Source organism: Rhodococcus sp. IEGM 1306 (genome assembly GCF_036541985.1).
GTDB classification, from domain to species: Bacteria; Actinomycetota; Actinomycetes; order Mycobacteriales; family Mycobacteriaceae; genus Rhodococcus_F; species Rhodococcus_F qingshengii.
Genome location: NZ_JAZHFF010000007.1, coordinates 55,730 through 286,415, shown reverse-complemented (window position 1 = coordinate 286,415; position 230,686 = coordinate 55,730). Strand labels below are relative to the sequence as shown.

General features: G+C 62.0%; 204 protein-coding genes and 4 pseudogenes (2 of these 208 cut by a window edge). 107 read left to right on the top strand and 101 right to left on the bottom strand.

Annotated features, from left to right (window positions below; genetic code table 11):
- From V3587_RS21425 to V3587_RS21395, 7 genes are all read right to left on the bottom strand, one after another.
- A protein-coding gene (locus tag V3587_RS21425) for a putative bifunctional diguanylate cyclase/phosphodiesterase (RefSeq protein ID WP_007730571.1) crosses the window boundary here: on the bottom strand, window positions 1-2,119 show its 5' portion. The gene continues 209 nt to the left of window position 1, outside the view; only the first 2,119 of its 2,328 coding nucleotides appear in the window; the start codon lies at window positions 2,117-2,119; the stop codon falls past the left edge of the window.
- A 237-nt stretch (window positions 2,120-2,356) separates the two neighbouring features.
- Window positions 2,357-3,979 carry an MFS transporter gene (locus tag V3587_RS21420; protein WP_007730570.1) on the bottom strand — a complete coding sequence of 541 codons (1,623 nt, stop codon included), beginning with the start codon at window positions 3,977-3,979 and terminating at the stop codon, window positions 2,357-2,359.
- 42 nt (window positions 3,980-4,021) lie between these two features.
- The gene (locus V3587_RS21415; protein ID WP_047269390.1) at window positions 4,022-5,185 is read right to left on the bottom strand and encodes a VWA domain-containing protein; all 1,164 of its coding nucleotides are present in this window, start codon (window positions 5,183-5,185) and stop codon (window positions 4,022-4,024) included.
- Window positions 5,182-7,368, bottom strand: a complete 2,187-nt coding sequence (locus V3587_RS21410) for a DUF5682 family protein (protein ID WP_283377150.1) — start codon at window positions 7,366-7,368, stop codon at window positions 5,182-5,184. The genes V3587_RS21415 and V3587_RS21410 overlap by 4 nt, the downstream gene beginning before the upstream one ends.
- On the bottom strand, window positions 7,365-8,435 hold the full coding sequence (locus V3587_RS21405) for an ATP-binding protein (protein ID WP_031330719.1): 1,071 nt from the start codon (window positions 8,433-8,435) through the stop codon (window positions 7,365-7,367). Before V3587_RS21405 ends, V3587_RS21410 begins: the two co-directional genes overlap by 4 nt.
- Window positions 8,436-8,494: 59 nt before the next feature.
- Window positions 8,495-9,979: a DUF5691 domain-containing protein gene (locus tag V3587_RS21400; protein WP_283377149.1), complete on the bottom strand. Its 1,485-nt coding sequence runs from the start codon at window positions 9,977-9,979 to the stop codon at window positions 8,495-8,497.
- On the bottom strand, window positions 9,976-11,283 hold the full coding sequence (locus tag V3587_RS21395; protein WP_283377148.1) for an SWIM zinc finger family protein: 1,308 nt from the start codon (window positions 11,281-11,283) through the stop codon (window positions 9,976-9,978). The genes V3587_RS21400 and V3587_RS21395 overlap by 4 nt, the downstream gene beginning before the upstream one ends.
- A gap of 116 nt (window positions 11,284-11,399) precedes the next feature.
- Between V3587_RS21395 and V3587_RS21390 the strand changes: the two genes are divergently transcribed.
- The gene (locus tag V3587_RS21390) at window positions 11,400-12,704 is read left to right on the top strand and encodes an HNH endonuclease signature motif containing protein (protein ID WP_283377147.1); all 1,305 of its coding nucleotides are present in this window, start codon (window positions 11,400-11,402) and stop codon (window positions 12,702-12,704) included.
- Window positions 12,705-12,801: 97 nt separating this feature from the next.
- Here the strand turns inward: V3587_RS21390 and V3587_RS21385 are convergent, their stop codons facing one another.
- Both V3587_RS21385 and V3587_RS21380 read right to left on the bottom strand, forming a co-directional pair.
- The gene (locus V3587_RS21385; RefSeq protein ID WP_411742240.1) at window positions 12,802-14,130 is read right to left on the bottom strand and encodes a PucR family transcriptional regulator; all 1,329 of its coding nucleotides are present in this window, start codon (window positions 14,128-14,130) and stop codon (window positions 12,802-12,804) included.
- Window positions 14,127-15,278: pseudogene (locus V3587_RS21380) on the bottom strand (phytoene desaturase family protein); the annotation flags it as partial. The pseudogene V3587_RS21380 and the gene V3587_RS21385, both read right to left, overlap by 4 nt.
- Here V3587_RS21380 and V3587_RS21375 point away from each other — a divergent pair.
- From V3587_RS21375 to V3587_RS21350, 6 genes and pseudogenes are all read left to right on the top strand, one after another.
- Entirely contained in the window at window positions 15,202-16,104 is a 903-nt protein-coding gene (locus tag V3587_RS21375; RefSeq protein ID WP_317829758.1) for a LysR family transcriptional regulator ArgP, read from the top strand. The pseudogene V3587_RS21380 and the gene V3587_RS21375 sit on opposite strands and share 77 nt — an antisense overlap.
- 148 nt (window positions 16,105-16,252) lie before the next feature.
- Complete coding sequence (locus tag V3587_RS21370; RefSeq protein WP_054826947.1) at window positions 16,253-17,725, top strand: class I adenylate-forming enzyme family protein; 1,473 nt, start codon at window positions 16,253-16,255, stop codon at window positions 17,723-17,725.
- Between the two features lie 85 nt (window positions 17,726-17,810).
- The gene (locus tag V3587_RS21365) at window positions 17,811-19,658 is read left to right on the top strand and encodes a DUF3556 domain-containing protein (protein ID WP_042451545.1); all 1,848 of its coding nucleotides are present in this window, start codon (window positions 17,811-17,813) and stop codon (window positions 19,656-19,658) included.
- Window positions 19,655-19,942, top strand: a pseudogene (locus V3587_RS21360) (phytoene desaturase family protein); the annotation flags it as partial. The gene V3587_RS21365 and the pseudogene V3587_RS21360, both read left to right, overlap by 4 nt.
- A 137-nt stretch (window positions 19,943-20,079) precedes the next feature.
- Window positions 20,080-20,700 (top strand): LysE/ArgO family amino acid transporter, encoded by a 621-nt coding sequence (locus tag V3587_RS21355; RefSeq protein WP_283377146.1) that lies wholly within the window; start codon window positions 20,080-20,082, stop codon window positions 20,698-20,700.
- 114 nt (window positions 20,701-20,814) lie between these two features.
- Window positions 20,815-22,137 (top strand): ClC family H(+)/Cl(-) exchange transporter, encoded by a 1,323-nt coding sequence (locus V3587_RS21350; RefSeq protein WP_283377145.1) that lies wholly within the window; start codon window positions 20,815-20,817, stop codon window positions 22,135-22,137.
- 43 nt (window positions 22,138-22,180) lie between these two features.
- Here V3587_RS21350 and V3587_RS21345 read toward each other — a convergent pair whose 3' ends face one another.
- From V3587_RS21345 to V3587_RS21330, 4 genes are all read right to left on the bottom strand, one after another.
- Complete coding sequence (locus V3587_RS21345; protein ID WP_007730547.1) at window positions 22,181-23,050, bottom strand: TIGR03619 family F420-dependent LLM class oxidoreductase; 870 nt, start codon at window positions 23,048-23,050, stop codon at window positions 22,181-22,183.
- 322 nt (window positions 23,051-23,372) lie between these two features.
- Window positions 23,373-24,563, bottom strand: coding sequence for a 4-hydroxybenzoate 3-monooxygenase (locus tag V3587_RS21340; protein ID WP_007730544.1), 1,191 nt, complete (start codon window positions 24,561-24,563; stop codon window positions 23,373-23,375).
- 98 nt (window positions 24,564-24,661) lie between these two features.
- Window positions 24,662-25,414, bottom strand: a complete 753-nt coding sequence (locus tag V3587_RS21335; protein ID WP_003943227.1) for an IclR family transcriptional regulator — start codon at window positions 25,412-25,414, stop codon at window positions 24,662-24,664.
- A gap of 49 nt (window positions 25,415-25,463) precedes the next feature.
- Window positions 25,464-26,831 carry an NAD(P)/FAD-dependent oxidoreductase gene (locus V3587_RS21330; protein ID WP_003942969.1) on the bottom strand — a complete coding sequence of 456 codons (1,368 nt, stop codon included), beginning with the start codon at window positions 26,829-26,831 and terminating at the stop codon, window positions 25,464-25,466.
- A gap of 124 nt (window positions 26,832-26,955) precedes the next feature.
- Here V3587_RS21330 and V3587_RS21325 point away from each other — a divergent pair, with 124 nt between their 5' ends.
- The 3 genes from V3587_RS21325 to V3587_RS21315 all read left to right on the top strand — a co-directional run bounded on the left by V3587_RS21325 (window position 26,956) and on the right by V3587_RS21315 (window position 31,054).
- Window positions 26,956-27,846, top strand: a complete 891-nt coding sequence (locus V3587_RS21325; RefSeq protein ID WP_003943104.1) for a LysR family transcriptional regulator — start codon at window positions 26,956-26,958, stop codon at window positions 27,844-27,846.
- A 93-nt stretch (window positions 27,847-27,939) separates the two neighbouring features.
- On the top strand, window positions 27,940-29,403 hold the full coding sequence (locus V3587_RS21320; protein ID WP_007730539.1) for a benzaldehyde dehydrogenase: 1,464 nt from the start codon (window positions 27,940-27,942) through the stop codon (window positions 29,401-29,403).
- Between the two features lie 154 nt (window positions 29,404-29,557).
- Entirely contained in the window at window positions 29,558-31,054 is a 1,497-nt protein-coding gene (locus tag V3587_RS21315; protein ID WP_202426560.1) for an MFS transporter, read from the top strand.
- 27 nt (window positions 31,055-31,081) lie between these two features.
- Here the strand turns inward: V3587_RS21315 and V3587_RS21310 are convergent, their stop codons facing one another.
- Together V3587_RS21310 and V3587_RS21305 are read right to left on the bottom strand one after the other, a co-directional pair.
- Window positions 31,082-31,945 carry an SDR family NAD(P)-dependent oxidoreductase gene (locus tag V3587_RS21310; RefSeq protein WP_007730535.1) on the bottom strand — a complete coding sequence of 288 codons (864 nt, stop codon included), beginning with the start codon at window positions 31,943-31,945 and terminating at the stop codon, window positions 31,082-31,084.
- A gap of 47 nt (window positions 31,946-31,992) precedes the next feature.
- A complete protein-coding gene (locus V3587_RS21305; RefSeq protein WP_283377165.1) occupies window positions 31,993-32,880 on the bottom strand; it encodes an SDR family NAD(P)-dependent oxidoreductase in 888 nt (295 codons plus the stop codon).
- Between the two features lie 241 nt (window positions 32,881-33,121).
- Between V3587_RS21305 and V3587_RS21300 the strand changes: the two genes are divergently transcribed.
- Both V3587_RS21300 and V3587_RS21295 read left to right on the top strand, forming a co-directional pair.
- Window positions 33,122-33,469: a hypothetical protein gene (locus tag V3587_RS21300; protein ID WP_007730530.1), complete on the top strand. Its 348-nt coding sequence runs from the start codon at window positions 33,122-33,124 to the stop codon at window positions 33,467-33,469.
- The gene (locus V3587_RS21295) at window positions 33,462-34,112 is read left to right on the top strand and encodes a Dabb family protein (protein WP_030536113.1); all 651 of its coding nucleotides are present in this window, start codon (window positions 33,462-33,464) and stop codon (window positions 34,110-34,112) included. The genes V3587_RS21300 and V3587_RS21295 overlap by 8 nt, the downstream gene beginning before the upstream one ends.
- A 5-nt stretch (window positions 34,113-34,117) precedes the next feature.
- Here the strand turns inward: V3587_RS21295 and V3587_RS21290 are convergent, their stop codons facing one another.
- Window positions 34,118-35,044 carry an alpha/beta hydrolase gene (locus V3587_RS21290; protein WP_007730522.1) on the bottom strand — a complete coding sequence of 309 codons (927 nt, stop codon included), beginning with the start codon at window positions 35,042-35,044 and terminating at the stop codon, window positions 34,118-34,120.
- A gap of 280 nt (window positions 35,045-35,324) precedes the next feature.
- Here V3587_RS21290 and V3587_RS21285 point away from each other — a divergent pair, with 280 nt between their 5' ends.
- Window positions 35,325-36,047 carry an IclR family transcriptional regulator gene (locus tag V3587_RS21285; RefSeq protein WP_007730520.1) on the top strand — a complete coding sequence of 241 codons (723 nt, stop codon included), beginning with the start codon at window positions 35,325-35,327 and terminating at the stop codon, window positions 36,045-36,047.
- 108 nt (window positions 36,048-36,155) lie between these two features.
- Here V3587_RS21285 and V3587_RS21280 read toward each other — a convergent pair whose 3' ends face one another.
- The gene (locus V3587_RS21280; protein WP_065352790.1) at window positions 36,156-36,737 is read right to left on the bottom strand and encodes a PadR family transcriptional regulator; all 582 of its coding nucleotides are present in this window, start codon (window positions 36,735-36,737) and stop codon (window positions 36,156-36,158) included.
- Window positions 36,738-36,875: 138 nt separating this feature from the next.
- Window positions 36,876-38,141 carry a cytochrome P450 gene (locus V3587_RS21275; RefSeq protein ID WP_007730518.1) on the bottom strand — a complete coding sequence of 422 codons (1,266 nt, stop codon included), beginning with the start codon at window positions 38,139-38,141 and terminating at the stop codon, window positions 36,876-36,878.
- Window positions 38,142-38,514: 373 nt separating this feature from the next.
- Between V3587_RS21275 and V3587_RS21270 the strand changes: the two genes are divergently transcribed.
- Window positions 38,515-39,561: an NADP-dependent oxidoreductase gene (locus V3587_RS21270; protein WP_042451682.1), complete on the top strand. Its 1,047-nt coding sequence runs from the start codon at window positions 38,515-38,517 to the stop codon at window positions 39,559-39,561.
- A gap of 61 nt (window positions 39,562-39,622) precedes the next feature.
- On the opposite strand, the gene V3587_RS21265 is transcribed toward V3587_RS21270, so the two are convergent.
- Window positions 39,623-40,708 carry a TerC family protein gene (locus V3587_RS21265; protein WP_003942925.1) on the bottom strand — a complete coding sequence of 362 codons (1,086 nt, stop codon included), beginning with the start codon at window positions 40,706-40,708 and terminating at the stop codon, window positions 39,623-39,625.
- Between the two features lie 225 nt (window positions 40,709-40,933).
- Here V3587_RS21265 and V3587_RS21260 point away from each other — a divergent pair, with 225 nt between their 5' ends.
- Window positions 40,934-41,281 (top strand): hypothetical protein, encoded by a 348-nt coding sequence (locus V3587_RS21260; RefSeq protein WP_030536118.1) that lies wholly within the window; start codon window positions 40,934-40,936, stop codon window positions 41,279-41,281.
- Window positions 41,282-41,285: 4 nt separating this feature from the next.
- On the opposite strand, the gene V3587_RS21255 is transcribed toward V3587_RS21260, so the two are convergent.
- Window positions 41,286-42,518, bottom strand: coding sequence for a PucR family transcriptional regulator (locus V3587_RS21255; RefSeq protein WP_042451555.1), 1,233 nt, complete (start codon window positions 42,516-42,518; stop codon window positions 41,286-41,288).
- A 162-nt stretch (window positions 42,519-42,680) separates the two neighbouring features.
- Here V3587_RS21255 and V3587_RS21250 point away from each other — a divergent pair, with 162 nt between their 5' ends.
- Window positions 42,681-43,508: an SDR family oxidoreductase gene (locus tag V3587_RS21250; protein ID WP_228401443.1), complete on the top strand. Its 828-nt coding sequence runs from the start codon at window positions 42,681-42,683 to the stop codon at window positions 43,506-43,508.
- On the opposite strand, the gene V3587_RS21245 is transcribed toward V3587_RS21250, so the two are convergent.
- From V3587_RS21245 to V3587_RS21225, 5 genes are all read right to left on the bottom strand, one after another.
- Window positions 43,509-44,720: a PucR family transcriptional regulator gene (locus V3587_RS21245; RefSeq protein ID WP_007730515.1), complete on the bottom strand. Its 1,212-nt coding sequence runs from the start codon at window positions 44,718-44,720 to the stop codon at window positions 43,509-43,511.
- A 37-nt stretch (window positions 44,721-44,757) separates the two neighbouring features.
- Window positions 44,758-46,311 carry an acetyl-CoA hydrolase/transferase family protein gene (locus V3587_RS21240; protein ID WP_283377144.1) on the bottom strand — a complete coding sequence of 518 codons (1,554 nt, stop codon included), beginning with the start codon at window positions 46,309-46,311 and terminating at the stop codon, window positions 44,758-44,760.
- 82 nt (window positions 46,312-46,393) lie between these two features.
- Complete coding sequence (locus V3587_RS21235) at window positions 46,394-48,037, bottom strand: AMP-binding protein (RefSeq protein ID WP_099697172.1); 1,644 nt, start codon at window positions 48,035-48,037, stop codon at window positions 46,394-46,396.
- A gap of 14 nt (window positions 48,038-48,051) precedes the next feature.
- A complete protein-coding gene (locus V3587_RS21230; protein WP_283377143.1) occupies window positions 48,052-48,930 on the bottom strand; it encodes a crotonase/enoyl-CoA hydratase family protein in 879 nt (292 codons plus the stop codon).
- Window positions 48,931-48,975: 45 nt separating this feature from the next.
- Window positions 48,976-49,569, bottom strand: a complete 594-nt coding sequence (locus V3587_RS21225; RefSeq protein ID WP_007730510.1) for a TetR/AcrR family transcriptional regulator — start codon at window positions 49,567-49,569, stop codon at window positions 48,976-48,978.
- A 124-nt stretch (window positions 49,570-49,693) separates the two neighbouring features.
- On the opposite strand from V3587_RS21225, the gene V3587_RS21220 reads away from it, so the two are divergent.
- A complete protein-coding gene (locus V3587_RS21220; RefSeq protein WP_136471991.1) occupies window positions 49,694-50,347 on the top strand; it encodes a nucleoside/nucleotide kinase family protein in 654 nt (217 codons plus the stop codon).
- A gap of 14 nt (window positions 50,348-50,361) precedes the next feature.
- Here the strand turns inward: V3587_RS21220 and V3587_RS21215 are convergent, their stop codons facing one another.
- From V3587_RS21215 to V3587_RS21195, 5 genes are all read right to left on the bottom strand, one after another.
- Complete coding sequence (locus V3587_RS21215; RefSeq protein WP_003942853.1) at window positions 50,362-50,496, bottom strand: hypothetical protein; 135 nt, start codon at window positions 50,494-50,496, stop codon at window positions 50,362-50,364.
- Window positions 50,497-50,723: 227 nt separating this feature from the next.
- Window positions 50,724-52,151, bottom strand: coding sequence for an aminobutyraldehyde dehydrogenase (locus V3587_RS21210; RefSeq protein WP_411742241.1), 1,428 nt, complete (start codon window positions 52,149-52,151; stop codon window positions 50,724-50,726).
- Between the two features lie 14 nt (window positions 52,152-52,165).
- Window positions 52,166-52,528, bottom strand: a complete 363-nt coding sequence (locus V3587_RS21205; RefSeq protein ID WP_042921486.1) for a cupin domain-containing protein — start codon at window positions 52,526-52,528, stop codon at window positions 52,166-52,168.
- Between the two features lies 1 nt (window position 52,529).
- Complete coding sequence (locus V3587_RS21200; protein WP_042921484.1) at window positions 52,530-54,134, bottom strand: N,N-dimethylformamidase beta subunit family domain-containing protein; 1,605 nt, start codon at window positions 54,132-54,134, stop codon at window positions 52,530-52,532.
- Window positions 54,131-55,585 carry an APC family permease gene (locus tag V3587_RS21195; protein WP_283377142.1) on the bottom strand — a complete coding sequence of 485 codons (1,455 nt, stop codon included), beginning with the start codon at window positions 55,583-55,585 and terminating at the stop codon, window positions 54,131-54,133. The genes V3587_RS21200 and V3587_RS21195 overlap by 4 nt, the downstream gene beginning before the upstream one ends.
- Before the next feature lie 248 nt (window positions 55,586-55,833).
- On the opposite strand from V3587_RS21195, the gene V3587_RS21190 reads away from it, so the two are divergent.
- The 3 genes from V3587_RS21190 (at window position 55,834) to V3587_RS21180 (ending at window position 58,539) form a co-directional block, all read left to right on the top strand.
- The gene (locus V3587_RS21190) at window positions 55,834-56,880 is read left to right on the top strand and encodes a LacI family DNA-binding transcriptional regulator (protein WP_058038366.1); all 1,047 of its coding nucleotides are present in this window, start codon (window positions 55,834-55,836) and stop codon (window positions 56,878-56,880) included.
- Window positions 56,881-56,970: 90 nt separating this feature from the next.
- On the top strand, window positions 56,971-57,837 hold the full coding sequence (locus V3587_RS21185; protein WP_225320177.1) for an alpha/beta hydrolase family protein: 867 nt from the start codon (window positions 56,971-56,973) through the stop codon (window positions 57,835-57,837).
- 72 nt (window positions 57,838-57,909) lie between these two features.
- Window positions 57,910-58,539, top strand: a complete 630-nt coding sequence (locus tag V3587_RS21180) for a hypothetical protein (protein WP_283377141.1) — start codon at window positions 57,910-57,912, stop codon at window positions 58,537-58,539.
- Window positions 58,540-58,676: 137 nt separating this feature from the next.
- Here V3587_RS21180 and V3587_RS21175 read toward each other — a convergent pair whose 3' ends face one another.
- On the bottom strand, window positions 58,677-60,011 hold the full coding sequence (locus V3587_RS21175) for an MFS transporter (RefSeq protein ID WP_003942898.1): 1,335 nt from the start codon (window positions 60,009-60,011) through the stop codon (window positions 58,677-58,679).
- Window positions 60,011-61,726, bottom strand: a complete 1,716-nt coding sequence (locus tag V3587_RS21170; protein WP_083056319.1) for an amidohydrolase — start codon at window positions 61,724-61,726, stop codon at window positions 60,011-60,013. Before V3587_RS21170 ends, V3587_RS21175 begins: the two co-directional genes overlap by 1 nt.
- 224 nt (window positions 61,727-61,950) lie before the next feature.
- Here V3587_RS21170 and V3587_RS21165 point away from each other — a divergent pair, with 224 nt between their 5' ends.
- From V3587_RS21165 to V3587_RS21135, 7 genes are all read left to right on the top strand, one after another.
- Complete coding sequence (locus V3587_RS21165) at window positions 61,951-62,853, top strand: Lrp/AsnC family transcriptional regulator (protein ID WP_042921480.1); 903 nt, start codon at window positions 61,951-61,953, stop codon at window positions 62,851-62,853.
- A 79-nt stretch (window positions 62,854-62,932) separates the two neighbouring features.
- Complete coding sequence (locus tag V3587_RS21160; RefSeq protein WP_283377140.1) at window positions 62,933-63,589, top strand: FadR/GntR family transcriptional regulator; 657 nt, start codon at window positions 62,933-62,935, stop codon at window positions 63,587-63,589.
- Window positions 63,586-64,389, top strand: coding sequence for a class I SAM-dependent methyltransferase (locus tag V3587_RS21155; RefSeq protein WP_047269371.1), 804 nt, complete (start codon window positions 63,586-63,588; stop codon window positions 64,387-64,389). The genes V3587_RS21160 and V3587_RS21155 overlap by 4 nt, the downstream gene beginning before the upstream one ends.
- Window positions 64,390-64,445: 56 nt before the next feature.
- Window positions 64,446-64,997: an acyl-CoA thioesterase gene (locus tag V3587_RS21150; protein WP_042451572.1), complete on the top strand. Its 552-nt coding sequence runs from the start codon at window positions 64,446-64,448 to the stop codon at window positions 64,995-64,997.
- 45 nt (window positions 64,998-65,042) lie between these two features.
- Window positions 65,043-66,323 (top strand): NAD(P)/FAD-dependent oxidoreductase, encoded by a 1,281-nt coding sequence (locus V3587_RS21145; RefSeq protein ID WP_231782649.1) that lies wholly within the window; start codon window positions 65,043-65,045, stop codon window positions 66,321-66,323.
- A 69-nt stretch (window positions 66,324-66,392) separates the two neighbouring features.
- Window positions 66,393-66,716, top strand: coding sequence for a DUF6292 family protein (locus V3587_RS21140; protein ID WP_019745820.1), 324 nt, complete (start codon window positions 66,393-66,395; stop codon window positions 66,714-66,716).
- An 80-nt stretch (window positions 66,717-66,796) separates the two neighbouring features.
- Entirely contained in the window at window positions 66,797-68,218 is a 1,422-nt protein-coding gene (locus tag V3587_RS21135) for a DUF2252 domain-containing protein (protein ID WP_047269369.1), read from the top strand.
- A gap of 4 nt (window positions 68,219-68,222) precedes the next feature.
- On the opposite strand, the gene V3587_RS21130 is transcribed toward V3587_RS21135, so the two are convergent.
- Both V3587_RS21130 and V3587_RS21125 read right to left on the bottom strand, forming a co-directional pair.
- A complete protein-coding gene (locus tag V3587_RS21130; RefSeq protein ID WP_003943196.1) occupies window positions 68,223-68,480 on the bottom strand; it encodes a WhiB family transcriptional regulator in 258 nt (85 codons plus the stop codon).
- A 19-nt stretch (window positions 68,481-68,499) separates the two neighbouring features.
- A complete protein-coding gene (locus tag V3587_RS21125; RefSeq protein ID WP_099697175.1) occupies window positions 68,500-69,030 on the bottom strand; it encodes an HNH endonuclease in 531 nt (176 codons plus the stop codon).
- 335 nt (window positions 69,031-69,365) lie between these two features.
- Between V3587_RS21125 and V3587_RS21120 the strand changes: the two genes are divergently transcribed.
- Window positions 69,366-70,376, top strand: a complete 1,011-nt coding sequence (locus tag V3587_RS21120) for a threonine aldolase family protein (RefSeq protein ID WP_064113627.1) — start codon at window positions 69,366-69,368, stop codon at window positions 70,374-70,376.
- A 1-nt stretch (window position 70,377) separates the two neighbouring features.
- Here V3587_RS21120 and V3587_RS21115 read toward each other — a convergent pair whose 3' ends face one another.
- Together V3587_RS21115 and V3587_RS21110 are read right to left on the bottom strand one after the other, a co-directional pair.
- A complete protein-coding gene (locus V3587_RS21115; protein ID WP_030536134.1) occupies window positions 70,378-71,232 on the bottom strand; it encodes an LLM class flavin-dependent oxidoreductase in 855 nt (284 codons plus the stop codon).
- Window positions 71,229-72,092 carry a patatin-like phospholipase family protein gene (locus tag V3587_RS21110; protein ID WP_058038372.1) on the bottom strand — a complete coding sequence of 288 codons (864 nt, stop codon included), beginning with the start codon at window positions 72,090-72,092 and terminating at the stop codon, window positions 71,229-71,231. Before V3587_RS21110 ends, V3587_RS21115 begins: the two co-directional genes overlap by 4 nt.
- A 54-nt stretch (window positions 72,093-72,146) precedes the next feature.
- Here V3587_RS21110 and V3587_RS21105 point away from each other — a divergent pair, with 54 nt between their 5' ends.
- Both V3587_RS21105 and V3587_RS21100 read left to right on the top strand, forming a co-directional pair.
- Window positions 72,147-73,832 carry a dihydroxyacetone kinase family protein gene (locus V3587_RS21105; RefSeq protein ID WP_064113626.1) on the top strand — a complete coding sequence of 562 codons (1,686 nt, stop codon included), beginning with the start codon at window positions 72,147-72,149 and terminating at the stop codon, window positions 73,830-73,832.
- A 101-nt stretch (window positions 73,833-73,933) separates the two neighbouring features.
- Window positions 73,934-75,556, top strand: coding sequence for a long-chain fatty acid--CoA ligase (locus V3587_RS21100; RefSeq protein ID WP_283377139.1), 1,623 nt, complete (start codon window positions 73,934-73,936; stop codon window positions 75,554-75,556).
- An 86-nt stretch (window positions 75,557-75,642) separates the two neighbouring features.
- Here V3587_RS21100 and V3587_RS21095 read toward each other — a convergent pair whose 3' ends face one another.
- From V3587_RS21095 to V3587_RS21085, 3 genes are read right to left on the bottom strand one after another with little or no spacing between them, the layout of a single operon-like run.
- A complete protein-coding gene (locus tag V3587_RS21095) occupies window positions 75,643-76,269 on the bottom strand; it encodes a TetR/AcrR family transcriptional regulator (RefSeq protein WP_051649542.1) in 627 nt (208 codons plus the stop codon).
- Between the two features lie 13 nt (window positions 76,270-76,282).
- A complete protein-coding gene (locus V3587_RS21090; RefSeq protein WP_003942978.1) occupies window positions 76,283-77,044 on the bottom strand; it encodes a 3-hydroxyacyl-CoA dehydrogenase in 762 nt (253 codons plus the stop codon).
- 28 nt (window positions 77,045-77,072) lie between these two features.
- On the bottom strand, window positions 77,073-78,266 hold the full coding sequence (locus tag V3587_RS21085) for a thiolase family protein (protein WP_283377138.1): 1,194 nt from the start codon (window positions 78,264-78,266) through the stop codon (window positions 77,073-77,075).
- Window positions 78,267-78,634: 368 nt separating this feature from the next.
- Between V3587_RS21085 and lanKC the strand changes: the two genes are divergently transcribed.
- Window positions 78,635-81,217 carry a class III lanthionine synthetase LanKC gene (gene lanKC, locus V3587_RS21080; protein ID WP_283377137.1) on the top strand — a complete coding sequence of 861 codons (2,583 nt, stop codon included), beginning with the start codon at window positions 78,635-78,637 and terminating at the stop codon, window positions 81,215-81,217.
- Between the two features lie 669 nt (window positions 81,218-81,886).
- Here lanKC and V3587_RS21075 read toward each other — a convergent pair.
- The gene (locus V3587_RS21075; protein ID WP_058226849.1) at window positions 81,887-82,510 is read right to left on the bottom strand and encodes a hypothetical protein; all 624 of its coding nucleotides are present in this window, start codon (window positions 82,508-82,510) and stop codon (window positions 81,887-81,889) included.
- Window positions 82,511-83,036: 526 nt separating this feature from the next.
- Here V3587_RS21075 and V3587_RS21070 point away from each other — a divergent pair.
- Entirely contained in the window at window positions 83,037-83,156 is a 120-nt protein-coding gene (locus V3587_RS21070; protein ID WP_117435002.1) for an LPXTG cell wall anchor domain-containing protein, read from the top strand.
- A 457-nt stretch (window positions 83,157-83,613) separates the two neighbouring features.
- Entirely contained in the window at window positions 83,614-84,852 is a 1,239-nt protein-coding gene (locus V3587_RS21065) for an HNH endonuclease signature motif containing protein (RefSeq protein WP_283377136.1), read from the top strand.
- Window positions 84,853-84,948: 96 nt separating this feature from the next.
- On the opposite strand, the gene V3587_RS21060 is transcribed toward V3587_RS21065, so the two are convergent.
- Entirely contained in the window at window positions 84,949-85,791 is an 843-nt protein-coding gene (locus V3587_RS21060) for an SDR family oxidoreductase (RefSeq protein WP_073512519.1), read from the bottom strand.
- A gap of 277 nt (window positions 85,792-86,068) precedes the next feature.
- On the opposite strand from V3587_RS21060, the gene V3587_RS21055 reads away from it, so the two are divergent.
- The 4 genes from V3587_RS21055 to V3587_RS21040 all read left to right on the top strand — a co-directional run bounded on the left by V3587_RS21055 (window position 86,069) and on the right by V3587_RS21040 (window position 90,711).
- Window positions 86,069-87,076: an AurF N-oxygenase family protein gene (locus tag V3587_RS21055; protein ID WP_003943163.1), complete on the top strand. Its 1,008-nt coding sequence runs from the start codon at window positions 86,069-86,071 to the stop codon at window positions 87,074-87,076.
- Between the two features lie 33 nt (window positions 87,077-87,109).
- Window positions 87,110-88,837, top strand: coding sequence for an FAD-dependent oxidoreductase (locus V3587_RS21050; protein ID WP_116057719.1), 1,728 nt, complete (start codon window positions 87,110-87,112; stop codon window positions 88,835-88,837).
- 210 nt (window positions 88,838-89,047) lie between these two features.
- Window positions 89,048-89,524, top strand: a complete 477-nt coding sequence (locus V3587_RS21045) for a Zn-ribbon domain-containing OB-fold protein (protein ID WP_037126255.1) — start codon at window positions 89,048-89,050, stop codon at window positions 89,522-89,524.
- Window positions 89,521-90,711, top strand: a complete 1,191-nt coding sequence (locus V3587_RS21040) for a lipid-transfer protein (protein ID WP_283377135.1) — start codon at window positions 89,521-89,523, stop codon at window positions 90,709-90,711. The genes V3587_RS21045 and V3587_RS21040 overlap by 4 nt, the downstream gene beginning before the upstream one ends.
- A gap of 30 nt (window positions 90,712-90,741) precedes the next feature.
- Here the strand turns inward: V3587_RS21040 and V3587_RS21035 are convergent, their stop codons facing one another.
- The gene (locus V3587_RS21035) at window positions 90,742-91,548 is read right to left on the bottom strand and encodes an alpha/beta fold hydrolase (protein WP_007730412.1); all 807 of its coding nucleotides are present in this window, start codon (window positions 91,546-91,548) and stop codon (window positions 90,742-90,744) included.
- 99 nt (window positions 91,549-91,647) lie between these two features.
- On the opposite strand from V3587_RS21035, the gene V3587_RS21030 reads away from it, so the two are divergent.
- Window positions 91,648-92,664 (top strand): helix-turn-helix domain-containing protein, encoded by a 1,017-nt coding sequence (locus tag V3587_RS21030; protein ID WP_230691778.1) that lies wholly within the window; start codon window positions 91,648-91,650, stop codon window positions 92,662-92,664.
- On the opposite strand, the gene V3587_RS21025 is transcribed toward V3587_RS21030, so the two are convergent.
- Entirely contained in the window at window positions 92,649-93,356 is a 708-nt protein-coding gene (locus V3587_RS21025; protein ID WP_283377134.1) for an ankyrin repeat domain-containing protein, read from the bottom strand. The genes V3587_RS21030 and V3587_RS21025 overlap by 16 nt on opposite strands.
- Before the next feature lie 50 nt (window positions 93,357-93,406).
- On the bottom strand, window positions 93,407-94,117 hold the full coding sequence (locus tag V3587_RS21020) for a FadR/GntR family transcriptional regulator (protein WP_050655023.1): 711 nt from the start codon (window positions 94,115-94,117) through the stop codon (window positions 93,407-93,409).
- A gap of 216 nt (window positions 94,118-94,333) precedes the next feature.
- Here V3587_RS21020 and V3587_RS21015 point away from each other — a divergent pair, with 216 nt between their 5' ends.
- The 5 genes from V3587_RS21015 (at window position 94,334) to V3587_RS20995 (ending at window position 101,907) form a co-directional block, all read left to right on the top strand.
- On the top strand, window positions 94,334-95,773 hold the full coding sequence (locus V3587_RS21015; RefSeq protein WP_283377133.1) for an aspartate ammonia-lyase: 1,440 nt from the start codon (window positions 94,334-94,336) through the stop codon (window positions 95,771-95,773).
- Window positions 95,773-97,218 carry an amino acid permease gene (locus V3587_RS21010; protein WP_283377132.1) on the top strand — a complete coding sequence of 482 codons (1,446 nt, stop codon included), beginning with the start codon at window positions 95,773-95,775 and terminating at the stop codon, window positions 97,216-97,218. Before V3587_RS21015 ends, V3587_RS21010 begins: the two co-directional genes overlap by 1 nt.
- A 15-nt stretch (window positions 97,219-97,233) precedes the next feature.
- Window positions 97,234-98,196: an asparaginase gene (locus V3587_RS21005; protein WP_058226847.1), complete on the top strand. Its 963-nt coding sequence runs from the start codon at window positions 97,234-97,236 to the stop codon at window positions 98,194-98,196.
- Window positions 98,197-98,371: 175 nt separating this feature from the next.
- Window positions 98,372-101,071 (top strand): helix-turn-helix transcriptional regulator, encoded by a 2,700-nt coding sequence (locus tag V3587_RS21000; protein ID WP_054188265.1) that lies wholly within the window; start codon window positions 98,372-98,374, stop codon window positions 101,069-101,071.
- A gap of 14 nt (window positions 101,072-101,085) precedes the next feature.
- Window positions 101,086-101,907 (top strand): hypothetical protein, encoded by an 822-nt coding sequence (locus tag V3587_RS20995; protein WP_003942972.1) that lies wholly within the window; start codon window positions 101,086-101,088, stop codon window positions 101,905-101,907.
- Here V3587_RS20995 and V3587_RS20990 read toward each other — a convergent pair.
- The 3 genes from V3587_RS20990 to V3587_RS20980 are packed head-to-tail and all read right to left on the bottom strand — an operon-like array spanning window position 101,899 to window position 104,984.
- Window positions 101,899-103,599 (bottom strand): SulP family inorganic anion transporter, encoded by a 1,701-nt coding sequence (locus tag V3587_RS20990; RefSeq protein WP_269610518.1) that lies wholly within the window; start codon window positions 103,597-103,599, stop codon window positions 101,899-101,901. The genes V3587_RS20995 and V3587_RS20990 overlap by 9 nt on opposite strands.
- Window positions 103,596-104,309 (bottom strand): GAP family protein, encoded by a 714-nt coding sequence (locus V3587_RS20985; RefSeq protein ID WP_030536156.1) that lies wholly within the window; start codon window positions 104,307-104,309, stop codon window positions 103,596-103,598. Before V3587_RS20985 ends, V3587_RS20990 begins: the two co-directional genes overlap by 4 nt.
- 15 nt (window positions 104,310-104,324) lie before the next feature.
- The gene (locus V3587_RS20980) at window positions 104,325-104,984 is read right to left on the bottom strand and encodes a GAP family protein (protein WP_283377131.1); all 660 of its coding nucleotides are present in this window, start codon (window positions 104,982-104,984) and stop codon (window positions 104,325-104,327) included.
- 258 nt (window positions 104,985-105,242) lie between these two features.
- On the opposite strand from V3587_RS20980, the gene V3587_RS20975 reads away from it, so the two are divergent.
- Entirely contained in the window at window positions 105,243-105,455 is a 213-nt protein-coding gene (locus tag V3587_RS20975; protein WP_003943015.1) for a hypothetical protein, read from the top strand.
- Window positions 105,456-105,550: 95 nt separating this feature from the next.
- Here V3587_RS20975 and V3587_RS20970 read toward each other — a convergent pair whose 3' ends face one another.
- Complete coding sequence (locus V3587_RS20970; protein WP_003943077.1) at window positions 105,551-105,967, bottom strand: DUF7144 family membrane protein; 417 nt, start codon at window positions 105,965-105,967, stop codon at window positions 105,551-105,553.
- A 145-nt stretch (window positions 105,968-106,112) separates the two neighbouring features.
- On the opposite strand from V3587_RS20970, the gene V3587_RS20965 reads away from it, so the two are divergent.
- Window positions 106,113-106,586, top strand: a complete 474-nt coding sequence (locus V3587_RS20965; RefSeq protein WP_051720836.1) for an SRPBCC family protein — start codon at window positions 106,113-106,115, stop codon at window positions 106,584-106,586.
- Between the two features lie 54 nt (window positions 106,587-106,640).
- Here the strand turns inward: V3587_RS20965 and V3587_RS20960 are convergent, their stop codons facing one another.
- Window positions 106,641-107,312 carry a cation transporter gene (locus V3587_RS20960; RefSeq protein ID WP_283377130.1) on the bottom strand — a complete coding sequence of 224 codons (672 nt, stop codon included), beginning with the start codon at window positions 107,310-107,312 and terminating at the stop codon, window positions 106,641-106,643.
- Window positions 107,312-107,656: an ArsR/SmtB family transcription factor gene (locus V3587_RS20955; RefSeq protein WP_063315505.1), complete on the bottom strand. Its 345-nt coding sequence runs from the start codon at window positions 107,654-107,656 to the stop codon at window positions 107,312-107,314. Before V3587_RS20955 ends, V3587_RS20960 begins: the two co-directional genes overlap by 1 nt.
- A 124-nt stretch (window positions 107,657-107,780) precedes the next feature.
- Here V3587_RS20955 and V3587_RS20950 point away from each other — a divergent pair, with 124 nt between their 5' ends.
- Entirely contained in the window at window positions 107,781-108,551 is a 771-nt protein-coding gene (locus V3587_RS20950; RefSeq protein ID WP_003943026.1) for an acyl-[acyl-carrier-protein] thioesterase, read from the top strand.
- On the opposite strand, the gene V3587_RS20945 is transcribed toward V3587_RS20950, so the two are convergent.
- Complete coding sequence (locus V3587_RS20945) at window positions 108,542-109,138, bottom strand: CHAP domain-containing protein (protein WP_030536161.1); 597 nt, start codon at window positions 109,136-109,138, stop codon at window positions 108,542-108,544. The two genes, V3587_RS20950 and V3587_RS20945, sit on opposite strands and share 10 nt — an antisense overlap.
- Window positions 109,139-109,269: 131 nt before the next feature.
- Between V3587_RS20945 and V3587_RS20940 the strand changes: the two genes are divergently transcribed.
- The 4 genes from V3587_RS20940 to V3587_RS20925 all read left to right on the top strand — a co-directional run bounded on the left by V3587_RS20940 (window position 109,270) and on the right by V3587_RS20925 (window position 112,470).
- Complete coding sequence (locus V3587_RS20940) at window positions 109,270-109,785, top strand: toxin-antitoxin system HicB family antitoxin (protein ID WP_007730367.1); 516 nt, start codon at window positions 109,270-109,272, stop codon at window positions 109,783-109,785.
- A 65-nt stretch (window positions 109,786-109,850) separates the two neighbouring features.
- The gene (locus V3587_RS20935) at window positions 109,851-110,726 is read left to right on the top strand and encodes a DUF4097 family beta strand repeat-containing protein (protein WP_283377129.1); all 876 of its coding nucleotides are present in this window, start codon (window positions 109,851-109,853) and stop codon (window positions 110,724-110,726) included.
- Window positions 110,727-110,740: 14 nt separating this feature from the next.
- Window positions 110,741-111,682 carry an ATP-binding cassette domain-containing protein gene (locus tag V3587_RS20930; RefSeq protein ID WP_283377128.1) on the top strand — a complete coding sequence of 314 codons (942 nt, stop codon included), beginning with the start codon at window positions 110,741-110,743 and terminating at the stop codon, window positions 111,680-111,682.
- Window positions 111,679-112,470: an ABC transporter permease gene (locus V3587_RS20925; protein ID WP_054780764.1), complete on the top strand. Its 792-nt coding sequence runs from the start codon at window positions 111,679-111,681 to the stop codon at window positions 112,468-112,470. The genes V3587_RS20930 and V3587_RS20925 overlap by 4 nt, the downstream gene beginning before the upstream one ends.
- Here V3587_RS20925 and V3587_RS20920 read toward each other — a convergent pair.
- The gene (locus tag V3587_RS20920; RefSeq protein ID WP_054780763.1) at window positions 112,425-113,219 is read right to left on the bottom strand and encodes a 2-phosphosulfolactate phosphatase; all 795 of its coding nucleotides are present in this window, start codon (window positions 113,217-113,219) and stop codon (window positions 112,425-112,427) included. The two genes, V3587_RS20925 and V3587_RS20920, sit on opposite strands and share 46 nt — an antisense overlap.
- A 12-nt stretch (window positions 113,220-113,231) precedes the next feature.
- On the bottom strand, window positions 113,232-114,059 hold the full coding sequence (locus V3587_RS20915) for a transglutaminase domain-containing protein (RefSeq protein ID WP_030536164.1): 828 nt from the start codon (window positions 114,057-114,059) through the stop codon (window positions 113,232-113,234).
- Between the two features lie 88 nt (window positions 114,060-114,147).
- Here V3587_RS20915 and V3587_RS20910 point away from each other — a divergent pair, with 88 nt between their 5' ends.
- Window positions 114,148-115,161, top strand: coding sequence for an ABC transporter substrate-binding protein (locus V3587_RS20910; RefSeq protein ID WP_230587531.1), 1,014 nt, complete (start codon window positions 114,148-114,150; stop codon window positions 115,159-115,161).
- Here V3587_RS20910 and V3587_RS20905 read toward each other — a convergent pair.
- The gene (locus V3587_RS20905; protein ID WP_007730351.1) at window positions 115,136-116,428 is read right to left on the bottom strand and encodes an MFS transporter; all 1,293 of its coding nucleotides are present in this window, start codon (window positions 116,426-116,428) and stop codon (window positions 115,136-115,138) included. The two genes, V3587_RS20910 and V3587_RS20905, sit on opposite strands and share 26 nt — an antisense overlap.
- A gap of 132 nt (window positions 116,429-116,560) precedes the next feature.
- On the opposite strand from V3587_RS20905, the gene V3587_RS20900 reads away from it, so the two are divergent.
- A complete protein-coding gene (locus V3587_RS20900) occupies window positions 116,561-117,682 on the top strand; it encodes an endonuclease/exonuclease/phosphatase family protein (RefSeq protein WP_064075055.1) in 1,122 nt (373 codons plus the stop codon).
- On the opposite strand, the gene V3587_RS20895 is transcribed toward V3587_RS20900, so the two are convergent.
- Window positions 117,653-118,732, bottom strand: a complete 1,080-nt coding sequence (locus V3587_RS20895; protein WP_283377127.1) for an alpha/beta fold hydrolase — start codon at window positions 118,730-118,732, stop codon at window positions 117,653-117,655. The genes V3587_RS20900 and V3587_RS20895 overlap by 30 nt on opposite strands.
- Window positions 118,733-118,838: 106 nt before the next feature.
- Here V3587_RS20895 and V3587_RS20890 point away from each other — a divergent pair, with 106 nt between their 5' ends.
- Window positions 118,839-119,441, top strand: coding sequence for a TetR/AcrR family transcriptional regulator (locus V3587_RS20890; protein ID WP_003942861.1), 603 nt, complete (start codon window positions 118,839-118,841; stop codon window positions 119,439-119,441).
- On the opposite strand, the gene pip is transcribed toward V3587_RS20890, so the two are convergent.
- Complete coding sequence (gene pip / locus V3587_RS20885) at window positions 119,429-120,388, bottom strand: prolyl aminopeptidase (RefSeq protein WP_214926876.1); 960 nt, start codon at window positions 120,386-120,388, stop codon at window positions 119,429-119,431. The two genes, V3587_RS20890 and pip, sit on opposite strands and share 13 nt — an antisense overlap.
- 101 nt (window positions 120,389-120,489) lie before the next feature.
- On the opposite strand from pip, the gene V3587_RS20880 reads away from it, so the two are divergent.
- The 10 genes and pseudogenes from V3587_RS20880 (at window position 120,490) to V3587_RS20835 (ending at window position 136,022) form a co-directional block, all read left to right on the top strand.
- Window positions 120,490-120,948 (top strand): hypothetical protein, encoded by a 459-nt coding sequence (locus V3587_RS20880; protein WP_003942982.1) that lies wholly within the window; start codon window positions 120,490-120,492, stop codon window positions 120,946-120,948.
- A 4-nt stretch (window positions 120,949-120,952) separates the two neighbouring features.
- Window positions 120,953-121,549: a hypothetical protein gene (locus V3587_RS20875; protein ID WP_116057707.1), complete on the top strand. Its 597-nt coding sequence runs from the start codon at window positions 120,953-120,955 to the stop codon at window positions 121,547-121,549.
- An 84-nt stretch (window positions 121,550-121,633) separates the two neighbouring features.
- Window positions 121,634-122,248 (top strand): TetR/AcrR family transcriptional regulator, encoded by a 615-nt coding sequence (locus V3587_RS20870; RefSeq protein ID WP_283377126.1) that lies wholly within the window; start codon window positions 121,634-121,636, stop codon window positions 122,246-122,248.
- A gap of 15 nt (window positions 122,249-122,263) precedes the next feature.
- Window positions 122,264-123,124 carry a 3-hydroxyacyl-CoA dehydrogenase gene (locus V3587_RS20865; protein WP_030536170.1) on the top strand — a complete coding sequence of 287 codons (861 nt, stop codon included), beginning with the start codon at window positions 122,264-122,266 and terminating at the stop codon, window positions 123,122-123,124.
- Window positions 123,125-123,276: 152 nt separating this feature from the next.
- The gene (locus V3587_RS20860) at window positions 123,277-124,320 is read left to right on the top strand and encodes a ParB/Srx family N-terminal domain-containing protein (protein ID WP_275231887.1); all 1,044 of its coding nucleotides are present in this window, start codon (window positions 123,277-123,279) and stop codon (window positions 124,318-124,320) included.
- Between the two features lie 182 nt (window positions 124,321-124,502).
- A pseudogene (locus tag V3587_RS20855) lies at window positions 124,503-129,970 on the top strand (glutamate synthase-related protein).
- 31 nt (window positions 129,971-130,001) lie between these two features.
- The gene (locus V3587_RS20850) at window positions 130,002-131,774 is read left to right on the top strand and encodes a sulfite reductase subunit alpha (protein ID WP_075834761.1); all 1,773 of its coding nucleotides are present in this window, start codon (window positions 130,002-130,004) and stop codon (window positions 131,772-131,774) included.
- Between the two features lie 46 nt (window positions 131,775-131,820).
- A complete protein-coding gene (locus V3587_RS20845; RefSeq protein WP_065352795.1) occupies window positions 131,821-132,714 on the top strand; it encodes a hypothetical protein in 894 nt (297 codons plus the stop codon).
- A gap of 129 nt (window positions 132,715-132,843) precedes the next feature.
- On the top strand, window positions 132,844-134,475 hold the full coding sequence (locus V3587_RS20840) for an ATP-binding cassette domain-containing protein (protein WP_075834763.1): 1,632 nt from the start codon (window positions 132,844-132,846) through the stop codon (window positions 134,473-134,475).
- The gene (locus V3587_RS20835; RefSeq protein WP_283377125.1) at window positions 134,475-136,022 is read left to right on the top strand and encodes an ATP-binding cassette domain-containing protein; all 1,548 of its coding nucleotides are present in this window, start codon (window positions 134,475-134,477) and stop codon (window positions 136,020-136,022) included. Before V3587_RS20840 ends, V3587_RS20835 begins: the two co-directional genes overlap by 1 nt.
- Before the next feature lie 11 nt (window positions 136,023-136,033).
- Here V3587_RS20835 and V3587_RS20830 read toward each other — a convergent pair whose 3' ends face one another.
- Both V3587_RS20830 and V3587_RS20825 read right to left on the bottom strand, forming a co-directional pair.
- Entirely contained in the window at window positions 136,034-136,621 is a 588-nt protein-coding gene (locus V3587_RS20830) for a sugar O-acetyltransferase (protein ID WP_063316004.1), read from the bottom strand.
- 102 nt (window positions 136,622-136,723) lie between these two features.
- Complete coding sequence (locus tag V3587_RS20825; RefSeq protein ID WP_118606066.1) at window positions 136,724-137,881, bottom strand: acetyl-CoA C-acetyltransferase; 1,158 nt, start codon at window positions 137,879-137,881, stop codon at window positions 136,724-136,726.
- Window positions 137,882-138,535: 654 nt separating this feature from the next.
- On the opposite strand from V3587_RS20825, the gene V3587_RS20820 reads away from it, so the two are divergent.
- A complete protein-coding gene (locus tag V3587_RS20820; protein WP_050655001.1) occupies window positions 138,536-138,916 on the top strand; it encodes a hypothetical protein in 381 nt (126 codons plus the stop codon).
- A gap of 96 nt (window positions 138,917-139,012) precedes the next feature.
- Here the strand turns inward: V3587_RS20820 and V3587_RS20815 are convergent, their stop codons facing one another.
- Together V3587_RS20815 and V3587_RS20810 are read right to left on the bottom strand one after the other, a co-directional pair.
- Complete coding sequence (locus V3587_RS20815) at window positions 139,013-140,098, bottom strand: ABC transporter substrate-binding protein (RefSeq protein ID WP_007730299.1); 1,086 nt, start codon at window positions 140,096-140,098, stop codon at window positions 139,013-139,015.
- Window positions 140,099-140,152: 54 nt separating this feature from the next.
- Window positions 140,153-140,983, bottom strand: coding sequence for a siderophore-interacting protein (locus V3587_RS20810; protein WP_283377124.1), 831 nt, complete (start codon window positions 140,981-140,983; stop codon window positions 140,153-140,155).
- Between the two features lie 171 nt (window positions 140,984-141,154).
- On the opposite strand from V3587_RS20810, the gene V3587_RS20805 reads away from it, so the two are divergent.
- The 3 genes from V3587_RS20805 to V3587_RS20795 all read left to right on the top strand — a co-directional run bounded on the left by V3587_RS20805 (window position 141,155) and on the right by V3587_RS20795 (window position 144,620).
- Window positions 141,155-142,738 carry a helix-turn-helix transcriptional regulator gene (locus V3587_RS20805; RefSeq protein WP_007730296.1) on the top strand — a complete coding sequence of 528 codons (1,584 nt, stop codon included), beginning with the start codon at window positions 141,155-141,157 and terminating at the stop codon, window positions 142,736-142,738.
- Window positions 142,739-142,895: 157 nt separating this feature from the next.
- Window positions 142,896-144,011: an agmatine deiminase family protein gene (locus V3587_RS20800; protein WP_007730295.1), complete on the top strand. Its 1,116-nt coding sequence runs from the start codon at window positions 142,896-142,898 to the stop codon at window positions 144,009-144,011.
- A 36-nt stretch (window positions 144,012-144,047) separates the two neighbouring features.
- The gene (locus V3587_RS20795; RefSeq protein WP_007730294.1) at window positions 144,048-144,620 is read left to right on the top strand and encodes a TetR/AcrR family transcriptional regulator; all 573 of its coding nucleotides are present in this window, start codon (window positions 144,048-144,050) and stop codon (window positions 144,618-144,620) included.
- A gap of 3 nt (window positions 144,621-144,623) precedes the next feature.
- On the opposite strand, the gene V3587_RS20790 is transcribed toward V3587_RS20795, so the two are convergent.
- The gene (locus tag V3587_RS20790; protein WP_030536183.1) at window positions 144,624-145,280 is read right to left on the bottom strand and encodes a TetR/AcrR family transcriptional regulator; all 657 of its coding nucleotides are present in this window, start codon (window positions 145,278-145,280) and stop codon (window positions 144,624-144,626) included.
- 167 nt (window positions 145,281-145,447) lie between these two features.
- On the opposite strand from V3587_RS20790, the gene V3587_RS20785 reads away from it, so the two are divergent.
- From V3587_RS20785 to V3587_RS20760, 6 genes are read left to right on the top strand one after another with little or no spacing between them, the layout of a single operon-like run.
- A complete protein-coding gene (locus V3587_RS20785; RefSeq protein WP_175280130.1) occupies window positions 145,448-146,836 on the top strand; it encodes a flavin-containing monooxygenase in 1,389 nt (462 codons plus the stop codon).
- The gene (locus V3587_RS20780) at window positions 146,833-147,987 is read left to right on the top strand and encodes a serine hydrolase domain-containing protein (RefSeq protein WP_283377123.1); all 1,155 of its coding nucleotides are present in this window, start codon (window positions 146,833-146,835) and stop codon (window positions 147,985-147,987) included. Before V3587_RS20785 ends, V3587_RS20780 begins: the two co-directional genes overlap by 4 nt.
- A complete protein-coding gene (locus V3587_RS20775) occupies window positions 147,984-149,024 on the top strand; it encodes an NAD(P)-dependent alcohol dehydrogenase (protein ID WP_081558604.1) in 1,041 nt (346 codons plus the stop codon). Before V3587_RS20780 ends, V3587_RS20775 begins: the two co-directional genes overlap by 4 nt.
- Before the next feature lie 19 nt (window positions 149,025-149,043).
- Window positions 149,044-150,705: a class I adenylate-forming enzyme family protein gene (locus V3587_RS20770; protein ID WP_007730286.1), complete on the top strand. Its 1,662-nt coding sequence runs from the start codon at window positions 149,044-149,046 to the stop codon at window positions 150,703-150,705.
- The gene (locus V3587_RS20765; protein WP_054826743.1) at window positions 150,702-152,447 is read left to right on the top strand and encodes an N-acyl-D-amino-acid deacylase family protein; all 1,746 of its coding nucleotides are present in this window, start codon (window positions 150,702-150,704) and stop codon (window positions 152,445-152,447) included. Before V3587_RS20770 ends, V3587_RS20765 begins: the two co-directional genes overlap by 4 nt.
- The gene (locus tag V3587_RS20760) at window positions 152,437-153,225 is read left to right on the top strand and encodes an SDR family NAD(P)-dependent oxidoreductase (protein ID WP_228401461.1); all 789 of its coding nucleotides are present in this window, start codon (window positions 152,437-152,439) and stop codon (window positions 153,223-153,225) included. Before V3587_RS20765 ends, V3587_RS20760 begins: the two co-directional genes overlap by 11 nt.
- Window position 153,226: 1 nt before the next feature.
- Here the strand turns inward: V3587_RS20760 and V3587_RS20755 are convergent, their stop codons facing one another.
- The 3 genes from V3587_RS20755 to V3587_RS20745 all read right to left on the bottom strand — a co-directional run bounded on the left by V3587_RS20755 (window position 153,227) and on the right by V3587_RS20745 (window position 155,569).
- Window positions 153,227-153,706, bottom strand: coding sequence for a carboxymuconolactone decarboxylase family protein (locus V3587_RS20755; protein WP_003943220.1), 480 nt, complete (start codon window positions 153,704-153,706; stop codon window positions 153,227-153,229).
- The gene (locus V3587_RS20750) at window positions 153,703-154,827 is read right to left on the bottom strand and encodes an NAD(P)H-dependent amine dehydrogenase family protein (RefSeq protein ID WP_283377122.1); all 1,125 of its coding nucleotides are present in this window, start codon (window positions 154,825-154,827) and stop codon (window positions 153,703-153,705) included. The genes V3587_RS20755 and V3587_RS20750 overlap by 4 nt, the downstream gene beginning before the upstream one ends.
- A gap of 61 nt (window positions 154,828-154,888) precedes the next feature.
- Window positions 154,889-155,569 carry an NUDIX hydrolase gene (locus tag V3587_RS20745; protein WP_003943269.1) on the bottom strand — a complete coding sequence of 227 codons (681 nt, stop codon included), beginning with the start codon at window positions 155,567-155,569 and terminating at the stop codon, window positions 154,889-154,891.
- Between the two features lie 78 nt (window positions 155,570-155,647).
- On the opposite strand from V3587_RS20745, the gene V3587_RS20740 reads away from it, so the two are divergent.
- From V3587_RS20740 to V3587_RS20715, 6 genes are all read left to right on the top strand, one after another.
- Window positions 155,648-157,585 (top strand): O-acetyl-ADP-ribose deacetylase, encoded by a 1,938-nt coding sequence (locus tag V3587_RS20740; RefSeq protein WP_283377121.1) that lies wholly within the window; start codon window positions 155,648-155,650, stop codon window positions 157,583-157,585.
- Window positions 157,586-157,854: 269 nt separating this feature from the next.
- Window positions 157,855-158,997 (top strand): Ig-like domain-containing protein, encoded by a 1,143-nt coding sequence (locus tag V3587_RS20735; protein WP_030536192.1) that lies wholly within the window; start codon window positions 157,855-157,857, stop codon window positions 158,995-158,997.
- A 29-nt stretch (window positions 158,998-159,026) separates the two neighbouring features.
- Window positions 159,027-160,772 carry an Ig-like domain-containing protein gene (locus tag V3587_RS20730; RefSeq protein WP_230587533.1) on the top strand — a complete coding sequence of 582 codons (1,746 nt, stop codon included), beginning with the start codon at window positions 159,027-159,029 and terminating at the stop codon, window positions 160,770-160,772.
- 104 nt (window positions 160,773-160,876) lie between these two features.
- Window positions 160,877-163,000 carry a phosphocholine-specific phospholipase C gene (locus V3587_RS20725; protein ID WP_269610445.1) on the top strand — a complete coding sequence of 708 codons (2,124 nt, stop codon included), beginning with the start codon at window positions 160,877-160,879 and terminating at the stop codon, window positions 162,998-163,000.
- An 80-nt stretch (window positions 163,001-163,080) separates the two neighbouring features.
- On the top strand, window positions 163,081-164,550 hold the full coding sequence (locus tag V3587_RS20720; protein WP_007730277.1) for a cellulase family glycosylhydrolase: 1,470 nt from the start codon (window positions 163,081-163,083) through the stop codon (window positions 164,548-164,550).
- 83 nt (window positions 164,551-164,633) lie between these two features.
- Complete coding sequence (locus tag V3587_RS20715) at window positions 164,634-165,695, top strand: alpha/beta hydrolase (protein WP_007730276.1); 1,062 nt, start codon at window positions 164,634-164,636, stop codon at window positions 165,693-165,695.
- A gap of 8 nt (window positions 165,696-165,703) precedes the next feature.
- Here the strand turns inward: V3587_RS20715 and V3587_RS20710 are convergent, their stop codons facing one another.
- Complete coding sequence (locus tag V3587_RS20710) at window positions 165,704-166,030, bottom strand: winged helix-turn-helix transcriptional regulator (protein ID WP_019745900.1); 327 nt, start codon at window positions 166,028-166,030, stop codon at window positions 165,704-165,706.
- Window positions 166,031-166,086: 56 nt separating this feature from the next.
- Between V3587_RS20710 and V3587_RS20705 the strand changes: the two genes are divergently transcribed.
- Window positions 166,087-166,971 (top strand): SDR family oxidoreductase, encoded by an 885-nt coding sequence (locus V3587_RS20705; RefSeq protein WP_030536195.1) that lies wholly within the window; start codon window positions 166,087-166,089, stop codon window positions 166,969-166,971.
- Between the two features lie 61 nt (window positions 166,972-167,032).
- Here the strand turns inward: V3587_RS20705 and V3587_RS20700 are convergent, their stop codons facing one another.
- Together V3587_RS20700 and V3587_RS20695 are read right to left on the bottom strand one after the other, a co-directional pair.
- Window positions 167,033-167,161, bottom strand: coding sequence for a hypothetical protein (locus V3587_RS20700; protein ID WP_003943237.1), 129 nt, complete (start codon window positions 167,159-167,161; stop codon window positions 167,033-167,035).
- Window positions 167,162-167,340: 179 nt separating this feature from the next.
- A complete protein-coding gene (locus tag V3587_RS20695) occupies window positions 167,341-167,913 on the bottom strand; it encodes a TetR/AcrR family transcriptional regulator (protein WP_039973149.1) in 573 nt (190 codons plus the stop codon).
- 53 nt (window positions 167,914-167,966) lie between these two features.
- Here V3587_RS20695 and V3587_RS20690 point away from each other — a divergent pair, with 53 nt between their 5' ends.
- Entirely contained in the window at window positions 167,967-168,404 is a 438-nt protein-coding gene (locus V3587_RS20690; RefSeq protein WP_283377120.1) for a DUF2867 domain-containing protein, read from the top strand.
- Here the strand turns inward: V3587_RS20690 and V3587_RS20685 are convergent, their stop codons facing one another.
- The 3 genes from V3587_RS20685 to V3587_RS20675 are packed head-to-tail and all read right to left on the bottom strand — an operon-like array spanning window position 168,405 to window position 172,303.
- A complete protein-coding gene (locus V3587_RS20685; RefSeq protein WP_003943093.1) occupies window positions 168,405-170,030 on the bottom strand; it encodes a cation:proton antiporter in 1,626 nt (541 codons plus the stop codon).
- Between the two features lie 39 nt (window positions 170,031-170,069).
- On the bottom strand, window positions 170,070-170,735 hold the full coding sequence (locus tag V3587_RS20680; RefSeq protein ID WP_003943143.1) for a YoaK family protein: 666 nt from the start codon (window positions 170,733-170,735) through the stop codon (window positions 170,070-170,072).
- Between the two features lie 14 nt (window positions 170,736-170,749).
- Window positions 170,750-172,303: an MBL fold metallo-hydrolase gene (locus V3587_RS20675; RefSeq protein WP_283377119.1), complete on the bottom strand. Its 1,554-nt coding sequence runs from the start codon at window positions 172,301-172,303 to the stop codon at window positions 170,750-170,752.
- 244 nt (window positions 172,304-172,547) lie between these two features.
- Between V3587_RS20675 and V3587_RS20670 the strand changes: the two genes are divergently transcribed.
- Window positions 172,548-173,525 (top strand): ABC transporter substrate-binding protein, encoded by a 978-nt coding sequence (locus V3587_RS20670; protein WP_003942949.1) that lies wholly within the window; start codon window positions 172,548-172,550, stop codon window positions 173,523-173,525.
- A 33-nt stretch (window positions 173,526-173,558) separates the two neighbouring features.
- Here V3587_RS20670 and V3587_RS20665 read toward each other — a convergent pair whose 3' ends face one another.
- A complete protein-coding gene (locus tag V3587_RS20665) occupies window positions 173,559-174,044 on the bottom strand; it encodes a hypothetical protein (RefSeq protein WP_042922885.1) in 486 nt (161 codons plus the stop codon).
- 71 nt (window positions 174,045-174,115) lie between these two features.
- On the bottom strand, window positions 174,116-174,994 hold the full coding sequence (locus V3587_RS20660; RefSeq protein ID WP_003942926.1) for an alpha/beta fold hydrolase: 879 nt from the start codon (window positions 174,992-174,994) through the stop codon (window positions 174,116-174,118).
- A 98-nt stretch (window positions 174,995-175,092) separates the two neighbouring features.
- Between V3587_RS20660 and V3587_RS20655 the strand changes: the two genes are divergently transcribed.
- A complete protein-coding gene (locus V3587_RS20655; protein ID WP_269610434.1) occupies window positions 175,093-177,051 on the top strand; it encodes an AfsR/SARP family transcriptional regulator in 1,959 nt (652 codons plus the stop codon).
- Between the two features lie 4 nt (window positions 177,052-177,055).
- Here the strand turns inward: V3587_RS20655 and V3587_RS20650 are convergent, their stop codons facing one another.
- From V3587_RS20650 to V3587_RS20635, 4 genes are all read right to left on the bottom strand, one after another.
- A complete protein-coding gene (locus tag V3587_RS20650) occupies window positions 177,056-178,630 on the bottom strand; it encodes a carboxylesterase/lipase family protein (RefSeq protein ID WP_269610432.1) in 1,575 nt (524 codons plus the stop codon).
- 25 nt (window positions 178,631-178,655) lie between these two features.
- Entirely contained in the window at window positions 178,656-179,333 is a 678-nt protein-coding gene (locus V3587_RS20645; protein ID WP_168798812.1) for a GAP family protein, read from the bottom strand.
- 74 nt (window positions 179,334-179,407) lie between these two features.
- Window positions 179,408-181,102 carry a two-component system sensor protein gene (locus V3587_RS20640; protein WP_030536202.1) on the bottom strand — a complete coding sequence of 565 codons (1,695 nt, stop codon included), beginning with the start codon at window positions 181,100-181,102 and terminating at the stop codon, window positions 179,408-179,410.
- The gene (locus V3587_RS20635; protein WP_050654977.1) at window positions 181,099-181,758 is read right to left on the bottom strand and encodes a response regulator; all 660 of its coding nucleotides are present in this window, start codon (window positions 181,756-181,758) and stop codon (window positions 181,099-181,101) included. Before V3587_RS20635 ends, V3587_RS20640 begins: the two co-directional genes overlap by 4 nt.
- A gap of 173 nt (window positions 181,759-181,931) precedes the next feature.
- On the opposite strand from V3587_RS20635, the gene V3587_RS20630 reads away from it, so the two are divergent.
- The 3 genes from V3587_RS20630 (at window position 181,932) to V3587_RS20620 (ending at window position 188,353) form a co-directional block, all read left to right on the top strand.
- Window positions 181,932-183,377, top strand: a complete 1,446-nt coding sequence (locus tag V3587_RS20630; RefSeq protein ID WP_118605927.1) for an MFS transporter — start codon at window positions 181,932-181,934, stop codon at window positions 183,375-183,377.
- Window positions 183,378-183,453: 76 nt separating this feature from the next.
- The gene (locus V3587_RS20625) at window positions 183,454-186,849 is read left to right on the top strand and encodes a BTAD domain-containing putative transcriptional regulator (RefSeq protein WP_283377118.1); all 3,396 of its coding nucleotides are present in this window, start codon (window positions 183,454-183,456) and stop codon (window positions 186,847-186,849) included.
- Window positions 186,850-186,967: 118 nt separating this feature from the next.
- Window positions 186,968-188,353 (top strand): FAD-binding oxidoreductase, encoded by a 1,386-nt coding sequence (locus tag V3587_RS20620; RefSeq protein ID WP_283377117.1) that lies wholly within the window; start codon window positions 186,968-186,970, stop codon window positions 188,351-188,353.
- Here V3587_RS20620 and V3587_RS20615 read toward each other — a convergent pair.
- Window positions 188,334-189,662, bottom strand: a complete 1,329-nt coding sequence (locus V3587_RS20615) for a diacylglycerol/lipid kinase family protein (RefSeq protein WP_064113570.1) — start codon at window positions 189,660-189,662, stop codon at window positions 188,334-188,336. The two genes, V3587_RS20620 and V3587_RS20615, sit on opposite strands and share 20 nt — an antisense overlap.
- 140 nt (window positions 189,663-189,802) lie before the next feature.
- Between V3587_RS20615 and V3587_RS20610 the strand changes: the two genes are divergently transcribed.
- The 4 genes from V3587_RS20610 to V3587_RS20595 are packed head-to-tail and all read left to right on the top strand — an operon-like array spanning window position 189,803 to window position 191,775.
- Window positions 189,803-190,237 carry a hypothetical protein gene (locus tag V3587_RS20610; protein ID WP_054188289.1) on the top strand — a complete coding sequence of 145 codons (435 nt, stop codon included), beginning with the start codon at window positions 189,803-189,805 and terminating at the stop codon, window positions 190,235-190,237.
- Window positions 190,234-190,497 carry a hypothetical protein gene (locus tag V3587_RS20605; RefSeq protein WP_007730221.1) on the top strand — a complete coding sequence of 88 codons (264 nt, stop codon included), beginning with the start codon at window positions 190,234-190,236 and terminating at the stop codon, window positions 190,495-190,497. Before V3587_RS20610 ends, V3587_RS20605 begins: the two co-directional genes overlap by 4 nt.
- Window positions 190,485-191,129, top strand: coding sequence for a TetR/AcrR family transcriptional regulator (locus V3587_RS20600; RefSeq protein WP_065456501.1), 645 nt, complete (start codon window positions 190,485-190,487; stop codon window positions 191,127-191,129). The genes V3587_RS20605 and V3587_RS20600 overlap by 13 nt, the downstream gene beginning before the upstream one ends.
- 10 nt (window positions 191,130-191,139) lie before the next feature.
- Window positions 191,140-191,775 carry a DUF5701 family protein gene (locus V3587_RS20595; RefSeq protein WP_065456500.1) on the top strand — a complete coding sequence of 212 codons (636 nt, stop codon included), beginning with the start codon at window positions 191,140-191,142 and terminating at the stop codon, window positions 191,773-191,775.
- On the opposite strand, the gene V3587_RS20590 is transcribed toward V3587_RS20595, so the two are convergent.
- Window positions 191,772-193,205, bottom strand: coding sequence for an amidase (locus V3587_RS20590; protein WP_007730212.1), 1,434 nt, complete (start codon window positions 193,203-193,205; stop codon window positions 191,772-191,774). The two genes, V3587_RS20595 and V3587_RS20590, sit on opposite strands and share 4 nt — an antisense overlap.
- A 68-nt stretch (window positions 193,206-193,273) precedes the next feature.
- On the opposite strand from V3587_RS20590, the gene V3587_RS20585 reads away from it, so the two are divergent.
- The 3 genes from V3587_RS20585 to V3587_RS20575 are packed head-to-tail and all read left to right on the top strand — an operon-like array spanning window position 193,274 to window position 196,121.
- Window positions 193,274-193,906, top strand: coding sequence for a TetR/AcrR family transcriptional regulator (locus V3587_RS20585; RefSeq protein WP_234552371.1), 633 nt, complete (start codon window positions 193,274-193,276; stop codon window positions 193,904-193,906).
- Window positions 193,903-194,757: an alpha/beta fold hydrolase gene (locus V3587_RS20580; protein ID WP_192712716.1), complete on the top strand. Its 855-nt coding sequence runs from the start codon at window positions 193,903-193,905 to the stop codon at window positions 194,755-194,757. The genes V3587_RS20585 and V3587_RS20580 overlap by 4 nt, the downstream gene beginning before the upstream one ends.
- Window positions 194,758-194,816: 59 nt before the next feature.
- On the top strand, window positions 194,817-196,121 hold the full coding sequence (locus V3587_RS20575) for an HNH endonuclease signature motif containing protein (RefSeq protein ID WP_283377116.1): 1,305 nt from the start codon (window positions 194,817-194,819) through the stop codon (window positions 196,119-196,121).
- Window positions 196,122-196,202: 81 nt separating this feature from the next.
- Here the strand turns inward: V3587_RS20575 and V3587_RS20570 are convergent, their stop codons facing one another.
- The 4 genes from V3587_RS20570 to V3587_RS20555 all read right to left on the bottom strand — a co-directional run bounded on the left by V3587_RS20570 (window position 196,203) and on the right by V3587_RS20555 (window position 199,541).
- Window positions 196,203-196,901, bottom strand: coding sequence for a type 1 glutamine amidotransferase domain-containing protein (locus tag V3587_RS20570; protein ID WP_030537402.1), 699 nt, complete (start codon window positions 196,899-196,901; stop codon window positions 196,203-196,205).
- 139 nt (window positions 196,902-197,040) lie between these two features.
- Window positions 197,041-198,474 (bottom strand): lipase family protein, encoded by a 1,434-nt coding sequence (locus tag V3587_RS20565; RefSeq protein ID WP_283377115.1) that lies wholly within the window; start codon window positions 198,472-198,474, stop codon window positions 197,041-197,043.
- A gap of 145 nt (window positions 198,475-198,619) precedes the next feature.
- Entirely contained in the window at window positions 198,620-199,312 is a 693-nt protein-coding gene (locus V3587_RS20560) for a TetR/AcrR family transcriptional regulator (protein ID WP_283377114.1), read from the bottom strand.
- 58 nt (window positions 199,313-199,370) lie between these two features.
- On the bottom strand, window positions 199,371-199,541 hold the full coding sequence (locus V3587_RS20555) for a hypothetical protein (RefSeq protein ID WP_007735738.1): 171 nt from the start codon (window positions 199,539-199,541) through the stop codon (window positions 199,371-199,373).
- Window positions 199,542-199,695: 154 nt separating this feature from the next.
- Between V3587_RS20555 and V3587_RS20550 the strand changes: the two genes are divergently transcribed.
- Window positions 199,696-200,109 (top strand): hypothetical protein, encoded by a 414-nt coding sequence (locus V3587_RS20550; protein WP_283377113.1) that lies wholly within the window; start codon window positions 199,696-199,698, stop codon window positions 200,107-200,109.
- A 30-nt stretch (window positions 200,110-200,139) separates the two neighbouring features.
- On the opposite strand, the gene V3587_RS20545 is transcribed toward V3587_RS20550, so the two are convergent.
- The 3 genes from V3587_RS20545 to V3587_RS20535 all read right to left on the bottom strand — a co-directional run bounded on the left by V3587_RS20545 (window position 200,140) and on the right by V3587_RS20535 (window position 202,601).
- Window positions 200,140-201,414: an RNA polymerase sigma factor gene (locus V3587_RS20545; protein WP_283377112.1), complete on the bottom strand. Its 1,275-nt coding sequence runs from the start codon at window positions 201,412-201,414 to the stop codon at window positions 200,140-200,142.
- A gap of 3 nt (window positions 201,415-201,417) precedes the next feature.
- Window positions 201,418-201,846, bottom strand: coding sequence for a YciI family protein (locus V3587_RS20540; RefSeq protein ID WP_007735729.1), 429 nt, complete (start codon window positions 201,844-201,846; stop codon window positions 201,418-201,420).
- Window positions 201,847-202,007: 161 nt separating this feature from the next.
- Entirely contained in the window at window positions 202,008-202,601 is a 594-nt protein-coding gene (locus V3587_RS20535; protein WP_161120498.1) for a hypothetical protein, read from the bottom strand.
- A 93-nt stretch (window positions 202,602-202,694) separates the two neighbouring features.
- Between V3587_RS20535 and V3587_RS20530 the strand changes: the two genes are divergently transcribed.
- Complete coding sequence (locus V3587_RS20530; RefSeq protein ID WP_030537407.1) at window positions 202,695-203,666, top strand: alpha/beta hydrolase; 972 nt, start codon at window positions 202,695-202,697, stop codon at window positions 203,664-203,666.
- Window positions 203,667-203,675: 9 nt separating this feature from the next.
- Window positions 203,676-204,755, top strand: coding sequence for a helix-turn-helix domain-containing protein (locus V3587_RS20525; RefSeq protein ID WP_242692433.1), 1,080 nt, complete (start codon window positions 203,676-203,678; stop codon window positions 204,753-204,755).
- Window positions 204,756-204,777: 22 nt separating this feature from the next.
- On the opposite strand, the gene V3587_RS20520 is transcribed toward V3587_RS20525, so the two are convergent.
- Complete coding sequence (locus V3587_RS20520) at window positions 204,778-205,677, bottom strand: LysR family transcriptional regulator (RefSeq protein WP_003943243.1); 900 nt, start codon at window positions 205,675-205,677, stop codon at window positions 204,778-204,780.
- 140 nt (window positions 205,678-205,817) lie between these two features.
- Here V3587_RS20520 and V3587_RS20515 point away from each other — a divergent pair, with 140 nt between their 5' ends.
- Genes V3587_RS20515 through V3587_RS20505 form a run of 3 tightly spaced genes read left to right on the top strand, consistent with a single transcriptional unit; the run spans window position 205,818 to window position 209,073 of the window.
- Window positions 205,818-207,224: an FAD-binding oxidoreductase gene (locus V3587_RS20515; RefSeq protein ID WP_064689096.1), complete on the top strand. Its 1,407-nt coding sequence runs from the start codon at window positions 205,818-205,820 to the stop codon at window positions 207,222-207,224.
- Between the two features lie 14 nt (window positions 207,225-207,238).
- Window positions 207,239-207,880 (top strand): histidine phosphatase family protein, encoded by a 642-nt coding sequence (locus tag V3587_RS20510; RefSeq protein ID WP_007735718.1) that lies wholly within the window; start codon window positions 207,239-207,241, stop codon window positions 207,878-207,880.
- Window positions 207,880-209,073, top strand: a complete 1,194-nt coding sequence (locus V3587_RS20505) for a winged helix DNA-binding domain-containing protein (protein ID WP_039973500.1) — start codon at window positions 207,880-207,882, stop codon at window positions 209,071-209,073. Before V3587_RS20510 ends, V3587_RS20505 begins: the two co-directional genes overlap by 1 nt.
- Before the next feature lie 5 nt (window positions 209,074-209,078).
- Here V3587_RS20505 and V3587_RS20500 read toward each other — a convergent pair whose 3' ends face one another.
- The 5 genes and pseudogenes from V3587_RS20500 to fepB all read right to left on the bottom strand — a co-directional run bounded on the left by V3587_RS20500 (window position 209,079) and on the right by fepB (window position 213,895).
- Window positions 209,079-209,921 carry a siderophore-interacting protein gene (locus V3587_RS20500; protein WP_007735714.1) on the bottom strand — a complete coding sequence of 281 codons (843 nt, stop codon included), beginning with the start codon at window positions 209,919-209,921 and terminating at the stop codon, window positions 209,079-209,081.
- Between the two features lie 21 nt (window positions 209,922-209,942).
- Complete coding sequence (locus tag V3587_RS20495; RefSeq protein WP_003943123.1) at window positions 209,943-210,767, bottom strand: ABC transporter ATP-binding protein; 825 nt, start codon at window positions 210,765-210,767, stop codon at window positions 209,943-209,945.
- 25 nt (window positions 210,768-210,792) lie between these two features.
- Window positions 210,793-211,684 (bottom strand): annotated as a pseudogene (locus V3587_RS20490) (FecCD family ABC transporter permease).
- Window positions 211,685-211,830: 146 nt separating this feature from the next.
- On the bottom strand, window positions 211,831-212,877 hold the full coding sequence (locus tag V3587_RS20485) for a FecCD family ABC transporter permease (RefSeq protein ID WP_283377111.1): 1,047 nt from the start codon (window positions 212,875-212,877) through the stop codon (window positions 211,831-211,833).
- A 4-nt stretch (window positions 212,878-212,881) separates the two neighbouring features.
- The gene (gene fepB / locus V3587_RS20480) at window positions 212,882-213,895 is read right to left on the bottom strand and encodes a Fe2+-enterobactin ABC transporter substrate-binding protein (RefSeq protein ID WP_007735706.1); all 1,014 of its coding nucleotides are present in this window, start codon (window positions 213,893-213,895) and stop codon (window positions 212,882-212,884) included.
- Window positions 213,896-214,000: 105 nt separating this feature from the next.
- Here fepB and V3587_RS20475 point away from each other — a divergent pair, with 105 nt between their 5' ends.
- Complete coding sequence (locus V3587_RS20475; RefSeq protein ID WP_283377110.1) at window positions 214,001-215,617, top strand: AraC family transcriptional regulator; 1,617 nt, start codon at window positions 214,001-214,003, stop codon at window positions 215,615-215,617.
- Here V3587_RS20475 and V3587_RS20470 read toward each other — a convergent pair.
- Window positions 215,605-215,982, bottom strand: a complete 378-nt coding sequence (locus V3587_RS20470; protein WP_030537422.1) for a VOC family protein — start codon at window positions 215,980-215,982, stop codon at window positions 215,605-215,607. The two genes, V3587_RS20475 and V3587_RS20470, sit on opposite strands and share 13 nt — an antisense overlap.
- Before the next feature lie 100 nt (window positions 215,983-216,082).
- On the opposite strand from V3587_RS20470, the gene V3587_RS20465 reads away from it, so the two are divergent.
- The 3 genes from V3587_RS20465 to V3587_RS20455 all read left to right on the top strand — a co-directional run bounded on the left by V3587_RS20465 (window position 216,083) and on the right by V3587_RS20455 (window position 217,693).
- Complete coding sequence (locus V3587_RS20465; RefSeq protein WP_007735703.1) at window positions 216,083-216,808, top strand: TetR/AcrR family transcriptional regulator; 726 nt, start codon at window positions 216,083-216,085, stop codon at window positions 216,806-216,808.
- Window positions 216,805-217,242, top strand: a complete 438-nt coding sequence (locus V3587_RS20460; protein ID WP_283377109.1) for a hypothetical protein — start codon at window positions 216,805-216,807, stop codon at window positions 217,240-217,242. The genes V3587_RS20465 and V3587_RS20460 overlap by 4 nt, the downstream gene beginning before the upstream one ends.
- Window positions 217,243-217,330: 88 nt before the next feature.
- Complete coding sequence (locus V3587_RS20455) at window positions 217,331-217,693, top strand: hypothetical protein (RefSeq protein WP_225320185.1); 363 nt, start codon at window positions 217,331-217,333, stop codon at window positions 217,691-217,693.
- Window positions 217,694-217,700: 7 nt separating this feature from the next.
- Here the strand turns inward: V3587_RS20455 and V3587_RS20450 are convergent, their stop codons facing one another.
- Genes V3587_RS20450 through V3587_RS20440 form a run of 3 tightly spaced genes read right to left on the bottom strand, consistent with a single transcriptional unit; the run spans window position 217,701 to window position 221,202 of the window.
- The gene (locus tag V3587_RS20450) at window positions 217,701-219,338 is read right to left on the bottom strand and encodes an AMP-binding protein (RefSeq protein WP_064113550.1); all 1,638 of its coding nucleotides are present in this window, start codon (window positions 219,336-219,338) and stop codon (window positions 217,701-217,703) included.
- A 14-nt stretch (window positions 219,339-219,352) separates the two neighbouring features.
- Complete coding sequence (locus V3587_RS20445; protein ID WP_003943225.1) at window positions 219,353-219,817, bottom strand: MaoC family dehydratase; 465 nt, start codon at window positions 219,815-219,817, stop codon at window positions 219,353-219,355.
- 14 nt (window positions 219,818-219,831) lie between these two features.
- Window positions 219,832-221,202 carry an MFS transporter gene (locus tag V3587_RS20440; protein ID WP_209448088.1) on the bottom strand — a complete coding sequence of 457 codons (1,371 nt, stop codon included), beginning with the start codon at window positions 221,200-221,202 and terminating at the stop codon, window positions 219,832-219,834.
- Between the two features lie 219 nt (window positions 221,203-221,421).
- On the opposite strand from V3587_RS20440, the gene V3587_RS20435 reads away from it, so the two are divergent.
- Window positions 221,422-222,120 (top strand): TetR/AcrR family transcriptional regulator, encoded by a 699-nt coding sequence (locus V3587_RS20435; RefSeq protein ID WP_225320187.1) that lies wholly within the window; start codon window positions 221,422-221,424, stop codon window positions 222,118-222,120.
- Window positions 222,121-222,158: 38 nt separating this feature from the next.
- Window positions 222,159-223,010, top strand: a complete 852-nt coding sequence (locus V3587_RS20430) for a PHP domain-containing protein (RefSeq protein ID WP_073512494.1) — start codon at window positions 222,159-222,161, stop codon at window positions 223,008-223,010.
- Between the two features lie 298 nt (window positions 223,011-223,308).
- On the opposite strand, the gene V3587_RS20425 is transcribed toward V3587_RS20430, so the two are convergent.
- Together V3587_RS20425 and V3587_RS20420 are read right to left on the bottom strand one after the other, a co-directional pair.
- Entirely contained in the window at window positions 223,309-223,836 is a 528-nt protein-coding gene (locus V3587_RS20425; protein ID WP_007735692.1) for a CinA family protein, read from the bottom strand.
- A gap of 77 nt (window positions 223,837-223,913) precedes the next feature.
- Window positions 223,914-225,062 carry a glutamate--cysteine ligase 2 gene (locus V3587_RS20420; RefSeq protein WP_217018059.1) on the bottom strand — a complete coding sequence of 383 codons (1,149 nt, stop codon included), beginning with the start codon at window positions 225,060-225,062 and terminating at the stop codon, window positions 223,914-223,916.
- A gap of 160 nt (window positions 225,063-225,222) precedes the next feature.
- Between V3587_RS20420 and V3587_RS20415 the strand changes: the two genes are divergently transcribed.
- The gene (locus tag V3587_RS20415; protein WP_007735689.1) at window positions 225,223-225,528 is read left to right on the top strand and encodes a hypothetical protein; all 306 of its coding nucleotides are present in this window, start codon (window positions 225,223-225,225) and stop codon (window positions 225,526-225,528) included.
- 57 nt (window positions 225,529-225,585) lie between these two features.
- On the opposite strand, the gene V3587_RS20410 is transcribed toward V3587_RS20415, so the two are convergent.
- The 4 genes from V3587_RS20410 to V3587_RS20395 all read right to left on the bottom strand — a co-directional run bounded on the left by V3587_RS20410 (window position 225,586) and on the right by V3587_RS20395 (window position 229,257).
- The gene (locus V3587_RS20410; protein WP_003943161.1) at window positions 225,586-225,855 is read right to left on the bottom strand and encodes a DUF7218 family protein; all 270 of its coding nucleotides are present in this window, start codon (window positions 225,853-225,855) and stop codon (window positions 225,586-225,588) included.
- Window positions 225,856-225,942: 87 nt separating this feature from the next.
- Window positions 225,943-228,111 (bottom strand): catalase, encoded by a 2,169-nt coding sequence (locus V3587_RS20405; RefSeq protein ID WP_003943216.1) that lies wholly within the window; start codon window positions 228,109-228,111, stop codon window positions 225,943-225,945.
- A 142-nt stretch (window positions 228,112-228,253) separates the two neighbouring features.
- A complete protein-coding gene (gene mbp1 / locus V3587_RS20400) occupies window positions 228,254-228,490 on the bottom strand; it encodes a microaggregate-binding protein 1 (protein WP_003943084.1) in 237 nt (78 codons plus the stop codon).
- 302 nt (window positions 228,491-228,792) lie between these two features.
- Window positions 228,793-229,257: a hypothetical protein gene (locus V3587_RS20395; protein ID WP_223304477.1), complete on the bottom strand. Its 465-nt coding sequence runs from the start codon at window positions 229,255-229,257 to the stop codon at window positions 228,793-228,795.
- Window positions 229,258-229,537: 280 nt separating this feature from the next.
- Between V3587_RS20395 and helR the strand changes: the two genes are divergently transcribed.
- Window positions 229,538-230,686: the 5' portion of an RNA polymerase recycling motor ATPase HelR gene (gene helR, locus V3587_RS20390; protein WP_283377108.1), read on the top strand. The gene runs 1,074 nt beyond the window's last position; only the first 1,149 of its 2,223 coding nucleotides appear in the window; it begins with the start codon at window positions 229,538-229,540; its stop codon lies beyond the right edge, outside the window.

The window sequence follows — 230,686 nt, the reverse complement described above, 5'->3', positions numbered from 1 at the left end:
TGGACTTCACCACGGACATCTTCGGATCGTCCGAGTCGGTGACCAGCATGCGATCGATCTTGAGAACGTCGATTGGAAGTCTCTGGAGCGTGGCAAAGGACGAATAGCCGGTGCCGAAATCGTCGAGTGCGACGGTGACCCCGAGCTCACGCAGCTTGTAGAGATCCCGGATCGCGCGATCGTCCACAACACCTGTCTCGGTGATTTCGAGCTGCAGCAGTTGCGGAGGCAAGCCCGAATCCGTCAGCGCTTTCTTCACCATCGCACCGAACTCTCGCGACACCAACTGCACTGGTGAAACGTTGACCGAGACGCCAATTCCGGTCGGCCACCCCGCAGCAGCGGCGGTCGCCATCGCCATTGCCTGCGCGCCGAGGGGAATGATCATTCCGGTTTCCTCCGCCACCGAGATGAACTGGCTGGGCCCGATGAGGCCGCGGCTGGGATGGTTCCACCGAAGAAGAGCCTCGAAGGCCACCACTTCACCGGTCTGAGTGTCGACCTGAGGCTGGTAATGGAGATCGAACTGCCCTTCCTCGATCCCTCTGTCCAGCTCGTGCAACGCCGTCGCCCGCGCCGATGCCCTCGCCCGCAGCAGCGGTGAGAACTTACCCACTCGATTGCGTCCCGTCGACTTCGCCTCGTACAGAGCCAGATCCGCCAGCATCACCAATCCGTCGGCGTCCGTCGAATCCTCGGGCGCGCTCGAGTAACCGATCGTGGCCCGCACTTCGATCCGATTGCCTTCGACGAAGAATGGTTCGTGCAGCACTTCCAGGTACCGATCGAAGATCACACCGGGATCGTCGCGCGAAGAGGTGCAGACGATCAGCCCGAATTCGTCACCGCCCATCCGCGAGCACATGTCCGAACCGATCACGTCGCGAAGGCGTTTCGTGACTTCGAGAAGTAATTGGTCCCCGATCGGATGGCCAAGGGTGTCGTTCACCGATTTGAAGTTGTCGAGGTCGAGAATCCCGACGAGAACCTGCTTCTCCGGCACGCGGGAATCGATCGCTTCCTCGAGCGCCACTCCGAACGCACGACGGTTCGGTAACCCGGTCAACGAGTCGGTGGCCGCAAGGCGAAGGATCTCCTGCTCGTGGACATACCTCTCCGTGATGTCGGAACCGACACCGCGCCAACCCAGAATCACGCCGGATTCGAGGACCCGTGGATTGCCGGAAAGAGACCACCAGCGTCGCCTACCGTCGACATGCACCGGCACGACAGTGTCCCGGAAGGGAGCACTCGATTCGAGTTTGTCGATCATCTGGGCCGCGGCCGCACGCCCCTCCGGACTCGATGCGATCTGGAGTCTGGTGAGGAGTTGTCCGAAGGTGAGTTGCTGCAACTCGTCCACCGTCATACCTGCGACCTCGGCGAGACGTGCCGAGGTGTGGGAGAACCGGCCGTTGGTGTCGCACTCCCACAGCCAGTCGCGGGAACCGCCCTCGAAACCGTCGAGCAACAACGCCACAGTCTGACGCTCGGATTCCGCCTGAAACTCTGCGAGACAACGTCTCTGGAAAGAGGCCGACAGATAGACCGCCCCTACGGTGAGCGCAAACATGTAGATGCACAACTGAATCGCAAGTATGCGAAAGTGGGGTTCGGCGTGGACGACGAGAACAGTGAAGACGCCGAGGCCGTGAATGTAGATCCAGGTCAGGCTCACCGATCTCAGACTCGAGAACGTCACGGTCCCGGCGCCCATGATCCCGGCCATCGTCGCGATCAGAACCAAGTCGCGGAAGACGTCCATGTCGTGAAAGAGCAGAGCGAAAAGTGTGACGTCGAGGGTCGCGACCACGATCACTTCGACGAGCAGACCCACGTAGTCGTAGCGCGGGGTGTGCTTCGACGGCCGCCAGCGAAGGGGAATCCATACTCGGATCGAATTCGCGAGGACGAGAAAGATGAGGGCGCCACCCAACCACCTGAGCGTCTGACGTCCGGGCGGGACGGTGTAGGTCAGAATCACGACCAAACTCGCCATGTACGCAAGATTGGCGAACGGCGCGACGGCTGCAGCTTCGTCTATCTGACGGCGAAACAGGCTGTTGCAGTCGGCCTCCGAAGCAGGATCTTGCCTGCCCAATCGACTCGGACGGCTCATCAGCGAGGCATCCCGACATCTGCGCAGGCGCCATCAGCGGGCGTCGAATCCGCTCGCCTGGCCATCCGAACCTCCCCTGGCTCCCCACCGAACCCTTATCCGGTGAAACGTCAGTGTTTCAGACTCGCTGCTTGTTTCCTTCACAACGGTAGCCATCTGACGAATCGATTGTGCGCAGATCACTATATCCAGAGGTCGTTCCGTCGATCGTCCAGGTCGATCCGCGATTGCTGATTCTTAGCTCGAACCACGTTTGTCGCCGACCGCGACGCGGGGGATTCGAGCGGTCGGGAACAACGCGGCGATTGCGAGCAGCGCTGCCACGGCAAAAGCGACACGCAACGCGTCCAGCCTGGCTTCTTCGTTCACGTCCACGATCGCATCCGCCGTGGACTCGGCGACGCCGGCGTCATCGAGAGCGGATCGGAGTTGCGTCGTCGACAGGAACGGCACGCCCGAGGCCATGTCGGTGCTCGCTTGCTGCTGCACCGATGTCGGAACCGCCGGATTGTCTTCGATTCCGGCGATCGCCGACGTCGTGAGAGTGGCAATGAGAACCGATCCGATCAGGGCAGTTCCCAAGGAAGCGCCGAGGTTGGTGGCGGTGTTCTGCAACCCGCCGACCTCGGTGCTGCGCTCGTCCGGGACCGAGGACACCGTGACGGCTCCGAGCTGCGAAGACAGGCACCCCAAGCCGAAACCCATGAACAGCATGGGAATCATCACGATCGCCGCATTGGCGCCGGGGTCCATGCCTGCAACGAGCATCAGAATGCCGACGACCATGACCAACAATCCGACTCGGACCACGCGTCGCGGGTTCGCGGTAGGCCGCAGCTTCGGAATACCGATGGCAGCCAACACGAGCGCCGCCGACAACGGCAGGATGCGAACTCCCGTCTCCAGGGCACTGAGCTCCAGAACTACGGACAAGAACAACGGGACCGCGAAGAACACGCCCGCCTGGACCAGAAACTGCGCGAAGAACATCGACAGCCCGCCACTGAGCTCGCGGTTTCGCAGCATCGCCGGATCAAGCAACGGCTCCTTCCCCGCAGCGGCCAGGCGTCCCTCCCAGCGCAGGAATCCGTACACGACCAGGAGCCCGGCGATCAGCAGCCACACCACCGGGGAAAGCCCGACCAACTGCGGTCCGTCGGGTTTGGCCTGCACCCAACCCCACTCGCTCGAGCGCAGTACGCCGAAGACGATCATGCCCAGCCCGACCACGGACAAGATCGATCCGACGTAGTCGAGGCGCGACTTCGACGGTGGGACGTCGACCACCTTGCTCAGCACCAGCAAGATCAGGACAACGATCACGACTTCGCCGACGAACACGTAACGCCATGACGCAAATGTCGTCGCGGCGCCGCCGATCAGCGGCCCGACCGCCACGGCCATCGCGCCGGCGGCAGCGACCAGACCGTAGGCAGCCGGGCGCTTCTGCGCCGGAAAGTTGGTGGCGACGAGCGCGACGATCGCGGGCATGATGAGTGCCGCACCGACGCCTTCGAGGAACGACCATCCGATCAGCAGGACCGCAAGATTGGGAGCGAGCGCCGTTGTCAGAGAACCTGCGCCGTAGATGATCAAGCCGAGCGCGAAGGCCCGGCGACGACCCATCATCGACCCCAGCTTGCTGCCCGTGATCATCAGCGTCGCCATGACCAGGGTGTACAGCGTGATCGCGGTTTGAATACCGGTGATGCTCGTGCCGACGTCCTCGGCGACGGTTGCCATCGAAACGTTCATGACCGAACTGTCCAAGGTCATCAGGAATTGGCTGGATGCCAACACCGTGAGAACCAGTCCTGAACCCGCTTGCGTCGTCGAACCAGCAACCTGTCCGTCACCCATCGTGCGGGTGTACCCGGTGTTCAGGTTCTCGAAGCAGACCGGTCAGTGCTGTTCGAGGCTGAGCTGATCCGCCCAAGCCGACACGTCCCCGCGTTCCAGAGCCACCGCCAGCAGTTCCGGAAACTTGTCCGGCGTGCACGCAAACGCGGGAATCCCGAGGGCACTCAGCGACGCTGCATTGTCGTGATCGAACGACGGTGCCCCGTCGTCCGAGAGTGCCAGTAGAACCACGACTTGAACGCCGGAGTTCTTCATGGCGGCCATCCGGCGCAACATCTCGTTGCGAATACCGCCCTCGTAGAGGTCCGAGATCAGAACGAACATCGACTCGGCAGGACGCGAGATCAGTGACTGGCTGTACGCGATAGCGCGGTTGATGTCCGTGCCCCCACCAAGTTGGGTCCCGAAAAGGACGTCGACTGGATCGGACAGTTTGTCCGTCAAGTCGACGACGGCAGTGTCGAAAACCACGAGCGAAGTCTTCAGCGCCTGCATCGACGCCAACACCGCGCCGAACACGGATGCGTAGACGACGCTGGACGCCATCGAACCCGATTGGTCGATCGCCAGGACTACGTCGCGCTGCACGGATTTCGACTTGCGGCCGTATCCGACGAGCCGCTCGGGGACGACGGTTCGATACTCCGGAAGGTAGTGCGACAGATTTGCTCGGATGGTTCGGTCCCAGTCGATGTCACGCAACTTCGGATTCGACGTTCTGGCCGAACGATTGAGTGCCCCGGTCACCGCGGCCTTCGTTTTCTGCGCGATTCGCTCTTCGACTTCCCGAACCACCTTGCCGACGACCATTCGAGCAGTGGCCTTGCTGGCCTCCGGCATGACCTGGTTGAGGCTCAGCAGCGTCCCGACCAGATGCACATCGGGCTCGACGGCATCGAGCAGTTCCGGTTCGAGCAGCAACTGCGCCAAACCCAGTCGGTCGATCGCGTCCTTCTGCATCACCTGCACCACCGTGCTGGGAAAGTACGTCCGGATATCGCCGAGCCATCTGGCGACGGACGGAGCCGACGCCCCCAATCCTGCTGAGCGGCGTCGCCCCTTGGTCGGGCCGGACGAATCGTAGAGTGCGGCAAGAGCTGCATCCATTCGACGCTCGCCCGGTTGGCCCAGCCCACCCGTCGATTCTTCGGCGGATTCCCCGAGCATCAGTCTCCAGCGTCGAAGGCGCTGATCGTCGTCGCTCATGCGCCCACCCCCAAGATGTCCGCAACGACCGCCATTGCCGCTCTGCCGCGTCGAGCATCGGTCTCCACTGTCGTTTCGACGCGTCGTCCACCTCTGACCGCCTGACCGATCGCTCGACGCTCCCCCGCCTCGAACGCTCCGAACGTACGTCGAAGCAGTGGAAGCGTGTCGATGAAGTCCTGCTCACGAAGTTGGCGAACCCACGTGTCGATCAGCGTGAGCAACGCTCGATCGTGAACGAGCACAAGCCCTCCTCCACCGAGAAACCCGTCGACCCACCCGGCTTTGGCGGTCGGCGTGCTTCCCACGGACAGGGCCCGAGACAAGCGCTGGGCTGCAGCGGTTTCCGTGATCGAACCGCTGTCGCGCAGTAGCCGCACCAACCGTCCGACGAGTAATCCGTTGACGTCGTCACGGTCGATCACGCCGGCCATGGCCTGCAGCCACCGTGCGCTCGCATCGCGATCGTCACGAACCATGACTGCCGAGTGAACCTTGTCGAGGTGTTCGCGAAACTCCTCGGCACTGGGATCGTCCAGGCCCGTGACGGCGACTGCGAGGCCGGTGCAAATGCGGATCAACAGGCTGTCGGCGACGTCGACCAATGCCGACACGTCGGTTCCGCGCACATCGCCGTACCGCAGCGTTCGCGTCAGCGTGGGCAGCGCCGCCATCAGGTGCGACACGTCATGATCTAGTGCCGCAACCGTTTTCACACTTTCCAGCACAGCGGACAACGCTGCCGGCAGGTTTGCCAGGAGCGAGTTCTCCAGTAGTCCGATCAGTGACGCGAGAGAGATGTCCGGCTCGTTGATCTTCGAGACGACACGTGATGTTGCCGCTGCAGCCACCGTCGTGCCCCACAGCGACGCCTCGATCACCGAGACCGAGAATTCGGGCTTCCATTGCAGCGCCCAAGTCTCCCGGAACGTTCCGGTGGAACGGACCTCACTGTCGGCCGGGGTCCCCCAATCGATCTCGAGGATCCCCAGTCGGTGCAGGAACTGGGAACGCTCGACGTCGATATCGCGTCGCAGGTCCAGATCGAGATTCTTGGCTCCCGCTTGTTGTTTGAGCCGCAAAGTCTTCGAGCGTGCGCGCAGGTCTGCTTCGAGCGGAACCGTCGGAGTTTCTTCGGGCACCGCGCCCAGCGCTTCGCCCACAACCAATCTTCGCGTGATCAGATCCAGAAGAACGTCGTTCCCGTCGCACATCACCGACCTCGTTGCCTCGGTGACCTCCGACAATCCCGCCAAGGGTCGAGAACGCATTGCCGCCAACGTATCTGCCAACCGGACAGCTTCGATGACGTGAGCACTCGAGATCGGAAGGTCCTCGTCCCTGAGCACCCGCGCAACTTTGGTGAGCCACCGCGTGATCGTCTTGTCGTTCGCGGTGAACAGGTGGTGATACCAGCCCGGCGAGGTAATTCCGGCGCCGTAACCCGATGCCGATGCCAGACGTGAGTGAGTCCAGGGAACCCACGTCAGCGAGGTCTTGACCTTGGACATTCCTTTGAGGATGCGAGCATCGGGCGCCGCCGGCCCCAAGGCTCCGACCAACGCCGGCGCGTGCCAGGCTCCGCAGACGACCGCTACCCGCTCAGCGCCATCTTTCAACGTCTTTCGCAGCACCTGACGCATATACGCTTCGCGATGCGCCGTCTCCTCGTCGATCGGCACTGTCTCACGCAGCGCCTCCATCGCCTCGGTGATCGCATCGAAAGAATCTGCGCCCGAGCTCGATTCGATCACCGAATCCCACCAGCGCTCGGTGTCGTCGAAACCCGCGGCCGCGGCCAGTTCCGACAGAGGATCGCCCTCGCGGACAGTACGAATCCCCTGATCCGCCAACACGTTGAAGGCGGGCAGATCGCAGAACCGTGCCTGCACACCGTTCTTCGCAGCCCACTGCAGCGCTTGCCATTCGGGTGAGAACACCGCAAACGGCCAGAATGCCGCGTTCGACGGTTCGCCAGTGGCGTACGCGAGCAACGCAATCGGTGGTTCCATCGATTCCGACGCCGCCAGCATCACCAACGGGTCTGCGTCCGAAGGCCCTTCGATCAGGACGACGTCAGGCGAGAACTCTTCCAGGCCCTGCCGAACCGAACGAGCAGATCCCGGGCCGTGGTGACGGATACCGAAGACCCGGACACGCAGGTCCGGAATCACGATGGTCACCCGGTGACCTCGCGGCACGCCCGGTAGAAGTCGGACCACTCGCCGCGTTCACGCACTACTGCCTCGAGGTACTCGTTCCACACCACCTTGTCTGCGACCGGGTCCTTGATCACCGAGCCCAGGATTCCGGCAGCGACGTCGGATGCCCGCAGTACGCCGTCCCCGAAATGCGCAGACAACGCCAAACCGTTGGTGACCACCGAGATCGCCTCCGCCGTCGACAGAGTTCCGGACGGGGACTTCAACTTGGTGCGGCCGTCGGTGGTCGTGCCTGATCGCAGTTCCCGGAACACGGTGACGACCCGGCGAATTTCCTCAGCGGCTGCGGGGGTTGTCGGCAATTCCAGTGCTGCGCCCAGCTGTTCGACTCGGCGTGCCACGATGGCCACCTCGTCTTCCTCGCTGGCCGGCAAAGGGAGGACTACGGTATTGAACCGTCGACGCAGTGCGGACGACAGATCGTTGACACCGCGATCGCGATCGTTGGCGGTAGCGATCAGGTTGAAGCCCTTGGCTGCCTGCACCTCGATGCCCAGCTCCGGCACCGGCAACGTCTTCTCGGAGAGAATGGTGATGAGGGCGTCCTGCACGTCGGCCGGAATACGCGTCAACTCTTCGACGCGGGCGATCTTCCCGGTTTCCATCGCCGTCATCACGGGAGAAGGCACCAGCGCACCGGCGGTCGGCCCCTCGGAGAGAAGACGTGCGTAGTTCCAGCCGTAGCGGATAGCTTCCTCGGGCGTACCCGACGTGCCCTGGACCAGGAGCGTCGACGCACCCGAGATCGCGGCCGAAAGATGTTCGGAGACCCAGGTCTTGGCCGTACCGGGAACCCCCAACAGCAGTAGCGCCCGGTCGGTGGCAAGAGTTGCGACGGCCACTTCCATCAACCTCCGTGGACCGACGTACTTCGGCGAAATGACGGTTCCGTCGTCGAGAGTGCCACCCAACAGATACGTCACGACGGCCCAGGGCGACAAGTTCCACGACGGTGGACGCGGACGGGTGTCCTGCGCGGCCAGTGCTTCGAGTTCGAGCGCGTACTCCTGCTCTGCGTGGGGCCGCATCAGCTTTGCCGGTTGCGCGAGCTTTTCCGGTTCCGTGGCGGGCACGGTTACGCTGTCAGTCACTTGAGCTCCTCGAGCAGAGTCTTGCGGTGGGTGATGGCACTGGCAGTTCTGGCGAAGGTTTGCCGCCAGTCGGGGTCACGAGCACGCTCCGCCGCACGCTCCAGCAAAGTTACTGCGCTGTAAGGAAATCGAGTCTCGGCCAGGCGCAGCGATGCGACGTACTTGTAGCGTGAGAATTCGCCGGCCTTGGCGCCTCCGTCGGCACGTCTGGCCGCAACTCGTTCCCACTGGGCTACCACTGCCCGGGTGACGTCCTCGGGCCATGGACCTCGCAGAGCGTCGTAGATCGCTGCCCGGCCCGGGTGCAGAACGTTGGCGTCGCCGTTTCCGGACCTCAACAGATCAGCCAGCGCCTTGGCCGGCACCAACGGGAGCACGCGTCGATCGGTGGCGGTGCCGCGCATACGAAAGAGTTCCAGCGCCCATTCCGTATTGTTCTGCGCGACTGCGGCGGTGGACCACGCGTCGTGAAGGATCGGCTCCCAGCTTTCGTCAACGCTCATCCCCAAGACCTTGCCTGGTCCACCGATCATGTTGTTCCACAGAGACAACGGCGCAGAACCGATCGCCTGACGCACATACTCGGCACGATAGTCGGTGTGTGGATTCGGCCGGTCTTCGATGCCGTCTCGCCTCGCCGCTGAATCGACTTCCTCAGGCGGGACGATGACGAGCGTGGACCGAACGAGTTTCCTTTCCACCCGCACCCATTTCCGAACCCGAGCAGCCATTCTCTCCCCGAACTCCGATTCGGGGAGTTGTCCGAGTACTTCCACTGCCGCACGTCGCACGTCCTTGCGACGGTCGTCGAGGGCTTCCTCCAACAATGGTTGATCATCCGTGCTCAGCCCGTTTGCCAGCGCCGCGACGAAGGCAGCCTTCTGTTCGCCCCGCTCGGTGCCCCAGGACTTTCGGAGTTCGGCCAGCGCCAGCGCGGGATCTGTTCGACGAGTGTCTATCAGCCACTGTGTGCGCTGCGACGAACTTCCGTGACGCCACACGTCCGGGTTGGCATCCCTGGATCGGACGAGCTTGCCCCACTCGGGGTTTTGCGCGGCAAGCCATCGACCACGCTCGCCGACAATCTGCAGGATGCTCTCCCGGTGAGCTTCACTTGCACGTGCAAAGGAAAGCAACTCGGCGACCAGATGATCAGGCGCACGGTAATTGTGCTCCAACGCGACTGCGAACCATTCGTCGAGCAAGGTCGCCTTGGCCGCGAGCATCGACAGCAGATGCGCCGATGAGGATTCCGGCAGCGTGAATCGAACATCGTCTGGCGCAGGTGTCGGCACCGCCGCCGTGGTGGAGCCCGCACCGCCACGGCGGTACGCCCTCTCCAACGCTGCTCCTGCGAGAAGCATCTCGGCAGGATCGCCGTCGAGTTCGCGAGCGTAGCCACGCACTTCAGCCGGCAGCTCCTCGAATGTTGTTGCTGTTCTGGCTGTCCCAAGGAGCGCCGCTGAGATCAATGTACTCACAGCACGATCACCTGCCCTCCCGAGAAAACCGAGATCGGAGTAAGAGCCAGCGCGTTCCACGTTCCGCAGACTGTGACCGGGTAACCGCCGGAAATGCCGAGCAACTTCCACAGAAGATCCGAATCACCCTCTGCCCGAAGCGCTGTGCCCGATTCGTCGACGACAAACCATGATCCGTCGACGAACGACGGGACCACCGAACTGATCACTGCCGGCCACGAGCGCAACCATGGATCCGCGGCGAGGGCATCGGTAAACTGCTGCAACGCAGTGTCGATGCTTCCGAACGGCATGGTTGTGAAGGGCTCCGGTTCTCCGTGCGTGACCCCTATCCGCGCCCGCAATGCCGCGGCACCAGGATAGAAATGAACATCGGCGTTGAGCAAAAACCCGACTGGCGGCGTTTCGGTGGCAAAATTGGCCGACCCGTGGGAGAAGTCGAGCAGCATGGCCCACCGCTTCGAATTCCTGCCGAGCATCCACACCGTTCGGGTGAACAGTCGCTTCTCCTCGGTGATCCCGGAACCGAGAATCATCCAGTTCTCTTTCACCGGAATCGATTCCATCACACTCTCGGTTGAGACCGGATAGCCGACGTGTGCTTTCACCGAATAGGCAAGATCTTCCGGCAACTCGGACAGCTTCTGATGCGCAGCAACCAGCAGGTGCAACCGAGCCAACTCGTCGAGGACTTTCTCGGGCCAGTTCTCGGTAGACGCAACGGTGCCCGCCAAGGCTCGAAGTGTGCCTGCGACACCAGGCGCCTGAGCATCCACCATTCGAGCAGCTACTGCGTCGAAGCCCGCCCAGGATGTGTCCATCGCTGCCAGACCACTGCGAATCTGATCGGTGATCCACAGGTCCAATTCGACGAGACCGCTCGCAACGCGGTCGGCGCGCTTCTGCGCTGTCGCCGGGTCGGGAGCCCTCTTGGGAGCCTCGTCGCCGGTCTCAGCCCTTTCGCCGCGGGTCTCGGCCTTCTCCTCGCGGCGCAACAACCACTCTGCCGCGAAGTCGGCGGGCTCGTCCGCCGACGGCACACGCCCTTCCGACCATTCCACCAACAGCCCCAGAGCATGTTTGCACGGAAACTTTCGACTGGGGCACGAGCACTTGTATGCAGGGCCCCGCAGGTCGACCACTGCTTGATACGGCTTCGAGCCGCTGCCCTGACACAGCCCCCAGAGCGCGAGACCCCTGTTGCCGGCATGGCTCCACGTACCAGCCAACTTGCGCGCAGCGGCCAGCGATGCGGCGTCCGGAGCTACCGACGCCACCTGCCCAGCTGTCCACGGCGAAGTCACTCGACCACAGTATGACAACCCGCTGACATCACAGAGCCAGGCCGATTCGTTGGTGAATTACCCCTTGACTCGAACACATATTCGAATATGATTTGGGGAGGGGATCGGGGGATTCAATGAGCGTCTTGTTGTCGGACGTGGTGTCTGGTTCTGCGGTGGGGTTACGCGGACGCCTGTGGCAGTTACCTGCTTCTGAGTTACGTGCGGCTGCGGTGTCGGCGAGCGCGGAGATTCTGCGCCTGGAAGCTGTGCGTGTAGCGGTGGTGGACGAGTTGTCGTTGCGCCCGGATGATCAGGTGATTGCCAGCCGCGGAGTGGGTGCGTGGTTGGCGGCGAACACGATGCTGCAGGTTCGGGACGGGAAGAAGATCGCCGCGTTGGGTGCAGCTTTGCGGCCGTTTCCGGCGGTGGCGGCTCGGTTCGATGGCGGGGATTGCTCGTTCGAGCACGCCGTGTTGATCGTGGCGTTCTGCGAGTCACCGCCGAAGGGCATGCCGGAGGAGGCATTGCCGAAGTGCATCGATTTGTTGTTGGCGGCTGCGTCGGGGGTGGAGGCGACGACAACGAAGGTGCGGAACGTGATCGCGACCTTGGAGAGGTTGTTCGAATCGGATGAGATTCCGCCCGCCGAGGATGTCGATCTCAATGAGTTGCGGATCGCGTCGACATTGAACGGTCGGGTGGTGGTGCGCGGCGATTTCGACGCCCTGACCGGGGAAATGCTGCTGTCGGCGTTGTCGAATCTGACGATGCCCACCCCGGCACCCGATGGAACCCCGGATGCTCGGTCGACGGCGAAGCGCACGGCGGACGGGTTCACCGAACTGATCCGCCGTTACCTGGACTGCGCGAAAACCGGTACCGATGGTGGCCAACGCCCGCACGTGAACGTGCACATCAACGCGCGTGATCTCGCTGAGCACCGTGACTGCGCCGCAACACCCTCCACTGCTGATGGTGAAGAGTCTCAGTCGGATCTCGATGTCGGGCACATGCCCTGGCTCGGACCACTGTCCGTGTCACAGACCAGACTCCTCGGCTGCGACTGCTTCCTCTCCACCGTCCTGCTCGACGATCACGGCGCACCGCTCGATGCGAAACCCGGAAAACGATTGGTCACCCCCGAACAGCGAGTGGCGTTGATCGCCCGAGACAGGGGCTGCGCGTTCCCGGGCTGCACATGTGTACCGGCCTGGACGGATGCGCACCATATCCGGCACTGGGCGAACGGCGGCCCGACGGTGATGAACAACCTGGTCCTGCTGTGCCGTTCACATCACCGACTGATGCACCGGAAATCCGGGTTCGTCGGCAAATGGGAAATCCGAATCGGCGCCGACAACAAACCCTGGTTCGTCCCGCCGCCCTCGATCGACCCCGGACAGCAACCCAGGCCGGCGAACACCACCTTCAAAACCTGAGGGGTCAAACCTCTTTGGCGACAACAGAACACGGCCAGGCTCCGCATCGGACATCAAAACCCGATACGGAGCCCACAGGCCGTGGCGCGTCCACAACTCACGACGATTTGGCCGGGCGCAAGACCGATCTACCCAACAACTCACAAACCTGCAGGGCCAGAGCAAGATCCAACTTGTCTCGGCCGGCAGCAACTGGATCGCCGAGCGCCTTGTTGATGCGATACTTCACCGTATTCCGGTGCAGATTCATGTGATTGGCAGTGTGCAGATGACTTTCACCATGTGCAAAGTACACACTCAACGTCGTCCGCAAGGATGCAGCAGAGGGCGTATCTTCCGCCAACGGGCCAAGCACCTCCCAGACCCATGACTTCGTCGAATCGATGTTCTCGGACAGAAGTGAAACCACAGCGACGCCGCGGTCTCCGAAGCTCACCACAGGTCGCTGCGGTGTATCCGGGACGGCAGCAACCGAATAGGCGGCGGTTGCCTGTTCGTGGGACCGTTTGAAACCGTCGACCCCTGACCCCGGCAGTCCGATTGCCACCCGCGCCCCGCCGTCCAACGGCACTACCGCCGCGAGAACCTCCGGATCCGGCGCAGGCACCCGGCGACCGAACGGCAGCCACGCCCACACCGTGCGCCGATCGATGGCGGTGATGATCGGCGGCTTGTCCGCTCCCGCCGCTGCGCCGAGATCACGTACGAGTCGGTCCAGCGTATTGATGCCCATGACGTCGGCATCCCACGTCGACCAGACCACCAGGGCGACGTGGTTCTGACCGAGGCGGTACCCGGTCTCCGCTTCGAAAGCAGCGGTATCTGCGTTGGCGCCGGACAGGAGGGCGTGGATTGCGGCCGAATGGAGGTTTCCCTGCGCTGCCATCCATCGACTGCGTTCCCGCTCGTACGCGTCGAAGACGTAGAGCGTGATCCAGTCGATGTAGCTGTAGACCACGTCCGAAGTGTGTTTCAGGACAGCCAAAGTGAGTCGCGCCGGAATATCCAGTGTGCTGATCTCGTCGTGACAGATCCGCATCAGATCGCCTTGGCCCATGTGATAGGCCCGGACAAGGGAGTTGGACGGGACATCCCGCTGCGCCAGACGCAGAGCGTATTCCACTGCAGCAGTGGTGGGTTGGAGATGATCGATCGGAATGTCGTTGGCCAATACGTGGATGATCGTCGTGATGTTTCCCTGCACGCTGGCCTCGAGCATTTCGAGCAATTTGGCGTCTGCATCCAATTGGTCGATTTCGTGAGCCATCATGAAGGCCATCTCGCGCGCGATGTCGGCGCTGCGCTCGTCGAGTCGTCGTGCCAACTCGGCAACCACCGCAAGCACTTCCGGCTCCGCGGCTGCAGGCACTCGGGCGAGGCGCCGTATCGCACCGGCGCCTCGCTCCTTGTGCGATGGACTACTCACAGAACTTCCGCACCCTTTCGTCGCAGGTACTTCAGAGCCGATTCGGCTGCGTTGTACCCGCACATTCCATGTGCTCCGGCACCCGGCGGGGTCGAGGCCGAGCACAGGTAAGTGCCCGCGATCCCCGTGCTGTACGGATCGACTGCGACGCGCGGACGCAAGACAACCTGCAGTTCGGTGTTGGCACCTCCGATGATGTCGCCGCCTACCTGATTCGGATTGTCCTCTGCCAGGTCAGCTGTACCACTGCTCGACGTCGCGACAATCTGCTCCCGGAATCCTGGCGCAAACCTCTCGATCTGACGGATGATCGCCTCCGTAGCGTCGCCGGCGTAACCGTGAGGCACGTGCGCATAGGCATACAGCGGATGAACGTTCCCGGCAGATCGGGTGGGATCAGCCAGGTATTGCTGACCTAGGAGCACGAACGGCCGGTCCGGCATACGGCCTGAATTCGTCTCACGCTCAGCGGCCACGATTTCGTCGAAACCACCTGCCAGATGGACAGTTCCGGCCCGAGCACAGTCCGGATTGGTCCACGGCACATGACCTTCGATCGCAAAATCGACCTTGAATGCTCCGGGAGCCTGCTTGAACTTTCGATAGGCCCTCGCCACTCGGCCAGGGAGTCGATCGCCCAGAATTTCGAGCGCACCCCCCGGATTGACATCCAGCAGAACAACATCGGCGTCCGGAATCTCGGAGGCCGTACGAACCCGAACGCCGGTGTCGATCTTGCCGCCGTGATCGAGGAGCATCGCAGCCATCGCGTCGGTGATCGACCGCGAACCTCCCTCTGCAACCGGCCAACCGTAGCGGTGACCAGCAGCAGTGATCATCAATCCCACCGCCGAGGTGGCCGGACGGTTGAGTGGATAGAAGGCGTGTGCGGCAACCCCGCCGAACAGCGCCTTCCCCTTGTCCGTCTTCCACAGTTTGGCGGTCACCGTTGCCGGAAGCAGCGCTCGCGGACCGAAAGCTGCGAGCCGCAGCGGATGGTGCGGAACATTGACGATCGGGCGCATCAGATCGGACGCCAGCGCATCGAACCCAGTCGACAAGTCACCGAACATGCGTTGCCATCGAGGCCCGTCAGCGCCGAGTCCCGCAGCCGTCTGCTCCAGCGAGCGGTACAGAACCCCGGCGTCGCGGAAACTACACATCACGCCTTCGGCGGTCAGCCAACGAATCAAAGGTCTCGAGACCTCGGTTGGCCGGATCCTGGTGCAGCGCACCAAACCCGTCCAGGTCACCGATTCCGGGAGAGAAGTCCTGCGTCTTGCACGTCAGATAGACGCTTTGTCGCGTGACACCGTGCGAGAGCTCGGCCTTGAAAATGGTTCAGGGATGTTTGCGCGTGTCTCGATCGCGGTCAATGCCGATTCGCTGTCCACCTGGGTTCTCGGGGCCCTCGCGGAGTTCACGCAAGAAGTCAGTTTCGATTTTCATCTCGACGATCAAGACCACACCACCGAACTGCTGCGCGACGGTTCGGTCATGGCTGCCGTCACGTCTGTTGCGTCACCGATTCAAGGGTGTACCTCCAGTCGGTTGGGCATCATGCGGTATCGGCCGATGGCGAGTGCAGAGTTCTGCCGTCGTTGGTTCGCAGACGGTGTCACGGCCGAATCCCTTTCGGAGGCGCCGCTGGTGGTGTTCAATCGCAAGGATCTGCTGCAGGATCGGTACCTCGATCAAAAGGTCGGCCACCCCGCCGATCCGCCCCGTCATCTTGTTCCTTCATCGGCAGACTTCGCGGACGCCGTCAGGCGGGGATACGGCTGGGGATTGATACCGGACCTGCAGCGCGGCGACGACGATCGTTCCGGCGTGCTGATCGGATTCGATCCGGACTTCGTGGACGACGTTCCGCTGTACTGGCAGCAGTGGAAACTGTCGTCACCTGTCTTGCGCCGGATCTCCGAGGTGGTGACCAGACGCGCCCACGAGGTGTTGCATCAGCCGTCTAGCTGATGTGCACCGCACGTGCGGTGTTGTGCTCGGGCGGTGTTGTGCTCAGGGAACAAAGAACCTGGACAAGTTGATCCCCTGGGACCGTTTCTTCGGCCGCAGGACGCCGATAGTGTTTTGAGTCACACACGAATGAAAGGTGCTGACTCTCGTGGCGAACATCGGATATCTGGCTTGGGATCTTGCAGAGAAGTACGGGCAGAAGCCGTGCTTGCGGGACGACCACGTCGAACTCACGTATGAAGAGTTCGCAGATCGCACGGAAGCTGTTGCCGCGCAATTGGCTGGACTCGGAATCGGCCTCGGTGACGTGGTGGCGATCATGCTGCCCAATCGCGTCGAGTTGCTGATCGCGATCATGGCTGCCTGGCGCATCGGTGCTGCCGCTACACCCATCAATCCGATGTTCACCGCGAACGAAGCGGACTACCAGATCGCGGACTCCGGGGCCGAGTTGGTCATCACCGCCACTGCCGACGCACCCTCGGGCGGCCGCGCAGTGTTGGCCGTCGAGGATCTGGCGACAGTGCCGCCGACCGATCCCCGACCCGGAATCGATGTTGCAGCAGACGATCTGGCGTTGCTCATCTACACCAGCGGCTCCACCGGACGGCCCAAGGGAGTGATGCTGACTCATGCCAACCTGCAGTTCATGGCTTCGTCGATGGGCAAGAACATCGGTGTTACCGGCGCGGATCACTGCCTGCTGATTCTGCCGCTGTTCCATGTCAACGCGATCTGCGTCAGCGTCTTGACGCCCTTACTTGTCGGCGGACAGGTGAGTGTCACCGGGAAGTTCTCGGTTTCGAGATTCTTCGACGACGTCGCGCGGCTTCGCCCCACGTATTTCTCGGCGGTGCCGGCAATCTACGCGATGCTGACCTCACAGCCGGAAGACCCTTCGATCGACACGTCGTCCTTGAGGTTTGCCGTGTGCGGTGCGGCGCCGATCAGCAAGGAACTCCTCGAACGCGCTGAGCAGCGTTTCGGTTTCGTGATCGTGGAAGGTTACGGACTCACCGAGGGGACCTGTGCGTCGGCCTGCAATCCTGTGGACGGCGTGCGCAAACTCGGTACGGTCGGCCCGGCGTTGCCCGGCCAGCAGATTTCCATTCTTGCCGAGGACGGAACCTTTGCGCCCGCCGGGACTGCCGGAGAGGTGGTCATCAAGGGTGGCAACGTGATGCGTGGCTATCTGGGTAAGCCGGAGGAGACTGCGAAGACCGTCAAGGATGGTTGGTTGCATACCGGTGACGTCGGAGTCCTCGACGAGGACGGCTACCTGACCCTGGTCGATCGCATCAAGGACATGATCATCCGTGGGGGAGAGAACATCTACCCCAAGGAGATCGAAAACTCGCTCGCTACACATCCTTCCGTGCTCGAGGCAGCCGTCATCGGCGCTCCGCACCAGGTCTACGGAGAGGTGCCAGTTGCCTATGTTGTCGCCTACCCCGATGCACCCGTCACCGAAGACGAACTGCTCGAACATGTCACGGCCTTGCTCACCCGAGTAAAGGTGCCAGTGGCGATCTACGTCGTCGATGCGCTTCCCCGAAACCCGGTGGGCAAGATCGACAAACCTGGAATGAGACGAGCTTTGAGCGCAACTCCCGCTCACTAGTCACTTCCCCGTAATACCAGCACAGCTCGACGACGTCCGTCGAGTCGATCCGTCATGCCCACATTCCGTATTTCAGGAGCACATCATGGGATTCAAAGAAGGAAACTTCCCTCCCGTCGATCCGGCAACGTTCATGGACAAGCCGTTTCTCGAGCGTCTGCGTGACATGTCCACGCACTGGGTGGATTACGGCTTCGGTACGCCGAAGATGGTCCACACCGTCTACATCATGAAACTGTTGTTCCTCTACCTGGCAGCTGGAACAGCCGTTGCCACTTTGACTTCCGGCCTCTCGTGGTTCGACATCGGATCGTGGTGGAACCAGCCGATCGTCTACCAGAAACTCATCATCTGGACGATGATGCTCGAGATGCTGGGCTTGGCAGGATCCTGGGGGCCGCTCGCCGGCCACTTCAAGCCGATGACCGGTGGAGTTCTCTACTGGCTCCGCCCCGGCACCATTCGTCTGCCACCGTGGCCGGGCAAAGTGCCGCTCACCTCGGGTGACACCCGCACGGTGTTCGACGTCTTCATCTATGTCGCCGCAGTCGCCAATCTCCTTGTTGCCGCTGTTCTCCCCGGTGTTCACACCACAGGAATCGACTCGGCAATCGCTGACAATGCCGGACTGGTGCGCCCGACGGTCTTGTACTCCTTCCTGGTACTCATGGTGATTCTCGGGTTGCGGGACAAGGTGCCCTTCATCGCTGCCCGTAGTGAGCAGTACCTGCCGGCGATCTTCTTCTTCACATTCCTGCCGTTCGTCGACATGATCCTGGCGCTCAAACTGCTGATCGTCATGGTGTGGATCGGTGCCGGTGTCTCGAAGTTCGGTCGCCATTTCTCGCTGGTGGTTCCTCCGATGCTCAGCAATACCCCGTGGATCCCGTCGAAGAAGATCAAGCGCGCCCACTACCGGAATTTCCCGGAGGATCTGCGGCCTTCACACCTGGGCGGCGGCGTCGCACACGTGGCCGGAACGATGGTCGAAATCGTCACCCCGTTGATACTGCTGTTCTCGACGAACAAAACCCTCACGATCCTCGCCGTGATCCTCATGGTCGGATTCCATCTGTTCATCGCGTCGACCTTCCCGCTTGCCGTCCCACTCGAATGGAATCTTCTGTTCGCCTACGCCTCGGTCTTTCTGTTCCTGGGATTCCCGGCATGGGACGGCTACGGACTCGGCGCCATGTCCTCACCGTGGATTACCGCGGGAATTGTTGCAGCCCTTGCCTTCTTCCCCATTCTCGGAAACCTTCGACCCGATCTGGTGTCCTTCCTGCCGTCGATGCGCCAGTACGCCGGCAACTGGGCATCCGCGACGTGGGCATTCGCGCCGGGCGCTGAAGCCAAGATCGACCAGTTCATCAAGCGTCCGTCGCCGGATACGCGCAATCAGTTGATGACGATGTACCCCGAAGATGTGTCCGATGTCGTTCTGCATCAGCTGTTGGGCTGGCGTTCCATGCACAGCCAGGGGCGTGCGCTGTTCTCTCTGATGATCAGGCACCTCGGCGACGACATCAACACGTACTCACTGCGGGAAGCAGAGTTCATGTGCAACTCCATCGTCGCCTTCAACTTCGGTGACGGGCACCTGCACGACGCGAAGTTGATCGCAGCCATTCAGCGTCGCTGCAATTTCGCACCCGGTGAGTTCCTGGTGACCTGGATCGAATCGCAGCCCATCCACAAGGGAACGCAGGAGTACCAGGTGATCGATGCCGCTCTCGGTGTCATCGAACGAGGTACTTTCAAGGTCGCCGACGCAGTCGCCGAACAGCCGTGGTTGCCGAACGGGCCCATTCCGTTCGACGTTCAGTGGACACTGGACGTACGGGCCGACCGCGCGGCAACGGATCCGCAGGTTGTCTCCGAACCGAAGATGCGTACGAGGGTCAGCGGTAGCGAGCAAGAGGTGAGTAAGTGACAAAGGCCGTAGTCGTCGGCAGCGGGCCCAATGGGCTCGCTGCCGCGGTACACCTCGCACGTAGCGGTGTGGACGTGCAGGTGCTCGAGGCTGCCGACCAGATCGGCGGAGGCACCCGCTCCGGTCCGATCGACGTGCCGGGGTTGATCCATGATCACTGCTCGGCGTTTCACCCGATGGGTATCGGCTCGCCGTACCTGTCCAAGCTGGACCTCGAGCGATACGGGCTGATCTGGAGATGGGCAGAGGTGGACTGCGCGCATCCGCTCGACAACGGGGACGCCGCCTCGAAGGTTCCCTCGTCGACCGCGGCGTGCAATGCCCTCAGTTGCTCGAAATCCAACATAATCTGAAGCTACTCTGATGTGTCCTTAGAATCATTAGCTGGACTGAATGATATCTGCGCGGCAGGCTCGACAACATGCTCAGCACCAACGACCCTGCGTCGGCCCTCGTCGGTTTCGGGGTCGGACTGTCTTTGATCGTCGCAATCGGCGCCCAGAATGCGTTTGTTCTTCGTCAAGGCCTGACGCGATCGCACGTACTCCCGATCGTCGCAGTGTGCGCGTTGTCAGACGCAATTCTGATCCTCGCGGGCGTCAGCGGAATCGGGACCCTCCTCGAACACGCACCGTCGATGATCACGTTCGTTCGTATCGCCGGCGCCGTTTTCCTCCTCAGCTATTCGCTCTTCGCCGCCAAGCGGGCACTTCACCCCCAGACGTTGGCACCGGATCGACATGGCAACGGGTCGAGGCTTGCCGCCGTCACGATGGCATTGGCTCTCACCTGGCTCAATCCACACGTGTACCTCGACACCGTCGTGCTCATGGGTTCCATCGCCAACGGTCGCGGCGAGATCGGACGTTGGTGGTTTGCCGCCGGTGCCATCACGGCAAGTGTGGTCTGGTTCGGCGCCCTCGGTTACGGCGCACGTCTGCTGACGACGCTTTTTGCGAAACCCAACGCCTGGCGGGTTCTCGATGCTCTGATCGCCGTGATGATGGCGGTTCTCGGAATCAGCCTGCTTGTCGAATTGTGACCAGGCTGCACAACCTCGATCCGACCCTGCGGGTAGCGCGATGGGTTACCGTCCAAGGTGAGGAAGCTCAATTCACCTGTCGCGAGTTGTGACCATCAGGTAGGGCTGATCACGATGACCGAGGACGATGGCGGCACCGAACCGCGTGACTCCAACCGCGGACTGGGTTTGCTGTGTCTACTCGCTGCGGTCGCCGGCGTCGGGGTCGGATTTGTCGGCGGCGCGTTCCGTTGGTGTCTGATCAGGGCCGACGAACTTCGTCAGGCGATCGTGAACTGGGCGCATCATGTTCCGTACGTCGGGTGGCTCGTGCCGGTCCTCCTGGTGGCCCTGTGCACCGTACTTGCCGTACTGATCGTCAGACGAGTGCCCCTCGCAAAGGGAAGCGGCATCCAGCACGTCGAGGCGGTGTCCCGCGGTGAAGCGAAACCGCCGGGAATCAGTCTCGTGCCCGCCAGATTCATCGGCGGCCTCTTGGCGATCGGCTCCGGTCTGGTTCTCGGCCGTGAAGGCCCCACCGTACACATGGGTGCGGCGATCGGAGCAGAAGCGGGACGGCGAGCCCGCCTCACCGAACCCGACGTCGCCATGCTGCAAACATCCACGGCCGGAGCAGGACTCGCTGTCGCATTCAACGCGCCGATCGCGGGAGCACTGTTCGTCTGCGAGGAGGTGACGCACTCGTTCCGGCTGCGCACCGTGCTGCCAACGCTTTTCGGTGTTTCAGTGGCGGTGGGCTGTGCACGGATCGTCATCGGTGATCAACCCGATTTCGAGGTCGGCACCGTGCCGACACCTCAACTTGCACTCTTGCCACTGTTCGTCGTCTTCGGAATCCTCACGGGGCTACTGGGTATTGCGTACAACCGCCTGATTCTGGGACTACTCGACATCGTGGCACGACTCGACAAGATCCCACCGACTGTCATCGGCGCAACGATCGGCGCCGTCATCGGCCTGACGCTGTTCCTCGACCCGTTGGCCAGTGGGGGCGGCGACGTTCTTGCACAGATGATCGTCGGCGGAAGGACCTTCGTACTGCCGATCCTGCTGCTGTACTTGGTGGTTCGGTTCTTCACCGGCCCGCTCTCGTATGCCGCTGGAACTCCCGGCGGACTGTTCGCTCCCTTACTCGCTCTCGGCGCGCTCTGGGGGTCGATCTTCACCGGACTGTCGAGCTTCGTGCCCGGAGTGGACGCCGGGCTCACGGTCACCATGGCCACCGTCGGTATGGCGGCCTTCTTCGGCGCCGTAGTACGCGCACCGTTCACCGGCATCGTGATCGTGGTCGAAATGACCGCGGTGACGTCGACGCTGGTCCCGATGCTCGCTGCCACTGCGGCAGCGGTATTCGTCACCACGTCGGCAGGGTCGGCACCTATCTACGACAGTCTGCGCGAACGGATGTTGGAGCCGCAACGCCCGCATACGGATTGATCCCCGCACACGGGTCATTGCAGCACGGGTGCGCTACGTGAATTCAGAATTTGCAGATGACTTCCTCGGAGAACCTGCGTACCGCATCTTTCTTCGCTTCCAGGTCGCAGTCGAACCCGAGGCCGTACATGGCCCAAGGAATGACGATCGATTCCGTCACTCCGCTATCGGCCAGTTCCAAGGAGCCGTCGAGACCGAAGCGATCGGCGCAGACGGCCTGAATTTCGAACGGGGACTCGGCGCGCCCGTACTCGACCCGCAGGACGCCGATCCTCGCGATGAGAGCTTGCAGATCAGCGAAAGAGACTGTAGCCGAGGTCCAACCGTCACCCACTCGCGCTGCACGGCGCAATGCGGCCGCGGAATGTCCTCCGATGTAGATGGGGACGGGATCGATCGGCGCCGGGCTCATCTGCAGCCTGTCGAAGTCGAAGAACTTGCCGTGATGTTCGACCATACCGCCGCCTAGAACCAGTCGCAGTACCTCGAGCATCTCGTCGACTCGCGGGCCTCGATCCTTGGGGGAAGCGCCGCACCACTCGAATTCCTCTGGCGCCCAGCCCACACCGACCCCGAGACCGAAGCGGCCTCCTGTCAGATTCGCGACCGACCCCACCTGGCTTGCCAGCAGCAGAGGATTGCGTGAGCTGAGCTCGAGCACCTGCGGATAAAAGCGAATCTTCGACGTTCCGGGTCCCATGAAGGCCGCGGCAATCATGGGGTCTACAAATGGTGTCTTCGCGTCCCACATCCGCACACCGTCAGCGGTATACGGATACCCGGTAGCGCCCCGCTCGGGAAAGAACAGTGAGTCGGGCATCGTGATCGAAGAAAAGCCGCATTCTTCGGCCACTTTCGCAAGTGCAACGAGTTGAGAGAGGGGAATCATAGCCACGGCGAGGCTGAACTTCATCGGAAGATCCCTCTGTTCAGTTGACCGGAGCGACTGAAGTGCCTCGATGAGCTCGACGTCGGTTCGCACCGATCGGCTTGGGAGACAGTGGATCCTGAACAGTCACTTCTTGCAACGCTCAGTCATACGACAACTCCCCCGCAGTGCCGTCGAAGCATCAGCCACCCTCGGTTGGACAAGGACGTGTTCGAGGTTACAAAGCTCCCGCTACTTCGGCTCGGCGGCTTCCCGCCAGGCGGACACATACCAAGAACTTCGGGGTCCTGGTGACACCTGGCACCCCACTCCCCCTGATTTCGCACCGTGCAACCTGCGAATCGGCCTACTGATGCAAGGGAGTTCCGACGTAGTTCTCGGCGATCAGCGTTCGTCCCGCCACGGAACGCGTGACCATGTCCAACTCGGCCAACTGTCGGCGATGCCCGAAACCGCTGTCGTCTGGCAAGCGATGGAGCATCGACGACATCCACCACGAGAAGTGCTGCGTCCGCCACACACGCGGCAACACCGTTTCGGTGTACCCGTCCAGCATCTTTCGGTCGGACGAGGTGAAGAAACCGTCCATTGCCTTCGCCAGTGCGTAGACGTCGGCGATCGCGAGATTCATTCCCTTCGCGCCGGTCGGCGGCACGGTGTGCGCCGCATCCCCTGCAAGAAACAGGTTGCCGTGCTGCATCGGCTCACACACGAAGCTGCGGAACTGGAGGATCGACTTCTGAAAGATCCTGCCGTCCTTGATCTCCGCCCCCTCACCGTCGACGCGCATGTGCAGCTCGTCCCAGATTCGATCGTCGGACCAGTTGTCCACGGAGTCGTCCGGATCGACCTGAAGGTAATGACGCTGTACCTCGGGCGTCCGTGTGCTGATCAGTGCAAACCCGCGCTCATGGTTGGCATAAATCAGTTCTTCGGACGACGGCGGCGCCTCGGCCAGGATGCCGAACCACGCGAAGGGATACTGGCGGAAATGATCCGTTCGGATCGACGGTTCGGGAATCAGCTTTCGCGTTCCGGTGCGTGAACCGTCGCAACCGGCCACCAGGGCGCACTCGAGCTTCTGATCATTTCCGTCCGAGTCGACAAAAGTGATACTCGGGCGATCCGATTCGTGATCGTGTACTTGCGCGTCGGACACTCCGAATCGAATGTCCCCGCCGTCAGCGAGACGCCGCGCGATCAGATCCTTGAGCACCTCGTGTTGCGGATACACCGTGACTGCTCGCCCGTCGGTCAGTTCGTCGAACGCGATTCGGTGCCCTCGTCCACCGAATCGCAACTCGATTCCGTGATGTTCGAGGCCCTCCCGCTTCAGTCGATCACCGAGTCCGGTCTCGACCATGAGATCAACCGTGTTCTGTTCGAGCACGCCGGCACGAATGGTGCCTTCTACCTCTTCGCGGGTGCGGCATTCCAGGACAACCGAATCGATTCCCTTCAGGTGCAACAGATGCGAGAGCATCAACCCGGCGGGACCACCACCGACGATTCCGACCTGGGTGCGTGAAGAAGACATACAGAGAGCTCCTGAGGTGAGTGACGATTGAGACCACCCTCGACCACGATCACTCCTCTGAACAGCTGCAATTTCACTCAGTGAAAGACCGAAACGAGCTATCGAAACCCACCGCTACCAAGCCCGCGTGATATTCCACGGGCGGCCGCGACCAACGCGGGCAGTAAAGGAGCTGGATCCTGCTCCACCGGAACAACTGTCGAGACCGCTGCCACGACACTGCCCCCGGCTTCGCGGACAGGAGCGGCGACGGCAAGGGTTCCGACGTTCAGATACTCACGACAGACCACGAATCCGGCGCGCCTGATCTCGTCGAGAGTTGCTCGCAAAATCCGCTCGGAAGTAATGGTTTTGGGAGTGAACGACTCGAGGCCGGCGCGAAGGACGTCGTCGAGAAGCTCGGTTCCGCCGTGCGCGAGGAGAATCAATCCACCGCTGGACGCGTGCAACGGCAATCTTCCGCCGGCACGGCCGACCACGGTGACGGCGCTACGCGAGGACAAGCGCTCGAGGTACAGAGCCTCGGTGCCCTCACGAACGACCAACTGCACGTTCTCTCGGGTGACCTCGTACAGGTCCTCGAGGAACGGCAACGCCACCTGCCGTAGGCCGTGAGCGCCGGGAGCAAGAGCGCCGATCTCCCACAACCGGACTCCGACCTGGTACTTGCCGTCACTCCGACGCTCGAGTGCGCCCTCAGCCACCAACTGCCCACACAGTCGGTGGACGGTGGGCAGAGGCAAACCGCTGCGACGACTGATCTCCGACTGCGTCAACCGCGGCGATTTCGCGTCGAAGGCACCGAGCACGATAAATGCCCGGCCGATCAACGAACGCTCGCCTGATGCCATTCACACAGTGTGACTGACATCAGGCGAAACGTGTTCAGGCGGTGCGAAGCTACGCGGAGTGCGCCAATTCCGGTTCGCGTTCGGTCACCGGCGGCGTGGCCTCGATCTTCATCGGCTCCTGCGCGTAGTGGAAGTGCGGACGACGGTGACCGATGAACGAACCGAACCACGACATCACAGCGACATACCGGTTGCGGAAGCCCACCAGATACATCACGTGCACGGCCAGCCACATGAACCAGGCGATCGTGCCCTTGAACTCGACCTTGCGGACGCGACACACAGCGCTGAATCGGCTGATGATCGACATGCTGCCCTTGTCGAAGTATTTGAAAGGCGTTCCGGCCTTGACCTTTCCGTTCACAGTCTTCGCTGCATGACGGCCACCCTGCATTGCAACGGGCGACTGACCCGGCAGACCGTTCAGCGAAGTCATGTCGCCGATGGCAAAGACATTGGCGAACCCGCCGACGGTCAAGTCCGGATTGATGAGCAGACGACCTGCACGGTCACTCTCACAACCGGTCGCCTCGCCGAGCACTGCTGCGAAGTCGTTGGCGCGAACACCGGCCGACCAGATGACGGTCTCGGCGTCGATGCGCTTCTCTTCCTTGGTCTTTGCCGAAGAGACGGTGACACCGTGCTCGTCGATGGCGGTGACCATGGTGTTGAGAACAACCTCGACACCCGACTTCTCGAGCGAGGCCTGTGTGTACTCACTGAGCTTGCCGCCGAAGGCCGGAAGCGCAACGCCCGCGCCCTCGACCATGGTGACCGTGACCTCGTCGGCGCTGATGTTGTTGATGGACTTGGCGAAGTAGCGACGCGCCAGTTCCTTGATCTGTCCGGCGAGCTCGACGCCGGTCGCGCCTGCACCGACGACAACGAAGCTGAGCAGGTTGCGGCGAACCAGCGCGTCGTTGGTGGTGTGAGCCTCTTCGAAGCAACGCAGGATCTGCTTACGCAGGACCTCGGCATCCTCGACGGTCTTGAGCTTGTAGGTGACCTTTTCGAACTCGTCATGACCGAAGTACGCCTGGGTGGCACCGGTGGCTGCGATGAGCGAGCGGTATCCGAGAGTGTGGCGGGTGCCTGAAGCCTCGTAGACGACGGTGTTCTCTTCGGCGTTGACCTCGACGACGCGACCGAGACGCACGTCGGCGTTGGGGTACTTCTGCAGGATCGTGCGGATGGGCGGAGCAACTTCGCCTGCCGACAGAACACCAGTCGCCACCTGGTAGAGCAGCGGCTGGAAGAGGTGCTCGGTGGTGGCGGAGATGAGGACGAACGGCGTCTTGGACTTCGCGAGGGTCTTGGCCGCGGCGAGGGCTCCGAATCCCGAACCGACGATGACTACCTGAGTCTGCTCGTGTCCAGTCGCGTCGATGTCAGCGCGACCCGCAGCTGTTCTATCCACAACAAATCTCCTCAACCAAATTGAAAGTATGACTATTACGGTATGGACTGATCATGGGTCGGGTCCAGCTAGCTGGAGTATTCGCAAGACTGTTATCTCGATTGCTCATAAGTAAGCTGTCCTCATGGACTTCCGCCAACTCAAGTACTTCCTCGTCGTGAGCGAGGAACTGAGCTTCAGTCGCGCTGCCGAGCGCTGCTTCATCTCGCAGTCGGCGATCAGCCATCAGGTCGCCCGACTGGAGAAGGAGCTTGGCGCGACACTCTTCGAACGCTCGACCCGAGCCGTTCGCCTTGCCCCGGCAGGATCGCGACTCGTGCCCATTGCGCAGCAAGTCCTCAGCCTCGAAACGATGGCCTACTCCGTCGCACGCGACCCACGAGCCCGGATCCGGATCACCGGAAACATGAGCTTCGCCGCTCAGACGCTGGACGCCATCGCACACGTGCGCGAACTTCATCCGGACCTGGACGTCGAGTTCGTCATCAAGAGTTTTGCCCACCGCATGGACGCCGTAGCCTCCGGTGACGCCGACATCGCGCTGATTCGCGGCGGCGTCGACCGCCCCGGACTCGAACCCTTGGACCTCGGCGTCGAAGATCTGCTGGTCGTCATGTCGAGCCGGCACCCCCTGGCCGGCCAGCAAAGCGTCGACCTCAATGATCTGGCCGCATACCCCCTGCTCCTGCCGCCGCGCCAAAGCCAGGTGCTCATTCACAAGGTGGTCGAGGACGCGTTCCGCGAGATAGATCGACGCGTCCAACTGGGCCCTGCAATTCCGAGCGATCACACAGCCACGCTGGACGTGATCACCAACCCGCGCGCCTGGACCCTGCTGTATTCGATCACCGCAGGCGAATCTCCACGCGCCGGCATCAGCTTCATGCGAGAATCGCACGGCCGCTTGCGAATTCCCGTCTCGGGAGTGACCCGCAGCGGCGCCACCCACTCGACCGAGTTCGCCGATCTGATCCAAGCGCTCAAGGACGCCATGAATCCGTCTTTCACTGAGTGAAAGTGCGATGGCGATCGACTCCCCTCACGGAGCAACGTGGTCCACAACCATGTGATGCGGCGCGCGGTTGCATCCCTTTACCGAGGAGCGGCCATGACGCGTTTGCTGAGCGAACCTGTGTGGGAATCGAAGATCTTCGACGGCGAATGGGTTCTCGGTAGCGCCGACGATCGTATTGTCGTCGAACCGGCCACCGGCAAGCAGTTGACGACGGTCGGCATGGCAACACCAGACGACGTGGCAGCCGCTGCAACAAAAGCTACTGCCGCTCAGAAGGATTGGGCAGCAAGGCCGTACACCGAACGAGCCGCCGTTCTACGCCGCGCCGGTCAACTGTTCGAGCAGTACGCCGACGAAATCGGCGAATGGGTAATCCGCGAGGCCGGCAGCATTCCCGCCAAAGCCGGACTGGAAACCCACACCGCTGCCGAAGAGTGCTACAACGCAGCAGCTTTGGCCGCACACCCCATCGGCGAGGTGCTGCGCTCGGAGCAACCGCGGCTGAGCTTCTCTCGTCGCGTCCCCGTCGGCACCGTCGGCGTCATCGCACCGTTCAACTTCCCGATCATTCTGTCGATCCGTGCAGTCGCTCCCGCACTGGCACTGGGCAATTCGGTGATCCTCAAGCCTGATCCGCGCACGGCGATCTGTGGCGGTGTGGTTCTTGCCCGCATCTTCGAAGAAGCCGGTCTGCCTGCCGGAGTGTTCGGCATGCTGCCGGGTGGCGCTGACGCCGGTGAGGCAATCGTGGTTCATCCGAGCGTTCGCGTCATCGCATTCACCGGGTCGACCCGGGCAGGACGCGCTGTCGGTGAACTGGCGGGCCGCCATCTCAAACGAGCACACCTCGAACTCGGGGGAAACAACGCACTGATCGTCATGGACGACGTCGACCTCGAAAAGGCCGCATCTGTAGGCGCTTTCGGATCCTTCATGCACCAGGGGCAGATCTGCATGACCACCGGCCGCCAGCTCGTCCACGAAAGTATCGCCGCCGACTACACCGCACTCCTTGCCGAACACGCCGACAAGCTTCCGGTAGGCGACCCGTTCACCGGTCAGGTCGCACTCGGACCCATCATCGACGCCGGACAACGCGACCACATCCACTCCCTGGTCACCGGAAGCATCGCGGCCGGAGCAAAACTGGCGGCCGGCGGCACCTACGAGGATCTCTTCTACCGGCCCACCGTGCTGGCCGACACCCCACTCACCGCGCCGGCATTCGCCGACGAAGTCTTCGGGCCAGTCGCACCGGTCACCTCCTTCGCCACCGTCGAACAGGCCGTCGCCATAGCCAACGATTCCGAGTACGGACTGTCACTGGGCATTCTGACCTCCGACGCCATGCGAGGGCTCGAGCTCGCCCAACAAATCCCCACCGGCCTCGTACACATCAACGATCAGACCGTCGGCGACGAAGCAGTCATCCCGTTCGGCGGTATGGCGTCTTCGGGTAACGGTGGCCGCGTCGGCGGTATCGGCGCAAACCTCGACGCCTTCACCGAAACGCAGTGGGTGACTGCGCAGAGCGCACTCCCGGTCTACCCCTTCTAGTCCGGAACACGCCGAGTTGGTCCTGAATACACCGAGCTGGCCCCAGGGGCTCACTGACCAGCATTGACGGGATCGATCTCGCGGACTTACCATCCAGAGAAAATTACTTCGGCACATTAAGCAATTTCTCTTGTAATTCCCGAGAAGGACCCACTTGACGAATTCAGTGACGACCGACAGCGCTGCGCAGCCAACGGTCCACGACACCCCGGATGTATCCGTCGTAACATCGCCGCGCCGCGAGGCCGTCATCATCGGGGCGCTCAGCCTGGCCGCGATGATCGTCTCGATGATGCAGACACTGCCCGTCCCGATTTTGGGGCGTATTCAGTCCGATCTGGGCGCATCCGCGGCCGGCATCAGTTGGGTGACGACGGCGACGTTGCTGTCGGCCGCCGTTTTCACTCCCCTGTTGGGCCGCTACGGCGATCAGCACGGCAAGAAGCGCACGCTGGTCGGCGTTCTGGTCGTCATGGTCATCGGTTCGATCGTCGCCGCACTGGCACACAATCTGCCACTTCTCATCCTCGGACGCGTCCTCCAGGGGACCGCCACCGCCATCTTCCCGCTGGCTCTGTCGGTCCTGCGCGAAGAGGTCCGCCCACACAAGCTTCCCGGCGCGATGGCATTGGTCAGCGGAACTCTCGCATTCGGCAGCGGGCTCGCCCTCGTAGCCACCGGACTTCTCACATCGGCTCCGGATGCCGACTACCGCAACGCCTTCTGGATGGCCACCGGGTTCGCGTTGCTTGCCCTCGTCGCCGTCATCACGCTGGTTCCGGCAACCAAGCACAAGAGCGGCGGGCGCGTCGACGTCATCGGCGCGCTGAGCCTGGGCGCTGCACTCCTTCTGCTCCTGTTGTCGATTTCGCAAGGCCACCAATGGGGTTGGTTCTCACCCGTGACCATCGGTGTTTTCCTGGGCTCGATCGTGATGTTCGCAGTCTGGGTCTGGATCGAGAAGATCGTCGACGAACCACTGGTCGACATGCGAATGTTCGTCCACCGGCCCGTGATGATGGCGAATCTGGCGGGGGTCATGCTGGGCTTCGGAATGTTCGCCAACTTCCTGGGCATCTCCTATCTCGTGCAGCTTCCCCACGCCCTCACGGGATACGGATTCGACGCCAGCATTCTGCGTGCGTCGGTGGAATTCCTGCTGCCGGGTGCGATTGCCTCGCTGATCGCAGCACCGATCGGTGGGCGGCTCATCAGAGTGCGTGGGCCACGCTTCGTCCTGGGACTCACCGCCATCTGTGGTGCGGTGCCGTTCGCCTGGCTCGCGTACGACCACACGCACACCGCGTCGGTCATCGGTGCCGGCATCGTGATCGGCGCCGCCGTGAGCCTGGGCTACGCGGCCATGCCCGCGATCATCATGTCGAGCGTTCCGCGACACCAGAGTGGAATAGCCAACGGCATCAACTCGATCTCCCGTTCCACCGGCAGCGCCATGGGCAGTGCAGTGGTGACTACGATTCTCGCCTCGATGACCATCGCGAACCTGCCAGAGGGCGTATCCGCTCTGCCCAGCGAATCCGCCTTCACCGTCACCTTCGTCACTGCCGCCGTAGCTTTCGCTCTGGTCGGCCTGGTGGGTTGGTCAGGCCTCCCCAAGAGTGCGTCGACGTCTGTCAACGGCAGCGCGTGAACAGGCCTGCTCCGAACAGCTCCGCATTCACGAGATGCCCATGCGTGTGAGCATTGTGCGAGGATCGGCGGGAGGTAGCAGGTCTCGAAGCTGAGCGGCTCGGCGGTCGGTGAACTGCCGACACGCGTCGTCGTCGGAGAACACCCAGAAGTCCCCACGCGCTATTGCTTCGGTCATGTGCTCGGCGGCATCGAGCGGGTCGAGTCCGGATTCGACGTTCGCCTGTTGCATTGCATCGAAGACAGCGTTTGCCGTGACGTTCGTAGTCGGCGCGTCACGCTGGGCCGCACGAAAGATCTCACTCCGGATCGAGTGTGGAACAACAGCACTGACCTGAATCGGAGAGTCGACCAACGACAGATCTTGGTGCAAGCTCTCGGTCATCGCCAGCACCGCGAACTTACTGACGATGTACGGTCCTTGCACCGCGGCGCTGTTGATCCCGCCGACAGAAGACAGATTGGCCACACACGCCGGCTTACCCACCTTCAACATCAATGGCACGAAAGCACGAAGGCAATAGAAGACGCCGTCGACGTTGATCTCCATCAACCGTCTCCACCGCGCACCACTGACTTCCCACAGCAACCCGGCCGTCTCCACTCCGGCATTGTTGACCAGCAACTCGACGCTGCCGTGACGATCGAACACATTGTCCGCCATCCTCTTCACGGCATCTGCATCCGCTACGTCCACTCCATGGACGTCAGCCCTCCCACCGGCCGCGCGAATGTCCTCGGCGACGAGCGACGCACGCTCCTCGTCGATGTCGGCAACTACCACCGTCATTCCCAGCCGCGCAAGGTGTCGGGCGAACCCTGCACCGATACCGGCCCCCGCACCGGTCACGACGGCCGTGCCGGTACCGAACCGGCGTTCAGCGTGGGACATCTCCACTCCTCGGGTTGTGTCGCCGAAACTATTGCTCGACAAAGACTTCAGATTCCTTCGGGCAGAATGTTGGGATTGCACCACGTCGGTGGCTCACGTCTGGGCATCAGCCCTTGCCCGTCGAGCGCCTTCACGACCAGATCCTGATACCAGGGAAAATGAAGACTGAACGCTACAAGGCCGGTCCGCTCGGCCGCGGGAAGAGAACACATGGCCAGTACCGTCTCGGCAAGATACTCGACGGGCTCGGTTTCGTATCCATCCGGAATGAGTGCGTCGGCGCCGGGAGTCGAGATCGCAGTGGAAGGCCCCACCGAGTTGACCGCGATATTGTCGTCCAGCACCTCCGCGGCGAGGCCCTGTGTGAACCTGTGCAGTGCTGCCTTCATCGACGCGTAAATCACGTCACCCGACGTCTTGTTGTAGTCGCGGAAGGGCCTGATCGGATTCAGTCCCGTCGAGGAACCGATGTTCACGATCCAGCCTGCGCCGCGCTCTCGCATGTAGGGGATGGCTGCCTTCGACAGGGCGAACGGCGCGCGAATGTAGTGGTCGAGGGTCCGATCGAACGTCGCCAGCGACATCTTCTCGATCGGCGCGTAGTCGGCAAACCCGGCATTGTTCACGAGGATGTCGATACCTCCGGTCCGCGAGACGACCTTCTCGATCAATCCGTCGCGAGCCTCGGAATCCTCGAGATCGGCCGGAATGGCAAGTGCACGAAGGTGTTGCGACTCGATCATCTCGACGGTCTCGGACAACGTACCGCCGATGACGACATTACTGTCGGCACGGACTGCCGCGGTAGGCCGAGTCGACCGTGCGGTGACGACCACGGTTGCCCCCTCTGCCGCCAGTCGCCTGGCGATCGCCCTGCCGATGCCTCGACTGCTCCCGGTCACCAGCGCGGTCTTCCCTACCAGCGAGTGATTCAACTGCTCCTCCAAGGCTCTTCCACTTCACGACATCGAACACATGACGTATGTGTTCGACCTGAGTTCGACTGCATTTCACGCAATCGTTGTCCGCCATGTTGCATCATCCGATTCTGTTGCACAGCAACGATTCCCGCCTGACGGGAGGTGTCGAAATGCCGGGCACATGACCAAATCCGCTATCTCCCGCTGTGTGAGATCGAAAGCATCACAACGGGTTAGGGGAAAGTAATCTTCACCAATGGCAGATGAAACGCTCTACGTGATCGATCGGATAGTCACGAAACCGGGATGCGGTCGACAGTTCGTCGACGCGCTACTCGACCAGTATTTGCCGAGTGCACAGCGTCGCGGCATGACACTCGCCGACGTACTCGTCAGCCCTCCGTTGTGGTGCGATCAAGACCCGAACACCTTGACCGTCACCTGGACGGTCGACGGCACGGCCGGCTGGTGGTCGATGACGCGCCAGGGCCGCAGAGACTCCACCCTCAGGCAGTGGTGGGATGCAATGGCTCCGCTCATAATCGAACGGAGTCGCTCCATGGCCGCCGCAGCAAAGGACATCGAAGGACTGAGCAATGTATAACGTGACAAGAGTCGTGCACGCCGCCAACGGGGCGGGCGCCGACGAGTGGACCGCTGCAGTGAAGAACATTGCCGCAGTTGCCGAATCGTCGAACGCGCTGCGTCGTCTCGTCTGTACGACACTTCCCGGCGTCATCAACGGCGGAGATCTGATCGTCCATCTTCAGTTCGAAGACGAGATGGCTTGGCAGACAGCCCGAGATGCGGTCGACGACAGCCTGCGCTGCGCCGCCGTCGACCACTTCCACGGTGCCGAGTACTCGTCCGGGACCACGGGACGTTCCGGCGCCGAAGCCGCCGGTCAGGTGTACCGAGCGCTGTTCATCCGGGTATCCCCCAGCACACCCCAGGACGTACTCGAGGAATTCGAACGGGATCTGCTCAGGATGCCTACCCATATCTCGTCGATCTGCGCCTGGCGTCTCAGCCGAGTCGACGCAGCGATCGGGCACACACCATGGACTCATGTCTGGGAGCAGGAGTTCACCGACCTCGGCTCACTGCAGACCCAGTACCTCGATCATCCGATTCACTGGGCAGTGGTGGACCGGTGGTTCGACCCCGAATGTCCCGAGGCCGTGGTCCACGACAGAATCTGTCACACGTTCGGCAATCTCACCGAGAGACTCCTGACAGTGAAGTGATCTGCCTACTCGCTACCGAGCGCCTCGCGCGTCATCGCCCAAAGCTTCTGTCGCGCAGGCTCGGTCAGTGACAAAGACGGGATAGTGAGGAAGCCGTGGAACAATCCTTCGAAGCGATGATGGCGCACCGAAACGCCAGCCGTCGCGAGCATCTGCGCATACGCGTCACCTGACGAACACGGCGGATCGAGTTCGGCTGTCACGACGACAGCAGACGGAAGACCGGCGAGCGTCTCCGCACGCGTAGGAATCACACGGGCGTCGTCGCGACCTTCAGGCGCGTACTGCTGCCAGTACCATTCCATCGCTGCGGTGGTGTTGTAGTGACCCGTGCCGTAGAGCCGATACGACTCGGTTTCGAAGTCGTCGTCGATCACGGGATAGATGAGAACCTGAAGGGCGATTTCCGGACCACCCCGATCCCGAGCGGCAATAGCCACGGTCGCCGCGAGGTTCCCTCCCGCACTGTCGCCCACAAGTGCGATTTTACCTGCGTCGGAACCGTATTCGGCAGCATGCTCGCTGGCCCACGCCACCGCGGCGTAGACGTCGTCGTGGGCTGCCGGTGCCGGATGCTCCGGCGCCAACCGATAGTCGACGGCAACCACTACTGCGCCGACTCCCTGCGCCATCGATCGACAGAATTCGTCGTGACTGTCCAGATCGCAGAACACGAAACCGCCCCCGTGAGCGAAGACCACGAGAGGAACGTCGTTCGAGGTTCCATGCGGACGAAAGACGCGAATTGCCAGATCTCCACCGGGACCGTCGATTACGTGATTCTCGACTGAAAGCATGTCGGGAAGACCCGTCAGCGGCGCACGTCGGTTCCGAATCAGAGTTCGTAGCTCCGACGGCGGGACACTGGTGACATCCGGGAATCCAGCGTTGAGGGTTGCGAGCATCGTGGTGACTTCCGCTTGAATCGTCATATCGTCTCCTGGTCTCTCAGCCCGGCGGGTGGCGCTACGTCTGCGCCGGCATCCGCGTTTGTCCACTTGGCGTGTGATCACGTCAACGTAGATCGCCCACCACCAAGCAAGGAACCCGCTCTCCCGATCAGTGGTCCGTTTCCGCCGACGAGCACCGGAGGCGTCCGATCCACAGGGTGGCCTTCTTCACAAAGCAGAAAAAACATGTCATCATTCCTAATCGAAATAGCCTTGTCCAGGGCAGTTGTCCAACTTGACTACGGGATAGCAGAGGGAACACATGTCGCTCCAGCTCGAGGTCGATCCCGCAACGCCGAACGCCTTCCTCGACCGAGTCTCTCTGCTACTGGATGCGTTCGGCGGTCGAGATCGTCTCACCCTCGCCGAGATTGTCCGACGAACCGGGCTTCCAAGGTCTTCAGCCCACCGCATACTCGACCATCTGGTCCAACTTCGGTGGCTGCACCGCAGCGGCCGCGATTACACGCTCGGGTTGCGGCTCGTGGAACTCGGCTCGTTGGCCGTGTACCAGGACAGACTTCACTCAGCTGCGCATCCGCACCTGTACGAATTGCACCGGCGTACCGGACTGATCGTCGAGATGACGATTCTCGACGGCTCAAATGTGGTGTGCCGCGCCCACATGGCAGGTCGTTTCGCCAGCATGATTCCGAATCGGATCGGTTTCAGCACGCGCGCAGACGGAACTCTCGTCGGCAGGGTCCTCCACACCTTCAACAACGAGCGAGGAGAGGCGGCCGACGAGGTCCGAAAAACCGGCGTGGGATACGGCCGTGACACGCCGATCGACGGATTCGGCACGATCGCCACTCCGATCGGCCCGATCGGCGTCGCGACCTCCGCGCTGTCGATCTGCGGACCGCTCCGACAAATGCCGCTCGACGAGCGGAACTCGCCTCTCACCGGGCTTCTTCGGGAAACAGCCGCTTCCCTGTGGCGAAATGCGGGCGTCCGGACCACCGAAAGCATGCGAGCTCAGTAGGCACGAAGACTAGGCACGAAGACTAAGCACGAAGACTGGGCACGAAAACCTCGACAGCACAATTCTATTGGCGTGGGGCAGAATCTGGAGAGTTGTACCTCCGCACGCTCAGATCAACTTCCAACTACCGGCATTGACGGGCTGCGGCAAGCCGAGAGAGTTGGCGTCGCCTTGCGCGAATCGAGCGGCGGCCTCATCGATGTCATCGAGCAACTGAGCGGCGAGGTCGATCTCCATCTGAAAATGGCGGCCTATCCATCGCAGACTCATCTCGGTAAATGCCCAGGCGGGTTCATTCTCCGAGTTATCGGCGTGTTCGATTGCCTTGAGCTTCTTTGCCTCGAGGTTGTCGATGTGATCGAGCACTATCGACTTGAGCTGATCGGGGTCGTTGAGGTGGCCGACCCACAGTCTCAACATCACTCCATGTTTGAGAACGGGGGTTTCGATCTCCGATCGGCGTGACCATGATCTGAGAGCCTCGATACCGGATTCGGTTATCGTGAACACTCGTCGACGACGCCCACCCGATTCCGAAACCTCCCGCGAACTGACGAATCCCAGCGTTTCCAGCTTTTTGAGCTCGGTATAGACCTGGCTCACCGACGGGCTCCAGTAATAGAACCCGATGCTCCAGTCGGCCCAGCTTTTCAGATCGCTGCCACTGAGTTCTTCTCCGAATGTGAGCATTCCCAGCACTGCCCAACTTGTCGCGGGCAATGCCGGGTAACACGCAGTTGCGGGATCAGGCACCGGCCCAGACTAACAAGACGTCGACCATCTGACACCGACTTGCCCACCGAGTGGTCTGTTCACGAACTCGTGCAATCAGAAAAGGTTCAATCGCAGTTCGGAGACACCGCGGATAAAGGCCGTGCCACCCCACGTCACTCCACCGTCGACGAGCTCGGTCTTCGGCGCTTTGTCGATCAACGCATTCAGGATGGTCTTGATCTCCAGCCGGGCCAACCACGCACCGAGGCAAGCGTGCGCACCGTGACCGAACGTGATGTGGTCCCGGACATTTGACCTCGACCAGTCCAATCTGTCCGCGTTCGGACCGAATCGAGTTTCATCGCGGTTTGCCGACGCCAGCCACGTCACAATGTGATTTCCGGCCGGAATCACCGCATCTCCCACCGCGTAATCCTCGGGAGCAATGCGAATCATCAACTGCGCCGTCGGCTCATAGCGCAGGACTTCTTCTACCGCGTGATCGAGCAGTGCCCTGTCGTCGACGAGTCGTTCCCACTGATCACGATGGCCCATAAGTGCATTCATGGTGAGACCGACCTGATTGACTGTGGTGTCCAGTCCGGCGATGACCAAAGTCTGCACGGTAGCGGCAACTTGATCCGGCCCGATTATCTCGCCTTCGTCGCCGGCGGAGATGAAGTCCGACAGGATGTCGTCGCCAAGATTGTTGCGCTTCCAAGCGATAACGTCCTGAAGGTGTGCCGAGAAATCACGCTGAGCGGAAATGTAGTCGCTGGTCTGCTCGGCAGTCAGAAACGGATCGAGTAGGTTGAGTCCCTTACGGGTCCACTCGAACATCGTATCGGTGTCGGCAGGTACGGGGATACCGAAAATTTCGCAGACAAGGCGAATCGGTAGCGGATGAGCAACTTCCGTCACCAGCTCGATCTCGGAGCCCCGTCCATGATCGGCAAGCAACTCGTCGACGATTTCCTTCGCCCGCGCGTCGTAACGCTTGATTGCCCTGGGCGTGAACGGGCGCGCCAGTAGCTTGCGCAATGCCAGATGGTCCGGCGGATCCAGCTTCGACAACGATGGGCGCAACAAGTAGGCGTCGCTGCCACCGGCCGCCTTGATCCGCATATTGCGCGGTGCCTCGAGTGCATACTGTTCCGACGAACTCAGCGACTTGTCCGCCAGTGCGCGTTTCACGTCGTCGTAGGCGAAAAGCATGTATACGCCATTCGAATGCTGTTGTACCGGAGCAACTTCTCGCGCAATCGCGTACCGCGCGTACGGATCGGACAGGAAGCCTGGCTCCGTTGGATCGACCAATCCCGTTCTGAGCCAATCCGTTGTGTCATGAACCGCACGCTCCGAACCCACCGGCGAAGTCATAGTCAACCTCTCGTCCTCGACAAAATCACTCACACAAGATCTGGCAGATCATTGACGCCCTCGTAAAAATCCACAGCCGAATACCACTGGTGACGAGCGTCAGCGCTGCGCTGAACTGAACTGAACTGCGCAGAGCTTCACAGTCGGACTACGAGGCAACCAACAAACCGCCCGCTGTATGGGAAATGAAGTCGCGCTCCGGACGTCGGGTTGCCACATTCTCACTGAGCGGGCGGGAAGGTGCGCTCCTTGCTGCTCGAGGACAGAATTCCCAGACGTCTTCGCCGTGAATCAGTAAGGCGGCGAGATCAATTCCGGGCAATCGTCCCGAGAAGTGATGCGAACCGGTGTCGAAGCAGATTGGAAATTGCGCATGACCGAATATGTGAACCGCGCTGTGCGAGTCGTTCGAGCTCCCCGCGGCTTGCCTGTCGTAGAAGATTTTCGGATCGACGAGGTTCCGATCCGGCCGCCCGCGGACGGCGAAGTTCTGTTCCGCGCCCACTATCTTTCGATCGATCCGGCGATACGAAGACGCCTACCGTCCACCAGCTCTGCCCCCGGGCCGTTGGGAGCTGTTGCCGGTATCGGCGACGTCGTCTTGGCTGGAGTGGTGCCTGCGCACTCCGGTTTGGACGGCATCGCAGTCGGCGAAGTGATTTCTTCGCGGCATCCTGACTTTGCGGCAGGTGATTTGGTTCGAGGCGGCACGCACTGGCAGGTTTATCACACAATCAAAGGCGCTGCCCTGGACCGCATACCGAGGGAGAATCGAGCTTCCCTAGGAGATGAACTCGGAATTCTAGGACAGCCAGGATTTGTCGCACACTGCGGAATGCGGTTGGTCGCCGACGTCCGAGAGCGAGACACAGTCGTGGTTTCGGCGGCCGGCGGAGCAGTCGGCATGGTTGCAGGCCAAATCGCGAAGCTGGCGGGCGCCCGGGTGATCGGAATCGCCGGGGGTGAGAAGACCGAATACGTTGTGGAGGAATTGGGGTTCGACGCCTGCATAGATAGGAAGACGGCGAACATCGGCGAGCAGTTGGACGAATTGTGTCCGAAGGGCGTCGACGTCTATTTCGACAACGTCGGAGGCTCGATCACGCGAGCGGTTTTCGATCGCATGGCCGATTTCGGAAGGGTCGTCGTGTGCGGAATGATCAGCGAATACAACCAGGATGAAAGCGAAGTCGGGCCTCCCCTGCGCCCTGTACTACGCAAACGTCTACGCATCGAAGGGTTCATCTGCTACGACCACTACGACCGGTACCCGGAGTACCGGGCGTGGGCGTCCGCTCGAATCGCCGAAGGTGGACTGCGCTACCGCAACGATGTCACCGAGGGCATCGAAAATGCCCCAGCGGCCTTGATCGGGCAGCTTTCGGGGCACAACCGGGGGAAGCAGTTGGTGATGATTTGACAAAGGGAGACCACACGTCGTTGTGTGGTCTCCCTTTTCGATTCGTTCAGCCGATCAGGCGTCAGCCTCTGGGCCGAGCATCTACCTTGTCGTCATCGTCGTCGCGCTCGCCGGTTGCGAGCTGGACGCCGGATTTCTCGATGCTGCCGTCAGCACCTGACTTCTCGAGGTCGATCGGTGCATCACCGGTCGCAACCTCTTCGGCCTCAGGCTCTTCCGGTAGCGGCTTCTTGAGACTCAGGATGATCGAGCCTGCCAACACCACGATGATCACCGCGAGGCTGACCAGTGAGGGAATCTCGGGGATCGACGTGCTGATCACCTTGTGGCTGGCCTGCATGATCAGCTTCACGCCGATGAAGGCGAGGATGATCGACAGACCCTTGGACAGGTAGTGGAACTTCTCGAGCAGGCCCGAGAGCAGGAAGTACAGGGCACGCAGACCCAAGATCGCAAACGCGTTGCTGGAGTAGACGATGAATGGATCGTCACTCACTGCCAGCACTGCCGGGACACTGTCGACTGCGAACACGAGGTCGGCAGCTTCGATGGCGACGACGACGGCGAACAGTGGTGTTGCGACGCGCTTTCCGGCTTCCTTGACGAAGAACTTGGTTCCTGCGTATTCCTCACGGACCGGCATGATCTTGCGCAGCAAGCGAACCGCCAGCGAGGTTCCCGGATCGAAGTTCTCGTCGTCGTCCTTGAGCAGCTTGTAGGCGCTGTAGAGCAGGATGGCGGCGAAGACGAACAGAACGGCCGTGAACTTGCTGACCACGGCAACGCCGGCGGCGAGGAAGATACCGCGGAAGATCAGGGCGCCGATGACACCGAAGAACAACACGCGGTGCTGGTATTCACGGGGCACCTTGAAGTAACCGAAGATCAGGGCGAACACGAAGAGGTTGTCGACGGAGAGGCTCTTCTCCAACAGCCAGGCCGTGGTGAATTCGACGCCCGAGTTCACCCCCAAGGTCAGGGTGACGACCACCGCGAATACGAGAGACAAACCGACCCAGAGTGCACTCCACCAGGCCGCTTCCTTGAAGCCGATGACGTGCGCGCCGCGGTGGGCGAGCAGGTCGATGAGCAACATGACGACGATGACTGCGGCGAACGCGGCCCACGCCCACATGGGAACGTTCATCGCTGACCACCTACCCGAATGGCACTGATGACTGCGGTCACGGGGAGCTCCTTCACTGGGTTCGGACGGCCGTCTCGCCGTCTTCTCCAGTGTTCCTTGCCGACTTCTATCCATCCCGGTCGAAATATCGACGACTTTCACACCTGAAGTTGCCGAAACCATGCAATCTGAGGGTGTTGCGTCCGAAACCGCCGCTGGACGGCATCTTGTTCTAGCCTGGCAAGCATGAGCACCTCGTTGTACTACTCCGCCGTCCGCACCACACCGCTGACCGACGACGAGAAGGCCGAAGTCGACCGACTCATCGCCGTCCACAACGACGAATTTCCGTTCGACTACGAGGTCCTGGACCTCTATCCGTCGGATATCCCCGACACTCTGCTCAACGGTTCGACAAAGATCTCGAGCGACCCGACCGAGGTAATCCCTTCGCTCGTCTACTGGTTCAACGCTCTGACCGAACTCCGGCGGGCGGTGCCCGACGCAGACTGGGACGTTTCACTCGACGACACCCCCGCCGATTGGGATGACAGCTCCGGCTATTCGCTCCCCGGGCTCGACGACATGCAGTAGCGAGTCACGGGTTCGCCAGGAGGGCGGCTCCGTAGCTCTCCAGCGCGATGAGCGCCAACTCTGTTGGCAGCCGACGCTGGTCCACGCTGCGGTCTAACAGCTTTTCGGCCTGATCGAGTCGATACCGCACGGTGTTCTTGTGCAGACCGAGCGCCACGGCGGTAGCGGCTGCAGTGCAATTGTTCTCGTAATAGACCCGAACGGTGTCACGGATACGCGTCGTGACACCGTCCGCGCCGGCGAGTCCTTTCAATTCCCGGGCCACCAACGCACGCAGTTCGTCCAGATCTTCGGTGAGCAGACAGGGAACCTGAACATCTTCGTAGACGGTGACCCCCGGCGAACCCGTCGAACGGACCGCGATGCGCTGCGCGGCGAGAGCCTCGCGGTGACTGCGCGCGAATCCTTCCATTCCGTAACCGCTGGCCCCCACCGCGACACGGAGGTCCGAATTCCGAGCACGATCGAGCGCCGCCCACTCATGGTCGTCGAAATGCGCGACCCACGACCACACCTCGCGCGCCCCCGAAGGCAGCGTCAGCACGCGCTCGGCATTCGACTCGTCCACAAAGGAACGCGCATACGAGTCCAATCGGGCCAATACGTCGGCGGCCGGATCGGTGTCGTCCGTCCAGAGAACAAACGCAGTGTGGTGGCGCCGCATCGGGTAGTCGAGAATCTGCGACACCTCATCGGAGTGAAGTGCTTCGCCTGCGACAATCGCGTGCACCGTCTCGGACCGACGCGCAAAAGCGCCGCGCGCCAAGCTCTCACGCTCCTTCGCATACGTTGCCACCAACAATTCGGTGGTCACTTCCAGCCATCTCATCGCCGAACCCCACACTCGGACCAGAAGTGCGCGCTTGAGTTCCGGACCGATCGGGAGTGCTTCTATCGACTCGTCGACGAAGCCCAGCATCGCGAGGCGTCCGGCACCGTAGATCTTGAGCAGGACTCGAAGATCCATACCGCGCCTGGCAACGGTGAGTGCAAGCGCAACCGACTCCGGCGGCGGCGTGACCTCCTGGGAACCGCCCGCGATCGCGGCCACGATGACTCGAAGCTGCGCCGCAGTGCTCGCATCCACATCGCGTCGTAGCTCCCGATCACCCGCCACTTCAGGATTGGCCACCGCAATGGCGTCGTCGATGCGTTGAACGAAACCGTCGATCACCTCCGGCTGGAGATAGATGGGCGCGAGATTTGCAATCCAGCCGTCCAACTCCGATGTGTCCATGGCGCCTCCCCGACTTGTCACCCTGATTGTGACTTAGTCACAAATCTATCGTCTCACTTCGGCCAAGAAGCCCTAGCAACCCGGTTTCGACTGGTCCACAATCACATCCCTGCAGATTCATCTCACTGCAACCAACCCCTATCTTTGGAGACGCTGGAGTAAATGAACAAACCTTTCGACGGTCAGGTAGTGGTCATCACCGGCGGCGCCCGGGGCATCGGATACGCCACCGCGAAGCGGCTGATCAGCCTGGGTGCGACGGTCGCGATCGGCGACATCGACGAAGCCACTCTCGCGCGAGCAGCCAAGGATTTGGGCATCCGCACGTTCGGGCGCCTCGACGTCACCGACCCCGCCTCGTTCTTCGACTTCCTCGACACCGTCGAAGGTGAACTCGGCCCGATCGACGTGCTGGTCAACAATGCGGGCATCATGCCGGTCGGACGGATCGTCGACGAGGACGACTCCGTGACCAGACGCATCATCGAGATCGACGTCCTCGGCGTGATCACGGGAACCAAGCTCGCATTGCGACGGATGCTTCCGCGCGGACGTGGACACGTCATCAACATCGCTTCGCTTGCAGGCGAACTCCCGTGCCCCGGTTTGTCGACGTACTGCGGCGCCAAGCATGCGGTGTTGGGCTTCACCGATTCTGTCCGCAAGGAAGTTCGTGGCACCGGAGTTCACATCTCGTCCGTGCTGCCGACGCTCACCAACACCCAACTCACCTCGGGCACTTCGGGAATGAAGGGATTCCGAGAGGTTCAGCCGGAGGAAATCGCCGAAGCCGTCGTCGGCTTGATCACCAAACCGCTTCCACGCGTACGTATTACGCGGGTGTCCGGGCTACTCGTGCAGGCACAGGGCTTCTTCCCCCGGCGGCCGTACGAGGCATTGAGCCGACTGTTCGGCGTCGAGACGCAGTTTCTCGGCGACGTCGACACCGCGGCACGTGCTGCCTACGAAGAACGCGCCCGCGCAAGCTGATCAGGTCAGCTCGGTGGCCGGCCAGTCGAGCAGCTTCGCACCCAGTACGGCAGCGTGGAGCGCGAAGCTGTCGTTGGGATCGTTGACGTTCTGACCGGTGAGTTCACGGATGCGGTCCAACCGGTACGTCACGGCGCGGACGGACAAATGCAGGTCTCGGGCGGTCTTAGCCGTATTGCCGCCGGCGGAAAAGTACGCGAGCAGTGTGTCGATCATCGGTCCAGCGCCACCACGCGCCTCGAGCAGCGGTGTGAGAAGGGTATGGATCAGGTCGGTGACCGCCGGTCTGTCGTTGACCAGAACCCGGTAGACCAGCAGGTCACGAGCATCGATGATCGGTGCGGTCAACGACAGGCGCTGCGCCAGGTCCAGTGCGTCCAGCGCCTCCCGGTACGACGCCACCACGCCCGAAGCGGTGGTTCGAGGGCGCCCGACAGCGATCTGCCACGTGCCGTCCAAAGGACGCCGCTGCAACTGCACTCGCCCATCGTCATCGGTCCCCGGTCCGAGAGCCGACCGAATCCCTGCCAGCACGTGGTCGACGGCATCGCGATCCGGCGCCGCGAAAACGACCACCAGTTTGCCGCTCTTGCTGGCGACCAACGCGTCGGCGTCACCCTTGCTACCCAGAACGGCACGTTCGACGGCGCGCACCAAAGGGTTGTCGTCGGTGAACTCACGGGCGGCGGTCACTACCGCCACGGCATGCGGACCACTGAGGTGGAGACCGAATCCTGAAGCGCGATCCAACAATCCGACGACGTCAGCGCCGCCCGTCAACAAGTCGTCGACGAACTCGCGGCGTGCCGATACCTGCGAGCGGACCAGAGAACGCCTGGCCAACTGAAAACCTTCGGCCAGTTCGGCGACGGCATCGTCGACGGCACGCAGCATCACTTCGCCGGCCGCGACGACGGCGTTCGGATCCGATTGTGCCGCAATAACAGCAGGCAGTTCACGCCACAGACGCCAGGCCGAGGAGAGATACAGATCGAGCAGGGCTCGCAGGGCGACACCCTGCTGCGCTGCTTCTTCCCCGCGAGCGCGGAAGCGGTGCAGCTGGCGACGCTGCAGCGGTTTCCCTTCACAGACAGCGTCGCTGAGCACGTCGAGGAAATCACCCAGCAGTTCGACGGGCAGGCCACCGGCGTCATCGGCCCCCGCCGCGGCAACCCGGCGTATGGCGTCGTCAGGTACCCCGGTTCGGCTCACCCTCGCATTCTCTCACTGCCGGCAGCATTGCCTGGCTTCACGAAAGGCGCATCGAACCCGTGTCGATGTACCGCTGATGGAACGAGAATGCCTCGCCCAGGATGTGCGGCGTCTGCCCCGCACCCGGTTGAGCGTCGGCGCGAGCGATGTAATCGTGGAGCAGTGGCCGGAATTCCGGGTGAGCACACTTGTCGACGATCAGGCGCGCGCGTCGCCGCGGCGACAGACCTCGCAGATCCGCCAACCCCTGCTCGGTCACCAACACCTGAGTGTCGTGCTCGGTGTGGTCGACGTGCGGAACCATCGGCACGATCGCCGAGATCTCACCGCCGCGGTCCGTCGACGGGCTCAGGAACATGGACACGTAGCCGTTGCGGGCGAAGTCCCCCGAGCCGCCGATTCCGTTCATGATCTTCGTCCCCATGACGTGCGTCGAGTTCACGTTGCCGTAGATGTCGGCCTCGAGCATGCCGTTCATGGCGATGATTCCGAGTCTGCGCACCACCTCCGGGTGGTTGCTGATCTCCTGCGGACGGAGCGTGATGCGGTGGCGGTAGAAGTCGATGTTCGCGGTCAGTTCTTCGATGCCCTCTTCGGTGAGCGCCAAAGCCGTCGACGACGCATGCGCGACGGTTCCGTCCTTGATCAGCTTCAGCATCCCGTCCTGGATGACCTCGGAGTAGCAGGTCAGGCCGCGATACGGCCCCCGATCGAGCCCTCCGAGCACCGCGTTGGCGACATTGCCGATGCCCGCCTGCAGCGGAAGCAACGTATCGGCCGGCATCCGTCCGGCGCGCACCTCGAAGTCGAAGAATTCCAGGACGTGGCCGGCGATCGCCTCACTGACGGCGTCGGGTGCAGTGAGAGGGCTCGCGCTGTCACGGCAGTTGGTCTCGACAACGGCCACAACCTTCGTGGGATCCACTCGGAACGTGGTCTGGCCGATCCGGTCCTCGACACGAATGATCTCGAGCGGCTTGCGATGCGGCGGCAGCGCGGTGCCGTAATAGACGTCGTGAATACCTTCCATCGCCTCGGGCACCCACGAGTTGACTTCGAGGATGACCCTGTCGGCGACGTCCAGCCAGGTCTTGTTGTTGCCAATCGACGCGGAGGGAATCAGTTCCCCCGATTCGGTGATACCGGCGACCTCGACCACCGCGACGTCTACGTTGCCGTAGTAGCCCTCCCACACCTGCTGAGCCACGTGGGAGAGATGGATGTCCACGTAGTCCATACGACCGTCGTTGATCCGGCGACGTGCGGTGGCCTCGGACTGATACGGCATGCGCAGCGCGATTCCGTCGACCTCCGCGAGCAGCCTTTCGGTCTCGGTGGACACAGAAGCGCCGGTCAGGAGATTGATCGTGAAGTTCGATCCGTTGCCGCGGGTCCGGTGAATGCGCTCGGCCAGGGCCGGAATGACAACCTTTGGTGTACCGGCGCTTGCGAAACCGCTGATCGCGACGGTGTCGCCCGGGTTGATGAACTTCACGGCGTCGGACGCGGACATCACCTTCGACGCAAACGCTGTGGCGCGAATGCGGTTGGAGGTGGCGTTGTGTCCGGTCTCACCGAAGGTTGAACTCACGGCACCAGGATAAACAGGGCACGTCGAAGCGATTTACGGGGATAACCCAGACAGAATCGCTCCGACGTGCTATGTGCACCGATCAGTTGACGACGCCGTACACGCCTTCGCCGACCAGGCTCGCAATTCGATATTTCTGGATCTTGCCCGACCCTGTCAGTGGGAACGCCTCCGCGCTGAACCACTCCTTGGGCGCCTTGTGGCGCGCCAGTCGCTCGGTGCAGAACTCGACCAGCTCGGCGGCGGTCGGTTGGTCGGACTCGTCCTTCCAGCGGATAACGGCGACAACTCGCTCACCCCACACCTCGTCGGGCACACCCACGACCGCCACGTCGAGAATCTTCGGATGTGTGAAGATCACGGACTCGACCTCACGCGGATAGATGTTCTCACCGCCGCGGATGATCATGTCCTTGAGGCGGCCGGTAACCCGGACGTATCCACGTTCGTCCATCGTCCCCAAATCGCCGGTATGCAACCAACCGTCCTTGTCCACGGTGTCGGCCGAAGCCTCCGGATTACGGAAGTACTCGGTCATGACGAGGTACCCGCGCGCGCAGATCTCGCCTTGTTCGCCGAGCGGCACGCTGTCCCCGGTCACGACGTCGGAGATCTTCACTTCGACCTGCGGCAACGCGAGTCCGACCGTCTCCGACTTGTCCTCGGGGGTGTCGGCCGGGCTGGTCTGTGTGATGACGGGGCTGGCCTCGGTCTGTCCGTAGACGATGCTGAACCCCGCCCCGAAGGCCGACTCCACCGTGCTGACGAGTTCGGGCGGGACCGACGACCCGCCGGATACGACCACCGAACAGGCCGAAAAGTCGCGACTCGCGAAGCTGGCGTCGTTGATCATCGCGATCAGCATCGTCGGCACTCCACTGACCACGTCAGCGTGAAAGCGTTCCGCCGCATCGAGAACCGCAGTCGGATCGAAGTACTGGATCAGGCCGATGGACATTCTTCGCTGCGCGGCGCCGAGAACCAGGATGCCGCACCCGGCGGTGTGGAACAGCGGCATGGCCGACACAACCGAACCCCGCTCAGGGAATCGGCCTCTCCGACTCACGAAATCGGCATTGTTGACCAATCCGCGGTGATGCAACAGAGCACCTTTGGGAACTCCGGTGGTTCCCGACGTGTACTGGATCTGCGCATTGTCGTCAGGCGAGACTTCCGGCAGAGCGCCCCGTTCGCCCGCCCAACCTCGAACCTGGCGATCCCACTCCTCGAAGTTGACTGCGAGAACTTCTTCTCCCGAAATCGAAATCGCCTCGGATGCAACCGCTGCCATATCGCCACCGCGGAACTTTCCGGTGTGGAAGAGCCCCCGAGACTGGGACTGCGACAAGACGTACGCCAGCTCCTCCGCACCCAACGCCGGATTGGCGGTCACCAGAACCATCCCGGCGAGCGCGGCGCCGTATTGCAGAATCATCCATTCCGGAACGTTCGGAGCCCAGACGGTGATCCTGTCTCCGCGATCGAACTGGGACAAGAGGTAGTGCGCACACCCCTCCGCTTCGTCCAGCAGTTGCGCGAAGGTCCACGTGCGATCGGTTTCAGCCGCCCCGGAAAGCGAATGCGATTGCGTCGGAACCACTTCTCTGATTGCAATCAGATTCGGCGAGTCCGCGGCGCACTCTCGCAGCAGCCCACCCACCGTTTGCTCCTCTATCGGGTCAGACACGTCAGCGGGGAAGTACGACGTTTCGAGAACACTGCTCATCTCACATCCACTTTCTATCGAGGAGGGGTGTCGGACGCGGGGAGCGGCCCGCCTCCGTCTGGAATCTTGCGTCCGGAATCGCGGTACTGAACCGCGGCATGGAATCCGTCGCGCTCGGCAAAATCCTTGAACCAGCGCCCTTCCGGCGAGTGACGCGTAATTCCGTCGAACAGGGTTGCCAGCACCTGGGTGCCCTGCAGCCCCATGTTGTCGTACGCCTGGTTGATCATCATCTTCTGCATGGCCAACTGATTGAGCGGAACACCGGCGATGCGATCCGCCAACGCTTCCACCGCCGAGTCCAATTCGTCGGCCGGCACCGCTTCGAGCGCCAATCCCCAGTCAGCCGCAGTGACACCGTCAATGGTGTCTCCCGTCAACAGCATTCGCTTGGCACGCTGGGCGCCGAGCCGGTACACCCACATCGCCGTCGTCGGGCAACCCCACACACGCGCAGGCGGGTATCCGATGCGAGCGTCGTCGGCCATGATCAGCATGTCGCAGGACAGCGCGATGTCACTTCCACCGGCAATCGCATATCCCTGAACCTTGCAGATCGTCGGCTTGAGCGATCGCCAGAGCGTGAAGAAGTCGTCGGTGTTCTGCTTCATCCCGCGAAAGTCCTTGATGGGGTCCCAGACCGGGCCCTGGTTCCACTTTCCGTCAAGGGCACCTTCGGCAAACTTCTTGAGGTCGTACCCGGCACAAAATGCCTTGCCCGCACCTTGCAAGACGATCACACGGACCTCGTCGTCGTCATTGGCTGCTGCCACCGCGTTTCGAATGTCAGACGGCATCCGGTCGTCGATCGCGTTGAGCCGATCGGGGCGGTTGAGCGTGATATACGCTTTACCGCCGGACGTCTCGTACTTCAGGGTCGCAAAATCCGTCATCATCGGTCCTGTCGACAGAGCGCGCCTCGCTCGGAACGAGTTACGCTAGTTCTGGGTGAGGAGCAGGCGAACGACGCCTGCCCATTGACTGATCGAACGACGCGCAGACGCGTCGCTCTTCTGCACTGCCCGGGACAGCGCCAAACCACGGAGCATCAGCACCGTCAGATCTGCAATCTGCGAATAGTTCTCGGAAGCAACAATTTCGGGACCGAAAGCGTCGTGGACAACTCGCCGCAGATCCCGTCCGGCGATTCGCTCCGATTCCCGGAGCACCTCGGCCAACACCGGATCCGTCCGCGCTGCGGACCACAGTTCGAGTTCCGCTTGAAATGGCGGCTGAGTCAACGCCGAATACAGAGCGGAGATCGAGTTCTCGATCGTGTCAACCGACGAATCCTGCCGAGACATGGCAGCTCTTACCGCCACCTCGTTCCGTACGACGATGTTCGACACCAACGCCGCAGTGAGCTCCTGCATGTTCGGAAAGTGGTGCAGCAGAGCGCCCCGACTGACTCCGGCAGCGGTTTGCACCGACTGCGCCGTCAGAGATGAATAACCGTCCGCTATCAGTAAATCCGTTGCCGCATCGAGAATCCGGTGGCGCGTCGCTTCGCGCTGCGCATCGCGCAGGGTCACGGTCTCACCTCCAACTTCTCGAGTGGCATGGCTCACAGTTTCACAGTCCATTCAGACTGTCAATGGCCGAAAGCCTCCGGCGTACTCTCGATGCACCGACCCTTCGGACTGATCGGAGCAACACGTGACGACCTCACCGCCGACCGTCTCGCTGACGCTCGACCAACTTGCTTCACGCGCTGCTTCCCTGATCACCGACGACGGTCGGAGAATCCTCGGCATCACGGGCGCACCGGGAGCCGGAAAATCGACGGCGTCACAGGCAATTGTGCGGAAATTGGGTTCTCGTTGCTCCATCGTCGAGATGGACGGTTTTCATCTTGCCAATCGGGAACTCGACCGACTCGGCAGGCATGAACGCAAAGGCGCACCGGACACCTTCGACGTCGACGGCTACGCGGCTCTACTACGCCGACTCCGAGCCTCGAACTCGACGGTCTATGCTCCGGTCTTCGATCGCGAGTTCGACGAATCGATAGGCAGCACAACGGCTGTCGACCCATGTACACCGCTGATAGTCACCGAGGGGAACTATCTCCTCCTACCCAGTGGTGGATGGCAGGAAGTGCGAGCAGCACTCGACGAGGTCTGGTATCTCGACGTTCCGGAGGAAACTCGGACGAAGCGCTTGGTGAAACGCCACAGCCGCTTCGGAAAGAGTTCCGAAGCGGCTGCAGAGTGGGTGAAACGGGTAGATCAGCCGAACGCCGAGTTGATCAGCGCAGTCAGGCCACGCGCGGATCTGATCGTCAGAATCGAACGGTCCGAGCCTCACTGATGTCAGCTGAAAACCTAAGAACCGCCGCCGGTTCCGAGAAAAGTGGCCAGCCCGGCAACTCCGGCGATTCCGCCGAATATCGCCGCCAATGCACCGGCGACGGTGATAACGCTGTCGAGCGCTTTGAGATCGGTGTCGGATGAACCCATGGCAGTCTCCTGGAGTCAGAATTGAAAGTGGGGTTGAATGTGCGCCGAAGTGCGCAATGTTGCACACGTCACTTTACCGGCATTCGCGACCCGGATCAACGAAAACTGTCTCCACATACGTTGCACTGCAACATATTTAAACAGTAGCTTGCAGGTCCACCGAGACACGACGACGGCCACCGGCCCGCAGCGCGGGCAGATGGCCGTCATTGGATATTGCCGAGGAGTCAGACGCTCGTCACATGCATGACGTGCTTGGCCCTCGTGTACTCCGCCAGGGCGAGCTCCGACAGATCCTTGCCGTAACCCGACCCGGCGAAGCCACCGTGAGGCATCTCAGCGGCGAGCATTCCGTGGGCTCCCACCCAGACGCAGCCGAAATCCAGTTCGGCCGTCATCCTCATCGCGGTGCCGTGGTCGGACGTCCACACGCTCGACGCGAGAGCGTACTTGGTCCCGTTCGCAAGTTCGATCGCTTCAGCCTCGGTGGAGAACGACTGTACGGTGACAACCGGCCCGAATATCTCTTCCTGGACCAGCTCATCTTCCTGCTGCACCCCGGAAATAACAGTTGGCAGATAGAAAAACCCTGGTCCAGCTGGCTTTCCCCCGCCAATACATACGTTCGTATTTGCGGAGCGTCTCTCTACTAACTCCGCCACTCGATCACGGTGAGCGCGGCTGACCAGGGGGCCGAGACAATCGCCCGATTCCGGTCCTCCCAACCTCAAGTCCGCGGCCGCAGCCGTCAACTTCTCGGTGAACTCCTCCGCAACCTCCTCTTGAACGAGAATCCTCGTCGCAGCGGTGCAATCTTGACCGCTGTTGTAAAAGGCCCCGGCAACAATCCCCGCGACTGCGCCGTCGAGGTCCGCGTCGGCGAAAACAACGGCGGGTGCCTTGCCTCCGAGTTCGAGATGCAACAGCTTGACGTCTTCCGACGCGGCCTTTGCGACCGAAATACCCGCTCTCGTCGATCCCGTCAGCGCAATCATCCGAGGAACCGGATGAGCGACGAGCGCGGCTCCGGTATCGCGATCGCCGCACACTACGTTCAACACCCCGGGCGGATAGATCTGCGCTGCAAGCACTCCCAGCATCACCGCGGTTTCCGGCGTCTCCTCGGCCGGCTTGAGCACGAGGGTGTTTCCCGTCGCGAGTGCCGGCGCGATCTTCCAGACCGCCATCATCAACGGGTAGTTCCAAGGAGCGATCGCACCGATCACGCCAATGGGTTCACGTCTGACATAAGACGTAGCACCCTCCGTGTACTCCATTGCGGCAACGCCCGGCAGAGAGCGGGCAATACCCGCGAAGTACCGCAGAAAGTCAACACACTGCGGGATCTCGTCGTCTCGCACCTGCCTGAGAGGCTTGCCGGTACTGCGGCATTCGACCTCGAGGAAATATTTCGCGTTTGCTTCCAGCGCGTCCGCGAGGGCCAGCAGCAACTCCTGACGGCGCGCAGGGGTGGACCGGCGCCAGGACCGCGCAGCCTTCTCGGACGAACGGCAGGCTCGATCGACGTCATCGGCGGAACCGACGGCAGCACGGGCATATGGATTGTCGGTCACCGGATCGACCAGCACGGAAAGTCTACCTGCCGGGCTCTCGCACGTTCCGTCGATCACGTGACCAAACGCTGCGACAGTCATCGAAGTTTCCACCGTCAAGAGCGCGATCCGGGGAGCGCGACGAAGAACTTCTTCGACGGCTCAACCGTCTCCCAGGTACCGCGAAACGACTGCGGCACGAAAAATGCTTCCCCAGAAGAGAATTCGCGACGGTTTCCATCGAGGTCGATCAGTGCCACCCGGCCGCTGATCATGATGCAGACCTCGTCGTACGGATACGGGTCGCACAAGAGCGTGCCGGGCTCGCCTTCCCAACCACCGCCGAAGTATTCCCCGTTCGGATCTCCAAATGACCTCCATTCGGATTCCGACCAGTTCGGGCTCGCGTCGTCACCCCACTCCGGGATGAACCGCGTCCCCTGCCCTGGCCCGAACGTTCGAATGTCGTTGACACTCATGTCATTTTTCCTTCGTGTTGGAGCTGGAAATTCGTGCAGCAAACAGATTCAATACGTTTGCAGTTATTCGTTCGGTGAACGGATCGTGATGGATCAGCCCGTTCACCCATTCGGTGGAACCTGCGTTGAACACGGAGCCGAGACCTCGCTTGTGACAGGCGACCATTCCCGATCCGTATTCGAGATCACGAAGGTGATCTGGAGGCTCACTGCCATAGAAGCATTCGATGATTCCCTGCACTTCGGCGAAAGGCGCACCGATCGGAACTTTCCCGTTCCATTTGTCCCGCGAACCCGAAACTGCCGGCGCCATCGCGATGATCTCCAGATCCTCGGGAGCGCCGTCGACGCCGGTCGCATACGGCTGGCCCTTCCGGAACGTGAAATCCACGCCGTCCATCTCGAATCCGGCAACACAGATCGGGGCGATCCCGAAGTTGTCTCCGTAGTACAGGTCGGTTCCGTTCAACGCCCAATGATCCGGCCGGTATACCGTGAAACCGCCCGAAGACCTGGGAGTTGTTGCACCGTAACGATTGTAGACACCGGCCATGCCGGTCAATCCCATCGTCCACGCTCCCGGTCGGGCAACCTCGGGCGAATCCCACGCCGTCGTCACCCGGGTCGGGTCGACTTCTCGCATCGGATCGTCGAACGGATTCTTGTAACAGACTTGTGCGTCGTTTTCGAGGCGTACCTGCCACAGGAAGTTCCCGCCGAATCGCGCCAGACCACCACCCTCTTCGACGAAATCATCTATGCGGTCACGCATCTCCCAGGACCAGTACTCGTCGTGACCGACAACAACTGCGCATGAATATCCCTGCAGCGCCGACGGATCGTTATGCAGATCGTGTTGTGTCACGTGGTGGACGCGGAACCCCTGCTCTTCCGCCCAGACCGTGAACGGCCTCTCGTAAGTGGCCCAGAAGGCGTCCGCATGGTGACGCGAGTAGCCGTTCACCCACGCCCATTCGTACGGCGGGTGACGGGGAATCCATCCGATTCCCGGTGTGTCGGTGTGGATGTTGCGTGCTGCACCCTCGGGTTTGCGCAACATCCCCCGCGCGACGGGACGCTGCGTCGAGGAAATCGGTGTCGGCACATCGCCGGAGCCGTCCGGAACACCTCGGTAGTGGTTTGCCCCACCCCAATCGTTGTAGGCCAACATCGTGCTGGTGGTGTGAATGAGTACGAAGTCGGCATGCTCGGGTTCGCGCGCCTTGACGACGAAGAAGCCCTCCCGCTCAATAGTCACCCCTTCGTGGAGCATCCGGACCAGAACCAAGTACATGCCGGACGTCCATTTCGGATCTATCTCGACGGCAAGGGATTCCGCCCAGTCGCAGCCCACTGCGTACGCGTCGGCAGGCGTCTGCTGCTGCTTGCCCGGCAGACCGACGTATTGCGCGACCTGTTGCGGCCGGGCGCCGTCTCGAACAATTTCGAGGTCGTATTCTTCTGCGGTGGTATGCACTCGGATCGAGACGGTGTCACCACCGAAGTACGAGAACCTGTCCGCATAGACCCATATCTCTGGAGCGCCCGGAACAATTCCGGGACGTTCGACCAACCCTCCGGGGACCGACCATGCGTATTCGCTCATGCCGACAACTCCTCGACCGAGTGTTCACGTACGCGCATCCCGCGGACCACGCCGAATGCGAAAGCCAACAGCAATGGCACTGCCAACAAGAAGTTTTGCGCGGTGGTCAACCCGGTCAGGTCACTCATGTTCATCAAGAGGTATCCGAGCGCGACGATCAACGCCACTGCAGCGAGCGAGGGTGCAATCAACCTCTGCCACAGACCTTCACCGCGAGAATCCTGCGAGAAGAACCTGAGCACGGCGACGGAAGTGAGGACCTGCAACACCAGCACACCGATGATCGTTGGTGTATTCGTCCACACGACTACTTGGGTGTACGGGTCTGCGGGCGTCAGCGCAAAGCCGGCGATTGCCGCGAATACCAGTGCGCCTTGTGTGATTCCGGCGACGCTCGGCGTTCCAGTGGTCAGCGAAACCCGTGCAAGCGCGGCAGGAAAGACTCTCGCGCGCCCCATGGTGAGCAGATAGCGACTGCAAGCATTGTGGAGGGCAAGGCAACCCGCGAAGAAGCTCGTGACGATCAACAGATGCATCACGTCGGTCATCATGGAGCCGGCAAATTCATTGTTGAGATCGAAGATCAGCTCGGACGGGTCACCGCCGAGTAGGTCGCCCATCCGACTCGGGCCGACGGCCTGCACGATCACCCAAGCACAGAATGCGTAGACCACGGCCAGAACAGTGACTGCTGTGTAGGTCGCACGCGACACTGTGCGTTTGGAATCGACAACTTCCTCGCTGTAGATCGCCGTCTGCTCGAAACCGACGAAGGAGGTGAAGGTCAACACGAAGACGCTCGCCAGTCCGGCTGTCATGAAGGTCGACGGCGAAAAACTGTCGAGCGACAGTCCTTCGTGGCCACCTTTCAACAGAACCGCCACACAGAAGACTGCGAGGACGCCGAGCTCGAGCGCCATCAAAACGGCCAGCACCTTCGCGCCGATATCGACCCTGCGATACCCCACCACCACGACCAGAACTGCGACCGCCAATGCGCAGGTGTAGACGGAAACGGTTACTCCCAAGAACAACTCGATCGTCGACGAGAGAAAGATGCCGCAAGCGACGACGAATCCGATCTGGCCACCGAGATAGCCGATGTAAGCCAGCACAGAGGCGCCTGCGCCGACTGTTTTTCCGAGCCCTTCGGTGATGTAGGCGTAGAACGCGCCCGCGCCGCGGATATGCCTGCTCATCGCCGTGAAGCCGACGGCGAACAGTAGATAGACGATCCCGGGAACGACGTACCCCACCGGAAGCGCAGCGCCGGAAACCATCAGGCCCAGTGGCGCGAATCCCACCAGGATCGTCAGTGGCGCCGCTGCGGCGATGACGAAGAAGACCAGATGACGGCTGTTGGTAGTTCCGGCACGCAGGCCCGAGGATGACGTGGGAGAACCGGATTCAGAATGCATTCCTGCACCGGGAGGGTCGGTTTTTTCGGTCATGGGGAGGCTCCGCGAGTTAAGGCAAGTATGCGCCTGCCTGGTCAGGTTTCCCGAGGTTCGCCCGAATTTCTCTCGACGTTCGCCCGGTGTTCCTAAGAGAGTGCCGAATCGTTTCATCAGTGTCAATACCTGCGCTGAAACGATTCGACGATTTGCTTTGAGGTGCCCCTTAGCGGTGCACGCAACATGCCGAAACGATTGATCGATAGGCTGGAGACAAACCGACCAACGAGTAGAAACGATCCGCAGTGGCTACCCCTGTTTCGCCGACGCTTCGTGATGTCGCCAACGCCGCCGGCGTCGCGGTGTCCACGGTCTCCTATGCACTCAACGGCAAGGGCCGGGTCGACGCGGCCACTCGCGCTCGGGTTCAAGAGGTTGCCGACCGCCTTGGATACCGTGCCAATCGGTCGGCCCAGAATCTCAGGTCGGGTCGGACTGCCACCCTCGGGCTGATGCTCCCCGCTCCCGACCAACTGTCATCGGCCGAGTACCTCAATTTCGACTGGTACGGGCGCGTGGCGACCGCCGCGACCCAGGCTGCATTCCACGCCGATCACTCACTCCTCCTACTACCGTCGATGAAAGATCCGAACGGACTGCGGCGCATCGAGATGGACGGCGTACTGGTCGTCGACCCGATGGTCGACGACCCGCGCGTCGAGGTTCTGCAGAAGATCGGAATCCCCTCTGTCGCAGTGGGTCCTGGACACTCCGGGCAGTTCGGATACTCCACCTCACCGGACCTCGTCTCCACCACGGAGACTCTTCTGAACCACCTCGCCGAACGTGGGGCAAGGGACATTTTCGTCCTCACTCCCGGAATGCATTCGGAGTGGACCCGCGCAACGACTTTCGCTTACTTCGAGTGGTGCCGCGCCCGAGGCGTGGCACCACGCACCAGCGAGGAATTGACGTCGTTTCCGGGCGCCAGCACCGTCGAAGGCCTCATCGGCGCCGCGTATGCGGCCACCCGCGAGGCCCTCGACTCCTCGACTCCGCCGGACGCGATCCTGTCGTTGATTCTCGGTTGCGCCCCGGCAGCGGCGCGAGCGGCCCTCGATCTCGGGCTGTCGATTCCCGGTGACGTCTTGATTGCACAGGACAGTGACGAACCCGCCCTGCTGGTTTCCCAGCCCCCGATCACCGCATTCGACTTCTTCCCCCAAGAACAGGCGGCAGCGGCCGTGCATGCACTGTTGGCCCTGGTCAACGGTGACGAACCCGCAGTTCAGAGCTATACGCCTAGCGAACTCCGCGTGCGAGCGAGCACGGCCCATTCGCTCACACCATAAATTCACCTGGCAGCGATAGACTGATTTCCGAATTATCGTCCGTCGCCTGCCGAGAGGAATCAGGTCATCGCGCACCGCTCCCGCGACCGCTTGGCCGGGTATCTCGCCGTAGTGCTGGTCTGTGCACTCGCCCTCCTCGCATCTGTCAGCAGTGCGACCGGCCTCGACCGCGACGTCGCTCCGGTCCGCATCGCCTACGCCGCGGCCGCAGACACTTTCGGCGATCTGTATCTTCCAGAAGGATCGGACGGTGACCTGCCGGTCGTCGTACTCATTCACGGCGGTGGATGGGCCCAGAAGAGCAATCTCGAATACGCGGGCGCGTGGGCAAAAACCCTGACCCCGTACGGAATTGCGGTCTGGAACATCGAATACAGACGCGTCGGCGGTCAGGGTGGTTGGCCGACCACGCTCTCCGATACCGTTACGGCCACCAACGCCCTGGCCGGCATCGTTCAGGAAAAGGCTTCCGGGCGACTGGATTTGAGCCGTATACACATCGCCGGCTACTCCGCGGGTGGACAACTTGCCGCCTGGGTCGCATCGCGATCCCAACAGGGTGCAGACGCCCCGGAACCAAACCTCTCGGTGCCGGTTCGCTCGACGACGATCATGGCCGGCGTCTTCGACATGACGCTCGCCGCAACCGCGGGCAAAGATCGATTTGTTCGAAATCTTCTGGGCGGCATGCCTACCGATCATCCCGATCGCTACCGCATCGCATCACCGATCGAGCACCTCCCCACCGGCCTCCCCGTCACGGTGATCCACGGACTCGGAGACAAGGTCGTGTCGGTCGAACAGAGTCGGCGCTATGCCCGTGCCGCCCGAGCAGCAGGCGACGTGGTCGATCTGATCGAACTTCCCGGCGTCGGCCACGGCGAGTTCGGCAACCCGACGACCGACGCCTGGGCTACCACCAAGCAAGCAATAATCGGCCACATAAATGCCTCTTGAGCAGGTAATACGGGTCACAGTGCTCTCAGCCGCTCGAAATAGAATTAGCTGAAACTCAATCGATGACGTACGGTGGGGTTATCAGAGGGCAGCCGTCAGTCAGGCAGCCGGTCGCTTCGCCCGGAACAACAGTTCCAGTATTCGTTCCAGGGGCAGACTTCCAGTTCGGTGCAAATCCGCGCCTTTGATCACTACGCACTTTCATCAGTCCCGCAGATTGTTGACCAGGCCGAAGGCTCCGACGGAGTCCGCCGCCAATCGCGTACCGACTGCACCAGTATCAACATGCGCTACACACCGCACGGGCCCAAAGACCCTGCGGTTCAAAGGAATACCTTGATCAATACCATGATTCACCCCGACGACACGAACAACCAGACGAACAGCAACTCGACGAACGGTCTACGGATCCCGACTACTTCGGGCCGGATCCGCGAGCGCGGTATCGAAATCGTCTGCACCCTCTACCGTTGCAGCACCGACGAAGCCGCCGAGCTGTTGCTCCGACATTCTCAGACCAACAACCTCAAGGTCACCAGCCTGATCAAAGCGCTTGTCGCCCTGATCGACGAAGACACGTCCGGCACTGGTTACGGAAGCAGTAACACGCTGGCGTCTCACTTCTGGCTGCGTGAGATCAGAAATCTCAGCCAGGCCCACCGACGCAGCGATCATTTTCATCGCCATCTCGTCGGCGCGTAACCGGCGCTGAACGACAACTGACCTGAAACGACAGCTGGGGCAGTACACGGAAATCGTGTACTGCCCCAGCTGTCGTGTTTTCAGTTGTCAGGCGGAAGCCGACTCTCGGCAGTCAGGCGGAAGCCGACTCTCGGCAATCAGGCGGAAGCCGATTCCTTGTTCAGGCCCTGCGGAGCACCGTCGGTATCTGTCGCCTCGTCCACATGCTGAGGAGCGAAGAGCAGGCAGACGATGCTCAGGACGCACATGCCGATCAGCAGTGCGATGACCGGCCAGATGCTGCCGGTTGCCTTGTACATCAGCGTCGACACCAGCGGAGACAACCCACCGAAGATCGCGCCTGCACCCTGGTACGCCAACGAAATGCTCGTGTAGCGGGCCTGCGGCTTGAACATCTGTGACAGGACGGCGGCGATCGGGCCGTACGTGGCCGCCAGCACCAGTCGCATGACAGCGAAGGTCAGGAAGATCAGGAACACGGATCCGGACTTCAGCACCAGGAACTGCGGCGCTGCGAGAATCGCGACTGCCGCAAGGCCCCAGATGACGACGCGGACGCGTCCCACCTTGTCGCCGAGCCACGCCACGCCGAGAGTCGCGATCAACTCGACCACTGCAGCGACACTGAGCGCGTTGAGAATCAACGTCTCCGACAATCCGACATCGGGGTCGGTTGCGTATGCCGTGATGAAGGTCGTCACGAGGTAGTAGCCGCCGACTGCGACGGGCAGAATGCCGATGCCCAGGATGATCGGGCGCCAGTTGGTCACCAGCGCGTACTTGAGCGGGAGCATTTCCGGTACGTCCGCGGACTTCACCTCGGATTCGAAAACCGGGGACTCTTCGACCTTCAGGCGAACGACCAAGCCGACGAGAATCAGCAGCGCCGAGCAGAGGAACGGCAGTCGCCAAGCCCACTCGCGCAGAGCGTCGTCGCCGAAGGTGGAGAGAATGCTGAAGAAACCTGTGGCCAGGAGCGCGCCGGCCGGGTTGCCCAGCTGAGCGAAACCGCCGTAGAAGGTCTTCTTGTCCTCGGGTGCATGCTCGACGGCCATCAGGACCGCGCCGCCCCATTCGCCGCCGACGGCAAAGCCCTGGACGAAGCGGAGCAGTACCAGCAGTAACGGCGCCCAGAACCCGATCGACGCGTAAGTGGGCAACATGCCGATGAGGAACGTGCCTGCACCCATCAGCGTCAAAGTCACCACCAATGCGGTGCGTCGGCCCATCTTGTCACCGACATGGCCGAACACGATTCCGCCGAGCGGGCGAGCGAAGAAACCGACGGCGTATGTCGCGAACGCCGCCGCAACGCCGGTCAGGCGGTCGGTTCCGGGTGGGAAGAAGATGTCACCGAACACCAGGGCGGCTGCCGTGGCATACACGTAGAAGTCGTACCACTCGATAGTTGTACCGACGAAGGCTGCAAATCCCGCCTTGCGGGCCTTCACGATCTGTTGCTCTCGGTTCATTACTTTTCCTCGGTGGTCGAAGTGCTCGACAATAGGTGGTTATGACCTGAATGTGCGAGTTCGCCGTCGATCCAGGTCTCTCGGACCTCGATCTGCGCAATCGCGTCGGCCGGAACCTCGAGGGGATCCGCGCCCAGAATGACGAAGTCGGCCCGCTTGCCGACCGAGATGCTGCCCAGCTCTGCTTCGCGGCCCAGCGCACGCGCACCGTTGAGGGTATGAGCCTGCAATGCCTGGTCGGCGGTGATGCGGAGTGCATCGGAGCCGAGCTGATGGCCCTGACGCGTCACACGAGTAACGGCTGCCTGAATTGCTTCGAGCGGCTTCGGCTCTGCGACGGGGGCGTCGGAGCTGATGGTCACGGGAACTTCGGCAGCGATGAACTCGCCGAGCGGGTTGAACCGCTCGCCCGGAGTGCCGATCGCAGCGGTCACGCCCTCACCCCAGTTGTAGTAGTGCTGTGGCTGGTTCACCGGGTAGACACCGGCCAGGTTCATCCTTGCGATCTGCTCGGCCGTCGGGAGTCCGCAATGCTCGATGCGGTGACGAGCGTCGGCGTCGGGGTGAGCCTTCTGCGCAGCTTCGATGGCATCGAGCACCATGTCGATGGCGGTCGGTGACTGAGCGTGCGTGGCGGTCTGCAGACCCACCGAATGTGCCTTGGCAATCAGCTCCGAGTAGTCCGCCGGCTCGTGGTAGAGCTGCCCGGTGCGGCACGGGTCGCCCACGTAGCCGTCGGGGAAGTATGCGGTCCAGCCGCCGAGTGTGCCGTCGGCGTAGAACTTGATGCCCCCGAACGCGAGCCGCGAATTGCCGAAGGCGCCGTGCATTCCCGTGTCGATGACGTGATCGAGGAGGTGGCTGAGCATGTACATGCTGACGCGGGTCTTGAGCTGATCCTGCTCGGCCAGACGCAGGTACATGTCGAATTCACGCCGGGTCACCTGGCAGTCACCGATGGTGGTGACGCCACCGGCCAGGAACTTGTCCTGAGCGACCGACAGCTGGCGAAGGTGCTCTTCCGGCTCGTCCTCGAGATGGAAGTTGGGGCCGTGATGGCCGACCTTCACTCCGTTGACGCCGGTGAGAATGTTGCACGCGGCGTCGGAGAGCTCACCGGTGAGTTCGCCGTCTTCATCTCGGAAGAACTCGCCACCGGCCGGATTCTCGGTGCTCGCGTCGATACCGTGCTTGTCGAAAGTGAAGGAGTTGACGACGCCGCCGTGACCGCTCGCGTTCATGAGGTAGACCTCGCGATCGGTGGCCACCTGATCGAGCTCTTCCTTGAGCGGGTGACGCCCTTCGATCAGGTTGCGGTGCTCGTAGCCGTATCCGCGAATCGGGACGCCCGCAGGTGCTGCGAGCGCCGCTTCCTGAAGTAGCGCAATGATTCCGGGGATGGAATGTGCCTTCTCCGGCCCACAGTCCACCCAGCTGAGCATCTGCCCGTACATCAACGGGTGTGCATGTGGATCGACGAAGCCGGGGACGACGGTGGCGCCGTCGAGTTCGACCACCGCGGTTGTGCGAGTGCTCAGCCGACGCGCCTCGGTGCGGCATTCCTCGAGCGTTCCCACCGCTGCAAAGCGGTTTCCGAACACCAGGAACGCTTCGGCTCCCACCGTGCTGTCGTCAACGGTGTGGATCTTGGCGCCGGTGAAGATCGTGCCGGTGGCGTCGAGAGGCGAGGCTTCGTGCGTGTGCAACTTGCGCATGGTGGTCCTTCGTCGAGATGGTGGTGCAGGTCACTGCGTGTTGAGCGAAAACTACGCCCTGACCTGGAGCTATGCAATGCATCAAAGTTTCAGACCAGGCGGTATACAACTTTTTTGTATGAGTTCTTGAGCATTTCTGCACTTATCCACATCATCCATGGCAACATGCGACTGTTCTAATAGGAAGCTCATACAGAAAAATCTCTGGAAAAGTTGGGGCAACCATGACGGTCGATCTCGATTCCAAGCTCATTGCCGCACTTCAGCGCAACGGGCGAGCGACGTACCGCGAACTGTCCGTGGCGGTCGACGCCCCACGAGCGGCGGTGTCCACCAGAGTGCAGGCGCTACTCGACTCGGGAACGGTGTCCGTAGTGGCCGTCGCGCACCCCGAACTTCTCGGGCTGAAGGCGCTTGCACACGTCTCGATCGCAGTGTCCGGACCGATGACCCCGGTGCTGGACGCGTTGATCGCATCCGAGGCCGCCGTCTACATCTCGGCAGTCAGCGGGCAGTACAACGTGATTGCGGAACTTCGGGTGCCCAGTCACGACGATCTGTACCGTGCCATCGCCGAACTCCGCTCACAACGTGGCGTTCGATCCGTGAGCACGCTGGTCTACGTCGACGTCATCAAGGGAATCTTCATGCCCGAGACCGCTTTACAAGCCGATATCCGACTCGACTCGACAGATGTCGCGTTGATCGAACTGCTCGAGCGCAACGGGCGAATGCCCTTTCTCGAGCTGGCCGAACACACCGGACTGTCGCCGAGCGCCGTGCGCAACCGGGTCAATCATCTGATCGCGAGCACGGCACTGCGCGTCGGCGCTGTCGTCAAGCGGCGAGGTGGTGGCCGAACGCTGGCGATGGGCATCGGCGTCAATCTGGGCTCACGGGACGACAACGCGGTATCGGAGATCGAGTCGCTGCCCGGAATCGAATTCCTCGCCCGGACCCTCGGACGATACGACGTGATCGCGACGGTCGCCGCCAACTCGTCCAACGACCTCCATGCCCTGTCCGAGCGAATCCGGGGCATCGACGGAGTCAGCGGCTTGGAATCGTGGGCGCATCTCGAGGTCTTCAAGGAGCACTACGCCCGCAGCCTGGACGTACGCGGATAATTCCCAAGTCATTGACCCACTCGTGAGAGCACGCTAACCTCGGGCAAAGTCATTGACTCACTTACCCGAGGTGGCACACATGTCCGACTCCGGACGCAAGGTAGACATCGTCGCTGCGGCGATCGAGGAGGCGATATCGACCGGCCGATGGCCCGTCGGATCAAAACTCCCGCCGGAGACCGCACTGGTCGAGGAATTGGGAGTCGCCCGAAACACCATGCGCGAAGCGGTACGGGCGCTTGCACACGCCGGAGTTCTGTCCGTTCGTCACGGTGGCGGCGTGTACGTCATGGCGGCGTCGCCGGTCGAAGGACTACTCGGGCGCAGGCTCGCCAGAGGTGACGTTCTCGACGTACTGAGCCTGCGACGCGGACTCGAGGTCGAAGCCGCGCGACTTGCAGCGCAGCGCCACACCCCCGAAGATCTCGCGCGGATACATGCAGCCTGGAATGCCCACCCCGGTCACGTCGGCGGCTTCACTGTCGAAGCCGGCATGGCCTTGCACCTTTCGATCGTCGAGGCGTCCCACAATTCCGCACTGATCGACGTCTACCGGGGAGTCCTTGCCGCCGTGACGGATTCGCTGTCCGCCGTCAGTGCCGGTCCAGGTTTCCACGTCGACGAGCACCGACTCTTGATCGCTGCCATCGAGGAACGCAACCCCGGCGAAGCAGCGCGTGCGGCAGGCGCAGCGCTCGATACGGTCATCGACGCAGTCGAAAGGAGCTTGTCGTGAATCGGGGAAACTGGAACGGTGCGGCATATTCCCCTCTTGCCGAACAACTCTCACCTGCATCGACAGAGGCGCTGCGCTCGATCGGGCACGTGAGCACGGCGTACGACGTCTGCGCCGGAACGGGGAACTTTACGCTCCCGGCGGCCCAGTCCGGGATCGCGGTCCACGCACTCGACCTCTCCGCCAGCCAGCTGGAGGTCGCGCGCGAACGCTGGATTCCTCGCCCCGGAACTACCGAACCCACTTTCACGATCGGCGATGCACAGTCTCTGCCGTGGTCGGATTCGAGCGCCGACGCCTGTGTCAGCATCTTCGGGATCATCTTCTGTCCCAACCCTGCGATCGCCCTCGCAGAGATGATGCGGGTGACCCGCCCGGGTGGAAGCATTTGTGTCGCAACGTGGTCGGAGAACGGGTGGGCAGCAGCACTCCGAAGGGAGGCCGCCTCTGCGTGGAATGGCATCACACCACTACCGACGACATGGTCGAGCCCGAGCGAATTCGAGAAGGCAGCAGCTGGATTGGAGTCGGTGAGCTCGGCCTCGCACCTGCTCGAGTGGCAACTACCAGCCGGTTCGGATCCCGTCGAGGAACTGTGCGACCAGGCGCCGGCGTTGAAGAACTTTCGCGAGGCGGTTCGAGGCGCAGGGAATTGGGCTTCGATGTCAGCGCACCTCCGCTCGGCGCTCGCACCCTGTCTCAGATCGAGCGCGGCCGGCCCCGTCGCCACCAGCGAATACGTCCTCCACACGGGCACTGTCCCGAACTCTGACACCGCGCTCTTCCGAACGCGCGGGTAACCCTCTTTGCCGGATACGGTCTCTTCACCGTCCACCGAACCGAAGAGGCCCGCTTGATGTCTGAATCGAACTCCCTACCTGAATTGAAGCAAGCATCGCAGCAAGCATCGAAACAAACCTTGTCCATGTCCGTCCTCATGACGCCGGACATGTCAAACTTCTCGGGCAACGTGCACGGCGGAACGATTCTGAAGTTTCTCGACCAGGTTGCCTATGCGTGCGCGAGTCGATATGCCCAGACCTACGTCGTGACTCTGTCGGTGGATCGTGTGGTGTTCCGCGAACCGGTGCATGTCGGCGAACTCGTCACGTTCAGCGCTTCCGTCAATTACACCGGGCGCACCTCGATGGAAATCGGAATTCGAGTCGAAACCGAAGACATTCTTCTCGGAAAATCTCGCCACACCAATAGTTGCTATTTCACGATGGTGGCGATGGGAAGCGACGGGAAACCGGCTGAGGTACCCCAACTCCGGCCGACCGGAACAATCGCCAGGCAGCGATTCGAGGCCGGGCGACGGCGTCGTGAACTGCGCAGAGAGAACGAGCTTCGTGAACAGTCCATCCGGGCCGCAGTTCGGGACTTAACGCCCGAACACGATGACTGAATCCAGTCATATTTAAGTTATAACCTTATGCATTAAGCTGATCGAGTGACTTCGAAGGCACGGGAAAAGTATGACGTTGTGATTGTCGGCGCGAGCATCGCGGGATGCGCGGCCGCCATCATGTACGCCCAGCAAGGTCTGCGGATAGCGCTTCTCGACGCTCGCTCCGACATCCGGGCGCACAAAGTCCTGTGCACTCACCACCTGCAACCGTGCGGTGCCCCGATCTTGCAACGACTCGGCGCCACGGAAAAACTGCTCGCCCTGGGAATGGTGGAAACCGTTCCGACATTCTGGACCCCTTGGGGAGTGATCACCCCTGACGCGGCAGAGAACTCACCGCCACCTGGGTTCAACGTCCGAAGGGAAACTCTCGACCCCCTACTGCGCCAACTCGCGAACGACTACCCGAACGTCGACCTTCTTCTCGGGTATCGCGTTTCCGGACTGCTGACCGAGAACGGCACTACTGCAGGCGTCTACGGCACCGAACAGGGTTCGGTCTTCACTGTCGAAGCACGATTGACCGTCGGAGCGGACGGCAAGGATTCGACCGTCGCACGATCCGCTCGTTGCGACTCCGTGACTGCATCCAACGGGCGTTTCAGCTATTTCGCACAACTCTCCGGACTCGAACGACCCGGCGGAGAAACGTCATTGTCGTGGTTCATGGATCCCGACGTCGCCTATCTGCTCCCCAACGACGGCGGAATCAGCGTGCTGGTGGTCTTCCCTGCCCTCGACAAGCTCGGCTCGTTCGCTGACGACCTGCCTACTGCTTTCCTCGAGTACGCCAACGCATTACCCGGCGCTCCGCTTGTTCGGCGAGAGCACATCGTCGGGAAGATCGTTGGTACCAAACACTTCTCCACAACCCTCACCGAACCCGTAGGTAACGGGTTCGCACTCATCGGCGACGCTGCGGCAACCAACGACCCGTTGTGGGGTATCGGATGCTCGTGGGCACTCGAGACCGCTCAGATGCTGGTCGATGCGACCGCGCACATGCTGACGGAGACGCCGGCAGACACACTCGACTCACATCGGAACGTGAACGCTGCATTGACCGAATACCGTAGCGCCAGAGCGAGTATGACGAATCACATCGACTACATGAGTGGTTACGCCGGTGGGCGAAAGTTCACCGCGATCGAACGTCTGCTCATCTCCGCGGCCACCCACGACCACGACGAAGCCCGAAGGTTCTACTTGTTCGGTTCCCGGTTGATACCGGCCGAACAGTATCTCTCGACTCGCTCGGTCGCGCGGGCAGCACAAAAACATCTCAGGCACCGTCTGCGTCGTAGATCTGTGGCCGGGACGTAATCTGACAAGCGTTTTTTCGGCGCCGGCAACGGGGAACCCTCCGATCGCAACCGAGCCGGAGGAGCGACCATGCGTGCACACATCGCCATTCCGAGTGAATCGACTTGTCACAGGTACGTAGTCGCCGTCGCCAGCTCTACCTTCGCCGAATCGGTCATCTGGTGCGACGGCCCCGCGTTCGACGCAGTACTCGTTCTGGGCAGCGAGATTCCGCAGCACAGTGGCCACCGAGCCGTACTCGCCTGGAATCACTACTTCGGGTGGGCGCTCGGCGTGGAAACGACACCGGATACGTCGTTCGCCGTTGTCGAATGCCTCGGTATCGGGAGAATGCCGGATCCTGAACTGTGCGCCGACCGCGCTGTCGAGTTGATTGCCCAGGCGGGTAGTTAAGGAACTCGTCGCGCGGCGCACAATCCGGCGGGCATAAGATCGAGCGCGAGTTTCGCACGCCCGACGAAAGAGAGCCCGACATGGACCCGCTGAACAGGCCTGCCGGTCAGCTGGCTCTCGAGAACGAACCGGACGGCAGGGCGACTTTGCGGGCGCGTCAGACGCCGCGCAGTGAGCGTCGCAAGATCGGGAAAGGCCTGCGCAAGCGAGTGGCGCGATCGTCGCTCGGCGACTGGACGCCCCCATCCGATCGACGTGACCCGGTCGATCAGGTCAACACGGCACACGAGGGAAGACTCGACTGGTTGGTTCCGATCCGTGTGGGGCGAATGGTCGCTTCGCCATACGGATTCCTGCGCGGTACCGCCGGATTGATGGCAGAGGACATGGCGCAGCTGCCGTCCACCGGCATCACTCCCGTCATCTGTGGAGATGCGCACGTCGGAAACTTCGGGTTCTACGGATCTCCGGAACGCGAACTTGTCATAGACCTCAACGATTTCGACGAAGCACATCCCGGCCCCTGGGAATGGGATCTACGAAGGCTGGCTGCGAGCATCTGGGTGGCCGGTCGGCAGAACGGTCTCACCGAAGCTCAATGCGAAACAGCAACAACCTCGTGTGTGTCCGCGTATCGCCTCCACTTGGCGAAGCTCTCCGAGCGTCCGCTGTTCGATCGCTCCTTCGACCGGGTCGATCTCGACGGACTCACCGACCACGTCACCGATCCTGGGTTGCTGGCCGAGATCAGGCGCGCCGCGGAGCGCGCCCGGCGGCGTACGAGTGACCATGCGGTGCCGCGGTTCACCGTCGAGGATCACGGACGGCGCCAGTTGGTCGAGAACCCGCCGCTCACAACACGACTCACGCCGCAGGACACCGACTTCCTCCTGGAGGGTCTGGACGAGTATCTCGAAACCCTTGCACCACACTGGCGCCGAGTCGTCTCGGGATACAACGTCATCGACGTCGCGCACCGGGTTGTCGGAGTCGGGAGTGTCGCTCTGCGCGCCTATGTGGCCCTGTGCGAAGGGAGCATCCCGGACGACGTCATCTTCTTGCAGCTCAAGCAGGCTCGCCGATCCGTCGTTGCACCCTTCGTGCACGGTGACTCGGCCTGGCACGACCATCAAGGACGACGCGTCGCGGAATACCAGCAGGCTCTCCAGACAGTCAGCGATCCACTGCTCGGGTGGTGCACCGTGGACGACCGCCAGTACTACGTCCGTCAGTTCCGGAACATGAAAGGTTCTGTGGACCTGAACAATATCGATGCAGCGGCCTTGACCGACTATGTCGCGATCTGCGGTCGCCTACTGGCCAAGGGACACGCACGAACCAGTGGCGCGTCACTGATTTCCGGTTACCTGGGAACCTCGGACGCGGTCGATACCGCCCTCACCCGGTTTGCTCGGCTCTACGCCGATCAAACCGAACGTGACCACGACGCTCTGTGCCGGGCGGTATCGGCCGGTACGATCGCCGCGGAGCCGGGAATCTGATCCCTCACGCCGCGACGATCCTGCCCTGCTCGAACTTCACTCCTCCCCAGATTCCGGTCTGGCCAGTGGCAGAGGCGAATTCGCGACACGATTCCGCAATCGGGCACCTGTTGCACACGTCGGTCGCGTAGTCGTATCCCTCGGACGGAAAGGGAAACCACCGGTCCGGCTCGGGGTCTCCTCGGCATTCCGCCTGCCACCACGTCCGGTCGTCCGAGATCGGCAAAAGCTCAGCCAAATTGGAGATTTCGTCAGCGCACATCACTGGCTCCCTTCGACTGTCACGTCCGACTCAATTCACGCCAGATCTCCTGCTGCACTTTCTCGATGCGCCGAGGTGCCTTCGGCTCCCACAGCAGCCGCATACCGGCCTCGGCCGGAGTGCGATCCGCCTTGCGCTGATTGCAGGAACTGCAGCACGCCACCAGATTTCCCCACGTGTTGGGCCCGTTACGGCTCCGCGGCTGGACATGGTCGATGGTCGTTGCCCGGGCGGCGCAGTACGCACATTGACGACCGTCCCGGTCGAAGACACCGGCAAAAGTGGCCCGACTGGAATCGGTGACCGTCACCCGGTGAGCAACGTACACGTACTCGGCGAGCAGGATCGTCCTCGGAAGTGGGATTTCGACGTGCTTGGAGCGCACCGGAAATATCGGGGTCACGTCTTCGGTGGACTGCGCGGAGCCGGTGGCGATCAGGACGACCGCACGATCGGCGCTCACTTCACCGAGGTACTCGTACGTGGCGTTGAGTACCCGGACGGGGCGGTTCATCCAACTGTGAGCAAGTGCGCGGTTCGGGTTCCGCATGAGAGTTCTCAGTTCGTGTCGAGGAGTGAAACTCCTGGACACGAAGACGGGTCAGGAGCAAATGCAAGAAATGGGGAACGGCATATATCCAGCGCCGCTCTGTTCCCCGAATGCGGGATGGGAAATACCGCGGGGTGAGTGCCCGCGCAGGTGCAACGCTTGCTTCCAGTCGCGCATGCCTGTCCCCTTCCACTTCTTGTTCTCGTCACCGGCTATTGCCGACGCTCATCATCACACGGAAGGCATCCTCAGCGATATCGATTTATCAGGCCGGAAGAGCCGTCCTGGAAATACCGCGGTTTGACGCCGGAACACGCGGCTTGATCGAATGAGCCATGACTTCGTCGTACATCGACCTACGCTCGGACACCGTCACCAAGCCTGATGCGGAGATGCGGAAGGCGATGGCCGACGCCGAGGTCGGTGACGACGTCCTCGATCACGACCCGACCATGGCGGCGCTCGAGGAAGAGGTGGCGCACACTCTGGGTTTACCGGCGGCACTGTGGGTGCCGAGCGGATCGATGGGCAACCTGATTGCGCTGATGCTGCACCTTCACCGCGGCGATCAGTTCCTGGCACCGGAACACTCTCACGTCTTGGGCTCCGAATTGGGCACCGCTGCCTGGCTCGCCCAGGGAATGCCGATGGCGTTGCCGCACGACGGCGGACCCGGACGTCCCACCCCCGAGACTGTTGTGAAGGCGGCGGGCTCCCCCGGCCCGTACTTCGCGTTGAACACCACGCTGCTCTGTCTCGAGAATACTCATAACTTCGCCGGCGGTGCCGTCATGAATCAGACCGAATGGACGAAGCTGGTCGACGCAGCGCGATCACGCGGCTTGAAGATTCACCTCGACGGCGCCCGTCTCTGGAATGCCGCTGCTGCACTCGATGTTTCGCCCACCGAATTGACTTCCGGCGCCGATACCGTTCAGGTGTGCCTGAGTAAGGGACTCGGTGCGCCGGTCGGCTCGATACTCGCCGCATCACCCGAATTGATCACCGAAGCCCGAAGGATCCGCAAGATGCTCGGCGGCGGCGTTCGTCAGGGCGGAGTGCTGGCCGCAGCCGGCATCGTCGCGTTGCGCTCACAAGCTCGCCTCTCCGACGATCACGACAACGCGCAGCGCCTCGCGTCGGGGCTTCGTGAACGCGGTTGGGCCGTCGACGAACCTGCCACCAACATCGTTCTGGCCGCGACAGCTGATCCGTCGGTCACCGTTGCTCAGCTCGCCGCTGTCGATGTCGGCGCGGTCACCGTTGCCGGGAAGGTTCGGTTCGTGACACATCGCGACGTGAGCACTGCCGACATCGACGCGGTTCTGTCCAGAGTAACCTTCTGAACTACGCCACCAGGGGTTGAACCTCCTGCGCGACAAAGCGAATGAACTCGCGGACATCCGGCTCGTCAACAGTCGGTTGGAGTACCACGGTGGTTGCACCTGCTGCAACCCATCGCCGTGTTGCTGCCGCGACTTCGGCCGCGTTGCCCACGGCAATCGCATCCTCCGGCGACTCGCTACCGGACGCTGCGGCCTCGGCAAGGGCGCGCTCACGACCGCCGGAACCGAAAGCACAGATGACGTAGACGACGACCTCGTGATCCGACGCCCCGATGTGAGCGATCGCCCGACGCACGCCGTCCGGGGTCGTCCCACCCGAGAGCACGGTGCCCTGCGCCAACTCGCCACTGAGCGCCAAAGTCTTTGGCCCCGTGGCGCCGACGAGCAACTGCGGCACCGTCTCCGGTGGCCACGCCAGCGTGACGTCCGTGAGATTCACGTATCGACCGGACACCGTCACCGACTCACCGCCCAGTAGCCGCTCGACTGCTCCGAACTGCTCCCGCAGGAGGGTCAACGGCGATTCGGCTTTGGCCCCGATCTGCCGCATCCAACTCTGAACGCCGTGACCGAAGCCAACCCGTAGTCGATCCGGATGAACTCTGGCCAGCGCTGAAATCTCCATCGCCGTGATCGCGGTGTTGCGCATCGGGGTCGGCAGCACACCGATCGCCACACCCACGCGATCGGTCTCAGCCAATACAGTTGCAGCAGTGGCTATTCCTCCGCCGAAGAAGCAGTCTTCCCACAACCAGACCTCGTCGATACCGACTTCGTCTGCATACCTGGCATGTCGAACCAGATCTTCCGGAGATTGCTCCGGGCGCACGACGACGGCAATCCGTGCGGCGCTCATGCCGTCACCAGAAACGCGGCGATCTCGTCGGCGGTTCGACGGCCCTGTTCGCGGCCGAGTTCGGCTGCGGGGCGCCTGGTTGTCGGTGAAAGCGAGTTCGTTCCGATCGCTTCGACGACGGCGTCGTCGGCGAAGACAGGCAGCACGGGCAAGGGCGTCATCACGTCGATTTCCTCTCGTAGACTGCCGCCCAGAAGATTCGGGGCGGGGTCGGCTGCGGGTGAAAGAACCACGACCACATCGCAGTCGGCAGCCAGATGAACATTCGAGCCACTCGCCATTCCGCCGTCCATGTACCGCTCGCCCTCGATCACGACTACCGGCCACACCCCTGGTACGGCGCAACTTGCTCCGACTGCGTCGATCAGTTCTACGCCGTCAGCGTTGCCGAACACCCTCAACTCACCGGTCTGTGCGTTGATCGCCGGGATGCGCAACTCCCGGTCGGGCCACAACCGATTGGGCAGCCTCGCCTCGATGACCGCGCGACGCACGGCAGGTTCGACGGTATCGGCTCTCATCGCTGCTTCGCCGAGCAAACGGAGCTGCTCGGCCCGGTCCTGCGATCCTGCGATCGCGTCGACGAACATCTGACCGAGTACCTCGACATCGACCTTCGGGTCGAGCTCCCCGGTGGCCTCCGCTGTTTGTGCGTCGAAAAGCTCTTGCAGTGTCACGCCGCTCGCTATCTGAGCGCTCACCGTGGAACCTGCGGAAGTGCCGATCAACACGTCCGCCGTCAGCAGCGCAGCGGCAGTGTCCGGTGATTTGTCCTGAAGGCCCAACAGAAAACCTGTTTCCCAGGCGATTCCCGCAACGCCGCCACCGGCAAGTACCAACCCCAATTTCACGCCGTCCACCTCTCGTCGATCGTGATCCGTGCCCGAAGTCGACGTTAGACCTACTCTGAAGTGATGTTCATGCGCAGCGCAAAGACATTTGTTCCCGACGCACTCCGTGGGTTGATCGCATCCACCGACGACATCGCGTGGAATCCCGACCCTGGGTACCTCACACGCGCAAGGCCACTTCCCCGCGGACGGGTCGCGCTCGTCTCCGGCGGCGGTTCAGGCCACGAACCCATGCACGCCGGATTCATCGGCGAAGGAATGCTCACAGCCGTCTGCCCCGGATTGGTCTTCAGCTCACCCAATGCACTTCAGATCCACGAGGGATCCAAGGCTGCCGACGCCGGCGGCGGCGTCCTTCACATCGTGAAGAACTACACCGGCGACGTGATGAACTTCGGTATCGCCCGAGAGTTGCTACGCGAGGACAAGATCGATACGGACGTCGTCCTGGTCGACGACGACGTCGCGACCGAACGCGCAGACGGCAGTGGCCCGGGGCGACGCGGTACTGCGGCAACCATCGTGGTGGAGAAGGTCTGCGGCGCATCCGCCGCCCGCGGCGACGACCTGGCCGAGGTGACCCGGGTCGGACAACACGTCGCGCACTCCGCTCGGAGCATGGCCGTCGCCCTTCGCCCATGCACTTTGCCGGGGGCTGACGAGCCGTCGTTCGACTTGCCGGCGGGTCAGATGGAACTCGGTATCGGCATCCACGGCGAACGCGGCACAGAACGCGTGGACGCCCTGCCCGCACCGGAATTGGTGCGGCGGCTGACGGACCCGATCATCAAGTCCCTGAGTCTCGCCGAAGGCGACCGCGTCATCGCCGTCGTCAACGGTCTCGGCGCCACCCACCCGCTGGAGTTGCAACTTCTGTTCGCCGAACTCGGAGATTATCTGGACGAACAGGGAATTCACATCGAGCGGACACTGATCGGAACCTTCGTCACTGCATTGAACATGGCAGGCGCGTCCATCACCCTTGTTCGCACAGACAAAGAAATCCTCGAATTATGGGACGCACCAACAAAAGCGCCCGCCTGGCCGAATGCTATAGCGCGTGAGTACACCGGCATGGGCACGCGCGAATCTTTCGGTCCCACATTCACACCCGACACCTCACGCACCGCCGAAAGCAGCTTCGTCGGAAGCTGGATTGCGGACTGGGCCGAGAAGGTACTGGATCAGGAACCGGCACTGACCGATCTCGACCGACGAGCGGGCGACGGCGATTTCGGGACCAACATGGTGGCCGCACTGGATCAACTCGACATCTCGGCGATCCGTGACACGTACTCCACCGCAACGATATTCGATGCAGTCTCACAGGCGTACCTCGGCCACGCCGGTGGCACCTCCGGCGCATTGTTCGGCATCTGGTTCCGGCATTTCTTCCGCGTTGCCGCAGACTCGGCGGACTCCGAACTCGACCTCGGCGCGATCGCGGCTGCAGCGCGAGCGGGACTCGACAACATCACCTCGCTCGGCGGCGCACGCGTCGGCGACAAGACGATGGTCGACGCGATAGTTCCGGCGGTCGAGTCGTTGGAGCAATCCGTGAGCTCGGAAGCCGATCGAGATGCTGCGCTGGCGAGCGCAGCGGAAGCCGCAGCGGCCGGGGCGGAGTCGACCGAAACCATGCTCGCGAACCGCGGACGTGCAAGTTATGTGGGCGAAGCCGCTCGCGGAGTAGTCGATCCGGGAGCGCTACTCATAGCGTGGTTCTTCGCCAGTGCAGTGGGTCACTAGCGAGCACTTCGGGGCTGTGACTAATCTGGCAGCCACAGCACATCGTTTGTGACGGCCCGTGGGCAAAAGCACCGGTCTCACACACCACACAGGAGCAGCCCATGCTGAGCACCATGCAAGACGCCCCCCTCTCCATTGCTCAACTTCTCCGCCACGGTGCCTCCGTTCACGGCGCTTCCGAGGTTGTCACGTGGACCGAGTCCGGCCCGCGCCGTGTGTCCTACGCTGACGTCGGCAAGCGCTGTGCTCAGCTTGCGCACGCCCTGCGCGGGCTCGGCGTCGAGGGCGACGAGCGAGTCGCCACGTTCATGTGGAACAACTCCGAGCACCTCGAGACGTACCTGGCGATCCCCTCGATGGGCGCTGTGCTCCACACCCTGAACATTCGTCTGTTCCCCGAGCAGTTGATCCATGTCGCCAATCACGCCGAGGACCGCGTGATCATCGTCGACCCGTCCCTGATTCCGCTTCTCTCTCCGCAGCTTCCGTCGCTGACCACCGTCAAACACATCGTCGTCACCGGCTCCTCCACTGCAGGACTCGAAGCTCCCGAGGGAGTGCAGGTTCACACCTACGAGGGCTTGATCGCCGATCAGCCCACCGAGTTCGACTGGCCCGAGGTCGACGAGCTGAGCGCTGCCGCAATGTGTTACACGTCCGGCACCACGGGTGACCCCAAGGGCGTCGTCTACTCCCACCGTTCGATCTACCTGCACTCCATGCAGGTCTGCATGAGCGACGGCCCCAACCTCGCGCAGGGCGATCGTGCACTCGCCGTGGTGCCTCAGTTCCACGCCATGTCGTGGGGACTTCCCTACGCCGCATTCATGATCGGTGCTTCGCTGATCATGCCCGACCGCTTCCTCCAGCCTGCCCCGTTGGCTGCGATCATCGCCAGCGAGAAGCCGACGTTCGCCGCAGCCGTCCCCACCATCTGGCAGGGCCTGCACCTCTACCTCGAGCAGAACCCGCAGGACATCTCCTCGATGCGCGAGGTTCTGATCGGTGGGTCCGCGGTACCGCCGGCCCTCATGCACGCATTCGAAGCCGACCACAACGTCTCCGTCCTGCACGCCTGGGGCATGACCGAAACCTCCCCACTCGGATCCGTCGCCCGCCCGCCGGCCGGTGTCACCGGCGACGCGATGTGGAAGTACCGCTACTCTCAGGGCCGCTTCCCGGCATCCGTCGAGGCACGTCTCATCGACGACGACGGCAAAGTTGTTGCACACGACGGCGTTTCCGTCGGCGAGCTCGAAGTGCGCGGCCCCTGGATCACCGGGTCGTACTACGGCGTCGATGCGGAAGACAAGTTCAACGACGGCTGGCTCAAGACCGGTGACGTCGGATCCATCACGGCCGACGGCTTCCTGAGCCTGTCCGACCGCTCCAAGGACATCATCAAGTCCGGCGGCGAATGGATCTCCTCGGTCGACCTCGAGAACGCCGTCATGGGTCACCCTGACGTCACCGAAGCTGCCGTCATCGGCGTGCCGGACGAGAAGTGGGACGAGCGCCCGTTGGTTGCGGTTGTTCTTCGCGCTGGTTCCGAAACCACCATGTCCGAACTGCAACAGTACCTTTCGGACAAGGTTGCCAAGTGGCAGCTGCCCGAGAACTGGGCCGTGGTCCAGGAAGTCCCGAAGACGAGCGTCGGCAAGTTCGACAAGAAACGCCTTCGCGCCGACTACCACGAGGGCGGACTCGAAGTTACGCGACTCTGACACCGAGTGAATGCCGAAGTATGAATACTGAAGGTGGGCAACAGGTTTTCGACCTGTTGCCCACCTTCGTTCACGAGCGATGCACTTTACGGCCGATAGCCGACCGTGTGAAAAGCGATGTCGACGTACTTCTGCGCCAATTGCGACGGTGACATCGGACCGCCGGTCTGGAACCAACGCGGCAGTGACTGCGCCATACCGAGTATTGCCCGGACGGTCTCTTCGGTATCGGTGACCGCGAAATCTCCCGATGCCACACCGTCGTCGACGATCCTGCGCATCAGCAACTCGAGCCGCTTACGACTGGCGGCGTATCGACTTCGGCTTTCCGGTGAGACATGCCGGATCTCGGTGTCCAACGCAGCATGCCGCGACCGGTGGGTCATATAGAGAACTATCGCCTCCACCACCAAGGCGAAGCGTCGTACCGGATTTTCGCCGGCCTCCGCTTCTGCCGCTTCGGTTCTGGTATTCAGCTCACTCATCGAGACCTCGAACAAAGCGACGAGAATTGCCTCTTTGTTCGCGTGGTGATAGTAGAGCGCGGGAACGGTTACCCCGACACGATTGGCAATCTGGCGCACCGTCGTGCCGTGGTAACCATTCTCGTCGAACAGCTCGAGCGAAGCCATCAGGATGTCGGTCATCACCAGCGGCGGGAAGGACCTCCAGTCCACTGCCACCGAGCTCACCGACTCCACCTCGCCAGTCATGTGATAGCCGAAATTACCGCGGTGCCATACGGATTGCACCGTCGAGGCGGATCGTCTCACCATTGAGCATGGGGTTGGAAACGATGTGCGCAGCAAGCGCGCCGTACTCGCTGGGATCACCCAGGCGAGAGGGGTGAGGCACCTGCTGACCCAACGACGCCTGGGCTGCTTCGGGCAGTCCGGCCAGCAACGGGGTCTTGAACAAGCCTGGTGCAATGGTGTTGACGCGGATCAGCAGCGACGCGAGGTCACGGGCGATGGGAAGCGTCATACCGACGACACCGCCCTTCGACGCGGAGTACGCAGCCTGCCCGATCTGGCCGTCATACGCGGCGACCGAAGCGGTGTTGATGATGACGCCGCGTTCACCGTCGATCGGCTCGGTCTTCGAAATACGTTCCGCAGCAAGACGAAGGACGTTGAAGGTGCCGATCAGATTGACGTCGATGACCTTCTTGAACGCGTCGAGCGGGAAAGCGCCCTTCTTGCTGACCGTCTTGACTGCGTTGCCGATTCCGGCGCAGTTGACTGCCACGCGCAGGGGTCCGAGGGACTCGGCCACGTCGAGTGCAGCGGTGACCGCAGCCTCGTCGGTGACGTCTGCCGCCGCGAAGCGGACCCGGTCGCCGAGTTCCTTGGCGATGGCTTCACCGTTGGACGACGGAAGGTCGATGATGACGACGCTGGCGCCGTCGGCAAGAAGGGCTTTGGTGGTGGCCAGGCCGAGGCCGGATGCTCCACCGGTGACGACGGCGACGCTGTCGTTGACGATCATGAGAGTTCCTTTCGAAAGGTTATGTGTTTCAGATGCGTTCGATGATGGTGGCGTTGGCCATGCCGGCGCCCTCGCACATGGTCTGCAATCCGTAGCGTCCGCCGGTGGCCTCGAGGTGGTTGACCATCGTGGTCAGCAGTCGAGTACCCGAGGACCCCAGGGCGTGTCCGAGGGCAATCGCGCCGCCCCACGGGTTGAGCTTTGCCGGGTCGGCGCCGAACTCGTGAGCCCAGGCGAGTGGAACGGGAGCGAAGGCTTCGTTGACCTCGTAGGTGTCGATGTCGTCGATGCTCAGACCCGCGCGAGCGAGCACCTTGTGGGTGGCTGGGATGGGTGCGGTGAGCATGAAGATCGGGTCATCGCCCGCAACGGAGAAGGAATGGAAACGAGCTCGCGGCGTCAGCCCCAGCTTCGACGCCATTTCTTCGCTCATGATCAGTGCTGCGGACGCGCCGTCGGTGAGCGGCGACGAGTTACCGGGAGTGATCGACCACTGCGCCTCGGGGAAGCGCTGCGCGTACTTCTCCGAGTAGAACGACGGCTTCAAACCGGCGAGTCCCTCGACGGTAGTAGACGCGCGAACCGTCTCGTCGACGATATGCGAGACGGTCTCACCGGCGGCGTTGGTCACCGAGATCGGCAGAATCTCCTTGTCGAAGAGCCCCTTCGCCGCTGCCTCTGCTGCCCGCTGGTGGGACTGCGCGGAGAATGCGTCGAGAGCGTCGCGGTCAAGCTTCCACTTGGCGGCGATCAATTCTGCAGAGATTCCCTGGTTGACCAGGCCTTCGGGGTAGCGAGCCGCGACGCCCGGACCGGAAGCGTCCTTCCCCATCGTCGTGGTACCCATCGGGACACGACTCATGGATTCGACGCCTGCCGCGATCACGATGTCGTAGGCCCCGGCGATCACGCCCTGCGCCGCAAAGTGCGCAGCTTGCTGACTTGATCCGCACTGGCGATCAATCGTGGTGGCGGGTACCGACTCGGGGAACCCTGCCGACAGGACCGCGCTGCGGGTGATGTTGAGCGCCTGCTCACCGGCCTGGCCGACGCAACCGCCGATCACGTCGTCCACCAGGGCGGGGTCGAGGCCGTTTCGCGAGGTGATGGAACGCAGAACGTGGGCCATCAGTTCGACAGGGTGCGTCCCGGACAGTGCTCCGCCCGGCTTTCCCTTGCCGGACGCGATCCGGACTACATCGACGATCACTGCCTTGGTCATCTTCGTTCCCTTCGAGGACGTGCATTGCTGGGGCGGTCCGGCACCCGAGTTTCGTGGCGCCGGGTACCGGACCGAGATCGAGGGAGCACCCTGACTTAGCGCTCGCTAAAGAACTACCACCGACTTGATCCTCTCGTCAACAGGGGGCCTCCGAACTCGAAACAAATGCGGCCGACTAAAAGCTGGGCGATCAGTGACCTCGCCTGGCCCACGCCATTCATTAGTACTTTCGAATGATAGGTTTTCAATCTTCGCCCGAAATGTCCGGAATCGGATAACCTTCCGCCACAAGCAATCCAAGCCACAGGGGATTCGGGGCGTGGCACCAATCGATGACAACCGCAGGGGGACTGACCGGGAGGTTTGGCGTGGACCTGCGATACGTTGCCTTCACGCGTGCCGACCCGCATTTCTACGACCGAATCAGAACGGTCACCCGACCAGATACATCAACTGACCAGCACTTTATCCCCGCGGAGTCGGTGGATTGGTCGCTCTGGCGGCGCGGTCCCCAAAGTGGACCGTGGAACTACTTCCAACCGCCCGACGGTCTGCTGCCAGAACAAGGATGGAAGATTCACTGCTCCGCTACCCGAGCCAACGCGCAGGAGCTGCTCGATACCGTTTCCGTGTATTGCGGTCACAATCATGTGCCGTTCAAATTTCTTCGGACGGCAGCAGACCTCATGTTGTCCAACAGCAAGCAGGCCAATCGAACTTCCAGCGGAAAATTCATCACGATCTATCCGGCGGATGGTGTTGCCACACAACGTGTCATCACCGAACTGGACAAGCTTGTCACCGGTGCCGACGGGCCGTACATCCTCAGCGATGTGCGATGGAACCGGGGACCGCTCTACTTACGGTACGGCGCGTATCTGCCCATGCAGACCTACGATTCATTCGGCGATCGCGTCCCCGCAATTCGGCGTCCTGACGGATCGCTCGAACCCGATGTGCGCGGCACTTCCTTCAGAACTCCGGACTGGGTACAAATCCCGGACTTCGTTCGCGCGCAGCAAGACAAGCTGAAATCACACGACGAATTCCCCTATTCGATCAATGAAGCCCTGCACTTCAGCAACAGCGGGGGGATCTACTCCGCGTTCGACGACGCCGGCATCGATCTGGTCATCAAAGAAGGCCGTCCCTTTACCGCCCCGGACGCAAACGGCCGGTACGCAATCGACCGCATCCGTAACGAGTACGACAAGTTGACTCACCTTGCCGACAACCCGTACACACCTTCTGCCATCAGCTTGTTCGAGCGCGAGGGACACCACTTCCTTGTCACCGAGCGCGCTGCCGGCACTCCACTGAATCAGGAAGTTGCGCTCCGCCACCCACTGATACGCGCCGACCAGACACTCAGTTCCCGAACGGAATACAGAACCTGGGCACTCGACATTGCACAACAGTTGACTACCGCAGTCGAGAGCTTCCACAACGCCGGAATCGTTCATGCCGATCTTCACCCTGGCAACGTCATGTGCTCACCGTCCGGTATTCGGATCATCGACTTCGAGATGGCCCACAACATCGACGAGCATCCGCCCCGGTCCACCGGAGCCCCCGGATACACAGCACCTCGACAGTTGACAGGAATCGCGGCGGATCGATACTCGTTGGGCTGCATCGAGCTGGGACTCTTTGTTCCACTTACTACATTGTTCCCTCTCGATCGCAACAAGATTCCCGAACTCATCGACTATGCGGTGTCTCGCTTCGATCTTCCTCGTGCCTTCGGTGCCTCGCTCTATTCGATGCTCGACGTACAGGCGCCGGAACCGGAGAATCGCCCGCATCGTTGGGACACGTCGCCCGGGGAAAACCTGCAACGGGCGGCCGCTCTATTGCGCTGCGGCATCCTCGCCTCGCTTGATCTCTCCCGCCCTGATCGACTCTTTCCCGGTGACATCGCCCAGTTCGAAGTGAACGGCTACGGCATTGCTCACGGCTCGTGCGGAAACCTGCTCGCCGATGTACTTCCCGCAGACACCTTGGAGTCAGTTCTGGAATGGACTGAACATCAAGTTGATTCGGATACTCAACCAAAGTTCGGCTTCTTCGACGGGCTCGCGGGTGCGGTGCATACCTTTCGGCATCACGGGCGACATTCGACAGCCGACAGGTGGGTCGAGACTTTGCGTCGAGCCCCACTCGACGACATCGACTCCAGCCTTTTCAGCGGCCTTTCCGGAATCGGTTGCCTCCTACTCGAGGAATCGGTTTCACGACCGACTGTGTCACCCACTCTCGCTGTCGTGACCGAGACTCTGCGCGAACGAATTTCAGCTGCTCGCTTGCATGTCCGCGACGCCGGCGGAACACCTTGGGCAGTGGCCGGCCGAGGTGGGCTGATGCGGGGACCGAGCGGACAAGCACTGTTCTGGACTCGCCACTACGAACTGAGTGGTGATCCTCGATCGCTGGAACACGCACGCGAGCTCGTCGACATCGATCTGTCTGTGATGTCGATGTGCCCTGACGGGTCGATGCAGCTGAGAGAGGAGCGCCGGACGATGCCGTATCTCGGATCCGGGTCTGTCGGTGTGGGCCTGGTACTTCTACAACTTCTGCGCCATATCGACGAACCGCGTTACGCAGCTGCGGTGCGTGCGATATCCCGCGCCGCCACAGTCGAATTCACTGCCCAAGCCGGACTACTCAACGGGCGAGCCGGGCTGATTCTCTTTCTCGGCGAACTCTCCAAGAGTCCATATGCCGGCGCCGATTGTGAGCAGACGCTTGCCCAGCAGTTCCAGCTTCTGGGCTTGCACAGCCTCAATCACGCAGGAGGACTGCACTTTCCAGGTGAACAGAACCTGAGACTCTCGACAGACTGGGCAACCGGATCTGCAGGAATACTGGCGTTGCTCCGATATACCGGATCGGCAACTGCCCGACAGTCGTTTCCACTGATGTGCGCGTCGAACTGCCACATCTCCTAGTTGTTCGGAAAGTTATCACCCCGGAAGATTGGAGCACAGAAGCATCAGGCCAAAAACCTGAAATGGAATCAGCACCGCAAGACAATTCGATCGATCAAATCCATCGGTAAACATGCCGATCAACAAAGGAAATGACAATGGACGCTATTCTCTCCCTTCAAGATCTGTCAGTCGCCGCCGGCAACGTCGGAGATGCAGGCCAGCTCGAGCAGAACGCGGCAATCAGTTCGCTCAGTTTCTTCTGCCTCTGACCTCAGGCCGATACCTCGGAGCAGGTCCGGGGTATCGGCTTTCGGAATCCGTGCGGATCATCAGACGAACAATATTGTTTCATCATGAGACGCATCCGCACTTCACCGAGCTGTATTCGCCGATGATGTGTGCGACCTGGCGGCAATGCCGAGGGTAGATCGCATGGTCACTGGCGACGATATTCCTACTGATCCTGACAGCCGCACTTTCGGGTTGGTTCGTTCAGCGTTGGGGCGAGAGTTGGGACTTCGGCGACATCTGCTCACGCTGGTACGACGGGGGTGGCGGTTGCCGTGCCAACACCGCTCTCACCTTGACGACGCTTCTCGTACTCCTACTACCGTTCGCCTCAGGAATGCTGGTCGGCGTCACCACATTCGCCCGAGACTTCGAGCGGAGGGTCTGGTGGTTTGAGTTTCAATAGCTGTCAACGACAAGATGAGGGAATCGGTACCATCCGCCCCCGATGTCTTCCAGCCGGAGCTGATTGAAGGTCTTGTCGGACACACCATCGGGTGCGTACACCCAGCCGGGATTGTCCAAGATGTCCAATCCATCTCGTGCGTCATAGAAATAGACGTGGCCTTCACTGCTGACGTTGGCATAGGAGATATCGAATCTGCCGATTCGTAGATCACGATGATACCCATCGGAATAGGGATCGTCAGGTTCTTGAAGTAGTTGCTGTGCAACGGTTTCGAAGTCTGCCCGATACTGATCGAAATGTGGCTGCCCCGCGGCCGCGATCCCGAGTGCGATCACCACGAGAACCGGAACAGCGACATCGGACCACAACCATGGGCGTCGCTGCCACCAGCACACTCCGAGCAGCACGATTGCAACACTCGCCGTGAGGACCCAGAGAACGACCGCACCGGCGATCGAGAGTGCACTATCCGCAGGTTCGGGCCAGGTGAGATGGCATTTCGCTGCGACATACATCGCCGACGCCGACGCTGCGATAAGTGCGTTTACCAAAACAACCCAACGAAGAGCACCGGACCTTCTCGTTGCCTGCGAGTTCGACACTGCCTGATCCATTCGATGAGAATAGCGAGCTGTTTGTCGCGGACTAGCAGTAACCACTTCCCCGATCTCACGATCGATTGTTTCTCGGCACGGAGAAAGTGTCCACGGTGCTATCTTTGCTGACTATGGGAGGCAGGGCTGCGAGGATGGTCGATTTGAACTACCGATGTCAGGAGAGCTCGGCGACTCCCAAAGTCGACAGGTCAATTTTGAGCACGGCTGGATTCGGTGGATCGCAGCAACCAATACCATCGTCACCTCATGATGACGTGACTGTTGCGGGCGAGTCGTGAAGATTCGATTATTACGAGCAAGCCAAGCGTCTTTAGCAATATCGCTGATCGCACTAACCTTGGTCTATTTGTTGGACGCATTTTCTTTGCGCCTCCAACATCAGCCCAGCTGGTGCATTGATCACTATGGAATCCCATCACGATTCAATTATCTCCTTCCCGACCGGGCGGAGAGGGTAGCGGCAGGAATTACAGACTTCTGGGGATGGTTCCCTCCAGGCATAAGCTGTACATTCACTGATGCAGTGACCAAAGAAAGCGAAACGGTGGCACCGGCCGCGGACAGGTCGCACATCGTCGTCGTTCTTGTGGCGCTGATCATGATCTCGGCTGTCGGCGTATTGTTCGGCCGCCGGAAGCGCTGAAGATTGGTTTTGGCTCGGGACTGCAGATGCGCACTCGACACCAGACCGATGAGTAATAAATCGGTGTCCGTCGTGTCCGGCGCTTCCACTACTCGTCGATCTTCGCGAATCCACCAGCCTTGTTCGAGGGCATTTCTTGCGGGTCCTGGTGGTCTTCGTTCCCATCACGCTGGCGATGACACTCCTGGGCCTGGTGCTCGGCTGGACCCATGCGCTTGCCGGGGACAGGCGGCAACATGATCGACGCCGATTACACAATGTGCTGGGGCTCAGACAATTCCGACGTGATGCTGTTGCGCTCCGGGTTGATGGTGGCGCTCGCACTCGTCGGCGCACGTGGACTACGTCGGCGACCCGCCTATAGCCGACTGTCCGAAATGTCGAAATCGATTTGATAGCAGCAATTTTCGATCCACATTCTCTTGTGTTCGAAACTTTGTTCGATTATGCTTTCGGCATGGACAGTCGGGATGCGTGGCAACTGGATGGCGAGGACCTCAAGGGTGAGGTTCTCGATCTGGTGCGTGTCCGACACGAGTTGCAGTCGCGGATGGTGTTGCTGATCGTGGAGATGTTTTCCCGGGACGTTCTCGGTGGGAAGGGTTTTCGGGCGATCGCTCAGTGGTTGCATGGTTCGACGAATTTGGAGATCGGTGAGTGCAGTCTGCTGGTCGGGTTGGCGCGGTTGTTGATGCTCGAACCTGTTGTCGCGGATGCGTTTCATCGCGGTGACGTGGATGCGTTGAAAGCCCGTCAGGTGGCGTCGTTTTGTCAGCATCCGCCGAAGAACATGACCCTGGCGGATGTGGACAAGGCTCGCGGGATCCTGCTTGGCCTGGCGTCGCAGAACATTGCCGATTGTGATGCGGTGCGGGCGGCGATCCGGCGGATCGAGAAGCAGTACGGCAAGCGCGAGGACGGCGTCCCGGTCGGCGAGGATTCCGAACGTAACGAGTTCTACGCCTCGAAAGGCTTGTACGGGCGGGTCACTGTGAAGGGTGATCTGGATGCGATCAACGGGGCCCGGTTGATCACGTTGTTGTCGAGCCTGTCTGCGCCGACACCGGAGAAGGACGGCGTGAAGGACACGCGTACTCCGGCATTACGGCGTGCGGACGGCTTTTGCGAGTTGTTGCGCCGGTACGAGCGGGCGGGGTTGGGTCCGATCGAGGGCGGAGTGAAACCGCACATCACGGTCACCGCCAGCGCGAAAGACATGACGGACCTCAAGGCGTTGAAGGACCTCTTGCCGTCGACTCAGGAACTGGGTTTCGCGTGGACGGATTGGGTGGGCCCGATCAGTATCGATACCGCGCGGATGTTGGCGTGCGACTGCACCGTGACGCGAATTTTGTTGGATGAGAACGGTGTTCCGCTCGACTGCGGCAAGGAAGCGAGAACAGCGACGGTTCCGCAAAGGCGAGCACTGGCCGTCCGGGATGGCGGGTGCGCGTTTCCGGGGTGCGGGACTTCGTCGGGGTGGTGCGATGCCCATCATATTGTTCACTGGAACGATGGTGGCCCAACAGATCTCGACAACCTGGTTCTGTTGTGCGGTCATCACCACCGGACGATGCACCACACCGAGTGGCGTGTCGAGATCGGCCCGGATCGGAAGACGGTGTTCTACCCACCCATGTCGATCGATCCGTATCAACAGCCGATCGGCGGGAACAGCCCACCCACAGCAGCCTGAACCGCGACAATCGAATACATCAGCACCGGGGACGAACCATGCCCCGGTGCTGGTGCACGTTTCTGGTCAGATCCCAACCCCTCAAATCCCAGCCCCTCAGATCCCGGCCCTTCGCACGAGAGCGTCAGTGGCAGAAGGGGATACAACGTCAATCGCTCGTAACAGCCCCGCGTACCGCGGATACAGCTCGACGGGACGCGTATTGATCGCCCTCAAGATCCACGATGCAGCTTGATCGGCCGTCAGCGCCGGCTGGCTCACGTAATCCGCCGTCGGCGCGATCATCGGTGTTCGTATGAGTGGGAATTGCACTGTGGTGACATCGACACCGGTGCCGTGACATTCCGCGCCGAGGCTTCGGCCGAATGCACTGAGAGCAGACTTCGACGCGTGATAGGCGCTGAACCTGGGCATCACGCCCGCAGTGACTCCCCAGGTTCCGACGTTGATGATGTGTCCGGACTTCGCCTCGAGCATCGCGGGCAGTAGCCGCAACGTCAGTCTTGTCGGCCCGAAGTAGTTCAGCGCCATGGTGCGCTCGTAGTCGTGGAATCGGTCGACCGAATCCAACGCGGTACGCCGGATCGAGCGACCCGCATTGTTGACGAGGATATCGACCGACCCGAATCGATCCGCGATCGTCTCCGCGAGTTCGTCGACGGCTTCACCGCGGGAGAGGTCCGCAGGCACGATGTGTGCCCATCCTCCCCTGCGGTGAATCTCGTCCCGTACGTGTTCGAGGTTTTCCTCACCGCGCGCGACCAGGATCATCTCGGCTCCCCGACGAGCCAAGAGATGAGCTGTCGCCTCACCTATCCCCGAGGAAGCTCCTGTCAGAACGATCGTCTTGTCGGAGAGCGTGACGCCGCGTGACGGAACAAGGGAGCGCAGACGCGTCGGCGGACTCAATGCAAGATTGCTGAGAATCGATCTGATCACGTCGGCCTCGGTTCGATCTTCGCGTGCGATTCGGTGCGAACCCGTCCCTGAACAGCCCACTTCGGACGCACCGCGGAAATTACTCAAAAGTAAGTTATGGCGCCGTTTCGGCCGTGTCAAGAATTCGTCGGGATTCAGGAGTATCTGCCACTAGCTTTTCCTGATACCTCGGGTTACATTAAATCCAGACCGAGTGCCAGCGATCACACAACCGGCCCTCGATTCCACCGAACACCGCGAGAAATACCAGCGGTGACCGAAACGAAGAGGAGACGCCATGACGCTCACATCGCCGCTCGACAAGCGCGGAGAAGCATCCGACGACTCGTACAACGAGACGCTTCGACTCCTGTCCGAGGGCTCGGTGCACAAGCACTTCGACCCGTACCTCGACATCGACTGGGACTCCCCCGAGTTTGCCGTCGTCCCGAACGATCGCCGCTGGATCCTCCCGGCCGAGACTGACCCGCTGGGTGCACACCCGTGGTACCAGTCGCAGTCCGAGGCCAGGCAGATCGAAATCGGCATGTGGCGCCAGGCCAATGTCGCGAAGGTCGGTCTCCAGTTCGAGAACATTCTGATCCGCGGCATGATGCAGTACGTCTTCTCACTGCCCAACGATTCGGCCGAGGCGCGCTACTGCACGCACGAGTCGGTCGAAGAGTGCAACCACACGATGATGTTCCAGGAGATGGTCAACCGCATCGGTGCCGACGCTCCCGGGATGAGCCGTCCGATGAAGATGCTTGCGCCCTTCATTCCCCTCGCTGCGGGTCCGTTCCCCGAACTGTTCTTCGTCGGTGTCCTCGCCGGTGAAGAGCCGATCGACCACATTCAGAAGAGCATCCTGCGCGCCGGCGGCCAGATCCACCCGATCATGCAGTCGGTCATGGCCATCCACGTAGCCGAGGAAGCGCGTCATATCTCGTTCGCACACAAGCTTCTGAGCCGCCGCATCCCGCTGATGTCACGCCCGAACCGGTTCGTCCTCTCGCTGCTGTTCCCGATCGTCATGCGCATTCTCTGTGACGCCATCGTCATCCCGCCGAAGTCCTTCTGGAAGCAGTTCGACATCCCGAAGTCCGTGAAGAAGGACCTGTTCTGGGATCTGCCCGAGTCGCGCCAGACCCTGCGCAACTACTTCGGTGACGTCCGCATGCTGGCCACCGACACCGGCCTGATGAACCGTGCCTCGCGCCTGGTGTGGAAGGCCTGCAAGATGGACGGCCGCGCATCACGCTTCCGTAGCGAACCTCACCGCAGCTCGCACAACGCCGCCGCGTAGCTCCCGGACAGTCGAGATCGGACTCATAGCGCCATGCCACACGTAGTCACGCAGTCCTGTTGCAGCGACGCCTCGTGCGTCTACGCCTGCCCGGTCAACTGCATCCATCCGACGCCGGACGAGCCGGACTTCCTCACCGCCGAGATGCTGCACATCGATCCGCAGGCCTGCGTCGACTGCGGCGCATGCGTCTCGGCCTGCCCGGTCGACGCCATCGTCCCCGAGTCGAAGCTGACCGACCCGCAGCGAGTCTTCCTGTCCATCAATTCGGACTTCTACAAGGAAGAGCGGCCCAGGCCGCTTCTCGCCAAGGTCATCCCGGCAGCCCACGTCGACAAGGGCCGACCGCCGTTGCGCGTTGCCATCGTCGGTTCCGGACCGTCGGCGATGTACGCCGCGGACGAGTTACTGACTCAGCCTGACGTGCAGGTCAACGTCTTCGATCGCCTTCCTGTGCCTTACGGCTTGGTTCGCGCCGGCGTTGCTCCGGACCATCAGAAGACCAAGCAGGTCACTCGCTTGTTCGACAAGATCGCCGCACAAAAGGGTTTCGAGTTCTACCTCAACGTCGAGATCGGCAAGCACATCTCGCACAGCGAACTGCTCGAAAATCACCATGCGGTGCTCTACGCAGTCGGCGCTTCGTCCGACCGTGGTCTCGGCATTCCGGGCGCTGATCTGCCTGGCACGGCCTCGGCCACCGACTTCGTAGCCTGGTACAACGGCCACCCCGATCACGCCGACGACGTCTTCGACCTCTCACATCGCCGCGCGGTCATCATCGGAAACGGAAATGTCGCGCTCGACGTCGCTCGCATTCTGACGGCCGATCCCGAGAAGTTGGCCGGTACCGACATCTCCGCTCACGCACTCGCCGCTCTGCGGAAGAGTCGCGTCGAAGAAGTTGTCATCGTGGGTCGACGCGGAATCGCGCAGTCCGCGTTCACGGTCCCCGAGTTCACCGGCCTGATGGCACTGCCGGACATCGAACTCTCTGTCGGACCCGACGACATGGTTCTCGACTCGGCCACCGAAGAACTGGCAAAACGCGGCGAGCTTCCGCATGCCGTCGAGCAGAAGTTGCGTCTCCTCGAAGCACTGAAGAACCGCGATCACGTCGACGTCGGCAACAAGCGCATCACGTTGCGCTACCTGCTCACACCGACCTCGATCACCGGCGACGATCAGGTCAGCGGAATCGAGTTCGCTCGCAACGCTCTTGTCGACGCCAACGGAACCGTGCAGATCGAAGCAACCGGCGATACCGAGACCATCGATACCGGCTTGGTCCTCACCTCGATCGGCTACCGCGGAGTGCCCATCCCCGGCGTCCCGTTCGACGAGCGTGCGTCGGTCATTCCGAACGAGAACGGCCGAGTCCTCGAAGCTCCGAACGGTGATCCCGCCACCGGGGTCTACGCGACCGGTTGGATCAAGCGCGGACCGAGTGGGTTCATCGGCACCAACAAGTCCTGCGCGCAGGAAACGATCAGGATGCTCGTCGACGACTTCAACGACGGACGCCTGACCAACCCGGTCGCAGACGACTCCGCAGTCGATCGTCTGGTCCGGGCGCGACAGTCCGACGTCGTCGACCGCGAGGGCTGGCACGCCATCGACAAGGCGGAACTGGAACGCGGCGCTGCGCACGATCGTGCCCGCGAAAAGGTTCTGGATCAGGTCGAGATCACCTCCATCCTCGACGCTGCGGCCCGAGTGAAACCGACGCGTCGATTCGGTCGACCCGTACGCGTTCGCTGATCCACTACAGGTAAACAGCTACTTTCACGCACACCGCCCCGCCTGCAGACTCGTCTGCCCGGCGGGGCCGTCTGCGTTCCGGCAACGTCCCACTCAGCGAAAATTTATGCCCGTCAGCGGCCGAAATCGTGTAATACTGCAACCTGTTCCAGTAAGCGGCACAGCGAGCCACGATCCCCGGATCACGCTCGCCAACCAGATGAGGATTGCATGAGCGAGACTGCAACGCCGGCGCCGAACGGGAGTGTGACACCTGCAGTAGAGGGTTGGTTCACCACCGGCGACGAACCTGCTCTGATCGGCACGAAGTGCCAATCCTGCGGCACCATTTCCTTCCCTCGTGAGGCGACGTTCTGCAAGAACCCGAGCTGCTTCAGCGAGGAGTTCGACGACGTGGAACTCTCCCGTAGCGGCACTGTCTGGTCGTACACCGACGCGCAGTACCAGCCCCCGCCGCCGTACATCCCGCGCTCGGATCCGTACGAGCCTTTTGCTCTCGCAGCAGTCGAACTGCCCGAGGGCATCGTCATCCTCGGCCAGGTGGCCGACGGATTCGGCGTCGACGATCTCAAGGTCGGCAATACCGTCGAATTGGTTGTCGAGCCGCTGTACACCGACGAAACCGGAGTACGTACGACGTGGCGATGGAAGCCTGTCGCCGCAGCTGATCAGGAGTTGCAGTCATGAGCAAGGACGTCGCAGTACTCGGTGTCGGTATGCACCCCTGGGGCAAGTGGGGGCAGTCGTTCGTGAAATACGGCGTTGCGGCCGCTCGCGCCGCGCTCGCCGATTCGGGTGTGAATTGGCAGGATGTCGACTTCATCGTCGGCGGCGAGACCGTCCGCAACGGGTACGGCGGATACGTCGCCGGAGCCACCTTCGCGCAGGCACTCGGCTGGAACGGCGCTCGCGTCGCCACGTCGTACGCCGCGTGTGCGACGGGAGCCCAGGCACTCGACACCGCGCGCGCACGAATCCTGGCCGGCCTCAGCGAAGTTGCCCTGGTCGTCGGCGCCGACACCACGCCGAAGGGCTTCCTCGCTCCCGTCGCCGGTGAGCGTTGGGACGACCCGGACTGGCTGCGCTTCCGCCTCATGGGTATGACCAACCCGGCGTACTTCGCGCTCAACGCGCGTCGTCGCATCGACCTCTACGGCGCCACCGCGGAGGATTTCGCCAACGTGAAGGTCAAGAACGCCAGGCACGGGCTGAGCAATCCGAATGCGCGCTACCGCAAGGAAGTCACCGTCGAGAACGTGTTGGCCTCCCCCGTGGTGTCCAATCCCCTTCACCTGCTCGACATCTGCGCGACGTCCGACGGCGGCGCCGCAATCTTGCTGACGTCGATGGAATACGCCCGCAAGATGGGCATCGCGGAACCTGTTCGCATCAAGGCTATTTCGACGGTCACGCCGACGTTCCCCCAGACGATCATGGACATGCCGAACTTCTCCACCGATTCCAGCTCCGCCGTTCCCGCTCCGGAGCGCACGTTCAAGGAATCCATCGGCTACGCCGCATACGAAGAAGCCGGGATCTCTCCCGAGGACGTCGACGTCGCCGAAGCCTACGACCTCGCTACCTCCGTGGAACTGGACTGGATCGAAGACCTTGCCCTCTGCAAGCGGGGCGAGGCCGAGCACCTTCTGCGTGCGGGTGACACCAGTATCGGAGGCCGCATCCCGGTCAATCCGTCCGGTGGTCTCGCGTGCTTCGGCGAAGCCGTTCCCGCACAGGCACTTGCGCAGGTGTGCGAGCTCACTTGGCAGCTTCGTGGACAGGCCGAAGGCCGTCAGGTCGAAGGCGCCCGCATCGGTATCACCGCCAACCAAGGTCTGTTCGGACACGGCTCCTCGGTAATCGTTTCCGCCTGACCCTGTTCTACTTTCGTGGCGGTCGCACACTCACCCGTGAGCGGCCGCCACGATCACGTCTGCCACTGCCCCTGGCTGGGAAACCAGCGATGCGTGCGAGGTCGGGAGTTCGCTGGTGTTCGCGCCCATCCGGTTTGCCATGAACCGCTGCGCCGATGCGGGGATCACGCGATCCTCACCGGCAACCAGATACCAGCTCGGTGTGTTCGCCCACGACGGTGGCCCGCCGAGCTCGAGGTTCGCCCACAAAGCCGCAGACTTCTGATGCGCCAACATCGTTGCCGCTGTCTCGTCGGAAACATCCTGAGCGAAGACGGAATGGAAATACTCGTCCGTGACGTAGCCGTCGACGTTCTTCCCGCCGATCGCGTGAGGATCGTCGACGATCTTCAATCCCAGAGCCGGAGGAAGCAATTGGCTGCCAGGAAACCTGATGGGATCGATCGTGATCTGCACCGGCTCACCCTGAACCGGAGCAAACGCCGCGATGTACACCAACGACTGCACCTTCGGGTCGTGAACATTGGTGATCACCGCGCCGCCGTACGAGTGTCCGACGAGCACGACAGGTCCGTCGATGTCCGCAACCGTCTTCTCGATCACGGACGCGTCGTAAGCGGGCCCGCGTAGAGGATTGTCCGGCGCCACGACGCGATAGCCACGCGAGCGTAGGTCGGCGGCAACGCCGTCCCAACTGGTCGCGTCGGCAAAAGCGCCGTGGACGAGAACGACGGTTGGCTTGGGGCTCGCCACCGCAGCGCCGGAGCCGAAGATCACTCCAGCCGCGACTGTCATGAGTAACGCCAGAACTGCGGTGAATACACGTGAGATCTTCATGCGTTTCCTTCACTCTCGTCGAAAAGCGAGAAACTGCGGTAGGCCGGGACACGCCCGTTTCGATCCTAGAAATACCTGCTGCGACGGACGTGACTGTCCGTGCAGACTTTTGAGCTCACACTGCACAACTTCTGGTTGAGCGTCCGCATCGCGGGGTATCAGGGCTGCATGGCTTTGCTCCTGGATACTTCCGTGTTGGAGCCTGACCAACGCGCGGACGCCTTTGTCGACGCGATGGGTCGTGCCTCGGTCCCGTGTGCAATCCACTTGGAGAACCCGGAACGGGTGAGCGCGAGAATGAACGTGTGGAACCTCGGTGCAGCATCACTGTTCCGCTCCGAGTCGACCGGTATGCGGTTGACCCGAACACCACGTCACGTCCGGTCCGCGTCGATGCCCGTCCTTGCGATTGCCCTGCAGGAGATCGGGATCGGCCATCTAGATCAGCACGACGAACAACGCAGAGTGCCCGCCGGTGAGCTGTTGATGACGGACCTGACGTCGACCTACGATTTCTCCTGGCCGGGAACGGGCGCTTCCCAGTGCCTCTACGTTCCGATGGATCGGCTGGGACTGCCGATCGACACCGTGCGGGACGCAGCTACCCGGCCTCATCACAGCAATCTGTACCCCGTGATGATCGCGCACGTTCGTGAATTGTTCCGCAGCGCCGCTCTGTTGGAGACCGATCCTGCCGCCGAACAATTGGGCGAGGCCTCGATCGAACTCGCACGTGCTTTGGTCGCTTCGATCGCACATGCGAATCCTGACGCATCCGCTCCGAGATCGGCCCTTGCCATGACTTCGATCCGTCGATACATCCGTGAACACCTTCACGATCCGACACTGAATCCCGCACGAATTGCTCACGCCCACAACATCTCACTGCGACAGCTGTACAAGATCTGCTCGGACAACGGCTTTCGGATCGAACAGTGGATCATCACCCAGCGCCTGCAGAAGGCTCGGGACGAACTGGCTCGACCCGCTACCGTCGATCTGCCGATCGCGACCGTTGCGCACCGGGCGGGGTTTGTCGACGCCGGACACTTCAGCCGACGCTTTCGACAGGCCTACGGGCTGAGCCCGACTCGTTGGCGTCAGCTCCGCGATTGAAGCAGCGCCACAACGTCCGACTGACCACGACTTTCGGCATTGTCCAACGCGGTCTTCCCCGATGCATCCCGGATCGAGGGATCTGCCCCCGCGTCGAGAAGCTGAGTGATCACGTCGATATAGCGCACCGAACCATCGCCGTACACAACGGCTTCGAGTAGCGCCGTCCACCCGGGATCGTTGACGTGATTGACCGGAACCCCGGCAGCGATCAGCATCCGGACGCTCTCGACATGCGCGTGTTCACTCGCGGGAATCAGCGCCGTACCGCCATAACGGTTCACGCTGTCGACGTCCGCGCCGTGGGCGAGCGTGAGCGCCAGAATCTCGTTCAAACCCTCGGCTCCGGAATACAGGAAGGCCGAATCCTGCATGGAATCCTTCGCGTTCACGTCTGCTCCGGCAAGAATCAACGTAGAGGCCGCGGCGACGGCGTCGTTCTTGGTGGCCTCGACGAGTGGAGTCCGTTCGCCCTCGCCGCGAGCTTCGATGTTCGCGCCCGAAGCCAGGGCCGCGGTGATCGCTGCCGGATCATTGCGGTCCACCGCATCGAAGAGTGCCCGTTCGGATTCCGGCGTCGATGGCGGCTTTACGCCCGTAATCGATACAGCTGCCGTTGTCGTCGCTGACGCGGCGATCGTCGACGTCACCGGGGTGTCGGACGAACTGCAGCCGGCCAACGCCCCGGTCACTGATACCGCGAGGATAACGCAGACGAGGACAGACCTACCCGGAAGCGCCGTCACAGCGGATTACTTTCTTGGACAAGAGTTTCAAGCGTCATCCTGACGGCGTCCAGATGTTCGGCCATCGCCCTGGAGGCGTGGTCGTAACTGCCGGATGCGATTCCTTCGACTATTCGTTCGTGTTCCTCGTTCGACCTTTCCTGGCGACCGGCAACAAGATTGAGTGTCTCGGACTGCCTTGTCAACGCTTCACGAATATCGACGATTACCGACTCGAAGACCCGATTCCTACTGGCTTTCGCGATCAGTCCGTGGAACTGCGCATCGAGTGCGACCCATACGAGCGGATCATCCTCGTCACGCATCTGCTGGACCAGTCCGCGGAGGGCCGTCAACTCCTCCGCTGTGTGCCGTTGGGCAGCCCACCCTGCGGCCGGAATTTCGACATGCGGCCGCGCTTCGACCAACTCGTTGGCCGCGTAGCTGCCGAAGTCGAGGTCTCGCGCTATCGAATCGCTGACGACGAAGGTGCCGAGCCCGGATTTCGTCTCGGTGAGCCCGAGGGCATGGCACGAGCGCAGGGCTTCACGGATGACCGATCGACTGACCCCGTGTCTTTCGGCCAGGGACGCCTCGGACGGGAGACGCTCTCCGACTGCCAGTTCGCCGGAGGTTATTGCGGCACGGAGGTCGGCGAGAACCGCCTCGGCAGCACTCACCCGCGAGGCGACGGGTCGCCTGGTGGCCCAGCTGTCTGACAGGTTCATGCCGTCATTGTTGCGACTGCCGAAGACCCGCGTCAAACATCGCACCTGATGAAGGGTTGACGTGCCGGAGTGAGCGAGGTAACAATTACACCTGTCAGACAGCCTGATAGCCCGATAGCTGGGCGGGACTACTACTCGACCGTCAGCGCTGCGATCCCGAAATACACCCACCGCGCAGAGTGATGCTTGCGCGAAGAGACACGAGGAATTGATCAAGTGCTCGAAACGCGAACAGAACACGATCTGCTCGGCGATCGCGAGGTTCCAGCCGATTCGTACTGGGGTATCCACACCTTGCGCGCAATGGAGAACTTCCCGATCACTGGTCGAACAATCGCCACGAACCCGCATCTGATCCGCGGCATCGCTTACGTCAAGTGGGCCGCAGCCAGCGCAAACGAAAAGCTGGGCATCCTCGACCGCCTGCGCGCGGAGGCCATCTCACAGGCATGCAAGGAGATCGTGGACGGGCGGTGGCACGAACAGTTCGTGGTGGACGTCATCCAGGGTGGCGCCGGCACGTCGACGAACATGAATGCGAACGAGGTCATCGCCAATCGCGCGTTGGAAATCCTCGGCCACCAGCGCGGCGACTACGAACGGCTTCACCCCAATGAACACGTGAACCTGAGCCAATCGACCAACGACGTCTACCCCACGGCCGTGAATATCTCGACGATCTTCGCGATCGATGACCTGCTGGATGCACTTCTTACACTCCAGAACGCATTCACGACCAAATCTCTTCAGTTCGCCGACACAGTGAAGATGGGACGCACCCAACTGCAGGACGCCGTGCCGATGACCCTGGGTCAGGAGTTCGGGACCTACGCGGTCATGATCGAGGAGGATCGGGCGCGTCTGGCTGAGGCCGCTCTTCTCGTTCACGAGATCAACCTCGGTGCGACTGCTATCGGCACTGGCCTCAACGCACCCGCCGGCTACGCCGAGGTGGCCTGTTCCGACCTGGGCGCACTGACCGGACTGCCGCTGGTGTTGGCAACGGATCTGGTCGAAGCGACCCAAGACGTGGGCCAGTTCGTCCACCTCTCCGGCGTCCTCAAGCGGGTCGCTGTGAAGTTGTCCAAGGTGTGCAACGATCTCCGGCTGCTCTCTTCGGGCCCGCGAGCCGGATTGAACGAGATCAATCTTCCACCGGTGCAGGCAGGTTCGTCGATCATGCCGGGCAAGGTCAATCCTGTCATTCCCGAAGTCCTCAATCAGGTCGCGTACGAAGTCATCGGCAACGACGTGACGATCACGATGGCTGCGGAATCCGGTCAGCTCCAACTCAACGCTTTCGAGCCGATCATCGTGCACTCACTGTCCGAAGGAATGCGACACCTCGGTGCGGCTTGCCGCATTTTGGCGGACCGGTGCGTACTCGGCATCACGGCTAACACCGAACTGCTGCGCGCCCGAGTCGAAGACTCCATCGGCCTCGTCACCGCGCTCAACCCCTACATCGGATATACCGCGTCCACTCGGATCGCCCAGGAGGCGTTGATTTCCGGGCGTCGCGTCGCCGATCTCGTAATCGAAGCCGGCCTGCTCGACCGCGAGGAACTCGATCGGTTGCTCAGCCCCGAACATCTCGCCAATCTCCGCGTTTCGGGGGAGAAGCCTCATGCCACCGCTGTTGCGGAGGAGGTTTGATGACCGTCGAACGGGAAGAGACAGGCCGCGCCGAAGTTGCCACTGAGGAGGATCTCGGATATCAGAAGGCGCTCGGCCCCAGACAAATTCAGATGATCGCGATCGGTGGCGCGATCGGAACCGGCCTTTTCATGGGGGCGGGAGGGCGACTACAACAGGCGGGCCCGGCCTTGGTTCTCGTGTACGCGCTGTGCGGATTCTTCGCGTTCCTGATCCTGAGGGCGCTCGGCGAACTGGTGATGCACCGACCGACTTCCGGATCCTTCGTTTCCTACGCACGCGAATTCTTCGGCGAAAAGATGGCTTTCGCTGCGGGCTGGTTGTACTGGATGAACTGGGCAATGACTGCCGTGGTCGACGTCACGGCTGTGGCATTGTACATGAACTTCTTCAAAAAGTACTGGGCGCCACTGGGACACATCGATCAGTGGATGTTCGCTCTGATCGCGGTGTTGCTGGTTCTCGGACTGAATCTCGTGTCCGTGAAAGTCTTCGGAGAGTTGGAGTTCTGGTTCGCGTTGATCAAGGTCGTGGCCTTGACCGCATTCCTCGGGTTCGGTGTCTATTTCGTACTCTTCGGCACGCCCATCGAAGGGCATTCCTCCGGATTCAGCCTGATCGCCGACAACGGTGGGCTGTTCCCCAACGGAATACTGCCGGCAGTCGTGGTGATTCAGGGCGTCGTGTTCGCCTACGCTTCAATTGAACTCGTGGGGACCACGGCTGGAGAGACCGAAAATCCCCGGAAGGTGATACCCAAGGCGATCAACACAGTGATCATTCGGATCCTCGTCTTCTACGTGGGGTCGGTCCTGCTGCTCTCACTGTTGCTCCCGTACACCGAATACCACGCCGGTGAAAGTCCATTCGTCACATTCTTCGGTTCGATCAACATCCAAGGCGCAGATGCGATCATGAATCTGGTCGTTCTCACGGCGGCGTTGTCTTCCCTCAATGCCGGATTGTATTCGACCGGACGAATACTCCATTCGATGGCAACGGCCGGTTCGGCGCCTGCCTTCGCTGCCAGAATGAACAAAGCCGGAGTGCCGTACGGGGGAATCGCACTCACCGGCGTGGTCATCCTGTTCGGCGTCGGGCTCAATGCTGTTGTCCCAGCGCAGGCCTTCGAAATAGTCCTCAATCTTGCGGCACTGGGCATCATCAGTGCATGGGCGGTAATTGTGCTGTGCCAGTTGAGGCTCTGGCAACTTGCGAAACAAGGCAAAGTCACTCGCCCTTCCTTCCGCATATTCGGCGCACCGTACACCGGGATCGCGACACTGGTCTTTCTTGCGGTCGTTATCGTGTTGATGGCATTCGACAACCCTGTTGGAAAGTGGACCGTCGGATCCATCGCGATCATCGCACCGCTCTTGATGATTGGTTGGTACGCCGCCAAGAATCGTATTCGCGAGTTGGCCATCCACCACCCCGCAGCTTGACGTGAAAGGACCACAGTGTCGAAAGTCGCAGTTGTCACTACCGGTGGCACCATCGCCAGCACCCGGGATGCGCATGGAATCAGCCGGCCCGCAATCACCGGTGCAGATCTGGTCGGCAACGAGCAGACCGACATCGAGCTTCGAGTCGTCGACGTGATGTCGAAGGACAGCTCGAGCATGACCTTCGCGGACATGGATCGTGTTCGCGACGCCGTAGCCGATCAATTGAAAGATCCCGGACTCGACTCGGTGGTCGTGCTTCACGGCACCGACACGATGGAGGAAACTGCGTTCTTGTTGGACCTGCACCACGACGACCAACGCCCGGTGGTCTTCACCGGCGCGCAGCGCACTTTCGACCATCCCGAATCCGACGCTCGTTCGAATCTCGCCGCGGCGATCTCAGCCGGACTGGACATCTCGTCACACGGGCGTGGTGTCCTCATCGCCTTCGGCGGTTCGGTCCATCCAGCCGCAGGTACGCGAAAGTCCGATACGACGGCACTCGATGCCTTCCGCCGCGTGCACATCGATCCGCTCCTGCTGCGTAATCCCGAACCATTGCCGTGGCATCCGATTTCGGACACCCGCGTCGACATCATCGCCGTGTATCCCGGGGCAGACCGCGTACAAATCGACGCCTGCGTGCACGCCGGGGCGCAGGGACTTGTTCTCGACGGACTCGGTTCGGGAAATGCCAATCCGACGATAGTCGAGGCCGTACGAGACTGCGTAGGCGCTCACATTCCGGTAGCCGTGACAACTCGGGTGCCCTCGGGGCCAATCTCCCCGGTTTACGGTGGCGGTGGTGGCGGGCACGACTTGATCGCCGCAGGCGCTGTATTTTCCACCGATCTTCGAGCCGGGCAGGCACGTGTACTTCTGGCAGCCTTGTTGTCAGATCCGGATCTCGTGGGCCTGGAAAAGGTATTCGACCGCTATTCGAGGTTTGCTCGCACCCCGCCGTTCGGGCGGTAGAACTGGCGACACCATTCATTGTTCGAAATTCACTACACTAAATCAGGGACTTTGGTCCGAATTTTCGACTTGGACGCTTATTTGGTGTCCGAATTGGGTAGTTTCACATCATCTAACTCGTTCAAAATTTCGATCCAGCGGTCACGTCCAGTGCAGCCAGTCGAACAGGAGTCGGATGAGCAGCCCATTTCGTGATGCCGCTGCAGTAACGCTCGACGCGGCTCACCGCGTCGGGCAAGCGCACGTGCCAGGCGCCGCACTCAACGGTCGTTTTCACCCGCCAACTGCCGTGAAAGGACTGGTCGCGCGTCCGCGCCTGCACCGCAAACTCACCGCATCCACTGCCACCAAAGGCTCAGGCCCCGGGCCTGTCGGGTTGCTCTCGGCTCCGGCCGGTGCGGGGAAGACCCTACTTCTGGCCGATTGGGCTCGCGAATATTCTCGAGCCTCCCCTGATGTTGCGCTGGCCTGGCTGACGTTGGCCGAGCGCGACAACAACGTGTCGATACTGTGTGAATCCCTCGCCGAGGCGATCGCGACCTCCGTCGATGCGGCCGGCCAGAGGCTCCCCGTGCAGACCGGATCCAGGCCGCCCGTCGAGCAGTGGCTCGCGCACTTTGCGGAAACCCTCGAAACGCACGAGCGCCGAACAACGTTGATCCTCGACGACGTTCACACCCTCCACGATCCGATGTCGATCGGTCTCCTCGATCGGATACTCACACAGACCCCGGGCAACCTGTCGATTATCGTTGCCGCCCGCTACGAACCACCGCTCACCTGGCATCGTCTGGCTCTCGACGGCCGACTCACCCGCTTTGCATCCACCGATCTCGCTTTCGATCGCTCCGAGATCACCGCGATATTCGGCGAGTACGACATCACGCTGCGCGACGACGAACTCGCAATCGTCGAGAACTTCACCAAGGGGTGGGGCGCCGTCGTTCGGCTGACCGCCGCGTTTCTGGCCGGCCGCAGTGACATCGGCGATGCACTGAACGAGTTCACGCACACACCCCGCCCGATCGCCGACTTTCTCGTCGACGAGGTACTGACGTCCTTGCCCGAACATGTCACCTCGTTCATGTTGCGAACATCGGTAGTCGATTCTTTCTCCGCCCAACTGGCGGAAACTCTGACGGACTCGAACGCTCTATCCGAGATCGACTCGCTGATTCAGTTCAACTTCCCCGTGACCCGTACCGATTCCGCCGACCACACAACGTGGTTCAGCTATCACCCTCTCTTGCGCGAGCACCTTCGGGCAGAGTTCCGTCGCGTCGATCACGTCGAGAGAAACCGCGTACACCTGCGAGCAGCAAGCTGGTTCGAAAGCAATCACTTCGAACTCGAGGCGCTCGAACTCGAGGTGTCGATCGGAGACCCACACCGCATTCTCGCGTTTCTCGAACGCTGCGGGCTGGGCCTCGTACTCGACGGGCACTGCGGGGACGTCGTGCGAGTCCTGGAATCGGTGTCGACGCAGGTTTCGGAATCCCCGATCACCCGACTGGTGCTGGCGGCGGCCGCCCTCCACTCCGGTGACGTGACCTCGGCGACCACGTGCCTCGATCTTCTCGAGGCAACTCATCCACCGATTGCAGAAGATCCATTGTTCCTGGCGATGAGCCTGGAAATCTCCTGCGTTACGGCGACTTCCGACAACGAGCCGCTGGCGGCACGTCTGGAGCGGCGCCAGAAAAGCACCCACTCCGACATCGAAGCCTACGCACACATGGAATTGGCGACGGCACACTTACTGCGACGTGAGTTCGACAGGGCGACTGTCGAATACACTCAAGCCGTCGCACTCGGGACAATACGGGGCAGGGCGCGATTCGTCTTGAAGTCGCTGACCGGACTGGGCTACGTAGCTTCTCTCAGCGGAGACATCGGGGCGATGAGGGCTCACTCCGTCTACGCTCTCGACTACGCGGTCGAACATCGCATCACGACGACTGCGGAGTACGAGTTGTCCGCGTCGGTGGCCGCCTTTGCCACATATCTCTGCGCTTCGAGCGAACTCCCGTACCGCATCCCGACAATCGGAAACTACCGGAGCACAGACGTTCTCGGCGCCAGCGCGCCGGTGTTCGGGTGGCACTCCGTCGTAACCTTCGGCCTTCACAGTCTCGACGGCTCGACCGACCGACGCTCGACCGCCGCCGATGTCCGCGACGCGATGCTCAGCGCGATCGAATTACGTACCTTCGCGTTCGCGACCTTGGCTCTTCTACCACCCGTCGTCCACGCATGCCTTTCCGTCGGCGAGGTGGAATGGGCAGCGAGACTCGTGCGTGACGCAGCCGATCAATTCGGAGAAACGTCGGAGATACATCTCGCACGGGGTGCCGTCGCCTTCTCGTCCAACAAGTTCGCGGAAGCACTCGTCGAAGTTTCCGAAGCTCTCGGGTCCTCCGAAATCCCGTTGCTCGCACATCACGTCTACGCCTGGACACTCGAAGCCGGGATCCACGCTGCAACAGGTCACGAGCGCAAGTCGTTTCGCTCCCTCCACAAAGCGCTGCGCGCCGCGGAAGCCGGTAGCCTGCTACGCCCCTTCCTCGACTACGGCGCATCCCTGCGGCCGGTGTTCGACGAGTTCAGTGGACATTTCGGCGATCAGGAAGCATTTGCCGAACAGGTACGTAGCCGCATTCGCCCACAAGAATTGGTGAGTGCACCGATCCTCACGCCAGGCGAATACACCGTGCTCCGTGAACTGGCTTCCGGAGACACCACCGAGTCCATTGCCGACACGCTGTTCCTTTCCGTCAACACCATCAAGACGCATCTTCGCGGGATCTATCGCAAGTTGGAAGTGAGCAACCGACGCGACGCGCTCAAGGCTGCGCGACGCGGCGGACTCATCTGAGCAAGACTGCTTCCATGCCCCCGAAGCTGTATTCCGATACGCGCGATCGATTGACCGTGTGGGCGAGACGTACACCCAGTCGACGGTTGGCGACTGATGCAACCATCGGGGTCTTCGAAGTCGGGCTCGTGGACAGCGCCATGACTTTGGCGGCCCAGGCCTTTACGTCATTGCTCCCGGTCATGATTGCAGCGTCGACCTTGGAGAAGCTGAAGCCGTTGGCTGATGCCGCCAAAGACGACCTCGGCGTCCAACTCCCCGACACCGTATTGACCAGTACCTCTACCGCGGCAGCATTCGGGATTGTCGGCTTGCTCATGCTGCTGATCAGTTCCACGTCCTACGCTCGCGCTCTCGGCCGGATGTACGGACGGATCTGGAGCGTGCCGACGGCGACACTCCGTCAGGCGTGGCGGTGGTTCGCGGTAGTGTGCGTCGTGGCCGCGTCGGTGGTCGGTGCGGCCCTGTGCCGTGAACTGAATGGTGTTCCGGGAGTGGGCAGAGTCCTGGAATTCACAGCGGTCTACGTCGTGTGGGCACTCGTGTGGACAGCCGTGCCCATGCTGCTGACGGCCAATCGCATGACCACTCGAATGTGCGTCGGGTCAGGATTGCTCACCGCGACGGGCCTGACCGGACTGCACGTGGCCGGCACTCTTTTCCTCCCCCGAATGACAAAGACGTCGCAGGACGAGTTCGGTCTTCTGGGCGTGATGTTCACCGTCATCGGCTGGCTGTTCATCTTCTCGGCCATCGTGGTTGTCGCGTCGTCGATCGTCGGATCAGTGGCCAAAGATTCCGGTCCCCTGGGAATCTGGCTACGGACATCACGCTGAGGTGTTGTCTCGACCTGCAAGCGCTTTCGAGACGGTCGGATAGACGTCGACCTTCAGCGCGCCCTGGTCGGCACCAGACAGAACGTCGCGGAACTGCCCGATGTCGCGTGCCACTCGGAAGCTCACATTTCTGCGTGCCAACGAATCTCGAAGCTGAGCCAACATCTGCGCAGCGCTGACGTCGATGAACGGTGACGTCTCGGCGTCGAGAACGACCATGGTGGTGCCGGCGGTCACCAGACCGGTGATCTGATCACGCACGTGATCGGCATTGGCGAAGAACATCCCCGCTTCGACCCTGACCACTACGACGCCGTCGAGTGTCTTCAGATCAGGATGCCCACTGATGTCGACCCAGCGCGTGCCGTCCTTGGCCAGAGCGGCCACGTGCGGTTTGGAGACCCGATACAGGAGCAGCAACATCGAGACGGCGATTCCGATGATCAGACCGGGCAACGTGTCGAAGAGGAGAACCCCGAACATCGCCGCGATCGCCGCCGCGAAATCGGCCCGGGCAGCGTGCCCGTAGATACTGCCCAACCTCTTCGTCCACACCCGGTACAGCGCTGCGAGGGAGGAGAAATCGACCAGTTCGATCACTGCTGCGATGACCACAGCCGAGAGCGTCGCCTCTGGCAACTTCTCGAACAGGCCGGTGAGAAACAGCAGTGTCACCAGCGTCAGCGCCGCGACCACCAGTCCGCTGACCTGAGATTTGGCGCCCGCTCCTCCGTTGACGGCGGTCTTCGACAGGCTGCCGTTGACCACCATTCCCGAGCAGAGACCCGATCCGAGATTGGCCGCACCCAGTCCTGCCAGTTCACGATTGGCGTCGATGGTGTAGCCGGCTTTGGCCGCGTATGTCTTTGCAGCGCCAAGACCTTCGGCGAAACCGACGAGCAGAACGCCGACCGCAGGTCCGACCAGGTCGAGGTAGTCCTCGGCTCCCACACCACTCGGCAGACCCATCGACGGCAGGCCCGAGTCGATGTGTCCGACAATGTCGATGCCACGATCGTCGAGGCCGAACAACGCTACTGCGGTAATGCCCAGCAGCACGACGAGGAGCGAACCCGGTACGAGCGGAAGCCATCGCTTGACGCCCAGGACCATTGCCAGGCTGAGCAATCCGATGATCACGGTCGGTAGGTCGACCTCACCCAGTTCCTTCACCACTGTCCACGTCTGGACGAAGAAGTTTCCCTCCCCCTTGTCCACGCCCAGGAGTTTGGGTACTTGACCGATGATGATCGTGAGCGCCAGACCGACGATGAATCCCTTGAGAACCGGCTCGGAGATGAAGGACGCGATGAATCCGAGGCGCATGAATCCTGCGAGCAGTCCGACGAGCCCGGTCACGATCGCCAATGCCGCCGACAGCGCGATGAATCGGCCGTCGTTTCCTGAAGCCAATGGCGCAATCATCGCCGCGGACAACGCTGCGGTCGCCGACATCGGCCCGACGATCAGATGGCGCGAACTGCCGGCTGCTGCATACAGAATCAATGACGGAACCGCAGCATAAAGCCCGACCACCGGCGGAACTCCGGCGATGGTGGCGTACGCGAGCGCTTCCGGAACAAGGACAGCCCACACCGTAAGGCCCGCAATGATGTCGGGGCGAAGCCAAGCGCGTTGATAGTCGGACAACGATCCGAAGACCCACCAGGTCCGCGTGTGCGGAGCACTCATAGTCCTTGCACCCCTTTACTGATCTGCATCGCCGCGATCAGGACGAGGAGCCCGACGTTCAGCAAGTGCGTGTTGGTGGCTATCCAGGTGCGGATCTTCAGCAGCGGTTCGGTTGCCTCGTCCTTCTTGATCAGCAGGAGGGCAACAGGTACCGCGACCGAGGTCACGGACACCAACGAGAAGATCACGGCCGAGACGATCTGCGACGTCGGTGCCACGGTGCTGAGACGAAGGTTCATCGCTGCTGCGATGGCACACGACATGTCGATGGGGTTGAGAACGAACAGCGCGAAACCGAGCACACCGGATCGCATTGGTTGGAAGTGCTCAACCGATTGCAGCATCTTCGGCAGCTGAGGGGCCGCAGCCACAACGTCGCCAGGGGCAACTGCAGCCGCCATCGCCTGAACCCCGCGACGACTGCGTGAGTAGACGAACCAGGCACCCGCCAGCAGAGTTGCCCCGAGAACGAGATGGATGATGGGCACCCACAGCGGAAGGTGTGTGCGCTGATGAACCTGGAGTGCGGTCAAGATGACGTACGAACCGGCCAGCGCGACAACTATTCCGAGATACCACCCGATCAGGTACGCAATGCTGTTGATACGCGCTCGTTCGGAAAACAGTACGGCCACAACGGCGACAACCGCCAGCGGGCTCATGATGATCCCGAGCGCCAGCGGGATCTGTTGCAGTAGCAGCGATCCCATAACTACCTCCAGTTGTCAGAGACCGCCGATGCCCTTGCCGATGAGAACAACACCGATAACCAGGATCAACACACTCATCACCGTGGCGTTGTTTTCCTGCAACCACACCTTCAGCTTGGCCAGCGGACCACTCAGTCGCTCCGCGGCAACGAGGTAGCCGATCACGGGCACGCACACTGTGCAGGCCGCGATGATCGTGAAAACCAGAATGGCGACAACAACTTCTCCGGAGCCCAATGACGCGGATCCGATCGAGATTCCGGCCGCGATACACATCATCAGATTCTTCGGATTGATCGCAGCCAGAGCGAAGCCCAAGCCGAGGCCTTTGACAGCGGTCATGTCATCGATGGCGTGCATCCACTTCGGGGTTTCGTGCTCGCCTCCGCGTCCGCGCCATTGCTTGACTCCGAACGCAAGAAGCAATACACCCAACGCCAGCTTGATCCACGACACTGTCGCTGACGGATCACCTTCGGAGTCACCGAGCTTGCTGGACAGAAGCACGAAGATCACGGTGGCGACGACGATTCCCAGTATCCAGCCCAGCGCGAACCCGACGCTCGTGCTGCCGGCACGCTTGGACAACAACATCAAGATTGCCGCGATGATCGGGATCGGCGATACCGCAACGCCGACCGCGAGGGGTAACAGATCCCCGATGACAGATCCCATGCCGACCTCTTCTCTCTCCCGGTCGACACTAGGGGTGGCGACTCTACGGAGCCTCACACAAAAGGGATGAACGGACCCGCGACGACATTCACCCGTAGGGGATGACGCCCCGAGCGCGTACGGGAGTAAGACTGGATCCCACGGATGCGGAGTCCTGGATCGGGCAGCGACGCCGATTGCACTTGACGACATGCGATTTCGAGGCTCGGAGCGCTGCCTTCTCGAACCTCATGGCCCTACGAAATGGAGCGGATACTGATGAATGCTCCCACTCGGTATCAATTCCTCATCGACGGCGAAGTGTCGGACCGCGTCAAGGCCGCATTTCCTGAACTCAGTGTCGCCAGTGCCGCCGGCGGGTTCACCAGTTTGTACGGACCCGTCGCGGACCACACGGCTATGCGGAGCATCATGGCCCGTCTCGATTCCCTCGGCCTGACCGTCGCCGAAATGCGTCGACTCCCAGACTGATCCGAGCCACACCCTGTCGAAATGTCCCACGCACGAGCGATGGTCCCGACCGAGTCGACTCGGTCGGGACCAACTGCTCTCGGGTTGTTCGGTGCCTAGACTCTGTCCCTGTCCCAGGTCGCGACCGCCCAGATCACAACGACATCGAGCGCGATGACCAGGATCGACCACAGTGGGTAATACGGCATCCACAAGAAGTTGGCGATGATCGAGAGCGACGCAATGACGATTGCCGCCGCCCTGGCCCACACTGCACCGGTGAAGAGGCCGAGGGCCACCACGATCCCGATGATGCCCAAGATGATGTGGATCCAACCCCACGTCGTGATGTCGAACTTGTACGTGTAGTTGATACCCACGACAAACAGATTGTTGTCGGCAACGGCCGCGATGCCCTGAAGCAGAGCGACAATGCCTGCGGTGAGCAGCAGAATTGCTGCTGCAAACGTCGTACCTACCGCGAAACCCTGCCGGACAGGGTGATTCGCGGGTTCCCGCGGTGGAGCAGTCATCAGCGTTCCTTTCGACAGAATGCACTTCCCTTACTCAGTCTCGAGGGGCTGGAAGGCGAAAACATCACCCGTCGCGGATGAACCGCAGGTCACCGACCCGTACCCGTTTGCCGGGATCGCAAACCAATGTTGGCAGACTGGCACTGTGCAACACACCGTAGTCGTGATCACCGATATCTATGCTCCACCGGCGGTGATCTTCGATCTCGAACTCGACATGGACGAACACTCGGCCTCGCTCCGCGCAACAGATGAGGTGGCAGTCACGAGTACGGGTAGATCGACGCTGGGAGAGGGCGACGAGGTGTCGTTCACTGCTCGGCATCTCGGGTGGAGATTCTCGATGACAAGCCGGATCACGCAGTACAACCGTCCGTACTCGTTCACAGACGAGCAGGTCCGCGGCCCGTTTGCCGCAATGCGGCACGAGCACGTCTTCGACGTTCAGCCGGGTGGGTGGACGCGGATGCATGACCGCTTCACGGCTACGGCCCCCTTCGGAGTGCTCGGACACCTGGCACTGAGGTTGGCTGTCGGACCGTATCTGCGGCGCCTTCTCGAGCAACGCGCCGCGCACATCAAGGGCCGCGCAGAAGTCGGCACGCCTTTCATCGAGTGAACACCCGCTCTGACGCACCGCAGGGAGTGCTCACTCGACAAAACCTGTGTTCACTCAGCAGCAGTCGCACTCGTCACCGCTCTCGGGCACAGCCACAACCGGGCAGCACGGATCACCCTTCCACGCGTTGATGCCTTCTTTCACCGCGAGGACGGCGATGACCAGTGCCGCAATCGGATCCGCCCACGACCAGCCGAGCAGCGAGTTGAGCAGCAAACCGACCAACAAGACAGCAGAGAGGTAAGTGCAGAGCAGCGTCTGCTTCGAATCCGCGACCGCCGACAGCGAACCCAACTCCCGACCGGCTCGGCGTTGCGCATAGGACAGGGCCGGCATGATCGCCAAACTCACCGCAGCCAAGAGTATTCCGACGCTCGTGTGCTGAGCTTCCCCCAGACCGAACAGCGACCGAATCGCGTCGAACGAGACGTACGCAGCGAGCCCGAAGAACGAGAATGCGATCACTCGCAGTGCCGTCTTCTCACGGCTCGTCGGATCCGGCGCCGAGAACTGCCAGGCAACCGCTGCCGCCGAGGACACTTCGATCACCGAATCGAGGCCGAAACCGAACAGTGCTGCGGACGACACCCGTGTGCCCTCCGCCAGCGCGATGATCGCTTCGACGACGTTGTAGCTGATCGTGATCGCCACGAAGATGCGAATTCTTCTCGACAAGAGCGCACGCCGGTCAGTCGAGAGCCCGACACCGTCAACGGGCGCAACCATCAGCAGCACCCCTCTGATTCGCTGTCCGGGCAGTACGACGGATCCACCGCGAGTACGACCCCGAGCAGGTCGTCGAGGGCCCGACCGATATGTACATCGGCGAGTTCGTATCTGGTCCGGCGCCCTTCCGGGACGGCCACCACCAAGCCGCAACCGCGCAGGCAAGCCAGATGATTGGACAGCTTCTGCCTGGTCACAGCCAGTGTTTCAGCGAGGTCGGACGGATACCGGGGCGCGGTCTTCAGTTCGAGCAGTATCCGTGTCCGAGTCTCGTCGGACAGTGCATGCCCGAACCTCGCAAGCACCGCCACGTTGGTCACCACATCTACGCCCGCGATATCCATACGTGCGACAGTACATCGAAAACTGGATTCAGAAAACGATGAACTCCGATGGTTCAAGATCCCACCATCGGGTAACGCAAGCGTGAAGCCACCCAACCAGGCGAACACCGGGAGCCCACATCCGATGAACCGTACAAAAGTCGACGACCACGTAGCGATGGCCGAACTACCAACAACCGGAAGCATCTTCCAGGCCTCGTGGCCGGTGCGTACGGGTGACATCCACACCGACAAACAACTGCGCCTCGACGCGATCGCGCGCTACCTCCAAGACGCGGGCTTCGACAATCTCGTCGACCGCGGCGCCATGGATACACACCCGCTGTGGATGGTACGAAGAACGGTGATCGATGTACTCGAACCGGTCGTCTGGCCGGATCGAGTTCACCTGCAGCGCTGGTGTTCAGGCCTGTCGAACAAGTGGTGTTCGATGCGAGTTCGCATCAGATCCGATGGCGGCGGGTTGATCGAAACCGAGGCGTTCTGGATCAACATCGACCCGAAGACGGGAATGCCGGCATCCATCAGTGAGAAGTTCACCGCCGCCCTGGCATCGACGGCCGTGGACCAGCATCTTCACTGGCGTCGGTGGATCGACCCGACCCCGGACACGACGCCGTCAGCGGATACGCCGTTCCCGTTGCGCTCGAGCGATTTCGACCCCTTCGATCACGTGAACAACGCAATCTACTGGCAGCCCGTGGAAGATGCGCTGCCCGACAGATTACGAAGCGGGCCCTTTCGCGCGATCCTCGAGTACACCCAGCCCATCAAGAGAGGTGAGCAGGTGAGCGTGCGAACCGGCACGAACACGCTGCACATCGACGCAGGCGACGAGGCACGTGCGTCGGCGCGGTGGTTCGCCTTGTCTCCGAAGAGCAACGATCAGGGGTGAAGTTTTCCGAATCCCACGACGGCAGAGTCGGATTGCCAGTCCAGATCATGAACCCGCACCTTGCCGAACTCGTTGCCGCCAACCGTGATCGCAGAGTTGCCGTCCACTGCCACAACGATGTTGGTGTGCTGACCGACCCATCTCGAACTGTCGTAGATCACCACATCACCCACGTTCGGGGTGTACCCGCTGCCGTTCTCGGCGTACGCGCCGATCCCTTGGTAATACTCCTGCAAGGTGTACACCCCCGGGATGCGCCAACTTCCGGAGTTCGGGTTGGACAACGGTCGACCCGCTTCCCTCATGATCCAGCTGACAAAGTCGGCGCACCACTCTTCGTCGATGCCGTCGGAATAGAAGGTGCCCGGACGGTCCTGCTCATGCTCGGATTGCAGTAGCTCGAGCACCCGACCTTGATCAGACGTGAGCGCACTCGCGTCCACCGCCGGGAACTCAGCCGTGTCCCAGGGCAGGTACCGCGATGGTGCGATCGCGACGACCACCACCCCAACCACGATCACGACGCCGAGCACCCCGGCAATCCAGAGCACGATGCGGCGTCGGCGGTTCGATTCGGCAGGACTCACCCTTACGAGTGTGCCAGCCTGCCGCGGACCGAATCGCCAACCACCCCGATGACCTGGCAATTCTCACCAAATTCACACGAATGTGCCACCAAACTATTGCGGTGGCACCAAAGTGGTGCCATAGTGATGCCATGGACTTGACACCGTACGTAGACAACCTTCGCCACGAACTCGCGGTGGCGGCCGAAGCAGGCGGAGAAGACGCAAAGGCACTCGCCGATCGTTTGACCGCACCGCTGGAATCAGCAGTGCGACTCACCCTTCTCGACGCATTGTCTGCGGCAGCCGCCGAGATCACGCGTGACCTCGCCCCGGGTTCGGTGGACCTGCGTCTGCGGGGACGCGAACCCGAATTCGTGGTGGCACCAGCCATCAGTGAACCGGTTCCAGCCCCTGTCGAAGAGGACCCGACTCCGGCACCGCGCCCCGTCACGGAGTCCGACGACGCCTCGATGACTCGAATCAACCTGCGGCTGGGGCAAGACCTCAAAGACCGGATCGAGGCGGCGGCCCGGGAAGCCGGCATCTCCGTCAACGCGTGGCTGGTTCGCTCGGCTGCAACGGCTCTGGAAGGCGGCGCGAACAGAAGCACTCCGAGACAGCGCACGTCCCAAGGTTCCGAAAGCTTCAGCGGCTGGGTGCACTGACACCGGCTTCATCTTTCGCACCACCCTCTTTCATCAACCGAGACAACCTCATCGGGAGTATCACCATGCCTACATTCAGCACACCTGACCCCATCACCTTGAACTTCGACGTGGCAGTCGGACACATCCGGATCACGGCGAGCAGCCGCAACGACACTGTCGTGGAAGTGTTGCCCAGCAACTCGTCTCGCGAGGTCGACGTTCGAGTCGCCGAACAAACGCGCGTCGAATTCGCAGGTGGCCGGCTGCAGATCAAGACTCCGAAACAGCGCGGCCTCGGCATCTTCGGGAAGACAGGATCTGTGGACATCTCCGTTCAGCTTCCCTCCGGCTCGGAACTCGAAGGCACTGCTGCAGTTGCCAGCCTCCGTAGCGAAGGCACTCTCGGACGAACACGGGTGAAGGTTTCCGCGGGCGATTGCACACTGGAAACCACCGGCTCGCTCAACGTCAGCACCGGGGCCGGCGCGATCATCGTCGAGCACGTGGCCGGTGACATCGACACGAGCACCGGGTCCGGAAGCATCCGCATCGGCCGCGTCGACGGCAACGCGGAGGTCAAGAACTCCAACGGCGACATCAACATCGGCACGATCACCGGCGCACTGAAGGCGAAGACCGCCAACGGCAGTGTCGCCGTGGAGCACGCCGAATCCGATGCGAGCGCCGCAACCGCCAACGGCGACATCCGCTTCGAGGCCATCGAGAGTGGAGTCGTATCCGCAAAGACGGCCGCCGGGCGAATCCATATCGGCGTTCGATCCGGAACCGCCGCACGATTCGACGCTCATACGTCCTTCGGCCGCGTCGACAACCAGATGAATGCCACGCACGGTCCGGCTTCCACTGAACGCCGGGTAGACGTCCGGGCGCACACCAGCTACGGCGACATCGTCATTCGACGTTCGGAGCCTCGAGAAGAATCCAACAAGAAGATCTAGCGAAAGGAACGCTGATGTCCCGTAAACCAGCCATCACCGCGACGGGCCTGAAGAAGGCCTACGACGACAAGACGGTACTGGACGGAATCGACATCTCCGTCGACCGCGGAACCGTCTTTGCGCTCCTCGGCCCCAACGGCGCCGGCAAGACCACCATCGTGGAAATTCTCTCGACCCTCGTTCCGGCAGACGGCGGCAACATCCGCATCGCCGGGTACAACCCTTCCGACGATCCCGACGCGGTGCGTTCGCGCATCGGCGTCACCGGGCAGTTCTCAGCGGTCGACGACTATCTGTCCGGTGAGGAAAACCTTCTCCTCATGGCCGACCTGCACCATCTCGGCAAGGACGAACGTCGAACGCGCACTGAAGAACTCCTGAAGAAGTTCGATCTGATCGACTCCGCGGACAAGCTGGCGTCGACCTACTCGGGCGGCATGCGTCGACGGCTCGACCTGGCAATGACGTTGATCGGGCGGCCGGAGATCATCTTCCTGGACGAACCCACCACCGGTCTCGACCCCCGGAGTCGACGCACCATGTGGCAGATCATCCGGGAGTTGGTCGAGGGCGGTGTCACCATCTTCCTCACGACCCAGTACCTCGAGGAAGCTGATCAACTGGCCGACCACATCGCCGTCCTCGATCAGGGACGGATCGTCGCCCAAGGTACGGCAGCGGAACTCAAACGGCACATCCCCGGCGGCCACATTCGTCTTCACTTCTTCGACCGAGATCAGCTCGATTCTGCTGCAGCTGTTTTCGACGAATCATCACGTGACGATGCCGCCTATGTCCTCCAGGCCCCCAGCGACGGGGGTGTCCGCTCGCTGCGCTCTCTTCTCGACCAACTCGACGCTCACTCGATCGACGTCAAGGAACTCTCCGTGCACACACCCGACCTGGACGACGTGTTCCTGACTCTGACCGCCACCGAAAGGACCGACGCGCGATGACCACCATGACGCTTGCCTATCAGGACTCGAAAACCATGCTGCGTCGCAGTATTCGACACATCCTTCGATATCCGTCGATGACGGTGATGCTCGTCGGAATGCCAGTCGTTTTCCTACTGCTGTTCGTCTACGTGCTCGGCGGAACGCTCGGGAACGGCCTCGGCCCCGGCGGTGGCGGTCGAGCCGAGTACGTCAATTACGTTGCACCGGCGATCATTCTGATGACCGTGGCATCAGCGGCACAAGGTACTGCCATCTCCGTCGCAACCGATATGACCGCCGGGATCATTGCACGATTCCGAACGATGGCGATCACGCGCACGTCCGTCCTGACCGGTCACGTTCTCGGCAGCCTCCTTCAGACGATCGTGAGCCTCGTTGTCGTCATCGCCGTAGCGATAGCCGTCGGCTTCCGGCCCACTGCAGGCTTCGTGGAGTGGGCCGCGACGTTTGCACTCCTCGTCCTGGTCTCCATCGCCATGATCTGGTTGTCGGTCGCCTTCGGCCTCGTCAGCAAGAGTGTCGAGACGGCCAGCAACCTTCCAATGGTGTTGATCCTCTTGCCGTTCCTGGGAAGCGGCTTTGTCCCCACCGACTCGATGCCGACCGTGTTGCGATGGTTCGCCGAGTATCAGCCGTTCACTCCGATCATCGAGACTCTTCGAGGACTTCTTCTCGGCGAAGCCATCGGAAACAACGCGATACTCGCGATCGGATGGTGCGTCGCAATCACCTTCCTCTCCTACCTCTGGGCACGGAGTTTGTTCAACCGACGCCCGGTGCGCTGACCTCGAAACACACGATCTTCGAGAACAGGTACGGTGTCGCTGTCGTCGAGTTCCGAGGCGATGGCGACGTCGTGTGGAAACCCCATGGCGATCAACTCACGTCCTGAGGCACAGTCCCGCAGGCGGTCCTCGTACGAATCCGCCACCGCCGCCCACGCATCCGCCGCCATCCGAGCCTCGGGCGATACGTGGCCGTCCCAACCAGCAGCGGTCAGCGCCGTGACAACTGCACCGGCGCCCCACAGATCCTCCACCGCCGGGCGCAACTCTCCACCGGGCCACTTCTCCCCGGATGCGACTATCGCAACCCGCGATCCCGGACCATGTTCGTGCACAATCCAATCCGCGACGGCATAAGCGTTCCTCAAGGAAGCGCCGACACACACCGCAACCTCGGACGCCAACGCAAACGCGATAGTCGACCCGTTCGGAGACGGCAGCACCAGCCGACTTGGCGCCTCGGTCTCGCGAATCGTCTTGGGAGACAGACTGATCTGACCCTCTCTGGCCACACTCCGCCGTACAGCCAGAACCGCATCGGCATCACGCGCGTAGTCGACCGCACTCTCGTCATTCCAGGAAAAGGGAAGTACGTCGATTCCCGCGTCGGCGGCAACGCTCAGCGTCGTCGTGAACGAGAGAACGTCTACCACCACTGCCACATCGACGCCGGCAGCAATCGCTTCGGCGCCGCGCAACCCCCAGTCGAATCGAAGTCCGTAATCGAGTTGGCGATGCTCCGGATTCATCGCACCAGCATCTCAGAAACGAATCAGCTTGTCCGGCACGCGCAAGTCATCGTGCTCGTACAGTGCTCGCACGGCAACGGGATCGTCGGCGGCGCACACCGCGGCGACATCGTCCAACAGTAGGTCGTAGTCGGCGCCTGTCTTTCCGTCGTAGGCGTCCGTCATACGACCCCACTCGTCCCACGGCAGAGTTTCGACCTTGTTCATCGCGGCAAGATCCTTCACTGCGTTGCCGCGGATCTCGGCAGGCCCCCAGTTCTCGGTGCCGTACACCCCGAACTGGGACCCGTCGATCACGCCGCGTCGATACGCCAGCCACGCCTCACCACCACTGAGGAATTCTCCCGGCTGCAGGTTATGGGCGTGAGGAAGGACGTTTTGTCCGAGGATCTCCGAATCGATGCGGATCCACCGCTTGCCGGCGTCGTCCCAGTACTCGGTGATCCAGTGGTCCACGCCCTGTCCCGGTTGAAAGTAGGTGGCAAAACCACAGCGGACGCGAGCGGCAATTCCGCGATAGCGCAGAAACGCACAACTCAAAACAGCAAAGTGCCGACAGGTTCCGACGAGCCGCTTGTCGGGTTCTCGGGCGGAGGTCACCGGTGCCGGATCGAGCGCAAGCAGGCGTTGAAGCAGAACGCTTGCCGGCCGGATCTGGTTTTCGTCGAATCGGTCGGTGGGCAGATTCAGCGACCGTGCATCGGTGGGTTGGACCACCAGGTACGGCACTACCCGGCATATTTGCATGGGGTCGGTGGGGAGCGACTCGAGGGCGAGCATGTCCACCCCGTCGATGCGGGTGAACGGTCCTGCTGATGTGTAGTCGAGAACCGCCGTCATGGGCGGAGGTTAACAAACACTGCCGACGCAGCAACTCCACTATGGTTAGGGTCCCATAACCATGAAACCCGAGGTTGCCGTGAACCCTATGTTGAGCCGCCGTGCCATGCTGTCCGTCACCTTCGCAACAGCAGCCGGTTTCGCCCTTGCTGCCTGCGGCGACAGTGCGAAAGACGAATCCACTCCCGGCACCGAAGGTGCTCACGCCGAGGTCAACGCCTTCCCGGTGACGATCGACCACAAGTTCGGCTCCACCACCATCGAGCAGGCACCCAGCCGCATCGCAGCGGTCGGTATCGGCGACGCGGACGTTTTGCTTTCCCTCGGGCTGACGCCCGTCCTGGTCCCGGTGTGGAAGGGATCGACCGACGACGGAATCGGCGTCTGGGCCGACTCTGCAGTCCAGGGCACCGAGCCGACGCCATTGGCCAACGCCACCACCGATTTCGACATCGAAACGATCGTGGCTGCAGCGCCTGACCTGATCATCGCCGTCAACAACGCGATCGACGAGGATCTGTACAAGCAGCTCAGCGCCATCGCGCCGACGGTGCTGCACGCCGCCGATCAGACGGATTGGGTTCTGCCCTGGCAGGAAGTCACGACCCGCATCGGTACGGCTGTTGGCGTTCCCGCGCAGGCACAGAAGGAGGTCCAGGAAGTCGAAGACCTCATCGTTCGCACCCGCGCGGAGAACCCCCAGTTCGAAGGCAAGACAGCAGCTCTCGTCATTCGCTGGAGCGACGGAAATCTGCGAGCGTTCAGCCCCGAGGCAGCGCGGGCTCAGCTGCTCACGCAATTGGGATTCACGGCGCCTGCCGCACTGAAGGATCGGTTCGCGGGCAAGCTGAACTACGAGATCTCCGCCGAGAACTACGACCTCCTCGAGTGCGACTACCTGCTCTTCGACAACTACGAGAAGGCTCGCGCCGAGATGGAGTCGCAGCCGGCGTTCACCAATCTGAACGTGGTCGAGACCGGAGGCCTGATCAGCTTGGACCCCATCGTCAGTGACGCGGTGTCCATGCCGAACCCACTCACCATTCCGTTTGTGCTGGAAGATTTCGTCGCAAAGATCAATCAGACGATCGCTGGTCGATAACTTTCGTTCGGCCTGACCACACCCACAACACCACAGCCGACACGGCCACGCAGAGCGCAACGATCACCCATGGTGACGCCGGCGCTGCGTGGCCGTTGTCGACGAGGTCGTACACGAATCCGACTCCCACGGTTCCCAGGAGCGCGAGCAGACCGCCGATCGTGTTGAGCATGCCGAAGTGCGCTCCGAGGTTGCTTTCACGACCGAGGATCGCGATGGTGTCTCGCATCGGCGGCACCATCAACATCTGTCCCAGGTGCAGCAGCCCGATCCACACCGCCAGACCGACTATCTGCGTCGACGCCGAAGCTGCGGAGTCGACGCCGGTGACCAGCGGAACCAGGAACGACACCGAAATGAGCACAAGCCCGAAGGTGATCGCGCGCCGATGCCCGATGCGGTGGGCAACCGCGACCGTCGGTCCCTGCCCGACGATCACCAACACCGCCGCGCCCACGTAGAACCATCCCAGCGCCGACTGCGAACCGATTCCGCGCTCGAGCTGTTCCGGAAGCATCAGGTACAGCTGGCTGTACGCAACCAGCTGAAAACTGCAGAGTGTCGCGAAGAGCAGAAAGTTGTTGTTGGTCAGGACGCTTCGCCAGACATCGCGCAGCGTATAGGTCGACACCGGGCCGTCGTGGGCATCGCCCGGTCGGGGGAACCAGATGAAGAACCCGACCCACATGATCGCAAAGAGCAACGCGGCGCTCGACGCCGTCCACGAGAACGGAAACATCAACAGAGCAGCTCCCAGCGCCGGACCGATCACTGTTCCCAGGCGGCTGCACATCTGTTCCACTGCAAACAAATCGGTACGACGCATAACTCCGGCGGACTCGAGTTCGCGTCCGTACTCCGCGTTGGCCGACTCCACTGCGGGCGCGAAGAGCGCGGCAGCAAAGCCGACCAGGAGCACGCCGACGATCACGGCGCTCATGCTTTCTGCCAGACCGAGCATCAGAAAACCGACTACACGAACGGCTATGCCCAGCAGGATGATCGGACGCTTGCCGAACCTGTCGGCGAGGCTTCCACCGATGAAGAACATGCCCTGCTGACTGAACATCCGCAATCCGAGGACGAGGCCGACAATCCAGGCCGCAAATCCGAGGTCCTCCGAAAGGTGCACCGCCAGAAAGGGGACAACCAGATAGAACCCGATGTTGAACAGCACCATCGAGAGGAGGAGCAGCTTCACCACCGGCGGCAGGACACGAACCTTCGCGAAGGTCTTGTTACCGGGGAAACGCTCACTGAGTACCACGATCAGAAGACTATTGCCCGCACGGCGTTCTGTGGAAATCTGCCATTTTACAATTGGTTAACTGTCCGTTTAGGTAGCGATGGTAATCATCTTCCGGGGGTTCGAGCACACGACAACGAGAGCCGGGATTTGATGAATGGATTGACGCGCCGCCAGATGGTCAAGGCGATGGCGGTAGCCGCGGGCACAGTCACCGCGAGCGCATTTACATTGGGTGCCAATACCTCCGTCGCGGGGGCGAGCCCCGCGCAGGAGATCAAAGTGCTCTCCCTCAACACCTGGCACGGCGGAACCAAGATCAACGGTGGCCTGCAGCTGATCGCCGACATGATCATCTCGACACAGGCGTCGATAGTTCTCCTGTCGGAAGCCGGCACTGCGACAACTGCATTGGCCGACATGCTGACCAAATCAGGAACCACCTTCTACGGAGCAGCGTCCTCCGACGTGGGGATTCTCTCCAAGTTTCCGATCGAGGAAACAGCCGACCTGAACTCGATGATCAAGGCAGTCGTGACGGTCGACGGCAAACAAATCGCTGCTTACTCGGCACATCTGGCCTACACGTCCTACGCGACGTATCTACCGCGCGGATACGGCGCGGGTGTTCCCAAGCCCGGAGAGTTCTCCGAGTTCGGCTGGAACAAGATGCCGTCCGGTCCGGTCACGGACCCCGAGACGGTTCAGCGCGTGAACATCAATTCGGGACGACCCAAGGCAATTTCGACGTTCGTCGACGATGCGGCAAAAGAACGGGCCAAGGGCAGATCCGTCATCCTCGGTGGCGATTTCAACGAACCGTCGGCCCTGGATTGGACCGACGGCACGCGAAATCTGTTCGACCACAACGGTGTAGTCGTTCCTTGGGAATCCACCCGCCTGCTCGACCAAGCCGGATTCGTCGACGCTTACCGCAGTAAGTACCCGAACCCGGCCACACACCCGGGCTTCACCTGGCCGTCCGACAATCCCGACGTCGACACCTCACAGCTCACCTGGGCACCCGAGGCAGACGAACGCGATCGGATCGACTACATCTTCGCCGATCGCGCTTCGGACCTGAAGCTGGGATCCGTCGGGATCATCGGCCCGCGAAAGACGATCGTGCACAACCAAAGAGTGGAAGAGAACTCCCAGGACAACTTCATCGCTTCGCCGACGCCGTGGCCGACCGATCACAAAGCCGTTCTTGCGACGTATCGTTTTGCCAGCTTCGGCGGCGGATCATCGACCGGTTCGTGGAGCGGTTCCTGACAGGGCATCTCGTAGCCAGTCGATCATCATCGGCGTCAACTCGGGCAGCTTGGTCACTGCGCAGTGCCCCGCATCCGGGATGACGTGTACCTGCGTGTTCGGGCGCTCCTCGAAGAGAGTGGTGTCCGAGAGCGGAATGTGAACGTCGTCGGCCCCGTTGACCACAAGCATCGGGGTCCGGCCGTCGTCTGCGGTCATCAAGCCACTGCGATCGAAAGCACGGAGACCTTGTACCAGTGCATCTTTGGTTGCCGGCGCATCGAAACCCAGTGCGTTTCCGACGATGTCACCCATGCCGTAGACCAGGCGCTCCGCGTTCGCGGTCTCGAACGCGCCCTTGACCGGGGCGCCGATGTTGATCACCGCATCGACGGCGCCGGTCAACCCCGACCGCACGGCGAAGTTGCCACCGAAGGAGACTCCCAGGTGTGCCACCTGGCCATTGCCGAGGGCGCGAGCCGTCGCCACCAGTCCGTCGATCACCTCGTCACCGAAAGCGTCGAGAGGAACCGGTGATTCACCAGTTCCCGGCTGGTCGAAGGCAACAACAGTCACTCCGGCGTTCTTCGCGAACGCACTGACCAACGGATGCATGTCCATCTTCCAGCCGTCGACGCCGCCGCTGAGCAACAGGACGGGTGCGTCTTCGTACCGTCCGTCCGCCGAGAGGATGTGTACCGGTAGCTCGATCTCGCCGTTTCGGTAGGGCAGGGACAGGATTCGACGCTCGAACTCGAGCCCGAATCTTGGTGCTGCCTTGACGTATTCGTCCACCTGATTCTGCAGGGCCCGGCGCCGCGAATCGTTGGCCAGGACGGGGAACTTGGCGATTCCGTAGATCATCGCCGCGAGTGAATGATTGCCGTCGGCGGAGTACTTTGCTGCCAACGCCGACCACTCGTACGACCAACCGCCCGGAGCGTCGGCCCAGGTCGAGTGGATGGACGCGCGCAGTTCCTCGAGATCCGAGACGGGGAGCCCGAAGCTCAGAAACTGACCTGTTCGCTCTTCGAAGAGACCTCGGTGATCGACAGGAAATTCGTATGACATGGGAAAACACCCCTCAATTCATCTCTAATGCAACGATCAGTTGCATTAACTCAGTGAACCACGCGGCTACGGCTAACACAACACCTTGTTGCGATAAGGTTGGCTCATGACTTCGACACCACAACGGCCTGGAGGGCGTAGTGCCAGGGTGCGCGAGGCCGTCCTGGCAGCCACGGCGGCCGAATTGTCCGAACGCGGATTCGCGGCGATGACTATCGAGGACATAGCCGCCCGCTCCGGAGTCCACAAGACCACGATCTACCGGCGGTGGAGCACGCTGTCCCAGTTGGTGGCCGACGCGGCGATCGAGGTATCGGCAACCACCGTCCCCATCCCGGATACCGGTTCCATCGAATCCGACCTGCGCGAGATGGCCAGATCGATAGTCGCACTGGTGACCAGCGAGTCGGGCGGCGCGTTGGTGGCTGCACTGTTCTCCGACGCGGTCCGCACGCCCGAGGTCGCGAGACTCAAGCGCGAGTTCTATTCCGCACGTTACGAACTGGCAGACATCGTCGTCCGCCGAGCAGTCGAGCGCGGGGAGATCTCCGAGAAGGTCTCGGCCGCTGATCTTCTGGCGGCCGTCGCCGCACCCATCTACTATCGCCTGCTGGTCGCCGATCTACCCGTCGACCAGTCGGTTGCCGATCGTGCTGCTGCCGGCGCGCTCGCTGCGGCCCGCGCCGGGGCACTCGATCAGGCCGAATGAGCCAGTGAATTCAGCGCTTCCACGATTGCCTCGTTGAATCCGCTGCCGCCATGCCCGGCGCCGTCGAGTACCACCAACTCACTACCCGGCCAACGCCGGTGGATCGCCCAGGCAGTGTCGAGTGGCCCGGAAATGTCATACCGTCCGTGCACGAGAATCGCGGGAATCTCAGCGAGACGGTCCATTCCGTCCAATATCTGATTCGGCGCCAGGAAGCAGTCGTTACCCCAGTAATGCGTAACCAGCCTGGTCATCACCCGGCGGAAGTCCGGATTCTGGTATCGAACACTCGGAGTCCACCCCGGCATCAGCGATACGTGCACGTCTTCCCAACGGCACCACTGCAACGCGGCATTCTCGCGCACAACAGGATCCGGATCGGCAAGCAGTCGCGCGTACGCCGCGGGGAGGTTTCCGTCACGCTCGTCCACCGGCAACAGCGCCACGAACTCTTCCCATTCACGCGGAAATACCCGGCCCATGGCACGGGTGATCCACTCGATCTCGACCCTCGTCCCGCCGGTGATCGCGCCCAGGGCCATCGCTTGCACCCGCGCGGGAAACGCCTGCGCGTACACCAGACCCAAACTCACGCCCCAGGAAAGTCCCGTGACGATCCATCGCTCGATACCGAGATGCTCACGAAGACACTCGATGTCTTCCACAATGTGCGCCGTGGTGTTCACGGTCAGATCGACGTCCGGACTGCTCGCTAGCGGAAGACTGCGCCCACAGCCTCGCTGATCGAACAGAACTGCGCGAAAGACTTCGGGATCGAAGAAACGCCTGGCGCCGACAGTGCATCCCGAACCGGGACCGCCGTGGAGGTAGAGAACCGGAATGCCCGCAGGATTGCCGACTGTCTCCCAGTACAGACTCTGACCATCCGCCACTTCCAACAGACCGGACTCGTACGGTTCGACGGGCGGGTACAGGACAGCAGTCATAGGCGGTGATTCTTCCATCAAGCTGCCTACTCGAGTAGGCAGCACGCGGCCGAGCAATGGCCTAGCGTGGACAGGACACCACTGCGACGGGAGTACACCAGATGCGTGATGGGTTCAGGTTGCCGGGATACGGCGGCGCCGCAGTCTTCCTTCGCAGTCATGCGGTTCCCGCCACTGTCTTCGAATCCGACGTGCCCACACTCGTTTTCGACGTCGGACTGCTCAGCCCCGACCGCTTCAATCAGTATCTCAGCCGACATACGGACGACGGATTCGTCGAACGGCTGGCGGCGTTCTTCTTTCACGCGGCCGCAGACTTCCATCCCGAGAAATCGCTTCCGGCGTTCACCGACGAACGACTCGGGCTGATGATCTCGGTCTGTTCCAGCACCGATCGAGAGGTGGAACTCGACTTCTCACTCGCCGAGGATCCCGAATCGGAGGACACCGAACGCGACGAGATGACCTTCGAGACAAGCCGAGTCGTCCTCGCAACCTCGGCGCAGACGGTTTCTCGACTGACCGGTGGAGTAACCACCCACTTCGACGGGGAGTTGTAGAGACATGGGTTTTCTCTTCGAGGTTCTCGATTTTCCCGAAGGCAGTCGGATGACCGATCTGTGGAACAACACATGGGCTGAGCCGGCAATGGGCGAGGAGATTGCCTCCGGCCACTTCATTCATCTGGGCGACGATCAACACGTCGACGTCGAGACCGATTTTCTCAGTAGCCACCTACCGTTCAACGTGGCAGGCTTCGGTGGAGTCTTTCCCGACGGCAAACCTTGGATGTTCGTCATGCAGAAGGCGCCGGCGGACCTCGCGACCAGGCTTCGCGGCGAGGACGATCCGCACTCACTTCTGCGCGGATCACTCGACCGCGCCATGTCTTTCAACCCTGATGCACTGGTGGCCGAGGAATTGTCCTGGAGGCACGCCGATCTGGTGAAGGTGTACGACGAAGAGGGAATCCCTGTGGTATCCGTCGCGGGTTGGTCGGTTGCGGATCTCCTGCGTGGCCTCTTGGCGCAGTGTTGCAACGTCGAACTTGCCGCCGTCGTCGCCGGATACCCAGAGTGCGCCTATCCCGAATCGGCGCATGCGTGCGAAGCGGACGTGTTCGCCGACGTGTTCGCCGGTTGGGTCAGCGGACTGCGGTGATGTGACGGAGGAGACTCCACCCTCCCGATATTTCGGAGTAGACTCATTTATGAGCGTGATCCGAAATGGAACGAGGTGAGCGGGATGACGAAGCCGGACCAAGAGCTGGGCCGTCGCGAACGCAACAAACTCGAGAAGCAGACACGCATCTTCGACGCCGCTGCCGAACTGTTCGCGGAAAAGGGCTACAGCGCAGTCACAACTCAAGAAATTGCCGACCGCGCCGATGTAGCCGGCGGCACTCTCTTTCGTTACGCCGCAAGCAAAGCCGAGTTGCTGCTCATGGTGTACAACGCTGAATACCGCAAGCAGATCGAATTGGGAGAAGAGCGTGAAGCCAAGTCGACCGTCACAGAAGATCGTGTGCTCGAGCTGGTTTCACCCCTGCTGATCGCAAGTCGCCGAAACGACGAGAACACCGGTATCTACCAACGCGAGGTGTTGTTCGGTGAGCCCAGCGAGTGTTTCCGGGCCGAAGGCCTGGAACTCTCGCAGCGCCTGCAAAGGCGGATTGCGCAAATCTTGCACGAGGCACACCCCCACCACACCACCCGAACCACCACTGCAGCGCGAACGATTTCCAACGTGCTGCACTTCGAAATAGCCCGCGCGGCATTGGACCGGATCACGGCTGACGAACTCACGAACATCGTTGCCGCACAGGTCCGATTGACGCTTGCCGGACTACCCACCGAATAGGATTGAGGATCGAAAATGACTGAACTGAAGCAGATCACCGTTCTGGGTACCGGAGTTCTCGGCTCACAGATCGCCTATCAGACCGCCTATCACGGCTTCGACGTCGTCGCGTACGACATCAACGCCGAGGTCATCGAAAAGGCCAAGGCTCGGTTCGACTCGTTGGCCGCGGCCTACAAGGCCGAGAACGTCGAGGGCGCCAAGGAAGGCAAGGCTGACGAAGCGCTGCAACGTATTACGTACTCGTACGATCTAGGCGAAGCCGTCGCCAAGGCCGACCTGGTCATCGAGGCAATTCCCGAGGACATCGCCATCAAGCGCGACACCTACGAGAAGCTTGCCACGGTTGCTCCTGAACACACGGTGTTCGCTACCAACTCCTCGACGCTGCTGCCGAGCGATCTCAAGGAGTTCACCGGCCGCCCCGAGAAGTTCCTCGCACTGCACTTCGCAAATCACGTGTGGGTCAACAACACTGCCGAGGTCATGGGCACCGAGTCCACCGACCCCGCCGTGTACCGCGAGGTCGTCGAATTCGCGAAGAACATCGGCATGGTGCCGATCGAACTCAAGAAGGAGAAGGCGGGTTACGTACTCAACTCACTCCTGGTCCCGCTCCTCAATGCAGCATCCGACCTGCTGATCGACGGCATCGCCGATCCCGACATGGTCGACAAGACGTGGCGTATCGGCACCGGAGCCCCGTTCGGCCCCTTCCAGATCATGGACGTCGTCGGGTTGACCACCGTCTACAACATCTCCTCCCAGGGCGGCGAGAAGCAGCGCGAATTCGCCGACTACATCAAGAAGAACTACATCGACGAGGGCAAGCTCGGCGTTGCTGTCGGCGAAGGCTTCTACAACTACAAGGGCTGACCGACTTACCGGCTCACCGCGCGGCGGCTACGACGTGAATTCACGTGGTAGCCACCGCGCGGACGTCTGTTGTCAGTAAGTCCGAAACCACCCTGAGCGATTGTGACGCAAGCTTCTTCACGTGCGAACCCATCCTCAGGAGAGATCCCCACATGCGTCGTTCCGCCATCTCGGCACTCACAACACTGGTACTGCTCGGCGCCGGAACACTGGTCAGCACACCCGCTGTCGCCGCTCCCCTCGCGTGTGGCGGAATCTCCACCGGTTCGTTCTCAGGCTCCGCCGGCGGCTCGGAGTACCTGTGCGCCAAAGAAGGTGACCTTCTGGACGTGCGCATCGGCGACGTTCACGCGACGCAGCCTTCCCTCGGCTACGACGAGGTGTACTACAAGCTCGGGCGATACACGCTCGGAAAAGACACGATCAACAAGAAGTTCGACGACTGGTGTGAGGCGAACGGCCAGATCCAGGCCGCGACCGCTACTGCGGCGTCGACACTGAAGGACCCGTCGTCCTTCACCTGCCAGCTCCCGGTGGGTCAGGAAACCGCGGAGAGCATCGCGCCCATGAAGACCGTGGTCGTCGGTCCCCGCGGCGATCTCTACCTGACCGACGGTCACCACACCCTCACGTCCTTCATCGAGACGGCCGACGGCGGTCCCGACCTTCACGTGCGACTGCGGGTTCTCGGCAACCTCAGCGGCTCGAGTGAAGGTGCCTTCTGGACCGAGATGGAGAAGAACAAGTGGGTCTGGTCGCGTGACGTCGACGGAAACCAGGTACCGGTCCAGGCTCTGCCGAAGAGCGTCGGCCTGGCCAACTTCGCCGACGACAAGTACCGCAGCTTGATGTACTTCTCCCGCGACATCGGATTCGCCGCAGGCACGATTCCGTTCCAGGAGTTCTACTGGGGCGCCTGGCTCCGCGACACCGCGCCCGTCGACCTCACCAACTGGAATCGCGATGATCTCTCCAGCTACCTGGGCACCGTGAAGTCGGTGACCAAAGCACAGACTGCGTTGACGGGCGATGCCGTCGTCGACAGCGGATTCACTGCCACCGATCTTGGCGTCCTGTCGGCCTGGAACGACGGCAAAGCCGAGTCCAAGGGCGAGTTCGCAAAGCTGTCCAAGCCGTACACAGACGACAAGCCGGGCAAGATCGCCTACGCACTTGCCTACAAAGCAACCCTCTGACCTGCTCAGATCCAAGTCACACCAAGCAGACTTGACTAAGGTAAGCCTCTACTCAGTAGTCTGAACCCATTCGGGTGCCGCTTCATCGAAGCAGCGACGCCCTGCCCTGACGGAATACATGCCGTCGTATCTGCCCGGTCGAACAATCTCCGGGCAACCAGGACAGGGAGAAGGTTGCTGCAGTGAGCACGTCCATCGTCGGTTTGTACGACCCCGCAGATGACAAGAGCAGTTGCGGAGTCGGGTTCATCACGCGCAAGGACGGCGTGCAGACCCACGATGTCCTGATCAAGGGCCGCGAAGCACTCTGCTCGGTACCGCACCGCGGCGGTATGTCTTCCGAGGGCGTCGGCGACGGCGGCGGTGTCTCGGTTGACCTCTCCCTCCGGTTCTTCCGCAAGGTCACCGGGCGCTCCGATCTCCGCGCCGGACGCTTCTGCGTCGGCAACTTCTTCCTTCCGGACGACGACGCCCAGCACGCTCGCGCTGCCGCCCTGGTCGAACGTGAACTTCTCGATCGCGGTTTCACCACTCTCGCAGTGCGCGACGTCCCGGTCGACAACTCGGCGATTCGGCCGGCCGCGATCGCGCATCAACTTCCGGTCAGGCAGTGGATTTTCGAGGTGCCCACTCCTCGCCCCGAGCCTGCGGTAGTCGATCGCCTCGTGCACGAAGCTCTGCTCGCCATCGAGGCAATCGCGTACAACACCCCTGCACTACGCGGGTTGTACCCACTCTCGCTCAGCGCGCGAACTCAGGTTCTCAAGGGTCGCTTGAACTCCGACGAAGTGATCCCGTACTTCCGCGACCTGGTCGACCCCGATCACGCCGTGCACACGATGTACTTCCATACGCGGTTCTCGACCAACACGGACCCGCATCCCACGATGGCGCAGCCGTTCCGGTTCATGGCTCACAACGGAGAACTGAACACGGACAAGAAGAATCGGCTCTCCGAAGCTGCTGTCGCCAGTGCAAAACGACGTGCGATCGTCCGTCCGCCCGGCCAGTCCGACAGTTGCCGACTCGATCAGACCCTGGAGTCACGCGTCATCGAGGACAGTGTCGACCTGGTGACGGCTGTGGTCTCGATGATGCCGCCGGCCTGGGAAAACGACACCACTCTCTCCCCCGCAGTGCGTGCGATGTTCGAGTACTTCTCGCTGTACGAGGAGAAGAACGACGGACCGGCAGCGCTGGTGTTCGGCGACGGCACCATCATCGGTGCGCGCTTGGATCGCCTCGGTCTGCGTCCACTACGCACGATCGAGACGCACGACTACGTGTGCGCATTCTCCGAAGCCGGACAGATCGCGTTCGCACCCGAGACGGTGATTCACCGTGGCCGCGTCGAGGCCGGCGGAATGTTGTACTTCGATCATCGAGATCGCCATACCTACACTGCCCGCGAAGCTCTGGAAAGATTGCCGCTCAGCGCGACTACCAGTCGTTGCTGGAGCAATCGCGAATCCTGATCGAAGACATTCCCACCGTGCCAGCGGAGAAAGTCAGCTCCCCGACCCGTTACAACGGCACCTTCGAGATACATCAGCGCTACATGGCGTACTCCCTGGATCAGGAAAGTTTCAAATTCCTGATGGATCCGATGCTCACGCACGGAGCCGAAAAGGTCTCCGCCATGGGTTACGGCAACGCCATCAACGCGTTTTCCGATCGTGAAGGCGGTGTGGCACGCTACTTCTCGCAGCGATTCGCGCAGGTCACCAACCCTCCGCTGGACAGCATCCGGGAAGCGGACGGCATGACCCTCCGGGTCGCGTTGGGCGCGAAGATGACCGCCGGACAGGGCAAGCAGATCGTCATTTCGTCGCCGATCCTCGGGCATCTGGACATGCTCAAGATCCGTGAACAGAAGCACACCCCGCATCGCCGCTTCGAAATGCTCTACCCCGCCGCGGGTGACGCGCAGGCGATGGTTGACGCGATGACCGCGCTCGGCGACGCCGTTGTCGCCTTCGCGGCCGAACAGGGCGGAATCGCAGTCCTGACCGACCGGCACGTATCGCACGAGCGCGCAACACTTCCCGCGATCATGGTCGTCGGAGCGTTGAATCAGCGCCTCATCGACGCAGGCCTGCGATTGCGCGTCTCTCTCATCGTCGAGAGCGGCCAGATCGAGTCCTCGCACCACGTTGCCGCTGCGCTCGGATTCGGCGCTTCCGCTGTCTACCCCTTGTCCGTTCAGTTGCGAGCCGAGGAGAAGTTCGCTGCCGACCCGGATGCCGCCTTCCGACGCTTCGCGAAGGCTGCCGAGAAATCCCTCATGAAGACGATGGGACGCGTCGGCCTGTGCACTGTCGAGAGCTACATCGGCGGAGAGTTCTTCGAACCCAACTTCCTCGATACGTCCGACCCTGTTCTGCGCCAGTGGTTCCCCAACATGAAGTCACCGGTGGGCGGCGTCGGTTTCGACACCGTCGCGGTGACCTCGAAGCAGTGGCACGAGCGTGCGAGCAAAGTCGAGAGTGAAAAGGACCTGCCACTGCTCGGCCTGTTCAAGGAACGCGCAGACGGCGCAGGGCATTCGTTCGGTACCACCGCAGTCCGCAAGTACGTCGAGCTCACCGAAGAGAAGATCGCGTTCGACAGTCCCTCCGGCACCGAACAATTCGACGCTCTTCGCTTGCTTCCACTCGGGCGACTCGACGACGCATTCCGCCTCGACGCCGGGGCCTACCGGGCAACGAGCTTCGACCGGTTGACCACCGAACAAATCGACGACTTCGACATCACCGCGGGGTACCGGGACTTTTCTACCGTTATGGCTGCGGAACGATCGCGTCGGCCCGCAGCGTTGCGCGACGTCATCTCTGTTCCCGCCGACGTCACGTTTGCGGTTACGACAGCCGAGTTCGCCGAGCAGATCAGCCGATTCTCGGTACGCGGCAACACTACGATCGTGATGCGCGGAGTCCAGTGTGAATCCGCCGCAGACGACCGGTACACGCTTCGCCTGGACGGTCCACTGGCCGGTGACAGCGCGCGAGCAAAAGCACTCGGCGACGCTCTCTGCGCCACCTTTGCCGCCGATATCACCATTGAAGCCATCACACCGGATCTTGCGCTGAGGGCAACCGGCATCGGGGCAGAGTTCCTGTCCAAGCTGAGGGTCGCACCGGCAGGTGTTCCTCTCTCCGAGGTACAGAGCGCCAGCGACATCACCCCGAAGTTGGCGTCGGGTGCCATGAGTCATGGCGCGCTGAACGCTCCGGCGCACGAAGCCGTCGCTCACGGCACGAACATGGTCGGCGCGATGTCCAACAGCGGCGAAGGCGGCGAACACCTTTCGCGCTACAACACGATTCGTGCGTCGCGCATCAAGCAGTTTGCATCCGGACGCTTCGGAATCTGGGCGGGCTACCTCGCCGATCCGATGCTCGAAGAGATCGAGATCAAACTCGGCCAAGGCGCAAAACCCGGTGAGGGCGGGCAGCTTCCGGCCGCCAAGGTCACCGTCGACATCGCTGCCGCCCGCGGCGGAACGCCCGGGGTCGAACTGGTTTCGCCGCCGCCTCACCACGACACGTACTCCATCGAGGACCTCGCTCAGCTCATCCACGACTGCAAGGCAGCTCGCATTCGGGTGATCGTGAAGTTGGTGTCCTCGGAAGGAATCGGCACCATCGCCGTCGGTGTTGCCAAGGCCGGCGCCGACGTCATCAACGTCGCCGGAAATACCGGTGGCACCGGCGCAGCTTCGGTGACCAGCCTCAAATACGCGGGTCGTGCGGCCGAGGTCGGTATCGCGGAGGTCCATCAAGCTCTGTGTGCCAACGGCCTTCGCCAGAAAGTCGTTCTGCGATGCTCGGGCGCGCATCAGACCGGCAGCGACATCATCACTTCCGCCCTACTCGGCGCAGACAGCTTCGAGTTCGGTACGTCGGCGCTGATGATGATGGGCTGCGTCATGGCCAAGAACTGCAACATCAAGTGCCCCGCCGGTCTGACCACCAACCCGGAACTGTTCGACGGCGATCCCCGCGCGATGGCGCAGTACCTTCTCAACATCGCTCACGAAACTCGGGAACTGCTCGCGAATCTGGGAATGCGATCCCTTCAGGAAGCGCGGGGTCGAACGGATCTCCTGCATCTGCTCGATCACCCGTCTATTGTCGGCAATCTGAAGCTGGACGCGGTGTTCGAGACCGCTCCGAACATCACCATCGACAATCCTGTGTACCTCGAACGTGAGTACGCGCTCGACGAGAAGATCATGGACGAGGTTCGCACGGTGTTCTTCAACCGTGGCGAGGCCTCGGTCGCCGTGTCCGGACCTGAATTCGCCGAAGGTGCACTGCACCTGGGTAACCGGAACAAGAGCGTCGGTGGTCAGTTGGCGATCGACCTCGAACGCGAACTCAACTACGGAGCGGCCGGCCTTCTCGCTCCGGGAGTACTGACCGACGAGCGTGGGCGACGCTACCTGGCGCCGGGCAGCGTGCGCGTCCTGACGACCGGATCTGCGGGCCTGTCGTTCGGCGCATTCTGCAACGACGGCATGCACCTGGAACACACCGGGACATGTAACGACGGCGTAGGAAAGAGCATGAGCGGCGGCGTGATTGCCGTGCGCAGCCCAGGCGGCGGCTCCAGTGACGCCGGTGGAAACGTGTTGATCGGCAACTTCGCGCTCTTCGGCGCCACCGGTGGACGAGTGTTCGTCGAAGGTGAAGCAGGCGATCGCTTCGCAGTTCGCAACTCCGGCGCCAGTGCTGTCGTCGAAGGTGTCGGAGACTTCGCCGGCGAGTACATGACCAACGGTGCTGTCGTGAATCTCGGCGAGTTCGGCAAGGGTGTCGGCAACGGCATGAGTGGTGGCTTCTTCTACCAGTACGACCCTCGTGGCGAATTGGCACTGCGAGCAAGTACCGATTCCGTACTGCTGGGTTCGATCACCGCCGCGACCGACCCTCTTGCCGCCGTCCACAACCACGCAGTACAACTCCTGCTCGAACTGCATGTGGAGGCAACGGGATCCGCGCTCGGCACCCGACTGCTCGAGAACTGGGAAGTCGAACAGCACTCGTTCGTCTACGCGATGCCCAAGGCACTGATGCTCTACCAGGACAGTGATGCAATCCTGGCTGCGAAGTCGCACAAAGAGCTCCTCGAAGAATTGGCGTCCGCCATCGCAGCACGTCAGGTCCGCACCTTCAAACTCGCAGTGCGCGACGGGCGCCCCGCACTGAACGGAGCAGTCCCTGCCTACGGCGAGACCGATACGGCGACGATGTATGCGCTGCTCAGTGAGTACACCGTGCTTCACTTCGCGCAACAACTCGCCACCGCCCGCACGCCGGGTGCGTCCGGACCCGACGATCCAGCAGTGCAGAAAGCGGCCCGAAACCTGGTGCTGACCGAGGACTTCGCCCTCGTCCAGCACTTGGTCAAGTACTCGAAAGAGATTCTGGCCGACTACGACGACGAACAGTTGGCTGCGCTGATTGCAGCCAAGCGGGTCGACGACTACAAGCAGGCGCTGAGCCTACGCAACGTGTTGGCCATGGACTGCCCGGCGACGTACGGGTGGATTCTGTTTCAAGACAACAAGAATCGGGACAAGCTCGGATCACTGCCGAACTTCGACGAACTGTTCGCATCGCGCACGATCCCCGACCTGGTGTCCTGACCTCCTCCCCCGAACGTAGGTGAGCTTCAAAATGGAAATCCCGTACATCCCCGAATACGCACCGTTCAACGGCGACCAACGCGCGTGGCTTTCCGGATTCCTGGCCGGTCTACACTCACGAACTGTCATGCCCGGTCAAACCGGTGCTGCAACAGCGACAGTGGAGAGAACTGCCGGCGCAGCAGTGCACATCCTCTACGGAAGCCAGACCGGCAACGCGGAGTCCGTGGCCGAAGACGCGGCCGCAGCTGCTCGTGCCCACGGTCTCGAACCACTTGTCGCGAGTCTGGACACCGTGGATATCAATGCACTTTCCGCCATGCGCCGGGCGCTCGTCATCACCTCCACCTACGGCGAGGGCGAGATGCCCGACAACGCGCAGCTGTTCTGGGATGCAGTCGAATCCGAGAGCGCACCCAGATTGGACGGTCTCTACTTCGGCGTGCTCGCGCTCGGCGACACCAGCTACGACGGGTACTGCCAGTCGGGAAAGAACATCGACGCCCGCTTCGAAGCGCTCGGCGGGACCCGGGTTGTCGACCGCACCGATTGCGACGTCGACTACGAGGATCCGGCGGCCGAGTGGATCGTTCGGGCCGTCGCTGCGGTGGCCGGTGTCGACGGTGATGCGGGGGCCGCTGCCTCGCCGGTTGCGCCCGCTCCGACGAAGACCAAGTCCCAGTGGACTCGCAAGAACCCCTATCCTGCAACCGTCCTCGCCAACCGGCTGTTGTCCGGCGAGGACTCAGCCAAGGAAGTCCGCCACTTCACCTTTGCGCTCGGCGAGGACGGTCTGGACTACGAGGCCGGAGATGGATTGGGCATCCGCCCGATCAACGACCCCGCCCTCGTCGAGGCGATCATCCATCAGCTCGGTGTCAGCGGCGATTACGTGGTTACCGCGAAAGACGGCTCGTCCGCACCGTTGGACCAGGTGTTGACCAGCGACTACGAGATCTCCATTCCCTCGCGCGATTTGATCGAAGACATCGCCCGACGCAGCGGCGACGCCGAACTGCAGCACATTCTCGACACGGAAGATCGGGAAGCGCTCGATGCGTGGCTGTGGGGCAAGGACGTTCTCGATCTCCTCCAGTTGGACAACAGCATTCGCCTGAATCCCGAGGATCTGCTTACACTTCTTCGCCCGCTGCAACATCGGGTCTATTCGATCTCCTCCAGCCCGCTGGCCCACGACGGCACCGTCCATCTGACGGTAGCGAGTGTGCGCTACCGCTCGGGCGAGCGGGACCGCGGCGGCGTCTGCTCGACGTACCTGGCGGACCGCGTCGGCGAGGGCGATCGGGTCGGAGTTTTTGTCTCCAAGAATAATTCGTTCCGCCTACCCGCCGATGACGCTGTTCCCGTCGTGATGATCGGCCCCGGAACCGGCATCGCACCCTTCCGCGCTTTCCTGCACGAGCGTCGCGCGCGCAACGCGTCGGGGCAGAATTGGCTCTTCTTCGGCGATCAGCATCAGTCGAGCGACTTCATCTACGAGGACGAGTTGAACGGGCTGACCCGTGACGGTGTCCTGACTCGTCTCGATCTGGCCTTCTCGCGCGATCAGTCCGAGAAGATCTACGTTCAGACTCGCATGCGCGAGCAGGGCCGGGAGTTGTTCACCTGGCTCGAAAAGGGCGCCCACGTGTACGTCTGCGGCGACGCCACGCGGATGGCAAAGGACGTCGACGACGCGCTGCACGAGGTCGTCGCCGAGCACGGTGGGTTGGATGCGGACGCCGCTGAGGATTACGTCAACAACCTCAAACGATCGAAGCGGTACCTAAGGGATGTCTACTGAGATGTGCCCGCACCGTGGCGAATGCCGTTGCGCAGCTTTGGCACGCATGTCGGACCTGGACGCACTGCTTGCGCGTCCAGGGTTCCGTGGTGGACTGATCGACACGGCACCTGACGTAGTCGGCGAAATGTTGCCGCTCTTGGACGACGCCGTAGCAATCACCGTCGCAGGCCCGGTGGCTGTCAACGACTCGGGCAAGTACTCCGTTCCGACATTTCCCGGCGATCCGTTGGTCTGCGCGCCCGGGCTCGTCTCTCTGCGTTTGAACGTTGCCTCCCTCGGCTCGGTGGTGACCACTGAAGCAGAGCAGCACCTGCCGCCGACGCTCCGCATGTTCGACATCCACGGATCAAGTTCACACACCACGTATTTGACCCCGGCCTCGGATCGTCTCGCCTTCGAAGCGATGCGAACTGCGCCGAGCACTGCGAGGGAAACAAGCCCTCCCATCCAGACATCGAATACGCCCGCATTCTGGGCCCAGGCCGATCAGCTGACACAGCTCGACTTCATCCTCGCGGACGACGGCAGCGAACGTCGTAGCGGCCTGGTCGCTCTGGGCGCCCTCGGTTATCGGCGAGTCGATCCTCACCTCATGGCTGCCGGGATGGAGCACCTGTCCTACCACCAACTTCCCGTCACGACCGTCGTCGCCGGGAACGGATGCCTGCAGATCCACCGTGGTGACCTCGACGCCGCAGCCATGTTCGGGGGGACGCTGACTTTGGCGTCCGACACCTGCCGGACGATGATCGACCTGAATGGTGTCTCGGAGTGCTGGCTGACCCGCACCCACGGCGTTCACGGCCTGACCAGCTCGATCGAGATGTACGACTTCCGCCGCAAATGCGTGGCAGTCTTCACCCAAACGGGTCCAACCGAACCCGCAGTCATGGGCGTGTGGGAAGACGTCATGAGTTCCATCTCGGCCGCATCCTGACACCGACAGATGCTGTGCGAGTGTAAGAAATCGGCGTACGGCGATAACCACATGGAGCCATCGACCCCTAACCTTAGGTCTCGGTCATTTGTCGTGCCTGCACCCTGACGCTGATTCAAGGAGTTATCCATGCCCCGCCCTCTCGTCGAACCGTCGCTGGTCCCGGCCTTGCGCCCGGCGCTGCCTGCATTGGCAGCCGGGGTGGTCTCGGCGGCGGCGTCGGGAATCGCGATGCTCGGTGCGCTCTGGTGCGTCGTGCAGCTCATCGGTGAACCGTCGATGAGCTGGGCTGGATGGGCATGTGCGCTCTGGTTCGTCGGCGTAACGCTCGCGGCCACGTCGTCGTGGCTCTCGCACCACGCCGAGTCGCTCTACGAGGCCAGGCTCCGACGCCAGCTCGCAGCCCACCTCGTTCGTCTGCCGGCAAGTGCGCTGTCCCGCTACAGCGGCGACGCACTGAGAAGGCTCGTCTCGGAAGACATCTCGGCGCTGCACCATATGACTGCGCACCTACCGGCCGAATTCGCGACGCTGATCGTGGTCCCCGCGGTCACGATCACGGTGCTGGTCATCTCAGCCGGCCCCGTGGCGCTTCTCGCTCTGGTCCCCGGCATCGTGGCCGCGCTGTTCTACCTGATCGTGATCCCCCGAATGGCCGCGCGCCACAGCGCTGAAAGCGCGGATGTCATGGGCGACATCGTGACCTCCGTGGACGACTATGCCCGCGGCATCCGCGTCTGTCGGATCTACGGTGCGCAGACCGGTGCTGCCGCCGTCTATGCAGCATCGACGGCACGGTTCACTCGCGGAATGCAGGAGCGCGTTCGACTCGTGGCTACCCCTGCGGCCGTCGCCGTTGCCCTCATGCAGGCGACAGCGACGTTCGCGATCGCCTATGCCGTCGGATTTCACTGGGATGCAACGACGTTGGCCGCCACCATTCTCTTCAGCCTCGCAATCGTGACACCGGCCCTGCGGCTCGGGCACGGCCTCGACTACGTCGCTGCTGGACGCTCTGCTGCGGGCCGGCTCGCCGCTGCCCTGGACGAACCCACCCTCCCTGCCGGTGAAGCGCCAACCGTTCCGGCCTCGAGTCCCTCCGATCGACTGGAGATCGTCAACCTGACTGTCACGATCGCGGACCGCAGAGTCGTCGACGACGTCACGCATGCATTCCGCCCAGCCACGATCACTGCGATCACGGGACCGAGTGGAGCAGGCAAGACGACGCTCCTGAAAGCATTGGCCGGCTTCGAGATCCCGGAACTGGGTACCGTCCGCTACGCAGGTCGTAGCATCACCGCGATCGACGAGAACCTGCGGCCACAGTCCGTTCTGCTCACACCCCAGGGCGCAGACGTGTTACCTGCCACGGTGCGCGAGAACATCGCGCTGGCCGCCCCCGATGCAACGGACGCGGAATACACCGCCGCACTACGCCGGGCACAGATCGACGTCAGCCTCGACGCCCACGCCACTTCACTCTCCGGAGGAGAACGTCAGCGCGTCGGGATCGCTCGGGTGTTCCTCTCGCCCGCAGCAGTACTGCTACTCGACGAGCCGACCAGTGCACTCGACGATCGGACAGCGGCAGAACTGCTGAAAGAATTGCGGCATCTCGCGCACTTCGAAGGAAAGACGGTCGTGATCGTCACCCACGACCCCGCTCTTGCAGACGATGCCGACGATCGACTCGACCTCGGCGGTCGAAACGTGAATGACGCCGCCTCGCACAATGCAGCCCTGACTGGAGCCGAATAATGAACAGCGCCAATGCAGCCCGACGACGCTTGATCACCATCGGACTCGGTTGGGTGTCCGTCGCTGTCCTCGAAGCGATCGCGTACACCACCCTCGCGCTCTCGATCGCTGATCACCGGTCGCCGGTCCTCGTCCTGGCCACGGCCACCATCGCTCTCTTCGTGACCGTCCTGGTCTCACGGGGCGGTTACTTCACCGGGGCCCGACTCGTCGGCGATCTCTACGACGCTCTCGGCGACGCCTTCGCCCGTGCGAAACTGTCCTGGTTCACCGACGACAACCGGGCACTGCTCGCCACCGTCGCCGGGCGCGGAATCCCGTCGCTGATGAGTGTTCCCGCGCACCAACTTCAGACCTTCCTGGTTGCACCGCTGATCCCGCTGCTCCTGCTTCCTGGGATCGCGGTCGTCGCGGGGCCGGGCGTCATGCTGCTCGTCGGTGGACTGCTCGCCGTGTCGCTCGTCGCTCAGACGCTGGCCCAACGTGCGCTCAGCCGAGCGGACGAGCGCCGACACGAAGCCGAGCTCGCAGCAACTCAGTCGACACTCGAGCTCACCGACCACCTCGAATTACTACGCACAGCAGCCGGTCCCACACGTTCCGTCGAACGAATCGAGCGAAGCTGGCGGGACCAGGAAGCCGCGCTTGCACGGACAAATCTCGCCGCGGCACCAGCGACATTCATCTCGGCGATCGCCACCATTGTGCCGCTGGCAGGTGCAGTGATTTTCCTCGCCGCCACCGGATTCGACTATCCCGCAGCCGCTCTCGCGCTTGTCATCCTCACCGCCCGCGCCGCTGCGCCGCTCGACGAACTCGCCCTGGCCGGAATCGGAGTCAACGAGCTGCGCGCAACAGTTCGCGACTACCGCACAGCGACTTCGGCTCCCGCACTGGCCGAGCCCGCACCCCGGGACGCCGCGCGCCCTGTTGGAACGGACATCGAGGTCGCCGGGGTAGACCACGCTCCGGTTCTGCGCGGCATCACCGCGGAGATCCCCGCCGGGGAGCGTGTTCTCGTCGCAGGACGCTCGGGTACGGGGAAAAGCACACTTCTCGGGCTGCTCATGCGCTTCGACGACCCGGACGAAGGCAGCGTCACTCTGGGCGGAGTTTCATTGCGCGACTTGCCCTACGACGCTCTGGCGGCACATATCGGCTACGTGCCGCAGGACCCACTCGTGTTCTCGGGCACCCTCGGGGAGAACATCGGACTTGGAAGACCTGGTGCCACCGAAATCGAGATCGAGGACGCCGCAAGGCGCGCTGCCCTCGGCGCCGTTCTCGACCGCTCGGCGCTCGGCATTCATCAGGACATCGGACACCAGGGTGCCGCTCTCTCCGGCGGCGAACGTCAGCGGGTGGCGATCGCTCGCGCCTTCCTCAAAGACGCTCCCGTCCTGGTTCTCGACGAAGCCACCTCGGCCCTCGACGAGGCCACCGAGCGCCGTATCGCCGGCGCCGTGCGGGAATTGGCGGCCACCGTCTTCGTCGTCACCCACCGCGACCCCGCCATCTGGGAGCCCACCCGCACGATCATCCTCTGACATCGCATGCCCTAGTGCTCGCGTTGCAGTCCCTCAACTTCGGCAGGTGTCCGACGGATAACCCTTGCCGGCGATCCAGCAGCAACGACGTGATCAGGAATGTCATGCAAGACCACACTTCCCGCGCCGATCACGGCGTTGTGACCGATCGAAACTCCTGCACCGACAGTGACTGAGGCGCCGAGCCACGTGTTCTCACCGATGACGATCGGAGCAGCCCGCTCCCATCCCTCGCGACGCCGGCGATGATCATCGACAGGGTGCAACGCTGTCATCAGTTGGGCTCCAGGCCCGATCCTCACGTCCGCGCCGATTGTGATCAGCGCATCATCCATGAAGAACCCGTTCGCGTTGACGAATGCGTTTACTCCAAGCCGAATGTTGTATCCGTAGCTGCATTGGAACCGCGGCACCACCAATGCTCCCTCACCTACCTCACCCAAAAGGCTGGCGAGAGCCCGCGAGCGGACAGCATCCTCGTCCGCCGAAGCCCCATTGAACGAGTCGAGTCGACGCCAACACTCCAGCCGCCGCTGCCTCAGCTCGTCATCATCGAGATACCACTCACCACGAGCAAGACGATCCGCCTGTTCTCCCACACTCGGATCGTCGCACACCGCGCCACGGCACCCCTGTTGGGCGCGTTGCACCCGACAAAGCGCTACAACAGAAGGTCTTCCATGCCGCCCAATTTCTCGATTTCAGCTCAGCCGCTCGATGATGGTGACGTTCGCGGTCCCACCACCCTCACACATGGTTTGGAGTCCGTACCGTCCATCAATGCGGTCCAACTCGTGCAACATCGTGGCGAACAACTTGGTGCCAGTGGCCCCAAGAGGGTGGCCCAGTGCGATTCCACCACCGTTGGGATTGACCCGGGAGGGATCTGCACCCGTCTCGATCAACCAGCTCAGAACTACCGAAGCGAATGCCTCGTTCATTTCTACGGTATCCATCTGGCCGATCGCCATGCCGGATTTCGCCAGTGCATACTTCGTCGCGGGTATCGGCGCCGAGAGCTGCAGCATCGGATCGTCGCCGCGCACGCTCATATGATGAATGCGCGCACGTGGCTTCAATCCATGAACCTCGAGCGCCTTCTCGGAGACGATCAGGGCCGCTGATGCGCCGTCACAGATCTGCGAAGCCACAGCAGCCGTCAGCAACGAGCCATCCCTCAATGCGGGCAGTGCAGCCATCTGCTCCATGGATGTCTCTCGTGGGCATTCGTCAACGACGCATTGGCCCAATGACACTGTCTCACGCTCGAATCGGCCGTCTGTGATGGCAGCACGGGCACGCTGATGCGATTGCAGTGCCCACTCCTCCATGTCTTCACGGCTGATACCCCATTTCTTGGCAATCAGGTCGGCGCCGACGAACTGTGAGATTTCGGCCTCACCGAATCGTGCTGCCCACCCCCGGGACTTACTGAAGGGCGTGTCGAATCCGTACTCGTTGCCGGCACGCATCGCCGCCGAGATAGGAATCGCGGACATGTTCTGCACACCGCCGACAAGCACCACATCTTGGGTCCCGCTCATGACCGCTTGCGCTGCGAAGTGGACGGCTTGCTGTGAAGATCCGCATTGTCTGTCGACTGTCGTTCCTGGGATGTCCAACGGTAGGCCTGCTGAAAGCCAGGCGGTGCGGGCAATGTTGCCCGATTGCGGCCCGATAGCGTCGACACAACCGAAGATCACATCGTCGACGGCCATCGGGTCCAGTCGAGTGCGGTCGAGAATCGATGTGATCACGTGGGCCCCCATGTCCGCTGGGTGCTCTCCTGCGAGCGAGCCGTGCCGTTTACCCACCGGAGTGCGGAGCGCATCGACGACATAAGCCTGAGGTGCAACCATACGAACTCCTTCGAAATCGAGCTTTGTCGGGCTTTCGATGTCGCACACACTCTAGCGATCAAGCATTTGTTTGGTAGATGAAACGTGATTTCGAGACCCGCAGCTACCGACACAGGATTGGTCTCCGCACTTCTATCCAACGAAATCCACTGCTGTCGCAATCATTCGACAGTTAGAGGCTCGACCCCCAAACGCGGCTTGGCTGCCCACGCCGCAGACCCCTCACGCCAGCGTGAAACCGCGAAAGATTCGAGAACAGCTGCGGGAGTGCATCTTCGAGCGGAACGAGCGCATCATCCATATCCATTGCCTTCCCTGAGAAATCGTTCAGCCCGCCTTGCGAACAACACCAGCTTTGTCGAGCTACACCGCAAGCCGGCTGGCCGATGGCTGGAAAGTTAGTACTTTCGGTGGAGCCCAGCACGATTGGGCTATTCACCGCCCAATACAGGCTTCGTATACCGATACGCGTTGCAGGACAACGATTCTACAAACGGTCACGCACTCAGCGATTCATGAACCGCCGCTGGCTCGAAAACTGGATCCCCTTGCGGTAATTGCGCTCCGGGTAGAGCATGGGCACCACACCGTCTTCGATTACCGGAGGTTACCGTGACGAATCTCGTACGCCGACTATCTGCCTGCGTATCCATAGTGGCCGTATCGGTTCTCGCGCCCGCAGCCGTTGCCTCCGCTGCGGTCACCGTTCCGTTCCAAATCAACCCGGCGCCGTTCGGGAACCCAAACGGCAGCTTCGACGCACCCCCTGTCCACTGTGTGGCGGTAGTCGGCGAACAACCTGGCACGGTGACGATCACCGGCGCCAAAGACGAGCGGTGGGGTTGCATGCTTTCGACGGAAGTGCGCTGGATGAACCTCTCGACAGGAGCCTCCGGCTCCGGTCGGCTTTCTGGCGACAACCAAGGAACCCCGGGAGAGGCAACCCTGCAGACTGGAGCCGGGCAAGTTGCCGTCGCCATATTGCCTGCCGCCGGACCTGTCACCCCGGGTTTCGCAACCTTCTTCGTCCCATAGGCAACCCTCAAACCCGGGACACCTGCTGTACGAACGACCCGTCGCCACACAATCGTGTGGCGACGGGTGAGGGCTTTCCGTTCTCCAGTTGTACGCCTACAGCTTCGCGCTGATGAGCGGCACGATATGTTCAGCCGCCCACATCGTTCCGATCGGGCCACCGCTCGTGATTGCCCACAGAACGTCGCCACCGTCGGCGGTGCGAGGAGGCAGAGCGACCCAACGACCGGAGGACACCGCTCCCATCGCTTGGAAGAGCTTCCCGCCGGTCAGCTTGTCGAAATCCTCCTCGCTGCCGGCGGCACTGCGGCCGATCAGCAGGAAGTCCGCATCGATGTTCTCGAGAAGTTCCTCGCCGACAGTGCTTTGGGTGACGAACTCCTGTGCACGCGGGTTCTCGGCAAAACCGAGCTCGCCCAAGAAAGTTGCCGGAGCCGAATCGGGCGCTGAAAGGTACTGCAACCCGTTGCCGGTTCCGTAGAAGATCGCCCAGGTTGCAGTCAAGCCAGTGAGTTCAGGGTTCTCCTGACGCACCTTCGCAAAGTATTGATCATGGTCGGTCACGATCTTTTCGGCTGCCTTCGAGAGGTCGAGTGTCTCGCCGAGTACGCGGATCGATTCCTTCCACGGCACGAGCATCCGCGACTTCGTGTCGGGGCTCGTCACCACCGGTGCGATGGAGGACAAACGTTCGTAGTAATCGCCCATCGACAAACCACCCAGGCCGTCGGCCCAGCCGACGGCGACGATGAGGTCAGGTTCGCTCGCGGCGATCGCTTCGACGGGAAGTGTGCCGCCCATCGCGAACTCGAAGGTGTCGAGATCCTCTGCGCCGTAAGGCAGCAAGTACGACTGCGAAGCCGACTCCTTGACCATCGACGAGGAGAGAACGGGTTTGACGCCGAGCGCGAGGAGCATTTCCGTGTCGACGGCATTGGGGACGATTGCGGCAACCCGCTCCGGGCGCTTCTCGAGAATACTTGTACCGTATGGCGATTCCAGGGTCAGCGGGTAAGTAGTCGTTCCTTCCGCAGCGGGAAGGGCGTTCCCCTCCGAACCGGGAGTGGACGCCGTTTTCGAGTCTTCGGCCGAGGCCGAGCACCCGGACACAAGGAGCGCTGCGGCGAGCGCGGCCCCGATCAGTCCGATGATCCGTGATCGTCTGGTGCGCAGGACTGTCATTTCTGCCTTTCGGTGTTATCGAGCGCTTCGGTCTTACCGAGCGATGGAGCCGGGTCAGGAATCTGTGCGCACTGTGTCGCTGCGTTTCCAGTAGCCGGTGAAATCGATGTCGGTCTTCGCAATTCCTCGATCACGAATCAAATGACGCCGAAGCGAGCGAATCGTCGCCTGTTCGCCTGCAAGCCAAGCGAATACGCGTCCGTCAGGCCATTCGACAGCACTGACCGCGTCGAGCAACAAAGAAGTAGTGCCGGGCTCCGCCCCCTCGCGTGGCAACCACGTGACACTCACCCCGGGCAACTCGCGCACCGATTGACTGTGAGCCGAGTCCGCAATTTCGACGAACACATGCCCCCTGGCATCGGCAGGCAATTCCTCGAGCAGACGTGCGATCGCAGGTAGCGCCGTCTCGTCACCGACGACGAGCAGATACTCGCAATCTTCCGGGAGTCCCTGCGATACAGAGGGACCCGCGATGTGCATTCGGTCGCCAGGGCCGGCGTCGCGCGCCCAGGTGGTAGCAACTCCACCGCCGTGAACGACGAAATCGACGTCAAGTTCCCTTGTTCGCGGATCGTAACGGCGCACGGTGTACGCGCGGGCAAGTGGACGGCGTCCCGCTGCGAAAGTCACAGTGCCGTCGACTATCACCGGCAAGACCGGATCGGTTTCGCCAGGATAGGCGAACAACAATCGGAGGTCGTCGTCGAAGCCGGTGCTGACGAAGGCGGGCTCGGCAAAGCCGTCGGCGTTTGTGAAGGTGTCGAGCTGCGCTCCGGTGAGCGTCACTCTCCGCATGCCCGGCGTCACGTCTGTCACCCGACGTACCTCGAGTTCACGCAAGGTGACTGAGTACGCCGTTGTCGGACGGGTGTTTCGGGGCACGGAAAGACTCCTCGGAAGCGCACAGACGGGGGGTCGACCCACGCTCGATCACGGCGGAAGGGCCATTGAATAAAGCTAGCCTCCCCTAATCGGTTACGGTTATCCGTGCGTGCCGACTTCTTACACTCATCGGTGGCTGCGTGAGAAAGCATCTGAATCGGGAGGGCATACGTGGGACCACGGTTGGTGTTCTCCGCGGGCGAAGTCCCCGAGATCCCCGCGTCCCGACTCTCCTTGATCGCGAATGCACGTGAGCCACTGCTCTTCTGGGTACACACCGGACACGCGGAACTACAGATCGGCGACCGCACCCGCAGCGTGACCGCTGGGGCGGCAACCTGGGTGCCCGCGGGAATCGCCTACAGCATCCGAGTCGACCCGGGAGCGGTCGCGTTTCCCATTCCGATGCCCGCTGCCGACCTGCCGCCCACGTTGAACCGGATCATCGATTTCGAGATCCCGGCAGCCTGGCAGGACTGGCTCGTCCACCAGTTCGCGCACAACTTGGGATTTCTGCGCGGTGGGGCGACTGTGGGGGCCGGACTACTCGAGCTTGTCGCGGGGGCCCATTCCAACGACGCCGACGCTTCGGTGTCGTACGCCCCACCGAATTTGCCACGCTCGGCCGAGACCCTCGAGATCGCTCGCACGCTTCTACGGACGCCAGCCGACGACACGGAGCTTTCCCAGTTCGCCCGGCAACTCAAGATCGGCGTCCGCACCCTGCAGCGCCGATTCACGGAGGAGACGGGGTTGCCTTTCGCGCGTTGGCGCACCTCGGCCCGGATCGCGGCAGCAATCGCATACCTGAACTCCGGCCGCGAAATCGGATGGACGGGTGGGCAGGTCGGATTCGCGACGCCCGCGGGATTCACCCGTGCCTTCCGTGAACACACCGGTGTGACACCCAGTGACTACACACGTGCAAACCAAGGCTCAGCGCCGATCCATGAGAACGAGACCTTGGCACAGAGCGTCGCACTCTTGTCCGAGGAAGGCGCCCACTCAGGCTCGGCGCCGATACCGCCGACGATTCCCGCAAGCGGAACGTGGGCCAGGGTCAACAACTTTCACGTCATCGTCTGGATCTACCGAGGCTCCGCCCGGGTCACTTTCGGCGACCGAACCTGGAATCTGAGGCGGGGCGACGCGATGTGGCTTCCCGCGGGAGTACGCAACAGCGTCGAGATCGCGGAGGGTTCGCTTCTACTTCCGCTCGGATCCCAGCCTGGCGACTCTCCCGTCACTGCACCGCCGCCACGAGTGCTGCACTTCGCGCGCGAAGCGGAGGCGTATCTGTTGCACACGGTCGTTGCGAATTACACCCTTCTGCGCCCCGAGATCCATGACCCAGCGAGGATCTCGAGGCTGATCCGAAACAGCGCGGCGACGCGGACACCCGGCGGCCGAACCGACCCTGTCGAAACGATCCTTACCGCACTCCGCGCGGACCCCACCGATTCGCGCACGCTGCCGGAGTGGAGCGCTCGACTCGGCGTCGACGAGGGCCTGCTCCACAAACGCTTCGTAGCGGCCACCGGCCAGAGCTTCCCGCGCTGGCGCGGTCAGTTGCGGATGACCCTCGCCCGCGCTTATCTCGAGGAGGGCTTCTCGGCCGGAGAGACCGCCCGTCGACTCGGCTACGCGCACGCGTCCGGATTCACCAAGGTCTTCATCGGTGCCCACGGCATGTCGCCCCGGGACTACCAGCGCCGCGGATGGCGGGGAACGGTCGAAGGACTCATCGACTCGTGACCTTCCGACGGATGAGTCCTTCGATCCGTCGTGTCGCCCGCCGAAACGGTCTCGAACTGGCACTACTTTCTTGACTAAATTTTCAGTCAAGGTTTACGCTCCATGCAAGCAGGACGCGGACCGGGCGCGCACGCACACAGCACAAGGAGTCACCGCAATGCAAAGACGTCGGTTCATTCAGGCAGGCGCCGCTGCGCTCAGTGGCCTCTTTTTGGCAGGTTGCGGCGATTCCGACTCAGCCTCGCGCGGGAGCGATGGCAGCAACGATCTTCGCGAATGGGTGATGCCGGAAGAGGGGGATCCGCACAAGCGCACCTGGATGGCGTTCGGTGCCAGCGAAGCGATCTGGGGAGCAGCCCTCCTGCCCGAGGTCCAGCGCAACCTCGCGACGATCGCGCAGACCATCGCGCAGTTCGAGCCCGTCTCGATGCTTGTTCGTTCCGAGCAACTGGACTTGGCTCGCTCCCTCGTCGGCCCATCGGTCGAACTGATCGCCGCGCCTCTCGACGATCTCTGGATGCGCGACACCGGCCCTGTATTCGTGAAAGGCAACGGGACCAAAGCGGGTATCGATTTCAACTTCAACGGTTGGGGGGAGAAGCAGGATTTTGATCAGGACGGCCAGGTCGCAGCCTTCGTTGCCGCCCGTGCTGGAGTCGAATCATTGCCTACCGACCTGATCCTCGAAGGCGGCGGCATCGAGGTCGACGGCGAAGGCACAGCCATCATCACCGAAAGCTGTGTACTCAACAACAACCGCAACCCGGGATGGTCGAAGTCGGACGTCGAGGCCGAACTCGGCCCCCTGCTCGGTCTCGACAAGATCATCTGGCTACCGGGAATCGCCGGCAAGGACATCACGGACGGCCACACGGACTTCTACGCCCGTTTCGCACGCCCAGGTGTCGTGGTCGCAGGCCTCGACACAGACCCGGAGTCGTTCGACCACGACGTGACCGCACGTCACCTCGAGATTCTCCAGAACGCGACCGACGCACAGGGACGGAAGCTGGAAGTGGTGGTCCTCGAGGCGCCGGTCGCGATCAGGCCCGACTTCGAATCGGACGATTTCGCAGCCGGATATATCAACTTCTACGTATGCAATGGGGCGGTCATCGCACCCGAGTTCGGTGACCCCGAGGCCGACCAGGCCGCCAGAAGTGAATTGGAGCGCCTCTTCCCCGACCGCCGTGTCGTGCAGATCAACATCGACGCCATCGCCGCGGGTGGTGGCGGCATTCACTGCACCACCCAGCAGGAACCCGCGGACTAGAAACCTGTCCCGACCACCCTCGTAGAATTCGGACTCGTGTCGAACCGCCAAACGCAAATCTTGGAAGCAGCAGTCCGCGTCATTGCCCAACACGGCGTACGCGGGCTGAGGGTGGAGACGCTCGCTGCCGAGGCCGGAGTGTCGACGGCACTCATCTACTACCACTTCCAAAACCGCGCAGGTGTGCTGCGCCGGGCCCTCGATCACATCAACGATCGCGCCGCGCTGTACACCGAAAGTGCCTTCACGGAGACAGACCCTCGTGCGCAGCTCGAGCAGATGCTCCTGCTGGAGTTTCAGAATGCCCCGAAGATTCGAGAGAACAGCATCGCCTGGGGTGAACTCCGAGCAAGCGCAGTCTTCGCCGACGAACTGCGCGAACCGCTACGCACCACGACGCAAGAGTGGGCAGACGACGTCGAATCTTTGATCCGCCAAGCGCAGGACGCCGGACTCGCTGACCCGAAGGCAAGCCCGGCCGACGCCGCCGAGCGACTCACCGCCCTGGTCGAGGGTTTGAGTGAGCGCTGGCTGAGCGGCTCGATCCCCATCGAACGAGCCAGAGAACTGCTCACCGGCGCGATCAGTGTGGAGATCGATCCGAGCTAGCCTCTACCGCTCGCCGACGCCCTTCGATTGCGGAGACAGAGCCGGGAACCAGATGTCGGTCAGAACTTCGGCGGCCTGAATCCGCGTCACATCGATTGTCCCCTGCACGGCCCAGCGTGTGAAGAATCGCTCCAACTGACTCACGAGCAGTTCGACGCGCAACCGTGCCTCGTCGTGCTGTTCCGCCGGCCAACGGCCCAGGTACTTGGGCATGGCATTCGGTAGTTGGGTCATACCGTCTCGCGCTGTCTCGCGGAACTCCGGTTCGAGTGCCACGGCCTCGTCCCAGGCCGGCAGCAGGCGTTTGTTCTCGTCGAACCAGTCGAAGGCACGCTCCAGCCAAGCCGTGAATTCCACGCGAGAGTTCGTGTCGAGAACCCGATCGAGATCGATGTAGAAAGCGAACGCACTCGCCGCCATCCCGGCCGCGCCGATCGTCTTGAGCATCTCCACCTTGCTGGCGAAATGCACGTAGAACGTGGCTCGACTGCATCCGACGACCGAGGCGATGTCGTCGACCGTGACAGCCGCGTATCCCCGTTCCTCGAACAGAGTGCGTGCGGCGTCCACGAGTTTGGCCCGCGTCGCGCGTTTCTGCTCGTCGCGAAGTGTTCCCCGCCTGTTCTTCGGGCCGTCCGTAGTCGTGCTCACGTCGCCCACCTTGCTCGCATTTCAACCTCCTGGCAAATCACCAACTCGCCGTCACCAAAAAACATTGCGTCATTCATTGACACAACGTCAGCGAATGGCGCACTATGACTCAAGTCACTTCTCGGGCTTCGATTCTTCTTCTCGCACGCCCGAGACAGAACAGAAAGCGATGGCGAATGAGCCCCTCCCCCTTGCCGAGCGTGTGCATCATCGGCGCCGGGCCTACCGGAATCACGACGGCCAAGCGAATGAAGGAATTCGGAATACCCTTCGACTGCTACGAAGCGTCCGACGAGGTCGGCGGAAACTGGTACTACAAGAATCCCAACGGGATGTCGGCCTGCTACCAGAGCCTGCACATCGACACGTCGAAGTGGCGCTTGGCATTCGAGGACTTCCCGGTCTCCGCTGACCTTCCCGACTTCCCGCACCACTCCGAACTCTTCCAGTACTTCAAGGACTACGTCGAGCACTTCGGACTGCGTGAGTCGATCATCTTCAATACCAGTGTTGTTGCGGCAGAACGTGATGCAGACGGACTGTGGACCATCACGCGCTCGGACGGCGAAGTTCGCACCTACGACGTCCTGATGGTCTGCAACGGACATCATTGGGATCCCAACATCCCGGACTACCCCGGTGAGTTCGACGGGGTCCTCATGCACAGCCACAGCTACAACGACCCGTTCGACCCGGTCGACATGCGCGGCAAGAAGGTAGTCGTGGTCGGAATGGGCAACTCCGGCTTGGATATTGCCTCCGAATTGGGCCAGAGATACCTCGCCGACAAGCTCATCGTGTCGGCTCGCCGTGGAGTCTGGGTACTGCCGAAATATCTCGGCGGTGTACCCGGCGACAAACTGATCACCCCGCCCTGGATGCCGCGTGGTCTACGACTGTTCCTGAGTCGTCGATTCCTCGGCAAGAATCTGGGAACGATGGAAGGCTACGGTCTGCCGAAGCCGGACCACCGCCCCTTCGAGGCCCACCCGTCGGCCAGCGGCGAGTTCCTCGGACGCGCCGGGTCAGGCGACATAACCTTCAAGCCTGCCATCACCAAACTCGACGGAAAGCAGGTTCACTTCGCGGACGGCACCGCCGAGGACGTCGACGTGGTCATCTGCGCCACCGGCTACAACATCAGCTTCCCCTTCTTCAGCGATCCGAATCTGCTGCCGGACAAAGACAACCGATTCCCACTGTTCAAACGAATGATGAAGCCCGGCATCGACAACCTCTTCTTCATGGGACTGGCGCAGCCCATGCCGACACTCGTCAACTTCGCCGAGCAGCAGAGCAAGCTCGTCGCGGCCTACCTCACCGGTAAATACCAACTGCCGTCTGCGAACGAGATGCAGGAGATCACCAAGGCCGACGAGGCGTACTTCCTCGCCCCCTATTACAAGTCGCCGCGGCACACCATCCAGCTCGAGTTCGATCCCTACGTCCGCAACATGAACAAGGAAATCGCCAAGGGCACCAAGCGTGCTGCGGCCTCCGGAAACAAGCTACCTGTTGCCGCGCGTGCAGCAGCACACGAACTCGAGAAGGCGGATCGCGCATGAGTCTGGTGAACGGTCACTGCGACAACGAGTTCGACGCCGTCCGAGCGGCTTTCGAGGCTCAACTCGAATCCGGTGAAGAACTCGGCGGCTCCGTTGCCATCACCGTCGACGGAGAATCCGTGGTCGATCTCTGGGGCGGGTACGCCGACGAATCCCGTACCACTCCATGGGGCAGCGACACCATCGTCAACACGTTCTCCATCACCAAGACCATGACGGCCCTGTGTGCGCTCCTGCTGGTCGAACGCGGCCAATTGGACGTGTGCCAGAAAGTTGCTCACTACTGGCCCGAATTTTCGGCAAACGGTAAGGAAGACATCGAAGTTCGCCACCTCCTGTCGCATACGTCTGGCGTCTCCGGTTGGGAGCGCCCGATCGAACTGAAGGACATCTACGACCTCGAGGCGTCCACCGCTCGCCTCGCTGCCCAGAAGCCTTGGTGGACCCCGGGTACGGCGTCGGGCTATCACGCGATCAACTACGGCCATCTCGTCGGTGAGGTCATTCGTCGCATCGACGGGCGAACTCTCGGCAGGTTCTTTGCCGAAGAGCTTTCCGGTCCACTGGGAGCCGACTTCCATATCGGCACGTCCGCAGAGCATTTCGGTCGAATCGCCACCATGGTTCCGCCGCCCGCGTTGGAGTTCGACCTGTCCACGCTCGACCAGGACAGCATCTTCATCAAGACCCTGACCTGCCCACTGCTCGACTACCCCGAGGTCAACACCGCACCCTGGCGGGAAGCCGAGATCGGCGCAGTCAACGGCCACGGCAACGCACGTTCTATCGCTCGGGTCCAATCCCTGATCTCGAACGGTGGTGTGCTCGACGGCCGGAAGCTGCTCTCGCAGAGCACCATCGACCTGATCTTCGAGATCCAAGCCGACGGTATCGATCTCGGGATCATGACACCACTCAAGTTCGGCATCGGCTACGGACTGCCACATCCGGTTACCGCGCCACTGATTCCGGACGGACGCACCTGCTGGTGGGCAGGTATCGGCGGCTCGATGCTGGTCAACGATCTGGACCGACGGATGACCTTCGCCTACGTCATGAACAAGATGGCACCGGGTCTGATCGGATCCGACCGCAGCAACGCGTACCTGAGCGCCGCATACAACTCCGAGGTCAGCGAGGTCAGTTCATGAAGGCAGCCCAGCTCATGGGGCCCGGGCTCCTGGAGATCAACGACGTGCCGGTCCCGGAGATCGGCCCGTCGGAACTACTGATTCGGGTGGGCGCAGCGGGAATCTGCCACTCCGATCTCCATCTCCTGCACTTTCCGTACAAGATGCGCGAAGAACCGCTGACTATCGGCCACGAAATTGCCGGCACGATCGAAGCCGTCGGGAGTGGCGTCGACGGCCGTTCCGTCGGAGAGCGTGGCGTCGTCTACCTCTGTTGGTCATGTGGACAGTGCCGAGAATGCATGAGCGGCAACGAGAATATGTGCCTCGCCGCTGGACGCACCGCGATGCCGCCCTGCCCCGGGCTTGGTCCCGAAGGCGGGATGGCCGAGTACGTCAAGATCCCGGCTCGCTCATTCGTACCCATCGGAGACCTCGACTTCCTGCAGGCCGCACCTCTCGCCGATGCGGCACTGACGAGCTACCACGCCATTCGCGGTGCCCGCGAACATCTCCAGCCCGGTACCACCGCCGTCGTGATCGGCGTCGGCGGACTCGGTCACGTTGCAGTACAGATACTTCGCGCAATCAGTGCCGTGCGCATCATCGCCGTCGATGTCGGACAGGATCAACTCGATCTCGCCAAACGTTGCGGCGCCGACATCACGCTCGAATCGGGACCGGACACCGCGCAGCACATCCTCGACCTCACGTCGGCCAGAGGCGCAGAAGTCATCTTCGACTTCGTCGGTATCGACGCAACTGCACAGATGTCCGTTCAAGCGGTTGCGCCGAACGGCGCGTATCGAATGGTGGGCCTCGGAGGCGGAAACCCCGGAATCACTGCCGAAGCTGCCGGCGGACCAGGCTGGCCGTGGGGCGCATCGATCCGGAAGTCGTACGGCGGCACCAGAAACGACCTCGTCGATTCCATCGCCCTGGCACAGGCCGGTCTGGTAACGGTAGAAGTAGCCCGCTTCGACCTCGCTGATGCCCGCGACGCACTCGACCGTCTCGAACACGGCAAGGTCACCGGACGCGCAGTGCTCGTACCCTAATCTTCGAAAGGCACTTCACGTGACTACTTCCGCTGATACACAAGCATTCATCGCGTCCGTCATGGCCGGGCTGACCGGCCCCGGTGGTCCTTTCGAGATGCAGGTCGAGGATGTACTGGGCAGTTCGATGCCCGTCATGAAGAACCGCGACAAGGCACTCGGCGACGTGCTCGCTGCATCCTTCGACTACGGATCACGCGACTATCTGGTGACCAAGGACCGACGCTTCAGCTACCTCGAGCACGGCGAGGCCGTAGCAGCATTGGCGACGGCGCTGCGCGAGCGGTACGGCGTCCGCAAGGGTGATCGGGTCGGCATACTTGCTGCCAATACGCCGGAATGGGTGATGACCTTCTGGGCGGCTCAGTCCCTCGGTGCCATCGCCGTCGGATTCAACTCGTGGTGGGTGGCCCGCGAGGTGGCGTACGGCATCGATCACACCACCCCCACAGTGGTGATCGCCGACGCCAAACGCGCGCAGATTCTTTCCGAACTGAACACCGATGTTCCCGTACTCACGATGGAAGAAGATCTACCTACCTTGATGGAGAAGTATTCGGGATCGACACTGCCCCGTACTTCCGTCAACGAGGACGATCCGGCCGTCATCCTGTACACGAGCGGAACCAGCGGCCGCCCCAAGGGGGCTGTTCACAGTCACCGAAACGTGTTGGCCGTCATCGACTACCACCGCTACAGCGATCGCCTCGCTGCGGCGTTCACCGGCAAACCCAGCGACGGCCGACCGAGTGACTTGCGGTATCTGCTGACCGCGCCGCTGTTTCACATTGCAAGCCTGCATAACCTGGCGATCCCACGACTCGCGACGGGCGGAGCGGTGGTCATCCATCAGGGCGCCTTCGACGTCGACGAAGTCCTTTCCCTCGTCGAACGCGAGAAGGTCACAAACTGGGCGGTGGTCCCCACCATGGCAACCCGTCTCCTCGAGTACGGCAGTCTCGAGAAGTACGACCTGACCTCACTGAGCGCCTTTGCGCTCGCGTCTGCGCCGTCATCTCCGGCCTTGCAGGACCGACTGCGCGCACGACTGCCTTTTGCGCAGCACACCTTGGTCGACAGCTACGGGCTCACCGAATCCTCCACCGGCATTTCAGTTGCCACACCACCGGAACTTGCCGCGTTCCCCGGAACTCTCGGCCGGCCGATCATCGGGGTGAGCGTGGAGGTGCGCGACCCCTTCGGTGTTGCAGTCCCCGACGGCGAGGAAGGTGAGATCTGTGCGCGCAGCGCCTATGTGATGTTGGGGTACTGGAACGACGAGACCGCGACTGCAGCCGCTATCGGTCCTGATCGATGGCTCCGAACCGGCGACTTCGGAGTATTCGAGGACGGCCGACTCCGCCTGACGGGTCGCCGATCCGACCTGATCCTGCGCGGCGGCGAGAACGTCTACCCTCTCGAAATCGAGCAGACCATCGACGAGCATCCCGCCGTACTCGAATGCGCTGTGATCGGCATTGATTCGGCAGACCTCGGCCAAGAAGTTGCAGCCGTCGTCGTTTTGCGGAGTGAGGGAGCCGCCGGCGAAGAAGAACTACGCGACTACGTCGCCGAACGACTGGCTTACTTCAAGGTGCCGGTGAAGTGGAAACTGAGCACAACTCCTCTGCCCCGCAATGCAACCGGAAAAACGATACGTGCAAAGGTGGTTCTCTCATGACCTACGACGCCGTGATCAACAACGGTCTGTGGTTCGACGGCACCGGGGCCAAACCAGCTGTCCGCAATCTGGGTATCCGCGATGGGTTGGTTACTGCCATCTCCCTCGATCCACTCGACGAAACCGACTGTCCCCGTGTCATCGACGCCAGGCGCAAGTGGGTGATCCCGGGCATCGTGGACATCCACACTCACTACGACGTCGAGATCCTCGAAGGCCCGGCGCTGAGCGAATCTCTCAGACACGGGGTCACGTCGATCTTTGTCGGATCGTGTTCCCTGTCCACCATTCACGCCAGCCCCTCCGACGCGGGTGATCTCTTCGGCAGAGTAGAGGCAATTCCGCGTAAGCACGTCGTCGACGCACTCAACCGTGCCAAGACCTGGAACTCTGCGAGCGAGTATGTTGCTGCACTAGAGGCGCTTCCGCTAGGTCCCAACGTTGCAGCCTTCATCGGACACTCCGATATGCGGGCCGCCGAGATGGGACTGGATCGTGCTACCAGGAAGGATGTCCATCCCACAGACGCCGAACTCGCGTCGATGGAAGCACAGTTGACCGAAGCTCTCGACGCAGGATTCGTCGGGATGTCCAGTCAGCAATTGTTGTTCGACAAACTCGACGGCGAGACCTGCCGCTCACGCACGCTGCCGTCGACGTATGCAACCACGAAAGAACGACGCCGACTCAATGCGATCCTGCGCCGTCGGGGACGGGTATTTCAGGCCGGACCTGACCTCTCCAACCCGATGAGTACCGGAGCGATGGCGTTCTCCAGCGCGGGTATCTGGCGTAAGCGACTCAAGACGAGCATGCTTTCGGCGGCCGACATCAAGTCCAACAAGTTGGCCGTGGTGATACTCGGCCCACTGGCACACTTGGTCAATCGACTCGGCGGCGACCTGCGCTGGCAGCACCTGCCAGTTCCCTTCGAGGTATATGCCGACGGCATCGACCTGGTTGTCTTCGAGGAGTTCGGATCTGGCGCTGCAGCACTGCATCTGACCGACGAGATGGAACGCAACGTCCTCATGCAGAGCGAGGATTACCGTCGACAATTCCGCAAGGACTACGACCAGAAGTTCGGTGTCAAAGTTTGGCATCGCGATTTCTTCGACGCCGAGATCGTGTCCTGCCCCGACGAATCCCTGGTCGGCAAGAGCTTCGGGCAGGTCGGCGTCGAACGTGGCGGCCTCCACCCTGTCGATGCATTCCTGGATCTGGTCCTCGAACACGGCACGAAAGTGCGTTGGCGCACAACCATCTCGAACCACCGGCCGGAGGTTCTGGACAAGTTCGCCCAGGACAATGGTGTCCAACTCGGGTTCTCCGACGCCGGAGCGCATTTGCGCAACATGGCGTTCTACAACTTCGGCTTACGCCTACTACGACGTGTCTACGATGCCCAAAAGGTCGGCCGTCCGTTCATGACCGTCGAGGCAGCGGTGCATCGTCTCACCGGTGAACTCGCCGAGTGGTACGACGTCGATGCCGGGCACCTTCGATTAGGTGATCGCGCCGACCTGGTTGTGATCGATCCCGCTCATCTCGACGATTCGCTCGACACTTATGCGGAAAGCCCGGTTGTGGAGTACGACAACCTCTCCCGCATGGTCAATCGCAACGACCAGACCGTCACCGCAGTGTTCGTCGGCGGCGAGTACGTCTTCGGCGACGGAGAAGCAGCACCCGTTCTCGGCAACCGCCGAACCGGAAAGTTCTTGAAAGCAGGTGCCCATTAACACGTCCAGATTTGCCGGGAAAACAGCAGTCGTCACTGGAGCAGCATCAGGTATCGGTGCAGCCATCGCACTAAGGCTTATCGACGAAGGCGCACAGGTAGCTGGAATCGACATCGCTGCAGAGGGTTTGAAAGAGATAGCCTCCCAGCAGGGCGGGGCTTTCCTCGCCGTTCCCACTGACGTCACCAAGGAATCCGATGTTGCCGAGGCCCTTGCCGCGGCGGCGGCGGAATTCGGCGGTATCGATCTGGCTTTCAACGTTGCCGGTGCGTCGAGGGTGGGGCAGATCGTCGACCTCGAGGAGGCCGACTGGGATTTCACGATCGACCTGGTTCAGAAGGGCGTCTTCCTCTGCACCAAACATGAAGCGCGGCATATCCGAGAGCACGGTCGCGGTGGTGCGATAGTCAACGTGTCCTCATTGAACGCGCACGTGCCGAGCCCCTACGGGAGTGCATACGCGACAGGCAAAGCCGGAGTCGAGATGTTCAGCAAGAATGCCGCGATCGAACTGGCTGCGTCGGGAATCCGGGTCAACGCAGTTCTGCCCGGCCTGGTCGACACGCCACTGGTCGCGCCGGTCATGAACTACGAACCCGCCCGCGACATGTTTCTCAGCCGAATCCCCATGTCCCGAGCGGCAACTCCCGACGAGATCGCGGGCCCCTGCCTCTATCTCGCCAGTGACGACGCCTCGTACATCACCGGAACCAGTCTGGTCGTCGACGGCGGCTGGGAGGTCTCGAACTACCCGGATCTGACGACGCTGGGCAACTAGTTCAGTTGCCGGGCAACACACATTGAGTATCGAGGCCGAGGACGTGGTTGAGCCGGCCGAAGGCCAACCACGATCCGAGGCACATGCTCAACTCGACGATTTCTCGCTGGGAGTAGTGAGCGGTCATACGTTCCCAGAACTCGTCGTCGAGCCCGTGGTGGTCGAGGGCGTATCTCTCGGCGTATTCGGCAGCGAGGCGCGTCCTGTCGTCGAAGGCATCGGTGGTGCGCCAGTCGGTGACAGACTGATCGAACGTCGACTCCACAGTCTCGCCGTCACGCTCGGTGCGCCAGTCCTGACAGAAGATGCACCCGTTGATCTGAGCGATCCGAAGCCTGGCCGCCTCGAACTCGCGGAGTCCGAGAGTGCCGTCCGTGTAGACCTTTTGGGAGAACCCGGCGGCCGCGGGTCCGATGCCGGGGACCATCTCTCCCCACACGTAGCCGATCGGATTCTTGCCTTCGGGTATGTCGATATTCATGTGAGTACCTCCGAGTTTCGGGCACCGAGCTTGCCGACGCCGGGTGTGAGCGGAACGTCCAGCGCGTCGTAAAGACCGGGTTCAGCCTGACGTAGCCAGGGAATTGCGTTGACGAGACGTCCTACGGCCGTGGCATTTCCACCGGCCGCGCGGTTTCCACCTTCATCGGTGGCTTCGACGTTGATCTCGATTCGTGGTCGTCCTTCGACGATCACCTTGTGCGCGCCGTCGCCGCCGTCGGGCGGGAGCGGCCAGTCGCGGGCACAGGACGGATGAATACGCGTGACGTGTTCGATCACGATCAGGGGTTCCCCGCCGACGATTCCCTGAACCTCGAATCGCAGTGCGCCTTGGGTGCCGACCGCGAACTCCCCCATATGTTCGGTCGACACGGTTTCCTCGAGCGGGCGGCGCAGCAAGGTCTCGCGGATCTCGTCGAGTTCCACCCCGAGTGCCCGCGCGATGAGCCGAATCTGCCCGCCCCAGACCATGGTGGGTACGGTCGGCGCGACCATGGGAGGTTCGTAGTCCATCGGCTGACCCATCCCGATCAGGTAGCGGACAGAATCCGGCTGTTCGTAGGTCGTGTAGTCGAAGATTTCCTGACACCGGATCTGGCCGATTGTCCCCGCGAGCCCGCTGACGAGAATCGGCAGGATGTCGTTGCCCCAGCCTGGGTCGATACCGGAGACGAACAGAGCGCCGCCGCCCGCCTTGGCTGCAGCTTCGACGGGATCACGAAGTTCGGGAGGCGCAGATTTCGGGTCGTACAGCGCATATACCGACGGCGTGACCACCACAGCTCCGGCGGCCAGTGCCCGCGTGATGTCGGCAACCGCGTCGTCGGGCCGAATGTCGCCGGACGCCGCGTAGACCACCGCGCCGGGAGACGCTGCGAGCACGGCATCGGCGTCGTCGGTAGCCGCGACGCCCAGGTGCACTCCCAGATCGGCGAGGTCACCGGCGTCTCGCCCGACCTTCTCGGGGTTCGCAACGATGACGCCGACAAGTTCGAGGGCCGGATTGGCTGTCACAGCGCGAATCGATGCACGCCCGACGTTGCCGGTACCCCACACGACAGTCGGAATCTTGGACTCGGCTTCATTCGAAACTGCACCCATCAATCGGACATTACCCAGCTCAGCGCGTCAGGTCAGCAGAACTGCAAGAATTCGTTTCACTTCATCCGGTCAAAAATGCCATTGCCTGCGCAGTCAGTGCGCCGTCACCCCGTCTCCGGTACGTCTCGGCGGGTCGGCCGTTACCTGGTCTGCTCATCTCGCCGGTACTTTCGAGCGCGTCGAACACCTGCCGGCGGAAGCTGTCCTTCTGGAACGGACGATCGAAGATCACCTCGTAGAGTCCCCGAAGTTCGGCGACGGTGAACGTCCCGCCCGACAATCCGTCCGGATCCACGTACGACGCATACCTCGTGCGTAGGTCCGTGACCGCGAGTCGCACCATGTCGGCGTGATCGAATGCGAGTCCGCTCACTGCCTCGTCGTCGTACACATCGACGAGAAGCGCCGAATCGGGCAGTGCCGATTCCGGTAGGCAAGCCGTGTGCGCGACCGACAAAACCCATCCACGGTCGTCGCGGTCCGGTCGGTCGAAGATCGCCAACTGGTGGAAGCTCGTCTGGGCCAACTCTGCCTTGACCGACAGGGCACGATCGGCTGCGGCCGTGAGCAATTCGCGTTCGTGCAGAAATGTTCCCGGTAGCGCCAGCGCACCGAGACGGTGCCGAACCACCAGAACTTTCAGAGATCCACCGCTGTACGTCAGCACCGCGACGTCCACTGCCACAGACGGACGCGGATAGTCCGTCAATCCCTTGCCGCTCGTGTCTGTCCATTTATTCACCCTTGCATGTTATCTCAAACATGATCTATGGTTAGCGCAAAGTTGATCAAACGATCATCGCGAACCGAAGAGGTAGCCATGAAACTCACCGCACAGCAGTCCGATCGAGCGGCCGGCGTTCTGCTCGGCACCGCAGCAGGAGACGCGCTCGGCGCCGGCTACGAATTCACCTACCCGAAGGCCGAGGTCACGATCGACATGATCGGTGGCGGCCCGTTCGACTGGGCGCCGGGAGAATGGACCGACGACACCTCGATGGCAGTTGCGATCGCCGAGGTGGCCGCGACCGGAATCGACATCGGAAGCTCTGACGGTCTCGATGCCATTGCAGCACAGTTCATCCGGTGGTACGACTCGAAGCCCGCGGACATCGGCAACCAGACGCGAGCAGTGTTGTCCGTCCGCTCCGAAAGCGCAGCGGCGATGGCGGATCGTGCGCGGGCGATCAGCGGCCGCAAAGCCGGCAACGGCTCGCTCATGCGGACTGCTCCCGTCGCCCTCTCCTACTTGGACGATGCAGAAGGTGCCAGGTCGGCAGCGCACCGGATCAGTTCACTCACGCACGACGACCCGCGTGCCGGACAGGCGTGCGAGTTGTGGACCCATGCCATCCGCCATGCCGTTGTCGCCGGCAACTTCGACGGTGTTCGAGGCTTCCTCTCCGTTGCCGATCAGGACGTCGCCGAATACTGGGGCCCGCTGCTCGATCAGGCCGAAACCGGGAACCCGCAGGACTTCTCCAAGAACGGTTGGGTGGTGCATGCACTTCAGACTGCTTGGTGGGCAATCACTTCCACGGACAATGGCGATGCTCGCCACCTCCAGTACGCATTGGAAGCGGCAGTAAGAGCCGGCGGGGACACCGACACGACGGCGGCCATCGCGGGTGGCCTCCTCGGCGCCCGCTGGGGAGCGTCGGCGGTTCCCGCCCGTTGGCGCCGAATCATGCATGGCTGGCCGGGATACCGTTCCTCCGATCTGATTCGCCTGGCAATAAAGACTGCTCGCGGCGGTACCGACGACAAGAACGGATGGCCGTCGACGGCAGAACTCGACTACTCGAGGTTTCGCGGAACCCACCACCTGACGACGCACCCGCACGACGACGGCGTCATGCTCGGCGGCGTCGATGCGGTGTCCACTGCAGACTACGACGCCGTGGTCAGCCTGTGCCGCATGGGAACACGACAGGTCGCCCCTGATCACGTCGAGTTCTGGTTGGTCGACGACGGTCACGATTCCAACGCCAACCTCGAGTTCGTTCTCGACGACGCAGCGCGCACCGTCCAGGCGTTGCGGGCCGAGGGAAAGCGCGTACTCCTCCATTGCGTTCAGGCGCACAGTCGCACGCCGTCGGTTGCAGCGCGATACTCGATGTTGATCGGACGTGATCCCTACGACGTACGCTCGGCTACGCCGTGGGCTCGCCCGAAGCGTGAACTCTGGAACACGGCAGTCGGAAACGCGTCCGTCGGACACACAGCCGTCGGATACACAGGAGGATCCATGCCCGCTATTACAGTCGTCGAAGATGACATCACGACGCTGACCGTCGACGCCATCGTCAATGCGGCCAACTCCAGGCTCCTCGGCGGCGGCGGTGTCGACGGCGCGATCCACCGTGCCGGGGGACCGGAGATCCTGAAGGCTTGCGAGGTATTGCGCAACACCAGCCTTCCCGACGGCCTGCCGGTGGGTGCGGCAGTAGCCACCACCGCCGGAAAGCTGCACGCCAAGGCCGTGATTCACACCGTCGGCCCGAGGTATTCGCGCTCCGAGGACCGATCCGGTCTGCTTCGGTCGGCGTACACCCGCAGCCTCGCCGTGGCCGACTCGATCGGCGCCCGTACCGTCGCCTTTCCGTTGATCTCGGCAGGGGTCTACGGCTGGCCGAAGGAAGATGCCGTCCGACAGGCCGTTTCAGCGATTCGCACGGCGAAGACCGAGGTCGAGACGGTCACACTGGTGGCATTCAACAAGGAGACGGCAGACCTGATGCGCCGCGCGATCGCCTGACCGCTTACCGGGCCCACTTCACGCCACGTTAAGGCAGTGCAGAGCGGTCGGAGAAGTGGAGAAATTTCACCGGTTGGACGTTTGTCCAACAATTTGTCCGAATCGCATATTTTGCGGCTCGCTCTGTGTTCTACTCCTCTCCAGGGTTTGAGCTGGTAGTGAGCAAACGACGAGACGTATTCGATTCTCTGTCAGCTCGAGGCCGGTTCCCGGACCCGGCTTCAAGCCGAGAGCTCGATCTTGTCGAGCGCTACTCAAGGAGAATGTGAATGGTGTCGACGTTGATGCGCCGAGGAGTGGGGGTGGCCGCGTCGTTGACCGGATGCGTTGCCCTCGTGATCGGCGGAGCCGGAGTCTCGTCCGCCGCTGATGTGGACCTTCCGTTCACGGCATCGTGCCACGGGTGGCAGTTCCCCGGACCGATCACGCACAACGAGACGCGTGATTCCGGCGTCACGATCAGTGCGCCGGCCGTGGTCCCGCCGAACTCCACCTTCACATACCGCCTCGCGCCCAAGCCGATGACGGTCCCCAAGGACGGTTACGACCTCAGGTCCGTCGTGAACTGGACGCGTCTCAAGTTCGATTTCGACATCCCTGCAGGCACCTCCTACGTGGGGGCGCAGATCGTGGCCGGCACCAGCTCGAATCTGGGTGGGGTCGCCCCGACGATCACGCGGGTGAACGATGCCGGTTCACCCGATCCGAATGGGACGCATCTTCGTATCTCCGGCAACAACATCACGGCGGGCAACGGACCCAACACCGACGACAACGGCGGCGGCGGAATCGAGGTCGGTGGAGGAAAGACGTTCCAGCTCCCGGCAGTCGACGTCACCGTCACGTCAGGGGCTGTCGGCACCCAGATCAAGCCCATGCTGCGCGTGTCCGACTCCAACTCGGGTTCCTACGACAGTGCCGCCAACTACCTGACCTTCCTGCAGCAGGAGACCCTGCTCGGCGGCGTCAAATACTGGCTGACCACCAATTGCTCACCACGCGACAATCGTTCGGCCGGATTGAACGCCGGCGGCCGGCCGCTCGCCGTGATCAACGTCGACTCCAGCCTCGCTCAGACACAGACGCGAATCGACGCACCCGGTAAGGCCGTCGTCGGTGACTCCGTGGAACTGACGGCAACGGTCACTCCGTGGCCGTCGGGAGGAACAGTGCAGTTCCGTGACGGAGGGGTCGACCTCGGCGCTCCGGTGGCCGTCGTCAACGGCGTCGCGAAGGCCAACCGCACGATGACAACAGCGGGCGACCACAACATCACGGCGTACTACACGGGATCGGCCGGTTTCATGGAGTCGATGTCGGGCGCCGTGACGATCAACGTCGTCGAACCGTCCGAGCCCGAGCCTGGCACCGGTAGCCTCGGCAGCCTTGGTACCCCCGGATTCGGGTCGTGAAAACTGTGAACAGAAACCAGGATTCGACGATGAACTCGAAACTCCTACGCGGCTCTGCGATTGCAACCGTCTCGGTACTGGCCGGCGGCTTGTTCTCCATCGTCGGCGGCGGGATCGCCTCGGCTGCCCCCGAGACCAAGAGCGTGGCCTTCACAACTGCATGCCATGTGCGCGAGATGGACGGTGTGGCAAGCCCGATCACGTTCAACGAGACACTCGGCTCGGGAGTCACCATCACCGCGCCGACCACCGCGGCACCAGGTGAGACCGTCACCTACCGCGTGCAGCCGAACGAGATGAAGGCAAACAGCGGCGGTCATGCCAGCCGTGGAGTCGTACATTGGGCCCGGATCAAGTACGACTTCGACATCCCGTCCGGCGTCGAATTCGTGAGTTCCCAGCTTGTGGCGGACAGTGCGTACGGCCTCGGATCCGACAGTGCCACTCCGACAGTCACACGGATCGACGACGGCGGTAATCCATCGGCATCCGGTACGCACCTGCGTATCTCCGGATCGAATCGGACCATCGGAAACGGTCCGTCCTCCGCAGTTCGATCGAGTGACGGCATCATCGTCGGTGCCAACACCAAGTTCCGACTCCCCGCAGTCGACGTCACAGTCAAAGCCGGTGCGGCCGGTAGCGAGATCAAGCCTTCACTGCGAGTTTCCGATCCGGGATCCGCCAACTACGACGACGACCGAAATGCGCTCACATTCGTCCAGCGCGAAAAGGACGTCTTCGGAGTCAACTACTGGGAGCGCTACAACTGCTCCCCGCGGGACAACAGGAACTCCGGCCTCAACGCCGGCGGGCAGGCCCTGACCACCATCTACGTCAGCCAACCGACAACCACCACAATCCAGATGCCCGGCTCGATCCAAGCCAGCACACCGACCGAGCTTGTCGCAAAGGTGGATCCGGCCCCGGTCAACGGAAACGTGCAGTTCAGGGTGGACGGCGCCGACGTCGGTACACCGGTCACGCCCGGTGCCGACGGCACTGCCCGGCTACCGCATACCTTCTTCACCGCCGGAACCGCGCGGGTCTCCGCAACGTTCCAGGGCGTCAACGGATTCCAGAGTTCCAACTCGACCGAGGCAATGGTCACGGTGACTGCCGCACCTGTCGTCAAGCAGACCGACACGGCCGTGAACGTTCCCACCGATGCTAAGACGGGCGTTTCGGTGTCGCTGAGGGCGCAGGTCACGCCGACACCCACCGGTGGCACTCTCCAGTTCAAGGACGGCGCTGCAGATATCGGCGCTCCGGTCCCGGTGGGCACTGACGGCAAAGCCACTCTGGAACATGCCTTCACCTCGGCTGGATCTCATGCCGTCTCGGCCTACTACTCCGGTGCAACAGGATTCATGCCGTCGATGGCACCCGCTCAAACGGTCACCGTGTCTGATCCCGCACCGTCCGATGTCACCACCTCGACCTCACTGGCAGCTCCCGCGACGACCAAGCAGAATGTCGCGGCAGAACTGTCGGCGACGGTCACCCCCAACCCCGGCGGGGGCTCGGTTCAGTTCTACGACGGCGACCAACCCATCGGACAGCCCGTTGTCGTCGGAGTCGATGGAGTGGCGCGACTGACGCACACTTTCGCATCGACGGGCGATCATCGGATCAAGGCGTCATACGCCGGGCGAAGTGGATTCACACAGTCCGCGTCGGACGAATCCGTCGTCAAGGTTTCTGCTGCGCCTGACGACGGCGGGAACGGCGGTTCGGGCAGCCTCGGTTCACTGGGCGGTCTCTTCGGTTCCTGATCGAATTCTTCTCGACACTGTTGCCGCTGCACCGATTCGGAGCAGCGGCAGCAGCATGTCGCGGCCGTGGTCATAGAACTGATTGATTTATCGATGGAGCACAAGTGTCCAGGAATTCTCTTTCTCGACGGTCGTTTCTCGCCGCCGGGGTCGGTGCAACTGCAGTCGCCGCTACTTCCCTTCTGCCGCCGTCGCTTCAACGTGTACTGGCGACACCCGCAAACTCCGGCGGGCTCGATTCGATCGAGCATGTAGTCCTCGTCATGCAGGAGAACCGATCTTTCGACCACTACTACGGCGCGCTGAGGGGTGTTCGCGGCTTCGGTGATCCGAATGCGTTGCGTCTACGCAGCGGCAACAGCGTCTTCGAACAACCCGGTCCTACCGGTCCTGTGCTCCCCTTCCCCATCCGCGATTCCGCTGCGGCACAACGCATGGACACCCAGAACGTGACCGGACTCGACCACAGCTGGGCGGGCGGACATGCCGCACTCGCCGACGGCTGGCACGACGGTTGGATCGCGGCAAAAACCAGTACGACAATGGCGTACTACGACCGGCAAGACATCCCGTTCCATTACGAACTGGCGGACGCGTTCACGATCTGCGACGCCTACCACTGCTCCGTTCCGACGTCCACGAGCCCCAACCGGAACTATTGGGTCTCTGGATACACGGGATACGAGCCACTTTCGCCTAATCCGACCGAGTCGGTCCTGCCTTCGGATCCACCCGGTCCCGGGGGACGAGCTGTAACCAATGCGGCCTACAACCCCTGGCACGCCGGCTACGGATGGACGACGGTTCCCGAGCGGTTGCAGTCCGCCGGCATTTCCTGGAAGACCTACCAGGAGTGGGACAACTTCGGAGACAACAACCTCGAATACTTCACTGCCTTCAAGAAAGTGGCGGCAGGGCTGCTTGGTCGGCCAAGCCTGCTCCCCTACGAAATCCAGACCTTGGCCGGGTTCTATCTCGCCCTGCCGTCGATGCCGGCGCCGGTCCAGGACGCAGCGGTACTGGCCCTCGCGAATGCCGCAGACCAACTGTCGCCTGCTGATCGCCAACTCTACGATCGCGCGCTGTACCGATCCCGGCCCGGCACACTGGCTGCCGAGTTCAGGAAAGACGTCGAGTCCGGTCGACTGCCGCAAGTCAGCTATCTCGTTCCGTCCGAGGTGGATTCGGAGCACCCATCGGGTTCGTCACCGGCAGCGAGCGCAACACTGCTCTATCAAGTACTCGACGCCATCGCGTCCGATCCGGATCTGTGGGCGAAGACGGCCGTGATCGTCAACTTCGACGAGAACGACGGGTACTTCGACCATGTACCGCCACCTCGACCGCCGCGCTCGGTCGAAGCCGAATGGGTCGGTAATCAGCCGCTCGGTCTCGGCCCGCGGGTGCCTATGACGATCATCTCGCCGTGGACTGTTGGCGGTTTCGTTTGTTCACAAGTGTTCGACCACACGTCCGTCACGCAGTTCCTGGAGACGCGGTTCGGAATCACGCAACCGGAAATCGACCCGTGGCGACGCACGGTGAGTGGCGACCTGACGTCGGCGTTCGACTTCGCCAACCCGCGTAGCCGGCCGACTTTGGCGCGCCCGCAACCCACTCCGGCGCTGGAACCGCGGTGGACACCGACCCCGCCCACCGAACAGAGAATGCCTCTGCAGGAGAACGGCACTAGACCAGCACGGGCACTTCCCTATCAACCCGACGCCTACACGACGGTGAACCCGGAAACCGGCTCGTTGGCGGTCCATCTGGTCAATACCGGTGCCGCATCAACGCACCTGGCCATGTACCCGTACGCAGGTGAGTTCGACGAGCCACGGCATTACGACGTCGTCGGCGAGGTCGACGACACCGTTGCGCTCAGGGATCGCGTCTACAGCCTGAACCTGTTGGGTCCCAACGGTTTCAGGCGCGAGTTCAGTGGAGCTACAGACAGTGCGGCAGCTTCGCTCGACGTCTCGACAACTGTCGACGCAGGGACGCGCACGCTTGTACTGACGGCGACCAATTCCGGAAGTCGTGCACTGACGGTCAATGTGGACGGAAACCGACGCAAACTCGCTGCCGGTGCACACTCTCAGTGGACGGTGCGTTCGGTGGACGGCTGGTATCAGGCCGCCGTGACGGTCGACGAAGATCCTGAATTCAAGCGCGTGCTCGTCGGACACATCGAAAACGGGCGGACCAGCGTAAGCCAACCGACGTGAATCGACACCGAGCGTTCAAGCCCAGGGCCGAATCCCCATTCGGACAAGTCAATCCATCCACACACCCAGAAGGAGTTTCCGTGCGTCGTATCCCGCTCTCAGCACTGATAGTCGCGGGCTCACTGATACTGGGCGGCGGAATTGCCGCGGCTCAGGGCAGCCTGCCCACGTCGGGGAGCGCCGATGGCACGTCGGTGCCACCGTCGTACCTGACCGACGACGCCGGGCGCTCCTTGATCCTGCGAGGGTTCAACACGGCGTCGAGCGCAAAGAGCGCACCCGACGGCATGCCGAAGTTCACCGAAGCCGATCTCGAGCGCGAACATGCCGACATGGGAACAAATTTCGTGCGTTTCCTGATCTCCTGGCGTTCGGTGGAGCCAGAGCCGGGACAGTACGACCAGGAATATCTGGACCGTGTCGAGGACCGAGTCAGCTGGTACGCCGAGCGCGGCTACAAGGTCATGCTCGACATGCATCAGGACGTCTACTCCGGCGCGATCACACCAGAGGGCAACAGTGGCAACGGCGCCGGCAACATCGGCAACGGCGCGCCGGCCTGGGCGACCTACATGGACGGCCTTCCGGTCAGCCCTCAAGACCGGTGGGAGCTGTACTACGTCCAACCCGGTGTGATGCGTGCATTCGACAACTTCTGGAACACCACCGGCCAACATCCCGAACTGGTCGAGCACTACGCGAACGCCTGGCAGGCGGTGGCCGAACGTTTTGCAGGCAATGACACCGTCGTGGCATACGACCTGATGAACGAGCCGTGGGGCGGTTCCCTCCAAGGCCCCGCCTTCGAAGGTGGGCCCCTCGCTGCCTTGTATCAGCGAACCACCAACGCCATCAGGGAAGTTGATCAGGACAGCTGGGTGTGTGTGGCCCCGCAGGCCGTCGGCGTCAACCAAGGTGTCCCCAGCGGGCTCACGAAGATCAACGACCCACGAGCCGGCGAACAGCGAATCGCCTACTGCCCACACCTGTACCCGCTGCCCCTCGACCTCGGTGACGGATACTCCGGCCTCTCACGCACACTCACCGACGCGACCATCGACACCTGGCGCGACAGCGTCGAACACATCGCAGGCAACGTACTCGGCGGCGTTCCGATCATTCTCGGCGAATTCGGGCTCGACACAACACTGCCCGGCGCAACCGACTACATCGACCGCGTCTACACGACCGCCCGAGACCTCGGCGCGGGTGTCTCCTACTGGTCCAGTGATCCAGGTCCTTGGGGCCCGTACCTGCCGGACGGATCGCAGACACTCCTCGTCGACACCCTGAACAAGCCGTATCCGCGTGCCGTCGCGGGCACACCCACCGAATGGTCCTCGACCGTTGACCGCCTTCAGCTGACGTTCACCCCGAACCCCGCGGTAACGGCACCGACCGAGATCTATCTACCCGAGAGCGGCTTTCCCGGCGGCGTCGACGTCGCGGGCGCCGACATCGTGAACTGGAACCCCCAAAGCCGGCTTCTCACAGTGGAAACCGCGGACGACGCGGGCCCCGTCACAGTCACGGTGACGCCGGCAAGCTGACCGCGAGCGCCGAGATTCCTGGATATTTGTCCGGTTCTTTCGTAACGTACAAGCGACGGGTGATCGGCCGACGGAAGGCGAGTATGTCCACGGAGAAGATGTCTGTCCAAGATCGTGTTGCGCGGGTGGTGCTCGATGTCGTCGGCGCCTTACCGACCGGCGCGCAGCGCATTCTCGGTGGCAAGCCGAAGGAGATCGACGGGCAGACTCTGCACCCCGAGATCCAGCTTGCGCTGAGATTGCTCTCAGCGGTCGAAGGTACGAGCTTCGAGCATCTTCCGGTCGAAGAGGGACGGGCTCAGATCGACGCCGAATCGCGACTGTTCGGCGGTACGCCCATCGACATCGAGACGGTACGTGACCTCGAGATCCCGGCCGGGGATCACGCGATTCCGGCTCGGCTGTATCGCCCGGCCGGAGTCTCAACGCCCGCTCCACTTTTGGTGTACTTCCACGGCGGCGGGTTCGTCCTCGGCAGCCTCGAGAGCGGCGACAGTGTGTGCCGCTTCCTGGCCCGCCACGGCGAGGTCAGTGTGTTGTCGGTGGACTACCGGTTAGCACCGGAGTTCCCGTTCCCCGCCGGGGTCGATGACGCCGTCGCCGCATTCCGGTACTGCGTCGAGCATGCCACAGATCTGGGTGCAGATCCGAAATCCATTGCGGTAGGCGGAGACAGCGCGGGTGGGAACTTGGCTGCCGTCGTCGCGCAGTCCACGACCGAAGACGACGTCAAACCAGTATTCCAACTGCTCTTCTTCCCCTGGGTGGACCTTTCGTCGAAGCGCCCTTCGCACAAGATGTTCGGCACCGACTTCTTTCTCACCGACGCCCAACTCGACTGGTATGCAGCCCATTACCTGTCGGGCGGCGCTTCGGCTCTCGACCCGCGAGTCTCACCGCTGCTCACTCCGGACCTGGCCGGCCTACCGCCCGCGTACGTTGCCGTCGCCGGTTTCGACCCACTACGCGACGAGGGTGAGGAATACGCGGACCGGCTGCGAGAGGCCGGAGTCCCGGTTGCACTCAGGCGTCACAGTGGATTGATCCATGCCTTCGTCAACACCACCGGTGTCGGCCATACCGGTCAAGATGCGATGTTCGAGGCCTGCGGCGCTCTGCGGGTTGGACTTTCGGGCCCGCACTGAGGGCAGGGTCACGAAACGGGGAGTGCCAGATCCGCCCACTCGACCATCGCTTCGAGCACGGAGCGCAGTTCCATCCCCGTCGCGGTGAGTTCGTACTCCACTCGCGGCGGCACCTCGGCGTAGGCAGTCCGGGTCACCAGATCGAACTCCTCGAATCGCTTGAGTCTGGCGGAAAGTGTCCTGGGACTGATGCCGGGCAATGCGCGTCGTAGTTCCGTGAAGCGCATCGGGCCGTGCGTGAGCTCACGAACGATCAGCGTTGCCCACGGTCCGTCCAGAACCAGTAGAAAGCGCGCGACGCCGCACTCCGGAAGCACGTGACCTGATTCACTCATCGATTCCCCATTAGTTCACTTGAAGTAACTGGTTCCCAATCTGAACTATAGGCGTCATGACTTACACAGTGCATGGCGCCACCGGCGCACAGGGTTCTCCCGTTCTCGCGGGATTGGTCGCGGCTCTCGCCGGATCGACAGGTGCCGAAGTCCGAGCAATCACCCGCAACCCCGACCAGACGTTCGAGGGTGCGAACACCGTCGTCGCGGATAATGCGTCAGTCGACTCTCTCGCCGACGCTTATCGCGGGGTAGACGGGGTGTTCTTCCACCTGCCACTCGCCGGTGACACCGAGACGCTAGCCGGTTACGCCCACAACGTTCTGGCAGCAGCAAGAGTGACACGTCCTTCGCGGTTCGTGATCTCTACCAGCGGCACGGTGACCGGCGACGCTACTTCGCCGCTTGCCGGTCCCAACACACCCGTTCTCTCCGAGCTCGTCGACGGACTCCGCGCCGAAGGTATCGCGGTGACCGTCCTGACCCCGCGTTTGTTCCTCGAGAATCTTCTTCTGCCCACCGTGCTGTCGGGGGTGAAAGACGAAGGGGTCCTGCGTTACCCACTACGTGCCGATCTCGCGGTCGCATGGAGTTCACATCTCGACGTCGCTGATGCAGCCGTTGCGGCCCTGACTCTCGACGTAGCACCGGACGCGGTCGACATCGGACAGATTCCGGCGATCACCGGCATCGAACTCGCCGAGGCATTCGCCGAACACTTCTCGCGCACGGTAACTTTCGAAGCCGTGACGCCCGATGCCTTCGGTGCGTCGATTGCGCCGATCATCGGAGGGGGCGCAGCAGCCGGGGTTTCCCAGCTCTACACGGGACTCGAATCTGCCGACAGCGTCGCGTTCGACTCCGCGACGGGTTCTGCCGTTGCCTTGGGCATCGTCGCCCGCAGCACCCGGGCCTGGCTGGTAGATCTCGGAGTGAACTGACCGGAGCAACGCAATCGGCCGGCTCCGCGAAGTATCGCGTGGAGCCGGCCGATTTCCGGGGTTACCGGTGCGTGCGGGTCTTCAACTGGCGGTTCAGCTGCCGACTCCCGAAGTCCAGACCGGCACCGTCACTGGTGGCCAGCACGGTGAGTCCAGCGGCGACCAGCAACGAAATAAGCACAACGCTCATGGTGAGTCACCTTTCTTCCTGTCGTGAAACGGTTTTGCGCCTCCGGGAAATGTCGACATATCCGGCACCCCACTTCAGCTGACCTCAAAGTATCTGTAACTATGGGTTACGCGCAATGTGTGGTCCCTCACCTGAAAGCGCAGGGTGATGCGCAGATCACGCTGCGTTCGACGGCGGACTTACCTGGCCAGAACCATGTTCACGAACTCGTCGGCGAGCGCCTGAGCGTCCGCACCGCTGCCAGGAACCACATCGGGCGCACTGTGTACCAATTGCATCTGCCCCAGGTACATCGAATAGGCAAGTACGCCACGATGTTCCGCTTTCTGCCTGTCCATCCCCAGATCGACCAACAACGTCACGATGTAGGTAACTCGACGCTCGGTGACACGTCGAACCGCCGCCGAAACCAAAGGATGGCCGATCCCGGCAAGCAGTTCCAACTCCGCACGGCGACCGGCCAATCCGGTCGTGACCGAATCCACCAGACGACGCAACCTCACCTCCGCCGGTTCACCAGAGGACTCGACGGAGGAGATCAGTCTCTCGGTTGCCAAAACTTCCCACCGGCCGAGCGCAGCTTGCAGCAATTCGTCGCGGTTGGCGAAGTGCCAATAAAAGGAACCCTTGGTCGATCCGAGCGTGCGCGCCACCTTTTCCACTGCAACTGCATCAGGCCCATGGCTTGTCAGAGCCTGGAAAGCTGCATCGATCCACTGGTCGCGAGAGAGTCGGGCGCGGGCATTCGGCACCTCCGTACGGTACCGTATGGGTAAGTTCCATACGGCACCGTACGGAGGACGAAATGACACTCGCTTTCAAGGCAATGCCTGCACCGGACTGGGCAGAATCCACCACGATCACCATCCCGTCTGTTCCGACCCATACATCCGAGGAGTGGGCGCAGGCAGTCTTCGACGTCAGGAATGTCCCCGCACCCGTCCTCGCGATGTTCTGGCTCAGGGAGCGGATAGTCGGACTGCTCGGCATCGCCAAGGGACGCCCCGATACCTTTGCCGTCGACAAGATCGCCGACGGCGAGGCCCTCATCGAAGCGGACGAGAAACACCTACGATTCGTCGCCTCGGTTCAGGCCGACAACGACGCCGGCCTCCTGCACGTCGTCACCGCCGTGGAGCTGAAGAACCGCGCGGGCCGAATCTACTTCGCACCCGTTCAGGTACTGCACGGCGTGATCACGCGGGCAATGATGACGTCCGCTCGAAAGAGACTGTGCACGTGATCAACCGTCCGGACCGCCCTTGAGTTCGAGGCTGATCTGATCGGCATCCAGCGCGGCAAGTGCCGATCCGAGCATCCGTGCGTCGAACACGCCATCGTCACGTGCGTCGAGCAGTGCCTGACGCTGCGCGTCGATCACGTCGAGGCGGATCCTCTTCTTCGACCGACCCTCTGGCGGAACGACACTCGCAGCAGCATCTTCGAGGAGGTCGAGCAACCTGCGATGCTCGTCTAGTTCGGATTCGGTGAGGTCCTGCGCTGCCGGACCGGTCGCCACTACGACGCGCTTCAACGTTCCTCCCTGAAGGATCAACGAGCCTGCTGCCACCAGGAACGCAACCAAGATCAGGAGCGATCGACTCGGGGTGTCTTCCGGCAGAGTCTGCGCTGCAGCCAGAGTGACCGCCCCGCGCATGCCGGCCCAGATGACGATCGTGCCTTCACGCCATCCCAACGGCGCAGCAAGGTAGTAGTCGATATCGGCAACCGTCCGCCGAACCCGAACCTTGAACCTTTCCATCTGATTCGCCGAAGGTGCCCGGCGCCTGCTGCGTCGTTCGTCTGGCGGGTAATCCTCGGGATTGTCGAGGCGATTCGCGATGTCGGAGAGTCTGGGTTTCATGCGTTCACGAAAATTCGCCCGCGCTTGGAGCGCTCGCAGGAGCGGGGCCACGTACAGAGCCCGCACCAAGATCGTGAGGAACAGTGCACCCGCCGCCACGAAGACCGCCGTGGATATGCCCTCGTGGTCGACCCGGACATCGTCGACTATCGACGAGAGTTCAAGGCCCATCACCAGGAAGATCGCACCTTCGAGGACCAATTCGACTGTGCGCCAGTTCTGGGAGTCGGACAACCGGTGTCGCGGTGACAGCTTCCGAGGAGCGTCGTAGCCGGTGACGAGCCCGGCCACGACTGCAGCAACCAATCCTGACGCACCCAACTCTTCGGCGGGGATCGCCGCCAGAAACGGCACCGTGAACGAGATGACCGTGTTGACCGTCGAATCGGTGACACGGGCGCGAACCATCAGGTTGACCTTGCCGACGACAACTCCGATGACCGCGGCCACGACGACGGCAAAAGCGAACTTGCCCAACACACTCCACAGCGACACCGATGCGGCGGCCCCGGCGATGGCAGTACGCAACAGAACCAGAGCGGTGGCGTCGTTGAGCAGGCTTTCGCCTTCGAGGATCGACACCACCCGCGGCGAGACCGGGAGTTTCTTGACGATGGACGTCGCGACGGCATCCGTCGGGCTCACGATCGCACCGAGTGCAATGCCCCACCAGATACCGAGTCCTGGTATCACCCAGGAGAAGAACACACCGAGAACAAGCGCACTCACGACCACGAGCAGAACGGAAAGCCCACCGATGGCACCGAACTCACGCCGAAACTCCATCGACGGCATCGAGACCGAGGCGGAGTACAGCAGTGGCGGAAGCACGCCTGCCAGAATCCATTCCGGGTCGATGTCCACTGCTGGGACAAATGGTAAGAGGCTGACAACGATCCCGGCCATCACCAGAATCAACGGTGCTGCGACTCCGATCCGCGCTCCGAGCGTCGACGCCGCGACGATTCCGAGCAGTCCGAGCACCACGATGATCAGAGCATCCACTGCTTCCCCCTGTACCCCCGGATTTGTGTCTGGCTCTTTCTACACCTTTGCCGGAGACGGGGGCGAGACCTGCCAGGCAACGGCGATCAGAACAACCGTGAACGCCGATGCGGGCCACAGAGCGTGAAGACCGATCCATCGGTGAACCAACGCACCGACCACCGCGCCCGCGATCAACCCGGCACACATCCCGAAGTGCTGCAGCCACGCCCACTTCGGGCCACCCAGAAAGGCACCGGTCAGACGCTGGCCCATCTTGACCAGCGCACCGGTCATGTACGTGACACCGATCGTCACCTCGCCGTCGCGCTGGAACACCGAGTTGACGGCTCCCATCGCCAAAGCCATCGCCGAGATCGCGCCGGGGGTGACGTCGAGGCTGCTCATCACCGAACCGATGGACAGCAGCCCGGCTACAACCGCGAGCACCGTGACCTTGCGAGCCCGGACCGAATAGCGCTCCGTGAAGTGGGTGACGACGGTTCCCAGCGCGATTCCCAGAAGGAAGAGCACGATGATTCCGCCGGCAACTCTCGCGGTCGACCACACCCCGTCGGCAAATGCGACGCTCGCCTGCGTCATGTTGCCGCTCATGAACGAAACGAAAGGCCCACCGAGCGTGATGAATCCGAGCGCGTCGACGTAACCGGCCAACCCGGCGAGCGCTGTCGCCAGGCCGATCAGCGACCTGCTGTATCCCGTCACCCGACGAGCTCGGTTCAGCTCAGCTTGCTGGTGCGCAGCTCGTGGCCCTTGGACGTCTTGCAGCGGCCGGTCTCGAGATCCCACTGCCAGCCGTGCAGATCGCAGGTGAGGTTGGTGCCGTCGACGACACCGAACTTCGACAGGTCCGCCTTGAGGTGGGGGCAACGACGCTGAATCTCGTACCCGCCCAACTCGATAGACGCGCTGTCGTCGTGGGCCTCGGCGAACCAGCCGTCGGCGTACGCGATGCGCTCGTCGGTGAGGCACTTGAAGAACGTGTAGAGGAATTCGTTGTACCCACCGATGCGCCACGCCGTGAAGCGTGTCGACAGGAAGATGGTGTTGACCCAGTCGGGCTCGTCGTCGCGCAGAACGGTGCGAACCAGTTCGGGAGCGATGCGGAAGCCGTAGCGGTACTTGCCTTCTCCGTCGATGGGCTCACGAACGATCCGCTTCGGGAAGTCGAGGACGACCGTCTCCTCTCCCATCACGAGTCCGACGGGGTAGCCGATTCCGTCGCAGATCAGATCTGACTGAGCCATGATCGGCTCGAACTTGGCCTTGAGACCGTCGAGCAGCGGCTCGCCTTCGGCCGGAGCCCACGTGGCCTTCTGCGCGGCGATGACCGGTGCCATCTTCTGCGCCATCTTCTCGATGTACTCGGCCTTGTTGGAGAAGATCTTGTCGACGTCTGCGTCCGGGATGGGATGCGTCAGCGCGACCTTCTCGCTTCCGCGAAGTTCGACGGCCGAGCCGGGGATCATCAGCAGACCACGATCGTTGCCGTTGATGCGCATCTGCTCGAGGAACGTGATCTGGTCGGGGAAGATGTTTCCCTCGTCGCCGTGATCGTCGTTGAGGTAACGCAGGTCGTCGTCGAGGAAGACCGGCGGGCCGGCCGACGGGACAACCCAGGCAGCGTCGACCTGGGAGATGTAGTTGCGGCAGCGGTCCATGCCGCGCTGACGCTTCTGCTTGCCGAAGTTGCGCTTGGTGCCCTTCGGGATGTCGTAGACCATCGGGTACCAGATCGCGCCCGAGTACTGCAGCAGATGGATGTCGACCTTCCCGAAGGCGTCGGTCAGCGGGTCCAGGTCGACGGGCCTGGCGTCGTTCATGTTGAAACAGGTGGTTTCCCCGTCCGAGACGACGAGGCCCGAGTCACCGATCGGACCGTCCGCGGGAGCGCGCAGAGCGATGATCATGATGTCGAGATCGCCCTTGGGACCGCTGACGGTGTGCTTGACGGAGTCTTCCGTCTCGAAGAACTTGTGGAAGCCGAGCTTCTCGAGTTCACGCTTGAGGTCCGGCACCGAGTAATCGGGGAGCAGGACTGTGGCGTCCTTGTTGACGTGCGCGATCAGATTCTTCGGATCGAAGTGGTCCTTGTGCAGGTGCGAGACGTAGAGGTAGTCGCAGTTGCCCAGCGCGTCCCAGTCCAACTCTGTGTTGTCGGGGAACGGCACCCAGGACGCAAAATACGTCGGGGTCACCCATGGATCACACAGGATGGATCCGGCCTCGGTCTGGATGTGAAATCCTGCGTGGCCGACGCTGGTGATCTGCATTGCAACCTCCGAAATCGTACTGCTGGTCAACTCAGCATAGTCGGCGCGATCAGGGCCAAATCGCGATCGAGGAGGCGGCCGGTTGTGACGTCATGCACGTCAGAGGTCGAAAGTGGGTTGTGAATCAGACCTGCCGGTGACGCGGACAACAGTCTCTGTGCTGGCGTGTTCGCCGTATTTCTTGGCGTTCGCGGGAGCTGTTTCAGCATTCCCGAAGACAGCCCCTAAGGCTAACCTAACAAGCATGACTCGACTCCTTTCTCCCTCCACGACCGATCGCGACTACTGGGCGATCGTGGACAACCTGACGCGACGCGGTTTCTTCGGCGTCGGCGCGGGCGTCGCTGCGGCCGCGTTTCTCGCCGCGTGCGGCAGCACGGAAAGTTCGACGCCCGAGAACGCGGAGACCTTCGAGTTCACGCGCGGCGACGAGAAGCTGATCATTCCGACGGACCCACAGAACGTCGTTGCCCTCGATCCGCGGGACGGCCTCGAATTGTCGATCCTCGCCGGATACCCGGTGACCGCCTACCCGACCGGCGCAGCCGAACACCTGCGCCGTGAGGTCCCGGATGCCACGGGTGTCGAGATCTTCGCCGAAGGTGCTTCCGATCCCAACTTCGAATACATCTCGACTCTCGGCGCCGACCTTCTCGTCCTCAGCGCCGGCTGGTGGGACACCGGGTCGTACGGCAACGACCGGATGCAGCAGATCGCACCGGTCCTGCCCGTCGGCAAGGACTTCACCCCGGAGTGGCGGAAGGTCATGTCGGACTTCCTCACCGGCATCGGGCGCAGCGATCGCGCCGAAGAAGTACTCGCCGAGTACGACGCCCATGTAGCTCAGGTCCGCCCGACCGTCGAACCGCTGATGGCCGGCAAGAAGGTTGCCTTCGTCGCCGCCGCGGAGGATCAGATCGCGTGGTTCCAGAACGATTTCCGCACCGCCGTCGCCGAGGACCTGGGATTCGAGGTGCTCCGTGAAGGCCCCGACCTTCGCGTGATGCTCGGATCGGAGCAGTTCAACCGTCTCGAAGAAGCCGACGTCATCTTCGCCTTGGATCGCAGCGCCTCCGGCAGCGTGTACACCTCGCCGACGTGGCAGCGTCTGCCCGCCGCGCAGGCTGGTCGAGTGATTCCCTTCGACTACTACAAGGCCGCGGGATACGCCTTGACCGCCAAGGTTCTCGTCGACGACTTGGCGGCCGGGGTCAAGCGGTAGAACCCGACCTTCGTCGACCCGACGGGGCCCCGATCATTCGGCACCGGCGGCTCGTCCTGTCACGCGGTCCCGAAACTCGCGGAACGCTTGGAAACCACCGGTGAGCGCCCGCGCCAGTTCCTCGGCGCTGTCGACCCAGACGACGTCCTCCAACTCGGAAACGTCGTCGGGCTCGTGATTGCGCTGGGGAACGAGAAACGTCGGGTCACCCTGAGGGTTGACGATCAGGAACCCAGCCGCCGCGCAGAGGTCGTAGACGAACGCGCACTCGGCAGGCGACAGCGTCGCGTGGAAGATTCCACCACTGAGTGGATCGCTCTGCTCGAGCGAGTCGAGATGAAGGTCGGAGAAGGCCCCGTCGATCGTCAATGCCCTGTCGTCACGGTCGACGATCTCGCCTCCGTACGGGCTCTCGACCACGCGCAGCCCGTGCTGATCGAGGAAAGCGGCGACCGCCGCCCGATCAACATCGAGTTGCACGTCCTTCGTCACCCGCATGAAGTGCAGCGAGAAACCCATCGATCCCCCTCGTCCATTCGCGACGCACGTGATGCGCTCGCCAGTACCTCGACAGCCGAGAAGCGTCAAAACTACCTCTCGAGTAGGGTCCGGATCGCCTCGACCACTTCGGCAGGCGCCTCTTCTGCCATGAAGTGACCTGCGGACAGCGTGCGGTGCTCGAGATCGGGCGCCCACGCTTTCCACAGGGCCTCGGCGTCGTAGCCGAGCATCGAGCCCCAGTCCTGCTGAATGACCGTGACCGGCATGTGCAGTTGGTTGCCCGCCTCCCGATCGGACTGATCGTGTTCGATGTCGATGCCTGCCGACGCCCGGTAATCGGCAACGATCGACGGCACCGCCTCCCGTGAGGCGCGCAGGTATTCCGCCCGCACGTCTACCGGAATCGCTTCGCGGTTCTGCGTCCACACGTCGAGAAAGTACTCGAAGAACGCATCGGCGCTGGCGCTGATCATCTGCTCGGGAAGACCAGGTGGCTGAGCCATGAGATAGAGATGGAACGCCACAGCAGCATTCGATCCATGCAGGATGTCCCACATATCCAGGGTGGGGAGCACGTCCAGCGAGCCGAGTTGCGTGATCACATCCGGATGATCCAGCCCCGCTCTGACGGCAACCAGTGCGCCACGATCGTGGCCGACGAGGGCAAACTTCTCGTGTCCCAATTTCCTGGCCACCTCGACGATGTCGGCAGCCATTGTTCGTTTGGAGTAGGTGTCCGGGTTTTCCTCGACCGGTTTGTCGCTGGCTCCGTATCCGCGTAGATCCGGGCAGATGACGGTGTGATCCGACGCCAAGGCAGTGGCTACGTGACGCCACATGAGGTGAGTCTGAGGGAAGCCGTGCAGAAGGACGAGTGGTGTTCCGCTTCCGCCGACCGCGACGTTGAGCCGCACTCCGTCTGCTGTGGAAATCTGCTGGTAGTCGAAGCCTGGAATGGTGATAGTCATCGATCGCTCTCGTTAGTCGGGGTGATGGCAGGTCGGGGTGATGGCAATCAGCTTCGCCGCAGTCGATGAGCGTTCGATGAGCGCGATAGCGTGGGGAAATGCGAGACCACACATTTGAAGCCCCGGCTTTCGGAGTGCTCGGACCCGTGGTCGCGTGGAACGAGTCTTCACACCAGATCGATCTGAAGGGTCCACGACACCGAGCGGTCCTCGCTCGTCTCGTCGTCGCCCGCGGCCGTGTTGTTCCCGTGGACGTGATTGTCGACGACCTCTGGGTCGATCCTCCGTCCGGCGCTACCAGCGCAATACGTACGTTCGTTTCCGCATTGAGGCGTGCGCTCGAACCGGATCGCGCGCCGCGAAAGAAGCCGAAAGTCATTGTCACCGAAGGGCCCGGTTACGCCTTTCATGCAGCACCCGACGCGGTCGACGCTTGGGAATTCGAAAGACTGGTGCGAGAAGCCGCAGATTCGACGCCGGCGCAATCACTCGAACTGCTCCGAACCGCGCTGCAGCTGTGGAGAGGGCCGGCCTACGCGGAGTTCGCCGACGAGCCTTGGGCCCGAACGGAGCGATCACGCTTGGAGGAACTGCGTCTGACTGCCGTCGAACGCTTGGCATCCGCGCAGCTCGATCTCGGGCGAGCTGCCGAAGCGATTCCCGATCTGGATGCCCACGTGACGGAACACCCTTGGCGCGAGGAGGGTTGGCGACTACTCGCTCTGGCGCTGTACCGGTCCGATCGTCAAGGCGATGCTCTGGCAGTCCTACGTCGCGCACGGAAGTTACTCGCCGAAGAGTTGGGCATCGACCCTGGTCCACGACTGAACGACCTCGAGTCCGACATTCTCCGCCGGGAAACCCGCCTGGATCCTGTAGGGGCAGAACAGATCTTCAGTCAGGTTTCGGCAGCGTACGACCGGACCGTAGCGGCAGGATCGAAATCGAGATTGGAGTCAACCGTCGGCCTCCTCCGAAGTTTGGCAGTTGCGGGCGGAAGCGGACTCGAGACTGCCCGAAACCAACGACTGACAATCATCGGCGCCGCTGAACAATTGGACGACGTCGAACTCACCGCGCGGATCATCGGCAATTACGACGTGCCCGGGATCTGGACGCGATCCGACGATCCTCGGCAGGCTACGCAGATCGTCGAGGCCGCTCAGCGCACTCTCGATCGACTTCCGGCCGGCAACGAACCCGCTCGGGCGAGACTGTTGGCGACAATCGCACTCGAATCGCGCGGACTGCCCGGTCATCACGGTCTCGAATGTGCCCGTGCCGCAGTACAGATCGGTCGCGCTCTCGACGATCCAGGGCTCCTGGCCTTCGCTCTGAACGGATTGTTCATGCAGACGTTCTGGACTAACGGTCTGGCCTCCGAGCGCGACGACATCGGCCGTGAACTGGTCGACCTCGCCATTCGACACGGCCTGGCTACCTTCGAGATCCTCGGCCGTCTGATCCGCATGCAAGCCCTCAGCGCCCTTGGGCAATTCGATGCAGCCGAGCTACATTCCGAGACGGTTGATCGATTGGCCGGACGTCACGAACGCCCGTTGGCAGCGGTGTTCACCACCTGGTTTCGCGCTATGCGTACTGCCGCTGCCGGGACGGAGGCCGCGCACTGCGAGAAGCTGTACGAAGCTGCGGCGGTCAATCTTTCCGATGCCGGCATGCCGGGTCTCGCGGACGGCATACTCCCTCTCGCAATTCTCGCCCTCCGCGTATGGCGGGGACTGCCGGCGATTTTCGACCCGACCACGCAGTGGGGCCCCTACGAACCCTGGGCCCGGCCACACCTGCTCATCGCACAGGGGCAGACGAACGAAGCAGCGAAGGCCGTCGAGGCATTGCCGGACCCGCCCGAAGACCTACTCTCCGAGGCACTGTGGTGCTTGACTGCCGCAGCGGCGACTGCAGTCGGCGACCGTCGAGTCAAGGAGCGTGCGCGAGCGGCGCTCCTACCTGCCGCCGCCGAAATAGCCGGCGCCGGAAGCGGAATGCTCACCGTGGGACCCGTCTCGCACTACCTGGCCGAATTGGAGCAGGGCTGAACCGTCAGGTGAATGCAATCACCGTCTCACCCCACGCCTCCCGGATCTCGCGGTCGAGATCAGCGACGACGGCATCGCGTTTGTCGATCAACAGTGTCGAGCGTGTGTCGGTGTCGTAAGTGGGCCACCCCGGGTCCGCACCCAGTTCGCGATCGTCCCCGGCGTCGTAATCGCCTGCAGCTCTGGCAAAGTCCAACCACCTCGCCTGCATGCGCTCAGAGACATGATGCGCCGCGCTCAAGCCACCCAACTTGTAGGTAATGTCTCGTGCCCCGTGGTTGATGTTGCCGAAGACGTAGGCAAGTTCGGTGCCGTGGGTCGCACCGATCTTCAGCGCCTTGAGCATCGGCGGCGCGTAGTCGAAGCGATACAACCACGTCGGCGCAACCTTGCTGTGCGCCTCGGCGATCCACAACGTAGGCAGCCGGAATCCGAAATCACGGGTCAAACCGAGACCGGCGCCCAGCTTGGACAGTCCCGAATACGCGCCTTCGATTTGAGAATGATCCGGTAGCTCGAGTCCTGGATGCTCGTCGGCGATCTCCGCGAACATCGACGTGATCACGACGGGATCGATCGGCATCAACGGCGACTTCATCATCCGGAAGAGCGAAGATTCGTCCTTGTTGGTTCCGATGATCAGCGGAATCGGGTGTGCATTGCCGTGACGGAACGCGCGCACCGGGTAGTCAGGGAGCAGATCACCGTCGACGATCGGCGCGAACGCCAAAGTGCCAGGCGTCTCCTGGGGGACGCGAGCAAACAGTTCGTCTGACGGCCCGATCAAGTCTTCGGCAGACGTGGACCGCAACAGACCCAGATCGCTTCCGCCGCTGAAGATCTCGAGAAACAGCTTCGCGACGATCTCACCACGTTCACTACCGTACACCGAAGTGGCGGGCGAACTTTCGGCAATAGCGCGATGAAACAGGCCGCGAGCGGACGGGACGGTCATCAGCGTCGTCACCGCGCCGCCACCTGCCGACTCGCCGAACAACGTCACTTTGTCGGGATCGCCACCGAAAGCCGCGATGTTGCCTTGAACCCATTGCAGCGCTGCAATCATGTCGCGGAGAGCGACATTGGGCTCGAAGGTATGTTCACTCGAATTGAAGGACGAGAAATCGACGAAGCCGAACACACCGATGCGGTAGTTGATCGAGACGACGACAACGTCGCCGTTCTCAGCCAATGTGGTTGCGTCGAAAAGTGGTTGGCTGGACGCTCCGCGGAAATACGCTCCGCCGTGAATCCAGACCATCACCGGTTTACCCGGCGCATCAGAACCGACGGCGCCCGGTGCCCACACGTTGAGGAACAGGCAGTCTTCGTCCATCGGAACGTTCTCACCGAGCGGGATCATCGCGAGTCGACTTTGCGGCTCACACGGCCCGAATTCTGTTGCGTCCTGGACCTCGGTCCAGGGCTTCGGCGGAACCGGCGCGCGAAATCGCAGCGGACCGACCGGAGGTGCCGCGTAACGAATCCCCTTCCAACTCGACACCGAGCCTTCCGTCGATCCTCGAACCGGCCCGTACGTTGTCTCGACTACCGGCGCTTCGCTGGGTGTGATCGTCATTCGATTTCTCCTCGAAAACAAGTTGCTACTTCGACAGGGCTTCGACAACGTGCGAGAGTTCCAATGCTGCCAGCATCAGGAACAAAACGGTCATGATTGCTGCATTGTGGCGGATCAGAGTGCTTTTGGTGGCGCTCAGTGCATCGGTCACCTTCGCCGAGGGCACGGCAGCCAATGCTGACAGCACGATCAAAGCGATGGACGCCCCTACCGCGAACAGGACGGAATACGCGATCACTGATACCCAGCCGAGGTGCCCGCCACCGATGATCGAACCTGCCTTGAGTTCGAGCGGCAGGTTCTTCGCGTTGGGTACGGTCAACAACAGTCCCAGGACCGCAGCTTTGCCCGGTTGCATCGAGTCGATCTGCGCCAGCCACGACGGCATCGCCGGCTCGGCATCGTCTTTCGGACGGCCACGCCAACTCGAGTACGCGAGCGCCAGAAAACCGACAGTGAACACGACGGCGAACACCGTCTGGACGGTATGCGCGCTGCCGCTGGACTTCGATTCCACTCCGGTGGTCGAGAGTGCCGTCGCTGCTGTGATCGCTGCCGCGGCCAGCACGATGCTCGCGGTGTACGCGAATGCATTTGCCTTCGCCCGAGTGGACAGCAGGATCGCGATGATCGCAACCAGAGGAATCGGGCTGATGACGACGCCGGTGGCGAGTGGGATGAGCTGCGCAGTAATCGATTCCATTTCTGCGACCGTACAAGCGGCCAATCCGGCCATTGGCGAAACGTTCGGCCTCCACGACATCGCCACTCACGGTGTCACAGAAGCACGGCTGTGAGGACCACCCGGTCTTCCTCTTCGACAAGTTCGAGGGACGTTACCGTACCGGCGAGCGATTCAAGCCCGATCCCTGAGTCCCGTGCCACCGGCATCCGACCCGGCGAACTGATCCGCACTACTACCGCCCGAGCATCGGCGAGTGTCACCTCGAGGAAGACGGGCCCTCCTGCACCGTGTTTCACGGCGTTGGTCAGTCCCTCCGACAGGATCTCCACCACGCTGTCGAGCCGAGCGGAGCCGGAACCGATCACCGCCCAGACTTCGTCGTCGACGTGACTGACGACCGGAATTGCGTAGCGCCACACCGTGACAAGATCATCGATACGCTTTCGGGCATCGGAGTCAGCCGGCTGATCGGATGACGCAGACAGGTCGCTTTCCAAGCCGTCGAGAATGTGGGCAATGGTTGCCGCAACATCGACTGGGCGACCGGCAACGGCGCCCGAAGACCATGCGGCCGCTACGAGTTCGCCCTGCACCGACGAGTGCAACAACCTGGCCAGTCCACGTCGGGTGTGCATGAGCTCGGCATGGATACGAGCTGCATCGAGCGCTTGCCGGCTCAGGGCACTGCGGAGTTGACGCTCCTCGTCCTGACGCTGCGTATCCGCAGCCCTGATCAGGCAGACGGACAGCGCAACCAACGGGTAGACGGCCATCGACGAGAGATAGAAAGTCGGGGTACGGCCGAACACCGTCAGGAGCAGCCACGTCGCGGTACTGCTGATCAGCGCACTCGAGCAGTACACCGCAGAAAGAGTCGCGATCCGTCTCAGAGGGCCGTCTCCGCTGCTGACAACTCGGCGAGCGCACGCATTGCCACCGACGAAGAGCCAGAAACCGACGCCGAGCTGGACCGCCGTGAACGTCACGCCGTAAGTCGTGAGCAGGTAGACGGTCACCAGTGCCGTGTACGCGAACACCGGTACGTACAGTGGCGCCGGTTCAACACTGCGTACGACGCCGATCAGTCGATCTCTCGCCGTCAGCCGCACAGTCGGCGTCGGTGATTCGATCGGGGGAATCTCCCGGAACAGTCGATGACTCATCGGGCGAACCACGTCGTCCGAGATTCGCTTCAAGAGCGCTGCTCCTCGCACTCCCTCGAGTTCCGTTTCAGCAACCGCGTGCATGACCGTCTCGATACTGCGCTCGAGCTCTCGCCGACACTGCGCACGGGTTTGGCCGAGGCGGAATCGATCCCGGGTCTGTTGGAGTTGGACGGCGGCCCCGGCAACCTTCAAACTCCGTTGCAGCGCGAGGCGGTCACGGAGAGCGCTTACCAGTACGGCGGTCAACGACAAGAAGACAACGCTGCACACGACGTTGAGTGCCACACGGACGAGCATCGGTCTGGGGTCGACGGGGAGTTCGAGCGAGCGGGTGATCGCGTCGAGGACGAACGGGCGGATCGCGCCGATCATTGCGAACAGGGCCAGGGCTGCGAGCTGCGATCGGTGTGCTGCAAGAACAGCCCTCGCCATCAGCAGCATCACCCCGACAACGCAGTGGGTCGCGAAGGCGCCGACTGCCATCACGCCTACTTCGCGCACCCCGGTACACAGGTAGTAGTTGGCCATCACGGTCACCGCGAACGGCAGCGTCAGAATCCAGGACCACTTGGTGACGATGTTCCGATCACCGAGACGAAGCCACCACTCGCGCGGGTTCACACCGAGTCGGTCACTTCGGGCACACCGAAATGGCGGATGAAGATACTCGCAGCAAGCACTCGCGGATTGGTGGACGAATCGTGCGTCAATCCCAGGCTCTCGAGAGTGCGCGCGATGAGCTTCTCCACACCTCGGATCGAGGACCCACGATGCGCTGCGATTGCGCTGTTCGACCACCCGAGCGAGATGTAACGCAGAAGATCGAGCTGTGATCTGGTGAGGCTCGACAAGGCGGAGTCCGGATCACTCCCGAGCGTCGGTGGCTCGGTTTCCGTCAACGCGGCCTCCACTACGCCGATCAACTGATCCGCCGACTGGACAGCCGCCTTGTCCACGAACAGCGATTTCGGCGGCACACCCGCAGAACCTGGCGCTGTCGATGCGTTGGGGTAGTTCGTCAGGAACACGATCGCGCAATGCGGAGCCTTCACGGTGACGATGTTCGCGAGATCGACGCCGTTCGGCCGCACGCCAAGGTCGATGTCCGTGACCAAGAGGTCAGGATCGAATCCGTCGAACTCCGTGAGCGCTTCGACCGCCGATCCGGCCGTATGGACCACGAACCCGGCGTGTGTGAGCGTGTCACCGACGAGCGCACGCATCAGTGGTTGGTCTTCCACCACCAACACCCGTCGCACCCACTGGCTGGTCTCCATGACCAGAGATTAACCGTTGGGAGAGTGCGTATTCGACCGAGCAGGTGGTGACGGATTCCGAGTAACACGGCAGTTATCAACCATGCGGGTTCCAAGCATTTCGCCCGATATGTCCCAAGCGTCGGAGCGCAGGGTGTTCCGAGTACACACCCCTTCGACCATCAGGACGGGCCATGACCGCACCGATCACCCCGAAGAACACCGCAGTACGACGAGCCACTTTGCTGGCAGTATGCGTGAGCACCGCAATGCTCATGCTCGACATCGCCGTCGTCAACACCGCCCTGCCGTCGATCGCATCCGATCTCGATACCGGAGTCAGCGCCCTGCAATGGGTGATCGACGCGTACACGCTGGCATTGGCGACGGTGGTTCTCAGCGCCGGATCGTGGGCAGACCGACGGGGTCGACGCCATGTTTTCATCATCGGCATCCTGTGGTTCACCACGGCATCTCTGTTCTGCGCTCTGGCGCCGAACATCTGGGTGCTCGACCTCGCGCGGGCCGCTCAGGGTATCGGCGGTGCCGTACTCTTCGCCTGCTCACTTGCCTTGCTGGCGGACGTGTTCGAGAAGGGTCCCCAGCGCGCGACTGCTCTGGCTGCATACGGCGCCACGATCGGGGGCGCGTTTGCCGTCGGCCCACTGGTGGGCGGGTTGCTCACCGAGTTGTTGGATTGGCGCGCAATCTTTTTGATCAACGTTCCGATCGGGTTGATCACACTGGCGATGACGGTGCGGTGGGTTCCCGAGTCACGCGATCCTCGACCTCGCGGCGCGGACGTGCCCGGGCAGATTCTGGTGTCCACCGGCCTGGCAGCTCTGGTGTTCGGTTTGTTACGCGGTAACGAGGATGGGTGGTTCGAGCCGCAGCCGATGATCGCCGCGGTGATCGCCGCGGCCGCCATGATCGGTTTCTCCCTGCACGAGCTTCGTACCACCGAGCCCATGCTGCCCCCGCATCTGCTCGCCAATCGGGCCTTCGCCGGAGCGCAGATCGCAGCGTTCTCGATCTCCGCCTCCCTGTTCGCGGTGTTCGTCTACACGACCATCTACCTGCAGAACGTGCTGCATCTGTCTCCCGTGGACGCCGGCCTGGTGTATCTACCGGCGACGATAGCGATGTTCGTCGTCGCGGGCGCCACCGCGAAATTGGACGGGCGCATCCCCGTCTCGGTCTCGTTGACGTGCTCGCTTCTACTCGTCTCGGTGGGGCTGGTCATGATGACCGTCGTCGACGTGACCAGTTCGCCGTACGCGATACTTCCCGGATTTGTTGTCGCGTGCGTGGGGGCCGGGGTGTTCAACCCCGTCATGAGTGGGTTGGTTCTGGGCGAAAGCACTTCGAACCATTCCGGATTGGCCGCAGGGATCAACGACGCGTTCCGGCAGACCGGCATCGCAGTCGGGGTTGCCGTGCTCGGCGCCTTCCTTCCGGCGCAGTCGATGCTGCCCGGCGGACCACCGGACGACTTTGTCGGTGGACTTCGGTTGGCTCTGTTTGTCGCAGCCTTCATCGCAGCTCTCGGTGCGTTGGTCTGTGCGGCGACGCTGCGCACTACCAGCGTCAACCAGACTCTTTCCGAGGAATCCGAGCAGATGTTGACGAGAACTAGTTGACCGTTTTGTCCTGCATGTATGAATTTCGCTCCTTAGAATCGAACCGTCCTGCGTCCGCAGGTACGAGGGGAAACGGATGATCTATCGACTGCTCGGGCCGTTGGAGGTCGCACGGGGTCCGGCGACGAGCGACGTGATCGATCTGGGCCCTCGAAAACAACGAACGGTCCTTGCCGTTCTACTGCTCAACCGTGGTCGCGTCGTCTCCACCGACCGGCTGATCGATGCTCTCTGGCACGACGACGCACCGGCGAGTGCGATGGCAAGCATCCAGGCGTATATCTCCAACCTGCGCCGAGCGCTACGCGTCGAAACCGGTACGGCGTCACCGATAGTGCGTCAATCGCCTGGCTATGTCCTCGAGGTCGCTCCGGCAGACGTCGATCTGTCGGTGTTTCTCGACGACGCCGAAACGGCGCGACAACACGCTGAGAACGAACGGTGGCAGGAGGCTTTGACGACCGCTGACCGTGCCCTCGCCTCGGTCCGGGGGCAGCTTCTGGACGACCTGAACGACGCGCACTGGGTGGAGGTGGAAGCCGCAGCCTTCGAGGAAGTGCGGACCGAGTGCCGGGAGACCCGGATAACGGCGCTTCTGGCTCTGGGGCGCCTGGCACCCGCGCTGGTCGAAGCTGCTCAACTCTGTGGCGAGTACCCGTTCCGCGACCGGACCTGCTGGCTGCGAATGGTTGCCCTGCATCGGGCGGGCAGGTCACCGGAAGCCTTGGAACAGTTTCGATTACACGCGTCTCGGCTCGACGCCGAGCTGGGACTGGAGCCCGGCGGGGAGCTGACAGCATTGCAAGGCGCGATCCTGCGCCACGAACCCGGCCTGGCCGCCTGGCCGCGCACTCCGGGATGGACGGGGGCCGAACAAGTTTCGGTCCCGGCTTCTCCCCCAGCCGTAGCAGCGATGCTCGAGACGGATTCCTCACGCTTGTTCGTCGGGCGCGACGCTCAGACGATTGTCGCCGACAAGATGCTCGACGACGTTCGCCGTGGCTCACCTCGCTGGTTGATCTTGACCGGCCCCGCCGGCATCGGCAAGACACGATTCGCCGAGGAGTGTTCGTCGAGAACAACGTCCATTCGAGGAGCCACCGTCTGGGCACGTTGCCCGGAGGACGACGGAACGCCGCCGTGGTGGCCGATCCGCCGACTGGTTCGGGAACTCGGAGCCGACGCCGATTTCGTACTGACGCCGCCGACGGACATCGATCCGGACGAAGCGAGATTTGCCGTCTACGAACGGGTTCGCACCACCATCGAAGCTGCGGCGAAAGATGCACTGTTGACCGTCGTCATCGACGACATTCAATGGGCCGATCCCACGTCCCTTCGTTGCCTGACCTACCTGGTCGGCGCAATGACCAGTGCCAGAGTCTGGTTCGTGTCGACGCTCCGAGACTTGGAAGTCGGGCCGGCAGTGCGCAAGTTCGAAGAAGCCGTACTCCACGGCGAAGGAAACCGAACCATGATTGTGCCGGCGCTCGCGCAGGGCGAGGTTGCAACACTCGCAAGGTGCGTCTCCGGGGACACGCTCGACGACGCGGAGGCGCGAACCCTGGCGGAACGAACCGGCGGCAACCCGCTGTTCGTCTCGGAGTACGCCAGGCTTCCCCGGAACGAGCGACTGGGCGACGGCATCCCCGTCGCCGTTCGATCTGTCCTCGGTCGACGCCTTGCCGCAGTCGAACCGGCAGTGTTGCAAGATCTTCGGGTTGCCGCAGTTATCGGCGACGCCATCGAGGTGTACACACTGGCCGCAGCCACCCGTCTCGATGTCGACACTCTCGCCGACCATCTCGACGCGGCTGCTGATGAACGAATCATCGTCGCGGACTCGGCAAACGGCGGTTACGTCTTTGCTCACGGCCTTCTCCGAGACGAAGTCCTCGAGGCGATACCCACGCTTCGTCGCCAGCGGATACATGCCCGAGTTGCCGAAGTGCTCGAAAATTCCTCCGATCCGGACCGGCTGAGCCGCCGCGCGCAACATCTGATGTCGGCACTTCCCCTGGTCGATCCACTCGTCGTTCTGGAGGCATGCACGGCTGCAGCTCAGGATGCGACCGATCGGTGGAGTTCGGAGACCGCGGCCGAGTGGTGGGAGGCAGCTGTCCGCGCGTTCGACTTACTTCCGGTGTCCCAGCAATCCGCTGACGATCGGGACGACCTGCTGGTGGCCAGAGTCGAGGCCCTCGCCCGCGCAGGTCGAGGGCAGACAGTTCTCGACGTCGTCAATGCCGGTCTCCTCGAGGCTGTTCGGGAGGGGCGAACCTCCGCCGTCGGACGATTGGCAGGCGCATTACTTCGGGCCGCCGGTGCGTGGCCGTGGGTTTCCTACGGTACCGATCCGGGACCACTGCTCGAACGGCTCGCGGCGGTCGAGCCCTTGGTCGAGAACGACAGGTCAGCTCACGCACGGGTTCTTGCTGCGCTGGCGGTGGGAAGTTGCTACCACCCCGAAGCCGAGATCCCGAATCGATGGAGCGCCCGTGCTCTCGACATCGCCCGCGAACTCGACGATCCGGATGTGATCGCGGACGCGCTGCTCGGACGGATTCTGCTTTTCTCCGGAGTCGCGGTGCACAGCGCGGAGTCCATGCGCCTACTGCGCGAGCTTTTCGAACTGCCGCACCAACAATCGCGTGTCGACAGCGTCGTCGCACACGCCGTCGCGAGCATGACGGAGATGAATCTGGCCAATGTCGATGCTGCCGTCAAACACGTCAGGCAGGGGATCATCGGCTGCGAGCTACTGAGACTCCCGGTGGTTCGGGTCCAATTACGCTGGATGGAAGCAACTCTCGCCGAATGGTACGGAGACTTCGCGCAAGCCCGCCGGCAGTACGAGACGGCCAGGCAGATCCATCTGCAAACGGAGTTGTACACCGCTGGCAGCGCAGATCTGGCGTTCAACACTCTGGAATGGGAGCGAGGTGCGTTGGCCGAATCTGATCCCGGTGTCGTGGAACCTGATTCGTGGACCATCGCCATCGACGCCGCCCGAGGCGAGCGCGAGGCCACTTCCCACGGCATCAAGAAGTGGCTGATCAATCGCGGGCCACAGACGTGGACGACATTGGGACACCAGACACTACTTGCACGCGTCGTGGCAGATCTGGAACTGGTCGAATACGCCGACACCTTCATCGAACTTCTCTCGCCACACACCGGCTGCATCGCAACGGTGGGCCATGTCGGTGAACTGGGCTCGGTCGCCGAAGCCTCCGCTCGGCTGCACGCGCTTCTCGGTCACGTCGAGCAGGCATCGACTCTCCTGGATCAGGCCGAGAAGATCGCAACTGGCTCCGGTGGAGCACCAACACTGCTGCGCTGTCGACTGCTTCGGGCGCAGCTTCGAGAGCCGTCCGCCGAACGTGAACGGGAGCTGACGGAAGTGGCGGCCGAATCGGAGACACTCGGCATGCGGGGCGTAGCTGAACGAGCGCGATCGACATGGCCCTGAACTGCGAGAATGCGCTTGGATAAAACTTGGATCCGCTCGGGATACATACGTCAAGAACCACCCAAGCCTGTTCGGACATCCTTCCCTTGACCGAAAGACGGATAAGGAAAGGAAGACCATGAACCTTCAGACCCCCACGCTCGACGCCGCGGTCGAATCACTGCGCGCAGAGGTGACCGGCTCCGTTTCCCTGCCTGGCGAAACGGGATACGAGTTGGCGATTCCGTGGAATGCAGCGTTTCCCGTCGCGCCTGGCGCTGTGGTGGCAGTCGAGAGCGCGCAAGACATTGCCGCAACGGTGCGATTCGCGGCGAAGTTGGGTCTGCGCGTCGGTGTTCAGCGCACCGGCCACGGCGCGGTCCCTCTCGGCAGTGACGTTCTCCTCGTCCACACCGGCAGGCTCACGGAGTGCGTCGTCGACCCCGAAAACCGCACTGCCCGAATCGGCGCGGGCTTGATCTGGCAGGACGTCATCGACGCTGCCGCACCCCACGGCTTGGCGCCACTGGCAGGTTCTTCACCCACGGTCGGAGTCGCCGGCTTCCTCACCGGCGCCGGCATCGGCCCGATGGTGCGCACGTACGGGCTCTCGTCGGATCACGTTCGTTCGTTCGACATCGTCACCGGCAGTGGCGAACTCATTCATGTCACCCCCGACGAACATGCCGAATTGTTCTGGGGACTGCGCGGCGGCAAGGCCACACTGGGCATTGTCACAGCCATCGAGATCGACCTACTACCGGTCACCCACTTCTACGGCGGTGCACTCTATTTCGACGGCGCAGATGCAAGTGCGGTCGCGCACGCCTGGCTGGACTGGGGCGCCGACCTGCCTGAGCACAGCTCGACCTCTCTTGCCTTTCTGCAACTTCCACCCCTTCCACAGGTTCCGCCACCGCTGGCCGGCAGGCTCACCGTCGCGGTCAGATTCGCAAGTCTTGCCGAGGAATCCGATGCCAAGTCACTGATCGACCGAATCCGTTCAATCGCAACGCCCTTCATCGACGCAGTCGGTGTGCTGCCTTATGCCGCCCTCGGGGCAGTGCACGCCGATCCCGTCGACCCGATGCCGACGCACGAATCCACGGCATTGACCAACGAGCTGTCACACGAGGCCGTCGACGCATTGCTGGCCGCTGCCGGCCCCGGATCCGGTTCACCCCAAACCGTCGTCGAATTACGTCTCCTCGGGGGCGCCCTCGCACGGGAACCTGAGCACCGCAGCGCCTTCTGCCATCGGGACGCTGCCTTCTCGCTGTTCACCGTCGGAGTTCTTGCCCCACCGATGGTCGACGCGGTAGTCCCGCACGCCGAGACTCTCGGACGAACGATGGCGCCATGGACGAACGGGCATGCACTGCCCAACTTCGCGCCGAGCGTCGACCCGGAGAAGATCGCCCGCACCTACGACGAGGACACCGCTCACTGGCTGAGCGCTTTGGCGGACACGCATGATCCGCAGGGAGTCCTGGCCGTCGGTCAGGTCATGCGCCGGATCTCCTGAACTTCGCCAACTCTCGCAACCGGACCAGATCCCAGGCGTGCCGGGGGCGACGGATACCCGGTCGATCTCGGGGGACTCTGACCCTCAGCGCCTGCGGACTGACCGTGCACCTGACCGGAGTTGGCATCACCAGCGCCTCGCCGTCGACGCCGACCGGAATCTCGTCGGTGTCGGCGTCGACGATCACCTCGAATCCGGTGCCCTGAGCCAGACCGTGTTGATGCGCCCTATGGAGCAACCCGATGGCCTGACGGGCACTGCTGACGGAGATCGCGACGATTCCGAGAGTGCCCCTGTCCAATCGCGGCCGATGACCGAGCCCCGCCAGGTCGTTCATCTCGTACGGGCCGTTGCTGACCAGCACAGCCTGTGGACCCACCGCGGACACGCTCGGGGAGCGCGCGGTCAGCACCGCTCCGGCACGTCCGGCGAGGAGATCCGGGAGCATCTGCAAGAAGGTGCTGGTCTTGGCATCGCGGTACTCCGGACTCTGGACTACCTCGGCGTACGCCCCGAACGATGCGTTGTTGACGAAAGTTCGACCGCCGACGTTTCCCAGATCCACCGTGACCTCGACGCCGTCGACGAGCGCGTCGAGGCACCGAGATGGATCCTCGAGATCGAGCCCCAGATCCGCGGCGAAGTGGTTGCGCGTTCCCGCACTGACGACGAGGAAGGGCAGGTCGTTTTCGGCCGCGACAGCAGCAACCAGTGCCTGCGTTCCGTCGCCACCGGCAACACCGAGTAGGTCGGCGCCGTCCGCGACCGCCTGCCTGGCCAAGGCCGTCACGTCGATCTTCTCGGGCCCCTCGAGCAGTGCGACCGTGGCCCCCCGTTCCTCGGCCTTGCGTTTCAAGTCGAACTTCTCGACCTTGCCACCGCCGGAGTTCGGGTTCATCACGAAGAACGGTTTGACGGGCGGCGGTGCAGTTCGCTCGACAACCGGCAATTCCTTCTCCTCCCCCTCCAAGGCGGTGCGAGCGAAGATACCGGCTACGACGAACAACCCGATCGCAAGGAGCACCACCCACAGGAGGCGTTCTCGGACCAGGAAGGTGAGCACCACGATCGGCGTCAGAACCGCCACGGCCAACGAGAGCCAGCGGAGGAATCCGCGGGTGGTCAGAAACCAGTACACGGCTACGACGCACACGACCACCCCACCAATCCCCAGGATCAGCATGGTCAAGGTTTTCAGTCCGGCGAAGATCAGGAGCACCGCGACTGCAAGAACCAGGGCCGCGAAGGCTGCGCGCGCCAACCAACTCTGTTTCGACGAGGGCCGATCCGTGTGGGCAGAGGTCGTCATCGAGCCACCTCCCCGCGATTGTCATTTCGGCCGGTACTTCGACGCTATCCCTTCGAAGCAGGCCAGTCACCTACCGGCAAGAATCTCGCGATCACGCACTGCTACTTTATGACGACACCTCGTCATAAAAAGGAGTAGCCGTGACAACACCGACGTCCGAAGCGTGGGAATCCGCCGAAGGAACCCTGACTGGCATTCGGAAAGCCGGACTCCACGGACTACGTTGGACGGCCTGGTTGGCCGGCGCGACAGGTCTCGCACAGTTGGTGTCGATCGGGCTGAACTTCACCGACACTGTCAGCGGAATCGTTCCGGCCACGTACCCGCCTGTAGATGTGGCGTGCAGCGTCGTCGCGCTCGTTCTTCTGGTCGGCCTGCTTGTCGGCCGCCCCAACGGTCCCGCGATGTTGTCGAGTCTCGCCCTCCTCATGGCCATGCTGATGGCGCCCACCCTTCACAAACATGCACCCGAGTCGCTCTGGCTGGCGGCGGCACACGCCGTCTCGGTCGTCGCCGTCATCACGCTGTCCGTGATGACTTCGCGGTTCTCCAGTGCCGAGTTGGATCGGTCGTGACACCGGATTCACCCCTCTCGCTTGCAGCCGAGGAATGGATCACTGATCTCACTACCGCGGAGATGGAGCGATTGCGCAAACGCACGACGCTCACACTCGCCGAAGAACAAGAGGTCTGCCGATCCGTACGCTCGATCGCGCAGCAGATGATGCTCGCACCCGTCTCGATGTGGCAAGGTGATCCGCGCCTTGTTGCGGACCTGTTCGACCTCCCCGTGACCGTGAATCAGACCCAGGAGGATCGACCATGCCGAAGTTGACCGGTGGCGCGACAACCGCAGAGCACAAAATCGCCACCCGAGAAGCCATGTTGGACGCATTCATTCGCGAACTTCACGAGCAGGGCTGGCAAAACCTGAAGCTGCAGACCGTGGCCCAGGCGGCCGGCGTCTCGCGGACAGCGGTTTACAACTACTTCCCCGACAAATCCGCGTTGCTGCTCGCCTGGTCCACCCGCGAGATGGATAGATTCCTACTCCTGGCCGAGCGTGAACTCGCGGACCGCGAGAATCCTGTGGACCGACTCGAAATCCTCGTCAAACTGACACTCGTCGAGTTCTCACTGCAACGATTCACAGGAATCGCGTTGGTCGAATTGTTGTCAGCGCAGGATCGCGAAAGTTTCCTCGAACATATTGTCCCGCTGTCGGTTCTGGTCGAACAGCTCGTCCAGGAAGGTGTCGACGCCGGTGTCTTTGTCGATTCCGATGCTGCCGCATCCGCGCAACTCATCCTCGCCTGCGTGGAAAGCCGACGCCCGATGCTCATGGCCGGCGACCGAGTGGACGCCGTCGTAGCGACCACCGTCCCGTTCATCATGCGCGCGTTGGGCGTTGCGTGGCCGACTTCCCTCGCGGCCGAACCCTCCGATCGCTCTGCTCACGATCGGTAGGATCGCAGATATGCATTTCGACCTCCCGCCCATCGATCAGCAGGCCGAGCGATTGATCGAACTCGGTGTTCACGAGTTGGCCGGACTTTCTGCCGGCGAAGTCAAGGAGGCCGCAACCGGGCACGGTGATGTCGGACTACTCACCGTGCACGAAAAACTGGCTCCGGCTTCAGTTCTGACTCCGCTGCTCGAGCTCGAGAACAAGCGCGGATTCATAGTTGTCGACATGGCGGACGTCGATCTGTTCGCCCCCACCGAGCAGGCAACGCTGCCCGAAAGCCCATTACATCTGCTCAGTGGAGTCGACCGCGGGGATCACCTGGCCAACTGGAGCCCGGACGAAGCATTGCCCGCAATCGTCGACGCAGACCGTACGCCGCTGACGCTTACCGAAGGCATCCACTGGCTGTTGCAGCGCCCCGACATTCTCGAACGCGGAAAGTGTTTCATGACCATCGGCTCCCGACTGCGCAAACCTGACGGATCCTTCGACACCAGAACTCCCGCCGTGTGGATCAGCAACGGAACCGGTCGCGACGGCAAAGACAACCGCAACGCCCCGAAAGTCGGGTGGTGCTGGTGGGGTAACCGCCACACGTGGTTGGGGTTCGCATCGGCGAGCGACCGGGTACCGCTCCCGAACTAGAGCACGGTTGCGCGGTCGAATCGGTACCGATCCTTCCACGGCATCTCGGCCTCGAGCATTGCAGCGGCAGAGAGTAATTCCGCGTCGCAACCCCATTTCGCCGAGATCATGATGCCGAGTGGAACGCCGTCTTCCGTCCAACCGAGTGGCAGACTGATCGACGGGAAACCGGTTGCATTGGCGACGACGGTGTTTCCGGTGAAAGCGACCATGTCGATCAGTTCGGTCGCGGGATCTTCGTCGTTGCGCAACTCCCCGATCGCAAGCGGCGGCTTCGTCACAGTCGGAGTGACAACAAGGTCGGCGTCGGCGTAGTCGAGACTCCATCGCCGCGCCCAGGCCTGAACAATTCCGATTGCCGCGGCCAGCTCGCCCGAAGGCACCTCGTTTGCTTGAACTCGCAAGTGTTGCACTATCGGACGCAGAAGGTGTTCGTACTCCTCCGGGATCGGCTTGGTTCCCGCCAAAGACGAGAACATCTTGACGAAAGCATCGATGAAAATGTCATCGCGAGCCTGCGGTCGCTCGAACACGTTGTGGCCCAGACCCTCCAGCACAGACCCAACCTTCGATACAGCAGCCGAGAGCTGCGCATCCACGGCTCCGCCGGAGACCGATCCGTGAGCAAGAGCGACGGTCAAGGGGCGAGCCCGAACTCCCCCGGCCTGTACGACGAACTCTTCGAACGACTTCGGCCGAGGCGGGTGGATAGTTCCGGCGCCGGGTCGCGTCGCCAGAACGTCCAGCAGCGCAGCGGTATCGCGAACTGTCCGGGCGATCGGCCCCTTGCTCGCAAATCCGAAGTTGTCATGCCCCGCCACGCCCATCGTGATCAAACCGCGGCTCGGCTTGAGGCCGACGACTCCGCACGTACTTGCCGGCGAACGCAACGAACCGGCGGTGTCACTTCCCTGTGCAAACGGCACCAGACCAGCGCCGACGGCGGCAGCAGCGCCGCCACTGCTGCCGGCGGCACTCCGCGTGCGATCGAACGGGCTGCGAGCAGGCGGAGCGACTTCCGGCTCGGTGTAACAGGCTGCCCCGAACTCGGGCACCGTCGTCTTCCCGATGTCGATCAACCCACCTTCTCGGATCGCCTCGACGATCTCGTCGTCAGCGTCCGGCACGAAGTCGCGAAAGAGCGCCGATCCGAAGGTCGTGCGAATGCCGCGCGTTGCATCGAGGTCTTTGATTGCCGTCGGAACGCCGAACAGCCGCGGAAGGGGCCCGGCGTCCCGCTCGTCCAACCTGCGCTGCGCTTGTTCGGCGAGGGCGACAGCGTGCTCCCCGGCGATCGTCGTGAAGGCGCCGACGTCATCGGCAGTGGTCGCACGGTCGACGAAGTACCTGGTGACTTCGGGAATCGAGACCTGCTTGGCGGCGATCACACCGGCAAGTTCGACGGCGGACAGTTGATGGAGATCGGTCATCGGGCAGCGCTCCTTGGAGGTCGATGGACACTTGTAATTTCGATACGCGTATCGCTATTGTTGTCAGCATGGTATCCGAATCCACCAACTCTGCAAGGGCTGGTCGACCAAAAGCATTGAGTCACAGACAGATTCTTGATGCCGCGGCAGAGATCGCCGATACGGACGGCCTGGATGCGGTGTCATTTCGAGTGCTCGCCGAACGACTCGGCATATCGCCGATGTCCGTCCACCGCACAACCGGCGGTATCGACGCCTTGAGGCGAGATCTGATCTCGACTCTCGTAGGCGAAGCCGTCTCGTCGATCGACTGGCCGACCGACTGGCGCGGGGTTGCCCGCACGTTCGCCTACGGCCTCCACGATCTCCTGATGCGCCATCCCCTGGTCCTGGAAGCCCATCGGCAGGCATCACTGGAAGCACCCGGGGCCGACGATACCGCCCACCGAGTCGTGAGCGCCCTTTCCTTGGCCGGCCTCGAGGACGAGCAGGCCACGTACGCATACGGCGCGCTGCATGATTTCGTCACCGGACACGTCGCAATTCAATTGGGACGCGGCGCTTTCGACAGCGCACCTGCCGATCGACGCGAGGCATCGGTGTTCGCACTTCATCACGATCCCACCCGAAGGTTCGAGTTCGGAGTCGCCCTCATCCTGGACGGTGTGGCGTCGATCGCGCAGCAAGGAACCACATCATGACGAGCAGCGTGACCACAACCGAAATTCGCGACGCGTCGGGGCGTCGTATCGCATTCTGCGAGTACGGCGATCCGACTGGCAACCCGGTAGTCGTGGCCCACGGATCACCTGGCAGCCGATACGAAGGGCTCTCACTCCACAACGCGTCTTCGACGGCAGGCATACGGCTGATAGTCCCCGATCGACCCGGCTTCGGACGCACGGATCCGTACACGGACAAGGGATTTCATTCCTGGGACGACGACTACGTCACCCTGGTCGATCACCTCGAGTTGGACTCGGCCACACTAATGGGTTTCTCCGGAGGCGGCGGTTACGCGCTCGCAGTCGCTGCAGCCGTTCCCGAACGAGTCTCGAAACTGGTGCTGGCGTGCGCCATGATCCCCGGGGCACCGCGAGATACTTTGCGACGCAGAATAAAACTGGTATCTGCGTTGTACTTTGCCGCCAACTGGGCTCCCCGCGTGGCCGGCGCAATGCTCGCAGGAACCGGAGTGTTCTCCAAGCTACGCAGCGACTCAGTCTCGATCTGGCCGGCCGCCGATCAGGCCGTCATGACCGACGAGGTACATCGCCCCGCTCTCCAGTTGGATTCATCCGAAGGGATCGCACAGGGTGGATCCGCAGGGGTTGTCGACTTGGCTCGGTATCGCCACGAGGTGCCTGGACTCTTCCAATCGATCTCGGTACCAACGGTTTTCCTACACGGAACCGACGACGGAAACGTACCCGTCGAAGTAGCCCGCTGGGCACACTCGTTGATTCCCGACTCTCGCTTCGAAGAGATCAACGGAGGCGGCCATCTGTTCGTCGTCGCCGACCCCACTCCACTCCTTCGCGCCCTCGCCTAATTCCCTCTTGACTCGAACGTGTGTTCGAGTATCCTTTGGGGAGGGGATCGGGGGATTCAATGAGTGTCTTGTTGTCGGATGTGGTGTCTGGTTCTGCGGTGGGGTTACGCGGACGGTTGTGGCAGTTGTCTGCTGCTGAGTTGCGTGCTGCTGCTGTCGAGGCGAGTGCGGAGATTCTGCGCCTCGAGGCCGTTCGTGTGGCGGTGGTGGACGAGTTGTCGTTGCGCCCGGATGATCAGGTGATTGCGAGCCGCGGTGTGGGTGCGTGGTTGGCGGCGAACACGATGCTGCAGGTTCGGGACGGGAAGAAGATCGCCGCGTTGGGTGCAGCTTTGCGGCCGTTTCCGGCGGTGGCGGCAGGCTTCGATGATGGGGATTGCTCGTTCGAGCACGCGGTGTTGATCGTGGCGTTCTGTGAATCACCACCGAAAGGCATGCCGGACGCCGCGCTCCCTCGCTGTATCGATTTGTTGTTGGCGGCTGCGTCGGGGGTGGAGGCGACGACGACGAAGGTGCGGAACGTGATCGCGACCTTGGAGCGGTTGTTCGAATCCGATGAGATCCCGCCCGCCGAGGATGTCGATCTCAATGAGTTGCGGATCGCGTCGACGTTGAACGGTCGGGTGGTGGTGCGTGGTGATTTCGATGCCCTCACCGGTGAAATGTTGTTGTCGGCGTTGTCGAATTTGACGATGCCGACCCCGGCACCGGACGGAACCCCGGATTCTCGGTCGGCGGCCAAGCGGACGGCCGACGGGTTCACCGAACTGATCCGCCGGTACCTCGACTGCGCCAAAACCGGCACCGACGGTGGTCAGCGCCCGCACGTGAACGTGCACATCAACGCCCGTGATCTCGCTGAGCACCGAGACTGCGCCGCCACACCCTCGCCCGATGGTGGTGGAATGGCTGTGTCGGATCTTGATGTCGGGCACATGCCCTGGCTCGGACCACTCTCGGTGTCGCAGACCAGGCTTCTCGGGTGTGATTGTTTCCTCTCCACCGTCCTGCTCGACGATCACGGCGCGCCGCTCGATGCGAAACCAGGGAAGAGGTTGGTCACCGCCGAACAGCGAGTGGCGTTGATTGCCCGAGACAGAGGCTGTGCGTTCCCGGGTTGCACATGTGTACCGGCGTGGACCGATGCGCACCATATCCGGCACTGGGCGAACGGTGGCCCGACGGTGATGAACAACCTGGTCCTGCTGTGCCGTTCACATCACCGGCTGATGCACCGCAAATCCGGGTTCGTCGGGAAGTGGGCGATTCGGATCGGAGTCGACAACAAACCCTGGTTCATCCCGCCACCCTCGATCGACCCGCAGCAGCACCCGCGACCGGCGAACACCACCTTCAAAACCTGAGAGGTCAAACCTCTTTGGCGACAACAGAACACGGACCAGCGCCGCATCGAGGAGACCTCGATGCGGCGCCAAAAGACATGCTCAGCCCAAGTCGGCGACAATCCGCTCGGCGAGAGGCCGTGACGACGCCGGATTCTGACCGGTGTAGAGCTTGCGGTCCACCACGACATAAGGCGACCACGCCTCAGCCTTCGAGAATTTGCCGCCCAATTCGCGTAGGCGAGTTTCGAGCAGCCACGGAGCCTTGTCCGCCAGACCAGCCTGCGTCTCCTCTTCGTTGGTGAACGCGGTCAGCTGATAGCCGTCGAACAGCCAGCTTCCATCGGGTCTCTGGGCCGGCAGGAGTGCCGCCGGCGCGTGACAGACCGCCGAGACCACCTTGTCCGCGTCCAAGAAGTTCACGAGAAGCTCACCGAAGGATGCCGACACCGCAAGATCCTCCATCGGTCCATGTCCACCCGGTACAAAGACCACGTCGTAATCGGCAGCATCGGCGTTCTCCAAAATCTCCGGCGAATCGAGCACCGGCTGCAGATCGGCGATGTACTTGCGCATACGGTCGGCGCCTTCTTGCCCGCCGTTCACCTCGGGCGCCAGGCTTCCCTCGTCCACAACGGGAGCTTTACCGCCAGGCGTCGCGATCACGATCTCGTAGCCGGCGTCGACGAAAACGCGATGCGCCTCGACCAGTTCTTCCGCCCAGTACCCGGTCGGGTGGGGTGTTCCGTCCTTCAGCGTCCAGTGATCTGCAGAAGTCACCGCAAACAACAGCTTTGTCATCGCGCAACCTTTCGTCGGTAAAAGGAACCCATTGGTGACAAGACACCATCTTCAAGGCCCGATCAATGAAATAACGTCCAGTCAGTGCAACACGCTGCCCTTGTGAGAATTCCTCACCACCGCAGAATCACGTCACCCGTCAGGTCCCGATCGGCTTGCCGAACAGGCCTGCGACGAGTTCACCGACCGCATCCACCCAGACTGGCCAGGTCCTCTGATCAAGCGCCATGGATCCAGCGTCGAAGGTGCTGCATCCCTGCCGAGCAGGCACACCAGCGAACCGATCGCGAAGCCACAGTAGAGCACTCGGCAAAGCGACGACTTCCATGCTGACATGCTCACTGAAGTGGTCTCTGGTGTAAACGACACTCGCAGAAGGATCTTGGCAATAGGTATCGACAAGTTTGTTCACCGGGCCAACAGGCACCAACCAGTCGGGATTCGACTGATAGATGTACATCGGCACGTCAGGAACAGACTTACCCATGGCAGCTCGGGAGAGCGCAGCTCTCACCGTGGGGTGTTGGACCGGATCTCCCGGGACATCGAGGAAGCCCTTGATGTTGAGGAAGGGCACTGCAGCCGACGTCCAGAGCATGCACAGGTTGTCCTTGGCAGCGAAAAGCGCTCGGCCGGCAGGGTTTATGTGCTGATCGATGAAACCTGCAAGTTCAGGATCTTCTCGGCTCACTCCGATTACACCGGCAGCGACGATCCCGGCCCCGAGAGCGTTGTTGGCATTGTCGAGCAAAGCGCCGAGATCCGGGGCAACACCACCTTCGGCGACTCCGACGATATTCAGTTCCGGCGCGTACGCCTGCCGTATTTCAGCTGCGTGACCGGTAGGAATCGATCCACCCGAGTAGCCGAGCAGCCCTACGCGAGTTGACCGCCCTTGCAGCTCCATGGGTTCGAAGTTCTCAGCAGCACGAATACCGTCGAGCGTGATCCGGGCCGCGACGGGGCCGGAGGCGAAGGAAGAATTGGGTCCCTGATGATCGGGCACCGACAATGCCCAACCCTGCGCCAGTGCCGCCTGCACTTCGAGGAATTGAGCCCCACCGGTCGCAGCGCCCGTCACCAGCCACGGCAACGCGCCTTGCTGCATGACATACGAAGGTGCGCAGTAGTTTCCGAGTGAATCCTCTGCCATCTGAAAGGACAGCAGCGGGCGCGGGCCTCCATCGCGAGTGTCGCCACGCGGCTTGATCACTGTGGTGACAGCAGGAATTGCCTCGCCCGCAGCATTATTGGATCGATACGAGATCTGCCACGCATCCACGTTGGTCGGAATCAGGTTGAGAGTACCGAGATTCACCGCACGAGCGGCGATGATCTCACCCGGTTCCCTGGATTCGACGACCTCGACAGGCGGTTCATAGAAGGCCTGGTCCAGTTCAGGCAAAGGCGGTGCAACCGCAGGCGGCAGGGCAGGCTGGACCTGAATTTGGGCGGGAACACCTTCGTCCGGTGCCGCTGAGGCAGGTGCCGAAAGTCCGATCTGCCCGATTACTGCAATCACGGCAATTGCGAGGCCCCCGCATTGTCGGTCAGTTGTCCAGCGTCGTCCCATACCAATTCCTCCCCGGAAAAGCACAGATTGCCTTGTGTTGCCGCAGTTCTCATCACTAGCACACAAGTTAGATGCGAGTGTCTAACACATTGAGGACGAGAGTAGAGCGTTGTGGGCTGGATTACAATCCCCTGGTGTTCGTGACCTATTCGTCGGCGTGAAGGGGCGCGTCGTCGATCAACGCATTCAAGAGCACCGTCATCAGATCGACCAGTACCGACACGGGAGGACGAGGCTCCGCAGTGCTCCACTGGTGCACCAGCGCGGTAAGCGCGCCGATGAAGGCGGTGGACGCCAACCGGTAACCACCTGGCGGTTCGTAATCTTCGCCCACGATCCCTTTGATGATCGACTCGAAAAATGTTGCCCAGACCGAACGTTGGTCCACACGATGCTTTTCCACCCGGGGACTGACACCTACGACGTCGATGAAGGCAACGTGTGCGCGTCGTGGGTCACTTCCGACCGACTCGACGAAGGCGGCCATGGCCGTCGCTGCCTTGTCACGGAGATTGACCGAAGGCTCTGCATCGAGTGCGTCGACCATTGCAATTCTGGCGTCGAGTTGGATCTGGTCATACAGCGCGAGGAGTAGATCCTCGCGACTACCGAACTCGTCGTAGAACTGCCTTCTGGCCAGACTCGCGGACGCGCAGATATCCGCCACCGAACTTCCGGCATACCCCTGGTCTGCAAACACGCTGAGAGCAGCATTCAAAAAGAGAGAACGGCGTTCGGCCTTGCGAGCCGCGACCGACCTTCCGCCGTAGTTTCTGTCTGTTTCAGCAATTGCCACGTCTGCCAGAGTATGCGGCATCGCGCCGCACACAAAACGCATCTGACCTGCTGCAAAGTTCCTTCACCACCACTACCGGCGCACCGGCACTGCAGCACGATCAGGCCAATACGAAGGCCACGGCAAAAAGTGTCCAGGCGGCAGCGAGAACCGTTGACGCCGCAGTAACTGCCCCGGTCACGGCAGGTCGAGTGCTGCGGTTGCGCGCGGCGATGATCCCGACCGTCATCAAAGTCAACGCCACCAGGAACGACAAAACCACGATTTTCACCAGCAACCCCTTCGACGACGGTCAACAGAACCGGAGACCATTTAGATAGTACACAAATAAATCGTGCATTAATTAAACTCAAAGTCCGTCAGGGGAATCTTGACAGAATTCAACAGCGCCTGTCAGGCTAGTCCTGACGAAAGGAGAACTTCTCATGGAAGACCTGATCGAACGCGCCCTGACTGCGAAGATCGAGACCGCCGCGATCACCACGGTCAACGCCGCGATCACCGAGGCCGGCACTCAGGCAGACAAGATTGTCGGAACAGATCCTTTACCTGGCAGCCCTGAGTGGGAGACAGAACAGGACACCGACATCCCGGCGCAGCGTCAGATGGCGTGGCAGTTGGCCTGTTTCCGGATTCAGCTCGCCGCGGGTATCGATTCGACGGCAAGCGTCATGAGCCTGCGTAGATTCGGCGCAACATGGTCAACCATCGGCCGCGCAGCGGGAATGACCCGTCAGTCCGCGCATGAACGGTGGGGTCGACGTGTATCGGACATGCTCGATCCCTACGGAGTCGGGATGCCGCCCATGGTGCCCAATGATGATCCGACTCAGCCCTGACTATCAATCGCACGACTAACAATCGCGTCACTACCGATCCGGCAGCAGCGCATCTGCTTTCGCGACCAGCACAGCGCGCTCACGCTCGTTCCCGGTCAGCCGAGCCGCTTCGAGGAGTTCGGTTCTAGCCTCCTCGGATCGGCCGAGCTGACTGAGCAACTCCCCCCGAACGCTGGGAAGCAGGTGGTAGTCGGCCAGTTCACCTGAAGCGACAAGCTTGTCGACGAATTCGAGCGCAGGGCCAGGACCGTATGCCATGGATACCGCCGCCGCATGATTGAGGTCGACCACGGGCGATGGCGCCAGTTGCGCCAGAGCCTCGTAGAGGATGACTATTTTCTTCCAATCGGTGTCTTCGAAAGTTGCTGCTCGCGCATGACATTCGGCAATCGCCGCCTGCAGGCCGTACGGGCCTCGTCCACGCCCGACGGCGTCAGCTCGTTCCAGCGCGGCAAGCCCACGCGAGATCTGTAGGCGATCCCACCTCGTCCGATCCTGGTCAGCCAGCAGGATGGGTTCACCGGTCGAGGTTGTCCGAGCGCCGAATCTCGAGGCTGTCAGCTCCATCAAAGCGACAAGGCCGTGTACCTCGGACTCCCTGGGGACCAATTCGGCGAGTATTCGCGCGAGCCGCAGAGCCTCAGCACTGAGCTCCGCCCGCATCCACTCGTCCCCGGAACTGGCTGCATAGCCTTCGTTGAACACCAGGTACAGCACTCCGAGGACGGCGCTCAATCTGCTCGAAAACTCTTCTCGCCCTGGAACTTCGAAAACCGCTTTCGAGGCGGTCAGCGCCTTCTTCGCGCGGACTATCCGCTGCTGCACCGTCGCCGTCGGCGTGAGGAACGCTTTCGCAATCTCTTCCGTGGTCAAACCGCCCACCACTCGAAGCGTCAACGCCACCTGCGCTTTTCGATTCAACACGGGATGGCAGGCGATGAACATCAGGCGAAGGACATCGTCGTCGATGCGGTCCGGATCCCAGCTGACGTCGTCGAAATGTGAAGCGTCGTTCTCGAGTTCACGCGCAAAGTGGGCGTAGCGCTCGTCCAACCTCTCACGTCGTCGCCACCCGTCGATTGCTCGTCGTGTCGCCACAGATGTCAGCCAGGCAGCGGGGTTTCTCGGAACCCCCGTCGCGGGCCACTGCTCGACGGCTTCGAGCAGAGCCTGCGCGGCCAGATCCTCGGCGAGATCAAGATCTCCGACGGTGCGAGTCAACGTGGCGACAATCTTCGCGGATTCGATACGCCAGACCGCGTCGACAGCCTTTCTCGTTTCTTCTCGCACCGCCTCGTCGGTCATGGTTCAGCCTGCGACCGGACGATCGGTACCGAGCTCTTCACGCCAGCCGGCCTCTTTCTGGATGTACTCGTTGTCCTGATCGAAGTCCGACATCTCGCTCACGCGGCGTACCTCGAGCTTGCTTCCCGGCCCGAGCGGGCAGCGCTTCGCCCATTCCAAGGCTTCGTCTTTGGTCGACGTCTGAATGATCCAGAATCCCGAGAACAACTCCTTCGTCTCCCCGTACGGGCCGTCGGAGACCAGCGGAGGATCGGACTCGAAATCGACGATGAATCCCTCCTCCATCGCCAGTCCCTCACCGGCCAGCAAGACACCTGCCTTGATCAGGGACTCGTTGTACTGCCCCATCGCCGCGATGATCTCGTCGAAGTCCATGTCCTTGGATGCTTCGATAGCCTCATCGGTGGAACGCATGATCAGCATGTACTTCATGAGAATCTCCTTCGTTCGTGGACCGCTCTGTTCGGTCCCTCTGCTTACACGTCGAACGGCGCACTCACCGATCGACAAACTTCCGAAACAATTTTTCCGAGGACATAACCGCCGGTCGCGATACGCTGCCCACGGTATCGGCGGACGGGCCGTCGGGCCGGTCAGAAGTCGAGAAATCCCGGCACAACTTCGCGAACGAGCCCGGTCGCGTCAGAGCTCCCGTAGAAATACACCGACCCGTAACCGAATAGGTACTCCTCTACGAAATCGGGGTGGGACTCAGCAACCACCGGCCACCCCTCTTCGTTGATCTGGAACAGGAAGCTGTGTCCATCTGCCTCGACGGCATCGGCGTAGGACGGTTCGTTCTGAATGAGCACCGGTTGCGGAGCTATCAACACCAACGGCATCACCTCGTCGTCCGAGGGAATCCTGATCAACGCCGCGCTGCCAAGGCCCGCATGGCTGCCCGCCGATTCCGCACTTCGTGACGACGAGGGGTGCAGGACTGCCCTAACCCCGATGTCCGGGTATTCGAGGTCGTCGTCGCCGATGGAGAAACCTCGACGGATGAAGATCGAAAGCTCTCGCACGCCGAGCCACGGCGCCGTGTGTGCCTCGAGCGTCAGAAGGTACTCGTGCGACCGCAGAATCGCCTGACCAGCGAAAACCTGCGGAGGTCGTCCACCAATCCGTGCCCCACTATTCGAATCGCTCGAACCCACCCCGAGATGTACCCTGTCCACCGGCGTCATCCTAGGGAGATCCGACGGGTGTCGGAGGGAGACTCTCCGATTTCCTACAATCCGCTGGTGACGTAGGCCACAATCAGGCTCGATGATGGGTGCATGACAACATTCCCGACTCTCGACCCCGAACTCGCCGCGGCACTCACCATGCTCCCGAAGGTGGACTTCGCTGACCTCCCCAACGCACGGGCCACCTACGACGCTCTGGTCGGCACCATGTTGGCCGACCTGTCATTCGACGGAGTCACGCTTCGTGAACTGTCGGCACCCGGCCTGGACGGCGATCCGGAGGTCACGATTCGTTTCTTCACCCCGGACAACACTGCCGGCCCTGTCCCCGTTCTGCTCTGGATCCATGGCGGCGGATTCGCAATCGGCACCGCAGAATCCAGCGATCCATTTTGCGTCGAGGTGGCGCGGGAACTCGGATTCGCCGTTGCGAACGTGGAGTACCGCCTCGCCCCCGAAACCCCCTTCCCCGGCCCCGTCGACGACTGCTACGCCGCACTCCTCTACATCCACGCCCATGCCGAGGAGCTGGGGGTCGATCCACGCCGCATCGCAGTGGGAGGGCAGAGCGCAGGCGGTGGACTGGCCGCAGGCACTGTCCTCAAAGCCCGTGACGAGGGCGTTGTGCCCGTGGCCTTCCAATTCCTCGAAATCCCTGAACTCGACGACCGCCTGGCGACGGTCTCGATGACGAACTTCGTCGACACCCCCTTGTGGCACCGCCCTAACGCCATCCTGTCGTGGAAGTACTATCTCGGCGGGTCGTATTCCGGTCCCGAAGATCCTGACGTGTCCATTTACGCTGCGCCGTCCCGGGCTACCGACCTCACCGGTCTGCCGCCGACCTACCTGTCCACCATGGAACTCGACCCGCTCCGCGACGAAGGAATCGAATACGCCCTTCGGCTGCTGCAAGCGGGAGTCAGCGTCGAATTGCATTCCTTCCCCGGAACCTTTCACGGGTCGGCACTGGTCGCGACCGCCGCGGTCAGCGAAAGAGGTGCCGCCGAAGCCCTCACTGCGCTCAGGAGAGGGTTGCGTTCGCTCTCGCCGGTCTCGTAGCGTTGCGAGATGCAAGGACTGATGTACCGGCTTGCCGAGCTCGATGCAGACTCGGCAGGCCTGGTACGTGTCATCGATTACTTCGACGCCCTCGTGCGGCACGGCTCCGACACCGCGTCTTTGCTTCGTGCGAGCGCGCAGTTGGCGGACTGCGTCGTGGGTATCGAGATCGTCGAGCGCGGCAGAAGCAAGAAGAATTTGCGCCGTTGCGATCCGCGCGGCCGATGGTCACCCGATCCTCAGCTCCCACCGAGCATGACCAGAAACATTGCCGTAGACGACGAGGTTCTCGGAACGGTATGGATCGAACGACCCGGGGCCAGCTTGCCACTCGACGAAATGCTCGTCGACCGGATGGCCCTGACCGCAGCGATAATTCTGCAACCGCGACGCCTGCCTACCGAAGCCGAGCACACTCGAAATCTGTTGTTCCCGATGGATGAACTCGCGGTGCTCACCTCCTGCGCCGGTCTCGGTATCGCACCCCAAACCCCAGTCCGTGTAATGGCAACCAAGGCAGTCTCAGACACGGCCGACGGCACTGCACACCTTGTCATTTCGCCAGATTGCACACCTGGCAAAGCCACTGGGATAGACGCTGACGGCGAGCATCTGAATCTCGTGACGGGTTCGTTCGCACCCACACCCGAGCTGTCCGAGGCCGCGCTGTCGTCATACATTCGCGCCGGAATATCTTTGACTGCTCCCGCTTCCGAAGTGAGCACAATACTGAGCACTGCACGATTCGCTCGAGCACAGGCGTCGGCAACAACACCGATCGTGAACGCCGACGATCTCGGCGCCCTCAACCTCTTGGCGCCGGGACCACACATCGATCACTCGCGAATACCGGATCTGGTTCGTGCCGAAGAGATCGGCGATACCAAACAGGGGTTAGAACTACTCGAAACCTTGAGGTCATACCTGCAGTCCGGAACCTTGAGGGCCGCAGCAGATTCCATGCATCTTCACCACAGCAGCGTCGCGCACCGATTGGCGAAACTGTCCCAGCACGTCGGATTCCACGTCGATTCCATCGAGAACCGAGCACGCGCAACGGCCATGATGCTGGTCCTCGATGGCGGATAGGACCCACCGCGCATCACAGGTACTACGCAGTGGTTGACGATCTTTCGCGTTCAGCGAGCGCAACAAACGGCGCAAGCGCCGGATTCGGATTATCCGGCCGGTAGGTCACTGCCACGTCGAGAGTTGGTTGCTCACCGGCGATCTCACATAGATGGACACCCGGGATGCGGAGCATCCGCGCTCTGCCCTGGGGGATCGGCGCAATACCCACCCCGTCCGAGACGGCATGCAGCACCTGCTCGTCGTCGGCCTCGAATCGAACGATGCTGGGCGCCCCGTTTGGCCAAAGTTGTTCGAGCGTACGCAAATACATCCCCGGGGCGTTGGCCTCCGGCCAGAACACAACGGGGACGTCCACCAGATCTCCGAGTTCGAGCGTCGCTCGATCTCCGAACGGATGATCCACGGGCACAGCGACCAGGATAGGTTCGGTGTCGAGGACGATCAGGGGAAGTTCTCGATCGTCTTCATCGAGCGGCGGGCGAACAACCGCGATGTCGACGGCTCCGGTTCGGACGAGGTCGACAGTCTGTGCCGAAGTGCCACGATGAACGACAACTTCGACGCCCGGGTAGAGCCTTCGATAGGTGCTGACCAGATCCGCGACTGCGCCGCCCGCCCACGAACGGGTGTACGCGATGCGCAGTTCTCCGTCCACACCGCGCGCGGCCAACCGAATTCGTTCGACCGCCCGGTCCGCACACCCGATCAAAAAGCGCGCCTCTCGTACCGCCACCTTGCCGGCTTCCGTGAAGGTGAACTGCGGACCCCGACGATCCACCAGCGGAACTCCGAGTTCGCGCTCGAGAACCTTGATCTGCTGACTGAGGGCCGATTGCGCGACGTGGACGTTCGCAGCGGCTCGAGTGAAGCTCCCATGATCCGACAGAGCGATCAGATAACGGGCACGCTGCAGGTTCATACGGCGATTATAAGAAAAACAGATGGTGGTGTCACTACTTGGTCTTGGACACGGCATCACCTGAGGTCGGAGGATCGAGTTCACGTTGATCCACCGTCTGTCTCCCGAAAATTGTCACCCGAACGATCACAAGGTTGCACATGAACCCCCGAACACTCACTGAACCTACAACAGACGCGAGGCTTCTCGACGCCCTCGCGGAGATCGTCGGCCACACGCATGTCCTTACCGATTCCGAACTGATCGAGGGCTACACACGTGACTGGACGGGACGTTGGATCGGCGACGCGATCGCGGTCATCCGCCCCGGCAACACTTCCGAAGTGTCTGCGGTTCTTCGAGCATGCTTCGACGCGGGGGTTCCCGTCACACCGCAAGGCGGCAACACCGGACTGGTCGGTGGTGGGATCGCCTCGGCTGGGTCCGTGGTGCTGAGTACCAGACGTCTGGAGACGATCGAAGCCGTCGACCCCATCGGTCGGACAATCGCGGCCGGCGCCGGCGTGACCGTTGCTCGCGCCGACCTGGCCGCATCTGCACACGGTCTCCGCTTCGGAATCGATTTGGCATCAAAGGAATCCGCAACACTCGGCGGCATCGTCGCAACCAACGCCGGTGGGACGCGCATGGTCCGATACGGAAATACACGCGCACAGATACTCGGTATCGAAGCCGTGCTCGCGGACGGTTCGGTGCTGAGTAGATGGACTCCACTCGTCAAAGACAATGTCGGATACGATATTCCAGGACTTCTCGCCGGCAGCGAGGGAACGCTCGCAGTCATCACCAAGGTCCTGATGAAGCTGGTCACCCCGGCGACCGACACCCAGGTCGTGCTCGCGGGTGTACGCGAAGTCGATCAAGCGCTTCATTTGTGTAATCGCGTGCGTCAGAGCGGATTGACCGTCGAAGCCGCCGAGATCATGACCGACGACGGCATCTCCCTCGTCTGCGCACACACCGATGCCCGTCGCCCGTTCGGCACCCCTTCACCGATGTACACACTCATCGAGGTGTCATCACCGCGCGAAACGGAAGAGTCGCTCCTCGAAGTACTCTCCGACTCTGCCGACCTCATCGAGGACGCGACGGTCGAGCCTGGGCCGGCTCGAAAACTGTGGACTCTGCGGGAAAGCCATACCGAAAGCATCAGCGCGTCGTCGACGACGCCGGTAGTCAAGCTCGACATCTCCGTCCCCTTGTCCGTGATGGGAATGTTCATCGACAACCTCCGAGAAAGCCTGGCACAACGATTCCCCCTCGTGCGGCCAATCCTGTTCGGGCACTTCGCCGACGGAAACATTCATGTGAACCTTCTGGATGCCGAGCCGAGGGTCGCACACGAACTGACCGATACGGTGTTCCGACTCGTCGCCGTCCACCATGGAAGCATCAGCGCCGAGCACGGGATAGGCCGCGCGAAGTCGCCGTGGATATCGCTGGGGCGCACTGAAACCGACATCGCCGCAATGCAGTTGATCAAATCGTCCTGGGATCCCCGTGGAATCCTCAATCCTGGAATACTGTTGCCGGAAAAAGTCGGGTAAGCAAAAGGGGTCTCATGCAGGATCTTTACGTCGTCACTCATCCTCATGCCGAACACACAGCGCAGGACGTAGTCGGCGGTTGGCACAATTCGGTTCTCACCCCCGCTGGTCGGCGCGATGCAGGTTTGATCGCCGAAGCGCTGAAACGACGACGCACAGGAACTTCGCGCCCGGTCCGCATCACCTCGTCCGACCTCAATCGTTGCACCGAGACATCCACGATCATCGCCCGGACACTCGATGCTCCGGCGACAACGGATTCACGATTGCGCGAAATCAGCTTCGGCGAAGCCGAAGGACGCCCGAACTCGTGGCTGGCCCAGCGGCAGGTCCCGGCCCCTGACAACAACCGCCTCGATCACCGTGGCCCCGTTGCCGGTGCCGAGACCCGCCGCGACATCGCATCAAGGGTTCACGAATGCGTTCACGAACTGATGGACGATCTCGATCACGATCACATCGTCGTAACCCACGGCTTTGCACACACATTCGTCGTCTCCGCCTGGCTACAGATTCCCGTCGAAGCCGCAGGATTTGCGACCTTCGCGACCACCCCGGGTGCAATCACACATCTCCGACACGACGACTACTGGCGCAACCGAACCCTCGTGCAACTAGCTGATACGACGCACCTGGACTGTGGCACGATGGCCTGATGCGCCATGTCTCCGACGACGAACGCCGTGCTCGCATAGGAGTACGTCATGCGCTGGAGCCAATGTTTCACGTCGATTCGCCGGAAGCTGCCACGCGGGCGATGACGGTACTGCACGCCACCGAGTCAGCGACGGTCTATCTGTCTTGCTGGGCGAGGGTTCGGTCCGTGGACGCCGCCGACGTCGACCGCGCCCTGTACGACCAACGCAGTCTCGTGAAGCAATTGGCAATGCGCCGCACACTCTTCACCTTTCCCCGCGACTTGCTGCCGGCCGCGTGGTCGAGTGCGTCCGCCCGCGTCGCGAACACCGAGCGGGCACGAATGGCCAAGGATGTCGTCAAGGCCGGACTCGCCGTCGACGGCAACGACTGGCTCGATCGCGCACGGACGGAAGTGCTGAAGTTGCTCACCGATAGGCCTGAAGGGCTTTCAGCGGTAGAGATTCGTCAGGCCGTGCCGATGATCGACGTCAAGGTCGAGGGTTCGGCAGGTGAAATCTGGTCGGCACCCAGGGTTCTCACGCATCTCGGGGCGACCGCAGACATCATGCGCGGCACCAACACCGCCCGCTTCCCCGTCTCACGCCCACTGTGGACTCTCACTCGACACTGGCTCGACGACGCCCCCGTCGATCTCGAATCTGCAGACGGCTATCGAGAAATAGTCCGCCGTTGGCTCTACACCTTCGGACCGGGCACGGAAGACGACATCGTCTGGTGGCTGGGCTCGACGAAGACGGTCGTCCGGGCCGCCCTCGCCGAACTCGACGCCGTTGCAGTCTCACTCGACGGAGGCGACACCGGCTGGTTGCTACCCGATGACGTCGCCACGGTGCCTGATCCAGGTCCTTGGGTGGCACTCCTACCGGTGCTCGACCCGACGATCATGGGGTGGAAGAACCGTGACTTCTACCTCGGCCCGCACCGCAACCAACTCTTCGACACCCGCGGTAATGCCGGCACCACCGCATGGGTCGACGGTCGCGTCGTAGGGTGCTGGATCCAAGACGAAACCGGTGTGGTGCACGTTCGATTGCTCGAGACCGTGTCAGCGTCTGCGCGACGTTCTCTCGATGCCGAGGCGGCGCGCCTCACCGCGTGGCTGGGCGGCGTCAGAATCGGCACGGGGTACGTCTCACAGGCGATGAGGCACGACGTTCCCGAACCTCCCGCCGGCACTAGTTCCCGGTGATAGCGTCAGATACCGATTGCCAGATCGTCGATGTCTGCGAGCGTGCCGCCGTTTTCGAGGATGCTCGTGTAGTTCCGAAGTCGGTTCTGATCTATCTCGGTAGTGCTGACCCCTCGCTTCCAGTACCCGAAGACAACTACATCGTCCTTCGCCAGGCCGACTGTCTTGCGGAAATGCGCTCGAATGGCTCGCATCTCGTCCCGTTCCCCGGCACCCCACACCGCGTAGTCTCCTGGGTTTTCGAGTTCGACGGCGTACTCGGCGAGGCCATCTTCGACATGGTGCAGCTCGAGGCCGGGGATCACGGGTAGTTCCGCGAAAGCCTCGGCGTCACCGGTGGCGACCCAGCCGACGCCGGTCAGTCCCTCGGGCCACTGAAGCAGAATCGAATAGAGGGCAGGTATCGCGGTGTCGTCGGCGAAAAGTGCGACGCGGCGACCAGCGATCTCGGGAACGAGGAAGTGCGGGCGAGGACCGGTGAGCGAGAACGTGTCACCCACACGACGGTCGTCGGCCCAGCGCATCATAGGGCTGGTGTGACCGTGCAGCACTACGTCGAAGGTCATCGAACCGCTCGACGCATCGAAGGTGCGCACCGTGTAGACACGAGAGACGTCGTCGTAGTGCGGACCCAGCTGGATGCGAAATGCGACGTTGGGCCGCAACCAATTCGGGTCGTCCGCCGACGAAGTCAACTGGACGGCGATGCGCAAGATGCTCTCGGTCGGCCGTTCGACGCGTTCGACGACGGCAACCACGTCGTTGAGACCGCGGTCGTGGTCTTCTCCGCGTGGCGCCTTTGCCGACGCAGACGTTTCAGTTTCTTCAGGTCGAGATGCGGTAGTCATTGATATCTCCTGATCGGTGGTTCAGTTGTGGACGGGTAGTTGACTGACAGGTCTTCGATCACGCGGAACAACAAGTGGCCGTCCGGTTTCCGGGTCTTCGAGAACCAGCGCCTCGAGGTCGAAGACTTCGCGCAGTAACTCAGGGGTGAAGACGTCCGAGGCACTGCCCTGCATGACAATTTTTCCGGACCGCATGGCAACTACGTGCGTGGCATATCTGGCCGCGAGGTTCAGGTCGTGCAGGACCGCGACCAATGTTCGACCGGACTGGTGGAGTTGGGAACAGAGGTCGAGAACCTCGATCTGGTGTGCGATGTCGAGAAAGGTGGTCGGTTCGTCGAGCAACAACACCGGGGTGCGCTGCGCAAGCGTCATGGCGATCCATACCCGCTGACGTTGTCCCCCACTCAGCTCGTCCACCAATTGGTCTGCTGCATATCGCATTCCGACTTCATTCAGGGCCTCGGAGACAACATGCTCGTCTTCGGGTGACCACTGGCGCAGCATGCTCTGATACGGATATCGGCCGCGGGATACGAGGTCTGCGACACTGATCGCTCCAGGCGAGAGCGGGGACTGTGGCAACAGGGCGATTCGCCGGGCGACTTCTTTGGTTCGATAGGACCGAATATCGTTACCGTCGAGCACAACACGACCCGATCGAGGTGTCAGCATTCTGCCGAGCGCACGCAACAATGTCGACTTGCCGCACCCGTTCGGTCCGACGACGACGGTGAACCCTCCATCGGGGATCTCGAGACTCAACTCGTCCACGATGGTTCGATCGGCGTACCGTAGTTCGATCTTCTCGGCGCGCAGCCGCGATGTTGGGGTGGCAGTAGTCATGAATCTCTTTCGTAGCGAGTTTTTTTCAGGCCTGACGAGCGAGCAGCCAGATCAGATAGGCACCACCGAGCAGACTGGTGACAAGACCGACAGGAGTGCGGAGACCGACCTCGACCGCTTGCGCGATCAAGTCGGCGCCCGCCAGCAGAACTGCGCCTAGCAGGAAGGAAGTCGCGACAAGAACACCGCTGCGCCGTGCCAACCGTCGTGCGATCTGGGGAGCGGCGAGCGCCACAAATGCGATGGGGCCGGTGGCCGCGGTCGCCGCGCCGGTGAGCGCGACCGCAAGCAGAATGCCGGCAAATCGGTATCGCTCCACGGAGATCCCGAGCGAGGACGCTGCGTCGTCGCCCATCTCCATCATGGTGACGCGCCGGGACACCACGACGAGAGCAGGAACGAGAACACCGACGGCGATGGCAACACTGACCGCGTGTGGCCAACCGCGCCCGGTCAGCGAGCCGGCCGTCCACTGCTGCACAACGGTGGCGTCGTCGATATCCGCACGCACCACCAGGAACGACATCACGGCGCTCAGCATCGCGCCCACGCCGATACCGACCAGGACAAGTCGAAGACCGCCGCTGACGCCGTCTTTGCGTGCCAGCGCGTACACCAGAAGCGCCGTCAGCATGCCGCCGAGAACAGCGGCGCCCGCGGTCTGCAGTACCCCGCCTCCGAAGAAGACGATCTGAACCACGGCTGCAGCCGCAGCGCCGGTGGTGAAACCGATGATGTCCGGCGATCCGAGAACATTGCAAAACCGCGCCGGCCACACCGAGGCTTCCGCCCACGCCGATCGCCGTGATCAGCCGCGGCAGCCTGCGATTCTGGACGGACCGAACCGCCGCTGGGGCGCCTTCGCCGTGCAGGGCACGCCATACTTCGCCCAAGGACAGATCCAGGGTTCCATACATCAGCGTGGCAAACGAGAGCGCCGCCAATGCCGCACTGATTGTCACGGTTACGAACAGCACTCGCGGAACTATCCGCCACGAGTACGGCCCGATTCGAACCACCCAACCGCGGAACAGCGGTGGAACCGGCTGTGCTGCAATCGCGTTCACAGCGACGCCACCCGCCGCGAGCGAACGAGCGCAACAAACAAGGGTCCACCGAGCACCGCCACGGCGATCCCCGTCTGCAGATCTCCCGGCGCGGTGGCAACGCGACCGAGAACGTCGGCCAAGAGCAGAAATGCCGGGGCGACAACGAGCACGCACGGCAGAAGAAATCGCAGATCCGGCCCGACGACGCCGCGCACGATGTGCGGCGCAGCCAGGCCCACGAATCCGAGCGGTCCAGCCGCCGCAGTGGCGGCCCCTGCCAGCAGGATGACTGCGACAGCGGATCCGACCCGTGCGGGTCCGGTGCTGGCACCGAGCCCTTTGGCGACATCCTCGCCGAGCGCGATTGCGTTGAGTGGACGAATCAGCAACAACGACAACACGATACCGACGATGACGAAGGGCAGAACAGTGACGATCACGTCTCCGCCGCGGCCTTGCAACGAACCCACTGCCCAAAATCGGAACTGATTGAATGCGGCCTCGTTACTGATGAGAACCATGCTGGTGAGAGCCGTGATCGCCGTCGCAACAGCCGCACCGGCAAGCGCCATGCGCGCTGGGGCCGCGGCGCTGCGATGCGCCGACCCCAACATGTACACACCTACCGAGGCAACGGCCGCGCCGGCAAGCGCGAACCACAGATAGCCGCCGGCCGAAGTCACCCCCAGATAGGCAATCGCAATCACGACTGCTGCTGATGCTCCGGCGTTCACACCGAGTAGTCCCGGATCGGCCAGAGGGTTGCGGGTGATCGACTGCATCAGCGCGCCGGCCAGTCCGAGCGCGGCCCCGACCACAAGCCCGAGAATTGTTCGAGGCAAACGTGATTCGATCACAATCAGGTGCTCGTTGTTACCGGCGTCGTAGGAAAGAACTGCATCGAGGACAGTGGAGACGGGGATGTTGCGTGAGCCGATGACGAGTCCGCCGACGGATGCCAGCACGATTACAACGATGGAGACGAGGACCAACAACCCCGCACGCGCGGCCGTCCCGGACCGCGGTGGCGCTTCGGTCCGGGACTGCGCAGAAACGCCCACGCGGTCATCCACCGAACGTGGACACCAGCGACTCGACCGTCTGCTTTGCACTGAAGTAGTCGAGACGGAAGGCTGCCGTTCCCATCGCGTATACCCGATCACCCTTGACCGCAGGTTGATTCGCAAGGAGCGGGTCGGCCGCGAGTTGCTTCTCCACGTCCTTGGGCCCCATCGAGACGGCAAACAGCGTCTGCGCCCCGTCTAGTGCGGCAGACATGTTTTCGGAGCTGACGATCGCGACGCCGGAGGCACCCCGCTTGTCCGGAGCGACAAACTGCTCGGCGGGCTCGGCATAGGTGAAGCCGAGCGAGGCCAGCAGATTGCCCTGCGGGCTGTCAGCTCGGAACGTCCAGACACCGTCGGCACCCATGTAGACCAGTGCCGTCACCGGCTGCTCGGGAAGTTTGATCTTCGCGGCTTGGGTGGTGACCCAGCTGTCGTATTCGTCGACGGTTTTGGCGGCCTCGCTCTCGAGTCCGGTGACAGTCCCGAGCTGATCAGCGAGCTCCTCCCAGGAGCTGGCGCCGTAGTCGAGAAGAACAGTGGGTGCGATGTCGCTCAGCTGTGAGTAGGCATCGAGTGTCGAGTCGCCGCCGTTGGCGGAGCCGATGATCAGATCGGGCTCGAAGGTCTCGATCGCGTCGAGGTCCAGCTCGAGATTTCGGTAGAGCACCGCGACGCCACGATCAGCCGCCACGCCCGACCACTGGGAGAAAAACCCCTGGTCATCGGTCATTCCCGACGGCGTTGTCGCCGCACTCGCGACCACCGGCGCTCCGATCGCAAGCAGCGTGCCGGTCAACGACGGCGAGGTGGACACGATCCGAGTCGGCTTTGCAGTGATCTCGGTACTGCGGCCGCCGTGATCGACGGTGCGCGGCCAGCCCTCGGTGGCCCCGGAGGTTTCCTGGGTGCCCTCGGTTCCGGTGTCACTACCTGACGAATTCGAGCAGCCGGCAAGAGCGAGGGCGACGACCGCGGCGAGTACTGCCGCCGTCGGGCGTAGAGATCTGCGCATGAGTATGTGGCTTTCTGAAGATACGAGAGTGCGCCGCTGCGAACGCAGTCGGCAGAGGTAAAGTTAGCCATACTTAAGTCCCAAGGGTTGTCCAGGAGCGCCAACGTGTTACCACTATCGGGAAGGTCGGACGCAATCGACTTGGGGCCGATCCGCGCCTGCCGCACCGAGCCAAGCATCGGCCGCTCACCGCTGTTGTTCTGGGTTCTCGCAGGTAGTGGACGCGTCAGGACCGGATCGACCGTCTACGAGGTGCCGGCGGGCGAGTTGTTGTGGATCCCTGCGGGCGTGCGATATTCGATGGAGACGGACTCGGATTCCGTCGCGTTTCCCATCCTGCTTCCGCCCTCGAACGGCGTCAGCGCCGGGCCGGCTACCGTGACGCGTCTGCGCGTTCCGCCCGGATGGGAAGACAGACTGATCCACGAGTTCGTTCACAACCTGGGCTATCTGCGCGGCGACGCTGCACACCCGTCGTCCTTGTTCGAAATGATTACCCGGGCCGACGACGGGGCCACCTCGCTGCCGCAATTGCCGCAATCACGGGAAGCGTTCGAGATCGCGCACGCCCTGTTGCGAACACCTGGCACCGACGACACCGAGGCACAATTCGCGAAGCGTGCCGGGATCAGCATTCGAACGCTCCAGCGATACTTCGTGGAAGAAACCGGCCTCACCTTCACGCGCTGGCGGCTTCGAGCTCGGATCGCCGCGTCGTTGGAGTACCTGAAGCAGGACCGCGAGATCGGTTGGATTGCAAACGAAGTCGGCTTCGAAACGGGCAGCGGATTCACGCGTGCGTTCCGGTCCCAGATGGGAGAGAGCCCGAGCGACTATCGCCGCCGGGCCCTCTCCGCTCCAACCGATCGCAGCGTGGACACCGACAACGATCAAGCATTGGTCCGCATGCTCGCAGAGACCAGGCAGCCCGGGGAAACAGCGCCGCCGATACCGGCCAATGCGACGTGGCCGCGCGTCAACGGCGCCCACGTCGCCGTGTGGGTCTACCGAGGCCAAGCCCGGGTGGACGTCGCGGACCGCAGCTGGGAACTGCGCACCGGAGAGGCCATGATTCTTCCTGCAGGCGTCCTCAATACCGTCACGGTTCCGACTGGTTCACTGCTTCTGCCGCTCGGCTTCCGTTCCTCGAACGGGTCGACCGTATCTGCCGACGCCCTCGAGACCGTGCAGTTCTCCCCCGCTGACGAGTTGGCATTGCTGCACACTTTCGTCGCCGCCTACACGCCCTTGCGCCCGCGCGGCCACGACAGCGCCATCGCATTCGACATCATCGCCACCGGCCCTCTTGCACAACCGGTTTCGAACACCTCGCCCGCCGCTTCGATTGCCACACGACTGGCAGCGACGACCGCCGCCCGCCCGGCCGACCCTCGCACTCTGGACGAGTGGGCGCAAGAGTTCGGTACTGACGCGGCCAGGCTGCGCCGGGAGTTCCGTATCGAAACCGGCACCACGTATCCGCAGTGGCGATCGCTTTCACGGATGACCCAGGCACGCATCCAACTCCAACTCGGGGTTGCACCCGGCACGGTGTCGAGGAACCTGGGTTACGCGCACCTGCCCGCATTCAGCCGAGCGTTTCGCACTGCGCACGGGATCTCACCGCAGCGCTTCCAAGCCCAGTCCGTCGAACGCGCCCTCTGGTTACGTTCTGTGCCGCGCGCCGCGGAGCCGAGCGCTCGGGTTCTTCACACCCACTGAACGAGTTGCCACACGATTCCGTTGGCGTCGACGAACTGGCAGTAACGCTCACCCCACGGTTCCGTCTCCGGTTCGGTGACGACGGAGGCACCTTCAGCAGCGATGCGGGCGAACTCGGCGTCGACATCGTCGACCACGAATGCAATGAGCAAGCCTTGACCGGCCGGACCTGCGACGAAGTCGGGCTTGAACGTCCCGAGCCCGGTGCGCAGGAAGACCACGTTGACCCCGGCATCCGGATGATTCAGGGAAACGAAGCCGTCATCGGCCATGGCCTCGGTGAAACCGAAATGGGTTTTCGCGAAGTCTGCCGATGCGTCGGTGTCGGCGACGTTCAAGGACAGAGCAGTGCTGGTGATTTTCATCGTGGGCCTCCCATGATCAATAAACCTTATGCAGTGCATACAGTATGCACCGTATAAGGTATACCACCGTTGAGGTATTCCCGATTTCTGGAGACGACTGATGGCACGCGAACTGATCGACCTGCTCTGGCGCGATCACCCCCTCGCGCCGAAGGGTGGCACCCGCGGCCCGCGAGCGAAGGTCACCACCTCACAGGCGGTCGACGTCGCGATCTCCGTCGCGAATACCGACGGCCTCGACGCCGTGACGGTCCGCCGATTGGCCGCCGAACTCGGAATCTCGGGCATGGCGGTGTACACCCACGTCGGATCCCGCGACGATCTGCTGGTGCTCATGGTCGACGCCGTACACGGACACAGCCCACTCCTGCCGTACGGGAACATGACCTGGCGCCAACGTGTGCGTCGGGTCGCCGAGGAAGAACTTGCCCTCTATACGGAGCATTGGTGGCTCCTGGACATCTCCGATCAGCGCTCCGCGTTGGGTCCGGGAACTATCGCGAAGTACGACCACGAACTTCACGCCTTCGACGGCACGGGACTGAGCGACATCGACCGGGACTCCGCCCTGACATTTGTCGCCGACTTCGCCCGATCCTCGGCGCAAGCGCGGCGCCCTGACCCCCGAGCAGCCGACATGGCCGAGGTGTGGTCGTCCTGGAACCAGCGTCTGGCTGCTTATCTCGGCGACGACTTCCCGCTGGCGCAGCGAGTCGGAGGGGCGGCCGGCGAGGCCAAGAACTCCCCGTACAGCCCCGAGGCGGCCTGGGAGTTCGGGCTGGACCGGGTACTGGACGCCCTGGACGGCCTCATTCACATCGAATGACATTCCTGCAATTCGTGGGAGACAATGTGTCCGTGCAGCGTTTCGGTTGGTCTCGACGGTCCGACGGCGACCCTTCGGTGTTCGAACCGCGAGAGCTGTTGCACGCCTACGAGAATCGATCGACTCGAGAGGTACGAGATTCCGGCGAGCTTCTCATCGAGATTCCGCTGAGCGACGCGAGCATCGTCGAGATCACCGTTCTTGATGCCTCTGCGGGCTGGATCGACTCCCGCGTGCGAGGACTCTGCAGTTCCCTGGACAAGATCGACCGCCGGGCTCAACGCGTACTTCGAGGGGGATTCAGCATCGGCTGGATCGAACTCGAATCGGAGCGCCACGGCGTCATCGACTACTGGGAAAACGGGGTCAACAACGAATACCCCATCTCCATCGTGTGGAATGGAAACTCCTGGGAAGAATCGGCAACCACCTAGCCTCGAAATCAGCGGAATACATCCGCGAAGACGGGGTAGACGAGTACATACCAGCGGCACATCGACTCAACTCCAGGCGTGGTGGACAATGTTTCTCAGCGACCAGTCAATTCGTCACCACACCCGCCGTTTCGGAGCAGCTCTGTCGCCTTCACACAAGTGGCCTCCGCCCACCGAAACACAGCGCATCGCACGCTGGAGTGAGCGGTCTGAGATGCTCGGCGCGCTGTCGGTACTCCTGTTCTGGGCTTTCGGCTTCGGCATCCTGCTGGGCGTCGGCGCGATCACAACAGGAATCTTCGCGCTCCGACGTCACCCGAAGAAGTCTGGCGGGCATCTGCTCTCGAATGCCCGCCAGCTGCCATGGGATGCAATAGTCGGCCTCTTCACCGGATTCATCGGTCTGGCACTGAGCGGCTGGTTCTTCGTCGTGGTCCTACCCAACATGTAGCCCTCTGCTAGCCGAGTCCGTTCGCGGAGGTGGCCAGCGCTCGGAGTTCACGTCGGAGGATCTTGCCGGTAGTGGTGAGCGGCAAGCTGTCGATGAACGTGATCTCCCTCGGGTACTGGTAGAAAGCAAGGCGACTTTTCACGTGGGTCTGCAACTCCGAACGGAGCTCCTCCGAGGAGTTCGACCCCTCGGACAGTACGACAAAAGCGTGAACCGCTTCGCCGCGCAACGGATCCGGAACACCGATGACACCTGCCATGGCCACCTCGTCGTGCGAGAGCAGGCACTCTTCGATCTCTCCGGGGCCGATTCGGTACCCCGCGGACGAAATGACGTCATCGGCACGTCCCTGGTACCAGAAGTTCCCGGCGTCATCAGTCCGACCCAGATCACCGGTGTGAATCCAACCGTCGTACACCTTTTCATCGGTCTTCGACGGCTGGTTCCAATATCCGAGGAACTGTCCGGGGTTGCCTGCCTTCACACAGATCTCGCCTACCTCACCAATCTCGACCGGCTCGCCGAGTGGATCGAGGAGGGTGACTTCGAAGCCGGGGAAGGCGCGGCCCATCGAACCGCTGGCGGGACTCCACTTCGACCGCGACGTGCCGATGGTCAGATTCATTTCCGTCTGCCCGTAGAACTCGTTGACAGCTACGCCGAGAGTGCTCGCAACCCAGGCTTGCAGCGCGTCACCGAGTGCCTCACCACCGGTTCCCAATGCCCGCAGCTGAATACCACGCGCAGCAGTCTTGTCGACGCCGATGCTTCGCATCTGCTTGAGGGCAGTGGGAGGAATGAAGGCGCCCGTCACCTTGTGACGGCTCAGAATCTCGACCGCACGCGAAGGCGTGAATTTGTCGGGCGTCGCAACTACGGGGCACCCCAACGCAAGTGCGGGGAACAGTACGTCGAACAAACCACCGATCCAGGCCCAGTCTGCCGGCGTCCAGAAGACGTCTCCCAGCTGCGGAGCATTGTCGAACGCCGTCCGCATACCGGGCATGTGCGCCAGGAGAATTCGGTGCCCGTGGAGCGCGCCTTTCGGATTCCCGGTCGTCCCTGAGGTGTAGATGATGATGGCATGTGAATCGGGGCCCGTGGCTACCAGTTCACTACTTTCTGCGGCATCGTCGACGAGGCTGTGGAAATCGAGGATTTGCACGGGCGTCGAATCGGAGAGCCGATCGAGCCTTCCGACCACGATTACGGCTTCGAGACCCGGCATCTCACCGATTCCGTCGGCAACTCTTTCATAGCAGTCCTTCTCGACCACAAGAACTTTCGCGCCGGAGTCACGCATCCGATGTACTAACGCATCCGATCCGAACTTGACCGAAAGTGGAACGGTGACCATTCCGGATCGGAAGGCGCCCAGATGTGTCGCCAGAACCTCGATTCCCTGTGGGACCATCACACCGACGCGATCGCCTGAGACCAGGCCGAGATCCGCGAGCACGGTCGCGAACTTTCGGCTCATCGTGGCGACTTCACCGAATGTGTACCGCGCCCAGTGCCCACCGGTGTCTACGACGAGGGCCAGATCATCGGGATTCTGTACATCGACACATGCGTGCGCAATGTTGAAGTGCTCTGGCACAGCCCATTCGAAGTGTTCTGCTTCGAGGTCCTGCCACCATGACATATGCCGCCGAGAACTCACCGAGCACCCACTTCGAGGTCGAGGGAATGGGTCTCGCCTACCAGGAATGAGAATTCGCCGGAGAAGACAAGGTCTCCGTCTTGGTTGACGAGTGAGCCTTTCGACGTCACGATCGCGGTCTCACCGTCCGAGCGAGGGCGCACCGACAGCACTTCCGACACCGCATGCACCGAGTCGCCGAGGTAAGTCGGCCGGTGGAATCTGACCTGATCGAGCCCGTAGAAGCACTGCAGGTAACGGGGGTCCAACTCCACCAGACCGAGCAAGGTGGACAACATGAGGGCACCGTGGGCGATCTGGCGACCGAAGCGCGTCTGCTGCGCGTAGTCGGGGTCGAGGTGAAGGGGATGGCGGTCCCAGGTGAGGTCGGCGAAACTTCGCACATAGTCTTCGGTGACGACCCGCGGGTCCGTCACCGCAATGTCTCCGACAGAGATCTCTTCGAAACTCTTTGTGATCATTGAAGTTTCCTCTATTAGTTGACAACCGTGGAGCGTTGATCGACCGGCGGCAGATACGCCCCGTTGTCATCGATGTACATGTCGCGACTTCCTTCGTCGAGGTCGGTGTCACGGACGAAGTAGACGCTGATCAGCGAAATAACAGACAGGGCAGCGATATACACAGCGACCGCAAGCGATCCACCGGTTGCGCGAACCAACATGGCGGCAACCATCGGCGCGATTGCACCACCCAAGAGCACCCCGATCTGAAAAGCGATGGACGCTGCGCTGTACCGCACCCGTGCGTCGAACAGTTCCGCGATGAACGTCGCCTGCGGCCCGTACGAGATGCTGAGCATGAATGCGCCGACTGCCAATGCGCCGGTGGTGATCCAGAAGTTGCCGGTATCTATCGCGGCGAATGCAACGAAGACCCACACTCCCATGCCGGTGATGCCGACCATCAGGATCCGGCGTCGGCCGAATTTTTCGGACAGTTGACCGAAGATCGGAATGAAGATGACTGCAACGAGCGCGGACACCATGACCGCTCCGAGCATGAGGTTTCCGGACAGCAGATCGAACTGATCGGCGTAGGTCAGGCTGTAGGTGTTGAGGATGTAGAAGTAAGCGCCCGTGCTGATCATCGAACCTGCGGCAAGAATGATTTGACGAGGGTAGTTCTTGAACGCGTCGACCATCGGAATCTTGACCGCAGTGTTCTGCTGCTTCACGCGAGCGAATGCGGGAGTCTCTTCCAACGCGGTGCGAATGTAAAGCCCGACGGCGACCAACGCGATACTCAGCAGGAAGGGAATTCTCCACCCCCACACCAGGAATTGGTCCCCGGTGAGCGCCTTGGTGCCGAACATGACGGCCGTCGCCAGCAGAAGGCCAGCAGGCACACCGACCTGCGGCATACTGCCGTAGAAACCGCGGCGGTTCTTGGGTGCGTATTCCACAGCAGTCAGAACTGCACCGCCCCACTCACCCCCGACGCCGAAGCCCTGAATCAGTCTCAGCAATACGAGAAGAATCGGGGCCCACACACCGATCTGGGCGGAGGTCGGAAGGACGCCGACCAGGAACGTCGCTGCTCCCATCAAGAGAAGTGCGAGCACCAAGACCTTCTTGCGTCCGATGCGGTCGCCGAAGTGGCCCATCACAACACCGCCGAGTGGCCGCGCCAGGAAGCCGACAGCGAAGGTGGCGAAGGAAAGGATTGTCGCCAGCGCGGGGTCTGCGTCCGAAAAGAACAGCGGCGCAAAGACCAACGCGGCGGAGGCGCCGTAGATCTGAAAGTCGTACCACTCGATCGTGGTGCCGACCAGAACCGATCCGGCCACACGCCGCAGGGCAGGCCTGTCGACAGTTGCGGGAGATGGGGGATTCGCGTCGTTCATGTCATTGCTCCTTGTATGGAGTGCCCTGTTAGCTCTCGCACCGAGAGGGAGGCTCGACAAGGAGACTATGCAGTGATCCAGGGCACAGTCAAGCTTTTTTCAATCGATCGATTGATTAGTTGAGATGCAATTTGCCAGTACACAAACAGCTATCAATCGACTGATTGACAGCCGGTCGATTTCGGCGGCGATGCTAGCATGATTGGGCAACCAACCGAAATGAGGATCATGGACCTGGGGCGCGTTCAACGGGCGGCAGTCACGCTGTTCGCGACGAAAGGATTCGCCGCCACCGGCATTCGTGAGCTCGGAGCCGAAGCCGGCATCAACTCGGCAACGCTCTACCACTACGTCGGCAGCAAAGAGTCACTGTTGGCCTCGATCATTCGGTCCTGCCTCGACGAGCTGACGCAGTCGGGAGAGCGGGCAATGCGCCGAAGCGCCGATCCCGTAGTCCAGCTCGCCGGCCTGGTGTCGTCACACGTCGGCATTACCGCCGTCAACCAACTGACTGCCCGCGTCGCCGAGTACGAGATGCGCGGGTTGACCGGAGACAACCGCATCGAGTTGCAGACCCTGCGCGACGAGTACGAGCAACTTTTCGGACAGATCCTCGAACGCGGACAACGCGTGGGCGCCTTCGACATCGAAGATCTGGCATTGAGCCGACTCGCGATACTCGAGATGTGTACCGGGGTCGCGCATTGGTACCGGCCCGGTGGGCGTCTCGAGTTGGAAGATGTCCAGCGATTCTTCGTCAGCACCACGTGCAAGCTTCTGTCGGTTCCGTCCGACGAACTGCACGGTGTGGAGTTCATTCACGACGTCCGAAAGCTGGACAGCGAGCCCGAGACTCAGTCCTCCGAGATCTGGGGAACCACTGCACAGAGCGAATTCGCGCGACAGTCCGAGCTTTAACCGCCCCTCGAAACTCCCGGCTCTGGTACGAACTGAACATGCAACTACCCGCGGACAGTCATGTTCACAGCGAGTGGTCGTGGGACACCGGCGGACCGCTGTCGCACGCATCCGGACGAATGCAACAGACTTGCGCGCGTGCCGAAGCAATCGGATTGCCGGCGTTGGTGTTCACCGAGCATCTCGACTTCGATGCTCGGTGGCGCACAACCGCCGCAGATCTGATGCCCCATCAACATCACCTGCTGAGCACCGACGGCTATGTCCGCGCACCGATCCTCGACGTCGACGGCTATCTCGACAGCATCGAACGATGCCGACACCGTTTTCCTGAATTGCGGATACTCACCGGCGTCGAGTTCGGACAACCGCACCTGCACGAAGCGCAGGCGTCGCACCTCCTTGATCTCGGTGTCATCGACCGGGTATTGGGTTCCTTGCACACGCTCGAAGTCGGCGACGATCGGAGTGAACCGAACACTCTGTTTCGAAAGTGGAGTGCCGACGAAGTCATGTGGGCATACCTCGATGAGATCCCGCGTATGGTGGCTGGCTCTCGGACCTTCGAGGTGTTCGCCCATATCGACTACGCGGTGCGTGCATGGCCGATCGAAAGTGCCGGACCTTTCGATCCCCGTCGATTCGAAGAGGGATTCCGAAATGCGATGCGCGCCATCGCCGACAGCGACCGGATCCTCGAGATGAACACCCGTCGGCTGTTGCCCTGGATACCCCAATGGTGGGGCGAAGAGGGAGGTAAAGCGGTGACATTCGGCAGCGATGCACATGTGCCCGAAGCTCTGGCAGCCAATTTTCCGGAAGCGACCGCGATGCTCGCGCACTACGGATTCCGTCCGGGTCAACGTCCCGAAGAGTATTGGACCCGCTGATCCGCCTGATTCCCAGACCGATATTTCCGTGAACTCGGGTTGTCGGAGACGGATCAACCCGCAATAGTCGATGTATGGATCGGTACAAAATCACGATGCCCGACGGCTCTTCGACCGAGGAACCTTTCAATTCCGACAAGGAAGCAATCACTTGCGCAGTGGATGCGAACCGAGGAGTCAGCAAGAACCTCGTAGTCGAAAAATACACGGCCGACGGTCATCTGGTTCCAACCGCGCAGGCGCCTGCGAAACACACAGGTCGTCACAAGAAGAACCGTTCGAAGAGTTGAAAACTCGACTAGTTCACAACTCTCGAACTCGGCGTGTGGCGACCGGATGCGTGACGCAGAAGTAGTTGGATCGCGTGCTCGACAGTTGCACCGAGGACAGCTTCGGGGTCGCCCGAGAAAACCTGCTTCTCCGTTTCGGCGGTCCCATGGTCGACGACTCCGAACCACACAGTTCCGGGTCGAACGTTCTCCTGGGTATCAGGGCCGGCTTCACCGGTGACGGCCAGCGCCAGCGACGCACCCATCAGAGTGGCGGTGCTGTGCGCCATGACCCTGGCTGCCTCTTCGCAGACCACTGGCCCGTCCGGAACATGAAGTACGGAATGTTTCACCTCGCGGGTGTACGCGACGATCCCACCACAAAACCACGATCCGGCGTCCGGCGCCTTTCCCAGATGTGCGGCGATGTTCCCGGCAGTCAACGATTCCGCCGTCGCCACCGACAGACCGTGTTCCTCTACTGCCGCAGCCAATTGCCTGCACATATCGTCGAGATCCTTGTCCGACGGAAGCTCGGGTCGTGGATCGCCATTCATATGTTCCTCCTCCTGCAGTCCGATCGGTGACTTCGACAAGACATTGAAAGTTCTCGAATGCCCATTCCAACCGTGCCTTACAGCTCACTGCCCCCTTGCGAACTGCACCCTTCGAAAGTGCGTCGAGCGCACTCCTCGATCACATCAGCTACACGTGACCGACGCGTGAGTTCACGGCGCTGCACGATCGCCCCGTTTCCGTTACTGAACACCTTGTCCAAGGAGGCCGTGACCTGCTCGAATTCTCCGAATGCAGTCAACGCAGGTTCGACGTGATCCACCAATTGCCGAACCGCCTGGTGTGCAGTCAGCAAGCGCACGGATTCCACGTCCAGCGACCTCCCGTCGAGTCCGTCACGCGCCGCCCGCCAGCAAGCCGCGCGGAGTAGCTCGTGATCGACAGCAGGCGCTGCTTCACCTTTCGTGATCGCGGCGGATGCGGTACCGACGAGTGCCTGCACCAGTGTGGCCAGAGTCATCGTCTCCTCCACGGTGGCGGGCACGTCGCTGATCCGAATCTCCACGGTGGGAAGGTGATCCGACATGCGCACATCCCAATAGACCATGTGTGGATCGAGAATGACCCCTGTCTCCAGCATTGCTGCAACAGCATCTTCGTAGTGCGCCACGGACTCGAAGTAGGGCGGCGGACCCGAACTGGGCCATCGGCCGAACAGAACGTAACGCCAACTCGCATAACCGGTATCGCGACCGGCGCTGATCGGAGAGTTCGCCGTCAGTGCCAACAAGGTCGGTAACCATGGGCGCAGATGGTTGATGATCTGGACCGATCGTTCTCGATCTTCCACACCGACATGAATGTGGCAACCACACATCACACCTTCGGTGATCGCTCTGAATTGACCGGCCATTCGCTGGTATCGCGACGTTTGAGTGATCTCGTCTACCGGCGGATCGTAGAACGGCGTCCCGACTGCGATGAGTTGACAACCCACACGGGCAGCGGCGTCGGCGGTGACGGCACGCGACTCACAGAGTTGATCACGAAGATCACGAATATGGTTTCCGATCGACGTAGACGTCTCCACCTGACAGCGCGTGAGTTCGAGTTGCAGCGAGATACCGAGTTCCCGCCCGGCGGCAGCAACCTCGGAGTTGCGCAGAGTGGGATGTCCAGTCTGCGGATCGCAGAGCAAGAACTCCTCTTCGACACCGAGAGTCGGTGTACCTACCGAGAATATGTCGGGAGTCGGCTTCGCGTTCATAGGGCTTCCTCGCACCGGTTTTCATCCACATCCGATACTTCGAGCGTACGACCTTCTACCCCTTTCGGCACTACTCCGACCGTTTCATCCAGTCACCGATCGGGTAGTTGCCCTGTGAACCGACGACGAGCGAAGAATCGCAAGTCGTCATGAGCTCAGGATGGAGTGTGCCGTGACAAACGCGAGCGAAAGTTCACCGGTAGATGACGAACACACAAATCGATCGCACGTAGGGGAGGCAATCAGCGACGGTCGCAACTATCCCGGATACCTGCTGATCGGACTGGGCCTGGCAACACTCGGATTGACCTTGGTGGCAGCAGGTTACGGATTTCGTGGTTGGGCAGTCATTGCCGGCGTCGTGTGCGTGGTGTCCTTCATCGTCGGAACACTGGCCATCTTGATGGAACACCGACGGGTCAAACGACTGGAAGGTCAGGAACTCTTCGATCAAGAAGGGCACTGAACCGACCGCTCGAGTCGTATTCTGCACAAGCAGAATACGACTCGAGCAGAACACAGCTCAGTGAGTGCGGAGTTGCTCGATCAGCTCACCCTTGTTCAGCTTCGAATAGCCGTGCAGATCGAGTTCCTTGGCACGTTTCTTCAGCTCGTCGACTGTCCACTCCTCGTACGGCGAGGATTGTCCGCCGGACTTGGCGACATTCGACCGCCCTCGATTGGCGGCCGCATTGGAGATTCGGGCCGCCTTCTCCTTGGAATCGCCCTTCTCGCGTAGCTCTTCGTAGAGTTCTTGATCCTTGAGTTGAGGTTGTGAGTCCTTGCGAGCCACTGTTTCGTCCCTTCACTCGTCTTCACTCCGACGGTGTGGCCGAACTGGCAATTCGGCCACACCGCAGGTTCGAACGTACGTCGGCACTCAGGATGTAGGCGGCACCTCGAAACGCCCCCACACGCGGTGCGTCTTCAGAAGCTGAGCCAGCGAGGCGAGCGCTCCTTCCGCGTCTGCATCGACGACGACTCCCAATGCAGACTCGTCGATACCGGCCGCAGCCAGCGCACTCATGCTCTCTCCCCAACCACCAATCGCCTTGCTGTGACGATACATTTCGTTCAGCAGAGTCTCCACCCGTGGATCCAACTTGCCCTCGCCGATCCGAGAAACGTCGCCGCTCAGCAGGATTGCATCGAATTCGATCGAACGAGCTGTGAGGTAGGTTCGCTGCACCGTCACCGCGTCGTCACCGTCCCCGATGGTTCCGCCGTGCGGGCCGAGGATCAGCGGCACCATGCCGGCGTCGAAGATCTTGTCTCGAACGGCGACAACCGTTTCGAGATCGGAGTTCTCATCGACCAGTAGTGCGATGATCCTTCCGTCTACCGGCCATTCCGCACCAACCTGGGACAGTGCAGGGCTGAGCTCCGGATCACTCAACGGCTCGGTCGGTTCGGGAACCGGAAGGCCAAGCCCCCCTGCGACGATCGACACGAGACCCGCGTCGATATTTGCCAAGATGCCCAGATTCCGGGTCTTGATGTTCTCCTCGTAGCACTTACCCAATTCGAAGGTATACGCCTGCGCGACGTGCTCCTGTTCGACAGGGGAGAGACTGCGATAGAAGAGTCGAGCTTGCGAGAAGTGATCGTCGAACGATGCCGGCGCCTGCCTCACCTTTCGCCCTGAAACTTCTTCGGGCACCTCGATATAGGCCGCGCTCTCCGCCGAGGCCAAGAACGGGCACCCACCGTCCAACGAATTGGGATGGTACGGCGCAACTCCGGTATGTACACCGTCCTGATGAAAGCCGTCGCGAAGCATGTCGTTGACAGGCGCGTGAGGACGGTTGATCGGGATCTGATCGAAATTGGGGCCACCGAGTCGCGTGATCTGGGTGTCGAGGTACGAGAACAAACGTGCCTGCAGGAGACGATCGTTGGTGATGTCGACACCCGGAACCAAGTGGCCCGGATGGAATGCAACCTGCTCGGTCTCGGCGAAGAAGTTCGTCGGATTGGCGTCGAGTGTCATCGTTCCGATGACCTGAACCGGCGCGAGTTCTTCGGGCACGATCTTGGTGGGATCCAATAGATCTATGCCTTCGAACATTTCGTCTTCGGTATCAGGGAACACCTGCACGCCCAGATCCCAGGACGGATACGCACCCGCCTCGATGGCGTCGGCAAGATCGCGTCGATGGAAATCCGGATCCACACCGCCGGCGATCTGCGCTTCCTCCCACACGAGTGAATGCACTCCGGCGGCCGGCTTCCAGTGGAATTTCACCAGATTCGTCTCGCCGTCGGCATTCACGAGCCTGAACGTGTGAATACCGAAGCCCTCCATCATGCGATAGGAGCGCGGGATGCCGCGATCGGACATGTTCCACAATGTGTGCGCCGTGGCCTCGGTGTGCAGCGACACGAAATCCCAGAATGTGTCGTGCGCGCTCTGCGCCTGCGGGATCTCGCGGTCCGGGTGGGGCTTCGCGGCATGGATGATGTCCGGGAATTTGATGCCGTCCTGGATGAAGAACACCGGGATGTTGTTGCCCACCAGGTCGAAGACACCTTCGTCGGTGTAGAACTTGGTGGCGAAACCGCGTGTGTCGCGTACGGTGTCCGCCGAACCTCGTGAACCCAGCACCGTCGAGAACCGCACGAACACCGGGGTTCGAGCACCGGAAGCGAACACCGATGCTTTACAGATGTTTTCGGCCGCGCCATTCGCCAGGAACGTTCCGTGTGCGGCCGCCCCGCGGGCGTGGACGACGCGCTCCGGAATTCGCTCGTGATCGAAGTGTGTGATCTTCTCACGCAGGTGGTGGTCTTGAAGAAGAGTCGGGCCACGCTCGCCGGCAGTGAGTGAGTGGTCGGTCTCGTAGAGACGTGTACCGGTTGCGGTGGTGAGGTACTCCCCCCGCTGGCCGCGACCGTTTCCCTTCACCTTCTCCTCGGCACCCGCGACGGTGCGCACCTCCGGCTGCCGCTGGTCATCCTTGGGCGGCAACGGCTGTCGAGGCTTGACCGGCTCTTTCAGGTCCGGCGCTTTCGGGGCCGGTGCACCTGGGACGGACTGAGATGAAGGCATCGAACAGCTCCTCTTGATCGTCATGCTGGGCGCAAGAATCTTGTTACGCCTTATGTAAGTAGAGATTTCAAACTGAACGCGGAGCCACGACTCACCCCCGGCTGGGATCAATCCCAGGCCGAGGGTGACGAGTGCGTCAGGGCTATTGCTCGGACTTCTGTCGCGCTTCGTCCGCGGCCGCTTCTGCGCGAGCCTTCTCGGCTTCTGCCTCTTTCTTCGCGACTTCTCGCTGGCTTTCGGCCTTGTCCTGCTGGGCGCGGCCCTCTCGGGTCAAACTGTCGTTTCCGGAAACCGCACCCACGGCTTCCTTGGCCTTACCCTTGACGTCCTCTACGACGCCTTTGATTCCCTCGCTGGGACCGCTCTTGTCATCTGGCACGTTGACCCTCCAATACGTTTCGGATTGTTGCTCAGGGATCCCACACAGGTAGGAATCCCACACAGAAGGCCCTACCCCGTCGAAATTCGCATAAACATCCGTGCACCGACACGCCGCAACGCGTACAAGAAGCGGCCACCGAGGGGAGTGCCGTTCACTCTCGTGTGTTATTCAGTGCTCATGAGCCAGTTACAGACCGATCCCCCCGTGGGCGGAACGCTGTCCACGATTCGCGCGCTTGCGCCCAACCTGGCTCCGAGCGAGCGACGCGTCTCGAACATCTCAAATAGCAGACAGCATTCTCAGAAACTGTTTACCGGGCACAGGAATTGGCGGGACTCGTTCCAGAAGGGGAAGAGGTCGGTGGTGGTGGCCGTGGGGTGGTCGATCTCGGCGAGAGTGTAGAAATCGAGAATCGTCCGCCCGGCGGTTGCGCTGACCTCGCATGCCTGCAAGCTCAGTTTCGCCTCCGCCACGAAGCCGATACTGCGGGCGAAAGGTCCGAGGATCCCGGCATTGACAAAACCCTCGAGGTTTTGTCCCCACTGGTTGTAGTCCGACTGCAAAGCAAAGCTGCATGTTTCACCGAACAACTCGGTGCAGGTTGTCGGCTTCCCACCGATCGTGTGAACCGTATCGGCGAGCTCGTGCGAAGTACCTTCGCGCGGTGATCCGGAAAGGAGAAGCAAGACGGCGACGGCCAAGGCAACCACCAGAAGGATGCTCGCGGCCGTTGCCAGTATCGCCTTCACAATCCCTCGATCCACGTAAGTTCATGAGGGGAACCGTTTTTGGAACACCGGTCACTGGATTTGTACCCGTGACACTCGGGGTCCAAACATCGACCAGGCTGGGAGCCGTGCATCAGGCTGGGGGGTCGCGAGAGGATCTGTGGGAAAAGCCGGGGGAGGATCGACACTCCCTTCCACTACTAATGTATATCGCACCGGGGGCCTTGCGGCAAGGCCCGGGTAGTGCCGCAGAATGGCTGTTCCGATCCCGCACGACCCACTACGGGATCGGAACAGCCAGCGGAAGTGAGGGCACGTGCCAACCCAGGGATACGAAGAAGAACTGCGATCCGAGCGGAACTATGTGGAGGCGCTCTACGCACGCCTCGATGCGGAGCGCGCCCGAGTCAAGGGCAGGTACAGCACCGCTCTGCGCGGAAACGGCGAAGCACTCATGGAACGCGATGCAGAGGTGCGCGCGCTCGCCAAAGAGGTGAAGAGGCTGGACGTAGCCGACAACGGCCTGTGCTTCGGCCGGTTGGACTCGCTGACTGGTGAGACTTCGTACATCGGCCGAATCGGCCTTCTCGATGCGGACAACGACTACGAACCGGTGCTGCTCGATTGGCGGGCGCCGGCATCTCGCCCGTTCTACGTTGCCACCGCTGCAAACCCGGAGAACATGCGTCGACGCCGTCAGTTCCACACACGCAGTCGACACGTGGTCGATTTCACCGACGAGGTACTCGGGCGCCCTGACTGCGCAGAACACGACACCCACAGCGATTCCGCCTTGCTCGCAGCAGTCAATGCACCCCGCGGTGAGGGAATGCGGGACATCGTGGCCACGATCCAGGCCGAGCAGGACGACATCGTCCGACTCGAACACCCCGGGGTGCTGGTGATCGAAGGTGGCCCCGGTACCGGGAAAACCGTCGTCGCCTTGCACCGCGTCGCCTACCTGCTCTACACGCAGCGAGAGCGAATGGAACGTCACGGCGTTCTCGTGGTCGGGCCGAACCCGGCGTTCCTGAACCACATCGGCCGCGTGCTGCCCTCGCTGGGCGAGTCCGACGTGGTGTTCATGACCACCGGTGATCTCGTTCCGGGTTTACGCGTCACCGCCGAGGACGCTCCTGAGGCCGCTGGGCTCAAAGGCTCGCGGAAGATCCTGGACGTTCTCGGCGCAGCGATTGCCGATCATCAGCGATTGCCCGAGAACCCGTTGTTGATCGAATTGGCGGACGTCACAGTGCGAATCGACGCCGAAACTGCGGAGTGGGCCCGAGAAGAAGCTCGTTCGAGCGGACTCCCCCACAACGACGCTCGCACTGTGTTCACCGAAATCGTCACCTGGGCACTGACCGAGCGGGCGATAGCGCGGATCGGCAAGGGATGGTTGACACGCAGTGACCGTGAAGCCTGGGAACAAGTGCGCGCAGATCTGACCGCAGAGTTGGCGGAG

Bases quoted from the DNA above. Each gene is read 5' to 3' on its own strand.
- V3587_RS21090 (WP_003942978.1), bottom strand. From the start codon at position 77,044: ATGATCGTCAACGACAGCGTCGCCGTCGTCACCGGTGGAGCATCCGGC.
- V3587_RS20505 (WP_039973500.1), top strand. From the start codon at position 207,880: ATGCGCCATGTCTCCGACGACGAACGCCGTGCTCGCATAGGAGTACGT.
- V3587_RS21120 (WP_064113627.1), top strand. From the start codon at position 69,366: ATGACTTCGTCGTACATCGACCTACGCTCGGACACCGTCACCAAGCCT.
- V3587_RS21310 (WP_007730535.1), bottom strand. From the start codon at position 31,945: ATGTCCCACGCTGAACGCCGGTTCGGTACCGGCACGGCCGTCGTGACC.
- V3587_RS20755 (WP_003943220.1), bottom strand. From the start codon at position 153,706: ATGAATATCGACATACCCGAAGGCAAGAATCCGATCGGCTACGTGTGG.
- V3587_RS20960 (WP_283377130.1), bottom strand. From the start codon at position 107,312: ATGGTTGCGCCCGTTGACGGTGTCGGGCTCTCGACTGACCGGCGTGCG.
- V3587_RS20700 (WP_003943237.1), bottom strand. From the start codon at position 167,161: ATGAGCGTTGTGCTTATTTCGTTGCTGGTCGCCGCTGGACTCACCGTG.
- V3587_RS20735 (WP_030536192.1), top strand. From the start codon at position 157,855: ATGGTGTCGACGTTGATGCGCCGAGGAGTGGGGGTGGCCGCGTCGTTG.
- V3587_RS21000 (WP_054188265.1), top strand. From the start codon at position 98,372: ATGAGCAGCCCATTTCGTGATGCCGCTGCAGTAACGCTCGACGCGGCT.
- V3587_RS20970 (WP_003943077.1), bottom strand. From the start codon at position 105,967: ATGACTGCTCCACCGCGGGAACCCGCGAATCACCCTGTCCGGCAGGGT.
- V3587_RS21415 (WP_047269390.1), bottom strand. From the start codon at position 5,185: ATGAGCGACGACGATCAGCGCCTTCGACGCTGGAGACTGATGCTCGGG.
- V3587_RS20920 (WP_054780763.1), bottom strand. From the start codon at position 113,219: ATGAATCCGGAGCATCGCCAACTCGATTACGGACTTCGATTCGACTGG.
- V3587_RS20620 (WP_283377117.1), top strand. From the start codon at position 186,968: ATGAACCTTCAGACCCCCACGCTCGACGCCGCGGTCGAATCACTGCGC.
- V3587_RS20980 (WP_283377131.1), bottom strand. From the start codon at position 104,984: ATGGGATCTGTCATCGGGGATCTGTTACCCCTCGCGGTCGGCGTTGCG.
- V3587_RS20870 (WP_283377126.1), top strand. From the start codon at position 121,634: ATGACGAAGCCGGACCAAGAGCTGGGCCGTCGCGAACGCAACAAACTC.
- V3587_RS21115 (WP_030536134.1), bottom strand. From the start codon at position 71,232: ATGAGCGCCGCACGGATTGCCGTCGTCGTGCGCCCGGAGCAATCTCCG.
- V3587_RS20840 (WP_075834763.1), top strand. From the start codon at position 132,844: ATGCCCCGCCCTCTCGTCGAACCGTCGCTGGTCCCGGCCTTGCGCCCG.
- V3587_RS20425 (WP_007735692.1), bottom strand. From the start codon at position 223,836: ATGAATGGCGATCCACGACCCGAGCTTCCGTCGGACAAGGATCTCGAC.
- V3587_RS20415 (WP_007735689.1), top strand. From the start codon at position 225,223: ATGGAGTGTGCCGTGACAAACGCGAGCGAAAGTTCACCGGTAGATGAC.
- V3587_RS20900 (WP_064075055.1), top strand. From the start codon at position 116,561: ATGAATGGATTGACGCGCCGCCAGATGGTCAAGGCGATGGCGGTAGCC.
- V3587_RS21365 (WP_042451545.1), top strand. From the start codon at position 17,811: ATGGGATTCAAAGAAGGAAACTTCCCTCCCGTCGATCCGGCAACGTTC.
- V3587_RS20665 (WP_042922885.1), bottom strand. From the start codon at position 174,044: ATGGGTTTCTCGCTGCACTTCATGCGGGTGACGAAGGACGTGCAACTC.
- V3587_RS21075 (WP_058226849.1), bottom strand. From the start codon at position 82,510: ATGGATCAGGCAGTGTCGAACTCGCAGGCAACGAGAAGGTCCGGTGCT.
- V3587_RS21215 (WP_003942853.1), bottom strand. From the start codon at position 50,496: ATGGGTTCATCCGACACCGATCTCAAAGCGCTCGACAGCGTTATCACC.
- V3587_RS21175 (WP_003942898.1), bottom strand. From the start codon at position 60,011: ATGAACCGAGAGCAACAGATCGTGAAGGCCCGCAAGGCGGGATTTGCA.
- V3587_RS20495 (WP_003943123.1), bottom strand. From the start codon at position 210,767: ATGACTACTGCCACCCCAACATCGCGGCTGCGCGCCGAGAAGATCGAA.
- V3587_RS20660 (WP_003942926.1), bottom strand. From the start codon at position 174,994: ATGACTATCACCATTCCAGGCTTCGACTACCAGCAGATTTCCACAGCA.
- V3587_RS20470 (WP_030537422.1), bottom strand. From the start codon at position 215,982: ATGAAAATCACCAGCACTGCTCTGTCCTTGAACGTCGCCGACACCGAC.
- V3587_RS21260 (WP_030536118.1), top strand. From the start codon at position 40,934: ATGAGCACCTCGTTGTACTACTCCGCCGTCCGCACCACACCGCTGACC.
- V3587_RS20955 (WP_063315505.1), bottom strand. From the start codon at position 107,656: ATGGATATCGCGGGCGTAGATGTGGTGACCAACGTGGCGGTGCTTGCG.
- V3587_RS20730 (WP_230587533.1), top strand. From the start codon at position 159,027: ATGAACTCGAAACTCCTACGCGGCTCTGCGATTGCAACCGTCTCGGTA.
- V3587_RS21265 (WP_003942925.1), bottom strand. From the start codon at position 40,708: ATGAACGTTCCCATGTGGGCGTGGGCCGCGTTCGCCGCAGTCATCGTC.
- V3587_RS21375 (WP_317829758.1), top strand. From the start codon at position 15,202: ATGCGTTGCCATCGAGGCCCGTCAGCGCCGAGTCCCGCAGCCGTCTGC.
- V3587_RS21170 (WP_083056319.1), bottom strand. From the start codon at position 61,726: ATGCGCAAGTTGCACACGCACGAAGCCTCGCCTCTCGACGCCACCGGC.
- V3587_RS21420 (WP_007730570.1), bottom strand. From the start codon at position 3,979: ATGGGTGACGGACAGGTTGCTGGTTCGACGACGCAAGCGGGTTCAGGA.
- V3587_RS20645 (WP_168798812.1), bottom strand. From the start codon at position 179,333: ATGGAATCGATTACTGCGCAGCTCATCCCACTCGCCACCGGCGTCGTC.
- V3587_RS20560 (WP_283377114.1), bottom strand. From the start codon at position 199,312: ATGCGTTTTGTGTGCGGCGCGATGCCGCATACTCTGGCAGACGTGGCA.
- V3587_RS21275 (WP_007730518.1), bottom strand. From the start codon at position 38,141: ATGACTTCGCCGGTGGGTTCGGAGCGTGCGGTTCATGACACAACGGAT.
- V3587_RS21050 (WP_116057719.1), top strand. From the start codon at position 87,110: ATGCCACACGTAGTCACGCAGTCCTGTTGCAGCGACGCCTCGTGCGTC.
- V3587_RS20515 (WP_064689096.1), top strand. From the start codon at position 205,818: ATGAACCCCCGAACACTCACTGAACCTACAACAGACGCGAGGCTTCTC.
- V3587_RS21200 (WP_042921484.1), bottom strand. From the start codon at position 54,134: ATGAGCGAATACGCATGGTCGGTCCCCGGAGGGTTGGTCGAACGTCCC.
- V3587_RS20850 (WP_075834761.1), top strand. From the start codon at position 130,002: ATGGAAATCCCGTACATCCCCGAATACGCACCGTTCAACGGCGACCAA.
- V3587_RS21290 (WP_007730522.1), bottom strand. From the start codon at position 35,044: ATGACGATTCAAGCGGAAGTCACCACGATGCTCGCAACCCTCAACGCT.
- V3587_RS21285 (WP_007730520.1), top strand. From the start codon at position 35,325: ATGTCGCTCCAGCTCGAGGTCGATCCCGCAACGCCGAACGCCTTCCTC.
- V3587_RS20670 (WP_003942949.1), top strand. From the start codon at position 172,548: ATGACTCGACTCCTTTCTCCCTCCACGACCGATCGCGACTACTGGGCG.
- V3587_RS20860 (WP_275231887.1), top strand. From the start codon at position 123,277: ATGCGTCGTTCCGCCATCTCGGCACTCACAACACTGGTACTGCTCGGC.
- V3587_RS21390 (WP_283377147.1), top strand. From the start codon at position 11,400: ATGAGCGTCTTGTTGTCGGACGTGGTGTCTGGTTCTGCGGTGGGGTTA.
- V3587_RS20800 (WP_007730295.1), top strand. From the start codon at position 142,896: ATGCAAAGACGTCGGTTCATTCAGGCAGGCGCCGCTGCGCTCAGTGGC.
- V3587_RS21125 (WP_099697175.1), bottom strand. From the start codon at position 69,030: ATGCGGAACCCGAACCGCGCACTTGCTCACAGTTGGATGAACCGCCCC.
- V3587_RS20575 (WP_283377116.1), top strand. From the start codon at position 194,817: ATGAGTGTCTTGTTGTCGGATGTGGTGTCTGGTTCTGCGGTGGGGTTA.
- V3587_RS20530 (WP_030537407.1), top strand. From the start codon at position 202,695: ATGACAACATTCCCGACTCTCGACCCCGAACTCGCCGCGGCACTCACC.
- V3587_RS21250 (WP_228401443.1), top strand. From the start codon at position 42,681: ATGAACAAACCTTTCGACGGTCAGGTAGTGGTCATCACCGGCGGCGCC.
- V3587_RS20890 (WP_003942861.1), top strand. From the start codon at position 118,839: ATGACTTCGACACCACAACGGCCTGGAGGGCGTAGTGCCAGGGTGCGC.
- V3587_RS20545 (WP_283377112.1), bottom strand. From the start codon at position 201,414: ATGACCGACGAGGCGGTGCGAGAAGAAACGAGAAAGGCTGTCGACGCG.
- V3587_RS21055 (WP_003943163.1), top strand. From the start codon at position 86,069: ATGACGCTCACATCGCCGCTCGACAAGCGCGGAGAAGCATCCGACGAC.
- V3587_RS21405 (WP_031330719.1), bottom strand. From the start codon at position 8,435: ATGCGGCCCCACGCAGAGCAGGAGTACGCGCTCGAACTCGAAGCACTG.
- V3587_RS21105 (WP_064113626.1), top strand. From the start codon at position 72,147: ATGTTCATGCGCAGCGCAAAGACATTTGTTCCCGACGCACTCCGTGGG.
- V3587_RS21140 (WP_019745820.1), top strand. From the start codon at position 66,393: ATGCGTGCACACATCGCCATTCCGAGTGAATCGACTTGTCACAGGTAC.
- V3587_RS20625 (WP_283377118.1), top strand. From the start codon at position 183,454: ATGATCTATCGACTGCTCGGGCCGTTGGAGGTCGCACGGGGTCCGGCG.
- V3587_RS21085 (WP_283377138.1), bottom strand. From the start codon at position 78,266: ATGACCAAGGCAGTGATCGTCGATGTAGTCCGGATCGCGTCCGGCAAG.
- V3587_RS20815 (WP_007730299.1), bottom strand. From the start codon at position 140,098: ATGACAGTCCTGCGCACCAGACGATCACGGATCATCGGACTGATCGGG.
- V3587_RS21335 (WP_003943227.1), bottom strand. From the start codon at position 25,414: ATGGCATCAGGCGAGCGTTCGTTGATCGGCCGGGCATTTATCGTGCTC.
- V3587_RS20715 (WP_007730276.1), top strand. From the start codon at position 164,634: ATGTCCACGGAGAAGATGTCTGTCCAAGATCGTGTTGCGCGGGTGGTG.
- V3587_RS20935 (WP_283377129.1), top strand. From the start codon at position 109,851: ATGCCTACATTCAGCACACCTGACCCCATCACCTTGAACTTCGACGTG.
- V3587_RS21355 (WP_283377146.1), top strand. From the start codon at position 20,080: ATGCTCAGCACCAACGACCCTGCGTCGGCCCTCGTCGGTTTCGGGGTC.
- V3587_RS20930 (WP_283377128.1), top strand. From the start codon at position 110,741: ATGTCCCGTAAACCAGCCATCACCGCGACGGGCCTGAAGAAGGCCTAC.
- V3587_RS20550 (WP_283377113.1), top strand. From the start codon at position 199,696: ATGGAAGACCTGATCGAACGCGCCCTGACTGCGAAGATCGAGACCGCC.
- V3587_RS20650 (WP_269610432.1), bottom strand. From the start codon at position 178,630: ATGACGATCACACCCAGCGAAGCGCCGGTAGTCGAGACAACGTACGGG.
- V3587_RS20500 (WP_007735714.1), bottom strand. From the start codon at position 209,921: ATGACTACCGCATCTCGACCTGAAGAAACTGAAACGTCTGCGTCGGCA.
- V3587_RS20895 (WP_283377127.1), bottom strand. From the start codon at position 118,732: ATGTCATACGAATTTCCTGTCGATCACCGAGGTCTCTTCGAAGAGCGA.
- V3587_RS20525 (WP_242692433.1), top strand. From the start codon at position 203,676: ATGCAAGGACTGATGTACCGGCTTGCCGAGCTCGATGCAGACTCGGCA.
- V3587_RS20925 (WP_054780764.1), top strand. From the start codon at position 111,679: ATGACCACCATGACGCTTGCCTATCAGGACTCGAAAACCATGCTGCGT.
- V3587_RS20750 (WP_283377122.1), bottom strand. From the start codon at position 154,827: ATGGGTGCAGTTTCGAATGAAGCCGAGTCCAAGATTCCGACTGTCGTG.
- V3587_RS21230 (WP_283377143.1), bottom strand. From the start codon at position 48,930: ATGACGGATTTTGCGACCCTGAAGTACGAGACGTCCGGCGGTAAAGCG.
- V3587_RS20600 (WP_065456501.1), top strand. From the start codon at position 190,485: ATGCCGAAGTTGACCGGTGGCGCGACAACCGCAGAGCACAAAATCGCC.
- V3587_RS20590 (WP_007730212.1), bottom strand. From the start codon at position 193,205: ATGACCGATCTCCATCAACTGTCCGCCGTCGAACTTGCCGGTGTGATC.
- V3587_RS20635 (WP_050654977.1), bottom strand. From the start codon at position 181,758: ATGGAGACCAGCCAGTGGGTGCGACGGGTGTTGGTGGTGGAAGACCAA.
- V3587_RS20630 (WP_118605927.1), top strand. From the start codon at position 181,932: ATGACCGCACCGATCACCCCGAAGAACACCGCAGTACGACGAGCCACT.
- fepB (WP_007735706.1), bottom strand. From the start codon at position 213,895: ATGCGCAGATCTCTACGCCCGACGGCGGCAGTACTCGCCGCGGTCGTC.
- V3587_RS21325 (WP_003943104.1), top strand. From the start codon at position 26,956: ATGGACTTCCGCCAACTCAAGTACTTCCTCGTCGTGAGCGAGGAACTG.
- V3587_RS21020 (WP_050655023.1), bottom strand. From the start codon at position 94,117: ATGAACCTGTCAGACAGCTGGGCCACCAGGCGACCCGTCGCCTCGCGG.
- V3587_RS20675 (WP_283377119.1), bottom strand. From the start codon at position 172,303: ATGCAGATCACCAGCGTCGGCCACGCAGGATTTCACATCCAGACCGAG.
- V3587_RS20465 (WP_007735703.1), top strand. From the start codon at position 216,083: ATGGCACGCGAACTGATCGACCTGCTCTGGCGCGATCACCCCCTCGCG.
- V3587_RS21205 (WP_042921486.1), bottom strand. From the start codon at position 52,528: ATGAGTGTCAACGACATTCGAACGTTCGGGCCAGGGCAGGGGACGCGG.
- V3587_RS20440 (WP_209448088.1), bottom strand. From the start codon at position 221,202: ATGAACGACGCGAATCCCCCATCTCCCGCAACTGTCGACAGGCCTGCC.
- V3587_RS20615 (WP_064113570.1), bottom strand. From the start codon at position 189,662: ATGACGACCTCTGCCCACACGGATCGGCCCTCGTCGAAACAGAGTTGG.
- V3587_RS20595 (WP_065456500.1), top strand. From the start codon at position 191,140: ATGCATTTCGACCTCCCGCCCATCGATCAGCAGGCCGAGCGATTGATC.
- V3587_RS20455 (WP_225320185.1), top strand. From the start codon at position 217,331: ATGTTTCTCAGCGACCAGTCAATTCGTCACCACACCCGCCGTTTCGGA.
- V3587_RS20460 (WP_283377109.1), top strand. From the start codon at position 216,805: ATGACATTCCTGCAATTCGTGGGAGACAATGTGTCCGTGCAGCGTTTC.
- V3587_RS20915 (WP_030536164.1), bottom strand. From the start codon at position 114,059: ATGACGGCGGTTCTCGACTACACATCAGCAGGACCGTTCACCCGCATC.
- V3587_RS20985 (WP_030536156.1), bottom strand. From the start codon at position 104,309: ATGGGATCGCTGCTACTGCAACAGATCCCGCTGGCGCTCGGGATCATC.
- V3587_RS21255 (WP_042451555.1), bottom strand. From the start codon at position 42,518: ATGGACACATCGGAGTTGGACGGCTGGATTGCAAATCTCGCGCCCATC.
- V3587_RS20765 (WP_054826743.1), top strand. From the start codon at position 150,702: ATGACCTACGACGCCGTGATCAACAACGGTCTGTGGTTCGACGGCACC.
- pip (WP_214926876.1), bottom strand. From the start codon at position 120,388: ATGACTGCTGTCCTGTACCCGCCCGTCGAACCGTACGAGTCCGGTCTG.
- V3587_RS20430 (WP_073512494.1), top strand. From the start codon at position 222,159: ATGCAACTACCCGCGGACAGTCATGTTCACAGCGAGTGGTCGTGGGAC.
- V3587_RS20655 (WP_269610434.1), top strand. From the start codon at position 175,093: ATGCGAGACCACACATTTGAAGCCCCGGCTTTCGGAGTGCTCGGACCC.
- V3587_RS21040 (WP_283377135.1), top strand. From the start codon at position 89,521: ATGAGCAAGGACGTCGCAGTACTCGGTGTCGGTATGCACCCCTGGGGC.
- V3587_RS20565 (WP_283377115.1), bottom strand. From the start codon at position 198,474: ATGGGACGACGCTGGACAACTGACCGACAATGCGGGGGCCTCGCAATT.
- V3587_RS20405 (WP_003943216.1), bottom strand. From the start codon at position 228,111: ATGCCTTCATCTCAGTCCGTCCCAGGTGCACCGGCCCCGAAAGCGCCG.
- V3587_RS20445 (WP_003943225.1), bottom strand. From the start codon at position 219,817: ATGATCACAAAGAGTTTCGAAGAGATCTCTGTCGGAGACATTGCGGTG.
- V3587_RS20825 (WP_118606066.1), bottom strand. From the start codon at position 137,881: ATGGTTGCACCTCAGGCTTATGTCGTCGATGCGCTCCGCACTCCGGTG.
- V3587_RS20950 (WP_003943026.1), top strand. From the start codon at position 107,781: ATGAACCGTACAAAAGTCGACGACCACGTAGCGATGGCCGAACTACCA.
- V3587_RS20420 (WP_217018059.1), bottom strand. From the start codon at position 225,062: ATGAACGCGAAGCCGACTCCCGACATATTCTCGGTAGGTACACCGACT.
- V3587_RS20940 (WP_007730367.1), top strand. From the start codon at position 109,270: ATGGACTTGACACCGTACGTAGACAACCTTCGCCACGAACTCGCGGTG.
- V3587_RS21195 (WP_283377142.1), bottom strand. From the start codon at position 55,585: ATGACCGAAAAAACCGACCCTCCCGGTGCAGGAATGCATTCTGAATCC.
- V3587_RS20510 (WP_007735718.1), top strand. From the start codon at position 207,239: ATGCAGGATCTTTACGTCGTCACTCATCCTCATGCCGAACACACAGCG.
- V3587_RS21010 (WP_283377132.1), top strand. From the start codon at position 95,773: ATGACCGTCGAACGGGAAGAGACAGGCCGCGCCGAAGTTGCCACTGAG.
- V3587_RS21295 (WP_030536113.1), top strand. From the start codon at position 33,462: ATGTATAACGTGACAAGAGTCGTGCACGCCGCCAACGGGGCGGGCGCC.
- V3587_RS21045 (WP_037126255.1), top strand. From the start codon at position 89,048: ATGAGCGAGACTGCAACGCCGGCGCCGAACGGGAGTGTGACACCTGCA.
- V3587_RS20775 (WP_081558604.1), top strand. From the start codon at position 147,984: ATGAAGGCAGCCCAGCTCATGGGGCCCGGGCTCCTGGAGATCAACGAC.
- V3587_RS21210 (WP_411742241.1), bottom strand. From the start codon at position 52,151: ATGACTGTCGCAGCGTTTGGTCACGTGATCGACGGAACGTGCGAGAGC.
- V3587_RS20740 (WP_283377121.1), top strand. From the start codon at position 155,648: ATGAAACTCACCGCACAGCAGTCCGATCGAGCGGCCGGCGTTCTGCTC.
- V3587_RS20880 (WP_003942982.1), top strand. From the start codon at position 120,490: ATGCGTGATGGGTTCAGGTTGCCGGGATACGGCGGCGCCGCAGTCTTC.
- V3587_RS20585 (WP_234552371.1), top strand. From the start codon at position 193,274: ATGGTATCCGAATCCACCAACTCTGCAAGGGCTGGTCGACCAAAAGCA.
- V3587_RS20450 (WP_064113550.1), bottom strand. From the start codon at position 219,338: ATGTCATGGTGGCAGGACCTCGAAGCAGAACACTTCGAATGGGCTGTG.
- V3587_RS21130 (WP_003943196.1), bottom strand. From the start codon at position 68,480: ATGTGCGCTGACGAAATCTCCAATTTGGCTGAGCTTTTGCCGATCTCG.
- V3587_RS20520 (WP_003943243.1), bottom strand. From the start codon at position 205,677: ATGAACCTGCAGCGTGCCCGTTATCTGATCGCTCTGTCGGATCATGGG.
- V3587_RS20990 (WP_269610518.1), bottom strand. From the start codon at position 103,599: ATGAGTGCTCCGCACACGCGGACCTGGTGGGTCTTCGGATCGTTGTCC.
- V3587_RS21095 (WP_051649542.1), bottom strand. From the start codon at position 76,269: ATGACTGGCGAGGTGGAGTCGGTGAGCTCGGTGGCAGTGGACTGGAGG.
- V3587_RS20975 (WP_003943015.1), top strand. From the start codon at position 105,243: ATGAATGCTCCCACTCGGTATCAATTCCTCATCGACGGCGAAGTGTCG.
- V3587_RS20535 (WP_161120498.1), bottom strand. From the start codon at position 202,601: ATGACGCCGGTGGACAGGGTACATCTCGGGGTGGGTTCGAGCGATTCG.
- V3587_RS21345 (WP_007730547.1), bottom strand. From the start codon at position 23,050: ATGAAGTTCAGCCTCGCCGTGGCTATGATTCCCCTCTCTCAACTCGTT.
- V3587_RS21280 (WP_065352790.1), bottom strand. From the start codon at position 36,737: ATGCTCACATTCGGAGAAGAACTCAGTGGCAGCGATCTGAAAAGCTGG.
- V3587_RS21135 (WP_047269369.1), top strand. From the start codon at position 66,797: ATGGACCCGCTGAACAGGCCTGCCGGTCAGCTGGCTCTCGAGAACGAA.
- V3587_RS21300 (WP_007730530.1), top strand. From the start codon at position 33,122: ATGGCAGATGAAACGCTCTACGTGATCGATCGGATAGTCACGAAACCG.
- V3587_RS21165 (WP_042921480.1), top strand. From the start codon at position 61,951: ATGACGGTCGATCTCGATTCCAAGCTCATTGCCGCACTTCAGCGCAAC.
- V3587_RS21160 (WP_283377140.1), top strand. From the start codon at position 62,933: ATGTCCGACTCCGGACGCAAGGTAGACATCGTCGCTGCGGCGATCGAG.
- V3587_RS20875 (WP_116057707.1), top strand. From the start codon at position 120,953: ATGGGTTTTCTCTTCGAGGTTCTCGATTTTCCCGAAGGCAGTCGGATG.
- V3587_RS21150 (WP_042451572.1), top strand. From the start codon at position 64,446: ATGTCTGAATCGAACTCCCTACCTGAATTGAAGCAAGCATCGCAGCAA.
- V3587_RS21270 (WP_042451682.1), top strand. From the start codon at position 38,515: ATGACCGAATATGTGAACCGCGCTGTGCGAGTCGTTCGAGCTCCCCGC.
- V3587_RS20780 (WP_283377123.1), top strand. From the start codon at position 146,833: ATGAGTCTGGTGAACGGTCACTGCGACAACGAGTTCGACGCCGTCCGA.
- V3587_RS20865 (WP_030536170.1), top strand. From the start codon at position 122,264: ATGACTGAACTGAAGCAGATCACCGTTCTGGGTACCGGAGTTCTCGGC.
- V3587_RS20995 (WP_003942972.1), top strand. From the start codon at position 101,086: ATGCCCCCGAAGCTGTATTCCGATACGCGCGATCGATTGACCGTGTGG.
- V3587_RS21100 (WP_283377139.1), top strand. From the start codon at position 73,934: ATGCTGAGCACCATGCAAGACGCCCCCCTCTCCATTGCTCAACTTCTC.
- V3587_RS21350 (WP_283377145.1), top strand. From the start codon at position 20,815: ATGACCGAGGACGATGGCGGCACCGAACCGCGTGACTCCAACCGCGGA.
- V3587_RS21340 (WP_007730544.1), bottom strand. From the start codon at position 24,563: ATGTCTTCTTCACGCACCCAGGTCGGAATCGTCGGTGGTGGTCCCGCC.
- V3587_RS20910 (WP_230587531.1), top strand. From the start codon at position 114,148: ATGTTGAGCCGCCGTGCCATGCTGTCCGTCACCTTCGCAACAGCAGCC.
- V3587_RS20710 (WP_019745900.1), bottom strand. From the start codon at position 166,030: ATGAGTGAATCAGGTCACGTGCTTCCGGAGTGCGGCGTCGCGCGCTTT.
- V3587_RS20835 (WP_283377125.1), top strand. From the start codon at position 134,475: ATGAACAGCGCCAATGCAGCCCGACGACGCTTGATCACCATCGGACTC.
- V3587_RS21235 (WP_099697172.1), bottom strand. From the start codon at position 48,037: ATGAGCAGTGTTCTCGAAACGTCGTACTTCCCCGCTGACGTGTCTGAC.
- V3587_RS21035 (WP_007730412.1), bottom strand. From the start codon at position 91,548: ATGAAGATCTCACGTGTATTCACCGCAGTTCTGGCGTTACTCATGACA.
- V3587_RS20540 (WP_007735729.1), bottom strand. From the start codon at position 201,846: ATGAAGTACATGCTGATCATGCGTTCCACCGATGAGGCTATCGAAGCA.
- V3587_RS20705 (WP_030536195.1), top strand. From the start codon at position 166,087: ATGACTTACACAGTGCATGGCGCCACCGGCGCACAGGGTTCTCCCGTT.
- V3587_RS20435 (WP_225320187.1), top strand. From the start codon at position 221,422: ATGAGGATCATGGACCTGGGGCGCGTTCAACGGGCGGCAGTCACGCTG.
- V3587_RS21065 (WP_283377136.1), top strand. From the start codon at position 83,614: ATGGACAGTCGGGATGCGTGGCAACTGGATGGCGAGGACCTCAAGGGT.
- V3587_RS20580 (WP_192712716.1), top strand. From the start codon at position 193,903: ATGACGAGCAGCGTGACCACAACCGAAATTCGCGACGCGTCGGGGCGT.
- V3587_RS20690 (WP_283377120.1), top strand. From the start codon at position 167,967: ATGACACTCGCTTTCAAGGCAATGCCTGCACCGGACTGGGCAGAATCC.
- V3587_RS20785 (WP_175280130.1), top strand. From the start codon at position 145,448: ATGAGCCCCTCCCCCTTGCCGAGCGTGTGCATCATCGGCGCCGGGCCT.
- V3587_RS21320 (WP_007730539.1), top strand. From the start codon at position 27,940: ATGACGCGTTTGCTGAGCGAACCTGTGTGGGAATCGAAGATCTTCGAC.
- V3587_RS20570 (WP_030537402.1), bottom strand. From the start codon at position 196,901: ATGACAAAGCTGTTGTTTGCGGTGACTTCTGCAGATCACTGGACGCTG.
- V3587_RS20845 (WP_065352795.1), top strand. From the start codon at position 131,821: ATGTCGGACCTGGACGCACTGCTTGCGCGTCCAGGGTTCCGTGGTGGA.